Source organism: Legionella sp. PATHC035 (genome assembly GCF_026191115.1).
Taxonomy (GTDB): Bacteria; Pseudomonadota; Gammaproteobacteria; order Legionellales; family Legionellaceae; genus Legionella.
In genome coordinates this window covers 1,257,844-1,488,529 of the sequence record NZ_JAPHOT010000001.1, presented here as the reverse complement: position 1 = coordinate 1,488,529, position 230,686 = coordinate 1,257,844, and the positions used below count along the sequence as shown (strand labels likewise).

Genomic DNA, 230,686 nt, shown 5'->3' with positions numbered 1-230,686 from the left:
TTTCTGACGCTATGGGTAGTACCGAATCATTAACTGCTTTAGGTTTCCACTCGGCACTGGAAACGTCCAAGAAGGGTTTCACAAAACTTTCGGTAAATGTGTTCAATGCGCCATGAGTAGAAAAGAAATGATTAAAATCATTTATTGCTATTTCATCTTTTTGTGACGCATCAAAAGGATAGCGTCTGGCAATAGTCATTTGAAATTCTCTATAAACCGTTTGTTGCCACTGTTGATTGATATATTGACGACTGTCTTTTATTAAAATGCCCCAGGTATCACTTGCTAATTGTTTGGTCCAGGTGCTTAGAGGCTCGGGTAATTGCCGCGCTTGGTTGTAAAGCAGGCTTACTGGATCGGAAGCACTATCACTGGCAAAACGTGTTCTTATAATGTTAAACGCTGTTTTGCCGCCATCATTAATCATGGATAAGGTAGAAATAAATCGCTCCAAATCAACGATCTTTAAGCCAAGTTCTTTAGTGCTGGAATGGCTCATTAAGTTCAAATCGGTAAACTGATTGGCAATAGAATGATTAAACGGTGATGAATTATCGGTTAGATCTGCTTTAGTTTCTTGTTGAATTAAGCCAATTATTTTACTCAGTGCATGAGATTGTTCCAAGCTTTTAACGACCTGTCGCCCTGCTTGATAATCTTGGTAATGTAACGGCTGTGACTTACGCATGAATGTTTGCCACCAGGTGACGTAATCAAAACAATAGGCTTGAGTGATCATTTCCTGTAATTGGAACGTATCATTGCGAGCAAGTACCCAATTTTCTTTTTGTAAATTATGGCTAATATCAGGAATTTTTTGCATCACATCATTAAAACCAGAACGGGTAAAGTAAACCGGCAGTTCGCTGGTTGCCAATACAAAACCGTTAATTGCAATTTTTTGTTTTGCAGTAGGGAAAAACTCTTTAGCGATGGAATAATAAAGATAACTGGAGGGCAATGCATTTAAATAATTTCGCGCATCAGTAATTATCTGTTGTTTTACAGTTATATTTTTTGGTGGTTTGCTTAATAGAAGTTTGAGCAGCGCCATTTGCTTTTTGAAAGCACTTTCAGGTTGTTTGTTCCATCGGTTAGCAAACCAATCATGTACTTGCATTGCTGAAAAATGTTCTGGTTGGCTAAGCATCAAGTAAATTTTCAGCGCATTATAGCGAACAATCGGCGTATTTCCTGGATTGTTGATTACCTCTTCTAATTCATGAGTTAAAGAGGGTAAAAATTCACCATGGAGACGATTTTCAGCATTTTGGTGTAAATTTGTTTTTAATTGATGTACTGTGGGTAGTGATAAGGAGTTACTGGGAATATGACTCATTGTTTTTGCGGCATTAGACAAATGGTAAAGAGCCTGCTTTTCTTTATTTTCCTGACTATTGAGTACATCGTATGCCAGTAATTCTTTACTTGCTTCATCCAATAGATGAGCTGTTTTGTAGTGGTTGTAACTTAAGAGGAGTAAACTCAGCCCGGCGATACTTGCAGTCGCTGCAATAATGGGCTTTTGTGAAAATTTTCTCGCTTGGGGTACTTGACTGCAATGCTCTTGAATAGTTTTTAATGCGCCCTCAACAAAATAAGCCCTGAAATTGGTAGCTTGCGGGAATGTATCTTGTACTACCAATGCATATTCATGCTGAATTTTCTTGTTTAGCCGATCAATACTTACACCACCTTGCTCTGCGCTGGTAAAGTAAATGGAGTGTAAATTAAAGAGCTTCGGTGAAATTCCTTGGATGAGTGCTTGGATAGGGGCACGCAAACTGGCAACTTGCAATGGAAACTCCCGAATTAAACTGCGCCTCATTGTGGAACGTGCAGGATGCATTTTATTAATTACTTGTTGACCAATTTGTTCTGTAAGCTGATTGAATTGTAATGAATAAGCCTCTATTTTTTTCTTAAGTTCATTTCGACAGTCAAGCGAAAATCCCAGAGGTTTCGATAAATCAGTTGCGTGATCGGCTTGATAAAATTCGGTAAAACCTGCAAGGGTATCCATTTTAGTAAAGATGAGTGCAAGATTGACCGAGTAATTTAGATTTGCCCCAAACCGCTCCAACAATTGCACATGTGCTTTTTTATGTTCGGCAAATTGTCCCGGATCAGCGATAAGTAGTTCATTAACATCAATGCATAAAACAAGACCAGTAATTTTTAGATGCGAATTGCATCGATTTAATTGCTTTAGCGTGGCTTGTAATAAGGTTTTGCTGTTATTCAGCCAATTCTCACCCAGCTCAATGATGATGCCTTTCTGATTGAAATAAATTTTAGCATGTTGTTCGCTAAAAACAGGTATTTCTTCCATATTACTTTGCTTTAATATGGCCGATTTTCCTTGAGCATTTCTACCGGTAATCACTATAAAAGATAGTGGATTGCTTTGTGGCTTTAATTGTGAAAGTATTTTTTTTATAGCATCACATAGTGCGCGTAACGAATTGTCCATTAGCTATCCAGAAGAGCAAGTTGGGTATGTCCAAATAAAACGGTTTTTGCCTTATTTTCCAATAAATACTGGCTGGTAAAAAAAGCAAGTGCTACCACAGCAACCGCAGAAATTAACGTTATTATGGCCGCTTTATAATTTTTTTTAACTATTTTGGGTAGAGGGTTTTCATTAAATAAGCGGCGTGGTTGATTGAACCGATTTTGTTGAATTATTTGATAAAGATCTTCAATGTAATTATCTAGAGTCTGTCGTCCATCAGCCTTGAGATGGTAATGGCCTTCAAAACCAACAATCAGAAAAAAATAAACCAATTCAATAAGATCAAGGTATTGATTCGGCCGCTCTTTAATGTAGTTAAGAATTTCAAAAAAACGATGTTGTGGTAGCGCTTCATCACTCGTCAGTGGCGTAAACGCTTTAAATTCTGCAGTAATCTGATAGACGCGCATGTAATTTTTACCGATTATTTCGTCTATGGTAGCGGACATTAAATAGTAGGCAATAGCGGCAAAGTCTGCAGGGTATTTGGAGGCATCCATCTTGCTTTGAAAGGCCAGTAATTCATGCTCAATGTTGTCTCTAATGTTTTCAATAGGAGGAAGCGATGGGCTAAGACAAAGTCGTTCCAATAGGGATAGTAAAGGACCTGCTGCTGCAACTAAAGCATTAGTAGAAAAAGGAGCAATAAATAATTTTGAGCGATAGTAACCTTGCGGGACTAGCATGGATCCCGAATGAACAAGCTGACTGCTGACCAGAGAGGCTGGATAATGCGCAACTGTCATGGTCGTGCTCCTAATGGGTCTTGATTCAAGCATGAAATCGTAGTGCAACACTCAAATTAAAAAGAAGATGATACGTTATATAACGCGCATAGTTCAAGTGAGTCAAGCTTTATGATTTTGGATTTTGGTTTCATGCTGTTGGAGTCAGGAGGTCATGGTCTTTGAATGAAGGATTTATATTATTTCTCAAATGGTATGAGGCCACATCATGAATGCAGCCTGAACTTTTGAATACCAAAACGGGTTAACGCTGGCTATTATTAAAGCTTATGTGCTTTACTCTCCTCATTTCCAGCTTCTTCATCATTTTTTAATAATGCTAAATGATTAACAAGATGAGTGAACGCATCTCCTGCTAATTGTCCTGTAAGTATGAAATCGCTAGAAAGAGCACCCTTGCTAAAAATACCACCGATGGCTCCCAAGTTAGTGGCAATTTGAGCATCGTTTAAATATTTTAACGCTTTAATGACATTAGGATTTTGTGAATCCATTAAAAGAAGGTTTAACCCATGAACTAGAGCATCTAAGGCATATGTTCCAACCACTTCATTAAATCGATTATAATTCGCCAAAAGACTATAGGCTGCACCGATAAAAGAGAGCGTATTTACGATTTGTGATGTTCTTCTATGAGTAAGAAAGTTATAGCCACTTGCGAACAAACTGTAGCCTGTATCTAGACTGAATATACTGCTGTAACCCATAATTAATTCCTTGTCTTACAATTTAGTTGGGCTGGGTATTTTATAGTTAATCTGCTTAAAAGAAAATCTTAATTTCTTTGTTTTGTGCAAAATGGTTGTCTGATTGGTTTTTTGGGGAAATAGGGTGCCCTCCTTACTGATCTTATATTGATTATGGCTATTAGGAGATAGTGCACCTTCCATCATTCGGCTTGCTGGAAGGGGTGGATTCATAAACCAATTGCCTTTTTTTAAAATCAGGGACAAAGGATGTCTCTTTAAAGAAAGAATCATCGTTTGATTTTTTTTGTAACGCATAATGATAAATAGGTATTTGCAAGGTTTTCAGCTCAGCTAATAACGTTTTATCTATCGCTTTTGGTACCCATATTTCAGAAATATCCTGGATACCTACACCACCAAAAATTTGAAAGTTAATATTTGCTGCTTGTTTTAAAGACTCCGATGTTGGGCATGTATCAAAAGGATAAAAATAACCTGGACGATGAACGTCTGTCTCACGCCCAATGCCATTAGTTTCAAATGCTAACCAGGTTGACCGTTCTTGAATATCCTGATTCAGCTTTAAAAGGATGCCGCATTCCTTGAATGCCTGGGAGTATTGACTAGATGAAGAAATAAGCAATGGTTTATTGGGTACATGCAGAAGACCGGAAATATGTCTGATCTCTTTGACTGCATTTACTGCGCCAAACTCTTTTTCCAGCGAGACATCAAAAATTATTTTTTCTATATCAGAGGGTTGCGAGTCATCTCTTTGGCCTGAAGTCAGTAGCTTTTTCTTGTTGATGAGATGCTCCACTTCTTTGACAGAGCAAGGTATTAGGAAATCGCATTTTTGAAAAAAAGCGTGAACAACCTTGGGTTCACCACTCTTATTTTCCCTTCTCAATCGCTCGATTAATTCTCTAACCGTTTGCCTGATATCTGGGTGGTTCTGGAAATGTTCGGGATGAATTGTACTGCCAGGTGATAAATCTTTAATCATTATCCCTTTGTTTTTTAATTCATTCATCTCTTTTTGGGCAATCGCAAACGCAGGTTGCAAATCGAACAATGGTTTTTTTAACGGAGAAGGTTCAATGCCGGGAAAAACATCCTCATAGACGCGGCATTCTGACAAAGAATGAGTGGCCACGATAATTTTATTACGCTGAGGATCAAATAATACAAAGTACGCTTCTTTAGAAAAATGACTTGTAGATTCAGTTAAGAGAATATTTTTTTTGGCTTCTTTAGGCAATGTCGCCGTAAATGTATTGAGGTCACAGTGGTGTTTATCAAAATAACGAGAGAAAAAAACTACTTCCATATCGGACTTATCATTAAGCCCGCTCTGTTCATGGAGCAAATCAACATACAGTGGCTTGAGGTAAAACTCACTTCTTGGCAATACATGCATCATCCATACCGTTTGCGTGGTCTTTTCGAGCATAATCACACTATGACAATTGGTAATCTGCTTGGAAATTAATCTTGAGTACTGTTCGGGATCGCCATCGAAGTGAGCCATATCACTTTTCCATGGCATTTCCTCTGATTGCTGTTCTTTCGAATCGGCAGCTTGAAATTCACTGAATCGCTCGAATGAGTGATTCTTTAAAGAATATTTAATACTCTGATCGTTAGATGCTAAAATTGCCCCCTGATCAGCATCCTGGCTTGAATTAACAACAAGCTCCATATTGAGCAGACGCTCTGTTTCCTTAATGGTTTCAGATAACTCACTCATCAAATGTACTGCATAAGTTAGGGATGGAGTCGCTTTCATCATCTCAGCGATATGTTCGGTTTTCTCCTGGCTTAAATCAGCAATTTCTTTGACTTGTATTAAATCGGCAGCAAGTTTTTCAAGCGTATTTAAGGTGTTTAGCCCCAAATTTTTATCTGCAATTGAACTGAGTGCAGCAGTTATTTGGGCTACGTCAAAATATTGAGATAGGTGTGCATCAGACATTTTCACTTGCGTGATTAAAGCATCGAGCCGTGAACGAAGTGCAGTGATTGCGCTATCTAGATCCTTCACCACATATAATCGATAGGAGTGCATTTTAAATAAAGCTTTTTTTGGGACTCGACATAGAAAAAGTATAGCCCAAATCGGGCATTTATTTCGGATCAGTTTATGGTTTAAGGCTCAAAAAAACTGGAGGCGGAGCATCTGGACCATCATAATGGTGAGATTCTACCCTTTATGAACAGTTCACCTGATTGCATGGAGCTTAATTTACTGATCAACCCACTTCATGTTGAATATATTTCCAGGGCGTATTGCGTCATTCCTTAACAATAAGGTACTATTCACGTTTGCCAAATATAGAACTATTTTGGTACTATATTTATAGTATAGATAAAAAAATGATGAAGCCGGAGTTTGTCTCTAATTAAGACTTATTCAGTACTAGATTATTCGAGTTTGAGGTGTTATGCTGCGCATCAGCAAGTTGGCCGATTATGGAACAGTTGTGATGGTTTATCTCGCCAGGCACGCGCAAGAACTATGTAATGCTCGTGACATTGCATTACATACTCATCTGACTGTACCTACGGTAAGTAAAATTTTAAAACGTTTAACCAGTGCAGGTTTGTTAGCTTCAGTACGTGGAGTGACTGGAGGATACCGATTGCGACGGCCTGCAACTGAGATTTCTGTGTCGCAAATAATTTTTGCATTTGAAGAACATCGTGGTTTCACAGAATGCAGTTTGCAACCTAATGATTGTTCGTTACAAGGTGTGTGTACGATTCAGGGTAATTGGCGATTAATTAGCCAAGCAATTGAAACAGCCCTGGATAGTGTGAGTTTGGCTAGTTTGGCGAAACCTACTTTGCAAGCACACGATGTGGAACGAGTTCGACAATTGGCAAGTGGAGTTAATCGTGGCTAAAAGCAGTGAGCAAATTAATTCTCTGCTCGATAGAGAATATCAACATGGGTTTACCACCGACATTGAAGTAGATACTTTTGAGCCTGGATTGGATGAAGGGGTTATTCGTCGTTTATCTGCAATTAAAGGGGAGCCAGAGTTTTTGCTGGAGTGGCGTTTAAAAGCCTACAGGCATTGGTTAACCATGTCGCCTCCGCAATGGTCCAGCGTGCATTATCCTCCGGTGGATTACCAGTCTATTTCTTATTATTCAGCACCGAAAAAGAAAAAAGATGCACCCAAAAGTCTGGATGAGGTGGATCCTGAATTGCTAAGGACCTATGAGAAATTAGGCATTCCTTTAAGAGAACAAGAAATGCTGGCCGGCGTTGCGGTAGATGCAGTGTTTGATAGCGTGTCTGTAGCCACCACCTTTAAAGCCAAACTTGCTGAAAAAGGGGTCATTTTTTGTCCCATTTCTGAAGCAGTACATCTATATCCTGAGTTGCTGATGCAATATTTGGGCTCTGTAGTTCCTTATCGCGATAATTTCTATGCTGCTTTGAATTCGGCTGTTTTTAGTGATGGCTCCTTTGTTTATGTTCCCAAAGGGGTGCGTTGCCCTATAGAATTATCGACTTATTTTCGCATTAATGCAGCGTCTACAGGACAATTTGAGCGTACCCTAATCATTGCCGATGCAGACAGTTACGTTTCTTATCTTGAAGGCTGTACTGCGCCGATGCGCGATGAAAATCAATTGCATGCGGCGGTGGTTGAATTGGTTGCGCTGGATGGTGCGCAAATTAAATATTCCACAGTACAAAATTGGTATCCTGGTGATAAGGAAGGAAAAGGCGGTATTTATAATTTTGTGACCAAGCGTGGAGCCTGTCGCGGTAAACGCTCTAAAATTTCGTGGACACAAATAGAAACCGGTTCAGCAATTACCTGGAAATATCCCAGTGTGATTTTACAAGGTGATGATTCTGTCGGTGAATTTTATTCGGTTGCTTTAACCAATAACTATCAACAAGCCGATACCGGCACTAAAATGATTCATATTGGTAAAAACACGCGTTCAACCATTATTTCCAAAGGAATCAGTGCCGGACACGCACATAATGCTTATCGTGGTCTGGTTCGTATTGCACCCACAGCGACCAATGCGCGCAATTATACTCAATGTGACTCCATGCTTATGGGTTCTGAATGTTCGGCACATACTTTTCCTTATATAGAGGTCAAGAACCCTACGGCACAAGTAGAGCATGAGGCAACGACTTCGAAGATCAGTGAAGAACAATTATTTTACTGTCAACAACGTGGAATCGACACCGAAGATGCTGTTTCAATGATTGTCAATGGTTTTTGTAAGCAGGTATTGAAAGAATTACCTATGGAATTTGCGGTGGAAGCAACCAAATTGCTAGGTCTGAGTTTAGAAGGGGCAGTAGGTTAATATGTTAGAAATTAAAGACTTAAGTGTTGAAATAAATGATCAAGCTATTTTAAAAGGCATTAATCTCCAGGTAAACGCTGGTGAAGTTCATGCTATTATGGGGCCTAATGGTTCAGGAAAAAGTACTCTGTCTAAGGTATTGGCTGGTCATCCTTCGTATCATATGACTGGTGGAGAAATAAGCTATCTAGGCCAGGATTTAGCTCCTTTATCTCCCGAGGAAAGAGCGCGTGCCGGTATCTTTCTATCTTTTCAGTACCCTGTAGAAATACCTGGGGTAACCAACGTCAATTTTCTCAAGGCTTCTGTTAATGCCGTACGTAAAGGCCAGGGAAAAAACACATTAGATGCAATTGAGTTTCTGACCTTCATCCGAGAGAAATGTCAGTTATTGGAAATGGATGAAAGTTTTTTATACCGCAGCATTAATGAAGGGTTTTCTGGTGGTGAAAAAAAGCGCAATGAAATTTTACAGATGGCTGCCTTAGAACCCAAGCTTGCTATTTTGGATGAGACCGATTCAGGGTTGGATATCGATGCATTGCGGATTATTTCCCATGGTGTTAACGCTATGCGCTCACCAGAGCGCTCTATTATTTTAGTAACCCATTATCAGCGGTTGCTGGATTATATTCAGCCAGATTTTATTCATGTGCTGGTCAATGGTCGTATTATTATGTCCGGTGATAAAACATTAGCACTTGAATTAGAGAAAAAAGGCTACAGTTGGCTTGAGGAAACGGTGTAGTGATGAGCGAGATCTTGGATTTTTACCAACAACGGGCAAAAGCCAGTTTTTCTACTTTGCCTTGGCTTGCCCAATTGCAAACTAAAGCATTAAATGATTTGCATCAGCAGGGCTTTCCAACGCGCCATGATGAAAATTGGAAATATACTTCTGTTGATGCCTTGTTAAATCAACCCTTTATGCGTTCTGATGCTGCTGAGCCTTCTAAAGATTCAGGGAATGCCGCTTACGATGAAGCAATGTCTTCTGATTTACCAATAAAGCAGAATTTATTGATCCTTAATGGACTTATTTCTGGTGAACAGCAACTTATGCAAGCGTTACCGAAAGGAGTATTGGTACTTCCTTTAAGCGTAGCGTTAACCCAGCATCCGGAGCTGTTGAAGCCTTATTTGGGGACGATTTTAAAACAAGAGCATGGTTTTCATTTTTTAAATACCGCCATGATTCATTGTGGGGTGATGATCTACATTCCCGCAGGAGTGGTTATTGAAGAGCCGATTGCTTTAACGCATAGACAAAATCGTAGGGATCAAGCGGTACATCTGCGACATTTGATTATTGCTGAGGCAAACAGCCAGGCGACGATTATTGAAGATTATCAAGGTTTGGCAGATTGTAGCTATTTGACCAATAAGGTCACTGAGGTTGTCGTAGGTTCTGGTGCAAAACTAACCCATTGCACCATTCAAAGAGAGAGTAAATCTGCTTTTCACGTGGGTCATTTATCCGTCAAACAATTAGCAGGCAGTGAGTTTGCGAATCATTCTCTAAGCCTCGGCGGCCAATGGGTACGGTCCGACATTAGTTTGTATTTGCAAGAAGAAAAAGCGCATTCCTTAATGAACGGAATATATGCTCCTGCAGAAGGGCAACATGTGGACCATCATACAACAGTGCAGCATTTGGTGCCTAATTGCAGTAGTGAACAGGATTATAAAGGGATTCTCATGGGCCGTTCGCGTGCGGTATTTAATGGTAAAGTAATTGTTGCGCACGAAGCACAGCATACGGATGCCAAACAGCAAAATAAAAATCTTTTACTTTCAGCCAATGCAGAAGTGGATACTAAACCGCAATTAGAAATTTTTGCTGATGATGTATTGTGTTCTCATGGTGCAACGGTTGGACAATTGGATGAGGAAGCATTATTTTATTTGGCAACCCGCGGAATTGATCGACTTGAAGCATCACACTATTTAATCCATGCGTTTGCCAGTGATAATCTGCGGCTTATTCCCCATCGTCAATTGGCGGACTACATGGGGCATTTATTAACACAACAGTTGGGGTAAGCTCAATGGACGCTTTGGATATTCATGCAATTCGTAACGATTTCCCTGTACTCAAGCAAAAAATAAATGATTTTGATTTAGTTTATTTTGATAATGCGGCAACGACTCAAAAGCCTAAGGCAGTGATTGAGGCTATTTCTCGTTATTATGAGCAGGATAATTCGAATATCCACCGCGGTGTTCATACCTTGAGTGTCAGAGCTACAGAGCATTATGAGGCTGCTCGTTCCAAAGTAAAGCGCTTTATCAATGCCAACTCCCCGAATGAGTGTATCTTTGTTCGCGGCACAACGGAAGCGATTAACTTGGTTGCTCAAAGTTTGGTTGCACCGCGCATTTTACCGGATGAAGAAATTTTAATTACCCATATGGAACATCATTCCAATATTGTTCCTTGGCAGATGGTGTGCAAAAAAACAGGGGCAAAACTGCAAGTTGCGCCTATGACCCTGGATGGTGAAATTTTATTAGAAGAATTTGCCAAAAAATTAAATAAAAATACTAAGTTTGTTGCGATTACCCATGCTTCTAATGCCTTGGGTACTGTCAATCCGGTAAAAGAAATGATTAAGATGGCCCATGAGTATGGTGCTGAAGTATTACTAGATGGCGCGCAAGCTATTCCTCATTTGCCTGTAGATGTGCAGGATTTGGGATGTGATTTTTATGCATTCTCAGGGCATAAATTATATGGTCCTACCGGTATTGGTGTTTTATGGGGTAAAGAAGAGCTTTTGAATGCCATGTCTCCTTATCAGGGAGGCGGTGAGATGATTAATTACGTGACCTTTGATGCAACAGAATATGCGCCTATTCCGCATAAATTTGAAGCAGGCACGCCGAATATTGCCGGTGTCATTGGGTTAGGCGCCGCTATCGATTATTTAGAATCTTTGGATATGGAAGCGATTATCGCTTATGAGACACAGTTACTGGACTATGCAACTGCTGGGGTTCAGTCTGTCGGCGGATTTAATATAATCGGAACTGCTCAGCAAAAAGTACCGGTTGTTTCTTTTGTGCATGGAACAATCCATGCTCATGATGTGGGCACTATTTTAGATAGCGAAGGAATTGCAGTACGGAGCGGTCATCATTGTGCTATGCCATTGATGGATTTTTACAATGTCGCTGCTACGTCACGAATTTCCTTGTCCTTTTATAACACTAGAGAGGAAATTGATCGATGCATCAAAGTATTGCATCGAGTTAAAGAGGTATTTGCATGAGTGCTGAACTGCGTGAGCTTTATCAGGAAATCATTATCGATCACAATCGCAATCCACGTCATCATTATGAAATGAAAGATGCGACGGTGCAGGCGAATGGTTTTAATCCTTTATGCGGTGATAAATTAACGGTTTATGCCAAAATCGAAGAAGATTTGATCACTGAGTTAAGTTTCTTAGGATGTGGTTGCGCCATATCCCAGGCCTCAGCTTCCTTGATGACCGATTCTTTAAAAGGGAAAAGCATAGAAGAGGCGCATGAACTGTTTCATCGTTTTCATCATATGCTGACACAAAATGAAGAGGGGCAGTTAGTGCATATGGACAAGTTAATGGTTCTTGCTGGAGTGAAGGCTTATCCAGCCCGGGTAAAATGCGCGACTTTGGCATGGCATACATTAGAAGCGGCATTGAATAAAGACAGCAATGTTGTGAAAACGGAATAGGGTTGGTTTCTATCACATCTTCCCTCGCGGCGCTCGAGGTGATGTGGGAACTAGTAAAATAGAAACTGGCCTTGGGTTATCCAAAATATAAGCAGGTACTTTATGTTTGGTTTTAAGAAAAAACAAGATTCAGAATTGCTGAAAGAGGCCATTACTAATGCGCTTAGGGAAATTTATGACCCTGAAATTCCTGTTAACATTTATGATTTGGGTTTAATTTATGATGTATCCATTGATGATGAAGCCCATGTTACCATTCAAATGACTTTAACCACTCCTGGTTGTCCTGTTGCTCAAACTTTTCCGGGAACGGTAGAACAAGCAGTCAATAAAGTTGAAGGGGTTCGTGATTGTACTGTGGAGTTAGTTTGGGAGCCGCCTTGGACTCAGGAGAGAATGACTGAAGCAGCACGTCTTGAATTGGGAATTTTTTATTAAATGTGGCAACCTTCAGCATCTATTGAGTATTTGCGCCAACGGGCAGAACTATTAACAAAAATCAGGCATTTCTTTACTGAACGGGGTTATTGGGAAGTTGAGACGCCAATCATGGCCCGTTATGGCACAACGGATGTCTATCTCAGTAATATCAAAGCAACGTTTCGTGGTGAAGCCTATTGCCTACAAACTTCCCCTGAATATCATATGAAACGTTTGCTTGCGGCAGGAAGTGGTTCTATTTTTCAAATAGCGCGGGTATTTCGCGACGATGAATTAGGGCGCTGGCATAATCCAGAGTTTACTTTGTTAGAATGGTACCAACTGGGTATAGATCATCATGCATTGATGGATGAAATGGATCTGTTTCTGCAAATGGTCATGCATTCTAAATCCATGATCAAAAAAACCTATCGACATGCTTTTCTTGACGCGTGCAATGTGGATCCATTCACTGCAACAATCCCTCAACTTCGTCAAACATTGGCGCGCTTTGATTTGGACAATGTATTACTTCCTCAGGAAGAAGATAAAGATCAATATCTATTCTTACTGATGAGTCATGTTGTAGAACCTTTTTTAGCAAAAGAAAATGCGCCAGTTGCTGTGTATAATTTTCCAGCATCACAAGCTGCTTTAGCACAAATTAATGATGGAGTCGCAGAGCGTTTTGAGGTCTATTACCAAGGAGTGGAATTAGCGAATGGCTTTCATGAGTTGACTGATGCCGATGCTCAAGCAAAACGCTTTGTTGAAGACCAAAAGCTAAGAAGTGAAAAAGGTCTTCCCTCCGTAGCTGCCGATCACTATCTTTTGCAGGCTTTAAAACATGGATTGCCTCCTTGCAGCGGCGTGGCTTTAGGTATTGACCGGTTAGTCGCTTTGGCCCTCAAACAACCAGAGATTGCTAAAATTATTTCTTTTGATTTCACTAGAGCCTAGTTTTGGTCTTCTCCTCTAAGTTTTTCCTCCTCATCGATAAAAGATCTTAATGTTCCAAAATCAATAAACAGTACTGCTCAGCCTATATAACCCAATAAATGGTCTAACATTAACCATATAGCGTTGTTTTTGGTAGTAGATCATGATACGAACCGAGGATGTTTTTAAATCTGATTTTAAAGGCCCTATCGTTTTGCATATGATTGATGAGAAGGGCTACGGTGATGTTTCCCTGGCAATGAAAATTGCTAAATTTCTCATGAATAAGTATCCAGATGCCCCTATTTACGTTGTAGGTAAAATGGATTCCTTTGTAAAGGTTAACGACATTGAGCCAAAACTTCTTGAGCGATATCATCAAATTCACATGGTGGACTCTTCTAATCTACATGAAGTAGAAAAAGTATGTGATAGCGCAAAACTTGCAGTAGAAACCGCAATTTATGATAACTCCTTGGAACACTATTACCACAATAACAAGTGCCTCAAAATGTTTATTGGTGAGTACGGCCTTTATGATCAGACACAATATAAACCACCAATAATTTGTTTGAGTGGGAATGTCGGTGTAGGTGATGGTTATCCTGGAATTTTAATTGAATCCGATTTAAAAAAATTTTCGCGTCTGGATCCTGCCAAGAAATTTGAGGCCCGAAGTAAAATTCTTAGCACACTCGATCCGCTTTTAAAAAAACAAGTATTAGGGACCTCATCTGAAGACCCATCCTTTCTCAAGAAAAATGGTTTTGCCTTTTCTTACTACAATTTTCCTAAGTCTTATAAAAGAGCCGCAACTGTATTTGCTGCGAGCAATGAAGAAGGGAAGCATGCCAATTATTTTATGAGTGCCAGGAGCGACACTGGGAAAGATCAGATGGTATTCTCCATGCTTGAAGAGCCAGACTTTCAAGATAAGTTAAAAAAATTGGGGTATGGGAAGCTTGTTTTCTTCACCGGGGACTCAGAAAAGCCCCATAAAGAGATTATTTTAGATGATAAAAATCCTAATGGTAGGGAGTTTCGAGTATTCCAAAGAGATCGATTTACTCATGATGCAACCCTTGATTTGATGCGCCTCTCTGATGTATGTGGTGTTGCTGGCGATCAATCCCTAACCGAAGCCCATTCGCTTGGTGCTGTCCCTATTCCTGAGGAATGGTATTGTCAGCTTTCAATAATAGGCCAAATCGCAACAACTTATTATAACAATAATGCCATGGGAGCTGTTTTTAATAGAACGTGGGGACATAAGACAACTATCGATCAATGGGTTTCTGCTGGGAAACAATTACAAACACGCCGCTCAGAAGTGGAAAGGGTACTTACCAAATTTCAAGAAGAGGCGAATCTTTATAATGCACTTGATCATAGGCTCAATTTAGAATTGGATCGTCCTCAACAAGAAAGGCTCCAACAATACAATCAGCAGTTTATTAACGCACTCACAGAGCATCAAAAAGCATTAAAAAAAGATAAAGCCGAAGCATTCTATATCGCTACTGAAATCGCACGTTATTATGCTAAGTGGCAACCAAGTGAACCGCTGACGATGGCTAAGATAGTCGAGACGATGCGTGCTTATGAAGGTAAAAGACTGGCCCATATTGACAGCATTCATAACGTTTTAATTCCAAAGAACTATCATGATTTAGTCAGTAGCGAACGCAGCGGCAGTTTTATAAAAAGAAATATTACTCATAAGCCTTCTCATAATGAACAATTATTTAAACACCTTCAATCCATACATCAACAGCATTTTTTTTCAGACGTAGGTCATGCGCAAGCAAAAAATAGCATGCTTAAAGAGAGATTATCTGACATATGTCATCCCATTACAGATGAGGAGCTTGAACGGGCATTAAACTATTTAGCCAGATTGCCGATACTGGAACTCGGGCAGCAAGTAGGGTTTGCTGCGCAAAATAAAGATAAGACACTGAGCGAAGCGTATCATCTTATTGAAAAAATAATACCGTGTGAGCAAGAAAAGCCAATAGGCGAAAATAAGAAGTTTGCTATTTTCTTTCAGACGAATTATGAGACGGATGAAGTCTATAAAGTAACGCTTTCAAAAGAGCAAATTCAAGGGTTTGCTGAGAAACAAAAAGAGTTGGATGCTAGTGAGACGTTCAACTGCTAAAAGTAAAAGTAGAACCCAAGCATGAATAGGAACGAATTGTTTCTAAAGAAATGGTTTTTATCAATTATTGAAGTCCATTTCATAATAAGCAGGATCTGCGTGTGTATAATGATTATTTTCTGTGGTTAATTTTATCGTTAAACTCTGGCAATCTTTTTCTGAGATACAAAGTGTCATGTGCAAGGAACATAAACCCGGTTTTATTTCATCGGCAGGCAAGATGGCACATAAACCCCCTTGAGTTTTTATCGCATCAGGGTTTTTAACTGAAAATAAGGGGATGTAATTTTGACAATCTTTACTTGTTTCGACGGTTGATGAATAAAGCGAGGCCTTATTGGTATTGATTTTGATTACGGAGATTAAATTACTTTCTTTGGTGTATAAATTTTCTAATGCCTGTTGGCAATAATCTGTTTCAGCGAAAACAGTACTGGCCGCAAAAGAAGAAAGGAACAATAAAATAAATCGGGTCATAGGAGATATAGGGGTTTTGAGTAAGCCTATTTTAATTATATTCGAGAATTTTTTTTGTAGTAAATTATTTGCTTTGAAACCCTCACCCGACGCAACGCGTCGGGTGAGGGGGATTATTCGCGACATATCAATTTGCTTTCGGCCAGGATGGAATAGACTTCATTATCACCAATGACTAGATGATCCAGTAAACGCGCATCAACCAATTCCAATGCGTCACGGATACGTTCTGTTACTGCGATATCCTGATGACTGGGATCGGATAAGCCTGAGGGGTGGTTGTGGGCAAGAATCAGTGCTGCTGCATTGAGTTGAAGAACACGTTCTATGATGGGTCTTGGATGAATTGTTGCCGTATTGATGGTGCCAGAAAAAAGTTCCTCATAGGCAATGATGCGATGCTGATTATCGAGAAACAACGCGGCAAAAGTTTCATATTTATAATCGCGCAAACGTTTTTTTAAATAGGCGTAGGTTTGTTTGCTGTTCGTGATGGGTGTATCTTTTTGTAATTGAATGAAGTCACTGCGCCGACATATTTCCTTGACTGCTTGCAATTGGGCATAGCGAACCTCTCCTAAACCAGGTATTTGCTGGAAAGATTGTTTATCGGCGTTAAGAATCGCTCGTAAATCGCCCAGGTGCTTGAGGAGCTCAAAAGCGAGTTGTACACAGGATTTTTTACTATTGCCAGAGCTGATAAAGACAGCGAGTAATTCAGTATCTGAAAGACTTTGTACACCATGGGTGAGCAGTTTTTCACGCAAGTTCAACTGCCGTGTTGATTGGACAACCGTCATTTTTCTATTCCTTTATTGCGAAGTTTGTGCTTTGATCGGAGCTATTCTTATCAAAAAAGACCAGTCATGCAAGATTTTATTGGCAAAAAAATACTTCTTGGGGTATGTGGTGGGGTCGCTGCGTATAAATCAGCCTACCTGATTCGGGAGTTAACTCGAGCCGGAGCTGAAGTACAAGTAGTGATGACCCAATCAGCTCAGCAGTTTGTTAGCCCTTTGTTAATGCAAGCTTTATCCGGCAACAGCGCACGTACAGAATTATTTGATGCCGAGGCAGAACGCGCTATGGGACATATTGAGCTAGCGCGTTGGGCAGATTATTTAGTGATTGTGCCTGCTTCTGCAAATATTCTTGCTAAAATGGCTCAGGGTATTGCGGATGATTTACTTTCTACTTTATACCTGGTATCAGAAGTCCCGGTCATTGTTTGTCCGGCGATGAATCATAGTATGTGGGCTCATCCTGCAACCAAAGCCAATTGCACGATTTTGCGGGACAGGGGGGCAATTTTTGTGGGGCCTGAAGAAGGTTCGCAAGCGTGTGGCGAGCAAGGTTTTGGACGTGTGAGCGAAGTGGAACACATCATGAGTGCATTACGTTTGTCGGATGTACACCAGTTACTTGCGGGAAAAAAAGTTCTTGTCACCGCTGGGCCTACTCGTGAGCCGCTGGACCCAGTGCGCTACATCAGCAATTACAGCTCCGGAAAGATGGGGTACGCTATGGCAGAGGCCGCTGCTATGGCCGGCGCACAAGTTACCTTAATTAGTGGACCAACTTCTTTACAGGCTTCGGCTGGAATTAGGCGAATTCAGGTTGAATCTGCACAAGAGATGCTTGATGCCGTAATGCAAGAAATGCCTACAGATGGTATATTTATAGGAACAGCTGCTGTTGCAGATTATCGGGTTGAGTCGCCTGCGTCAGAAAAAATGAAGAAGAAAAACCATGAGGAAATGACGCTTAAGTTGATAAAAAATCCCGATATTCTCAGTCGTGTTGTCGATTCAGCCCGGGCTTCTTGCGTGGTTGGATTTGCTGCTGAAACCACGGATGTCGTGCATTACGCCACCGAAAAGCTACAACGTAAAAAATTGGATATGATTGTGGCGAATTCGGTAGGAAAAGGACTTGGATTTGAGAGTGAGGTGAATCAAGTCATTATCATTACAAAAAGCAAGCAAATCGAATTGCCCTTAACCCATAAAACACGGTTAGCAGGACAAATTATTGCAATCATTGCTGCAACTCTGCAAAATGATGCGCATTAAGATTAATAGGAAAAATTATGACCCAAGCAATTCAACTAAAAATTCTGGATGCACGAATCGGCGATACCATCCCATTACCTACCTATGCCACCCATGGGGCAGCTGGATTAGACTTGCGAGTTTGTATTAATGAACCCATTCAAATTGCCCCCCAAGAAACCGTATTATTGCCTACAGGATTATCAATCTATATTGCTGACCCTAAATTAGCCGCAGTGATTTTACCGCGTTCAGGTTTGGGACATAAAAATGGTATTGTTTTAGGTAACTTAGTCGGGTTAATTGATTCGGATTATCAAGGTGAGCTCAAGATTTCTTGTTGGAATAGAGGCATTGAGCATTTCACTGTCAATCCAGGAGAGCGTATCGCTCAATTAGTTTTTATTCCGGTGGTGCAAGCCGCTTTCGAAATAGTGGACTCGTTTACTGAAACCTCCAGAGGTGAAGGTGGATTTGGCAGTTCAGGGAGACATTAAATGAAATACCAGCAAAAACAAGTTTCTCGTTCTGTGTTTCGTGCCTATGATATCCGCGGCATCATTGGACAAGAATTGGATGAAAATGCCTTTTATAGTATTGGACTTGCCCTGGCTTGTCATTTGCATGACTTAAAACGGCAACAAATTTTTTTGGCACGGGATGGTCGTCTCACCAGTTTTGCAATGGCTTCCGCTTTAAAGCAAGGACTATTGGATAGTGGGATTGATGTATTTGATTTGGGTGCGGTACCAACACCGGTGATGTATTTTGCAATTCATACTCAAGAAATTGATTGTGGTTTGATGGTAACCGGAAGCCATAATCCAGCAAATTACAATGGAATTAAAATGGTCTTATTAGGTAAGACCTTAATGCAAAAAGACATTGATATCTTGTATCACTTGGTTCATGAACGGAAGCGGCTTGTCGGTCAAGGTCAAGATGTGGCATTTGATGTATTGCCTAAATACAAGCAACGTATTTTAAGTGATATCAAAATTAAACGTCCATTAAAAGTGGTGGTCGATTGCGGTAATGGTATTGCTGGCCCGATTATTCCCGAAGTGCTCAGTCAGTTAGGGTGTGAGGTGGTGGCTCTTTACTGTGATGTCGATGGTCACTTTCCCAATCATCATCCTGATCCAACAATAGAGGCGAATTTAGCTGATTTAAAAGCCGCAGTGGCAGCACATCAGGCGGATATAGGTTTAGCTTTTGATGGGGATGCGGATCGATTGGGTTTAATTACCAATAAAGGTGAGATGATTTGGCCTGATCGGTTGATGATGCTTTATGTCCGTGAATTATTAACCCGTCTTCCTGGAGCGACTATAGTTTTTGATGTGAAATGTTCCAGTCATTTAGAATCGGTGATCAAAGAAGCAGGTGGGGTACCCAAAATGTGCCCCACAGGCCATTCCATCGTAAAACACGTGATGAGAAAAGAAGGTGCCGCTCTGGCAGGTGAAATGAGTGGGCATTTGTTCTTCAAAGATCGTTGGTATGGATTTGATGATGCACTCTACAGTGCTTGTCGTTTGCTCGAAATCATTAGTGCTGCGGATCTAACCGTCAGTGAACAATTTGAATCGATTCCTAATAGCATTAATACTCCTGAACTGAAAATCGCTATAGCCGATGATGAGAAGTTTCAATTTATGAAACGCTTTAATGAAATGGCAGAGTTTCCTAAGGCACGAGTGATTGCAATTGATGGTTTACGGGTTGAGTTCGATAAAGGTTGGGGTCTTTTACGTGCTTCCAACACTACTCCTTGTCTCGTTGCTCGCTTTGAAGCGGAAGATGAAGATAATTTGGAGCACATCCAACAGTTATTTAAGAAGCAAATGCATTTATTGAATGATAAGCTCGAGTTGCCATTTTAATGTGTACTGTAGCCTGAGTGTTGTATTGTCAAGATTAGCGTAGCGTAATCCGGGAGCTTCTATGCCCGGGTTTAAAGAACTTATCGTCCTCAATAAAACACTCAATTTTTTATTGAAAAGTTTTACAAAAAAGAACACACTAAACTAAAAAGCGAGTGTCATGACGATTTTTTTACTATGATAAATGGAGTTTACGCTTGGAACATCTAAAGTCTTTCAATACTCCCCAAACGTCTCATGGTGTCGATGTGAATCGAACAGGTAGGTCCGTTGTAACCATCGGACATGGTTGTCAATTGACCATTGCCTCCTCTCAAACACTAGCGCATTATTCATCAGCGGTGGCTTTACCACCACAGGCGATGGAAGCAATAGAGGCTTCGTATCAATATTTGAAAGTACATGTTGATTCGCGAGTTCCGATTTACGGTGTGAATACCAACTTTGGTGATCAGGTTCGTTATATCGATGCTGCACTCAAAGATACGGACACATTAGATTATTATGAATCCATTAATGAACGACAAGAAAACATTATTCGCTCACTTTCTTGCGGTTTAGGTACGGTAGTTTCACCTCACCTCGTGCGTGTCACGATGATGTTGCGGGCTCATTGCCTGGCGCAAGGGTATTCAGGTGTTCATCCAGAATTGATCAATTCACTGTTAGATTTTCTCAATGCGGGTATTACCCCCGTTGTCCGTTGTTATGGATCGATTGGTGCTAGTGGCGATCTCATTCCTCTTTCCATGATTGCCGCAGCGTTGATTGGAGAGCCTGTCGCAGTCACTTATCAGGATAAAGTGATGTTAGCCCCTGAGGCCATTCAATTAGCTGGTCTCAAAGCGTATAAACCGGTGATGCGTGATGGGCTTGCTTTGATTAATGGCACGTCATTTATGACGGCAATTGCCAGTTTGGCAGTTTATGATTTGCATCATTTATTCAAATACATGTTAGCAGCCGTTGCGATGACCTTAGAGTCTTTACTCGTAATTAGTAGCGCGTATCACCCAATGGTACACCAACTGAAAAAGCAGAAGGGAGAAATTGAAATCAATCAATTTTTCATTGATTTCTGGGAAGGCAGTCAATTATTGACGGATTTAGATGAGTTACGGACCACTGATTACACCTATAAACCCGTACAAGATTATTATTCTATTCGCTCAGTTCCTCAAGGATTTGGTCCTTTTCAAGAGAATTTGGAACGTGCCATTGAGTGGGTAGAAAGTGAAATGAATTCCGTTAATGATAATCCTGTTATTGATGTTGCTGCGAATAATATTCATCATAGTGCTAATTTTATGGGTTATTATGTTACTGATGCGTGTGATATTTTGAAAATGAATATCGCTCAAGCCTCGACGTGGATGCATGCATTGCTCGCCAATTTAGTCCATCCGCGTAAGAATCATGATTTACCAGTGAATTTAGTGCCTAATCCAGAAAAACATAACGGGTTCCGTTCCATGCAGCTGCTGTCTGCGGCGCTTGCAGTACAAAATCGCAAATTGGCCCAGTCACATCAGGCATATACTTTACCGACAGAGGGTGATAATCAAGATGTGAACAGCTTGGGAACACATGCTGCTTTTGATTTGCAAGAGTCAGTAGCCAATTTGGAGCGTCTAACCGCTATTTTGCTGCTTGCGGCAACTCAGGCACTTGAATTGCGGGGTATCGAAAAGGCAAGTAAAAAAGCTCAATCCATTTACCACAATGTTCGTCATTATTCACCAAAAATAGAGCATTGCAGACCGATGTCGGAAGAGATTGAGCTCATGATTAATTTATTAAAGGATGGCAAAATCTAAAGGTAATCGCTCAGAGCCCCTTATTGATGGTTACTCGGACGGTTGGATTCTCTCAATATGGGTATTTGAGCCGTTCTTTGATAGGCGCTGAGCACGTACATATAAAGGAGTAAAACGTGCGCCAATTGTCCCAGTTTTCCCTAGCGATCTCTGTTTTCTGTCTTTCTTCACCTGTTTCGGCACATTCCGATTTTAGTTTGCCTTTTGTTAATACCGCGGGCTTAGGGGTGGCTTATGCAGATTGGGCAACTGCTGATAGTGATGCAAGTACGGCTTACACAAATCCGGCAGGACTGGTGAAGCTGCGTCATCAACAAATAGTGGCTAATTTATTAGGTGTCACAGGGACAGCACGTTTTACAGGGACTTCAGTTACACCTCCATCTCCATCCCCATTTCCTTTCCCCATTGTTCAATCTGGGGTAGCGCGCAGTCAAATTAAAGCGTTCATGCCTTCATTTTATTATGCTGCTCCTGTTAATCAGCGCATTACATTGGGTTTAAACTTTACGACCCCATTCGCTTTAGGTACGAATTATGGCTCCTCACGCTCCTCCATTGCGCGTTATGCATCCACGCGTTCCCAAGTGGTGGGGATTGATGTAGGTCCAAGTGTGGGTGTGAAGCTAACGGATCGTTTTTCTCTAGGCGCGGGATTTGATGCACTTCATTTGGCATTTACACTCAATAATATGTATGGTCCACCTATTTCTTTTCCTTACGATTCACGACTTGAGAATCATTTAAGTGGCTGGGGATACGGTGGGCATGGTGGTTTGTTATTTGATTTGTCATCGGCAACTCGGATTGGATTAAGTTACTACTCTAAAATCTCAATTACGACTAAAGGGCACAGCACTGTTCATGTCCCTTTCGGAGGTGTCTTCAGAACAAATCAACAAGAAACCAAAGCTGCTTTGCCTGCTCGAGCTCAATTGAGTGTGCAACATGATTTTACCCGACGATGGACGGGTATGGCCACGGTATTTTACACCAATTGGAGAACATTTAATCAAATAACAATGGAGCATACGGAAACTCCTTTTGGAGTAACAATTCCAGTAACCATTCCCTTCAATTACCACAATTCTGTTGATTATGCAGTCGGAGCCACGTTTAAAACAACCGAAAAATTGTTGTTACGAGGTGGGATCCAATTTATGAGTACTCCTTCTAATGATCGCGATCGAGGCATTGCAGATCCGGTAGGAACTGCAACTATCCTGGCTGTGGGAGCCCATTTTCAACCTACTGAGAATTTAGGCTATGATGTGGGTGTCGGTCATTCATTTTTTAACCAAATGCCGGTGAATCTCATTACTCCAGTGACCTCTCTTAAAGGGCATAACAACACGCAAACAACTGTAATTGGTGGACAAATTACCTGGAGTTTTGCATAACTTTTCTGTCGATCATTGCTTGTTTAAGCAAACCCCCTGCCGTTTGCAGTCAAAAATGGCGGGCTTAGCAAAGTTCTTTTTTTTTCCACAAGTTCAAAAAAAGCCATCTATAATTATAGGGAATTAATAATTATCCAAAATTCAATGATTGAGAGTGGTGGTATATGTCGCAAGATTCTGCTGGTAATAGCCCAACCGATACAATTATTTCCAAACTGTTGCTCAATTATCAAAACTCTCCGCAAAAACCGGCCTATCGGTTGTTAAGTAAGGATAAAGAGCTCAACGTCATAACCTATGAAGAACTGATCGCTAGAGTCTTTCATTTAGCTTACCAAATTCAACAAAACGCAAATCCCAAAGATCGAATCATTTTATGTGCTCAGCCCGGAATAGATTTTATCGTAGGATTTTTTGCTTGTTTGGCTACTGGGACAATTGCGGTGCCTTTGGTCCCACCGTTTAATAAAATGATGGCCAATCGATTTTTACATATTATCGAGAATGTTCAGCCACAATTAATTCTTTTTGACGTAATGACCTCAAGAGGTCTCAATATCGCGCAAAAAATAAATCGTTTTATTCCCAACAGATTAAAATCTTTTGTTGGCCTATCAGATAAGCATGAGCAGTTGTTTAAGACATTGAAATCCATTGAAATTAATATGTTGATTATTACTCATGATATAAAAATTGACATAACCCAGATCACACCTTATCCAGTTCTTTGTGATGATATCGCCTTTATCCAATATACTTCGGGCTCTACTGCTGAACCAAAAGGTGTTTTAGTCAGTCATGGTAACCTAGTCGATAACTCAGAAATTATTAAGTATGCCTGCCAGACCAGCGACAATACTATTTGCTACTCCTGGTTACCTCCTTATCATGATATGGGTTTAATTGCGGGCGTGATTCAGCCAATCTACGTGGGCGGGACTTCTGTGCTGTTACCCACTCTGGATTTCATAGCAAAACCATCCCGATGGATGGAAGGGATCTCAAAATATCGGTGCACACTAACTGGTGGCCCTAACTTTGCTTATGAATTATGCGCCTCAAAAGAAACTAAGGAACATATTGCAACATTGGACCTAAGTTGCCTGCAAGTAGCTGCGAATGGAGCAGAGCCCATTAATCCTAAAACGATGGATTTTTTCTATACCACGTTTGCTTCTGCTGGTCTGAAAAAGAACGCTTTATTACCTTGTTATGGCTTGGCCGAATCCACGGTAATGACCTCAAGTAAATTCGCGCTTTCAGAGGAAATTAGACTTTCTGTCAACTCGGAGCAATTAAAACTGAATAAGGTCGACATTAACCCAGGTGATGGTGCTTCTACTTGCCTGGAAAGTAGTGGAACCCCGCTGATGCCATTAAAAATCGTGAATCCAGACTTATTGACCGAATGTGGTGAATTAGAGATTGGCGAGATTTGGATTCAAGGTAAATCGGTAGCGAAAGGTTATTATAATAATCCAGAAGAAACCGCGAAAACCTTTCATGCACATTTAGCTCATGATCCCTCGAATGAAAACTACTTGCGAAGTGGTGATCTTGGATTTTTATACCAAAATGAGCTTTTCGTTTGTGGGCGAATAAAAGATATGATCATTATTCGTGGCCAAAATTATTACCCTCAAGACATCGAGTTATCCGTTTTTCATGCAGATCCTACGATACGAAAAGGATGTGTGATTGCCTATGCTGATCAAGTCGAAGATGAAGAAATTTTAGTAGTGGTTGCCGAGTTAAAGCCTAAAACCGCGCCACAAACGTATCCTGAGATCGTTGAACGTATCAATCAAAGACTAAGCCAAGACAGTCATATTACGGCTAAGGCCATCCATTTAGTACCGGCTAAATCGATTCCTAAAACAAGCAGTGGTAAGTTACAACGTAGACGTTGTAAACAATTTATTCAGGAACATCATTTGTTGCCCCTTTATCGTTTTATTGCCTCTGAAGCGCAAGATAGGCTGCAAGTTGATGAGCATGAGGTGAATGCAGTTAAAAATCCAAGTCAATGGTTCGAAGGATTTAAGCAGTTGACGAAGGAAGAGCAGCGATTGGCAATAAAAGATCTGGTGTTAACATCAGTTGCTCACTACATCCCTATGGAAGACACGCCCATCGACTTGAGTAAAGGATTTTTTGACCTAGGCCTTGATTCAATTAATGCCGTAGAATTAATTAATTTGTTACAGACAAAATTAGGCAATGCTTTAATCTTGGAGAGTTCGTTATTATTTAATTTTCCCAATATCCAGGCAGTAATTGATTATATGTATGAGGAGTTGAGCTCTAAAAAAGAAGAGCCTCAGCGATCGACGCCAGAGCATTCAAAAAATCTTCGATCGCCATGGCATGAAGAGATAGCTGTTATTGGTATGAGCTGCCAATTTCCAGGTGCTAAGGACATCGATGAATTTTGGCAACTTTTGGCGGAGGGAAAAGATGGGGTGCGAGAGATTCCCAAAGAGCGTTGGTTCTCTGAATATTACAGCAATCGATCCCCTGAGGCGTTGAATTCCTTACCGCCACTAAAAGGAGGCTGCATTGATGGCATTACCGAGTTTGATGCGGGTTTTTTCTCCATTTCACCTCGTGAGGCCTTGCTCTTGGATCCGCAACAACGCCTATTATTAACCAACGCATGGCGAGCCTTGGAAAATGCCGCGTGCGATCCGCGTCAATTACGTGGGAGTAGCACCGGGGTGTTTATTGGAATTTCGAGTCATGATTATGAACATATTATTTTTAGCCATAAAGAATTAATTATTCACCCTCACGTCGCAACGGGTAATGCGGCAAGCTCCGCTTCTGGACGACTGTCTTATGCTTTAGGGCTTCAAGGCCCAAGTATGGCCATTGATACAGCGTGCTCCTCGTCATTGGTTGCTCTTCATCAGGCGTGTTTGTCCATACGTAACGAAGAATGCGGGCTCGCCATCGTTGGCGGAGTGAATGCGCTCTTGTCTCTCGATCTCACCCTCAATTTAAGAAAAGCGGGGATGCTATCGCCCGATGGGGCATGTAAGACGTTTGATGCAAGTGCAAATGGTTATGTTCGCGGTGAAGGATGTGGCGTGGTTATTTTAAAACCTTTATCTGCAGCGCAAAGGGATAATGATCGAGTTTTAGCGGTTATCAAAGCATCCGGGATTAATCAGGATGGTGCGAGTAGTGGTCTAACGGTACCTAATGGTGCTGCGCAAAAATCACTATTGCAGTCTGTTTTGATTAAATCGGGATTAAAATCGAATGACATTGATTATATTGAGTGCCATGGAACAGGGACTTCTTTAGGGGATCCTATCGAGATCGGTGCAATAGGCCAGGTCTATGGTGAGCATAGGGAATTGAATCATCCGCTGTATTTGGGGGCGGTAAAAACCAACATTGGTCACTTGGAAGCTGCGGCGGGTATCGCCGGCCTTATCAAAACTATTTTGGCCTTACAGCATGAGCAAATTCCAGCGAATCTTCATTTTAAGCTGCTCAACCCGCATATTCGGTTAAACTTTCCTGCAGAAGTGATGGCCGTGAACAAGCCTTGGGAACGAGGCCAAAATCCTCGTCGGGCTGCTATCAGCTCTTTTGGCTTTAATGGGACTAATGCTCATGTGATCATTGAGGAGTCAGCTCAAGACAACAAAAAAGAACCGATTGAGTTACCTGCAACACCACTTTTTGTTTTATCTGCAAAAACGGAGAACTCGTTGCAGTCTTTGATAGGTGCCTATAAAGATTATTTGAAAACCACTAAGGACTCATTAGCCGATATATGCTACACGGCAGCTACAGGCCGTAGTCATTTCGAATGGCGGATAGCCATTTATGCTCAGAGTAAGCAGGAGTTGATTGAGCAATTAGGTCAAACCGTAGCCGTAGAAACTACGTTGACTGAAGAAATCGTTATTGGTGGCGATCTAAAAAGTGCTTATTTAAATGGCAAACACGTCGATTGGGCCGCGAATTATGCCCCCTATACTCATGGATTATCAAAAGTCATCTTACCGACTTATTGTTTTGAGAAGAACCATTATTGGTTGACGTAATTTACCCAGATTACGCTGCGCTAATCCGGGTTATAAAGCAACTCAGACTATTGGATCTCACATTCTGCCGTATTAAAACACGAGAGCTTATCGGTAATTTTTTGAATGATTTTCGATCTTATTTCTTTTTCTCTTATAAACAGATGTCCGCTGTCAAATTGTTGAAATTCACAGGGTTTCAAGAAGTGATTGCTCCATCCAAAATGATCTTCGGGAGCGACCCAGGCATCGTGTGTCCCTAAAAATACAGTGGAATCCAGTTTTAACGGTAATTCATCACGATAAGCATAACTTTTTACAATGTTCATATCACCGATAAAAATGGGTAATAATACCTTAATAATGCTTTTGTTCATTCGCTCATCGCTGTAATCAACAATACCATTTTCTTGAAATACGCTGGATAAAGTCGTTAATTGTTGGTCGTCTAATTCACCGAGTCGTTCTGAATTTAAATCAAATAAATTGATATTGAAGTGTTGTAGTTTTGCCAGCAGATTCGTCAAACTTTTGGAGGGGACCCGGGGATCAGGATAAGCTGATGCAAAAAGATGGACCGGGGTGGCAAAGTGATGGCGACGCAAATACCGAGTGAGCTCAAATCCAATCAGTGAACCAAAACTATGGCCGAAAAAGGCAAATGGTAAATCAAATTGGGGATGCAGCTGATGGGCCAACAAAGAAATCAGATTATCAAGATTATCTAGGGGTTGCTCTTCCATCCGATTTTCTCTACCTGGCAACTGTACCGGGCATACTTCAATATAATCGGGGAACTCCTGCTGCCACTCACGATAAATGGAGGCGCCACCACCGCCATAGGGAAAACAAAACAAGCGAACTTGAGCATTTTCTTGAATTTTTCGATTGGCAATCCACAGATTATCTAAACGTTTTTGTGGCTTAGGCTCTATTTTCGTGCCTAGCCATTGGCTTGATAACACATACTCAGCAATCTCATTAATGGATGGCCCTTGCATCATGAGCGGTAAAGAATAAGTAACGTTCAAATTGGTTTCTATGATTCGGATTACCGCTAAGGCCATCAGCGAATCCATCCCTAATTCATGCAAGGATTGGAAGGGGCTAATGTCATGTTGTGGCATCGAAAAAATCATCGCGAATTGTTCAGTCAAATAATGAATCAATTGATGTTTACATGCCTCATAAGGTAAAGATAAATCGAGTTGGAATTGAGACTGGATCTCCATAATTTGATTAATTTGTAGGGTATCGTTGAGTACGGTCATGCGTAGATCATGGCATTGAGCAATCACCCTATAGTGTTTATCCAACAAGTACCAGTCCGCAATGATATGCTTCCCTTCCGGATGGAGTTCTTTTAATACGGTGTGAATGTATCGTTGGTCTTCTGCAGAACCATAAAATTCTACAGTGCCCATATGTGATGCAATATAGGGTTTAGACAATTGTTCTGGCAATAATAAAAAGAGAGTTTGAATGCAAGCATCGATGATTCCTGGATGCATTTGCGTTACAAATTGCTTTCCACGCTCTGCAGCTTTAGGTTCGCGTAATTCACAAAACAATTCATTGTTATTGACCCAATATTGATGTGCCCAACGAATGGTCCCACCGGCGGGCATCCCCATTTCTGTGATGCGGTTGTAAAAATGTTCCATAGTTCCTGACGCAGGAAGTCCTTGCATCAGCTTGAGCTTGGCTTGTTCGAATTCGTTGCGAGTGGGAGCATGCAGAGCTAAGCATCCAGTTGCATGTTCTATCCAATGTTCGGTGCCATCACTGCTGAAAAAACGAAAAGATAATGCATTATTTTCATCCTGTTCGATGATTAAGTGGACCAAGACGGTTTTTCCATCCAGAACTAATATAGGGGATAAATAATTAAGATGATGTATGCTAAAGGAGCCTATTGGTTGTAGTTTCTCGGAGGCATAAGCTAACATTTCCAGATAATAGCCTGCATGCAAAACATAAAAAGTATCCTGAACCTCCGGCAGTGTTTTGGTATCAAAGACAAACTCAAATTGTCGGGCGGATAAAGGCGAAGAAAGGACTCTTCCTCGCATAGGATGGTTGGTATTGCCATGTTTGCTTGTCGCGATTTGCTCGAAAGTTGGCCAATGAGTTTTACGCTGCCATGGATAAAACGGCATATCCAGAGGCATGTAAGTTCGTTGTGCTTCAAATTTCTTCCAATCAACCTGTGCATGGTTGATATAGTTTTTCGCTAAAAGCGGTAAGTCTATGGTCGCAAACTCCGATATTTTCAGCGGGCTGTTGGATTTTTTCAGTTCCTGATTGATAAATATCTGTTTATTTTTCGTATGAGGATCGGCACGTAAAATCTCCAGCTTTTGGTAAAGATCCGCAATTGAGGTGCTGATTATGGCGAGACGATGTACGTAATGGGAACGTTTGAGATGGAGGTTGTAGCAGAGTTGCGCCAGGTTCGTTTCTGGATTGTTTTTTAAAAAATCACACCAAAGCCCAATCAAAGCAGATAATGCAGCAGGCTCTTTTGCCGAAATGGTAAATAATTCTTTATCTCGAGTGAGGGCCTGTGTGCAGTCAGGTTGCTCATTTACAGAATGTTCCTGGAGTACAAGATGGGCATTGGCACCACCAAAACCAAAGCCACTCACGCCCGCAATGCACTTATCACCATAGCGAGGTAATGGTTCTGTTTGCTGCGGGATACGCAAAGAATAACGATCAAAGGGGATATGCGGGTTTGCCTCTGTAAAATTAAGGTGGGGGGGAAGCAACCCTTTTTTTAAAGCTAAAGCCACCTTAATCACACTGATAATACCTGCTGCAGGTTCCAGATGGCCTACGTTGGTTTTGACTGAGCTAATCCAGCAGGGTTTTTCAGGATTACGATTGTTGCCAATCACCTCTCCCAAAGCCTGCACTTCAATAGGATCCCCCAAAAAGGTTCCTGTTCCATGACATTCGATATAGGCAATGTGCGCAGGGTCTGTTTTGGCTGCTCGATAGGCGGAACGTAATAATTGTTCTTGTTGCAAACCGTTGGGGGCGGTTAAACCATTTGTTTTGCCATCTTGATTTATCGCCCCTCCGGTGATCACGGCATAGATTTTGTCTTGATCCTTTAATGCTTTGGAAAGTGGTTTGAGCACAATGGAGCCTGCTCCTTCGCCTTGCACATAACCATCCGCTTTGGCATCAAAAGTGTGGCACTGTCCAGTTGGCGAGAGCATCGTTGCTTTGGCTAAAACCGCGTGAATGGAGGGTAATAAATTGATATTCACTGCGCTGACCAGGGCGGTATCACATAATTTTGCCTGTAAGTTGAGGCATGCTAATTGTATGGCAATCAGTGAAGAGGAGCATGCAGTATCTAATACCAGGCTAGGACCCCGCAAATCGAATAAATACGATAAGCGATTGGCTGCCATACTGATGGCACTTCCTGTAGGAATAAACAAAGCATCCATATCTGAGTCCAGCTTTTGTAGATGACTGAACTGGCTTGCGTATAAGCTCGAAAAAACGCCCATATTGGAGCCGGCTAAGGTTTCAACAGTTAAACCAGCGTCTTCAAGGGATTCATAAGCGACCTCCATTAAAATACGTTGTTGCGGATCCATGCGCATGGCTTCGCGGGGGCTTATGCCAAAAAAATAGGCATCAAACGCCTCAATCTGCTGCAAGTAGCCACCCCAATAAGGTAAATTGACATCACGTTGTTCGGGTTCTCGAGTTCCTTTTAGCAGCTCCCAACGTTCATCGGGGATTGAAGAAATGACCTGTTTACCTTGGCATAATAACTCCCAAAATTCTTGCGGGGTATTTGCTGTGGGTAAACGACAGCTCATCCCAATAATCGCAACGGGATCAAATGATTGTTCATTTTGTTCCTGCAAAAGTTTTTTAAGCTTTTGAATCATCAACAATGATTTTTTTAAAGTAGTGGTATCATTCATAGGCCAGCTCTAGCTCTTTTAATTCCAGTTCAAGTAGTTCATTGAGTTGTGCAGCGTTTAAGTGCTCCAAATCAATAGCCTCCGCACTAAAAAGTGGTGCAGGACTGGGCTCGCAGTTTATTTGCACGCGTTGCATGATGTAATTCGTCAATTGATTGAGGGTGGGGTAGCGGTATAAGTCCATCGGTGCGACCACATCGGGAAAATGTTGACCGAGTGCTTCGGTGTAATCGATGCCGGTAATGGAGTCCATCCCGTATTGCTGGAAAGGGGTTTCCCGATCAATTTCAGCCACGTCCAAGCCTAAGACGCTCCCAAAGAGATTCAGAACTAATGCCGGAATTTCTTCGGGGTTTAATGTAGAAACGACCACTGTGGATGGGCTTGCAGCAAACTCAGCAACAAAATAGTTAAAGAAATCCAGTTGTTTGGCGGTGGGATTAACGTGTAAGAATTTCTTCCATTGAATGTGACACACCGTAATTTCAGCAAGATTAAGTCTGAGAAGGGTATGAAATAGGGCAACTCCATCCTTAATACTTAGCGACGCCATGCCTACCGCATCTAAAAATGCATCATGATTATGCCGGTGACTCATTCCTTTTTCCGACCAGGCGACCCAGTTAATGCTGGATGCAGGTAATTGCATGCTGCGACGATATAAAGCTAGGCCGCTCATGAATTCATTGGCTACGGCATAGGCACTAAGCCCAGCCATACCAAAATGAGGCACTGCAGCAATGGAAGAAAACAACACGAAGCACGACAATCGGGATTGTAAAAAGAGTTCATGCAACACCAATGAGCCCTGTATTTTGACGCGTAATACCTTGTTCCATAATGCTTCGTCCATATCGGCAATCGTGACATTATCCGTCGTGATTCCAGCCAAATGAAAAACGCCATCAATGGGCTGCTGCCATGCTTTTTCGGCATTCATAATCACCTTTTGCATGTGTTCTTTGTCAGCTACATCGACCGCCGCGTAGCGAACCTGTGCTCCTCGAGCTTCTAATTGTTTGAGCCAGGTGTTTTTTTCTGCGGTTTGAGCAGACAATTGGGTTGTTCCAGTAAGCAAGATAAAGCGTGTCCCTTCGGCCACGAGAGATTCTGCTATTTCATAACCTAACGCACCTAAACCGCCGGTAATTAACGCAGCCACAGGAGTAGTGTAAGAGGGAGCTAGCTCATGATTTTGTGGCATCTGATAAGGCATGAAACGAAGGGTATAGCGTTGGCCAGCACGATAGGCAACATGATTTTGTTGCACTTGGTAATGAGTCAATTCTTGAGCCAGGATCTTGGCATTTTGTTCTATCCCTGCATCCCTCTCCAAATCAAGCAGCAAGGCTTGGTATTTTGCCTGTTCGGCAGCAAAAATGCGGGTCATGGACCAAAGATGATGTTGCCCTATATTGACCGAGTCATGGGGATTTACGTGTTGGGCGGATTGTGAGGCAAGACAAAACGTCAGTTGATGTTGCCAAGAATGCTCAATCATGGCCTGGAGCAGGTATAACAATGTTTGAGCAGTATTCTCTCTAGTATAGGTTTCAGGAGGAGCCACTGCAGAACATAGATAGATAACTCCGTGTAAATGTTCTTGGTGCAATGCATGGATTGTCGCAAATAATTGCTCATAATCTGCTTTTTGCGATCCATTGATTGCGTACTCATCCTGATCAGTTGCTGCACCCGAGGTGCTTGCAAAACAATAAATACCGCTTGCAAACTGCTGCCTCAATGCAGGAATTGATTCTTGATCACAAAAAATCAACCATTTTCCCTCATGTTTTGACAATCCGGTCTGAGTGACTTGAGGATTTTTCTCCCATTGGGTCCGATAAAGCCAATCTTGGGCGTCAATCTCTGCGCTAATGCGGACTACAGGAGGGATGTTTGGTTGCACACTGGCTAATGCTACGGGTTGTGTTTCCACTTCCTTAGTGGGAATCCAGCAGCGTCGTTTCGTAAAGGGATAGGTAGGTAAGGAGATAATGTTGGGTGATTGTTGTGTGTATAATTGGTCCCAATTTATTTTTGCTCCATTAACCCAATGTTGAGCTAATTCTTCATAGTGGGCGCTCCTGATTAACTCGGCTAAATGAACTGCGGGTTGGGGATTACTTGGTGCATTAGGATTTATCCAGAACTTAGAACCATTACCCTGAGGATAATTCGCCAAGGCCGTAAGCAACTCGTCTTTGTTGGTGATGAGCACTGCGAATCGTGCGGTCATATGCTCTCGTCCGGTTTGTAACGTAAAGCATGCATCTCGAAGCCATTCTTTATTTTCTGTAGGGCAGTGTTGTAACAAATAGTGGTGCATTTGCTGTATTTTTGCTGCCAATCGCTCCTCATTTAATGCAGATAGTATGAAGACATACGGGCCATTTACGATATTCTGCTGTTTTCTTGGTGGTCGGTATTCTTCAATTATCATATGTATATTTGCGCCACCCGCACCAAAAGAACTGACTCCGGCACGACGGGGTAGATCATGGTCAGGCTGCCAATCGCTGAGCTCTTGTTGTACGTAAAAAGGTGAGTTTTGAAAATCAATAAAGGGGTTCAATTGAGCACTATGCAAGGTAGGTACTAATTTTTGGTGACGCATTTGTAAAAGGACCTTGGCCAATTGGGATACACCTGCGGCTGACTCCAAATGTCCAATATTGGATTTGACTGAACCTATCGCACAAAATTGCTTGTCTTCCGTAAAATGTTCAAAGGCATCTTGAAGACCACGAATTTCTATAGGGTCTCCTAAGGCCGTTCCTGTACCATGCGCTTCGATATAGGATATCGTTCGAGCATCAACTTGTGCCTTTTTTAAGGCTTGGAGAATCACCGCTGCTTGCGCATTGGGATTAGGAACAGTATAGCCGCTGGTTTTTCCCCCATGATTCATGCTGCTCCCTTTAATGACCCCATAAATCATATCCTTATCGGCAATTGCGTCAGCTAGAGGTTTCAGCAATACAGAGCCAACACCTTCGGCGGGTACATATCCGGTTCCTCCCTCAGCAAAGCTCGCACAACGACCTTGTTCCGACATAAAATTAAAACTGCCTAGGAAGTGGTATTTACTGGGATGTAACGACAAGTTGACGCCACCGGCAATTGCCATTTTACAATCACCTCGTAACAGGCTCTCGCACGCTAAATGGATTGCTGCCAAGGAGGATGAGCAGGCTGTATCGACCACAAAGCTTGGACCGTTTACATCAAGAAAGTAGGAAATCCGGTTGGCTACGGAGAATGATTGGATATCCAGTGGCACACGATTTCCTTTTTGCCACTCCTCTGCAATAAACAGTGGGTAAAAATTATAAGTCACGCCAGCAAAGACACCGACCGAATTGTTTGCTTTACTCTTTAATTTGTCGCGCGTATAACCTGCATCTTCTAAAGTAGACCACACAGACTGCATGAATAAACGCTCTTGCGGATCCATAAGTCCAGCATCGCGTGGGGAGATATTAAAAAACAAGGGATCGAATTTATCGACATCAGGTATAAAGCCTCCATGCGGGAAATAATGCTCCTCACCTCCGATCATTACCGGGTACTCTTTATAATTCCAGCGATCAGCCGGCACTTCGCCCACGCAATCACGTCCTGAGCTTAAGTTATGCCAAAACTCATCCATGGAGTTGGCCATTGGAAAGGTTCCGTTTAAGCCAATAATTGCAATATCCTGGGATGATTGACTTGGGTATTCACAAGTCATTGTGATGGGTTGCGACGTTTCTATCTCCTCTGGGATTGGTGTGGGTAACGCATGGCCTGTCGACACGAGACCAGACAATTTTTCTTTATGATTTTTGATGAAAAATTTGGCTAAATCATTTAATCGATTGCGTTCATAGAGTAATGTTTTGGGTAAGCTGCCAAAATCTTTCTCCAAGCGATTGGTTATTTCCAAGCCAATTAGTGAGTCAACGCCATAAACCTCATAGGTTTCATCCACGTGAATGCATTTAGGTTCGGTACGTAATTTTTCTGCAAAGATGTGCTGTAAATAGCTTAATACCTGGCTGGACAGATCCATTGCTACTGGGATGGCTTGTTTGACCACCGGTACGAGGACTGTGGGTGCTGGTGTGGCATTTAATTCCTGGTCATACCAATAGCGTTGCTTGATGAATGGGTAGGCAGGTAAAGCACCTAATCGCGATATTTTTTCCCCAACATAGACTTGTTGCCAGTCAATGGCATAGTGTTTCGTATAGAGATCAGCCAAGATAAATAATTTGTGGCGATACTGCTCTGGATTGTCTGGCTGGTGCAATGCCTTGATTGCTGCTTGATATACTTCATCGAATACCGGTCCCTGAATCGTCAAGGTTTGACCTTCATTTAATAGGCAATATTCTGGGGTTTCATGTTGGATTAACAAGTTCAACGCCTGGAGTAATGCATCCAAGGAGTCTACTACCAGAGCACAACGGTACACAAAATGCGCACGACCAGCATTGAGTGTATAACTGAGGGATGGTAAGAAAACCGTTTCTTTATTTTGCTTGAGCCATTGGTAGAGATCCTCTATTTTTTGTTGCAAACTCTCCTGGTGTTTGGCTGAAAGTGCAATTAAATAATAGGGTTTTGTTGGATGGCGCTCAACGATGGTCTGGTGGGGGCGACCTTCCTCAAGAATAATATGTGCATTGGTGCCACCAAATCCAAAAGAGCTAACGCCTGCACGCAATGGAATATCATCTCCTGTTTTATATTTGATGCGACGCCAGGTTTGTGTCTCTTTGGCAATGTAGAAGGGGGAATTGGCTAAATTGATGTAAGGATTTAATTCATTTAAATGCAAAATACCGGGTAGGGTTTCATGGGTCATGGCCAGAATCAACTTGATGACTCCCGCTATTCCTGAGGCGGGTTCTAAATGGCCGATATTGGTTTTTAGAGAACCTAAAGCAATTGAGTCTGGTCTGATTTCAGAGCCAAGTAGGGTGGTAAACGCACGTTTCAATCCTTCAATCTCTACCGGATCACCTAAAGCGGTTCCTGTACCATGAGTTTCAATGCAGGTTACCGTGTCTGGATTGATGTTGGCTTGGGTGTAAGCACGAATCAATAACTCACTTTGTGCGGCAGCATTAGGTGCTGTCAGAGATTGCGCTTTGCCGCCATGGTTTACGGCCGAGGCTTTAATGACCCCATAGATATGATCCCCATCGTATTGCGCTTGCTTTAAAGGTTTTAGTAAAAGCGCGGCGACGCCTTCCCCTTTGACATAGCCATTGGCCGCCTTATCAAAAGTCTTGCAACGTCCATCTGCAGATAAGGCACCTAATTGGCTGGTAACTACTAGGGTATCTGGGCTTAATATCAGGCTTACGCCACCGGCAATGGCCATATCGCATTCACCATGGCGAATGGCTTGTACCGCACGATGTATCGCAACCAGTGAGCTTGAACAGGCGGTATCGATGGACTCACTTGGACCTTGGAAATTGAAAAAGTAGGAGACACGATTGGCAATCATGCTATGTGAGTTGCCTGTGGCGATAAATCCATGATGTTCTTTTTGTTGTTTGGCAATTAACGTTTGATATTCACTAAACTCAACTCCGGCAAAAACCCCAATGTTCTGTGAAGATAATGCAAAGGGATCATAGCCTGCGTCTTCGATGACTTTCCATGCAATTTCCAAAAAGAGGCGTTGTTGTGGATCCATAAGATTTGCTTCGCGGGCTGAAATATTAAAGAAGCCGGCGTCGAATTGATCGAAATGGTTGATAAAAGCACCCCATTTGGAGTTGCTTTGATTGGCATCAATGCCGTAATGATCACGCCAGTCCCAGCGTTCTGCAGGGATCTCCGTCACTAAATCATGGCCATCAACCAAATGCTGCCAAAATGAGCTAAGGTCATCTGCTTGAGGGAAAATTCCTTGCATCCCAATAATCGCAATTGAATCCGGCTCATTGGCTACTATACGTCTCGATTTTACTGGATGAGTATTGACGCGCAGTTGGGCCACCTCCTGGTGTGTTGATGCCACTGCCTCTGGAAATTGATCGATAAGATATTGGCTGATTGATAAAATGCTGCTGTGAGTAAAGAACACCGCAGGGGTGAATTCTATTGCGTAATGCTCCGTAATCTTTTTGGCCAATTCGATAAAATGCACCGAATCCATGCCGTATTCCCCAAGATTTTTTTCTAAGGCAATTCGGTGTTGGGTCAAATTCAATATTCGAGTGACTTCTCGCATCAGAAAGGAATTTACTTTATCCGAAAGCTTATTTGCGGTTAATGTCCCGGGGATTGGCTTGTCTTGAGCCGAAGCACGTTGCTCCTCATCAGAGTACCAATAACGCTCTTTGGCAAAGGGATAGGTGGGTAAAGATATTTTTTTCCTGGATTCGCCGGTGTGGATTTGCTGCCAATCGAGATTTTGGCCTTCCACATACAATTTTGCCAGTGCCAGCAAAGCCTCTTGATATTGAGCTGCTTGTGACAATTGCTGCATGACTAAAGGCAAAAGCGTGGTGTTGATAAGGCGGTTTTCAGAGGTATTGCCTGCATGTTGCTGTATCAACACCTGAGTCGGATTGTGTCCTGCTTTAACCTGTTGAATGAAACGGATTACCTCATCAAGCGAGCTGGCTACCATGGCGCAACGATACTCAAAATGACTTCTGCCTGCATTTAAGGTGTAACTAACCTGCTCTAGTTGTGCTGATGGATTTTGCTCGAGCCATGCCAATAAATCATCGAGACGTTGATGTAAGGCGAATTCGGTTTTGGCCGATAGCGTGAGCAAATAATGTGATTTGTTCTTTGCCGGAGAAGAAAATACCGCTGGTGCTTCTGACAAAATCAAATGGGCATTAGAACCTCCAGCACCAAAAGAGCTGATCCCCGCAATTCGCGGCATAGTGGGCATGGGTTGCTTCCACTCACTGACGGTTTGCTGCACCCTAAATGGGGTGAGCGACCAGTCGATGTTGGCATTCAAGGTGGTTGAGAACAGCGAAGGGACTAAAGTACGGTGTTGAAGTTGTAAGACTACTTTGGTGACTGCAGCAATCCCTGCGGCAGACTCACAATGTCCGATATTCGATTTGACTGAACCAAGGGCACATTGGTGTTGCATGGATTGGCCGAATACTTTATTTAATGCGGCAATTTCAATAGGGTCACCCAGAGAAGTTCCGGTACCATGTGCCTCGATATAACTGACATGTGCTGGGTCAACCTTGGCTTGTTGGTAGGTTTCTGCCAGTAACTCGGCTTGAAGATTGGGGTTGGGTACTGTGTAACCATTGGTTTTGCCACCATGATTCAGATGACTTCCCTTAATCACCGCGTAAATAAGGTCGCCATCTTCGAGTGCTTTATCCAGGGGTTTGAGCAATACTGCCCCCACAGCTTCGCCAGGAACATAACCATCACCTCCTTCACCAAAGCTGCGGCAATGCCCGTCACTTGCTAAAAACTTTCCATGACTTAGCAAAAGGTATTTATTGGGATGCAGCGATAGATTCACTCCACCAGCAAGTGCCATCTCGCATTCGCCTTTATGAATGCTTTGACAAGCCAAATGGATGGCAGTAAGCGAAGAAGAACACATGGTATCCAGCGCGATACTCGGACCATGAAAATCAAAAAAATAAGAAACCCGATTCGCAATGGAAGCAAACACCGAATTCGTTGGCACAAACTGACCGGAGGATGATGATTGATGGCCAAACAACTGATACTGGCCATACATGACACCGACATAGACCCCAATTTTTCTCCTAACTAAGGCTTCTCGAGCGTAGCCGGCATCTTCTATGGTTTTCCATGCGGTTTCTAAAAATAATCGTTCCTGGGGATCCATGAGGGCGGCTTCACGAGGGGAAATATTAAAAAAGAGGGGGTCAAATTGATCCACATCCTTTAAAAAGCCACCCCATTTGCTGTACATTTTACCTTGGCGCTCTTGATGGGCATCAAAATAATCTGCTAAAGCCCAGCGATCCTCAGGAATTTCTGTAATACAGTCTTTTCCTGCATACAGATTGTGCCAAAATTCTGTTAAATCCTGCGCTTCTGGATAGCGTCCGCTGATCCCAATAATGGCGATATCCTGCGATTTTGAGATATTGTTCCTCGAACTCAGTGGTCTTGGCGGGGTCATTAAGCTTTGGGACGTTGTAGTTGAGTGACTCGACTCGGTCATTTTCAACCGTTTCTGGGTTGCTATTGGTGTCTGATTGAGGTTAAGCCCCTGTCCGTGCGGGGAGGACCAAGGTACATGCGATAAATGTTGAATCAATTCATCGGGGTAATGCTCCATGAAGTATTCGGTTAAATCAGCCATAGTTTGGCATTCAAAAAATAAGGTTTTGGGTAATGCAGAGAACTCCTTGGCCAAGCGTTGATTGAGTTGAATAATCATTAAGGAGTCGATGCCGTACTGTTCGAAAGGCGTATCACCATCAATACGTTCTGGTGAGCACTTTAAAATCTCAGCGAGTATGTTCTTTAAAAACGCTTCAGCGTGTTCACCTAAATTGGGCATTACACCTTTGGAAGAAGTGGTGGATTGCTTCACCATTGAATTTTTTTGCAATGCCTGCCTGAGTTTTTGCTGAAAACCCGGAAGAACAATAAAATGTTCACCCGAGTGCTGTAACGCGTGCACGAAAGCACCCAATCCCTGCTCAGTGGACAAACTCAGAATACCTAGAGTGTGCTCAAGCTCCTGTTGGTATTCGGGAGCAATCTGTAAACCCCCCTCTTCCCAAAGTGGCCAATTAATTGAAAGAGTATGCCCATTACAGTGCCCCTGGGCTCTTTGTTGCTCCCGTGTGTAGGCAAATTCATCCAGAAAACAATTGGCATAGGCATAGTCACTTTGTCCTAAATTTCCAAACACTGCTGCGGCGGATGAAAAGAGAGCGAAAAAATCTAAAGGTTCTTGGCGTGTTGCCGTATGCAAATTGCAAGCACCAAAAATTTTGGGGGCGACAACCTTTTCTATTTCAGGCAGTGTTTTATTGACAATCAAGCCGTCTTGAGTAAGTCCTGCCGCATGAATAATGCCATTTAATGCACCAAAGCGTTCTTTAATGATTTGAATCAGTGCGTGCACCTCCTCGTAAGACGAGACATCTGTTGATACATAAGCTACCGAGGCGCCGTGCTGTTCGAGTTCTGCGATTCTTTTTTGATGGCGTTCTGACAGCGGCGAACGGCCAGTTAATACCATTTTGGCTTGATAATGTTTGGCCAAATAGGTAGCAAATAAATAGCCCAGGCCGCCCATGCCGCCAGTAATTAAATAAACACCGGATTTCTTGAGCGGTGGCGGTGTTTCTTTTAGTAACGGAAGTGGGAAGTAATCTCTGATGTAACGCTGATTCCGTTGATCATAACGGACATATATCTCATTTTGAGTTAATTCATTGGTCAGTAGGCTAAGATCATGTAATTCAATGAAGCGACACGAGATGTTGGATTGTTCTTGATGCAAGCACTTTGCAAACCCATCCAATGCCCGGGAATAAATGGAGGCATTTTTAACGATTCCGACTAATTGTATGGGCTGTTTGGGTTTTAATTTACTGATTTGGTTCACTACAGCATGAACCAGATAATACGTTTGCTCCATTTTCTGCTGAATTTCTGTTATTGAAAGAGAATCAGTATGGAATTCTTCCAGAGCAAGAATAATACACTCGCTCAGTTTATCGATGTTGATATTTAAATGAGAAGGTTCTTTCAGCAGCTGGTATGAGACAGTACGATCTGGGAATTGGGCGCTAAGGGCGAGCACTGATTGTTCGTTATCGCCTAAAATCAGAATGGAGTCTGGATGTTTTTGGGTTGCTGCCTGCGCAGCCTGGGGAATCCATTGATGGCTATAATAAGCTACCGTGGCTGCTGGTTCATGCACTGGATATAAGCTAAATCCGTTAATGACTAATAAGAGTGCTCCTTCAGCATCGCTGACTTGAATATTCAATGTCGGCATATGCTGACTGTCCGCAGTCGAGATCAGGCTTGCATGAACATAGCAGAGATTGGGCAGAGGCTTATAAATATCTAATTGTTCAATAGAAAAGGGGAGATATAGCACTTCACGATTTTTAAGCAGTACCTGGGTAGTCTGTAAGATTCCATCCAATAAGCAGGGATGGAGTACTAACTCATGATGTTGTGTGGCTAGGTTTGCAGGCAAAGCAATTTCTGCTACAAGATGATGCTCATCAAAATGTATGCTTTGAATGACTTGAAAACTGGGGCCGTAGGTTATCCCTGCATGATTAAAATAGCTGTAAATGGCTTTGGGATCTTGAGTATTAGGCAATGTGGATTTTAAGTCGTTCAGCTTAAGTACGTAGGGCGGGGCATCGGAAGAATTATCCGTATAATGAATCATTCCACGCACATAAGAAACTGCTTCGTCTTGGTCAGTAATCGAGAATGAGGCACTATCCGTTTCCGGAAATAAAACGACATGCAGTGGGGTGGCCAAATCCGGATTTTTTATTGGTCTTTCCCAAATGATCTGGCTTAAAGTCGTTACTTGCTGATTTTTCGCCGCCATATTGGCGGCAATGCGAACCATTTCCAAACACACCGCACCGGGCAAGACCGGCTCGTTGTTAATCAGATGATCGCGCAAATAAAATTCATTTCCAGTAAATCGTTTACTAAAAGCAGACGAGGAGAAGGTAGAAATATTCTCATCAATCAAGGTATGTGGGTGATGCACATTCTTTTTGATATAGACCCAATGCGATTCTTTGGCGAAAGGGTAGCTAGGAAGGGAGATTTTTTCCTGATACTCACCGTAGAGGGTGCGCCAATCAATGGATTTGCCTTTGAGGTAGTCGTGGCATAGTTGCGTTAAATCAGCAGGGTGATGATTGGTATTGGGTAATTTATAATCAAGTAACTGCGCTTGGATGTCCTTGCTGGATAAAATAGACCTTAATTGTTTCTTTAATTCCGCAATGGTTTTCACCATCATGCAACAACGTTTGCTAAAATGTTGTCTGCCGGCATTTAACGTATAACTGAGTGCTGCTAAAGTGGGTAAATTCTTTTGGTTTTCCAACCAGTTGAGCAGATCAATCATCCGTTGCTGCAATCCATTGAGAGTCATTGCTGATAAGCAAATAAGGTGTACAGGATGCTCCGGAGGAGAAACAGGTGTTCGTTCGGGAGGCTCTTCAAGAATAATATGCGCGTTCGCCCCCCCAAAACCAAAGGAGCTCACTCCTGCCCTTCTAGGTTTACCCGGGACTTTTGACCATTGAGTGGGCTTCTCAATGAGATAAAATGGGCTGTTCTCAATTTCAATGTAAGGATTTAATTCATTTAAATGTAAATTAGCCGGCAGCTTTTCATGCATCATGGCTAATAAAGTTTTTATAATCCCCGCGATTCCGGCGGCAGACTCCAAATGACCAATATGAGTTTTCACCGCTCCTAACCCACAGTAGTGTTGTGGCAACGAGTCAATGTTTTGCTCTAAGGCCAGGTATTGAAATGCTTTTTTTAAGCCGTTAATTTCAATGGGATCACCTAGTGGGGTACCGGTGCCATGGGTTTCAATGTATTGAATGCTGTCAATGGGTACTTGCGCCCGCTGGCACGCTGAAATAATGACTTCTGCTTGGGCATTGGGATTAGGTGCAGTGAGGGTATTCACATGCCCTCCATGATTTACCGCCGTGCCTTTAATTACTCCATAGATATGATCTCCATCTTGCAATGCCTGCGATAATTTTTTTAATAAAATGGCGCCTGCCCCTTCGCCCCGAACATAACCATTGGCGTTTTTATCAAATGTTTTACAACGTCCATCGTTACTAAGCATCCCTGCGTGCTGGGCTGCAATAAAAGAGGTAGGGGTAATTAATGTATTCACTCCTCCTGCAAGCGCCAGTTCACAATCGCCTTGCAAAATCGCGTGCACTGCTTGGTGAATGGCCACGAGGGAGCTGGAACATGCAGTATCAATTGCCTCACTGGGGCCGCGCAAATTTAAAATGTAGGAAATACGATTTGCAATCATACTGTGCATCGTACCGGTAGTCAGATAGGCATCCATAACCCCATTTTTTTGCAATAACTCAGCATAATCATGATTAAATACCCCTACAAATAAACCTGTTTTCAATGCCGCAAGGGATGACGGAGTATATCCAGCGTCTTCAATGGTTTTCCAGGCAATCTGCAAAAATAATCGTTGTTGCGGATCAATCAGTTCTGCTTCGTGAGGTGAAATATTAAAAAATGCCGCATCAAATTGATCCACCTGGTCAATAAAACCACCCCACCTCACGGTTAAATCACGCCAGTTCCATCGGGATAAAGGGACTTCACTGATGCAATCTATCCCTTGACATAAATTATCCCAAAAGGTATCCACATCAGGTGCTTGTGGAAAAATACCGCTCATTCCGATGATGGCGATGTCGTTTTCGGTAAGAGTTTGAGAGCAGGGTTGCTGCGCTTCTTCTGGCTCCGCCACAACCGTTTTTGCTTCCAATAAGTCAGTATAAAACTCTGCTAAAGTAGCGTACTCATACAAAGCTGCAGGAGAGAGGGCGAGTTGATAGGTTGCATTAAGCACACTGGTGAGCTGAATGATATTGATCGAGTCAAAGGAATAATGGCTTAATGGTGCATGCAAGTCGATTTCTTGCGGCTCTTTGTTTAATACTTTAGCGATCTGCGTGATGAATAGGTTTTTACTGTGCGCTTCATTTTGCTGAGTTATCGCCTTGATGGGCTCATTTTGTGTTAATAGCGCAAGACGTTGTTCATTAAAGAGTAATTCGGTTTTCTTTCGTTGCAATTTGCCACTTCCGGTTTTGGGAATTGCCCCCTTAGGGCTTAATAGGACTTCATGAACATCCAGCCCATGGTGTTTGGTGATCGCATATCGAATTGTGTTTTTGATCTCAGGATAGAGCGACTTATCTGCCTCTTCCGACAATTCCTGAACAACGATAATTTTTTCTGTACCCTTAATTTCTGTAGAAAAGACCACTTGGGGCAGTTTGATCTGGAATTGGGCCAGCGCATTGGCGACGGTAGCCTCCAAATCAAGCGGATAATATTTTTTGCCATAAACGACGACGACTTCTTTTAACCGTCCAGTTAGATAAATTTCATCGTCAAAGATAAATCCCAAATCTCCGGTTTTAAAATAGGTTAAATCACCGCCAGATAACGTCGCATGAAATACCTCCTGTGTTTCCTCAGGACGTCGCCAATAGCCTTGAGCCAGCGATTTGCCTGATAACCAGAGTTCACCGGTTTCACCCTGGGCAACAGGCTGTTTCGTTTGAGGGTCAACCACAACGGCCTGCAGTCCTGGTAATAATTTGCCGCTACTGACCAATTGTCGCTGTGCACGCTCTTGCAGTGGTAACGAGCAAGGTTCACAACCAAAAGACGTCACGGCAATTGCTCCCGATAATTCGGACATCCCGTAGGCTGAACAGAATTGGTTTAACTCAAAACCACATACTTTGAATTTTGCGGCGAAACGAGTAAGGGTTTGATACTGAACCATATCGCCACCATTAATTGCTACCTTCCAATGTTTTAAATTCAGCGAGGCAAGTTCTTCATCCTGAATGTCACGCACGCAAATATCATAACCAAAATTAGGACAACCGCTATGGGTGACCCGGTAGGTTGAAATGGCAGATAACCAAGTAATCGGCTTATTGATAAAGGCAGCAGGCGGCATAATAATTGCCAGTGTGCCATGATATAGAGGTACCAGGATCCCACATACTAATCCGTAAACATGGGTATGGGGAGCCCAGGTCAGGGTAATACTTTTCTTGGTGTAATGCCACACTTTGAGGGTTTCTTGCAGACTATGTTGTAAATTACCATGGGTGATTATTGCTGCCTTGGGGGTAGAGGTTGACCCGGATGTATATTGCAAATAGGCGATGGTATCCTCAGTGATATGAACGGCTTGATAATCGTTGGCCAGTTTGTTGTTTAGGCTATCCGTGGCCAACACAGGTACTTTTTTCTTGAGAGTCGTCTCAATACTGGAACGAAATGAATCCAGGCTTAAAACGGCAGCAATATCCGCATCGTTCGCTATACTGTTCAGAAACGCTTCGTGTATGGTAAATTCATCGATTTTAGGGCAGTGTACTGGCACAGCAATGACACCTGCATACCAACATCCTATCAAACTGACTATAAATTCAATCCCCGTTGGGTAGAGAAGGACCACACGATTGCCCTTCATGTGATGGGCTTGTAAATGGGCGGCAATAATTCTGGCTTGATGATCCAAGGCGCCAAAAGTGAGGCTTGCAGTCGGATGTTTTCCATCTTCTAAATAGAGAATTGCTTCAGATTGAGGATGTTTTTGAGCTCGCTTCTGTATTCGATTAATAATATTTTGCATACGCAACTTCCATTTTGCTAAATCGATTATCTGAACTTGCATCATGCTATCAATACTCTCAGTTAATGTCATCTTTATATTGAGGGATAGTGTTGTCGCTGGGTCTAGTATCTGTTGGTTGAGCTTTGGCCCAACAAAACTCGAAAAGACATTTGCGTCTAAGGGAGGTCTTGAGCCGAGGCCGAACCTTCTGCACCCAGGCTACGATTTTTTTTCAGAAGTGAGGGGATGCACGAGCTTCACCAATTCGTTAGTGCCTCGTAGGTATTTTTGGAGTGCGTTTTTAAAAACTCAGAGAAGTCTTTGACATCCAGCGGTTGACTGAAGTAATAACCTTGCATGATGTAACATCCATTTTCTTTTAAGAATTTAATTTGCTCCAGGGTTTCTACCCCCTCTGCCAAGCAATCAATATTCATCCTATGAGCCAAGGCAATGGTATTGCTCACGATATTTCTACTATCAATACTCACGTCAATATCTTGAATAAATGTTTTATCAATTTTTATTTTATTGACTTTAAAGAGCTTAAGATTACCAAACTCTGAGTAACCTGTACCAAAGTCATCAATGGCCAGGGAAATACCCATTTCCGTAAATTTATTAATAATTGGAATAGCTTCATTTTGAAATGCATTGGACTCCGTGAGTTCTAATTCAAGGTACTTGGGAGAAAGTTTTTGATCGTCTAAAATTTGCGCAATATGCTCGACCAGATCATGTTGTACCAACTGTTTCGCTGATAAGTTAACGGACATAATCAATTTAAATCCACTGTTATGCCATTTTTTCAATTGTTGGCAAGCTGTGCGTAATACCCATTCCCCAATAGGAAGAATCATGCCGTTTGTTTCTGCTAAAGGGATAAACTCCATCGGGGAAAGTAATCCTAACACGGGATTATTCCAGCGCACTAAGGCTTCTGCGCCACAAACAGTCCCGGTTCGCAAGTCAATGAATGGCTGGTAATTCAGGATTAATTCATTGTTTTCAATCGCCCGATAGAGTTGATTTTCAATGTTTAATTGTCTCGTAGCATCGGCGGTTATTATGGTATTAAAAACACGAACACTATTGCCTCCGCGCTCTGTGGCAAGGGTACGTGCCGCTTCTGCGTGCGTAATTAGTGTGTCCACATCCCGGCCATCATCGGGAAATACACTGATACCAATACTTGCAGTTAAATTCAATTCTTGTTGTGCTACATAGACAGGATTATCCAATACAACAAATAAATCCTGGGTACATTCCTCTATTTCCAGTAAGTCGATAATGGGATCTATCAGGATAACAAATACGTCTTTACGTAATAATGAAAAGAAATATTTGGTGTTCTTTTCTGCAAGTTGACTAAACCGTTGGGCAATACGATGAATAATGGTGGCTGAGGCGTGATGCCCGATACTGTCATTAATTTTCATCATATTATTTAATGAAAAGCAGGCAACAGCAAATTTGTGATGATCTTTAACGGCTCGTTCAGCTACATTATTGATGTGTTCATAAAGTAAACGCTCATTAGGTAAGTCGGTTAATAAATCATGTGTTGCCTGGTAGGTCACTAATTTTAATGATTTTTCTAAGGCTTCAGTGCGTTCTTTGACCCTTTGTTCCAAAAGAGCATTCAAGTTTTCCAGTTTATGGCTTAGTAATGCATTTTCATACCCCAAACGAAATAATTTTAAAATGATTCTATTGCCTACAAAGCAGGCAATGAGCATAAAGATTCCGAGTACCACAAATGAGCCAGTAATTGACATACTGATATGGCCCGCTTCAGAATGAAATGCACTGATGGTGATATAAAAATGATATAAAATTGTAGGGGTAAGCAGACAAACAATGCTGGCAATTCCCATGGTTAAATCAATTGCTGTCGAAAAAGAAAAACAAATCAAAACCGCAGATAAAAAGATAATGGTGGTCATCTGTTGATGCATTCCATCATCCATAAACACAATGCCAATACTGCTCCATATTAGACAGATTAAAATGACTATGTAGAGAAAACCTTTTCGACACTTAAGAATTTCTTGACGGCTTATATGTTTGTATTCAAAGCGTAGGGCCCATAGTACATTCAGTAAGTTGGCAATCACCAAAAGAACATACCAAGAAATGATTAATACGGGTTGGGTTGTATTATAGATGGCAAGGACATAAAGAAAGGCTCCGCAAATATTGGCGAAAGCGCCAAGTTTAACCATGCTGTGAAATGATTTTGCGGTTTCAAAATCAATTTTCCGATTGATTTCATGTTGTTCATCGGAAGTTAGTTGCGGTGCCTCGACAAATTTATGTGCATTGATGGGCTTCGACATATAAGCTCCTTGCTCTCTATAAAAGTGGTAGAGTCACTTTCCCATTCCTTATATAATATAGTATATCTATTATTTTGCTTAATTGCTTAAAATTATTCAAATTGTTAATATATAAAGCATGACCTCCAAAACGCGTTGTTCTTGTATGCGTGCAGGAATTTGTTCCTGTTTCACGAGTTGGAACTGATTTTGTTCGACTAATTTTTTGATGTAGTCCGGATGATGACTGAACCGAGCACTTGTTTCAAGCGACCAGGGATTCTCCAAGCTGATTTCCGTAGTAAAAATAAAATAGCCTTTGGATTTCAGATGCTGATGAATCGTATGAAATAGCGCATCGAGCTCACCAAAATAGGGCAGGACATCGGCGGCAATAATCAAATTATAGGTTGCCTTGTTTTGCTGTAGAAATTGATTGAGCTCCGCTTCCACCAAATTGTCATAGATTTGCTTTGACTTAGCTTGGGCCAGCATTTTTTCAGAAATATCAACCCCGGTTAAGTGTTTACTCACTTCACGAAGAACAATCCCGGTTAAACCCGTTCCACAGCCTAAATCCAAGGTATGGGTGTTTGCAGGTAATTCTAATTGGTGGATGACGCGTGCTATGTGTTGTGGGATGGAATAGTTTAACGTGCCTTTCATGTGTTGATCATAATAAAGCGCGTAATTATTAAATAAATTATGGGCATACTCAGGAGTCGTTGTTGCTTGCTTATCTCTGGTAAGCGCGGAGAGCATGTGGGCGCTTATGGTATCCTCTGGATTAATCTCCAGAGCTCGTTCCAGATATTCTTTGGCTTTAACTTTTTGTTCCAATTTAAGATAAATCGCGGCCAGATTGTTGAGCGAGGAGGTATGAGTGCTCTCTAACTCGAGTATGTGATCAAAAAGAATAATGGCTTCGTTTAAGTGGCCTAAAGCCATTTGCGCCACCCCGGAATTGTATAAATATTCAACATTGTCCGGTTCTTTTTGCAGTAATACGTCATAATGCATGAGTGCATTCTCAAAACGATCATGATGCATAAAGGTTGCAGCTAAGTTATTGCGTGCCTCGATGTTCTCATTGTCTAAAGCCAAGGCCTTACTAAAATAATCAATTGCCAATTGGTTTTGCTGTCTTTTTAAAGCAATTACCCCCAAGTTAGAAAGCGCTTCTATTTGCTTACTGTCTTGTTCTAAAACGTTTTGAAATGCTTCCTCAGCTTCGGCCAGCGCATTTTTTTCGAGATGTAAAACACCAAGATAAAACAAGGCTTCAGTATGAAAAGGATTTAAGGAGACTACATTATTAAATTGGGTTTTGGCTGCATCCAATTGATTATTTTGCAGCAACAGTAAGCCTAAATTAAAATGCGCTGCACTAAAATCAGGTTCAGCATGAACTGCTCGGGTATAATGTAAGAGCGCTTGAGGATAATTATGTTGTAACGCATAGACCGTGGCTAAGTTATTATGGGCTTGGGCATAATCCGGTTTCAGTTTTATGGCTTGTTGATAATATTCAATTGCCTTATCCAGGCGGTGTAGTTTTTTGTACGCATTTGCTATGTTATTCAGCAAACTGGCATTCTCAGGATTCAACGAGAGTGCTTGTAGCAGATAGAGAATGGCATTATCCATATCCCCTAACTGAGCATAAGTAAGCCCTAAAAAATGCAAGGTATTAAGATGCTTGGGTTCTTGTAACAGGATTTGTTCATAAAGGCTAATGGCTTGGGGCAAATGACCTTCATATTGGAACTTATATGCTTGCGCAAAGAGTGCATCAGTGTCCATCATCAATTCTTAATTAGAGTACGCAGTTGCTTTAATGCTTGTGCGCGGTGACTGATATTATTTTTAATTTTAGCAGGTAATTGAGCTACTGTGCATTGAAAGTCAGGAATATAAAAAATGGGATCATAACCAAATCCACTGTCGCCAACAGCGTGAGTGTGGATCACCCCTTTGCATACTCCTGTGGCGATGATTGGCGTTGGATCATTGGCATGCTCTACTAATGCGATGGCGCAATAAAACCAAGCTTCCCTCTGTGCTAAGGGAATATGAGTCATTTTTTCCAAGAGTAAATGGATGTTTTCCACATCGGTTGCATGCTCACCGGCATAGCGAGCAGAATAAATACCCGGTTCGCCATTTAAGGCCGGTACTACTAAGCCCGAATCATCCGCTAAAGCAGGTTTCCCTGTATGTAAACTGGCATGCCGTGCTTTAATTAGTGCATTTTCAATGAAGCTTAAGCCATTCTCTATGGCATCAGTAACACCAAAATCGCTTTGCGGGATACATTCTATTGGTGCTAATAGATCGCGTAATTCCTTAATTTTACCGGAATTGCTGGTAGCGAGAATAATTTCTTTCATAATTTAAGCCATAAAAAGTAGTGAAATAGAGCCTGGACGAAGCCCCGCGGGGACCCCGTCATCTTCCGGGTAAAGGGGACTATATTGCTTCTCAACAGGCCCCTTTAACCCTATTTTAAAAAGAATAGTGCAGTTTAACGTGGCGATTGCAAAATAGAAATTAAATTCATCCTGATTCCTGTATGCAACCACTCAATTGCGATCAAATCTTTTCTTAATTTTAACCTCTAATCTGAACAAAAAGTAAACTGTTTAAATAGCTTTATAACAGACTTTAGGCTAAAATAAGTTTTTTATTGGAGCACTGATGATGCCTATTACCCATCTTTTACTGGCTCTTTTAGTCGTTTTGATTTGGGGGGTAAATTTTCTTTTTGTATCCTTTGGACTGGAAGAAATTTCACCTCTGCTACTGTGTGCGCTACGTTTTTTATTTGCCAGTGTGCCGGCTGTATTTTTTGTCAAAATACCTCATTCGTCTTTTAAGGAGATTGTCTTATATGGCTTTGTCATGTTTGCATTGCAATTTGCCTTCCTATTTATCGGTATGAATGTTGGCATGCCCGCTGGAATGGCGTCGTTACTCATGCAGACGCAGGTATTTTTTAGTATGTTTTTCGCAGTAATTTTTTTGGGGGAACAACCCAATCTGGGGCAGACTATAGGTGCCTTGGTTGCGTTTACGGGGATTGGTTTAGTTGCGATGCATTTTGACAGCCAAATCTCTTTACTTGGTTTTATTTTTATTCTTGCAGCTGCCGCAACATGGGGCATAGGCAATCTGATCACCAAGAAAATTAAAGGCAGTAACAACAATATGATGGCAATTATTGTGTGGGGGAGTTTTGTTGCCTGCATCCCGATGTTTCTTTTTTCTTTGATATTTGAGGGGGCATCGAGTTTTGTTTATACCTACGAACATCTAAGTTGGCGGGGTATATTATCATTGTTTTATATTGTTTTTGCTTCGACCTGGATAGGGTATGGGGTTTGGAACTGGCTCATTGCTCGCTATCCTGTGGGAATGGTCGCACCCTTTACTTTATTGGTTCCCATTGTGGCCATGATTAGTTCGGTTTTCGTATTGGATGAACCGTTCCAGCTGTGGAAGCTCGCTGCAGGATTATTAGTGATTGGTGGCTTGTGCATCAATATTTTGGGCGCTCGCTTTTTTCCTGTAAAAGCACAGACAGAAGCAGCTTTGAGGTAAAAAATGGCAACCACCTTCATTTTACGTGAAACGTGCGTGCCGAAACAATCGGTGCGAAGTTGGTAAGCATTGACGGAGGAGATTCTGTTTTTCCAGCAAAAACCTGTTGCGGATCGTTCTCTGCCGCAATCAGGCTACAATATTAGAGTTAAAATGATATATCATATGCTTTTGTTACAAAGTATTGGCGCGTGATTGTGATTGATTCGAAAACTGTAGTTCTATGTGCAGATGACTTTGGTTTGGATGCCGGAATTTCGGAAGGTATTTTAAAATTAGTACAGATGGGGCGTCTGTCTGCTGTAAGTTGCATGGTGAATATGCCGAGTTTTATTCCTTATGCCCAAGAGCTGCTCTCTTTAAAAAAATGCAAACACATCCAAATTGGATTGCATTTTAATCTTACTGAAGGTTATTTAGCATCCAACCCAGAACAATCCTCTTTTACATTACATGAATTGTTGATTAAGTCGCATCTGCACGCACTGAAATTATCCTTTATTGCAAAAGAATTTTTAGCTCAATTGGATCAATTCATCGATATCATGCAACAACCGCCTGATTTTATTGATGGCCATCAGCATGTGCATCAATTTCCTGTGATACGGAAAGTCATTTTGGATCTTTATCAACAAAGATTGAAAAATTATCGAACTTTTGTTCGTGCTACCTGGCCGTCCATTAACTTGCCGCAAAGTCGATTTAAAGCAAAAGTATTGGCGTTTACAGGAGGTAAGGCATTACTGAAGCAAATGATCCATTTGGGCATTCCACATAATCGTTACTTCTCGGGCATTTATGATTTTGCACCTGATGCAAATTATAGAGAGTTGTTCAGAAAGTGGATGAGTTTAGTTAAGGACAACACCCTGATTATGTGTCATCCAGCAGATAAAGTGAGTCCTGCTGATTCTATCTCCCCTGCACGTTTAAACGAATTTAATTATTTTTTAAGCGAAGAATTTTTAAAAGATTGTGATGAATTTCAGGTTCATTTAGCCCAAGATGAACATCCATTTTTCCCGTCATCCCAGGCCTAGCGAGGGGTCTTTCATCTTAAATTGGGGCGGCTGCGCAGGGAGTCTCTCATCATGTGCGGATGACAGGGATTGTAAACAGGTTGCAGGTTAAATTTACTCGTCTTTTTTTTTTATGTATTATCCTTTGAGACAATTGGGAGTCGTTTAAAAAAAGGAAGAATACCTTGAATAATTTTTTTTGGATCTCTTGTGGCGCGATCATTGGTGCGAATTTGCGTTATTTAGTGAACCGTTTTTCCGTCAAATATTTATCTGTAGGTATTCCTTTTGGAACATTTATCGTTAATCTTACTGGAAGTTTTATCCTGGGTTTTTTTATGACCTGGACTTTAGAGCGGGTAGAGGTTGATCCCAGATGGCGTTTGTTTATTGCAGTTGGATTTTGTGGCGGTTATACCACATTTTCAAGTTTCAGTTATGAAAGCTATGTGTTGTTGGAACAAAGTGATTACGCCCTTGCTGCACTAAATATTATTTGTAATAATGTTTTATCACTAGCAGCAGCTATTGCGGGCGTAGTGCTCGCTCGGACAATCTAATATGAGTCATGTAAAAGTTTCTATTTATATTAACGAGGGAGATAAATGGCAACATCGTCCCCTACATCTTGAACTTTTAAGTATGCTGGATAAACAGGGAATTGCTGGTGGAACTGTGTTGCGCGCAATTGCCGGATTTACCCTAAAAAGCCCTGTTGTATCAACCTCACTGGTTGATATAGGCAGCAATCTTCCTTTAGTGGTGCAATTCGTTGATACCCCGCAAAATGTGGATGCGGTATTACCGCAAGTGAAAGAAATGGTTGGCAAACGTCTCATTATTCGTGAGCCTGTAGAAGTCGTGAATGGCTTTTATCCTGTCTCTTAATCCCCAGAAAAAAAGCTTGTCAATCGAATCAATTGGATACTGAGTCTGTTTTAAGCAGGACACTCATTTGAGTGTATCTGTCCCTCTTTGCTCGATTCATTGTAAAAATTCTATTTATATACTATCATTATCTATAAATAGAGGTAATAACATGAATCATTTACATTTAGCACCATTTAATACATCACAAGATTTAAGTGAAGACGTTTTGAAACGTAATACACAGAACGTCATTGCCCTTTTTAAGCACTGGCAATTAAAAAATGAAGAGGAGTGTGAATTGTTAGGCGGCATAAGCCCTGCACAACTTGCTAAATTTAAGAAAGGAACGGCGCATATATCAGGTAGAGATACAATGGAGCGAGTGGGCAATCTTTTAGGGATTCATAAAAATTTGAGAATTCTCTATCCATACAATCGAGAATTAGTCTATCAATGGATAAAAGGAAGAAATCAAAAGCTGCATAATCTACGCCCTTTGGATGTGATGCTGGAGCAAGGTTATATTGGCATTGCTCAAATAAGACGACTCACTGATTTTCTGCGAGGCCAGTAAACGTGTCTTTATTCGATACTGTCAGGGAATATTCACAAGATATTTTTAGAAATATAAGAGGAATCAAAGTATCTCAAGATTTATTTGATGATCTCAGTGATGATCCCTTAAATTGGGACGCAGCAAATACGATCGAAAGTCATACTCACCCCGTACTAACCCACCAATCTTTAATTCAACGTGCATTTGATTACAGTAAAAATGATTTTATTGATTATCCATTTGAAAACATAACAAGCTCACGTTATAGCGATGGTTCCATGGCTTGCTGGTATGGTTCGGAAACATTAAATACCACGATTTATGAAACACGATATCATTTTGTTCAGGAAATTAAAGATTCCTGGGATATTTTTCAAAACCAAGAGACCGTCATCATTGATAGGAGAGTGGCGAAAATCTATTGTCAGGGTTTAGGCCTTGACCTGACTGAAAAAAAAGAAGAATTCCCCTGGTTAATTGATCCAAACAATTACACACCATGTCAAGAAATAGGGAGACGAGTTGCTCAAGAGGGACATCCATTGTTAATCGTTCCCTCAGCGAGACAGCCACAAGGAGTGAATCTCGTGGTTTTTAATCCGAATGTACTTTCGAATCCAAGGGAATTTTGCAGATTACAATATGTTTTTGATGTAAAAAAAAGGAAAATTCAATGCATCCGGGGAGAAAATGAAGTTCTACTTGAGCCAAGTGAGGTGGACATTTAAACGCTAAGTGAGAAAGCTACTCTCCTCAAATGTAGGAGGGGGCATCTTGAGCCTGACGAGAGCTTTCCATGCTGTCCCCTCGAGTTATGATAGGAGAGTCCTGGTTGCATTCGCGATGATGGGGTAGGGAATAAGGGGTGGGCATGAATCTAACGGCAGGCCCAAAATCGAGATATCGTAAAACTGTATACTGAAACCAATCCCAAAACCAGAAATAAAGCAAACATGTAATTTAAAGTCGTATATCGTAAAAGCAAGAAGTACAGCATTTCATTGATGATTCCCGCAGAAGCGGCTACCAAAAAAAAATGGGGTAAACTTAAAATTTTTTCATCATGCAGTCGAGAAAAAGTCAGGTATTTATGTCCTAAGAAACTAACATTAAAGGCAATTAAAAAGGCAAAAACATTGGCGGTGAGGGCTTGGATTTGCATGAAATTCACTAAATCGAATACAACAAAGAGGTGGATTAAAGCCGCAGAGCCACCTATTCCCGCAAAATAAATCAGTCGATGCCTTAATTTAAGTTGAGCTGTCATCAAAGCTGGATTCCTCATCAATAATGTAATGGGGTCTATGTTTGACCTCATCAAAAACACGTCCTATGTATTCCCCGACTACGCCCAAGGCAAAGAGCTGCAAGCCACCAAAAAAGGTAATTGTTGTGACAATGGTTGCCCAACCAGGAGTTTCTATACCGAATATCAGGGTACTGATAATAATCCAAATCCCATAAAATATTGCAAGGGTTGCAACGCTAATTCCACCAATAGCAATCATTCGTAATGGAAATGCGGTAAATGAAGTAATTCCTGTAATTGCCAAGTCCAAAAGAGAGTAAAAATTCCATTGTGAAGTCCCTGTCTTTCGAGGTTGTACTTCAAAAGGAATAGCAACTTGTTTAAATCCAACCCAACTGTATAAGCCCTTCATGAAACGATTTCGCTCGGGTAATTTTTGTAGTGCTTTAACGATCTTGCGATCCAAAAGTCTGAAATCACCGGCATTTGCAGGGATATTAATCCGATTGATTCGAGAAGTCAGTTGATAGAATGCTTTGGCACAGGTTCTTTTCAACCAAGACTCATGAGTACGGTTTTGGCGCACAGCGTAGACCATGTCATAGCCTTCTTCCCATTTGGCTAGAAATTGGCTTAGAAGTTCCAGCGGATGTTGGAAGTCCGCATCCATGAGAATCACGGCATCGCCTTGGGCATGGTCAAGTCCGGCACTAATGGCATTTTCTTTGCCAAAATTTCTACTAAAACGAATGCAGCGGAGCGGAAATTGTGTTCTTAATTGCTGAATAATTACTGGAGTATTGTCCTGGCTGCCATCATCCACAATAAGTATTTCATAAGCGTAACCCAGTTTTTTTAGGGTATCAGTTAATGCCGCAATAAATTCGGCTATCCCTGCTTCTTCATTATAAACTGGAACAACATAAGAGACGCGTTTTGTATGATTTATTGGTTTGGACATGTTGGGTTTAATTGGTAAACGGCTGCTGTAATAAACGCTTATATTAACCCGAATTGAAAATTCTCGTAAGTGCATTTAAATTTTTTTTATTAATAAGAAATAAGCTGGTACTATGGGCATCCTATTTTTGTTTTAGCGTTATGAACGGATGAAGTACATTGATTTTGACGAAATATGGGATAATACAAAGCCACCTCTTTTTCTGGATGAAAAAGTTGCTAAATTTTTATTTAAGCAAAAAGAAGACGTCAACTTTTTTGCCTCGCAGCAAGACAGTCTTGTGCCAACAAAATCAAAATCAAAATCAAAATTAAGTATCTTTGAGAGTGACCCCCAATTTTCCTTTAGCCACAGCCTGGTTCTCTCCGGTAAAAATCAATGGCATGTTATTGCTAACGCCCACAAAGGGAAGGGCGGTTTTGGTTCGGTTAATGAATCAAAATATAAAATCGTAGTGACGCATGGTCCTAAAAAGAAGCAATATCAGGCACAACTCATGCCAGTTAACGATGTGGTCAAAATACAAAGGCTATCGAAGGAAACCTCCTACGCAGAGCTATTGAAGCGAACCGAAAGAGAAGCATTTAGACAAAAAAAGCATGGGGTCAATGTGATTGGTGTTGTTGGGGCAAAAGACCGGGTCATTACCATCCTTGAAGATTGTGGGACTAGCCTGGATAAGCTATTGCCCTTTAGTCCCAGCCATCACTATTCGTTTCAGTTTCGCTTGGAAGTCGCGGCCAGGATAGCCAGTGAAATGCTTTTATTACAACAAAAAGGTGTGGTGCATCGCGATCTTAAGCCCGCTAACATTTGTTACAAGAAATTGTCTAATGGACAATTTCAGATTATTTTTATTGATTTTGGTTTGGCCGAAGATGTTGATTCAAAGAATAACCTAAAACGTTCAGGAACGCCTGCTTATATGGCCCCGGAAGTACTTCTTGGGGAGGGCAGCACTTATCAATCCGATATGTATGCTTTCTCAGCGATATTGGGCGAGATCTTTGGGGCTAAAAATGTTTTAAAATATAAAGAATCAGCTGCAACGGTGCCCGAGTTAGCCTCAGCACCGTATTGTCTGGAAGGTCTTTTTACTGGTTATGATGTATCCGAAATTGATCCTTATCTTTTAGAAGACATAAAGACATTACTCTACCGTTTACAAAGTAGAAAACCCACAGACCGCCCGATGATTGATGAAGTCAATAAATTCTTTATTACGCTGCCCGCCAGGATGGATGCCTATAAAAATTTTAGTGATAATTGGGCAAAGATGGTTGAATGCTTTAAGGAATTTGAAGGCTACCATCAGAAAATGAACTTGTTAGTGTCACAACATGAATTAGTCCCATTCGGAGTGAACCCACTTTATGAACATAACGCACTGAGTCATAGATTCAATCGAGCGATGCTCGAAAAAAGGGCGGTCATTTATAAAGAAATTTCAAGATTTGCTTTACCTCAATCACATTATGAATTGGCAAAAAGATTAATTAAAGAAAATCGAAGGGCTGATTTTGATGATCAAGACAATCCTTATCCTAATGTGGAAAAAGTAATTGACCTGTTGCAGCAGGAAAACTTGAAATTTAAGAAAGCTATGGACAGTTTTAATGACTGTGTTTGGAGCATTGTAGAGGGAAAACAACTCGCAAAGAAATTTATTAAGACAAACAGCACCGGAATGAGAAAAATTGCCAGCATTTTGTGTTCTCAACTATCCCCTTTAGAGCAATTGGAACAATTGAAAAAAATTGGTCAGTCAAAGATTGAACCAGGATTTTTCTACTTTTTCAGCCATTCCAAGATTTTTGGTAAAGGTCGACATCAGAATATAGAGAAATTTTATCAAAAGCTTGCGCAAATCGATCCGGAAAAGGAGGAAGCAGAGTATTGTGCCAAAGAGCAATTGGATGAAATCGCTCAATTTATTCAAAGCACAACAACCTTCACGCATTAAGCAAGTAGGCATTGTGGCCGTGTAGGTCGGGCCTTGGCCCGACAAATTCTTGAGGGTTACTATGGAGCAACAGGGTGTGGGCCAAGGGCAAACCCAGACTTGCTCATTAATGAGTCAGTCTTAAAACCGAGAGATTATAATGAAGACCCACACCACAAGTGCGTTGACAATAGTAATAAAAACGGCTGCTGAACCCAGATCTTTGGCTTTTTTAGTCAAAGGGTTCCAGGCGCGATCAATTCGATTTAATGTAGTTTCTACTGCTGAATTCAATAATTCAGCGACCCAAACTATGAGTAAGGTACTGATTAATAAAGCCCGTTCAACAGATGTTTTTCCTACAAAAAACGCGGTAGGTATGGCAATAATCCCAACATACAATTCAAGGCGGAAAGCAAATTCGTCTTGAAAAGCTGCTTTTAAGCCCGCAAAAGAATAAATGCTGGCTTCTTTTATTTTCAAAATGGCTTTAACTATGAAATGAAACATTCAAATAATCCTACGGCGTCGTTAAATTTTTTTAGTTTGTCTGAGATCGCTGTACTTTTCAAATAGATATTCCATAATAAATTGCCTAAAAGAGTTTTTAGTAACTTAGACAGCACTTCGAAAAAATTTTACATGCAGTTCTTAGGGGTTGGGTATGGGGGAAGGTTATACAAGTTTGGTCGATTTACTGGAAAAAAAAGCAGCAGACAAACCAGATTTCCCACTCTATACGTTCATAGACAGAAAAATACAGGAAAACAAGAGTCTGACGTATCGTGAGTTGGCAGAGCAAGCAAGAAAAATAGCAAGTATTTTGTTTGAAGTAGCAAAGCTTGGTGATCGCGTCTTAATTATTTATCCACCGGGTTTGGATTTTATTGCCGCTTTTTTTGGTTGTTTGTATGCCGGGACCATTGCTGTACCTTCTTATTCCCCGAGTACCAAGGATTGGGCTGAAAAACTCCAACATATTATTAAAAACTCCGGGGCAGAAGTTGTTTTAACCACCAAAGAGTTTGTGCAGCAAATCAAGAAACTAAAGGGCGAATATGGGGATTATGAAGCGATACGGTTTGTCACGGTAGAGGAGTGGATGAATGCAACGGATACATGGCATTCTCCTGCACTCACCGAAAACCACCTCGCTTTTTTGCAATATACTTCAGGTTCTACTGCAAAACCTAAGGGAGTCATGATCAGTCATGGTAATTTGCTGCATAATTTGTTTGCAATAAAAAAAGCAACTCAGCTGACAGAAGAAGATATCAGTGTTTCTTGGTTGCCCCATTTTCATGATATGGGACTTATCGGAGGAATATTACAACCTGTTTTCAGTACCATTCCTGCCAAACTGATGTCGCCATTGACTTTTTTACAACGTCCGGCAATTTGGTTAGAAACCCTATCGCACTATCGGGCGACGGCAACGGTAGCCCCTAATTTTGCCTATGATTTATGTGCTAGCGAAATCACTGAAGAAGAAAAAAGTCGATTGGATTTAAGCAACTTGCAATTTGTCATGAGCGGAGCAGAGCCAATTCGCAAAGCAACGATTGAGCGTTTTATTGAACGTTTTGCATCGTGTGGATTTTCGCCTGAGTTTTTTTATCCGTGTTACGGACTTGCGGAATCGACCTTGATGGTTACAGGAGGAAGACGCAAACAAGGAGTAAGTAGTCAATGGCTCGATAACAACGCATTAAATCAGGGCAAGGTAATTCATTGTGATGAAACACATCCTGATGCGCGTAGTTTGATAAACTGTGGGCAGGCCATTGATCGTTGTACTCTTGCGATTGTGAATCCAGAGACCTTACAAGAATGTCCCGAAAAAGTGGTTGGTGAAATCTGGGTGGCAGGGGCGAGCGTTGCCCAAGGTTATTGGCAAGCACCTGCGGAAACAAGCCGTTCTTTTAATACGCGTCTTGCGAATAGGGCGCTTTCTTTTTTACGCACCGGAGACTTGGGTTACCTGCATGAGGGGGAGCTGTATGTCACAGGACGTCTGAACGACCTGATTATTATTCGCGGATGTAATTATTACCCCCATGATTTAGAAGATACCGTGCATACATGCCACCCTCATTTGCGTGAGCATTGTTGTGCTATTTTTTCGATAGAGGAACGTGATCGTGAGTTATTGGTTATTGTCCAAGAAATTAAAAAGAACGTTCAGGCACCGAACTTCGAAGAAATCATCGGAACTCTTCGCAGCACGCTACTGGAAAAACATGGGATTGACGCCGATGTTGTCGCACTTGTTGGTCGTAATTCAGTTCCTAAAACAACCAGTGGAAAAACACAACGTTTATTATGCAAGAAAAAATATTTGGAAGAGGATTTAGATTTTCTCTGTATTGATAAGAGGGTTTCGTATGAAGCAGGGAAACAGGCCAGCAAGGTTGCAAGTTCAGAGATTACCCATCGGCTCAACGCGATCTTTAATCGCGATCTTACGATCTTAGATAAAGAAAAAAAATTAAGTGAATTAGGATTGAATTCTGTGAAGCTGGCCCAGTTGCATGAGGCTCTTTCAACTCTCTCCGGTAAAGACCTATCCATTGAAATTTTACTTGCTGATCCTAGTCTGGGCGACATTATAGACTTATTGCATACAGGAAAAACAGAAAAAAGGCTTGATTTGACTTCAGTCGATCTGGCCGCTGAGTTTCATCAATACAAACATCTCGTCCCGCACATCACCTGTCCGCCCAAATCCATGCCCCAACATGTATTAATAACCGGGGCGACAGGCTTTTTAGGAGCTTATTTACTGCGTGAGTTATTAACGCATACCAACTGGCGCATTACTTGCCTTGTTCAAGCGCATTCACTGGCTGCCGGAGTGAGTCGCGTGATGAAAAACATGGAGTATTATGGACTATGGGATTCAGTATTTCATGAGCGGATTAAAGTGGTATTAGGTAATTTGGAAAAAAACAACTTAGGCCTTTTCAGACAAGATTGGGAATATTTGGCCGATACGGTCGATCTTATTATCCATGGAGCGGCAGTACTTAACTTTATCTATCCTTATCAACAATTGATGGCGAGTAATGTCCTGGGCACGAAACACCTCATCAAATTAGCGGGTTATAAAAGGTTGAAGGCATTGCATTATATTTCCACCGTAGGCTATTTTATGTCCGCGGATTTGGCAGAGGATGTAGTGATTCGCGAACAAACGGAGCTTACACCAGAAGACGGAATTTATGGCGGTTATAATCAAACCAAATGGTTGGCAGAGCGGTTGGTAGTTCATGCGCGTAGCTACAATATTCCAACGATAGTGTACCGACCGAGCCTAATCACGGGGGAAAGCCAATCCGGATACTGGAACCATGAAGATGTAGTATGTCGTATACTCAAAGGGTGCATCGAATTGGGAGCGTGGCCGACTCTGGATGTGGGGTTCAATTTTGTTCCTGTCGATTATGTGGCCAAGGCAATTACTCATTTCACCATGGAAAAACCCTATCAGGCGGATACGTATCACCTAATAAATCCACACGAAGTGGAGGTAGCGCAATTATTTGGATGGATTCAAGCGAAAGGTTTTAAGATAAAGGAGGTTGCCTATCCTGCTTGGGAAGAAATGATTCAACATAACAGTAGCCATCTTAATCATTCATTTTCTCCTCTTCGTCCCTTTTTTACCGAAAAATTGGTACAGAAGGACCGTTCATTATTCGATTTATATCTCCACAACAACAAAGCGACAATTGATTGTACGTATACTAAAAATCAGTTGGCCAATCATGGGATTCACTGCGAAAAAATAGATGCAACTCTATTTAATAAATACCTGGATTATTTGATTGATTGCGGTTACTTAACCCACTTAAGAGAAGAAGTCTTTGCAGAATAGGGGCTATCCCTATCAGCGAGCGACCTCCGCGATATAAACTGGTGCAGGGGTTTGGACTTGGGCCAAATGGGGGGCTTCTTTATGCTATAGTTCTACAGGGAGCTATTGATGAGGAAAAAGCATGACGCGCATTCATCAAATGACATCACTGCCTCATGATCAAGAGATTGTCTGTGAACGAGTAAAAGCCCATGGTTTTGGTTTATACGAGACAATGGGCGCTCGTCCAAGCCAAGAGGATGCAGCCTTGGCATGTTGGTACACCCCAGATCATTTCAATTGGCTTACTCCCCAAGATATTGGTCGTCGTTTGTGGACCAGTTATCACCTGGTTAACCATATAGGTCCCCCTTTACTTTATGGCGGTAGCACGGCGTCGACAACTGTGTATGATGGTCAAAGAACTTTAATCACTGCAACTTTAGCGGATTCTCTTTCTTTTGTCGTAGTTTATGACATACAGAAAAAATTGGCAGGAGTGATCCGTTTAAATAGTATCATTCATCATCCCAACGTCGAGTTAGAGCGTATTCAAAGAGCTGGTGGCGTCGTTTTTTTTGAGCGCATCAACGGCCAATTGGCCGTATCACGCGCGCTCGGAGATTTTAATTTTAATGCCCAGGTCGTTTGTGCTGATGCGAGTATCGACATGAACCCACTGGATAAAATTTATGAACAACTGGAAATTCGGGAAGAAAACGTAGGGAAGGTACAAATCATTATGACGTGTGATGGTTTTACCGAACCTTTAGCTTCACAGACCCGGAAAGAGCATGAACATTGGCTTTTTAATTGTTTAAGTAAGCTACCGTCTGCCAGCGAGCAGCAGGAGCATCAACTGGCAAAAATGCTCGTTAATGAAGCGCTTGCATTGGGCTCAAGCGATAATGTTTCAATCGGCGTACAAACACTTTCTCAGTCTTCCCCCTTTTTAATTGGAATTTATGATGGCCATGGAGGGAAAAGTGTTTCACATTATGCAGCGGAACATTTGGGGGATATTTTTGATGCTCAGTGTGTTCTATCTCAGGAAGCCTATGCGCAACAATCAATGAGTGCCGATAAAAATTTCATTATCTATTATCGAGATAACAAGGATCATCAATGGTATGAGCCTTTAGCTGAAGCTGAAAAAAAGAAAAGGCAGGTGAAGCGTTTTGGAACCAGTACGGTTCATGCACAATTGAAATTACTGCGAACCGAAACCGATAGGTTTCTAGCCAAGTCAGGTAAAAAAAACACACGAGACGCTCAGAGTGTCAGTGCAGCAGTGCGCCGTTTTTGCGATTTTATCGATAATTTATATCGCCGCTTTCTTGATTTGACCCTTGATGAACAGGAATTTATTGAATGCATCACTTATCTTCTAAAAAACGATGGTATCGAGCGCGGTATCACGGAACGATTTTCATTTTTGTCTTTAGATTTTAAAGGATGTAAGCAACAGGTAAACATTATTACAAAACAAGAACCATTAAGACAGATTTTAATGCACTTATTCTCATTTTTGTAAACCCATTTCATGTTATCATGATCGGTTTATGATTATAGGGAGGATTATTGTGCAAGAGTTTTTATCGATCAGTATGCTGATCCTGTTGGCTGCGATTTCTCCTGGACCTGATTTTGCTTTGGTGACCAAGAATTCTTTACTTTATTCCAGAAGAGCAGGAATTTATACGGCCCTGGGGGTTTCTGTAAGTCTCTTGATTCATGCAAGTTACTGTATTTTAGGATTGGCACTGGTTATTTCAAAATCGTTGCTTGCATTTAGTATTATCAAATATTTGGGGGCAGCGTACCTGATTTATATTGGCATTAAAAGCTTGTTGGCCAAACGCGAAATGATGAAGCTCGAAGCTCATCACGGCACCCATTCGATTAAGCGGCTGCAAGCCTTTAATCAAGGTTTGTTGTGTAATCTTTTAAATCCTAAGGCAATTATGTTTTTACTGGCATTTTTTACCTTAGTTGTAAAGCCTGGGCACTCCATAGTCGCTGAGTTAGGTTATGGAGTAGAAATCGCTTTAATTCACATGATTTGGTTTTCCTGCCTTTCTTATCTGTTGACCCACCAGTATGTCAAATCCAACCTGAATCGTTTGCAATTTTATATTGTTAAAATTATGGGAGGATTACTCGTTGCTTTTGGGGTGAGAATCGCCAGTTTAAGTCAAGCAGCCATGTTGCCGGTAGCATTAGCTGAGTAGTCACTCACAGTATGGGTTCTTTGCCCATACTGTAAAAGCTCCAGATATAATTCATAACAACTGGTGTCACTCTATTTCGTTCAGTCACCAAGCCATTGCGACAATGGTTCACCCTCAACTCAAAATTTATACTGATCTTTATTCATGAATTCTTAGCTTGAGTTACGTCTTCGATAAATTCTTCAATTAATTGATTAAATCGATCCGCTTGATCCAGCATTGTTGCATGTCCTGCATTAACAAGAGTATGTATTTGGTTGCGCCAAAGATTTTTAAATTGCAGCTCATTCCGCACGTAATCATAATTGATTGCGATGTCTTTTTCTCCGGCCACTACGGCAATTGGTTTGTCCCATTCCGCAATAATCTGACATTGATTTTGTCCCACTCCGTTGATAATGGATTGAGGATAAAGGAACCGTGCTCCCTCATCTGTAGCAAGTATGGCATCAACCAAAAACTCTTTTGCGGTACTGCCGTCATAACCCGATACTTTTGCAAGTAACTTTGCTTCATCTCGGGTCAACTCCCTTTTACCAAAACAGGCCATAATTTCAGGCTCAAGTGCTTTAAACCCTTTTTGGAGACCTTGGAGCGATACCTCAAAAGGTGGTGTCCCTGTGATGAATATTCCAAGCAATTGAGGGAGCTTGGATGTCATTTCCAAAGCAACATGCCCTCCAAGTGACCAGCCAATGACAATCAATTGCTTTAATGCCAATCGTTGAACTACTTCGACAACCACTTCTGCAAAACCAGGAAAACTATAGGTTCTTGTAGGATCAACAGGCGGTTTACTCTCACCATAACCTGGCAAATCGAGGGCAATTCGATGATAGGATTTAAAAATATCCGCATTCATTTGTTGGGCGAAAAATTTTTTATTGGTGCAGTGACCATGAAGAAACAACAAGGATACCGGCTTTTCTGGATTCTCTTCCCATATAGAAAGAGTGCCGCAAGAGGTTTGCATCACACTGTTCTCTAAATTGACGATGAAAACCATGATAGCATGTTTTACAATGCAGGCTCTTTTTTTGCAGGGAGCCTTTAAAAAGAATACACTGGATTTTTTGAGTTACCATGAAAGCGTATTTTACCCTCCAGTATACAGTCATAAATCATGGCACTTTTTTAATTTAGGGCCGAAATTAAACCCGTGTGATTTTTTTGAACTAATATTGATACTAAGTGAGTACTGACTTACGGTGCTTGATTATGGAAATTAGGGATAATTGGGGCAGCAACACGCGGATGCCGTTACTGTTTATCGGCCATGGCTGTCCTATGCATGCAATTCAAAACAATAAATTTACCTCCAGTTTACAAGCATTAGGTAATGAAATCCCTCAACCAAAGGCAATCGTATGTATTTCAGCTCACTGGCTCACCGAAGGTTCTTGGGTGACCCATATGCCACATCCCAAAACGATTCATGATTTTTATGGGTTTCCTAAAAAACTGTTCAATATCTCATATCCAGCCCCTGGTTCTCCTGAAACGGCAGAACTGATTCAATCCATTGTGACCAAGACAGAAATTCATTTAGATGACGGGCAATGGGGCTTGGATCATGGAACTTGGTCGGTGATGCGGCATGTATATCCTCGTGCGAATATTCCTATCGTGCAACTGAGTATCGCTCTAGAGCAACCCGGGGAATTTCATTATCAACTCGGTCAGCAATTACAAGGGTTACGTGAACAAGGCATTCTGATAGTCAGTAGTGGTAATCTGGTACATAACCTTTCCAAGATTAGTTGGGAATGCAAATCAAAGCCCTATGATTGGGCAGTAGAGTATGATGAATGGCTCAAGGAAAAGCTAATCACTCGAGATTTTACCGCTTTGATCTCTCATTATGATGAGACCGAGGCAGGTCAATTGAGTGTCCCCACAACGGATCATTATTATCCAATGCTCTATATTTTAGGGGCGACACGCAATGAAGATGAATTGGTTTTCATTTATGAGGGAATTGAGAACAGTTCGATATCCATGCGCACGTTTCTTTGGGGATAAAGAATTACCCTCTCAATAGGCTGACAAAAAAAGCCTACCTGCTGCGGACAAGCAGCAGAGGAGCGAAACATATATGATCAGCTCGGACTTATGGAGAAATTACATGATTAATACTTAACTTTTTTATCTAATTAACCAATAATAAATAAATCGTATTCAAAGGAATTATACATGCAATCTCAAATGGACACCCCTCATATTCAATTAGCGATCATGTCACGCTGGTATGTGGTTTCACGGGCATTACATGCCATCGCCAAATTAGGTATCGCGAATCATCTTGCATCTGGACCTAAAAAGATTGATGAGTTGGCCAAACTCACGGAAAGCAAGCCCGAATTGCTCGATAGGGTTTTAAAATTTTTAACAAGTTATGATTTATTTAATTACGATAATGGTTTTTATTCCCTAACCGAATTATCCAAACCGCTTCGGGATGATGACCCTCATTCCATGCGTGATGTATTGTGTATGGTTGATGATGTTTGGTGGCAAGCTTTTGCTCAGTTAGATGCCAGCCTTAAGACAGGGACACCTGCATTTGAACTGCAGCATGGGGCTGATTTTTTTAGTTTTCTTAGCCAACACCCAGAGAAACAGCAAAATTTTGATCGAGGGATGGCAAAATTATCTTCTTATGATGAAACAGCTATCAGCCAAGCATATAATTTTTCGATTTTTTCCAGCATTGTCGATATGGGGGGAGGCCGAGGAGGACTTTTGAAAGCAATCACCAGCCGATATCCTGAGTTAACAGCGATTCTTTTTGATACGCCGGCAGTGATTGGTCAATTGGATCGCAACAGCTTTTCCAAACAAGTTACCCTTCAAGAAGGGGATTTTTTTGCGACGATACCTCAAGCAGATGCCTATGTGTTTAAGGGGGTTTTGCATGATTTTAACGATGAAATGATGTACAAAATCTTAAAGAACTGCGCACAACAAATGTCTGAAAATGCAACCTTATTTATTGCAGAACAAGTTATGCCCGATGACACCAAGCCACACCCAAATAAAACGATGGATCTGGTGATGATGGTCTTATTAGGAGGACGGCAACGTACCTTATCGGAATGGCAAAAATCAATTGAACCGACTGGCTTTACTTTTAAAAACAGTTATCCAACGAATAGTTTATTTACTTTAATGGAATTTAAACCCAAATAGTTTGCAGCACCGCACCATTTCAGAAAATAATAAGAATCCCCTCTCCCATTTATGGGAGAGGGGCAGGGGTGAGGGTAGTTCCTAACTGCCCTCATCCGCGCTGACGGGCACCCCACCCTATGGAAAAGGAAAAATCCTGGGTTTATCTCCAATGTTTTATTCAGGATGCAACATGGAGCAAAAAATATTTTGCGGATCATACTGTTCTTTCAATTTTATCCAATCATCATAGCGTTCCTCGAAATGATGCTGCCAAAACTTTTTATCCGGAGCATCACCTAAATATCCAGAAAGATAGCGTTTACCTCCTTGCGGTAGAAGGAGTGCATCTAAGTATTTGATGGCTTCCAAACAACTAGGAATTAATGCTTTGGGTAAACCGGGATTCAGGATCATCAGCGCAAAAATATCTTTACCCTTAGGAAATTGTAAAAATCCTGTCGGAGAGGGGGAAGCAATTCGTGCAACATGTACTGCAGTTGCATAGTGTAACGGCAAAGTTGCTAATAACTCTTCCAGGTTCTCCAATTGTGCACCGGATATGAAACACTCATACCATGGGTGTTGTAGCTCCCACTGACCAGTCATTTTCATCGCATTAAAGCGTGAATCATGACGATGTAAGTAAGAATGGATCGATTCATCTTGGATATGCAGAAGTCGCCAAGGGTTTAAGCCCAAGTCGCTGAAAGCAGGAGGGTCGTTATCATATTCCAAAGCGACATGCAGGGCATAAAACCATTGTGCAAACGGGAGGCGGCCTTTTTCCGATAATTTCGCACCTTGTAATGCTGGTGTGCAAAATGATTCCACATAATCTGCATTGGTTTGGCACAAAAGCAGGTCATGCAGCCATTCGTTTTTATCTGCATAAAGCAAAAAAAATGTTCTCACCTTTTTTAAACAAGGTCTTAAGGCAATGCACGCTTTGCTGATCAGGCCAAAGCGTCCTTGCCCGCCCAAACAGGCCGACATTAAAGGTGAATGCTGCTCTAGATGGACCACTTTGCCATTGGCTTGCACCACTTCTAGGGCTTTTACATGAGCCACAACGCTACCGTATTTGGATGATGCAGCACCTACACCGCCAGCAGAGAGCACTCCTCCAACGGATAAATTACAATTATGGGGAACTACATAAGGAACCCGAGCTTGTTTTAACGAACTCTCTAATAAGGATGCCCAAGTGGCGTTGGCATCCACCCAAATCGAATCGGTATCCGCTTCCGATGTATTGGTGAAGTGCCTCATACTCAAGATTAATCCACCTGGAACTGCAAGTGATTGCCCGCTTTGGCTCAATCCATTACCACGAACTGTGATAGGCAATTGATGGGTATGGGCGTATTCGATAAATGATTGCACGTCTTCAATCGTCTTAGGTTCGAAGACGGCAACAGGATTGGAGTGTATGAGTTTACCAAAATCTTCATGAAATAAAAAAAGCGAGTGCTCATCGCTGAGCACCGCTTGTCCAAACTCTTTTTTACACTGCTTTATGTGAAATGAGTTCCACTGGTTCTTTGTTTGCAGCATCTTGATGATTCCTTTGTTTTGCCAATTCGAGTCTTCGATTACAAGCAATAATCAATCCATCAAACATCTTGTTAAATGCATCATAGCATCGGTCTACCATTTGTAATGCTTCGCGGCGAATGTGGATTGGTACTTTTCTCGAAAACAATGAGCGTTCCATTTCTTCTTCAAACAAGGCATGGGCCATTTCGACTTCTAAGTGTGATGTAGAGAAATATTTGAGGTTTTTATCTTCTCCTGTTTTTTTCACTTGTTTTGATACTTTTTCAAAGAAAACGTGTCCTGATGATTCAATAGTTAGCAGGAGAACAATATTAAGAATTTCGTCATTCGCCTTATAAACCTCTGCTAAAATAGCATAGGCGGCATCACGAGTTAACTGAGTTTCTTTACTATAAAGCCAACTGACATCATTTGTATCATTGGTTGGATCGATATTAACTGCTCCCATATATTTTTTATCATGCAGAAACCATTTTTCATGGCCTGCGTCTTCGAGTCTATGATGACGGGCAACTTTCTTTAAGTAGGGGTCGTTCACTCGTTCTTCATTGATTCTTAAAATATCTTGGAAGGTCATAGCCCAAAAGGTTAGTTCAGGAACAAAGTAACTTAATTCTTTTAAACTTTTCAATTGTTCGAGTATTTCAAAAAAAGGATGATTCACGAATTCTTGTTGTTTGGAATCAATATAATCTTGTATGATTTTCATAGCCATCTCCATGAGAATAAATTTGTTGGACAATTGTAACAATGCATGACGCATACCAACTTTTTTTCTCTTTTTTGCTCGAATACGATAAAAAAGGAGGATTTTGCCCCTTTTTTAATCAAAATGAAGTGAGCTGTGTCAATAAAAATTAAACAAAAAATATCCACAATGTCAAAATTTTGACAATAGAGTCCCTTGAATTTTTGAACATATTTTAAAATTCAATTTAACTATGCCAATTTTTTGTCATATTGTTTAAGTTCTTTCTCTACTTTATTCCAATCAATCTCTTCAATTCGCTCCACTTTGTCGCATATTTTATTTAAAAATTGTGCTTGTAACTCACCATGTGCTTGTGCTTCAGCATATGGGGTATTGGTAAACATGACCAAAACGTGTTTTGAAACATAATGTTCTGGATATCGATGCATTAATTCGTGTTCCAGCTGTTTCTTTAAGTTAAATTGCTTGTCTCTAATATCAATTTGAATTTCATGGAAGTTATCCAGAGACATTTGAGCCACTGCATCTGTATTTACTTTCCTTGATTGGTAAAATGCCCGCATGACTTGCTTCCAGTCATCATGATATTTATCCAGAAGGTCATTTAAAATACGACAGTCTTCAAAAGCACTATTCATTCCCTGACCAAAGAAGGGGACTACACCATGAGCGGCATCTCCGATTAATAAGCATTGATCTTGGTAATACCAAGGGTCACATTTTATGGTACTCATATTACCCATAGGGTGTTGCGTAAATTCTTCCAATAAATGAGGCATTTGCGCGTACGCATCTGGAAAGGACTCTTTAAAAAAGGCATTGATTTTCAATTCATTTTCCAGTTCAGCAAAGCTGTTTTTTCCTTCAGTGGGCAAGAACAAGGAGCCTGTAATTGACTGGTTCAAATTCGGATTGCCCAGCAATAAAAAAGCATCTCTTGGCCACAGGTGTAAATGTTCGTGAACGAGATGGTTTTGCGCAGGCTCTCCAATGGAAAGCTCTTTGTATCCATAGGGTAGGAACGTGCGTGAGGCATGAACCAAATGTTTTGCCCTTAATTGTTCACGCACGCAGGAACCTGCGCCATCCGCACCAATTAAAAGCTCATATTTTTGTTTGATGCAGGAACCATCGGATAATTCAAAAGTGACCCTTTTTTTGTCAACATCCAAATCAATGAGTTTCCTGTTGAAATTGAGTTTAACCTTAGGAAATTTTTCTAATTCGTTCAGCAATAACATGTTGAGTTCATTGCGTTGAATGGCATTGATGTATTCATCATGATGCCGTCCAAAGGATTGGAATTTGATTTGTCCCTGGAGTTCATGAATCGCACGGGCGCGCATAGGTACCATGAGCTTTTTCACTTGGGGCATGATCCCTACCCCTTCCATGCCAGTAATGCCACGACATGACAAAGCCAGGTTAATGGAGCGACCATCATCAGTACTCATGAATCTTAGATCAGGCCGTGCATCAACAACCTCAAGTTGATAATCTCTTTTGGCCAAATAGAGTGCGAGTAAAGTTCCTGCCAAACCCGATCCAATAATGGTTACCTCTTTCATCCAATTCTCCTTAAAACAATCGCAGCTGCACGTGAGACCAGGTTTCACTACAGCCATTTGAGGAAATATTTCTTCGCCCTTGAAGGATGTCCGCAAGGGCGAATGGGGGCATTACAAAGCATGAACCTTCACCCCTATCCCTTCCCACAAGCGGGAGAGGGGATTCTTAAGGTGATGTCAGCGACTTCTGCCCCTGTTTTGCTATTTCCTTTAATGCAGTAAACCGGTACCCAATCATATCAGGTAACAAAAGTACTGCGATTGCATGTTTCAATTAATCAATCAATGCCACATAAAAAACTCTCTTAATACTTCTCAGCCTAATTTTTACCAGCAAAAATCATACCGATTTGAAAGAATCATAGGAAATATAAATAGAACATCATAGCGAGCGACCTGAGTCATCCCGATTCTCCATGTCCCTCGCGACGTTCGGGATGACGTTTAGAAGTTTCTAATATATCGGAGAGATGACTTAGAGGCAGCTTGGGGTAATGTCGAGTTGGAGCGATTCTATAGATGACGAAGAATAAATTCGCTTAATTCTTCCGGTTTTTGAGGCATGGCAAAATAATATCCCTGAGCGTAATCACAACCATGTTGCATAATAAATTCACGTTGTAAATCGGTTTCTACTCCTTCAGCGAGTACCTCTAAATTTAAGCTATGCCCTAAGTTGATGATGGCTCGCGTAATGGCGGCATCATTTTCCCGGTTGACTAACTCACTAATAAATGAACGATCAATTTTTAATTTATCTACCGGAAATTGCTTGAGATAAGATAAACTCGAGTAACCAGTACCAAAATCATCGATGACTAATTTTGCCCCCATGTCTTTTAACTCATACATGGTTTCCACAGCATGTTTTACGTTATCCACAAGTAAACTCTCAGTAAGTTCCAATTCCAGGAATTTGGCCGGCAAGCCTGTTTCGAGAAGGATTTTTTCAATGACTTCAGATAAATGTGCTTGACGGAATTGCCGTCCCGAAATATTTACAGCAACTGTTAACTGATCATAACCTTGAGTATGCCATCGTACCAGTTGGCTGCAGGCTTCGCGCAAAACCCACAGACCAATATCAAGAATTAAACCATTTTCTTCAGCCATGCTAATAAAATCATTGGGTGGTACATCACCCAGAATATGGCTGTGCCAGCGCAACAAGGCTTCAAAGCCAATGATTTTGTTTGTAGCTAAATTGATAAAGGGTTGATATACCAGATGAAATTCATTTCTCTTGAGTGAATCACGTAACGCATTATCAAGTTGCATGCGGTTAATGATGCGCATGTTCATCTCTTTATCATAAGTGCGATAAGTATTGCGGCCGCTGTCTTTGGCATGATACATCGATAAATCGGCACTTTTCATTAAAGACTCATAATCATCACCATCTTTAGGAAAATAGCTAATACCGATGCTGCCAGTAATTTTTAAATTGTGCTGATCAATTTGAATGGGTCTGGCGATTGAAGTGAGAATTTCTTCTGCCTTTTGTTGCGCTTGCAGTTCAGTTGCCACATCTTGTAATAAAATGACAAACTCATCACCCCCTAAGCGGCAAACGGTATCAAAATCATCAGTAGCAATAAGTAAACGGTTGGACACTGCTTGTAACAGTCGGTCGCCAATGCTATGTCCCAAAGTATCATTAGTCATCTTGAAATGATCCAGATCAAGAAATAAAAAGCCTAACATCGAACCTTTTTTCTTCGCTTGTAAAATCGCTTGATCCACACGGTCGATTAATAATACTCGGTTAGGTAATTCAGTGAGCGAATCGTGAGTTGCTTGTTGAATTAATTGTTGTTCCATCTCACGTCGTTGGGTAATGTCATTAAGAATACAGACATAATGTTTGACGTTATCAAATGAATCCCTAACGGGAGCGACACTCACTTCGGCCCAGAACACTTCGCCGTTGCGCCGGTAGCTTTCCAACTCCACGGTCTCTTCACGTAGTTCCTTAATTGCCAGGTTAATTCGCTTTTGATTGACATGTTCCATTTTGCTGCCATGCAAAAAGGTAAGATTTTGTCCTAATATTTGTCGTTCACTGTATCCGGTGATGCGCTCGAAGGCTTTATTAACGTAAATAATCGGCAAATTGGGTTTGGAAATATCAAGGATAACTACACCATGCGTACTTGCTTCAATGGCACGCTCTCGGATGCGCAGCTCATCTTCCTCCATGAGTTTTTGCGTTATATCCCTAAAACTGTATACTCTGCCAACAATTTCAGAACCTATTCGTTGTGGTTGGGTAAAACGCTCAAAAATTCGTCCGTCTTTAAAATGTAAAACAGGTAATTCTCCCTGCCATTCTGGATTTTCATAGAGATACTTCACATCGGCAATGACCGCTTCGGGGTTACTCAGCTGCTGTAATATGTATTCAAAACCGATACTTTCGGTGCCTGATTCCAACATATGAGAAGGAATTCGCCACATTTCCACGAACTTTTGATTCCAATCCACCACCTGTCCTTTACCATTAACCATCATGATGCCATCAGCGGTGGATTCAAGTGTAGCGCGCAACAAGGATAACGATTTTTCCAATTCTATATTTTTTTCAAGAATATTATGGGTCTTCACATTAATATTTTCTGACAGTGGGGCTTTAATAGAGCGCTGAAACTCAGGTTGTGTGTGATACCATTTTTCAAGGAGCGTGGATAGATTAGGAGTTGGTGTAATCATTCCTAATTCCTCGCATACATTCGTAAGCGATGGTTCTCGGCCTTGTTTTTTCACTCTTTCTGCGGCGTTAGCCACTTTTTGATAGTCTATTTGACGTCTGGTCATGATCCCTCACTCATCCCCTCAACTACTTACAAATTGGTGCATCTGCTGCTCTGATCCAGTTTTATCTTAAAGTATATACTGTGAATGCATTTTTTGCTTAAACATACAGCAGGTGAGAAATTCTTTTGTCACCTTGCAGGATTCTTTGGATTAAGACTTGTGACAAGACAAAAATAGATGAAAATAAAAATGAGGAAGTATTGAGAAGCTGAGGAATAAAGAGTTCCCGCTCTCGCGGGAAAGGAGATGTAATTCTTTTATTTTTTTCCTGGAGCAGCTGGAGCTGGAACGGATGGGGGTTGGGATGCTTGTTTGCTTGCTAATTGTTGCACTTGAGCATTTACAGTTTGTATTTGCGTCTGTAGCTGACTTTGTACTGTTTTTATCTGATTTTGTAATTGAGTATTTACCGATTGAATTTGTTGTTGCAAATCAGCTTGTACTTTTTTAATTTGCTCCTGCAGCTGGGTGTTCATCTGTTGGGTTTGCTGTTGTTGATCGGTTTGTAATTGTTTTAACTGGCTCTGAATTTGTGTATTAAATTGTGATATGTCATTAGCAAAAGCAATATTAGCTAAAAAGACCATACAAAAAAGCGATTTTGCCCAAATTTTCATTACCATTCCCTTAATTGAAAAAATAATCGGTCTTAATACTTTACCTAATCCTCTATTAATTGACTAGAACCTATTTACATTTCTATTCCCTTAGCCTAAATGACTGATTTTTCTGTATTCTCTGCGTCTCCCGAGCGAGAGATGAGGGAGCCTGTTCGCTTGGCTGCACATTTATCGTTTAAATCCCAAATAGCAGAGGATGATGCCAATGATCAGATCAAATCCGGCAGCGCTGTAGGCAATACTATTATTTTGCACAAATAAAAGGGTCGCTCTATCAACATAATGCGGATAAAAAATCATATTTGCCCCTTTTAATAGGATAATCCAGGCAATAATCGTAATTAAAAGTCGCCAGCTCCATTGCCAAACATTATGAGCTACAACCATCAGTAAACCCACGGTAAAAGTCCAAAACCCCAGGACGAGCATTAATGGACCATCCTTTAACAACTCTTGGACATACAGGGTAAATTGATGCAGGTTGATTAAAATGGCCAAGCTGACCACAATGAGATAAATCCCAAGGACCTTACTTAAAAACTTCGATGTGTCCATTTGAGCACTCCTGTTATTCCTCTTATAACTCAAGTGTAGCGCAATAGAAATTTTGTGAGTGTTGTCGCCTGGATGCCGAAAGGAAAGTCGTGTTGAAATAGGTTAAATCTTGACCGCACAAAAAAACTTTGCTGGTTATTTGGGCCAAGGCCCAAGCTTCATCCAATGCAGATTATGAAGTTTCCTTGCGGTGCTAGTGCACCAATACCTCATGTCTTTGTTCTTCCTCCGCCACTTTCATGACATTTCGTGGGTTTGGTGGTGGGAATAAGCTTTGACTTTGCGCATAGGTACGTGCTGAAAAATACTCTTCAGTCAAAGTTTTTGCCTTCTCTACAAGTAATTGAAATTTTTCAGTGAGTATTTGGATGAATTCGTTGAAGTCATAATGGCTTAATTCGGCCAACATAAGACGATTATCGAGTGCTTTGGATAATGGTTGTCTGCCGTGAAATGTGGTTGGGTTTTGGGTCCCAATGAGGCAAAAGCCGGGTTTTTTAGGCGGATTTCCTTCAAGGTCATAGCCTGAAAGTAATGCGTTAAGTAGTTCTTCATGCACTTGGGTATTAAATTCCTCAATAAAAACGACTTGTCCTTGATGAAACGCATCTAAGAGTTTCGCTTGTACTTCTTTAGGATTGGTTGGGGCAATGGTGTTGTATTCAACCCCTTTTGCTTTCAGCAACGCATAGACGAGTTGACTTTTACCTAGACCCGGCTCTGCTTCAAGAATGATTCCATTGATACCCAATTCCTGATCCCAAAGACCTTTTATCTTTTTCTCTCGAATAAGCAACAACATTTCGATGCTTAATGCTATTTTCTTGCGTGATTCAGTCCAGATGAATTTTTTATCCTTCGTTTGCGGCTGTAATTGTTCCAGAACCTCTTTGAGTGTCGATTTTTTTTGTTTCCAGCTTTTTTCCTGCTTTATGTCAAGACGAATGGATTGGCTGAGTTTTTTATCGAGATTTAATGTTTTGATTTCGCTTAAAATGGCATATCGCATGAGAAAATCATGGGATAGCAATTGAGTGTGCGGCAACTCTTTTAAGATGAAAAACCGCAGACACATCATTTGCGCATTACGGGAGGTAATATTCAGTCCGGCAGCTTGTGCTTTGATATAGTAGGTTTGAATGAGATGCAACAAGCTTTTTGCATCATCATAGTCCTCAAGTAAAGGACTTAAAATGTTATCCAAGCGTTGCCCTTCAAAGGACATATAATGGGGGAAGCGTCTGAATAAATCAGGCTCAAAACGTCCCTCATAATGAGTCGGATTTCCAGCAAAGATAATTTTATGTTTTTTTAATGGGTAACAGGTTCCTTCATACCAAAACTCTTGCTCACCTCGCGCTAGTGCTTCGAACAACGCATAATGATTCTGACTGATATTCGCTTCATCAAGAAATAATATGGGTTGTCTTGCATCCTGATGCTCAAGCCAGTTTTTTACTCCAGCCAATCCATGATAGATTTTGATGGGTTTTAGATGTTGCTTACCGAACTGAGGCAGGATTTTCTGGACAAAATAGCTTTTCCCAGCCCCAGTTTTACTCGTTAGAAACACCAATGAATGATCGTCCAGATAGTTCATCACCATTTCAGGAGTAGTTGGCTCCGTATGGTCAGGAAGAATTCCCGCTCGGTGCTCTAGTCGCTGGATTAAATGATTTAGCCATTTTGAATGCTGAGCGGGGTCTTTTGGCAAATCAATAAAATGGCTATGACATGCTGTCAGTTGGAGCTTTTGGTAGGTTTTCTTTAACTGTTCTGCTAAACCAGGCGTTAAGCGGGCGAAATCTTCTTCAGGCTTGTACTCATGGGTTGTCTTATGGACGGCTTTAAATGGAGCTGCATGGTCAGTAATTAAGGTGATGTTTGGCGCCGAAACGGCTTCACCATTGACCCAAAGTGTGGGTGGATCAACGAAGAGGGTCTGTACTTGTTGGGCAAAAGTTGTTGCGAATTGTCCTTTGAGAATTACCGGTTTGCCCCCTTTAATGGCTTTTAGTAATTCAGTGTCTTCCCCTTTAAATTGTTTGTCTTTCAATGATACGTGAAAGAACAAACTGTTAAAATTGGTTTTAGGATCGACATTGATGGTGATGGCGCCTTCCGGTTTATATTTTTCCTGTGCATCATCTAAATCATTGGAAATAATGAGCCGATTCTTTTGTCCTAATGGTTCGATGGGAATGACCCATTTTTTTAATGGCTCAGGAATGAATACCTTTGGTGTTGCTTTAATCGTTAGGGCGCAGGATGCTGTTTGGGCTTCCCTTAAGAGGCTATACCACTGGATTTCAGTTAAATTATCGGTGACGATCAATTCAAAAGCAGAATCTGCAGCAAAAAATCCTGGAAGCGGCTTCAGTGTATGCTGGTTAGTGATTTTGTATTGATTGGAAAATAAGGGCAGAGTGGTCTGGTTAACAATGCGCTTTCTTTTAGGCGTTTCTTTAGGCGTAATAACCTCGGGATAAGTACTCAAATCAGGTTGGGCAAATACCAGGTGAAAATCCTTGTGCAACTCGTGCCATTCACCATTAAAGAAAAAGCGCTTTTTAGCCAATAATTCTTGGATCAAGAAACGGAATTTAGGGTCTTCAAATGGCGCATGATGCAACACTAACTTAGAGGTTTGATTTTGAGATGCTTTCATAAGTGCACCCGGTGCAATCTCTAAAGTGCCCTCATTAAAAGTATGCCGTCCCAGAAAAATGGACTCCCAATGGAGCGGCGAAGCAAAAAGAACATCATCATCGCTTATCGGTTGATTGAGTTTAATATCTGGCAAAACGATAGCAGGGAGTTCAGGCGCTTGGCTGATTGCATCGAAACGCGAATAAAAATCATCACCCATTTTGTATGCGGAGCGTTCATCCATTCCTACGACAAGATGCACATTCGGTGGGATAGGGAGACCTCCGAGATTACGGTCTTCATTATCAATAATGCTGTTTAAGCTGACATGACGTGCTTTGGGGTCAGACCAGTTAATGAACCACGTAAAGGATTCATGCGGATTTAATGTTGCATTCTTTAAAAATTGACTTATTGGGCTATCTACTTGCTGATCCTTGTTATGCTCGACCCGGGTGTTATGAAGCACCAGCGAATCCAAGTCACGTGAAAACAACGTGTTTTTGCACAATAAGGACGCTTGATGCAGGGCTTCTATGCCTTGATTGTTTTTAAAAATAAGCCATTGTCTTGCATACGAATCGTTGGCAGTAAGTTTCTGTGCCAGTTCATCCGCATTTTGGGCTTGAATAGGGAAGTTATTCCAGGTTTGAAATCGATTACTTGCTTTCAAAGGAGGAACGGGTTGTTTTGATTTTTCTACTGCCTCTTCATTTGTCTTTGCTTCATGTCTTTTTTTAACTGGTGTCATAGGCAGGTTAATAATATTCGCTGCCCCTCCACCTAAATTCAGAGTAAAATGGGCGTTTTTATAGTGCACCTTTGCGAATTGATGCACGTCGTTATCAACCAGACTGGCATTGATGTTCAATGCATCCGCCAGAGCGGAAAAAAGTTGCGCACGGTGTCTGCAAACCCCAGCACGTTGTTGAATTAAAGTATTCAAAACATCAATGACATTACCTTTTATATCCGATTCTGCGGATTCTTTTTCAAAGCGGCAATATTCGGCTAATGCTTGAATACGTTGTCTGACATCAAGTTGCAACAAACTTCGATATGCTTCACAGTCAACTAATTTCCCTGTTGCATCAAAAGATAATTGGGATATCCATTGGAGATGTTCTTTAGGAGCCTGTTGGTCGAGGGTGAAATCAATATTATTTTCTGGTTCAAGAATGTAATTCACCAGACAAGATTCTACTTTTTTATTGAATTTGATGAAGTAATAACCTGAAAGCTTACACCTTTTAATTTCATAATCGGGATGTTCTGCTGCATAGCTAATGAGTGTATCGTAGGCACTTAAAGCAGGTAATTGAAGCCATCTACCGACTTGGGGATTTTCAAAAATAAATTGCCCATACACCGAATTTTTTGCTGTATCTGGATGGTCAAACTGTTCTTCTAATTGTTGTATCGTGCATTTTAAGGATTCAGAAACGGGTACTAAATGTTCTTCTGCAGGGATATAGGGTCTGAAGCTTTTGCTGGGAGCAAGCCAAAAAAATGACTCAAGGTGATAGTCTGAAACTAGAGGATCTGGACCTTCTTTGGCTCTGAAAATTGTTCGCGCCGGTAAGGTGGGGATGTGATCGTTTTTACCAATATTTCCATCAAGCGATAGAGAGCCATCACTCGGTACCACCAATTCTTGGGAGCTATTTGAGCTGTCTTCTAAAAATTTTATTTCAATTTGTGGATAACTGTCTTTGAGCCATTGTGATGCCAGTCGTTCCATTTTATTTTTGGGATTAGGAAAGGATATTGATTTTAAATTAGGTGCCACTTTTATTAATTGATTTAATTCGGCAAAGCTCAATGCCTCTGAAGTAAAGGTAATGTGCGTTAAAAAAGGAAGCGATCCTGGATTCAAACGATTAAGCAGGTCAAGGAGATTATCGGGATTATTAATTTTAATCTCATGTAAATGAGGTGCCGCTAGTAAAAGGTTGAGTAATTGTTTGGTGTTTAGATTACTTTGAAGGGCAATGAACGCTTTTAAATGGGGTAGTGAATTGGGTGCAACATTAATTGAGTCCATTTCAATGAAGCAATCCGACATTTCAAGATGAGTTAAATTCGGAGCACAATCCAAGAGATTTTCGAGTTGTCCCGCAGTCATTAATCCCCGTGTGATAACCATTTTCTTTAGGGCTTTGAGCGGATTATCTAATTGAATTAGAGGCGCTTCATATTCCATCCAATCAAACCCGGATATGATTAATAATTCAAGACTGGGAGCTGAGTTAACCAGGGTATAGAGATCATCAAAAATAAGACTTGCATTGACGCACAATTCCTTTAAATGAGTCAGTGGCGCATTAATTGTAAGTGGGCTATCCCAGGGGCCATAACACTTAGATAAATTGAGCTCCGTTAAATTGGAGGTTGCATTAATTAAATCGCTGATTTGAGAGATTGCCATCCACTCATTGACCAGAGAAATGGTCTTTAAATGAGTTAATTTTTTAGGATTAAGTGCTAGCGGCGTATGATGTTTCACCGAGCCATTCAGAAGACAAAGAGATACCAAATGAGGTGAGTTATTTAATAAAGTAGCAAGATACTGTGCAGAAAATCGCACTTCTTGTGCGAAAAAAAATCTTAAAGTAGTCGTTAAAAGAACTTCATCATCCGGGTCTTCTTCTGCTTCATCGGGGCCAAATTCACAACAGTCTATGGACAGTGAAAAGAGGTTTTCTCTTCGGTTGAGAAAAGAAAATAAGGGTAATCTGTTGTTGGCCAAAGAAATATGGGTTGGTTTTTTGAGTAAGTCAGGATAATTTTGTAGTAAATAGGAACGATAAAGATTATCGCGTCCTTCAGCAGTATGTAGTGCTTGAGCCGATTGCAAAAAAGTGGGAATTGGTTCTCCTGGTTTTCTGTTGGAAATTTTTTCCTCAAAATGCACGTATTTTTTTCGCCAATCTATATCCGGATTAGGTGCAGTATCAAAAGACCATTCCAGGGCACTGTTTAAATCACTTTTGCACATTTCGCTGTAACCCAGTTCGCTGTACAGATGCACAAAATCGAGGGTGATGAAGTTGATAAAATGAAAGAAAGCAGTAGGGGAGTCTAAAATTTTCGCACAAAGATCATCAAATCCAGGTCCATCCAAAAAAGTAATGCGATCGCCGACAAGATTTAGTTTTTTTAGCTGGGCAGTTTCTTCAGTTGGATCTAACTTATGATATAGCTTATCGATGAGCGCCACTTGTGCCTCATCCTCTATTTTTTTAAAACCCTCCTGAGTCGGAAGGTATACGGAAAAATTATCTTCAATTAATTTACTGATAACACGTTGTTTCAATTGAAAGTTTTTTGATGATTCATTTAAATTACATTGGAGAATGATTGTCTTTTTTTCAAGTTGGGAGGCTCCTATAGCGATGGTATCCCAGCATTCTGGATTGTCTGCGAGCGCTTTATCAAGGTTCAGGACCCCACCATTGGGTTCAACAGATGATTCAATGGTTGGTGATTGATTCTTTTCATACAACAAGCCTAGCTCTTCGAGTATTTCAGTCTGGGTTTTCATTTAATTCCTGAACTTTATTTTATCTATGATGCGTATTTTTAATGTAAAAAAGAGTAATTATATATTGTTTGTTGGATTTTTGGGCATTTTTTAAAAAATGATTTAGTGTCCATTCGGTATCATTATTCCGTATAGGAATGATTCATTCAGAGCGAGGGGCGAGGAGCGACCTTATATTTGAGGTCACGCATGCGATCCTTCCCCCCAAAGGAGAGAAGGTACACTTAAAGGGTGGATGAAGGGGAATTTCTTCTAAAACATCCCATTACTATTTGCTGATTCAGCGGGAATGGATTGAATCACGTCCCAATGCTCATAGATTTTATTGTTTTCTAGACGAAAAATATCCACTATAGCCCGTCCTTTTGTTCCCGGTTCTAGAACAGAGTGAACATGGACAATCACATAATCTCCATCGGCAAGAATACGTTTGATTTCACTGTGTGATTGAGGGTATGTATTTTTGAGGTAATTAATGTAATTTTTTAAGCCTTCAATTCCATCCTGAGCCATAGGATTATGTTGAATATACCATGCCCCCAGGTAATTTTGTGCCGCATCAAAGTCTTTTTCATTCAATGCTTTTTGATAAAATTGGCTTACGGTGTGTTTATTTCTCTCTTGAAGAGATCCTGCGACTCCAGAAATTGAGTGAATCAATAAACCGCTCGTTATTAATGACATCAGTATTTTTTTCATTATTGCTCCTTTTTAATCTAACAAATTGATTATAAATGGCTATTTAAATTAAAAAAGCGCATAATTTTGGTCAAATGTATCTAATTTTTAGATGGATTGGAGTGGTGAATGATGACTAAGGTCACTTTGGAACAATGGAGGACATTACAAACCGTAATCGACGAGGGCAGCTTTGCTAAAGCAGCAATAAAATTGCATAAAAGCCAATCCAATATCAGCTATACGATTGCCAAACTTCAGGACATGTTAGGGTTGCAATTAATGCAGCTTGAGGGACGTAGGGCTGTGTTGACTGAACAAGGAGTGGAAATTCTAAAGTTGTCGCGACAAATTACCCGGGCGGCAAAAAATGTTGAACTTGCGGCGCTTAATTTGAAATCAACCTATGAAAAATCATTACGCCTCGCCATTGATGAGATTTTCCCATCATCTGTATTAATGGCCGTACTGCACCAATTCGCTCAGGAAAATCAATGGACTAAGCTGATTATCCATCAAGGCTTGTTATCAGGTCCTAGTGATCAATTAGTTCAGGGGGATGTAGAACTTGCTGTTATTTCAAAAATTCCAGAAGGTTATACAGGGAATAAATTAATGGACGTGCATTTTCGTCCATACGCTCACAAAGACAGCCCCTTGCATCAAAAACAGGTTACTCTCGAAGATCTCTACGAGGAACGTTATCTCATCGCTCAGGATTCTGGAGCCAATAATAAACGAAATGAAGGTTGGTTAGGTTCTGAATTTCATTGGAAGGTAAGTACCTTGGAAATGAAAGTTCAATGTGTAGCGCATGGAATAGGTTTTGCCTGGCTTCCACAGCAAATGGTTGAAACGAGGAATTTACCGATCCTGCCTCTGGTTATGGAGGAAAATAACATCAGAACCTACCCAGTTTATTTAGTGCACCACCAACCCCAAGAAATGGGGCCATCAGCAAAACATTTAATTGGGCTCTTTAAAAAATACTCGTCCAACTGCAATGAGTTGTAGCAAAGTTTGGTGGTTTTAAAATCATGGTATTTTAGTGAAGACAGTTGAATTGGAAGTCAGCCCTAATGACACCAGGCATAAATTGGCCTATAAAATAGATTAAGGCCACCCTTAATAAAGAGAACTTTATGAACTTTACAAAAAAGAATCTCATGCTCTGCGGGTTGATGATTTTATTTTCCGTTAACGCTCAGAGTATGACTGAAAACGGGGCACCATCTGATTCAGATGCAGCGCGAATCGCCATGTTAGAGAAAGCACTGGCGCCTCAGAGGCTGGATGGAGTAGCGGACTTATTTGCGAAAGCAAATAAACAACGTAATGGCGCCGTCCAATTCATGTTATTTTCGGATCAATTAAAAAAGAAATTTAAAGATCAATGGCCTTATTGGGTTTCCGGGGTTTCTAGCCCTTGGATTACTTCCTATAAGATTAAAAAAATGGCACAAGGTAAAAATTCCTGGAAATTTGAAATCACTTATCAATGGGCAACTGCTGACGGTCCTTTTAATCCCCCCCTGGTTCAGACCATAGTCGTAGTGCCTGTGCCTAAAAATATCAATTCATCACAAAAATTTTGGATCACTGAATTTAATGAGAAATAGCTTCCCGATACTATAATTATCTCAAGTACCTGTTTAAGGAATAAACAATGCATGATGGAGAGGATGTAATAAAAGAAGATATTCAAAACATTTTATTTAGGAATGGGGTTTCTACTCATGAATTCAAAATAACAATAAAGAACGGTTCAAGTTATGATCCCAACCAAATAGTCAGTACGCAGGTGTGGATAACCATTGAAAAGAATTCCATAAAAAAGCAATATGGTCTCTATCGAAGTAATTGGCCAGCTGATTTTGAAACGGATTTAAAAAATGGTTATTTTAACCACTGACATTTTAGACGTTCTGTAGTCTTGGGTGCAGGGACTTAGGGTATGTCGTGTGAATTAGTTCGAAAACCCGGGTTACGGCGTTGCGTTCACCCAGGCCTCCATTGAAACTTGATAACTCTTGTTTTATTTCCTTAATGCAGCGATTCCCAGTGTCGCAGCAACGCCTAAAATTACTCCTACTCCAATAGTGGTTGGAGAGAAAAAGCTATAAGGATTTACTGCATTCTCTTTTTCTTGCTTATTCTCTTGCAAGGGTAACCCAAGTTTTGTGTCCTGCGCTTCATCTCCTGAACTTGGCGATTTTTCTTTAGGACTAGTAGATTGCGTTTTTGAAAATTTGTCCTCCGCGATTTTTTCGCTGGAGTCATAAAAAATTTCATGTTTAATAATCTCTATGCCACTAGGTGTTATCGGTTTGCCTACTATCGCAGTTGCTTCAATTTCTGTATATCCATTTTGTTGTAATTTTGAAATCTCATCATTTAATATTTCTTTGGTGGGAGAAAAACTTTCCCCAATCTGGAGATGTTCCTCATCTATTTTTCCTTCCGTCTTATTGTCATTCCAAGAAACAGTTTTTTTCTCTTTCTTGGTTGCTCCCATTGTCGTGGATTCGTATTTCTTTTGCATGAAAAACCTCATTACTATTAGCTAAAAATAAACCAATTTTAACAATAAATAATTAAGGAAATATGAGCTGAATCTTTTGTGAGTATTTGAGTGAATCAAAGATATTCCGTTAATTATGCAGGTCCTCTATTAAAATCAGACCTAAACGTTTAATTCAACTATACTTAGAAAAGCAAAATAGGAGTCAATTCCATTTACGGGATGCATACGGATGAACCAAGAATATCATCGGGAGATCATTTATGAGTATTGATAGGGAAGCCTATACTCCTTATGTCCCCGTGCAATCACCGTTGTGGAGAGTATTGATACCACCCACAGCTTTATTCCTAATCTGTATTTTAATCGAGTATAAAACCAACTTTCTGGTGTTTCACACGCTGACTGAGTTAATTTCGGTGTTTATCGGATTAACTGCAATGACTGTAGCCGCCACAACGACACAATTCACCAGAAATCAGTTTGTGGTTTTTATTTCTTTTGCTTTAGGTTGGGTGACACTCCTCGATATCGCCCATATGCTCTCGTATAAGGGAATGGATTTATTACCCCAAGGGGGAGGTAATTTAAGTACTCAACTTTGGATTTCTGCCCGTCTTCTTCAGGCTTTATCTTTTCTTTTTGCGATTTATTTTTTTAAGCATTCCATGAAGATTTGGGTGATTAATTTGATTTTTTTTTTTAATAGTCTTGGCTTTTTTTGTTGCCATTTTTTCAGGTCATTTTCCAACCACCTATATTGATAATTATGGGGTGACTTGGTTTAAGCTTTATTGCGAATGGGGGGTAATTTTTATTTTGACGATGACCCTCATATTACTTTGGTATGAGCAAGGCTTTATATCAAAAGAGCTTCGCTTCTATATGAGCCTGAGTTTAGTCTCCATGATCCTTTCCGATTTAGCATTGTCAGATTATAAAAATTTATTTGGCATACAGAACATAGTCGGCCACATTTTGAAAATATACTCATTTTGGTTTATTTATATTGCTTTAGTGGTACAAACCTTACGCCGACCTTTTGATATATTGGCACGTGCTGCAACAACTTACGATAATATTCCTGATCCAACGTTTATTGTTCAAGCTGAAGGCACCATTAGCCAAGCCAACGCTGAGGCAGGAAAATATACCCAGATTAAACCCGAGGAATTAGTAGGCCTATCTTCCCATGACCTGTTTCATAATCCGTCTGAAGCGATGGAGCACTGTGCCGTGTGTTCGCAACTGCCGTTCACAAGAGATAAATTTATTGTGGAAATTAAGACCGGAACAGGGGAATGGGTGGAATGCAGCTTGTCACCCATAGAATCTGATTTATTCCCTAATTCTTGGGTACAAATCGTAAAAAATATTACCTTTCGTAAAGCGCTTGAAGATGAGCGAAAAAAATTGACCTACGACTTGGGTGAACGGATTAAAGAACTTAAATGTCTTTATACCATTTCCAATTTAATTGCGCTCAGCAGTTTAAATATTAAAGAACTCTTAACAAAAACCGTTAATGAGTTACCTTCTGCTTTTCAATACCCTGAACGTATGGTTGCAAAAATAGAAAGTAGTTGGGGTGAGTTTAGTTCAAATCCTGATGCGGAAAAATTACCTTATCAATTGGAAAAGGCATTTAGACTTAATGGAGGAGCTGCAATAAAAATAAACGTTTATTATTGTGTTTCCCCTCCATCAGAGACCATTTTTTTACCGGAGGAAGTTGCCCTTATAGACTCAGTCGCGACTCTATTACAGACTGCGCTAACACGAGTGCACTCGGAACAAAAAGCAACCGAGGCAGAACAGCGATTTAAAGAAAGTGAAAAACGGTTCCAGGCATTTATTGAACAAGCACATGTTGGTGTCTATATCCGTAATAAAAAGCGATTTCTCTATGTAAATCCTCGCTTTTGTCAACTAGTTGGTCGAAATGAAAAAGATTTGTTATCAATTGGCTTGCTGGATTTGATCGAGGATGAATCAACCAGAAAATTAGTTCTGGAACAGTGGGAGCAATTAGATCACGCTCAATCGAGTATTACTTACAACTTACCTCTAACAAGAAAAAGCGACGGTGCCTCTTTAATTTTAAGAGTTGATACCACGGTCATATCCTGGAAGGGTAATTCTGAGTTTTTAACTATAGCCGATGATGTGACCGAAATTCAGCACGCAAGAGAACAAATAGATCGATATGTCGCTCAATTAGAAGCAGCGATAAAGGGAACTTTTCTCGCTGTGTCGTCGATGGTTGAACTCCGTGATCCCTATACCGCAGGCCATGAGCGTCGGGTGGGATTAATCGCAAAGGAAATTGGCAAAGAGCTCGGTTGGTCGGCTGAACGTTGTGCATCACTTGAACTCATGGGGTTAGTCCATGACATAGGGAAAATCTCAATTCCCGCGGAAATTCTCTCCAAGCCAACTCGATTAACCGCTGTTGAAATGGAGCTCATCAGGGGGCATCCACAAGCAGGCTATGATATTTTAAAAGATGTTCCACTTAAAGAACCTGTAGCCGAAGTAATCTTGCAACATCACGAGCGTCTTGATGGCAGTGGCTATCCTCGAGGACTGAAAGGAAAAGAGATTTTGCCTGAAGCCTTGGTGATCGCCGTAGCGGATGTATTGGAAGCAATGTCATCCCATAGACCCTATAGGCCCGCTTTAGGTGTGAAGGCAGCTGTTGCAGAAATTAGACGTGGAAGAGGGATTCAATATGATGAAGACACTGTGGATGCCGCATTAAAACTTATCGAACAAAATAAATTGCCACTGGAGCAGTAGAAGGAAAGAAGTATTGAATTTTTGCTCACCAAGACTTTATTGAAAAAATCATAGGCCATACCCGTCCATGCGGAAATGGCCTGGATGGAGTTTGCTAATTATCCTATTCTTCCACACTGTTTATTCCATCAAAGCGCTTACTCACGGAGGATGAGTGGGATTACTTATTCTCTTTATTAGACAATCTCTTAGAAATATCAGTATATTAGATGATATTTTTAATCCAAAGGTGTTCTATGTTTCGAAAAACCGCTCCTTGTTTTTTTGCAGTTGTCATCGATGCTTTAGGCTTTGGCCTCGTTTATCCAGTAATGACCGCTCTATTTACAGCGGAACATAGTCCTGTCTTGAGTGCCAATGCGAGTATGGCAGTAAAACATTTTTATTTGGGATTAAGTTATATGCTTTATCCCTTATGCATGTTTTTTGGAACTTCCTTTATGGGGGATTTATCTGATGTTTGGGGACGGAAAAAGGTATTATTGTTGTGCATGTTGGGAATAACTATTAGTTTTTTACTCATGGGGGCTGGAGTTGCTTTTTCTTGTTTGAGTTTATTACTTATTGGCAGGGCGCTTTCTGGTTTAATGGCGGGTAGCCAGCCTATAGCGCAGGCTTCCATTGCAGATTTGAGCACACCAGAGACTAAAGCCTTAAACATGAGTCTAATTTCTATGAGTTTTAGTTTTGGCTCCGTTCTGGGTCCATTACTCGGTGGAGTGATGTCGGATCAACAATTACTGCCTTGGTTTACTTTTACGACCCCTTTCTTGATGGCAGCATTCCTTGCGTTTAGCGCTTGGGTTTGGATCGAACTTGGCTATCAAGATACTGTTTTAGCTTTGTCTCATAAAAAAATATCCTTTTTTCGGCCAGTACAAATTTTCATAGAAGCATTTGAGCATCAATCCGTTCGCATTCTGGCATTGGTTTTTTTATTGATGCAAATGGGATTTAGCCTTTATTTTCAATTCATCATTGTCCATATGAAGACCGCTTACCATTACACCAATTGGCAATTGGGTGCAGTGCAGGGGATGATTGGTTTAGGTTTTGCTATTGGCATCCTTATCGGTATGCCCTTGTGTGTTAAACGATATAAGGTACAGCACATCGCTTTATATACCCTTGTACTGACGGGTTTGGGTCAGTTACTGGTTTATGTGATTCCTAATTCTTTGTTGCAATGGCCCTTAGCGGTGGTTATCGCAACTTTTGATATTATGGCATTTGCTTGTCTATTAACGTTATTCTCCAATGCCGTTGATGCCCAATCGCAAGGGTGGGTGATGGGGATATCGGGCGCTGTGATGGCTTTTGCCTGGATGGTTACGGGATTTGGATCCAATTTATTATCCCTTATCTCCAGTGCCGGTTTGATTGTTATCGGAGGCGTATTACTGCTCGCTTCAGCTCTCCTCTTACTAAAAAATAATTGAGAAAAGTCACATTGGGTGGTCCAATCTGACTTTTCTTCAAGATTTTTATCCCTATTGCAGTTTAGGAAGAGCAGATATTTTCTCCGATTGCTTTGCAGGTTTACGTGAAAAAAAAGAACCCACATAACTGAGGATGGAGCGATTGGTATTCGTCTCCTTTTCCTCTTCAACTTCAATGATTTCAGGTGCTGGGTACAAACTCTCTTGAACCATTTGAAAGCCTGAAAAAACACTTTTTAGAACGAAAGGGAGCAGGGTTAACATCATCAGCATGCTGCCTAAGTTGGTTGATTCATTAAACAGTGCATAATTTGCCAAAGATTGAAAAACTGCAATGAGTAGCGCAATGCCCATTGTATTTGAAATCAGTCTTGACGCATTGATATTGCGGTTATCCATGGGTAAATCAGCGCTTTGATTAATTTCATAAAATGCAATCCACAGCCATAACAGGTCAAATGCAACGCTATACCAATGTTGCTGATTCATTTCCGTGACATTTGCGCCGACCGCTTTGGCTAAATCAAAGGTCATTTTGCCGCTTTTAAGTGCTAAGGCCATCGTCGGTTTTTCTTGAGAGTTCGCTAAAGGAGCAAATTGCTGGACAAACAAGCTTTTCGGAAGGTTAATATCAAAAAGCTCGTAAAAAGTTTTATCAGAACCAAATAATCTTCTGAGTTGCTCTTCACTGATATTGGCTAAAGCACCTACTCCAGGGGCAAACGTCCCATCATCGGAATGATGGGCGATAACCACATTGGCGTTTTTCATCATCATGACATCATTGGTCCCATCACCATTGGCGACGATAAAATAATGATGATCTTTGAGATAACGGGCAAGAATACCTTTTCCCTCGGTACTCATTTCTGCAAAAATAATCACTGGGCGCTTTGTTTTATCTCTATCCATCAATTTTTGCAACTGTGCCAATACGCTTTCATTGACGCCGGCAAATATGACCGTGGCATCGGGTGGACAATTTTTTTCACTTAAACTGTCAAAAGCCAGGTCTTCAGCCTGATTGGCGCGAATGGTAATGATGTTTTTCGCATTTTCCGGACATAGTACTTTGGCAATATTTACCGCTGCTTTAGTGGTATCACCTGTTGCTACAAATACCGGAACGGATATTTCTCGGCATTGAGCGATAAATTGTTCAGCTCCTTTTTTTACTGGGTTATCAATAATAAAAGTGCCGTAATAGCCCAATTTTTTGAGTAATGATGGATTTTTTAAAATAAACGCTTCAATCGCTTTTTTATCATCTTTATCAAATAATTCTTTTAAGGTGGTAAACTCAAATTCATTAATTGGCGTGTGGGCGATGCACCAATCGCGGGATAAAACTGCAGTACGACTTTGCATCGAAGTATATGCCTGCAACAAAGGCGTTTCTTGAAATGCCTCTGCTTTAGGAACTCCACAAAAGACAAGAGAGGATGCTTCACCATCCTGCACGAGCGTGAAACGGCCGCCAAAGGTGCGATACAAACCCAGATGAAAGGTCTCAACTTCTTTTTGTGAAGTAATTACTTTTTTAAAGTGATTGTTTCCGAGAGTAGTTACTTCCAAACACTGAGAATTATCCAATAGAGATTTGAATAACCCCAAAATGGCATGTTCCTCAGGTTCTAATTCCTTTATATTGTTCGTAAAGGCATAACAAAATACCTCAAAGGACTTACGCCATTGTGATTCTTTGGGTAGAGGAAGTTTTCCTTTGTTTTCTTTGATTAGGTGCTGTACTTCAGATTGCATATCGGTAGTCCACAATCCTAATACATCCATTTGAGTTGTAGTCAGCGTGCCGGTTTTATCTGAAATAATTGCAACCCCACGTGGAAATTTATCACGATAATATCCACCTAAAGCATTACATAAATCCACCAGACGAAGGGCATCAATCGTCTCAAAAGGTTGATCCCCCAAATTGCTATTGAGGCTTTTCATTAAACGACTATTTACAGTTTCCCGTAAAAAAGCCTCAGAAAAGGGAATCATCGTTTGGAAGAGGGTGAACATGAGTCTTAGCGTTTCTGCAGGCATCAGGGTAATGTCTCTCTGCAGAAAAGCAGCCATAATGATGGAGCCTAAAATAGAATATAAAACACTTCTTTGCTTGCGTTCGGCGATAATCTCATTAATAACGGCTTTCTTCTCATAGTTACTACTTAATATGAGTTCCTTCTCAGGCTTAATTTGAATAAAAATATTGTCATTCCCATATAGGTTTAATTTATCGCCTACCAGTACTCCGGCTTGTTTACCATCGCGAACTGCATACAAGTCCACTTTTTTGTAATCTGATGTCAAATTAGCTTTGGTCTGATGTTCTATCCAAACATCCTCTCCATTTTGCGCTTTCAGATTCACGCTAAATTTTTTTCGCTCCAACGTTGGGGTCCATTTGCCTTCCACATTGCGTTGAAGCGCCACAAGCTCCCCCGATATGGGCACACAATCTAAATTGATGCCCTCATCACAAAGAACCAAATCGCCAGTACGGAGCTGGTATCTGGGAACGTTAACGAATATCGGACCGTTTGCGGTAAATTTTAAAACCCGATGGACCTTATGATTGTATTCGTAATCATGGTTCAGTTTTTCTTGTTGCACACGCATTTTTTTTATAGTCGATGGGGCTAAATCAGCGAGTAATGCCGGTAAGTTACGAAATTTCTGTACGATTCGGTCCGCATAACGAATATTGTGAGAAATAAGTCCTAATTGAAAGGCACGGGAACTAACCATCAATTCACTGGCGATAAAATGATTGATTTGGAGCCATGTATTGGATACTGGCGTTAACCCGCTGGAAATCACGGCAGTATCTGAGCGTTGTGCGCCCCGATTATATTGGAAGCGGACGAGTAATTCCTGTGCTTTTTGCGTGAGGTAGGAAATGCCGCTGGGAACAACCAATGCACTGGCTCCTAGCCCGGCAATGAGCGAATATTCATCTGCTATAGGTAGAAAAAAAGTAGTGCCCTTAAAAACGGAACTGTACATATAGGTTATTGCTGTCACCTCACTTGCTACCGCAACAGATAGAGATACTCCAGAATCAAGTTTTTTATCCGTAATTCGATTTAAAGCACAATATCCTAATACAGCGGCACTAAAAAGAAATTGGATCACAAAATCATATTCAGGATTACCCATGAAATACTCACTGAGATACGGCGTTAGATAATGACCAACAAGTAAGGCTGCACCAGAAGAAATGGTAGGCCAGATGTATTTGTTGAACGTACTCCAATCTACAGAATCTAAAGAAAAGGTCCATGCCAGCGTGTGATACAGTTCTTTGACGCGTAAGGAAAAAAAATTGTTTATTTCTGCTGCCGTACTTTTTAGGTAATACATGCGATCGGCTTCGGCGTTTTGTACCAATTGAAGGGGCAAGGCCCGGCTGTCTTTAGGATTTTTGCTTTGCGATTTTGAGAAGGTAGGTATTTTTGTCTTCATGTCTCAATCCTTTTGCATTCCAATAATCTATTTGAATATTTAGGGCCCATCTTGATAGTTAACTTATCTACAGCTAAGGTTCAAGAGGATTTGAAAAAAATAATGTTCTAATGCCATTACTCGTTAGTAGCAAACACAGGATCAACCAATGTTTGCTACTAAGTATTATTTCAGTTGCATACTATGAGGAAGAACATGCACGCCAGCCGGCATTGGGGCTTTGTGGGCAAAGAATCCTTTTTGTGAGGCCACAACCCCAGTTGTTTGATCCTGAGAACCCGCTTCATTATGATCCTGAGTAAAGGTGATGTCCCCAAGGTTTTTGGTTCGATTTACAAGTATTTCCGCAACAAGAGTTTGCTCGTTCAAAATGTCCAATAAGTTTTTGGAACCGTTTTTGAGCTTACATGCACCTTTGTTATCCAGAACAAAAAGATCTCCTTGAGCATTCAGGCCATATCGTTTAGAAAAAATTCCCTTAGAGGTATTGAAGTCAGTAGCAAAAGTGATCATCCCTTTCCTTGTGAAACTGCTTTTGCGTATTACAAAAGGGAGGTTGGGATTCTCTGCCAGAACAGTTTTACCTCGTTGGGCATCGGCAACAAAATAGGGACTTTCTGTAAGCTCCTGATAAAGAATTTCGCCTTTTGATATTTTCTTAAGATTTAATTGAGCCTTATGAGTGCCAGGTTTCCATTGGTCATCGTGGTTTATAATGAACTTTGCTTGTTCAGTAAGCAACAACAGTGTGGTCGTTATTCCTCGCGGATGCATGTCTACCTCGAATCGCTCATCCTCATTGACTAAAAAGATTTTTTTGCTATTGAAATCAAAGTCAAAGGGAAATGAAACGATACCTTTAGCCGTTTTAAAAGAAATAGAGAACAGAGCACCTCCGTCACCTGGTTGCCTGCTGGGATGGACAACATAAGTAGCCTTAGGATTTTTAGCGAAGTGCTCTTTAACATCATCAAGGCTCTTAATAAATAAGCCATATTGAAACACATCATCCATAATATAGAATATTTTCTCTTTGCGACTCATGACACTATCCATCAGAGTCTCTGCAACTTTATCCAGATCATTGATATTTTGATTCATCGTGCGTACCCAGAATCGATAGTCTGCTATCGGTTTTCCTTCACCATGAAGAGACTCTATTAATCGTTCTTTTTCTCCGGCGTAACGATGCAGACCAAGGGTTACATTTTGAGGAATCAGGTAGGGATATTTGATAAAATAGTGATTCAAGGCTTTCAATATATCCATTCGATCATCAAAAAAATCAAAAACGATTTCTTCTCCTGGATGATCCGCTGCTGCTTTTTGCATTTGTGCAAAAAGGAGCGGCCTTTTATATTCATCAGCTTGCGTGCAAACAGCATGATGATGAGTATTCTCACGGAACATACCCCAGGTGTTCTTAGTAATTTCGCTCATGATTAAATTGAAGGAAGTGCCGTTTTCCAAATCGCCCTCTATATCGGCCAGTAGTAAGGGGTCATGTACCATACCCAGCGTATTACAAATAGTGAGCATCGCTGGGCAGCATGATCCTTTCCCATTCATTTCATCAATACTAAGGTCCTGTCGGGTCGAGCCAATGAATGCATAGGTTGCTGAAAATTAAGTATTTTCTTTTTTCAGTTGGAATAGAAGAGCTTGATTCGCAACAATAAGGGCATGCGCTTGCCGGCCTTTATATTGTTTACTCCATAATTCCATGAACGTCTTATTGAATACACATCCATCAAAATCTAAAGATATATAGCGTATTGTCATTTTGATAACCTTATGAAAAAAACAAGCATAAGTCAGGCCTATGCTTGCTACAGACTATTTAAGGTTGCATGTCATGCCCAAGAACAGGCTCTGCTGGAGGTTTTGCGACGGCTTTGTGGGCAAATAATCCTGTTTGTGATGCCACTGCTCTATTGGTTTGCGCGGCTGCTCCCGTTGTTCCCGCTGGGATTTGACTCCCCCTAAAGGTGATCTTCTCAAGATCTTCGGCTTGATTGACCCGTGCTGTTTCAATAAGGATACGATCTTTCAAAAAGCCCAATAAATCCTCAGATGCCTCCCTTATCTTATATGCTGCAATGTCATCTAGAGAAAAAAGTTGACCTTCTGGAGTGAGTCCAAAACGTGAGGCCCTAAACCCAACAAAATATGGGCTATTTGTCAGCTCCAGGTAGAGGCTTTGACCTTTTGACATTGCCTCAGGTTGTTCTTGAGCGGGTTGGGGGACTGGATTGTTCCAATTGTCATTGTTTTCTATATAAATTCGAGCATTTGCAACATGTGTTGCCAGCGTGGCAATTAATCCTTGAGGATCCATTTCGATCGCAAATCGCTCACCCTTATCCAATAGGAATAAATTGCCATCTAAATCAAAACCATATCTTGTGGAAACAATATTTTTAGACGTTCGATAAGAAGTATTGAACAGGAGGAGATCATCCGATTTTTGTGAGCTGGGATGGACCACAAAGTCTGCATCAGGGTTTTGAGCAAAGAATGCGTTTACTTCCTGAGCGCTGTTGATGAAGAGCCCCTTTTTACCAAGTTCCTTCATAATGGAAAATATTTTTTCTTCAGGACGGGGTTGTAAAGTCACTTCTTTTAGCGCTTCTGCAACTTCATGTAAATACTTAACGTTTTCATGCATTGTGCGTAGGCAGAATTGATAGTTGGATATTGGGTTTCCTATACCTTGAATAGACGCAATTAACTTGTCTTTTTCTCCAGCATAGCTGTGTAAACGTAACTGTACATTCTTTGGAATCATATGGTTATGTTCGCTAAAATACTCTTTTAGAGTCCATAAGATGTCAGTTCGATCATCAAAAAAATCAAATATGATTTCTTCTCCTGGATGATCATCCGCTGCTTTTTGCATTTGTGCAAAAAGAATGGTTCTTTTATATTCATCGTTACCGGCGCAGATTGCATGTTGATGAGTATTTTTATTGTTATCACTCCATGTCCCGTTGTTAATCTCATCCATTATACGCTGGTATGAAGTGCCACTGGCCAATTCGCCATCGATATCTGCAAGCAGGAGTGGATCAAACGTAATACCCAGATAATCACAAATCGTGGCCATTGCCGGGCAACAAGATCCCCTATATTGTTTTGGAGTATAAATACCGCTGTTGAGCATGTCGGTGAAGTAATCTTGGCGGGCCGAGCCGATGAAACCGTAAACTGCTGAAAACTTGGTATTTTCACTTTTTAGTTTGTTTAGTAACTCCCTATTTTTAACCAGGACGGCATCAGTTTGATCCTTACTATAATTGTTATGTGGTAATTCAACATAAGCCCTGTTAAATAAACATCCATCAAAATCAAAAGATAAATAGCGTATTGCCATTTTTGAACCTTATAAAGTTAAAATAAAAAAGAAACAGATCAAGGCGAATTAATTTTTAGTCCTAGGAAATCATGTCAATTGGCTTTAGATAGTGGGTACGTAGATGATTTAAGGTAGGGTGCAAACAAAAATATGAAATAGTACTAACCCTTATTGTTCTTATGGATTGGGTTTTATTTGTTAAACATGACTGATAAAACTTAAAAAATCTATCTCAACAAAATCAAACTTATTGATTCAGATTGCCTAAGCTGTATCAGTCCTCCGCTCATCCAGATTGATAGTCTTTATCTGCATGAATAGTTTTTAACAATGGCGACATTTTATAGATAAATTATTAAGGAAGTATTAACAAAATTTATGAATATTTGTGCTAAATTTATACAATTGGGGATTAACAAGGTTGTTGGATTCCTTATTCATAAAAATAATTGACTATCAAAAACAAACTCAAGGAATTCAGGGATGAATCAAGGAGGTTGTGAAAATGACGATAGTGAAACGGATAACCGATCTTTCGAATTATACTACGGTCCTTCCTTATGATAGTGAACTGTTTGGCATATACCAACCTTTGCTTGGATGGAAATCCAAACGAATTCAAGAACGGTTTCAGACGGGATTTCAAAATGATAAAGCGTCAATTTTGGAGAAGTTAAAAAGTCAGTTTGCCGGTTTGATTGATATTAATTATACCCAGGATGGCCAAATCAACATCCAAATTAAAGCAGGCGCCCTTGAGGCGGGAAAAATCCGCACTTTTGATAGCGTGGTATTACAACAAATTTCCTTACAGCTGCCGCCCTATCAAAATTACCAACCAAGTATTTGGGATACGATCATTACGAATGACTATGTGAATGCAATCCTTAATAAAAATATTGTAAAAATATACACGGATGCCTATTCGCAAATTAATAATCGAAGTAATTTAAATCCCAGTTCAGGCATTCTTTCACGTGCGGGCAATGTGACTGGATCATCGATTAATACTCGAAGGATAGATGTTGGGGTATTGGAGCATCAGTTAGAATATGAGTCCTCAGTGGCGGGAACCTTATTATTTCTCGTGAAGCAACGAGCCTACGATCTTTTAACCCACATTTTTTATAGTACAGTGAATAATACCGAGGAAGCGACGCGACTCACCAAGATGCTTTCTGCCGATAACAGTAGTGATGCTTTTCTCAATATTAATGATCTGGATCCCACCAATAAAGACTATCTTGATTGTGTGGCTTTATCACCAATCAGTATTGTTCATTTATTTCGACAATATTTCTTTGAATTAGATACTTTTCTTGGAACCCCGGTTGATCATGTCTGGCTAAGCCCGGGCTCTACCGTGGAACTCATCGAAGTCCATACGCGCAACACCACGGTTGAGCGTACATTAGAAACCACCTTGGATCTCATTACCAAGTCTTCCACAACGACCACAACGCAAGATGAGCTTTCGGATGCAGTTAAAGATGAGAACCAACAAGACGTCAATTTCGGGGCGAGTGTTAAAGCGTCCTATGCATCAGTCGAAGCGACATCCAGTTTTGATGATAAGACATCACAGCAAACAGCACGTGAGGCAACACACAAACAAATGCGCCAGCAAACAGAACAGTTATCATCTGAAATAAGGAAAAATTATAAATCAACGTTTAAAACGGTAACCGAAACAACCGATGTTTCGAGCATTAAACATACCTTAACAAATACTACTGAAGAGCTTATAAACTATGAATTACGCCGAAAAATGCGGCAAGTTGGGGTGCAAGTTCAAGATGTAGGATCCTATTTGTGTTGGCAAACCTATGTGGATGATCCAGGCAAAGAATTAGGAATAGCAGAACTGGTCCATATTGCCGTCCCGGCTGATTTGGATAGTATTCCGCATCCTGAGGAAATCCCTACGTTCCAGCCTTTTCAAGAAGAGAAAAACATTACCATTCCTTTTGTTTCTCTAGACGGTACGGACGCAGACAATAAAAAGGTCTATGTGAACGGGGTTTATTCGGGTACGGAATGGGTTGTGTTTGATGACGTGGAAAAAATTCAAGCAGATTTCGCGCAGGAATTTGTATGTTCTAAAGCGAATTATGATTTGACTGATGTGGAATTTGATCCCCAGGGGAAACCCGTAAAAGTATCAAGGAAAGATTCGATTCAAAATTTATCGGATAAGGCCACCTTCACCTTACATTTGGATTATGCTGATTTTCAAGGAGAAAACAGTCTTGATGTCGCTCTTATTCTGCATTGGGCTCCCAAAGCAGGAGCCAATGATGCGATCATTCAACAAAACAATGCAAATCTCGCAAATTTTAAAGCGAAGGAAAAGGCAGAATATGAAAAAGCGTACGTAGAGACTGTTAAAGATAGGGTGACCCTGGCGAGTAAAATTAAAACACGTGATAGTGAAGACTTAAGAGAAGAAGAACGGATTGTCGTCTACCGTCAGCTGGTGCAGAGCATGCTTTTAAACAATGTTCCCTTGCCAGATGATCGAACCCGACATGTGGTCGCCGAGCTCATAAACTCTATTTTTGATATTGATAAAATGCTGTATTTTGTGTCTCCTGAATGGTGGAGGCCGAGATTACATCGGAGCAAACAACAGTTGCAAGAAACACCAACTCCCATTTTTAATCCATCAGGACCAGTATTGAGTGGGGTCAATAGAGTCTTACAGAAGGGCTTGATGAATAAAATCAGCATTGCCGATTTAAATTCTGAAAATAATCTCTTAAGTTCCAGTACCGTGGGTTGGGGAGGCATCAATGAGCAACAACGAGATAATTATTATATGACCGAAGATTCAGATCCCGCCAAGTTAGGCAGCAGTCTAGGCTGGTTGTTGCAATTAGATGGCGACAACATGCGCAATGCGTTTTTAAATGCCCCTTGGGTAAAAGCGGTCATTCCTATCCGGCCAGGGAAAGAAGAAGCTGCCATTAATTGGTTAAAAGGTGTTGAAGGCATGAATGGGATTACCGATGATGTCATTTATCACACCAATAATTCGAATGAAAAAGACATTAATGGCCATCCTTTAAATGGCCAAAAAATGATTGATGTCATCATGGATTTAGCTAAAAAAATACAACAGAAATATGAAGAAGGAATCCAAACTGGAAAATATCCTAAACCCAGTGAAGTATCGGATCCCGCATTGGTTGATGACACCAACACGGTAACGGCAACCCCCATTGATCGCGTTTACGAACATGGATTTTTCCCCTTACAGGGTGGTTTTCGAGCAAACGTGGGTAAAAACTATGAAATTTTTGATCAATGGATAGAAATTCTCCCAACTGATCAGATCGTTCCGGTAGAGGTAAAATACGATCCCAAAACGGGTAGGCAGATCTAGCCATGGCCAATAAATGGTTAAAAGTATTTCCGGATGCAACACGGAATCAAATCGAATATATGGTCGATGGGACAAATGCTTTTGCTGAAATTGTGAAAGCGCTTCAAACCGCAAAGACTCCCGATCATTATATTTATATTCTTGGATGGATGCTGGACATTGATTTCCCTCTCATAGAGACGGATCAAAAATCGACTTTATTTAATTTATTAAATACGGCATCCACCAAAGGAGTCGAAATACGGATTTTAGTTTGGAATAATCCGAGTGTTGAATTACAAAAAATGAACTTGAATAACATTCCCAAGTTAAATGGTTTATCAAATACAGTGGCTCTCTTAGATGATAATACTTATTCCACCTCGGACTCCAGGCAGTTCGTTGCTCAATTCGTCCCCTTTATTATGCAGAAATTTAGTCAATATCAATCCATTTTCAAAGAGTTAGACCCTTTTTATGCCATCCTTAGATACTGCTTAAGTAAGAATGTAGGCAGTCATCATGAAAAGGTACTTGTTATTAAAGGAGAAGAAGGACTCATTTCCTTTTGTGGGGGGATGGATATCAATAAGAATCGGTTTGATGCCTATCATAAAGATTATTCCAATGTTCATGACGTCCATTGCAAAGTACAAGGACCTGCTGCGTATCAAATCCTGCAAAAATTTAAAAAAAGATGGCATAACCATCCCAGTACCAAGAATATTCAACTCAAAGGAGAAAATGAAACAAAACCAAGTGAAATCACCATGGGGAACTTCTACTACGGAAAAGTTGTCGGTACGTATAATGATCCGAACAGCAACGATCACGATCGGAGTTTGAAGGACGCCTACTTTGCAATCATCGCTAACGCACAAAAGTATATCTACATTGAAGATCAATATTTAGTCAATGTTGATGTTGCAAAGCAACTCAATAAAAAGATTCAAGAGTCCAATTTTGTTTGTTTAATTTTAGCCATTCAGGATTCACAAGAAACCACAGACATACTTATTCCCGACAGGAAAAGAGGGGAGTTTTGGGATGCTTTACTCAGTGGAGTGAATCAGCAGGTTAAGGATAAAGTAGCGCTTGTTCTAATCGATCGGGTCAATGCCGCCAAAGAAAATTATCATCCTGCCATGCATTCTAAAATAATCATAGCGGATGATGAAATTGTTATTATAGGTTCTGCGAACGTGAACCAACGCTCCTTTACCCATGATAGCGAAACATCGATGGTCATTTTTGATGATGATAAATCAAGTGTTTTTAAAGATACGTTTGCTAAAAGGTTGAGGCTGGAAATATGGAAAGAATTTGCCAGTAAAATGATAGCCCCTGATTCAATCATTGCTTCTTGGGAACAGTTTTTGAAAATTTTAATGAATCCAAACGTACATCCCCTGATCTTAATTCCCTATCTGAACAGTATTGAAGATCTGGATAAACGAATTATTGATTACATTAAAAAAAGTGGGGCAATTGCCCCCATTGTAGCCAACATCTTGGTGGGTGACAGCAGTGACTTATCTGTTGCTTTGGCGAATGTTTCGGTGGTACTCAGCCCTTTTCAGATCGTGCAAATATTTAATAATCTTTGGGATTATGTGATTGACCCACAGGTAAAGTAAGTTCATTAGTTCGAGCATGTCATTTTGCGCAAATCAGGATGACAGGATTGTTTAGAGAATACGCTCCAATGCAAAGCAGTTGTATTGAAATTGATTATCAGAGAAAACAAGTCATAATTAATTAGAGGCATCACAGGGACGTACGTTAAAATGAATACTTTTGATACCGTTGCAATTGAATTTGATTTAACCCATCACCGCATGAAACAGCTTGCTCTTGAGGAATTGCAGATCAATCCTCAAGAAAAAAGCAAAGTGTATTGGATTCATAGCAACCTCAAGCAAGTCGATGTCTTTAATCAACTCGCCAGCACACTCAAATTACCTGAAGAAGTCATTAAATTATGTGCAGAAAATAATTTAACGAATCTTATTGATAATGATAAGGCACTCACGTTGCAAATTAAATGCTTGGCTTCGCTTGAGCTCAATGAAAATAATGAAATAAATCTCGATAACTTAGTGTTTCATCTTACTGAAAATTACTGCTTTACTGCATCGGAAAAACCGCTGCCTGTATTATTTGATTTTCTAAACAATTGTTCAAAGTCTCTTCACTATGCAAAAACCTCATGTTTCATATTATTTTTACTTCTTGAAGGGATTATTAATGACTACGCCAAGGTGCTCTTTAATTATGAGGAAATAGCGGAGGAGTTCGATTCTGTATTACAAACCACGAATGAGAATATCTATAAGGATGTTGCGGAGGTAAAACACCAGACCTTACAAATCAAACGCTATATGATGGCAATAAGAGAAATTTTAATGCGGATTACGACGCGCAATATTTCTGTTGTCTCAGAAAAATGCCGTTCTTCCTTATATAATTTGTCGAATCATAGCCATCTCATTATTCATGAAGTGGATTCAATTCGTGAGTTATTAAATGGCTTATTAGGACAAATTGATAATGAATTAATGCAAAAAATGAGTAAGACAATGGCCGTACTCACTGCCTTCGCCTCCATTTTTTTGCCACTCAATTTAATTACTGGAATCTATGGAATGAATTTTGAGTGGATTCCTGAGTTACACTGGAAATACGGATATTTTGGCGCATTGGGTTTAATTATTTTCTGTGCCTTATTTCTTTATATCCTTTTCAAGAAAAAGAAATGGCTGTAACCCTATGGGCATCTTTTTCAACAGATTAAATTATCCCTAGTTTTTTAAATTAGCGCTGTTTTCAAGTTCTGGTTGAAGATTTTTATCCAACAGAGAGCGGCCGCAATCAACATAAGCAAATGCATGAGCAAAATCTCTGAGTTCCATAGTAAAAGTAGAGCGTCTTACTGGTAAAGTAATCAATTCAATTTGTCCATTTTCTTCTTGTTCGATTGAATATCGTCCGCCATAAAAGAGGTAATGAGACAACCAATGACGGTTTTCATGATGTGGATTGCGAAGAATGACAAATTTGCGATGGGTTCGCTTACTTTCTTTAGTGTCAAGCAACGCATAGGTATGCTGCATGGTAATTCCCTCAGGAGGATCTTCTTTTGGACTACAGACGATAGGTTTTTGTTCTGTATGAGCCTTTTTTAATGAAAGGAACAAATCAATCTCATCATAACTGTACTCGTTTTCTCCAGGCAAAATGGCATACCGGTGCAACCAGCTTGTCACGGCTGAAATCGCCTTAACTGGGGGCGCCATGCTGTGATGCATTCGCTGTTGTAAAAAGCAAATGAACTTCTCTTTGGTTAAAAAGAGATTTTCTTCAAGCAATTGCTCAAAGTATTTTTGATTCAGATGGACCCAGTTCCACCACTCATGCAATAGCGTTTGCTGATCCGCAAAAATATATTCGAGCATATTGGTGATACTTGCTAATTTATCATGAGGGCGCAGAAGAAAAATTAAAGAATAAATGTCTTTTCCATTACAGCCATAAATCAGTTTTTTATATAATTGAGCAAGAGAGGATTGTGCTTGTTGGGGAATAGCGATTGATTCAGTAAACCCTCCAAGAAATGCTTTTAACGCGGTTCGACTATCGCCGCTGGTTAGCGTTTTATTATAATTGCCGCCCATAAAAGTAACATAGGCCTTTTCAAGAAAACGGACCCAGATTTTGCCCGAACTTAAAATGCCCCAAGATGTAGGTAATGATTTTTCAATCATGAGCCATTGCGGCTTATCATCCTTAAAAAAACGGACATGGATTTTATTTTTTTTATCAATCATTGCGTCACGAATGTATTGTTCGCCATTCGGTAAAGCAAGGATTGCATTGATGACCGAGAGTAGATAACAATCGCCACTCATGGCTCCTTGGGCAACATGAGCAATCGATAGTCTTTTGGGATACAGAGGAGCGAAATTTTTCTTGTGCTGAACGGTAAAAAACAAATAGGTGCCTTGTGGATTAGGACTCGTTTCACATTCTTTGACGGCTTGCTGCTGAGGTGACGATTCATTTTCAATAAGTTCCAATTTATTTTCCATATATTGGGTCCTAAAAAATTATTAAGTTATTTATAGTGTTACAACTCATCTCACTGTCTGCACCAATTTTTAAAGTGTTTTCACATGGCATAGCATGTGCATGCATGATGTATTTTATAATAGACCAAACCTTGGTATCGCGTATTTCGCTGTAAAATTTATTGTTATGTTACCAGATTAACACGACTCCATCCCGGATAAAGTAACAGGTTAAGAACACCTCCCTGAGGATATGGACGAAGTCTGCAAGGGGTTTAAGGATGCTCAGACGTAGAGCAAAATGTTACAGGGGATGATTCCGAATTCATGAACCAGTACAAAGATGAGTTCGGTTAATTTCTGTCGACCTACCTACGCCCATCAACGTCATCGCAATACCCATTTCGTTGCGTATCAACTCAAGCATATGTTCCACTCCAGCTTGTCCTCTTGCCGCTAAAGCATATGCTGTCGGTCTACCTAGAAGCACTGCCTGGGCTCCGAGAGCCAGCATCCGTATCACATCGAGTCCCGAGCGTACCCCTGAATCAACAAGGATGGTGAGGTCGGAATGGACCTTATCAGCAATCTTAGGCAGCGCTTTTGCGGTAGATAATACCCCATCGAGTTGCCGTCCGCCATGATTGGAGACGATAATTCCATCTGCCCCAAAAGTTACAGCATCTTTTGCATCTTCTGGATCAAGTATTCCTTTGATGAGTAAGGGTCCTTTCCAAAAATGACGTATCCACTCCAGATCGCGCCAACTGATTGAGGGATCAAAATTTTGATTTAACCACCCAATATAATTTTTTAGCCCTATCGATTTTTTTAAGTAGATCGAAATATTTCCTAGATCATGTGGACGCCCCATAATGCCCACCTGATAAGCCCAGGAGGGTTTCATCAGGGCTTGCAAGAATCGACGTTCACGGGCAAATGGACCAGACATTCCTGAGCGTGCATCGCGATAGCGTGCACTTGGAGTGGACATATCTACGGTGAATACCAGATGAGTCACACCGCAAGTTTGAGCCCGTTCCAGCATACTCTGCATAAAGCCGCGATCTTTGAGTACGTACAGTTGAAACCAGACAGGCCGAGAACTATGGGCGGATACTTCTTCCAAAGAGCATACAGAAACTGTTGATAAGGCAAAAGGTATTCCTTTTTCTGCAGCTGCTTGGGCTACTTGGACCTCACCTCTTCGGGCGTACATTCCGGTAAGACCTACGGGGCTTAGGATGACTGGCATTGCCAGCTTTTGTCCTAAAAGTTCTGTTTCAAAATTGAGATGTCCTACATTTTTTAAAATCCTTTGCCTTAATAGTACCTTAGCAAGATCTTCAGTATTGGCCTTGAGTGTTTGTTCGGCAAAAGCACCACCATCGATATAATCAAACAGAAATCGAGGAAGTTTCCGTCGAGCCGCTTCACGATAGTCAGTAATAGAAGAAATAATCATGTTCCAGTCCATTGAGCAATTAAAACCTTGGTTCCTAATTTTAATTGATTAAAAAATTTTATAGTTCAAAGATACACGGGGCTTAGCATAAATTATAGGGGTAGGATTGGATTTTATAAATTAACCCGTTTCGAAATAATAAGGGCTACAAGGTGTGTCGTCTATTCATGATTTTTTATTTGGTGAATGAGAGTCCGGTGAGTTGTTTGATCACTGAATTAAAATCTCCGGATAAGACAAACTAATTGCCCATAATCTAAACTTAAAGTAATGAGACATTTTGCTTTTATAAACTATAGGCCAGAAGCATGTTCCGCCATTGGATTCTAAAAAATTGTGGCACACCCCTTATTCGTCATTACGCCAAAAAAATCGAAAACAGCGCTTATGATCCCTATCCCTATCAGAACGCAGCACTTAAAAAAATTATCAATACCTGTAGAAAAACAGAGCTTGGCATCCAATGTGGATTATCTCAATTAAAAACTATGGATAATGCACGAACACTCCCTGCTTTTAATTATGAAATGTTACGGCCTGAGTTTGAAAAAATCTATCAAGAAGGGAAACAGGGATTTTTTAGTTGGGAGCCTATTAAAGCCATTTCTTTAACTTCAGGAACTACTGGTGGTCCCAAATACATTCCAATAACCCCCAGTTTAATCAACAACCTGGTACGCATTGGTTTTAGTTTATATGCGGGGTTTTCCAATGAATTAAATAATCCTAAGGAGTTATTTGATGGCAAGGCGCTGTATTTGAGTGCACAACCCTATGTTTATAATTCTCCTACGGCTCTGCCTGTAGGCTTCATATCGGGGTATATGAATTCAAATCGGCATTGGCTTTATAAGGACTTGCTCTATCCATCAACAAAAACATTGGCTATTCCAGATGCACAAGTACGGATGACACGTATTTTTGAGGAAATTAAAGATCAAGATATTCGCATGATTTTAGGTTTTCCTGCGATTATCCAATTAGTTACTGCCAAAGCATTATCCTATTTTAATGTGAGCCATCTGCAGCAGTTATGGACAAATTTATCTGTATGTGTCTATGGAGGAAATTTTTTATCTCTTTCGCAAATCGATTACCTTAAAAAAAGTTGGATAGGTGATGTCAGCACAGAGAAAAAGCTGCTATTTTTGGAGCATTATTCAGCCGCAGAAGGTTTTTTTGGGCATACCTTACATAGTGATTGGCCCGGCCTTGTTTTTAATCCCTTTGATGTCTTTTATCAATTGAAACAGAATCGAGACGATTTCGAGTTTTTGCAATTGCATGAGCTAAAAGAGGGGGGGCGTTATCTTATTTATGTCACAACCCTTGCCGGCTTAATCAATTATGAAATGGAAGATATTATTGAAATCACCTCTGTGAAACCACTTACCTTCAAATTTTTTGCGCGTGCAAAGGAACAAATTTCCCTAATTTCTGAAAAAATCCTGGTTTCTGAAATAAAACAGGTAGTGGAATGTCTTGCTCAGGCACTCAATCAACCTATTCATGATTTTGCGGTTTATCTTGATTGCCGATCGGGTAATCGGCTCTTTTTTATTTTATCGACGCCAATAGCCAATTTAGACTCTTCGATTCAATTATTAGATGATAGTCTTCGTAAAATAAACCCGAATTATAATGAATATCGGGCAAATAATACGTACCAACCACCCAAAATAATTTACAAGCCAACGGAATTTTTTAACAAATACCGTGAAAAAAACATTCATAAAGGCAACTTCAAGGAAAAAAGATTGTTTATGAGTGAAGCTGAATTTAATGCGGCTTATTTTTGATTCCGTATGAGTTAATACGGAATCATTCCAATTTTTATTTTGATGGATTTGGGACGTTGTTCAGCTGCATTTGCACCAGGCTGGTCATTGCCTCAAGCATTTTTTGGCGGGACTCAGAATTGTCTGGCGATTGTTTGTAGATAATATTCGCTAAAAATGCAGAGAGCGCCTGGGATATTACATTACTATTACGAAAATGTGGCGGTAATTTTTCTACGGATTGTACTAAAGAGGACAATAAATTTTGCCCAATAAAGTTCATGGCTTTGGAATAGTCTTCATTGGTTAAGGCTTCAACTGATTGAGAGGTTTCATCTATTTTCATGCTCTATCCTGTGATTTTTAATTAAATGAAATTATAGGGGTTGTCTTAAATCACTTCAATGCACTGAGCTCGAGTTAAGCCCTTTTTATGAAAAAGGGTACACTCCAGCTAAAATGGATAGGGCTATGTAAAAAAACTATAAAATAAAGCAATAAGCGGGAACCTGTAGAGGAAAAGTAGCCTCTACAGGCTACGGGTGGGGATTAAAGAGTGCTGCTCATGGAACTTCTGTGTGACTCGGATAAGGTTTCTTCTTTCGAATCTCTCAAGTCACTGATGTTGCGGCGCATCTCAATAGTTTTCTGGGGATTTATTAAATTTTCAATATATGCTTGTCCATTTTTAAGTTTTTGATTTTCAGGATCATGCTCTAAGGCTTTTTTTATCTGAGTTTGAATTTCCTTTAAGCTGCCCTCAAAAAGATGGCCACTGCCACAGGAATATACGTGGTTATCTATGGGCTTGCCATCCTGACCTAGTTGGACACCATGAAATTCTCGGGGGGGTGTCGCAGTGGCTTGCGCGAGGAAAAATTTGGTCACTTCTTCGGGTGAATCAAAAACCAGCGCACCATTTTTGTCAGGCTCTTTCCCATATTGTTTTTTGAACTCTTCAACTATCTTGGGCCAATCCTTATTCATTTGTTCCGGTTTGATTAGCGATTTTTTTCTATTTTGCTCTTCAAGTTCTAATTCCTGCAGCTGATGTTTCTTCTTTTCTTGCTCTTCTTCAGCTTTTTCGGCTAATAATCTGCTTCTCATTTCTTGTTCGGACGTCGACATAATGGGGCTCCACAATAATCTTTATATAAAAAGAAAAAAAATCAACTTGTGATAATATAACTCAATTATAAATGGCAGCAGCAATTGCCCTGCAATTTATTGCGATTTTTTTACAATTTAAAAGGGAACTTTTGCATTTCAAAGCTGAATAAAACTCAAGGGATTAAGTCGGTACGTAACAATTGGGCGCTTGTGGGGCATCCCGTCATCCCTGCGTAGGCGCGATCTGAAAAAATTCTATAATTTGCTCACAACAAAATGATTGGTGTATTGAAAATTATCCGCTGAAATTGCATCGGCAATTTGTTGTTCAATCGTGGTTATTGATTCATCACCGTCTCTATTATCAACAGGAGAATAGATACCATGCCCTACTCTCGGCAGTTGGGATTGAGTCCCCTCGTTTAATTGTGCCTCAGGATCTAATAGGATTAATTCGCCTTCTCCTGTGATGTTGAAAGCAACGCTATCACCAAATAAAGGTGTAGGATTTGCTTTTGCTTGCATTAATAATTTAAATGTTTGTTTATAACACAGGCTTGGCTCTTCATATTCGCTTCCAGGTCCTACTAAGGTCACTTGATCTTCTAAATCCGACCAGCGGAGTTTTCTGTCGGTAAGCGCTTGTAGGTCAGAAAGAATTCGATCCAATTCCTCTTGAACGGCACTCGTTGTTGTTCGATCACCAAATATATGTGCGACATAATAACAGGGGGTACCCTTTGCATCTGTTGTGGCGACCAAAACACCGGTACAGTGTAAAAGTCCTTCAGTCCCCAGAATATCTAAATCACCGTCTTTAAATCCTGCTCCAGCATCTGCTCCTACTCGATAACAGCGTAATTTCTTCATGCTTACAAGCTGTTTCGAATTAGGTATATGCATTAATGAAAAATTCTTGCATTGTTGTAAGAGAGAGCTGATTTCTGATTCTTTGGAATCTTCTTGTATCTTCTTTAGACTCTTAAACAGTATTGCGACTCGCCAATTGTCTTTGTCGCCCATATCAAAACTCGACATGACTTCCAACGCTTCATCTATTTTGTCGAAGGATGAAAGTTTTTTATAATATTTGGATGCATCACTTAACCTGATGTGTTCTGTATCCAGCAAAACGAGTTCATGGTTATCTTTTTGGACAACAATCTTTACCATGAAAGCACCTTTTTTATGAATGGGCATTAATTATACACATTGATTGCCTTTGATGTAAATCCAGTGATCATATAGGCTTAAAATTTTAATTATTGGTCGATTAAGAGTCTTTCTCGCGCCGAGGGGGAGCATCAGGGACGTTTGTTTGTGAGTTGTTTTTTAAAGGAATTGAGTCGGCGGTATCGCTTTTACTTGGAATACAGCCATCGAGCTAATGCATCAACTCCTGCTTTTAAATCGTCTTCGTTGGCTCCAAAAGACATCCGCACATAACCTTCTTTGCCAAACGCAATTCCTGGAACTAAGGCAACATGAGCTTCTTCCAAAGCTTGTTTACAAAATTCCTCCGAACTTTGCCTGTTAATACCCAGGCTTTTTAAAGACAGGAACAGATAGAGCGACGAAGCTGGGGAATTTAAGGTTAGGCCAAAAGCATCATTTAAAGCCTTAACAAGTGTATCTCTTCTTTTTTGCATACCTTGTTGTACCCATTGATTGACACCATTTATTTCGGTTAAGGCCGCAATGGCTGCCCATTGACTTAAAGTGGTTACGCCGCTAGTGCTTTGACTAACCAGGGCAGTTAAGGGGTGAATCATCGATTGGGATGCGAAAACAAAACCAATTCGCCAACCCGTCATGGCAAAATTTTTTGAGCAACTTTGAATCACAATAACCCGATCTTGATATTGGGGAAAAGAGCCACACGAGATATAGGAGTGCTCATCATAGGTGAGGGCGCTGTACACTTCATCCGCTAGAACAAGTAGATCCTGTTCCTGCGCAACGCGCAGCAGTTCAATAAGCTCCTCTTCGGTATATAATGCCCCGGTTGGATTTGTGGCGTTATTGAGAATAAGAAGCTTGCTTTGCGGCGAACATGCTTTTCTAAGTGACTGGGGGGTCAACTTCCATCCCTCTGCTTCTAGGGTGTCAACGATGACAGGTTTCCCGCCAGTTAATTGAGTCATAGCTGGGTAAGAGACCCAATAGGGGGCGGGGATAATGACCTCATCACCTTGTTGAATTAATAATTGCATCAGCAAATAGATTCCAAATTTTCCACCATTGACGACTAGGCAGTTTTCTTTTTTAAACGAACAGCTATAGGTTGTATTCATCCAGGAACTGGCCAAGGCCCGTAGTTCTGGAACTCCTGCTACTGGAGGATAAAGGGTTTCTCCTTGTTCCAGGGCGTATGTAGTCGCTGTAACAATTGAGGGATGGGGGGGAAGTTTGGGCTCACCGGCGCTGAGGTTATAAATTTTAATCCCTTCCTTTATTTTTTGCTGGGCTAATGAATTAATCGCAACGGTTGCAGAATCTTCAGGTAAACTCTTTTTTATAAAATGATTCATTATTTTTGCACCTTTCTCGAGTTGGATATGATGATTTTGAATAATCGATTAATAAATTCTTCTTGCAAGTGGTACTGCTTGGATAAATGTTCATAATACTCAAACAATTGTTTTTCACGCGAACGGTCCAGTACTTTTTTCCCTTCTTGCGATTTTAGAGCACCGATTTGTTTCGAGAGTTCTTGACGCTTCGCCAATATTTCGATGATGCAAGCATCAGCCTGTTCAATTTGTTTTCTCAATTCTTCGAGTGTCGGCATGATATCCTCCTTACTTGAGAAGTCGTGCGTTTTTTACCAAGATAAAAGCGGTTCGATTGGGATGGCTGTCTTGGATTTTTGCCGCTTTTATTTCTAAACCATACAGTTCTGCGCAACGTGCTGAGGCAATGATTGCTGAATGAGGCGGCAATCTTCCCTCCGCTAAGTCCTTGGCTGCTTTTGCTGTGTCAATCCATTCTATGTGTTCTGTGTTTTTGAATTGTTTTTGGAGGAACTGACGGCATTGGGCAAATCCTTGAGGATGGGACACGATGTGGCTAATTTGATGGCATTGAATGCCGGGTCGTACGAGGAGGCATTGATTGATTTCATGCCATAGTTCGTCAATAGGAGTAAATAAATGTCTTCCCATGGCTTGGAATGCTGGCGTGACTAGGCCACCTATGAGATTGACGACAGGCACTATACCTAGATCGATACGTTCATTTTCGATGGCATGCAGAACACCTTCCATATCCAGTAAGTGAACAAGAGTTGGAGCCAACCTTTTTTGCTTTGCATACACTAAGGCCGCTTCTTCAGAAAACGAACCTGCATCTCCTGAAATACCAAATAAAGTATTCATACCTGCACCTCCATGGCCAACTCCTTGCTTTCTAAAGATCGCATCTTCGCAAGTTCCAGTAAAAACGTTTCGGTCTGTTCCCAACTGAGGCATGGATCCGTAATCGATAGCCCGCTTAGATCAAGGTCATCTGGATTCATCGCATCAACTTTTTGATTCCCTTCTTTGATAAAACTTTCCACCATGAAGCCTTTAACCAACTTTTTTAAATCCGGGTGGCTTTGAATGCTTTCTAAAACGTTTAGAGCAATAGAAGGTTGTAATTGGTGATTTTTTTTGCCGTCTACCAAGCAATTATCATGGCTGACATCAACAATAATCGATGGGTTGATGATCTGATGCATGTCCATATGATGTTTTACTTCTTTAAGATGGGCAATGGAATAATTAGGGGCATGATTGGAGCCGCGTAAAACCATATGCGCGTGCGGGTTTCCATGGGTTTGTACTTCGTAGCCATCGAATACCGCGACATGATCATGTTGGGAGGCAACAATACTGTTTACGCCGATAGCCAATGAACCGTGAGTGGGGTTTTTTAATCCTACTGCACAGTCTAAAGAGGAAGCAAAAATTCGATGTTCCTGATCTTCAGAACTGCGGGCTCCAATTGCAACCCAAGACAGAAGCTCCAGAAATCCTTTAGCATTATGGGTAAACAACGCTTCATCAGCAATAGGCAATCCCATTTCAATGACCTTAACCATCATATCTCGGGTGTATTTTATTCCAGAGGCAATATCTGGAGCAGAGAATAAATCCGGTTGGTTTACCGGACCGGTCCACCCCTTAGTTGTTCGCGGTTTTTGAATATAAACGCGCATAATGAGTTTTAATTCGCTTTTCACTTTCTTGTTTAATTGCACTAAACGACGAGCATATTCCAGCACTGCTTTTTTCGGCCAGGCAGAACAAGGTCCGACTATCATTAAAAGACGATGATCACGACCTTCTAAAATGGCTTTAACCTCTTCTCGGTCACGAGCAATTTGCAGATGGGCCGCAGGAGATAAAGGAATTTCTTGAATAATTTCGTCTACAGGAGGTAGTTTCTTTAAGATGGAATAGCTCATCATCCCCTCCTACAGACAGTAAGTAATTTGGGTAGAGCCTGGGAACGATGTGTTCGCGATTGATGGTGCATGATGGACACTCCTCTTTGGGTTCTATCCAACTCCCATGCTTTTCTTGTCTGGGAATTTGGGTACCAAAACCCCCAGACTAAGCTGGGGGTTGGAGTGTTAGTTAATTCTACCGACCACCCAGCTGCGGGCTAAAAAAGCTAAAATAAAAAAAGCAAGCAAAGGCTTGTGCGAAACCTGCTTCTTTATTTAACTTGTGGTGTACAGTAGAAAGGGACATAAAAATTCTGTATAAAATATTTGTATTATTAATATACAGCTAAGTTGATGATTCTGTCAATACTTCCAAGTCACATTGCATTCATTGGATCGTATAACTTATTAATAAATCGCAAAATTTTTTTCTTAACTAAATGATCACCCCATCATCTTGAGGAGTTACGAATTCCGTCACCCTAGCAAGTTTACGAGGAAGACGCTCTTCATTGCGGCACCTGTTTTCAAAACATCGTGTATGCCAACTTCAGGAGATTGATCACGAGTTCGGAATAATCTGTTTACAGCTTATCCATTGGGTTGGTGCTCAATGTTGTAGTATCAGTGGCCTGTTGGGAAGAGGGAGGCTTAAATCCGCTGAATATTCCTATTTGGCTGGGTTTAGCTTCTTCCTTTTGGGGGTGGCGTAAATGAATTAAAGCAGACTGTAATTGTTTTGCTGTTTGGGCAAATACTTCAGGACATTGGGTTAAGACTTTTTCCCAGGGTTTGTCCTCTAAAGATACATATAATTTTTGTTCTAAAAGCTCATCACGAACAATCTGGTAGACTATATTTGCCAGATAATTTTTACCCAATGAATCACAAACTCCCTTGTCTTCAAGGAAATTAATGATCTGCTGCAACTCATTTAATTTTGCCGTTATGCCTTCATTGTGTTTGAAGCTGTTAAACAAGGAGTGCGCATCTTGGATATCAAAAAAACTGTACTCAACACCCAATTCATTTAAATACTGACTTTCCTGGCAGTAAGAAGCAGGCCGTTCACCACGAATCCAAAAACCTAATTCTGCGCATAGGTCTATGGCTTTGTCGTCATGGGTGAACAGTTCAAGTTTTTTTACCCGGTTTTCTGTCAATAGAGCATTTAAAGCCAATCTTAATGCAGCACAACAGAGTTTTTTATCATTTTGATAAATCTTAAGATCTTCGAGAAAGGCAATATGTTGAATCACGCTGTCATCAGGATAATAATCAAAATCAAGGATTAGGGTCTTATCGTGTAAGACTTGAATTTTGTTGTTTACACGTTGCACGGTTAAATGACTTGATGTTTCATCCAACAGAGGCGGCAGTTTGGGTTCATATTTTTTTGATGCAAAAGATTTTGATTGTTCAAGTAATGCTTCATCAATGATCTTATAACTAAAGCGCTCAATAAGATAATAATGACTTTTTTCATCCTCTCCAGACCGCTGTAACCAATCTGGAAATACGGCTTCTGTTTTATAACCTATAGAATCAGAGAGGTGGAACGCTTTGTTGTTGCCGCCACTTTGTGTGAATCGGATGCATTTAACCTTGGGGTTTTGTTTTACAATTTCTTCAAATTCTTTCCAAAAAATTTTGCCATAGCCTTTATTGAGGTACTGGCTATCAACTCCCATGGAACAAAATTCCGCAACATGTTCATAAGGCCCTGAGAGATATTTAATCCGACGGACACCAACAATAGTTTCTTTGTCATCGATTAAATCGACCATGACATAGACATCACTTTGTTGATTAAGACGGTCAAAGGTTGCTTTAAAGGATTGCAAATCTTTTTTGGTAAATGACATCCATTGGATAATATGATCTTGCATCCATATTTCCCAAACTCGTTGATAATCACTTTCTTTAACGCGTCTGAGAAAAGGATGTTTGATTTCTAAAGGTTCTTGCATGATGAGTACAAAAAATTAACCTATTTCATGGTATTCCTTTTTAGTTCAAATGTCAATCAAATGATTTATTTTATGGTCAATTCGTGTTAAGGTGAGCAGCCCTATATTCGCGTCAGCGCCATACGGGCTGATGTACTTGCCACTAGCGGATAACAAAGCTATATTTTTTACTTCTCTTTCTAAGAAAAGCAGCAATGACCAAAATAGCGCTTTATTTAGCGGGTGGTGGAGCCCGTGGAGCTTATCAGGCTGGGGTGATCAAGGCGATCTGCACCATTCTTGGCTCAAAGAAAATTCCTTTCAATATGCTCACTGGGGCCAGTGTTGGCAGTATTAATGCAGGGGTATTAGGTGGGAATGTGCTTGATTTTTCTGCTGGTGCGAACACCTTAGAGGAATTATGGCGTGATATTACCTGTGAGCATATTTTTAAGTCCAGTAATTATGCACTAAGCAAAGCGGCTATACGCAATATGAGCAGTATGCTGATGAAGCAACGTCTATTAGGCCATATCCTTGATACATCGCCTTTACAGGATTTTATTAAGAACATTATTCATTTTGAGAGTTTGGAGCGTGCCATTAAGAATAAGCACTTAGACATGATGGAGATCATCAGCAGCTGTTATGAAACGCAAAGAACCATCTCGTTTTATCAGCATCACGCAGAGGATTTTGAGGATTGGAATGATCCGCTTCATAGTAGTCAAAGAGTGAATCTGCAAATGGAGTATTTCCTGGCGTCCACCTCATTACCCTTGTTTTTCCCTCCTGCAAAAATAGATGGATTTCATTACGGAGATGGCCATGTGGGATTAGCAGCTCCCTTACGTGGCGCTATCCGTTGCCAAGTCGATAAAATTTTAATTATCGGCACTCGGAAACTACCTGCGTTACACAATCCAGAAAAATTACAGGGCAGCGATATTGATTTCACACGTGTTTTGGGGAGCATGGTCAATGGATTATTTTTAGATAACCTCGAGCGTGATCTTGAGATGGTGAGCCACATGAATTCTATGGCGCATATGTTACCTCCTGAGAAAAAAGAGCATGCTCCTTGGCGGCCTATTCAAACCTTACATTTACGCCCCAGTGTGGATATAGCAGCAGTGGCTCAGTCTCATTATAACAATATACCCATGTTATTACGGATCTTGCTGAATTTTCTTGGTGCAAAACGTCATTCCGGTGATTTACTCAGTTTTCTATTGTTTGAAAAAAAATTCGCCCGAGAGTTAATAAAACTCGGTTTTGACGATACGATGGCAGCACAAGATTCTGTTTTAAGTTTTTTTGATGCCTAGAATTTGGGTTCTTATTTTTTAAATGCAGGAACGGTTGAGTCCAGATGCATATAAAATCGTTCCGTATGACAAAGAGCCAGATTCGAGCCCCTATTTTTCATATACCATTGCAGTTCTTTAGGCTCTTCCTCGTTGTTTAAACGGTACTTGTACTCAGTAACGAGTTCATCGAGTTTTTCTTTTAATAAAATCACGTGTTTTCGTTGGGTGGTCGATAATGGTTTTTTAAAATAACTCAATGCCTTGCCTATTGTTGCCCGTCGTTGAGTATATTCTGTGGAATCAACGATTTTTTCATAACATGCTTCAAGGAAATCTAATTTTTCGGTCATTGACGCAAAAGGGGCAATTGATGCATTCAGTTGTGACTTTTGAAAAGGAAGGGTGCTGATTATTTTTCTTGAATCCCGCAGAGATTTTGTTAAGTTCTCCTTGAACTTTTTTAGTATTCTTCTCACCAAATTTAGAAAGAAGCTGTATATTGACAAGTATAGGAATTAATTGCCTTTCTGAGCTTTCATCAATGGATATACTTTGGCCAAAATTTTTGTATTTGGCATTTTTATTTTCTCTAGGACCAAACACACGTAATGTTGGATCAAAAGTGACATCAACACCTGGTGGAATTTCCGGCGAGAAAAACGGCCAAAAAAAGATTGCCACGCAGCAGTAGCATCTTCAATAGAGCTAATTTCACTCAAACTATAATTATCAGGCATACATTCAGATAAAAAAAATACTCTCTGTGTGTATTTATTATAATTAAAATTTGTTACAAGGAGCTTGATGAGTATGAAAAACGTTTTTCGTCACTTAATTAGCTCTATTCGCGTCCATAGAAGTGAATTACAATCAACAGAAATAAGTGCTCAATGAGGGCTAGTGCTTATGCATCAATTTGATTTGAGTTTTAAGGTAAGGTCAAGCAGGGAAATAGGCATTAATTGATCAATCTCAATAAATCTTAGGAGTAATAAAAACAATGGAAGGCGTGGTCATTTGTTTAATTCTTCTTTTTTTAATGGTGATTTCTGGGGTGATTACACGCTTTGTTTCCTTCCTGCCAACACCATTAATACAAATTGCCATAGGGACACTTCTGGCAGATTTATTTCCCGCTTTCTTTGATGTGGGATTTAATCCAGAACTTTTTATGTTGTTATTTGTTCCTCCTTTATTATTCAATGACAGCTGGCATTTTCCAAAACGTGAGTTTCTGCTCTACACCCGGCCTATCATTATGTTGTCGATTGGTTTGGTTTTTTTTACAGTGGCTGGTATTGGTTATCTGGTGCATTGGTTAATTCCGCTCATTCCTTTGCCTGCTGCATTTGCATTAGCGGCAGCACTTTCACCGACCGATGCGGTATCACTTCGGTCAATGACCGCTGGAGCGCGCATACCTGATCGCATCATGCATATTTTACAAGGCGAGGCATTGTTAAATGATGCTTCGGGCTTAGTTTCCTTTAAATTGGCGGTTGCTGCGATGTTAACAGGAGTGTTTTCGCTGACGGGAGCAATCTGGAGCCTCTTATTCATTAGTCTTGGCGGGATTGGGGTTGGGGTAATTCTTACTTATATTTTTATTTCGCTATTGGGCAAGTTAACCAAACATAACGTTCATGAAACCACTACTGAAAATTTATTATTGCTGTTGTTGCCTTTTACCGTATATCTCGTTGCTGAAAAATTAGGTTTTTCAGGGATATTGGCTACTGTTGCTGCAGGTTTTACAGTAGATCGAGCTGGATTTTTAGATAGAACCATGGCCAAAATGCGTCTGGAAGGTCATTTTGTTTGGGAGGTTCTTGATATTACTTTAAATGGAATTATCTTTATCCTTTTGGGGTTATATTTACCCCATTCAATCAAATTCCTCAAAGCAACTGGATATAGTTTGTCCGAATACGCAATGATTGTTGTTCTTATTACCATTACCTTAATTCTTCTGCGCACCCTATGGATTTATTTAACCCTACCTTTTGAAGGATTAATATCCAGACGTAATAAGAGTTCCTGGCGTTTTCCTAATTTAAAAATAATCAGTACTTTTTCACTAGGTGGCGTTCGTGGGGCAATTGCTTTGGCTGCGATTTTATCGTTACCGCATATGGTCGATGGAGGGCCTTTTCCTGAGCGTAAGCTTTTAATTATTCTTGTGATTGGTGTTGTATTGTGTTCTTTGGTTATTAGTAGTTTGCTGTTACCTTTGATTACTCCAGGGTTGAAAAACTTGTTGCATAAACATAACCAAGATGAAGAAAATGAAGCGGTGCTTGCCTTATCTAAAGCAGCCGTTGAAGCGATCAAAATGAAAATGGATCGGCTATGTGAAGAGGCCAATGAACGTGAGAGGGCTTTGTGCATTGAGGTTGCAAACAAGTTAATGGATTCGTTCAATCAATTTATTGTATCAAACCATGGGACTGAAAATGAAAAATTGGAAAGTATATTAGCCTTAACATTCGAACGACAATTACGCTATGCGGCTTTAGAGGGAGCCCATCAGGAGTTGCGTACGTTGAGGAAAGCTAGAAAAATCAATAATACGACCATGATGAAAATTATTTCTCGACTTGATTTACGGCAAATTGCGTTGCATTCAGAACATCAAACCATTTCGAGTTCTTTGGAAAAAAAGATTCAAGGAGTAAAAAATATTTTTAGTACTCAAGTTGATTGAGTTGTTCTGGAGCCAGTCATTCTAAACTTTCTTTTCTAAGGATGGGGTGTGATAATATTCAGGTGGACCTAAAAAAAACGATTATCCAAGCGAGTAACTATTAAATACTTGCGTCTCGTGTTTATTCGATTCAGCGATTTTATTGATCCAATGATCTATAAGCTCCTTTTCGCGGGCTGTTTTTGCATCACAAAACAAAAATGAAGTTCCCCATCCCATGCGACCAAACCCTACGATCAGCCCTATACCACCAAAACAACTGATGATCAGTAGGATATCTGCAATAAGACGTCTGGTGCTGTGCCGATGATGAAACTCCTCATGTGCCAGTGTTTTCAACTGTTGGGATATCTGTTTAATCGGCAACTTGGATTTACGAATATGGACAGCCTTATTATAAAAGCGTTTTATAGACTCATTGTACTCAATACCAAGCTTATTCTTTTTATTCAGTGCTAATTTTTCTTTGCAGAATCGTTCTAGTCTTTTTAGATCTTCATCGAGATGTTTATTGCTTACGACAGGGGTAGGCGCAGCAGCACCAAAATGGGTGAGTATTTCCTTCTTGCTCACTCGAAAAAGTTCTTCTGGACAGCCTGAGCTGTCAAGTTTTTGAATCCGCAGTGTATTACCCAGTGGAATTTGAGCCTGAATTAACTTAGGGAAAACCAATTGCAGTGAATCAAATGGAGGTCTAAAATCACCACTTTTATTGTTGATGCGTACTAATAAATTATTTTTTTTATCAAAAAAAACATTGCCTGCTGTGAGACAATATGCTTTTGAGGGCAACTTCTCCCCGGTCATCTGCCAATGGGCTGGGATAGGACCACCAGGATATCCCTCGTGGGCAAAAACAAGCTCCCCGTTGGTTCTTATTAAAAAGCGAAGAATTTTATAATTTTTCTCGCCAATTTTATCTTGGGCACATTCTGGGGCTTGCAATAATTGCTGTATCTGCTCGGGTGGGACTACAAGGGGAGACGACGTGATTTTTTTAATTGAGCCCCTCATAGAAATGGGCTCTTTTTTATACTGGGTGTTAAATAGTTTCGTTAACATAAAAAAAGATGAACCCTATGAGCAGTGATCATATATTGTAAAATCTTAACATATTATTACCAAAAATGCATTCCGGTCAGCATTTCTTGGAAGGTCTTTAATCAAAATCCATAAACGGTCTCAGTCAATTTTTGATATAAAATAATTCCTATTCTTATTTTATTTCTGGAAAACCGGGTAGTCGCGTTTGTCCTTAAAATCAGAACAATAATTCGGTACAATGTAATTCAGTTGAAGCATTGAGTAGTCGATTATGAATTATCAATATCATCATGTTGGAATTCCGATAACAGAACCCCGTCCGGGTGAGCGTTATAGCTCCCTTATGGATACGTATACCTCCGGTGGGGAATTACCTGGCCGAATTCAATATCATCGATTTGGTCCTAATTGCCCTCTACATCCGTTAATTCAAACGCAACCGCATATCGCCTATAAAGTAGAGAGTATCGATGAAGCGATAAAAGGAAAACATGTTCTTCTGGAGCCTTATTTTCCTATAAAAAATTTTAGAGTCGCGATGATTGAGGAACACGGTGCGGTAATTGAGTTTATAGAAACATGCTTATCTGAAGATGAAATATGGGATCAAACGAACTATCATGATTCATTGCTCTATTCTGAACAAGCGAAATAGCAGCAGATAACTTGGGATTTTGGTCCTAACCCACTTTTCAGGTTTGAAGTCATAATAATTGGGTATTGCTAAGAACAAAATCGCTTAAGGCCACTTAAATCCACAAAGGGCCAGAAAAAAGTAGAAAAAAAGAGTACGAAGTGAATAAACTGAGTTAATCAAGAGCTGATTTAGCAGCAAGATCCTTAAAAAATTTCATGCGTTTATGCAATAAACTTTTAGCTCTATAAACCAAATATAAAGAGTATCGAGGAGGAGGCTCTGGATAATAGAGCTGCACGATTAATTTATTTTCCAAATGAGGCAATAAATAAGATCTAGGTAGGCACGCGACCCCATAACCATTGATAACCGACTGAACTAAGCCATTGAGATCCGTAAACGTAAGAGAGGGTTCAATGAAATTAGGAGCTATATCTAGCGCAAGCTCAAAATACCTTTGAATAAAAGGTATCTCATTTCCATAACTAAGCCACCGTAAGTGTTTAAGACTTTCATGAAACGTAGATTCTGTCGTTATATCGATGTATTTTTCCCATCGCTCAGTGCCAACAAGTACCAGCTCATCATCAAATAATTTAACAAATTCAAAATTAGGATTGTCGTATTTGATCGATGTAATACCAAAATCGATTGTATTATTTTGTAATTCATTAATAATTTCTGAATCTCTAGGGATGTAATTAATTCTTAATTTAATTTCATGTTCAAGGCATACCCCGATTGATTTCATTATTAAATTCTGGGCGAACTCATTGACACAACTTATATAGATTTCGCCACTCATGAAATTGGTGTATTTTGAGAAATTTTCGGCCACGTCTCTAATTTTATCAAAAGGTTCTGAAATTAATGAAAAAAGCTTTTTAGCCGCTTGAGTGGGTAAAATGCATTTGGCATTTCGTTCAAAGAGGGTTTCGCCAAGATAAATTTCTAGGTTTTTTATGTGAATTGAAACTGCGGCTTGCGTGATATTCAGTTGTTTCGCTGCTTTAGCGAAGGAACCCGTCTGATAGGCAAAAATAAAGGATTCTAGGTTGTTATAGAACTTCATTTTATGATGACTCCTTTGTTTTCGCTCAAGCCAATTACTTTAAAACACTTTTGTAGTAATCATATTGTATTATAACAGAATAATATTAATGTATTATTAATGCCTAGCTTAGGATGGGTATTGCTTAGACTGTGTCACGAATGACGCATGCAAAGAAATCTAAAGAGTCAAAGCTAACCCTCATAAAGGTTATATATAGGCTGACTTATTGCATCAGATAAATTTCGATTCGCTCTTTACCTTTACCCACATTTACTCTTTTTAGCGTAATATAACCCACTTCAGCGGTTGACTTTACATGTGTTCCACCACAAGATACCCTGGAAAATCCTTCGATTTCCCAATAACGTCTTTGACTCTGCTCATCAGAAAACCCAGTGCGTATAGGCATATCTTTTGCAATAATTTGATTGTATTCAAGCAGAAGAGAGTCAAAGATATCCGAGATATTGTGCTTACAGTTAAAATCGATTCTCGCCTTATGCTCAGCAATATGAGCACCTATTTTTTCAACGGGAAGCATTCTTTGGACCAGTTCCAGGATTAATTCAGCGGCAAAATGAAGGCGCATCAATTTGTAGCGACGAACAAAGTCAATTTCCATAAGGACAACATCCCCTTCAGAAAGCCCATGCCCCGAAGGTAATGTATAATAAAGCAAGTCATCTTCTATTTCAGAATGAGTGACGATCAAACCATTTACGCGAACCTTATCACTTTCCTGTCCACCAGAAAACGAAAAACCTATAGTTTCTGCAAAAAGTAGTCGATTTTCATTGACTGACACCACTTTAGTCATTAATTGGCGTTGATAGGGATTATCCCAAAATATTTTTTGCATGAATTATTCTCTAACCTTAACTACTATCCCATTGGTTAACTGTTTCAGTTCGTCAGGAGCTAATGAAAACACAGCATTGGGCGTTCCTGCTGCTGCCCAGAGGACCTGATGGTGTAACAAATCTTCATCGATAAGAACAGTATTAATCACCTGTTTATGTCCAACGGGCGGGACTCCACCAATCGCAAAACCAGTGATCTCTCGTGTAAAATCTGCATCAGCTTTCCTAATAGGTTCATTGATGAGACTCCCAACGAGGCGTTCATTCACCTGATTAACACCACTTGCTAATACCAATACCGGTTTGTGGGTTTGCTCAGTACGAAACAAGAGTGACTTCACAATTTGTGCAACACCACATCCTAAAGTATCCGCGGCATCTTTTGCAGTGCGTGTGCTCGAGTCAAGTTCCTTAACCTCACACGATACCCCCTTTTGATATAAAAAATCGTGTATGATTTGCGCGCTTTTACTTAAGTTTTTCTCTTGATTCATCATAATTACCAACCGGTCATCGCCACAAAGAACACTTTCTAGTGAGTTCGGTTACCACGTCCCAATCGCCAAACAAAACAATGCCGTAGTAAATCAGATCGTTCTCTTTAACCTGTGCTGTTCTTTCAATTTGCTCCTGATAGGTGCCAACAGTCATGGTATCGGTAAAATCATTAAAAAGAACATTTTTTGCTAAAGCATTCTGGCGTAATGTTCTAATTTTATTGGAGTTCTCACTAAGAATGATAAAAGGTATTTCTGAAATATACGGGTGAGATCCTCCATCAGCATCTCGATAATCGGTTAAACGCAGTTCTTTTTCACCAATCACTGCACCTAAACCAATACACATATGAGCAAGTGCATTCATCACTTTTCCTGGCTCAATACGTTTATTAAGCACAGCAACCAGTTTGTTTTTAAAAGGTTGTTCAACCATACAGTTCTCCTCAATCTACTTCACAATTCGTGCGTTATAACGCATAATAATACAGTATATACTCGTGCGTTAAAACGCACAAGCTTTTTTAATAAGGGACATAATGCAAGTAATTTCAAAACGTATTGCAAAAACATTAAAATCATTAAGACAAGAGCGAGGTTGGAGTTTAGATAAAACGGCGATTGAAACCGGTGTTTCTAAAGCGATGCTGGGGCAAATTGAGCGAGAAGAATCAAGCCCAACCATTTCTACCTTATGGAAAATTGCGAGTGGGTTTCAAACCTCCTTTTCCTCGTTTATAGAAGACAGCCTCAATCATTCAGTCAATCCAGTTTATAGAACTGGGGATGCCGAAATTTTGCATCCAGATGACCAAAAAATACGAGTACTTCCCTTGTTTCCTTTTGATGAGCAGCTGCATTTTGAATTGTTTGTGATTGAGTTATTGCCCGGATGTGAACATCTTTCACCTCCTCATAAACATGGAGTTATTGAGCATGTCCTTGTTGTGGATGGAACTATTGAGATTTTGTTAGGCGGATGCTGGAAAACACTTTCCAAAGGAGAGGGTCTTCGTTTTAATGCCAATCAATCGCATGGCTACCGGAATCCAACCAATGAACTATCGCGCATCCATGATATCATTCACTACCCACCTCAATAGAGGCTATGACCTGTCGTTTTTTTTTCTTCAGCAAGAAATTCTTTAAAATTTCAATGCATTAGAGCAGTTGTTCTCATAGAATCACTTCTATTTTGAATAAGTCGTACTCTTAAAATGTCAAACCAAGTCACATGATGAGGGGCAATAATGTTTGGGATCATTCAATTATGGGGTATTCGATATGATAGGTAAAAGTGTGAAAGAACAAACCAATGAGCGTGATCCCAAGCTAAATTATAAACAAAAGTTTCCTATTGATGTTGCTAGTGGACTAATTGTTGGGGTATTCACCTCTGGAGTTTTTAATCCATGGGATCGCGCTTTATATTTATCGGTGAAACACAATCGCCCTTTTCTTTCCGTTGAGCACTTTAAATCTCCGTATCAAGGATTCTCGCAAGCATTGGTACAACGGACATTTCTTGGCGGTATTTACTATATTGCTCAAGGCGAACTGAATTCTTATCTGTTCCCCTACCTTCATCATCATTTAGGCTTTAGTCAAGCAGTCTCCCAGTTTTATGTCGGTATGGCTGCTGGAAGTATTGGTGGGGTGTTAACCAATAGTATTTCTGCGATTAAATATCATACATGGGGAAAAGAGGACGCCTCTTTTCGCTCCAGTATGCGAGAGATGTGGGCGCAAGGGGGCTATAAAGCTTTTATAAAAGGAACCACGGCGACCGTGACGCGCGATATGGTTTTTGGCAGTACGTATGAAATGGTACGAAGTTTGATGAGAAGTAATGCCACAACAACAGAGAATCAAGAACCTGGCACAAAGCAAGCTTATCGTGAATTTCTTGGTAATGCCTGTGCTGCGGGGTTGGCTACTATTGCATCAAGTCCATTTAATTACGTTCGCAACAGGCAATATGCCACCCCACCGACCCGCAAATCACCTCCAGCAAAGGAAGTGTTCACGCAGTTATGGGATGAATCAAAAAAACTAGAGAAACCACCTTTAAGCCAGTTGAGTTTTTTTCAACAAAAATTCAGAATTGGTTGGGGAACAGCACGAGTTGCAGTCGGAATGGCTGTGGGGCAAAAACTTTTTGATTGGACTCAACAACATTTGAGTCATTGGTCCGCAAATGCACCTGACAATACTTTGAAAAAATAGGGTCTGTTTACAAATCGTACTATCTTGCAGTGTAATTTTGCACGCCAATACGCATAAGCCACTCCTTGTCACGTTCTAGATGACGTGTGGATTGTACGTGGCGTTTCGGTGCTTAAACTACGCCATCTTGTCTCGATGAGCGAATTGCATACTACCCCTAACAAAATAAAAATTTAATAAGTTTAAAGGAGTTAAAATGATATTTTTTACCGCAGCAGGGAAAACACACACGCTTGAATTTAAACAACTATCCCAATTCAAGGAAGATAAAGAGGCTCACATAAAGCTTACGGCATCATGGGCCAAGAAAGCATGGGGATATTTGCATCAAAGTGATAAGAAATTTTATCAACGAGATATTCATAAAAAACAGGAGCAGATTTATGTTGCAACGTTTAATGGACTCCCTGTTGCCATGTTTGGTTTATTTGAAAAAAGATTATTTCCATTTCAAGATGATGTAGGGGATGACAAAATTTCCGAGGATACCGGTTTAAAAGCCATTTATTTTGATTATATTTTTGTCGAAGAGAAATTCAGAGGTTTAGGTTTTGCGCGACAACTTTTAAATCAGGCAAAAGCTTTGGCTATTGAATCCGGTGCTGATTTAATTTACCTGGATACTTTAAATCCTAAACTAAATAATATGTACATAAAACTCGGAGCAAAGGTTATTTGTGAAGGGCAATATATGGAAAATCCAACGGACGTATTAAGCATTAAGCTTTAAAGCGTTCTGTTCCAGGCGATGCGAGCGATCTCCCATCAATCCGATACCGCCGCAAGGAGATCCCTCGCTACGCTGTGGTTGATGGGGAAAAAAGGCATCAACTGCAAATAATGTGTAAATTTATTGAACAATGCGCAAAACTCATATTTTAATCAAAATATAATAGAGCTTACCCAAAATTAAATAAGAATGAAGATGCAAGAATCGATTGAAATACCCGTAACTGAAGAAAACGAAGTAGTCAAATTTATTGATTCCACACCAAAAACCCAATCGGGTGCGATTGATTTAAGTCAAGCCGCGCGTATTGCCGAGGGGGGAACTCATGTGCTTTATCGTTTTCCAGACGCTCCTTTTGTGATTAAGTTAATGAAACAAAAACCCAATCCTGAGGAGCTTGAAGAATTAGAGAAAAAATATGCTGTTTTATACGATAGCTTTGATAAAGATGGGAAGCAACGATGCATTCGTGAGCAACATACTACCCGGCAAGTGAAACTTCCTGGTAAAGAGCCTCGAGACGCAGCTTTATCGATAGTTCCCTACGAAAAATGCTTCAAATCCAAAATAAAGTTTGATTTTAAAATAGAGCCTGCAGAGCTCGACCCTTACTTAATGGAACACAATAAGGGATTGTTTCATCAATTTAATAAAGTACTGATTCATAAGGAAGGTTCTCAATCCCCTATAGACCTTAAAGAATATGCGATCATGGATCCACGAATCGGTGCCATTTTGCAACGCTTAGATAGTGATCCCAAGCTCAGAGAGATCATGATAGAATTTATCAATCACTATCGCGATTTTTATCAAAAAACCAATATCATCCTGGATGCCATGGGGTATGAAAACATTCTATTTTATCAAGACGAATCGGGTGATTGGCAATTTAAAATAGGAAGCGCGATTAAGCATGATACGGGAAAGTACACGAACGAATTGTTTGATGCATTTCATGCTGGAAAGGAAGTCAAAAATGATTTTTATAATTTTACCCATGCGTATTTTTCACCGGCAAACATCAGGGCCGTTAATGCTTGTGCACTGAAACTTGGTTTAGATCCTGTTGTGCATGATGTCATGATTGATGCTGACGATTTATTTAAAATATCCCAAGCATTATCAGTTCCTGAACGCATGCTTGCATACGCACGCCACGGTGATTTTGCAAAGGTGGATGAACTACTCCAAGAAAATAAACATCAACTCAATTTTAGTCTCAGAGATTTTTGGGCATATGCTTTAATCGCTGATGAGTTCATGAATCACGGACAACCACCTAAAGCACTTAAGAATTATCTGGATGCTGTGAGTCAATTTCCCGTTATTTTGCCGGAAGATGAGGATGAAGCCAAACGAGTACTTAATTCAAAAACCGCGATTATCGATCGAAAAAACATGCAGGATAAAAAAATAATGCTCCATGAAGAACTCGCAATTTGCCGGCCTAAAATTAGTGCCACAACATCAACCGGAGAGACTCCTACGCATCATTACAAAAAGCAACTGCAAGAAGCACTTTCTAAAAATTATACTCCTTCGGATCTATCGAATTCATACAGCTGATGCATTGACTACGGAGAAAGGAATAAGCCACATCTACCGGTTTTCCTTGTCTTTTAGTGGGGCTGGTTAGGACGGATGAGGGATTTTGAAACTCACTTTGTTAAATATCAATTGATCTTGGAAAGGGCAGAAGGTACCATGTGAACATTCTGCCAAAATAAGAGGCTAAAATGTTTTTTAAACAACAATATCCTGATATTACCGCTCAAGATTTACATAAAGTCATTCAAAATTTAAATGCGCAAAGTGAGTTGGTAGAGCGCCAATTGAGAGAAGGTTCTATATCACCCAAGAGTGCGCACGAAGAAAAGCAACGTTTATCAAGTCTTATTAGTGCTTATCAGGAAAATCTGATGTCCGCATTACAACCGCAACAAAAAAACACCCCGTAGTGGTTCTCAGTTTTAAAGTATGGCGAGCTCATTAATTTCTCGCCAATATCCAGCCTCAACAACCTCATTAATAAAAAAATTAACTAGACTCTATAATAGAAAGAAATAATTCTTAAATATTGAGGGAACTATGTCTCAAGTTGAAATGGACCATTTTGTGCTTAATGTAAGAAATATTGACACAATGCTCGTCTTTTACGAGGAGATTTTAGGATTACATCCAGAGCGAGTAGAGGAGTTTCGTGCGGGCAAAATCTCTTTTCCATCAGTCCGTATTAACGCAGATACGATTATTGATCTTTTCCCCAAAGAAGTGACTATCTCTGAGCAGGATGAGCATGCAAATCATTTAAATCATTTTTGTCTTTCCTTTGATAAACATGAATGGGACAAGCGGTATCAAAGAATCAAATCTCATGGTATCGCGATTGAGGAAGGTCCCGTGGCACGTTGGGGGGCACATGGACAAGGCATTTCACTTTATATTTTGGATCCAGAACACAATAAAATCGAACTACGATATTATCCATAGGTTTTTTTTAAGTTCCAGTTAACTTGCCGATTGCCCCCTTATGTACTGTTAATTTATGACCAAAATCCATAACTTGCTCAAATAACTTTTTGCGCAGGGAAGTGGATTAAAGTCTTTTTAAATCAAATGATTACTAATATAATGCCATCGCCACTAGTTAAAAAAGGATAGTTAATATGCCCAAGTTTTTTACAAAGAAATTGATTCATCCAGTCAGTGTAAATCCTCTTGTTCAACCGGTCCAGAATTACATTATTGAAGAAAAAGAAATCACAATTAAAGCATTGGAAGCAATTAAACAGAAGCTACATAGCCTAACCGTTGAAATGTTGAATGACGAAAATGAAGGTAAGTCAGAAAAAAATTTTCAAAACGTAAAAAAATTTGATAGCAGCCACTATGAGCCGCAGTTTAATGAGATATTAGAGTCAATGCGAGAGTTTGCCGTGACTTTAGATACATTAAACGAAGTGACCGTAAAAAAAACACAAGATATTTGCAAAGAGTTACCGGATAAGATTGCCTACTTGAAAAATCATCATACGATAGAGGCCTTAAGAAACGTGCATGACTTTTTTACAAAAGCACAAATGCATATTAATAACGCAGCTCGTCTTCTATTAGTTGAGAATGCTAAAGAGGAAATTAGACTACAAGAACTGGAGCACAGTAGGAGCTCTTGTAATATTCTCTAGGTTAAGTGAAACAGCAAGACCAATGTAATCCAAGTCTAAATCGATTCACCCAAACAAGCAAAAAACCAACTTCACTCATGGTAGTTGGTTTGCTCCAATCCCAGTTTCCTTGGTATCCAGAGTCACAATAGTGAACATAAGAAGGTGTGGACAACTGGCCATAGTTAACCATTTGTGCATATTTTATAGCGGATAGCGCAAAATATGTTCGACATTTTTAATCATATTCGAGATACTGTGCCTGATTAGAATTTCATTCTTTTCTTTTAATAATAAAAATAAAATGAGGTTTTTCCTATGGAACAAAAATTCGATCAAGCCCAAAGTAGTATTACTGCTCTCACTAGAAAAAGAACCTATGTGTCTTCTCCGCAGCTAACCGCTTCTGCCCAACAAGCGATACCTCCTCCAGCAAAAAAATTGAAATCGGCTTCTTCTTTAGAGACCTCTGCTCTTGCAAAAGGCAAGGAAAAGGAGGCAAGTACTCCAACCAGAGCCTCCTCAAAAAAAGGTTCAATTATAAGACAATTAATTTCACCTGATTTAAATGCATTTATTGAGCAACAGGCTCAAGGTGATCCGCAAGCATACCAACAGATACAGAGGGAAATGTTACGAAAAAATGCAGCGTATAATCGTCGGCTTTCTATGCAGGACATATCGCTCATAGGGCAATCTGATGACTTTAGCGATGAAGTGGAAGACGATTTTCCAGAACCGCTTAGAACTAAATTTATCTATTCCCTTCATACTATATTTCCGTTCACGGTAAAAAGAACGAATACTAGTCTGCCACGATCAGCCTTGTATCAAGATGAGACAAAAAGACGTCAATACGTCGCCAAGGAAATTATTCCCAATATCAAGATAAATCCCTCCTTAGCGGCTCAGAATCTAATTTATCTATACCAACATCATTTGATGTATAGCCTCTACCTGCAACGCAAGTCTGGAGATCAACTGGGTGAACTACTTACTTATCATCTGGATGACCTATATTGTGATTTAAGCACAAAAGAAATAAAAAAATTAAAATCAGCGATTAACGTCAGTTACAAGCTCATTAAACGAAAAAAACCGTTTAAGAATCTAGTCATGGGAGCCCCTATGGCTCAGGTTGAAACTCCTGTTGAGGTTCCTCAAGACAGCATGTCCGAGGGGAATAAGATGACCAAAATAACTCTGTTTGAGAACCTTGATAAAAAAATTAACATGAATGATGTTTTTGATGAACCTTTTTCTGCCTCGCTAAAAATTGTTCAGGATACTAATTTTTATGATGAAAAAGGCAAGCTGATTGGTATATACCGTATCGGTGCAATTCAACCCGATATGATATCGGATCGATTGCGTGATGAGTTAGCTGCGGTAACCCAAAGTGAATTAAATAAAATGGGGGCTGGCGCTGCAGAAGAAACAAAAAAACCAAAAAATGGAGCAAGTCGAAACATCCGTTCAGCGCCATTCGGCATACTAGAAACAAAACAGCATCGGATAAGACCCACCCAATTTTCAGAGACCAAATTTGCCATCGAAGAGGGGCTTGCACCACTTATTGCTACAGCAGAAACAATCTATGCGGAGTCTGCACCCCTTGAATACGCAAGACGTTGCCAGGTAATGGGGTATGCATCCAGCTTTACGCTCAATGGTTCCAAGTATCTTTTGGCTGCTAAAGCCAATTATGATAAACAAACCACGGCGCATGTCGATGACACGAAGTTTCCTCTCTATGGATTAAGTCCTTTATTTGTTATCTATCCCAATAGTCAGGATAATACTCAGCGAACTTATAAAGGCTCATACACATTCTTTCCTGGTGTATTCGGTTTTTACTCACGCAACCCCCAACCCTATTTTGAAGGCATCTATTTTGATTTGAACGAAGGTGATTTATTGTCATGGGACTTCGATAAGTATGTTCATTGCAACACGAAATTAGTTCCAACTAATGGAGTAACCCAGTGCAATTGGCACCGTATTTCCATTATCGGTTTTTCAAACGGGGAGGCTTTAGATAAACTTGTGGCGCCGCTGGTATTTGAAGACTCTGATGATGAAGACAGTGTGCTTTTGAGTACAGAAGGACCAACAAGCTCAGAACAGAGCTTCGGTGAATTGGCGCTTTCTGAGGTCACTCAAACTGGGGAGACCTCTGCTCTTGCAAAAGGCAAGAAAAAGGAGGCAAGTACTTCAACCCCAGCCCCCCCTAAAAAAGGTCAAATTATAAGAAAATTAATTTCACCTGATTTAAATGCATTTATTGAGCAACAGGCTGAAGGTAATCCTCGATCATACGAACTGGTGCAGAGGGAAATGCTACAAAAAAATGAAGCGTATAATTGTCGGCTTTCTATGCAGGACATATCCTCGATAGGACAACGTGATGACCTTCGCAATGAAATCAAAAGAGGGTTACCAGAACGACTTAGAACTAAATTTATCTATTCCCATCACATTACATTCCCGTTCACGGTAAAAAAAACGAATACTAGTCTGTCACGATCAGCGTTGTATCAAGATGAAACAAAAAGACGTCGATACGTTGCCGAGGAAATTATTCCCAATATCAAGATAAATCCCTCCTTAGCGGCTCAGAATTTAATTTATTTATACCAACATCATTTGATGTACAGCCTCTACCTGCAACGCAAGTCTGGAAATCAACTGGGTCAAATACTCATTGATCACCTGGCTAAACTCAATTGTTTTTTAAGCACAAAAGAAATAAAAAAATTAAAATCAGCGATTAACGCCAGTTACGAGCTCATTAAGAATAGAAAACCGTTTAAGAATCTAGTCATGGGAGCCCCTATGGTCCAGGTTGAAACTCCTGTTGAGGTTCCTCAAGACAGTATGTCCGATGAGGATAAGATTCGCAAAATAACTCTGTCTGAGAACCCTAATAAAAAAGTGAACATCCATGATGTTTTTGATGAACCCTTTTCTAACTCGCTTAAAATTATGCAGGATACTAATTTTTATGATGACAACGGCAAGCTGATTGGTATATACCGTGTTGGTGCAGTTAAACCCGATATGATATCGGATCGATTGCGTAAGGCGTTTGCTTCGGTTACCCAAAAACAATTAAATAGAATGGGGGCTGGAGCTTTAGAGGAGGTAAAACAAAAGAATGGAGCAAGTCGAAACATCCATTCAGCTCCATTCGGGATACTAGGAATACAACTGAGTCGGATAAGACCCACCCAATTTTCAGAGAAAAAATTTGCCATCGAAGAAGGGCTTGCACCACTATTTGCTACGGCTGAAACAATCTATGCAGAGTCTGCACCCCTTGAATACGCAAGACGTTGCCAGGTAATGGGGTATGCATCCAGCTTTATGCTCAATGGTTCCAATTATCTTTTGGCTGCTAAAGCCAATTATGATAAACAAACCACGGCGCATGTCGATGACACGAAGTTTCCTCTCTATGGATTAAGTCCTTTATTTGTTATCTATCCAGCTAAGAGTCAGCGAACTTATGAGGGCTTATACACATTTTTTCCTGGTGTATGTGGTTCTTTCTCAAGTGACGCCCAATCCTCTTTTGAAGGCATCTATTTTGATTTGAACGAAGGTGACTTATTGTTATGGGACTTCGATAAGTATGTTCATTGCAACACGAAATTAGTTCCAACCAATGGAGTAACCCAGTGCAATTGGCACCGTATTTCCATTATCGGTTTTTCAAAAGGGGAGGCTCTAAATAAAATTGTGGCACCGCTGGTATTTGAAGACTCTGATGATGAAGACAGTGCGCTTCTGAGTACAGAGGGAGAAACAAGCTCAGAACAGAGCTTCGGTGAATTGGCGCTTTCTGAGGTCACTCAAACTGGGGAGCATCCTGATTCTTTCTCTAGTGAGGAATTTTGGGCGGAGTTCAATCTGGGGGGACAGGATACACTGGACCGGAATGGTTCGGATGGAGCGGAAAATATGGATTGGGATAAGTTGATGGACTTGGATTTCTTACTCCCATCGGATAAGGAGTTTGATCTCGATAAACCCGACAATCTAATCGTTGACAACTCTCTAGTGTCAGGAGCGGCACAGAAAACAGAAGAAAGTCGACCTCCTGTATACGTACAAACCAATCTTTTAAATTTTGGGTTTTTCAAAGCCCCGAAACGAGCTCAACAAGAGTCCCCTGTAATGACATTAACTAAAACGCTCTAAGTTAATAAAAAACAAGTATAACGTGAGTTCGATATTCAATTTTCATCGAATCATTTTTTTATGATCAACGCTTAAAATAGTGTCGAACTCACGTGTGTAAGATTGCATAATTAAAAAATCATCATACTGACCTTACAGCAGGTACATGACTTTTTTAAAAAGCACCAATGCGCATTCATACGCTGCTCGTCTTTTATTGATAGAAAATGTTGCTAAAGAAGACAGGAGTGCATCTTGTATTCTTTAGAGTTAATTTTCAAAAACAGGGACAAATGTAACCCAAGGGGAGCGCTCCAATCCCAGTTTCCTCAGCATCGCATATCACAATAGTTCAAGTAAGAGGGTATGAACAACTGGTTATAGTTAACCATCTGCGCATTTTTTATGACGGATAGCGCAAAATATGTTCGACATTTTTATTCATATTCGCGATACTGTGCCTGATTAGAATTTCATTCTTTTCTTTTAATAATAAAAATAAAATGAGGTTTTTCCTATGGAACAAAAATTCGATCAAGCCCAAAGTAGTATTACTGCTCTGACTAGAAAAAGAAACTATGTGTGTTCTCCGCAGCAAACCGCATCTGCCCAACAAGCGACTCCTCCTCCAGCAAAAAAATTGAAATCAGATTCCTCTTTAGAGACATCTTCTCCTGAAAAAGGCAAGGAAAAGGAGGCAAGTACTCCAACCCAAGCCCCTTCAAAAAAAGTTAAAATTACAAGAAAATTAATTTCACCTGATTTAAATGCATTTATTAAGCAACAGGCTAAAGGTGATCCGCAAGCATACCAACAGATGCAGTGGGAAATGCTACGAAAAAATGAAGCCTATAATCGTCGGCTTTCTATGCAGCACATATCCTCGATAGGACAACGTGATGTCCTTAGCGATGAAATCAAAGTAGGGTTTCCAGAGCCACTTAGAACGAAATTTATCTATTCCCATCATATTACATTTCCGTTCACTGTAAAAAAAAGTAATAATAGTCTGCCACGATCAGCTTTATATCAGGATGAAACAAAAAGACGTCAATACGTTGCCGATCAAATTATCCCCAATATAAAGATAAATCCTTCTTTAGCGGCTCAGAATCTAATTTATTTATACCAACATCATTTGATGTATAGCCTCTACCTACAACGCAAGTCTGGAGATCAACTGGGTCAAATACTCATTGATCACCTGGCTAAACTCAATTTTGATTTAAGCACAAAAGAAATAAAAAAATTAAAATCAGCGATTAACGTCAGTTACGATCTCATTAAGCGAAAAAAACCTTTTAAGAATATAGTCATGCGAGCCCCTATGGCTCAGGTTGAAACGCCTGTTGAGGCTCCTCAAGATAATATGTCCGATGAGAATATGATTCCCAAAATAACTCTGTTTGAGAACCTGAATAAAAAAATTAAAATGAGTGATGTTTTTGATGAACCTTTTTCTACCTCGCTAAAAATTGTTCAGGATACTAACTTTTATGATGCCAAAGGCAAGCTGATTGGTATCTACCGTATTGGTGCAATTAAACCCGACATGATCTCTGATCGATTGCGTAATGAGTTAGCATCGGTAACCTCAAGCCAGTTAAATAGAATGGGGGCTGTATCTGCAGAGGAAGCAAAACCAAAGAATGGAGCTAGTCGAAATATCCGTTCAGCTCCATTTGGGATACTTGGAATAAAACTGCATCGGATAAGACCTACCCAATTTTCAGAGAAAAAATTTGCAATCGAAGAAGGGCTTGCACCACTTATTGCTACAGCAGAAACAATCTATGCGGATTGTGCACCTCTTGAATACGCAAGACGTTGCCAGGTAATGGGGTATGCATCCAGCTTTACGATCAATGGTTCCAAGTATCTTTTGGCTGCTGAGGCAAATTATGATAAACAAACCACGGCGCATGTCGACCACAATAAGTTTCCCCTCTATGGATTAAGTCCTTTATTTGTTATCTATCCATCTAAGAGTCAGGATAATACTCAGCGAACTTATGAGGGCTCATACACATTCTTTCCAGGTGTATGCGGTTTTTCGTCAAGCAACCGTCAATCCTATTTCGAAGGCATCTATTTTGATTTGAACGAAGGCGATTTATTGTTATGGGACTTCGATAAGTATGTTCATTGCAACACGAAATTAGTTCCTACCAATGGAGTAACCAATTCCAGTTGGCACCGTATTTCCATTGTTGGTTTTTCAAAAGGGGAGGCTTTAGATAAAATTGTGGAGCCGCTGGTATTTGAAGACTCTGATGATGAAGACAGTGCGCTTTTGAGTACAGAAGGACAAGCAAGTTCAGGAGAGTGCTCCGGTGAATTGGCGGTATCTGAGGTCATTCAAACTGGGGAGCATCCTGATTCTTTCTATAGTGAAGAATTTTGGGCGGAGTTCAATCAGTGGGAAGAGGATACACAGGACTGGAATGGGTCGGAAAATAAAGAACTTCCTATTTTGGATGAGCGTATGAGCTTGGATTTCTTACTCTCATCGGATAATGAGCCTGATCTTGATAAACCCGACAATCTACTCGTTGATCTCCCTTTAGTGTCTGGTGAGGCACAGAAAACAGAAGAAAGTCGACGTCCAGCATATGTACAAACCAATCTTTTAAATTTTGGGTTTTTCAGAGCCCCGAAACGAGCTCAACAAGAGCCAGCTGTAATGAAATTAAATAACACGCTCTAATTTAATGAAAAACTAGCACAGTGACTGTCTTGAAGTGATTTGTTAATTCAAGACAGTTGCTATTTGCCGAACTGGGCACCTACATTCTTGGCGTACCCATCTAAAATCCTACTTTCTTTTACCTGCACCTCTTTTTGTTCATTGGTGCTAAAAAATAAAATATTATCATGATGACGCTTGACTGTTGAGCGATGAGCGATACTGATGATTGTTGTTTCTGGGAGCGTTTTCTTGATCAATTGATAGACTTGTTCCTCTGTGTCTTCATCTAAAGAAGCGGTGACCTCATCCAAAAACAGCCATTCTGGCCTTCTTAACAAGACACGAGCAAAGGCGATTCGTTGTTGTTCCCCCAAAGATTTAAAGCCGATTTTTTCATCTAATTTAGCAGCAAGTGCTTCCAGGTTCACGGCTTTTAGAGCATGAGCTAAGGTTTCATCTGAATAAGGACAATATGCATCTGGATAAGCAAGCACATTTCTTAGCGTATCATCAGGAAGAGTCGGCTTTTGGGGTAAAAAATAAATCGACTCCCGACTTTTAGGAATAAAAACCTCACCCTCTCCAGATAACCAAGTGCCTGCTATTGCTTTAAATAAACTGCTTTTTCCTGTTCCTGAAGGGGCTTGAATGAGTGTATGTATGCCTGGAGTGAATTTTAAATTCAGCCCCTTTATAAGCAATTCAGGACGACCATGTAATTTAAGCTCCAAGTTTTTTACCTCGAGATTTTTAGTATCTCGACCTATTTTATGAATAATTTTGTGTGTTGACTCGCCTTCATCCCCATTATTTAAAATGGTTTGTAACTCATCAATACGATTAAGGCTTGTTCTAAATTTATTAATTACTTCAAAGGATTGAATAAACCAGTTGAGTGAGCGAGCGACCATGGAAAAGTAGTAGCCAACAGAATAAAAAACATCCAAACTAATCAGATCGGTGATGTATAAAGGAATTGCAATTATGAATGGAGCAATTGCTTGAAAAATACCATTGAAGACATTAAATGTTTTGACTCTGTTTTCAATAGATAATCGGTTTGTGGTTGTTGTATTTAAGGAATCCACTTCATGTTCAAGACGATTTTTGTAGTACTTCTCTGCCTGTTCAATGGCAATTTCTTCAGAGGAATTCTTGATTTGGTGTAGCGTTCCTCGCAAATTGGACTGTGCCTTAGTCTCCTCGTTGGTCAATTTATTCAAGTGATTGCTTATATAGTAACCAATCAGGGAGGAGATACTTCCTATTAATAGTGCCGTTAAGATTAAGTAGCCAGGACCTAAAAACATGAACGATATGGAGCTGCCAGCTATCCCCAAGAGGGTGATGTAAATTGCAAGATTAGAAAAATTATCGATAAATCCCAAGGTGAGCTCCAGGGATGAGTCAACAATTTTATCGATATCTTCTTGAATGCGTTGTTCCGGGTTATCCAGATTTTTGTAAACTCTGGAAATTTCCAGATAATTCGTTTTATTCTTTAAGTACTGATTGATTATTTTTTTTGTTAGCCAAGAGCGCCAATCAACATACAAACTATTTTTTAGTAGGTTTGCCAAATAATTAAATCCAGCCATACCTCCTGCAATCAAAAGTCCAGCCCCTATTCCTATTGCAAAAAGAGTTAAATCCTTGGCAATAAATGCCGCAAAAATATAGGGGAAGCACCACCATCCCAGGATAAAACCAAGAGCAGATAAGGTTAAAACACTAAGTACGCTGCCAGAAAGTAACCAATAAGCCCTGCGTTTATTGTTTGAATTTTTAAAATAATCAAATAAAAATCGGACGCTTCTTTTGAAATAAGAGGGTTCGGAAGGGGATTTATGAGTCACGATACAACTGTTAAATGAAAAGCAATATAACATAGCTTTTATCAGTTCAACAGGAGCATTTATTTTGCCAGCATGAGTTTGTTCCTAAGGGAGCTTGAACTTGTTGATGTATCTGAATTTTTAATAATCACTATCGGTATTAATGGTATATGATGCTCTGAGTTCATGTTCTTCTTAAGAAAGGCAGGATTCGATTCACGAGGTCGATAAGGCCCATGCGATGGAGGGATTGTGCCTACGAAAAGGACATCCAATTTTTTCAACATTTATCTTGAGGGAGAGGTTGGAGCTCCTCTTCATTCGATGGCTAGGGTCTTGGTGTGAGTAATCTTGAAACACCGTGATCAATACGGTGTTCAAGTTCTTAAATTACCAGCAAAATAATAAGACATAAAAATAAAAAATGAAACACTGACCCGATGAATGTATTGATGCAATTTTTTTCTATAAAAAAACAGAGTAAAGCGCTATTGAGACTTCTCTCATTAACTGTGTTATTAGGCATAGCTATTCTACTTTTTGAGCATATATATTTGTATGATGTCAAAGAGAAATCGGATCCTATCTTATTTGCTATTTCAATATATGTCTTTTTGCTCGCTTATTTTGCCGGAAAGCCAGTTGAAAGTTTAAGATCATTATATGGTGTATTGTCTGCATTACTCTTAATGTGTTTTTCTATTTTTTTCCAGGTCTTTTATTTTAGTAATACGTCCATAGTGCATATGCTATTTCTATTTACTTGTCTTGTGTGTATGTGGGGAATGGGGCATACCTTATGCATCATTGTTCATTGTTCCGATTCAGAAGGTTAAGCGCTTTGTTTATTAGCTAGAGGATTCATTATTTGAGACTGTTGCCTTGATGGCTTAGTGTAACGAAATCATTTACCTGTTTGGGGAAAGGAATTTATGTACATAAGTTGAACATTATTGTATAATAAATCGAAGAATTTATTATCGATATATTATGATAACGCGTGAACTAGCCCACTTTATGTGTACTGAATCCACTCCAACAACCAGTACAGACAATATTTTGGATACTACTCTGGCGAATGTCTATGTAAAAGATAAAAAAGGGCGCTATTTAGACTGCAACCATACCATGTTATGCGTTAACAAGATGCAAACAGAAGATATAAAGGGAAAAATGGACGCTGATTTGTTATGGAAAGAGCAAGCTCCCATCCTCATGAAAAATGATGCAACGATTGTCCAACAGAATCAAGTGAAAACCTTTATTGAAGCCGTTCAGTTCGATAATGGCCCTTTACGACACTACATCAGTCGAAAGGCACCCTTGTATACACGACATGGAAAGATCATTGGCATTGTGGGGATCTCATTTTTGATTGATTCTGACACCTCATTCTTTACGTCGATGCACGAGCCAAGCATTATAGGTCACGATAATCCATCTCATTCGTTAACTCAAAACTCTAACAATCAGCTCACAACACAGCAAATTAAATGCTTGTATTATTTGGTCCAAGGAATGACAGTAAAACAAATTGGTCAACAATTAAATCTTTCCCCAAGAACTGTTGAGGACCATCTTAATGCAGCTAAAAATAAACTCAACTGCTACAGCCGAAGTCAGTTAATCACCAAGGCATTACAATTGCCGATGATTAGAAATCAATTGTAACACGCCGTGTGCCTGTACACTGCGTACGGTTATTTCCTGCTAAACTTAGTTAAATGGACAGTTGGATTGTTTTTTGTACTTTGACTCATGAAACTGCACATGATCAATCTTTTCAATCCTCAATAGACAGGAGATGAGTAAATGAAAAAATTTCATGTCTTATTAATCAGCGCCATGCTTTTCGGTGGGCTGAATCTAAGCTATGCAGATGATCAATCGTGCAATACCAAATACGATTATTGCATGAGCTCATGTGAAACCCAATATAACCAGTGTACTAAGAATAATGATGAGTCTTATTGCAAGGAGCAGTACCAACCCTGTATCCAAGGCTGTAGTAATACTCGAGACAGTTGCTTATCTCAGTAAACTTAAAGGGACTTAAAATGAAAAGTGTACCGTTAAGTGTATTATTGTTCCTTGTTATTGGACTTAACATGAATGGTTATTCCTCTTCAGAAGATACACTGCTTATTAAATCATCTCAATTGGCAGCTATTTGCCCTCAGAATTGCACCTCATGCTGGGAACAATGCACTAAAGACGATGATTGTGGTGTCGGTCAAAGCTGTATCGCCACTGCTTGCGGCAATCGATGTGTTAAAAAAGCTGCAGATTAGTAACTATTTTGTCTGATCTTGGTCCATAGCCGTCAAGCTAAGCAGGATAAGGGGGGCATTTCCCCTCACCCTAGCCCTCTCCCCAATAGTGGAGAGGGGATGTTAGGGCTAAGTACCATAGAGGCACTAAAAATCACCCCGCCCGCGCAATGAATTTGATTTAAACTCGGTATTAAGTCGCGGGAGAGGGTGAGGGTATGTTTTTGAATAATTCGCTTAATCATTAAGTACCTTTGACGGATAATGTATATTAACTTAAAAGTTTTAAAATTTATTAAATCAACTGCTCTTCTGGTCTTAAGGTAAGTACCTCATAGCCATTATCAGTGACTAAAATGGTATGTTCCCATTGTGCGGATAATTTGTGATCTTTGGTGACCACGGTCCAGCCATCGCCCAACGTTTTGACTTCTTTACGACCCAAATTGAGCATGGGTTCAATGGTAAACGTCATTCCTGCGTGTAATCGTAATCCGGTATTGGGTTTGCCAAAATGCATGACCTCTGGTTCTTCCCACATGGAACGACCAATTCCATGGCCACCATACTCACGCACTACTGAATATCCATGTTGTTCTGCATGCGTTTGGATTATGTTTCCAATATCACCCAGCTGCGTTCCTGGACGGACTATTGAAATCGCTTTATAGAGACACTCCTGGGCAACCGCTACTAATTTTTTAGCAAAAGGTTTTACGGTACCTACGAGAAACATTTTGCTGGTATCACCGATATAACCGTTTTTTTGAACTGTAACGTCAATATTAAGAATATCCCCATTTTTAAGCACCTTATCAGAAGGGATGCCATGACAGACCACATGATTTATCGAGGTGCAAATGCACGCAGGGAATCCATAGTGGTTTAAGGTTGAGGGAATTGCTTTCAAATCGTTAATGATGTAGTGACGGCAAATTTCCTCAAGTTTGCGCGTACTGATCCCTGCAACCACATAAGTTTCTATCATTTGGAGGACAGAGGCTGCTAGATTACTGGCAACCCGCATTTTTTCTATTTCCTCAGGCGTTTTCACTAACATCGTTTATCTCACCGGATGATGCTTGATTGATTAAAATTTTGAGAATTTCAGAGTATGTAATGGATGGATTTTCTTCTGCCAGCTTTCCTATTCGAATCCAATATTCTGCTTGCGAGTTGATTGAGCGGCTCATGGCTCTCGCCATCAGCTTCGTTGCTTCATGTAATTCATCAGAAATTTTGACTATACCCATTGTGCTCTCACCCCAAAAAAAAGGGAGCATATAGCATTTTGATATGAATTGCTATGTTTTATATTAAAATGTATTTTTTCAAGAGCGTGATGAATTTATTTTTGCTAAAACTCTAGGGAAAGGAAGCTCCTTGTGTTTTGCCATGTTGGGTTGTCGCATCATAATTTATATCCCAGATATTATGTCGCTTCACGATATCTTGAGCCGTATTTTCAATAGTGGATTGCAGCTGCTCGCAAGAGAGCATTGGAGGGATGGCTAATAAGGCGTTTTCTATTTCAGCGGCGACTTCTTTACCATTATTTGCGTGTCCCTCTTCATGTTGACTCAAATGAGTAAGGTAATTCTCCCATTTTAATTGGGTCTCAGCGCTGCCGTGATCTTTATCTTCCCATTCAGGTAAGACAGTCACAATATTAGCTGATACCTTGACTTCTGTAAGGTAGCAAGGATTTTTGGTGGGATTATCATAATCCCATTTATAGTTCCAATTAATTTGCCAAGTTGTTTTTGCATCATAGCGTTTATCTGAGAAAAAAGGCCCTAACTTATTCAGCTGATTGCGCAAATCTTGTTCGGTAGTTCCAAGTATTTTATAGAAAGTCTGGGTAGTATAGACAACAGGGGTCGCAAAAACTTGTGCATTAAAGGCTACAAAATAAATCACACTAAAAGCCAGTTTTTTCATGGTTTCATACCTTGTCATTGAGTGAGCAACCCTCACTGCGTCTAGCCCTTATCCATAATCATCGGTGCCATTTGCTGCCATGGGTCATCCTATTTTATAGGATTTTCCTTAAAATACGATTAACCCAAATAAAACAAATGCTGTCGAGAGGCTTTCCCGTGATGCCATTTTTGAATGGTTCGGTTGCCAGGTATTCTTCGTTGAGCATGGCCATTTATAAATTTTATTAACCTCTAATTCAGTTTATGATGTCAACATAACCAAATTATTGTTCATAATTAAAGTCATTTAATGAGGTAGTCCAAAATGTCTTATTCTGCTCTCTTGAAACGTATTTGGGCATCTGTTTACGATCCTAATCTGGATGTCGCTTCAACCGTAAAACAATTTTTTCATCCTGAATTTGAGCAATGCATTAATGGGGTAATAATGAACCGTAATGATTATATTGCTCATGTCATCGAGCAAAAGCAGAATATGAAAATAAATGACATGGAGTATAAACACCTTATGGAAGCAGGCAATGAAGTATTTGCCCTCTATTATCCCAAAGGAGTCAATCGCAAGCATTTAGCTATTGAAGCGGAGGTGATCGCTTATTTTCAATTTAAAGAACAGCAATTGCTCAAAATACATGGGCAAGTCAGATTGATTCAAGGAAATTTAGCGGATGCTGATATGTAACATTCTTTTTAGCTGCTCCGTTACCAGGCGAAATAGCTCAGCTCTGCCTTAATACAGTATGCCTTTTGATATTTTCTAAAACAGCGATTATTTTTTTATTAAGGTTTCAAGCTTGCTCGAACGGCAAGGTTGACGGATGTAATTTTAATCTATTTTTTAGGGCAACCTCACCTTTAGGTTCGGGAGGAGGACTGGGATTAGACGATCTAGATGAGCGCTCGGAAGGTGCAGCAAGACCTGCTCTAAGCCCCGAGAAAATGTATAAAAAAAATTCTTAATAATTCATTAATAATCTACGTGTATAATAATATGCCTTTCGGTTTTAATCAAATCCAGGTGATGAATGTTCCAAAAGAATGACTCAATTAAAGGTTTTACGCTTAAATACACGGGTGCAAAATTCAAAGATGAAAACTGTTCTACTTATGGAATGGAGACATTAAGAAAAAATTTTTCTGAAATGGGTGCTCTAGCTATTCGATTTCAATTAAGTTTAGCCCAGTTTTCAGCGCTACTTGAGCCAGTTTGCGAAGAGGATTATGAAGAAAACTCCGTTGAACATGCTGCCGAAGGAAAAAATCAGCAGGATGTATTTGGTCTTTCTAAGGGAGGTTCAACAGTTTCACAAAATACGAGACTATTAGAAAAATCAAGCCATTACATTATTGGACGAGGGAAAATATTAAATGAGCGTAACCAGGCGCTCAGATATCCCAATACGGAAGACCTTCGTGGGGGCGAGGCAATTTGGGATACTATTCATTTTTCAGTCTGGCAAACTGGAATCAGTCTCAGTAGCCATTTATCAAAACAAGGATTTCTATATCTTTGTCATCCTAAAGGGCTTGATGCGCACCAATATCAAGTGATTACACAAGAATTAGATAGAGGCGAATTTGAAATCATCATGGAAGATGATAAAAAAATCGTTAACACCAAATCTGGCATGAGAATAGAAACAGCGGTGATACCATCCAATGTGAAAATCGATCTGGATCCAAAGAAAACTCAAACCTATCAAGACAATGGTTTTGTAATTAACATCAATGATCAAGCTGCACCCATGGGTTGGATTATTAAAGAAAGTAATAAAAAATTGGTTAAACCGGAGCATGCAGAAGATATAATTCGTGTGATACGCATTTCAAAAAGTGGTTTTCGTCGCCTACCAGAAGACCAAGGAAAATTATTAATGCTTGGTTTAATGAAAGGCAACGAGCATATTCTTCACACACAAAATCGTTCGTTTAACGCGATGGATATTCTTCTTGAAATTTTAGAAAAAGAGTATGGTTTTGATCCTGCAAAATTAATGGACTCTACAGCCATAAAACGAGTCTATGGCCAGATGCAAAAAGATGCGAAAGAAAAAGATATCGTTGAGGATCTCTTAACTATAAATCGTGCATTGGAAATGATTCAGCCATTAAAAGCCACTTTAGCACAAAGTACTCGGCATCCCTTACTGAAACATTTGACAAATTCCTATGCAGTGAGTCAAAACACACTTAAAGCAATTATCTATGCCTTTGATTTGGTGAAAAAAGACGGCAGTCCAGCGCTTGATTTGGATAAGGAGACGCCTCTTATAACCGATGAAGGGTTAATTGACGTTCGAATCAATGGACGGTTAGCTGATCCCGATTTAAAAAATCCTAAAAATATCGCTGCATTATTATCCATCGCAGTTCTTGTTTCAGAGCAAATGATTATTGAACAATTGCTACGGGATACTGTTCATTATGGCGAGGAACATCCTAATGCCCGTGCACTTAAAGCGATATTAAATGATGATAAATTGTTTTTAAAACTCAAAGAACTTGCTTCAAAGCTACCCGCTAATGAAAACGGTCCAATTTTAGGAGTCCAATTTTCTTACTGTGCTGAACTCGTTGCTTCACTGAGGGAAAAGCTGGGAACGAATCATCTCATAGAGCGAGTTCATCAATTAGAGAGCGGTGAGTCCAAGGATATTGATTCGAATGCGGCTATCGCGCTTGAGACACTCTTTAATGTGGGTGATACCCTCCAGCAACTTGAAGCAACTTCAGGCGTGAAAGCAAATTCGAGAGGTATTAATGCAGGATTAACTTTGGTCATCCGCAAATTGGCTCCTTCACTCTATAAGCAACTTTCTGAGGAAAGTTCCCAGCGCACATCCGCTGCTTCTTACGAAATGTTGCCCCCTCAGGATGACATCGAGGAGCAACATGTTGTGACATGTCCGTTCCTTAGTGGACACTTAAATGAGAAATCCATTAAAAATCCACATGTGGAAAAGGCAGTGGATTTGTCTGCCGAAAAGAAAGCACAAGCCTCTGGATCATGGTGTGGTTTCTTTACCAAAGTCATTGTTACAACAGGGGGAATTGCAGCAGGTATTTATCTTGGCAGTCAAACGATGTAACCGCATCGTATTCATAAAATCATCAGTCGGACCTTGGCCTATAATCTAGGTTCATTCGACAGTAATAGATGGGGACAAGGTACCGAATTTTATTAAAAACATCTCTAGGCAGGGTGGATTTACCTGACACGCACCCTACAAAAACCTTTTTCTAAACAAAGTAATGCGGTAAATTAACGTGAGTTTGATATAAAAGACAGTTTATATCCTACACTCATGATAAATTAGAGTGCCTGCTTGGCATAATTATTAATACAATTACTCTATTAAATCTTTACTTACTGCCTCATGAACCCAAAGCAAGAAGTTAAGCACGAGTGAGTAGTTAAAAATGGAGCTTTCTAAATGTCAGATAAATTTTCTCACATCACCAAAGACATCAGTACTCAATTAGCTAAAATGCGTAAGGAAATGCCCGAAGTCATGTCTGGATTTTCCGCTCTTGCGCAAGCAGCCACTAAAGACGGAGTACTCGATAAAAAAACTAAAGAATTAATTGCTATGGCTCTTGCTGTTGCAAAGCAATGTGATGGTTGCATCGGATTTCATGCGCAAGCTTTAATTAAATTACAAGCAACACGCGAAGAATTTTTAGAAACTTTAGGTATGGCTGTATACATGGGCGGTGGTCCATCTTTGATGTATGCTGCCGAGGCTTTAGAAGCCTTTGAAGAGTTCAGTAAATAGGGATTAAACGAATTAATCCAACCTAGGTCGGGTCTTGACCCGGCCTAAAAAGTCATTTTGATTAAAAATCGCCAAAAAATTTTTTTGTCGTGCCAAGACCGGATTTCCATCTAATGCTGTTCTGTTGGTGGTTGTGCTGCTGAGGGTTGCCCTAAAGCCGCAGAAACATGAAGCATTTCATTTTTGGCTGCAGTATTTTGTTGACATGGGTAGTGTTTACTTGCCCCTAACCAGGCTACCTGTGAAACGGTCATGGAGTCTTTATCACTTTGCTGACTTGAGATTTCTTTGTAGGTTTGTTGAATCAGTTCACAAAGAGTAGGTGCATTCAGTTGTACGCTTGGTGGCAAGCAAAAAATGGGATTGCCTTGATTTTTTGCGATTTCATTTGCCTGAATCATTGTTTCCGCAATGCTTTCGCAGGTTATTGTCAAAACATGACGGGCGGATCGCGCCCAAGCTTGGGCTTGCGGATCTGCTTTAATTTCCATCTGAGGGATATTATCAGCAATATTCATGTAGTTTTTTATCGTGTCAGCATGGATGCAATGACAAAGAAATAGAAAACTGATTAATAAGATACGCATATTATATCCTTAAAATAAAGTAACCGTTGTAATAGCGTCATAGTAGCCCGTATTAGCGCTGCTTAATACGGGGATGTAATCTTAACCCCGGATTACGACTTCGTCTAATCCGGGCTACACGTTTTACCATAACCTCATTGCCAACGGTAACGCATTAAAGGCCATGAGGCTTAATTAAACCCAGTTTAAAAGCAATTAATAAAAATATAAATAAACTTACCGAAATACTTATTCTTATGGTTAAGGCTTTAATAGTGCGTTTGGAATTACCTGAATCTCGAATAAGAAAAATAAGACCACTTGCTAGAGAGGCGGCGATGATAATCATGGCAAAGATGATGATAATTTTGGTGATCATTTGTTATACTCCTGAATTGCCGTCTGATTATGACTAACATTTGAACAATTAAATAATGATGCCTAGTTTAACCTGTTTTAAATTTGGTTTCACCCCAAGCTGGCCGATGTTGCTTCTGGCTGTCGTATTTTTTTCTTTGTTTCTTCGCCTTGGCTTTTGGCAAATTAGTCGCGCCGATGAAAAAACAAAAATGATTCTTGCACAAAAGACACAAGAAAGGCAAAAACCAGTTCTCTGGTCCGCAAAGAAAAAATTGCCTTTGCAATATGAGCGCATAGTATTGAAAGGGAAATATGGGTCACAAATATTTTTATTAGATAATCAGCATCATAACCATCAATTTGGTTACGATGTACTAACTCCTTTGGAGTTATCCGATGGTACCCTCGTACTTATTGATCGAGGATGGGTTCCTGGTGAGTTAACCCGCCGAGTTCTTCCAAATATTCAAATTCCTAAAGGAGTAATAGAATTACAGGGTTCGGCATATTTTCCAAGTAAAAAACAATGGGTTTTAGGTCCTGCTTTAGAAGAGAGAGGGAATAAAATAACCATTTTGGAACGTGTAGATGATCAATTGATAAGTCAAATTTTGCAAAAATCGGTCTCTCCGTTTATTATTCGCCTCGACAAGCAAGATGCAAATGGATTTGTGCGTGAGTGGGAGACGGTATCCATGCCTCCGCAGCGGCATTTAGCTTATGCTTTGCAGTGGTTTGTTATGGCATTAGTGGTACTCATTATATTTGTTGCATTAAATCTGAAGAAAAAAAATGAGAAAACAAGTCAGTAACTATTATATTTTATTGTTGTTAGTTGTACTATTTGCCGCTCCTGGAGTAGCTGCTTATTTGTTTTTCCAGCATCCTTCTTGGTTGGGGGCGCCACGGGTCAACAAGGGGATTTTACTGAATCCACCAGTGCTTTTGGATACTTTGGAAGGAAAGTCTAAATGGCGGATCATTTTTTGGAGTCCTGAGGCTTGTGAGCAGGCATGCATGAAGCAATTGGATGTTCTGGCACGTATTCGGCTGGCATTAGGACGTAAGTTATATCAAGTCGATCAATGGCTTATTTTCAGTGATAAAGCACCTCCTTTATCGCAAGAACAAAAAAACTATTTAAAGGATATCGATTTTAAAGTAGCGACATTATCTGCGACTGAGCTTATGGCACAAGATACCTTATTTTCAAATGCGAAAGTATTTGTAGCTGATCCAGGTAATTATTTAATTCTCCGTTATGCCCCTCAGGTCAATCCTGAGGATGTGTATAAAGATTTGAAGTTGTTGTTGAATACCACCGAAAACAAGAGTGATTAATCTAATGCAAAATAAATTATTACGATATGTAGTATCATTTGCTGTGCTTTTATCTTTGTTCGTCGTGATGTTGGGTGCTTATACACGCTTGACGGATGCTGGCCTAGGCTGCCCTGATTGGCCAGGTTGCTATGGGCAGATGGTTCTTCCAAGTGCTAAGGAAAAATTACAGGCAGCACAGACTCAATATCCGCAAATACCCATCGAGTCTAGAAAAGCATGGACTGAAATGGCGCATCGTTATGTCGCAGGGTCTTTAGCCTTATTGATTTTTTTTATTGGTTTTTCAGCGCTACGCAAACGGTTACAAGGCAACCATTTGATGCCTTGGCATTTGCCAGCCGCATTACTCCTACTGGTTTTTTTTCAAGCTGCTTTGGGGATGTGGACCGTAACTTTAAAGCTACTGCCCGTGGTGGTCATGGGACATCTTTTAGGCGGAATCTTGATCGTTACTTGCTTAAGTCGCTTTCGATTGCAACTCAGTTCATTAAGCGGGCAGGATTTACCACAATGGCGTCCTTGGATACGTCTTGGGGTGGTCATTGTTTTCCTACAAATCGCTTTGGGTGGTTGGGTGAGTTCAAACTATGCAGGGATCTCATGTATCGGATTCCCACAGTGTAATGGGGTATGGGTGCCAGATTTGCATTTTGCCCAGGGCTTTAATTTATTTTCACCAGTAGGAGCTAATTATCAAGGAGGTTTATTAGATCATGATGTGCGGGTGACGATTCAATGGATTCATCGATTAGGGGCATTAATCACTGCTGCTTACATTCTGGTGCTTTCTTTATTAATCCTGCGACGAAGCAGTTTCAATTATCTCAAAATAGCAGCGGGGTTCATGCTCCTACTCATCTTCGTTCAATTTACTTTAGGGATCTTGAATGTAATCTATCTCCTCCCAATCAGTGTGGCGGTCGCTCATAATGGCGTTGCGGCGCTTTTACTGGCAACGGTATTCAGTACTCTTCATTTGACGCGTAAGGGGCAAAATGATGCACGTTGATCATGTAGTTCAACCCTCGTCAGCTGCTTGGCGTGATTACCTTGAGTTATGTAAACCTCGAGTTGTATTACTGATGCTGTTGACTGTAGTTGTAGGCATGTACTTGGCAGCACCGGGTTGGGTTAGTTTATCCTTATTATTTTTTTCATTGCTTGGTATTGGATTGTGTGCAGGCAGTGCCGCTGCAATTAATCATTTAGTGGATAAGCGAATTGATGCCATTATGGCTCGAACTAAAAAAAGACCTGTTGCCAGTGGCCAAGTCTCAGTAGGTCAAGCCCTATGGTTTGCTGTCATCATGGGAACTCTCGGTTTGACCGTTTTAGTTGTTTTTGTAAATCAATTAACTGCCTTACTGACCTTTATTACATTGATTGGCTATGCCGGTGTTTATACGGGCTATTTAAAAAGAGCTACCTCACAAAACATCGTTATTGGCGGATTAGCCGGAGCTGCTCCACCGCTACTTGGTTGGACGGCGGTGACTAATCAATTGGATCCTCAAGCTTTATTGTTGGTGTTAATTATTTTTATTTGGACGCCGCCCCATTTTTGGGCTTTAGCGATTTATCGCTATGAAGAGTACCAACATGCGCAAATTCCGATGTTACCAGTGACTCATGGTATCGAGTTTACAAAACTAAGTGTTTATTTATATACCATTTTATTATTGGTTGTAAGTATGCTGCCTTTTGTTGTAGGGATGAGTGGTTTGTTTTATGTAATAGGAGCCTTAGTGCTTGGTGGACGATTCTTGTTTTGGTCTCACAAGTTATATCGTACTGATAAACCCGTTGTTGCGATGCAAACCTTCAGATTTTCAATAGTTTATTTGATGTTGTTGTTTGTTTTTTTATTGATCGATCATTATTTATAAGGAATGTGTATGAAATAAGTCCCATGCCACAATGCAAATGTATGGTCATTTCAGTGATGTGTTGTGAGACTTATTTCCTGTATGTTCCTATAAGGGGGTAAAATGAGTTTAAAGGCTAAAAGTGTTACCTTTACCGTAGTTGTTTTGCTGGCTCTTGCAGGATTATTCTCAGGAATTTTTGTAGGCCAACATTTCCATTTTAAGAAAAAAATCGATGCGACCACATTTCATGGTACTTACCTTGAAAATCCAAGACCTGTGAATCGGTTTCAATTGACAGGAATTGATGAAAAAACATTCGATAATAAAAGTTTAAAAGGAAAATGGACTTTAATGTTTTTTGGTTTTACAAACTGCGGCTATGTATGTCCAACTACAATGGCGGAATTGACCAAAATGTATCATATCCTTGAAGACAAGGGGGTGAATAATTTACCTCGCATTGTAATGATCTCTATCGATCCGGAACGTGATAGCCCAGAAAAACTTCGGGGTTATGTGACGTCATTCCATCCCCATTTTTATGGAGCACGTGGCAATGAAGAGTCTATTAAATCAATGACTCGAGAAATGGGTATCGCTTATGCCAAGGTGGTTGAAAAGGGAGTTGATGATGCAACAAATTATGATATCCAGCATAGCGGCGCTTTAATGCTATTTAATCCGCAAGGAGAACTTAACGCATTTTTTACTACGCCACATCATGCTGATTTATTAGCAAAAGATTACCTGTTATTGGTTTCCTAAATTGGGGAATTTTTTATAAATATATTTTTTTTATTTCCAATGTGATTTTTACATTTTTAGACTAGGCTTAATTAAGATGAGTCTGTCATAAATAAATCAACATGGAACTTTAATAATAAAAATAAAAAGTTGAGGAACGCGTTTTTCATGAAAATTGCAATATTAGCCACTAATCCACATTTGTACTCCCACAAGCGTTTGAAGGAGGAGGGTGAGGCTGCTGGTCATGAAATTAAAATAATTAATCCACTCTATTGTTACATGAATGTCGCCGCTTCTTGTCCTAAGGTTCATTATAGAGGCGGCTCTCCCTTGCCTCATTTTGATGCGGTGATTCCCAGAATTGGTGCATCGAATACTTATTACGGAACAGCCGTCTTGCGTCATATGGAAACAATGGGCATGTATACGTTGAACGAATCTATAGCTATTGCACGCTCTCGAGATAAATTCCGTTCGTTACAGTTATTAGCGCGAAAAGGCATTCCTATGCCATTAACGAGCTTTGCTCAATCACCTGATGATACTGAGGATTTAGTACGCATGGTTGGGGGGGCACCTTTAGTCATTAAGTTATTGGAGGGAACACAAGGCAAGGGAGTAATCCTGGCGGATAGCCATCAATCTGCCGTGAGCATCATTAATGCGTTTAAAGAAATGCATGCTAATATTTTGGTGCAAGAATTCATTGAGGAATCACGTGGGGTGGATATTCGTTGCTTTGTTGTGGGAGAGAAGGTAGTTGCTGCTGTGAAACGGCAAGCAAAAGATGGTGAGTTTCGTGCGAATGTGCATCAAGGCGGAAAAGCAGTCAAGGTAAAATTATCACCGCAAGAGCGTGCAATTGCAGCCAGTGCTGCTAAAACAATGGGTCTAAAAGTGGCTGGTGTTGATTTGATTCGCTCGAATCATGGACCTCTGGTTTTGGAGATTAACTCTTCACCTGGCCTTGAAGGTGTAGAAAAAGCAACTGGCATTAATATTGCTGGAAAAATTATTGAATACATTGAAAAACATGCAAAACCGATTACTGCTAATGATCGATTTCACGGTTAATAGTCGCCACATTATCCCCAGAGTCTTTATTTTTTCTAAGAGGTTTGGTTACAAACAGGAAGGGAATTTTAATTTGAGCCTGGTTGCAAGCACCAGGCTACGGATTAAGCTACTGAACCCTTGTTCTTCACAGGAGTAATTTTATTGACCTTCACTTTGCTTTCAACTTTTTTGCCCCGCCAAATCACTGAGAAGGCAATAAGAGAAGCGATAAATAGAAACGCCATCACGCCAGTAAAACCATTCATGAATATTTTATTAAACAATTGATGGGTGAAATCATTTTCTGCAAGTTGTAATGAATGAGTGGGATTGGCTATGAACTCTTGTAAACTGGAAATTTGTGCTTCACTCAGCCCATTGGAGTGGTCTTTAGATAGTGAAGAGAGAGAATGATGGGTTACAAAATTATAAATAACGATTGCAAGAGATAAGCCTATAGAGCCACCGATATTAAATAAAGTTACCATCGATCCCGTTGCAACACTCGCACGTTCAGGGCCTACTGCGGTTTGGGCTGCAATGATTGAGACCGTATTACCCAGTGCCCACATGCTTCCTAGACAAATAAATGCAAAAATAATGTAGAATAATGAGGCATTACTGGTAAAAAACACTTGTAATAGGGTTGCGAAACACCCTAAGAACAACCCGAGCAAAATAGTATGCAACAATCCCAGATTATGAATTAGTTTTCCTACAAAAAAAGCAATTAAAAACACTGAGACAGGTATGGCAAATAATACTAAGCCAGATAATTGTGCCGATTGCTCTTTTATAATTTGTAAATAAAGGGGATCAAAAAATAAAGTAACGGCGCTTAATATCCCGGCTAAAAAGACAAGAATGGCTCCGGCTGAAAAGAGTAAATTGGAATAATCTTTAAAGTCAATAAGAGGATTAGGATGATTATTTTCAGCTTTGACTAATAAACTGCCCATGATCAGCGTCACCGCGAAACAGGTTAAAGTGATTGGTGCGCTCCAACCATAGCTTTGGCTATAAATTAAACCTAATACGATGCCGCCCATAGTGAAAGCAAGTAAGAGCATCCCTTTTATATCTAAATCAATCAGTTGGGAATTAGTTTGCGATTCTGAAACAGATTTGAAACAAAAAATATACCCTAATAAGCAGATAGGAATATTGATGAAGAAAATCCATCTCCATCCCAGATAAGTCACGATAAGTCCCCCTAAAAGCGGACCTAAGGCTAATGCAATGCCTCCTATGCTGCCAAACCAAGCTACGGCTTTACCCCGCTCTTGTTCAGGGAAAAATTGGGGGAGGAGTGAGAGCCCTAATGGAAATATAATTGCAGCACCGACACCCTGCAATAACCGACCAAAAATCAACCAATGAATATGAGAAGAGAGACCGGCGATGATCGATGCAATCACAAAAATCGCTCCTCCTAGATACAAGCAACGCCGGCGACCATATAAATCACCAAATCCACCCATTACGGTAGCTAAAACGCATAATGCCAGAAAGTAAATATTCATGACCCATTGCATGGATACTAGGTTGGCTTGTAATTCATGTTGGATGGTGGGTAATGCGACATTGACTACGGTATAGTCGAGATAACATCCAAAAGACAGTAGGGCTATTCCCAAAAATGCATACCATTTATGTTGATAGTTATCGACTTTGCTGGTTGTAGACACGTTTCATCCTAGGGCTATGTTTAAAAAAAGGCTGAAAATGATAAATTTTAGCCATGATATGCGGGAAAATTGTAAATTAATATCTATTTTAAAACAAATAAAATTTTTAAAAGGGGAATATGGAAACATCCGTGTTGTATTGATTTTTATCCTGGGTATCCTAAAAAACTAGGAAAGGTATGTTTAATTTTCGGAGTATTCAACCAAATCCTTAACAAATGACGCACGGTTTGATTTTCAGGGTGATCGAAAGTTGTTCTTCCATGGAGAATTTCTTCATTGTTAATAAAAATTAGGCTACCGGGCTTTACTTTTGTTTCGAAGGCAATATCCTCTCGTAGTGAAATGTGATCGAATAATGCCATGGCTTCAATTTGTTGTGATGTAAAACGCGGTAGCTCAGGGAATTTTTTTTGCGCATCGTTATAAAATGGTTGATGATATTGACAACGCAATTCATCCCCATACATAGCAAAGACCGGACTTAAATCATACGGTAGTTCACCTGCTGGTTCATTTCCACGCCGATCCGCATACACAGGTTGATATAATACCTCAAGAAGATCAGGTCTTATTTTTTTTATTTCATCATGAACAGTCCGGGAACTGGCAAGTATCGTATGACCACCAACATCAGCGGATGCAAGGCAATACATCCCAAGAATAGCTCCTGCATCGGTATGCATTGGCAGAGCATCTTTCACATAAGGACCACGTGAATCTTTGGTATTAAGAGTCATTCCCTCGATACTTTTAACATCAAATATCAGATCATTGTTTTTATTTTGGATTAGGGGAGAACCAAAGTGTGAGCAAAACGCTAAAAGAAATTTTTTAATTACCTCAGCACTGTACTTATCATCGGCGGAGGGAAGTCCAGTTATGGTTATAAATCCGCGAACTTGGATTAAAGAATGCAGGATTTCGTCGAATAAGGGGCGCAGTTCATGCTGCAATGTATTTTTGACCTCACTGTTATCCCATGCAGAATCTTTGTTTTCCAAAAAATCGAGAACTTGAGCGACCACTCTCTTTTCATATGAAGAGAGTTCTCTCGAATTTGCAGGGCCGTCTTTAATCTCCTTGCTATACCATTTTAACGGATTCTTCATCTGCTGCGCCATCTTTAGATCCTTTATGCCTACAACTTGGGTTATTCGTTTATTTCGAGCTCATTAAAAACAAATTTATTGAATTAGTAAATAGCAATGTGAATATTTTTAATATTCAATGAAAAAAAAATAGCGAAATAGTTCGGATAATTGATATAATCCGGCCCAACTCTCAAATTGTAGATATTTTTAACTTTAAAATTAAATAGTTAGCAATTTAGAGTGCTAAAAAAATAACAATTTTCAAAAGGAAGCTATAAATGTTTTCTGTCGAACATCAAATTGAGGAACAATGGAGCCCGGTTAACACGGAGGAATTAAATACGCATAAGGCTTCATTCAGATATTCTGATCTGGATATCGAGAGTGAAAATAAGAAAATGAATTTTGAAGGAAAGAAGGCTCTGTTATTTATTAGTGTTGGACAGGCTTATCATGAAAAAGGGAAGTTTTTAGCAACAATTGAACTCGTTAATAAATATCCATTTGGACGCTGCGACATTGTGCTCGCTGATACGCTACAAAAGCATAATCATTACGGTAGATTGGGTGAAGAAAAGGCATACATCTTTGCCAAGGAGGCAGGTGATCTATGGCTCGAACGAAGTGCTTTTGCACTGAGTAAATTGACTGTACCCCATAACATTATTCGTTGGGATGATTTTCTATTGCATGAAGACTATGCCGCACTCAAAGAGCGTGTAGATGCTGCCTATCGTGATAATGAAGAATATAAGGCTGCTCTTCATACGAATGTTTTGACGTATATTGAGCGCTTAACCCTGATTAATCCTTCAACAGATACCACGACGCTATTTAATCATGGATTGAACTATCTGATAGAGGAATGTCCTATTGTAATGCCACTCTGGGCAAAAATGGGTTATGACTACATTATTTATCCTAAACCTTTAACACCTGGCATGGCCAAAACGCGAGAATTATTTGTTACTGATGAATACAGTGATAAGTGTCAGTGGATTTACCTGCGTTTTAAAAAGAAATAACGAACATCTGGCATCAGGAGGCATCCTTTTCTAGGATGCCAAAATGTTAGGGAGAACATTTTTTACCCAATATTGTTTCGTTATAGGCGGTTTTTAAGGAATTTTTATGATAAAAGTTAGCCAAATCCCAATAATTGATGTTTCAGCCCTTTTTACTGCTCGCTCAATACATGATTTACACGCTTTAGCCCAGCAGTTTAAAGAGGTATATACCAATATTGGTTTCGCATATGTTATTAATCATGGGATTTCTCAACATATGTTTGATACCATTTTTGAGCAATCAAGACTATTTCACCATTTGCCTGAAGAAGAAAAATTAAAAATAAAGCAAAACCAATTTTTTCGCGGGTATATGGCTATTCAAGGATCTCGTTTTAAGTTATCAACTTTAGGTGAAACGATGATACCTAATCAAAGCGCCGCATTTATATTGGGTCATGAAGTGCCCGATACAGATGAAGATTATAAATTAGGTATTAATCTTGCCGGACCTAATCAGTGGCCTGCTGAACATTTATTGCCTGATTTTAAGAATGTATTACTGCATTACCGTGAAAATGTTTTACTCCTATTACGTAACTTAATTCGTGTTTTTTCCCTATCATTAAACCAGAATTATTACGAATTAGATAAATTTTTTATCAAGCCAACCACTTTCTTACGGTTGCAATATTATCCAGCACAACCTGAAGTAATTCCTGAGCATCAATATGGAATTGCACCACATACTGATTGGGGGGCATTGACTTTGTTAGCTCAAGATTCTGTGGGTGGGTTGCAAGTGAAGCAATGTGATGGTACCTGGTTGGATGTTCCTCCTCTAGAAGGAGCCTTTATTTTAAATACTGGGGATATGATGCATCGCCTCAGTAACGGCGAATATATTTCAACACCACACCGCGTAATTAATGTTTCTGGGAAAGAAAGATATTCTATTCCACTATTTTTTGAACCGGATCCTCATGCGGTAATAGCACCGGTTAATACTGAGCAAAAGCCAATATTTGAACCAATGGAATATGCTGATTTCTTGATGATGCAGATCAAAAATAATTACAGCATTGGTGCCAAGGACAAAGAAGCATTAGCGGATGCCTAGCATCAACATATTGAACGCTTCAATGAAACATGGATGTAATTTATTCAATTTTTTGGGGTTAATATGTCGAGTATATTTTTGAGTCAAAGTGATCAAGAGGTATTGTGTAATCGCTTTAACGATTTGATTCACTACGTGAAAGAGAATTTTGCATTTTATAAAAACACCTACGAGAACGTTCCCGCTTCAATTAATGATTTAGGTGATCTTCGGCATTTTCCAACCCTTGATAAAAAATATCCTGGAATTTCTGTCCTTGTTGACGAAGCACTTGCCAAAAGACCTCCTGCTTATTTTGAAACAAGCGGTACTTCAGGTAATCCATTTCCTGTTATTCCTGATTTAGGTCCAGAACGCAGTCGAGAATTTGCGAATTTTATCTACGAATGGCTTGCCTTAGATAAGACCGAAGTTAAAAGTGCTGTGATTGCATTACCTTTTGAGATGAATCCTATCGGCTTAAAATATTTTGCTGCCTTAAACCAATTAGGGATTATGGCGATTCCCACTGGTGTGAAGACTCATCTGTGCTCACCTAGAAAAATGTTGGAAATTTTTGCTCGTATGAAGCCTGAGCTACTTATTGCTCGTCCATTGGAAACCCTGCGGTACGCGGAGGCCATGCGCGCACAGGGTATTGATCCGGCAACCTCTTCAATCAAAAAAATTATTTTAACAGGGGAAATTATCTCCAGAGCTAAATTTGCTCGTATCAGTAAGCTCTATGGAGGAGCAACTGTTCATGGAGTTTATGGATTAACGGAACTTGATAGTGGTGGTTTAGTATCATGCAGTAGACATCAGTATCATTTACCTTCAAAACCTTATTTGATTATTGAATTATTAGAAGATGATTTTAATACACCAATAAAGAATGAGGGGGAATTAGGCAATATTGTTTTAACAAATACCCATAAAAATCATATGCCACTGTTACGTTATAAAACGGGTGATTTTGGTAAATTACAACATGACTGTGGTTGTGAGTACTCTACTCCAGTGATCAATGCGATGGGGCGAGCTGCGGATTTAATTCAGTGCAAAACCACAGGAAACTCAGCTTTTCCTATAGAAATTGAAAATATTTTATTTGAATACGATGAAATTGCCTGTGATTACCAAATTATTACACGAGGTGGTGCCGTTGAATTGAGAATTGAATTATTAAACAATTTAGATTCAGCACAAATTTCAGCATTAATTCAACAACTAAAAACAGATATTATGCATCAATTGTCTATTGCTGTTGAACATATCGATGTTTTTATGCCCGGTCAACTCGCCAATAAGTTAGGGATTGCCAAAACTAAAGCAGGAACTCTCTACGTTTTAGACGGCATGAGTGAAGAAGAGGCCAAAGAACGGCTGGAGTTAAATTATTGTTGCGAAGAAGGGTTATAAGATAATGATAAATTGGGAAAAATACCGGGAACTGTTTCCTGTTGTAAATCAACAAACCTATTTTATGACTGCTGGAGGGGGTGCTTTATCAAGGCAAGCACTTCAAGCAGTGACTGATCGATACCAATCACTGGCATTGAATGGGGGAAGAATTTTTGGTGACAACATCCAGCTGACGGAAACATGTCGAGAAAAAATTGCTCGATTGATTAATGCAGAAAAAGAGCATATTGCCTTTATCCCTAGTGTTTCATTCGGTATGAACGCATTGGCTCATTCGCTCCCCCGTGGAGATTCTGTTTTGCTTGTAAAAAATGATTTTTCTTCATCAATTTTACCTTGGGAAAATGCTGGACATTCAGTCAAATGGACTGATTCAGCCGCGGATCTTGCTGCACGATTGGATTTTGCTGAACAGGAAGAGGAAAGAATTTCTTCAATTGTTGCCAGTTACGTCCATTATGCCAATGGTTATAAACTTAATTTGGAACAAATTAAGAACTTAAAAAGAGACGCGCATCTTATTGTGAATGGAACTCAAGGAATTGGTGCATTCCCTATCGATGTCAAAAAACAAGGAATTGATGCACTCGTTTGTTCTTGTTACAAGTGGATGTGCTGTGGTGAAGGAATCGCATTTATCTATATTCATCCAGACCTCTTTAAACAGTTGACTCCCGCTTTGATTGGATGGAGAAGTGTACAGTCTGCGATGAACTTTGATGGAAGTTGTCAATTTTATCAATCTGCCCGTGTTTTTGAATTAGGCTGGGATAATATGACTATTTTTTCCGGTTTTAATGCGGCACTTGATCTGATTGAAGAAATTGGTATTGCAAATATCGCAGAACGTATTACCTCTCTTACTGATTATTTAATCGAACGATTACATCAATTCAATTTACCTGTTCTTTCAGACACCGAGAAACAGTCTCGCTCAGGTATCGTACAGTTAGGGCCTTTTCCGGAGTTAGATAAAATCATGAAACACCTGGAAACCCATAATGTCTGGGTCACTCAGCGCGATGGCGGTATCAGAGTTTCCTTGCATTACTATAATAATGAACAAGATATTGATAATTTATTGAATGCACTTCAGGAGTTATAGGCCAGATGGCAAGCGAACTTGAGAACGGTCGATTTGGAACACGATTGAATGAAAAAGACCGTTCCCAAGCGAGCGGCTCAGGATTTGTAAGTAATCCGGAATGATTAAAACGGGGCGTTCGGGGTACTTTGCTCTTCTTGCTCATCCACATTTTCAAGTTGTTTTAATACTTGATTATATTTCCGCTTAAAAAAGACCGTATCGTTGCTATTTTCATAGAAGGCTGGATTATTTTCGAATTCTTTACTTGCCTTATCCAGTGTTTCTTTAAACTCATTGACTAGATTCATTGTTCTTTTGTTAAGAATTTTTTTCGCATTATAGTCTATTCTTAAAGTCAACAGCTGCTCTTCAAGCTGAGCTTTCATTTGTCCAATATCATCCAAACGATCCAAATTGTTTAATGAAAAGTTCAAAATACCTTCCAAAAAGGCTTCTCTCGTTTTTAGACATCTAATTTTTTCTTCATTAACAGGATCTTGCGTCATTAACTTATTAATTTTTTGATGGCCTAAAGCTATTTTTTGTTCCACTTTTTTTTGGGCTACGAGAAAGTCGATTTGTGGCGATGTCATAATTTGGGATTTTGAATGGGCCTTGCAATAGTCGATAAGACTGGGTTTAGGAGAAAGCGCAGCATCAGGATCGGGTCCGGCTTCGGAATTTAAGGCTTTCCATTCTTTATAGGTTTTCTCAGAGAATAAGCGTGCCCCTTCATCGTTTTGGTTTGCCTCAATCCAATTTCCTGGTTGATTGGGATCGGGTTTCAATAGAATGAGATCATTAATGATGTGCATATATAATTTATCTTTACTCTTACGTCTAAACCAGTTCTCTGCTTCTTTAGAGAAATATTTACCCCATTTAAACCCGCCTTTGCCATATGCCTTGGATTCTGCTAACCCGGATTTATTTAAATCTAATGGTTCTTGGTTAAAATTATCGGTTTTCCATGCTCTTCTTGAGCCCATAAAAGCAACAACTTTTCTAAAAATAGTGTCATCGTGACCTATCACACGTGTAAAAATATGTTTTGTATTATCCAGCTTTTCAATTTGTTTCAGCAGTTTCTTTCCTTTTAACGGGTCTGTAAAAGTTTCTGGAATCACAACACCTACTTCGGGGGTTAAAAATGCTGCTTCACGGACACAGTCTTTGACACATTCCATATATTTTTTAGATTTTTTATATAAATCTTCAACACCAGTATATCCTTGATTATTAGCAAGTTGGATGACTAGTTTACGCATTTGCGATACTTCACGAACAATTCCTCCATCAGCCGCTATCACATGATTTCCACTCATATCAGTGTAATCAGCTGCTAAAAATTCATTTGCTTTTTCTACTGCTGCTTGTGCTGCAAAAGATTTTCCAGAGGCTGAAGGACCACCAACGACTACCACAGGACGTTCTAACCATTTTGGGCCATCAAAATGAGTGGTTGACTTGATGACTACTGCATTCCTGTACTCTTTGCTATTCATCTCCTCTTCTAATGCGAGTTGGTATAATTCAGCACCTTGTTTACCGAAAAATTGTTCCATATTCGTGGTCGCTTCCTCAGGACGGGTCTTACGTATTGCAGGGTCATCGTTATATTGAGGAAAAGGATGATTCTGAATGTAATCGATGAATTTTTTTCTAAAAAATTGGGGATCAGAGGAGGCATCAGGGTCTATATTTAGATGATATTTCTCTATGTAAGATTTTGCTGATGCATAGCGAGTTCCTTCATATTTTTCTATCCCTTCATATAACTGTTCCTCACCTTCAGGGCTAATGCAAAATGGACCACGATTATCGTAGTGATCAATTTGTTGTTTCAAGGAACGCACAATTGATGCATCTATAGGTGTTTGCATAATACATATATCCCACAATTATAAGTGTTTTGATTTAATTATAGCCAATATATGTATTATACGAGTTCAAGCTGAAGATAATATTAATGAGATGAATCACTTTTGCCAACTAACCAGTCAGCACTTACCTCAAATTCTTGAGCTAATGCATTGAGTAGTTTTTCATCAGGATTTGTGGCACCATTGAGTAATGCTTCTGCTTTAAATTTTGGAATCTTAACGAGCTTTGATAATACTTCAATACGTTCCGCACTTGATTCCGGAGCTCCAATATTATCAAGTTCTTTATTTAGTCTTTCTGAAAATCTCTTATTAAGCATCTGCTTCTCCTAATAATGATTTAGGTTAAGGTCAATACTGCAACAACTACTCATCTAAGTCATCGCTCCAATGCTAAGCCATAGGATTTCAGGCAGAAGCGAACTGCTACCTATTTATTTCATATAGCATAAAAATGAGGTTTTGCAATAATATGCCCAAATTTCTTGGCAATAATTCTGAAAATTCAGCACATTAAACTGTTTCGTGTAAATTGCAACTTCTTTTTTAAGATCAGAGCGGCGACCAATGAAAAAATTACATTTGTCTCCATTCCCCGTTTGATACGCGGAACTTAGAGTGCAAAAATTGTTTCATCTACTGACTTTGAAGATAATCCTGATTTGAGTTGATCTAGACTATCTTTCAATTTAGTATTGAACCTCTAAAAAACGATTGATTTAGGATAAACATGATCGAAGAAGTCGCTGCACAATATCCTTGTGATTTAATTATATTCGGTGCCTTGGGGGATCTGTCTTGTCGTAAATTATTTCCTGCTTTGTATCAGTTGGAATGTGCTCGTTTGCTTCATGCCCATACACGTATAATCAGTTGTGCACGTGATTCGTTAACATTAACTGAGTTCACTGAGTTAATAAAATCCAAAATGCAGACTTTTATCAGAGAGGGTCTTGATGAACGAGTTTGGTCACGCCTTTTGGAGCGCATAACCTATTGCCAGATTGACTTAACCCAATCTGAAGATTTTGCAAAAATAATCGATTATGTGAATCCCCAGGAGCGAATACCCATTTCCTATTTTGCAATTCCTCCATCACTCTATGCTCAAACATGCCAAGGTCTCTCGAGTATAGGCTTAACAAATCAACCATCGCGAGTGGTTTTAGAAAAACCGATTGGCCATGACTTGCCTTCATCGATTGCCATTAATAATGAAGTGGCCCATTTTTTTGCTGAAAGTCAAATTTATCGAATTGATCATTATCTCGGTAAAGAAACGGTACTGAACCTTTTGGTGCTTCGTTTTGCTAATGCAATTTTTTCCTCAAATTGGGACCACCAAGCTATTGATAAGGTCGAAATTAGCGTGGCTGAAGAAGTTGGTGTAGAAGGACGATGGGCCTATTATGATAAATCAGGTCAAGTAAGAGACATGTTGCAAAATCATTTGCTACAAATCCTATCGCTTTTGGCCATGGAGCCGCCAATGAGTCTTGATGCCGATTGTATTCGTAGTGAAAAATTAAAAGTATTAAAATCATTACGACCTATTTCAGATACTCATGTGCATGATCATACCGTGCGAGCCCAATATGTGGGAAACGTAATTAGAGGTCAACAGACACCTGGATATTTGGAGGAGGAGGGGGCTTACAAAAAGTCAACCACGGAGACTTTTGTTGCGATCAAAGCCTATATCGATAATTGGCGCTGGTCAGGTGTTCCTTTTTATTTATTGACGGGTAAAAGATTATCAAAAAAGCAAAGTGAAGTGGTGATTTATTTTAAACCACAACCCTATAACATTTTCAAACAATTAAAACAGGAGTTGTCTCCTAATCAGCTCATTATTCGCTTACAACCTGATGAGGGGGTGGAGTTACGAATGATGAATAAAGTCCCTGGACTTAGTGAAAGCATGCAATTAAGGGACAGTAAGTTGGATTTAAATTTCAATCACCTGTTTAATTCACAAAGAATTGCAGATGCGTATGAGCGGTTGTTGTTGGAAGTCATGTTAGGCCATCAATATCTGTTTGTGAGTCGTGAAGAAGTAGAGCAAGCCTGGCAATGGATTGATGAAATTAAGCAAGCATGGGAAAGACAAGATACCCCTCTCTATACTTATCCCTCAGGAACTTGGGGGCCTTTGGAAGTAATTCGTTTATACAATGGCAAGGCACATGTATGGGGTGAACAAAATGCAGTTACATAGTTTTAGTGAAGCGCCTTTATTAACCGAAGACTTAGCTAACCGGCTCAAGCAGATTCTCGGTGATGCAATCAATCTTCGAGGTCATGCTTATCTAGTCGTTTCAGGTGGCAAAACCCCTCTCGATTTATTTAAGGCCCTGGCCAAAACAGATATTCCCTGGGATAAAGTTACAATAACTCTGGCTGACGAACGTTGTGTTCCTGCTCATGATTCCGAGCGAAATGAACATTCGGTTCGACAGTTTTTACTACAGAATCACGCCTCCAAAGCTCATTTTCTGAGTTTATATGACGAAGGGCACTCGCTAGAGCAAATAGAGCACCTCATTGCCTCTTTACCGACTTTTGATGCAGTAGTTTTAGGTATGGGGGAGGATGGACATACCGCATCCTTATTTCCTTGCTCGGATGAGCTTGATAAGGGGTTAGATGATAATGCGGCAGCAGTACTTCGTGTGAGTCCCAAAAAAGCATCTCATCAACGAATCAGCTTATCAAAAAAAAGGTTGTTAAATAGCCGCGTGATTTTTTTTCATTTATTAGGCCACAAAAAACTGGCGGTGTTGCATCAAGCAATGGCAGAGCACGATCCCAGAGTTATGCCTGTCAGTGCTTTTTTAAATAATGCAGATGCCAATGTTCAGGTGTTGTATGCACCTTAAGGAAAAAAAATGCACCCGGTTGTAGCTCAAGTTACTGATCGCATTCGTGAACGCAGTGCCCATAGCAGAGATTCATATCTGAAGCATATTGAAAAATCCCGTATTAAAGGGCCTCAGCGCAGTATACTGCATTGTGGCAATTTAGCGCATGGTTTTGCTGCCTGTGTGAAGCAGGATAAAGCCAACCTGAGCGGTATGACCAAAGCCAATATTGCTATTGTTTCTGCTTATAACGACATGCTTTCTGCACATCAACCTTACCTCAATTACCCCTCTTTAATAAAAGAGGCTATTTCTGAAGCAGGAGGTGTCGCACAATTTGCAGGGGGCGTTCCTGCAATGTGTGATGGGATAACCCAAGGCCAGACAGGAATGGAGTTAAGTTTATTAAGTCGGGATGTGATCGCCATGTCCGCAGCTGTAGGGCTTTCACATAATATGTTTGATGGCGCACTCATGCTGGGTATTTGCGACAAAATTGTGCCTGGTTTATTAATGGCCGCATTGAGTTTTGGCCATTTACCATTCATTTTTATTCCGGCAGGTCCTATGCCTTCAGGAATATCAAATGAGGAAAAAGCACGTATCCGTCAATTGTATGCGGAAGGAAAGACAGATAAAAAAGCACTGCTTGAGGCAGAAGCTGCCTCGTATCACTCTGCAGGTACATGTACTTTTTATGGCACTGCGAATTCCAACCAACTGATTATCGAAACGATGGGGTTGCAACTTCCTGGTTCATCATTTATCAATCCGAATACTCCATTGCGCGATGCGTTAACTCGGTATGCAGCGCAACAGATTCTTTCTTTAACCGATTTGGATGAGCACTATCTGCCCATAGGCAAGATCTTCGATGTCAAAAATATTGTTAATGGGATAGTGGCTTTGTTGGCATCTGGTGGTTCAACCAACCATACGATACATTTAATTGCTATAGCGAATATGGCCGGTTACTCGATCAATTGGGATGATTTTGCTCAATTATCGGCGGTTACTCCCCTAATTGCGAAAATTTATCCTAATGGATATGCAGACATTAATCATTTTCAAAGAGCTGGTGGTATGGCCTATTTTATTCATACCCTATTGGAAGCTGAGCTATTACATGAAGATGTTGATACGGTGATGGGGCATGGTTTGCAACGATATACGACACAGCCAATATTGGACAATGAACAATTACTCTGGGTTTCTGGGCCAACTAGTTCGAGTGATGAGCGTGTATTAATTTCCGCTAAAACTCCTTTCAAGCCCCAAGGAGGAGTACAAGTATTAAGTGGCAATATAGGACGGGCTGTAATAAAAACCTCCGGACTCGCTCCAGGAAAAAGTAAGATAGAGGCTCCTGCCGTAGTTTGTTCCAGTCAGGAAGAGTTTGGGGAGATGTTTCAAAAAGGGATGTTAAATCAGGATTGTGTGGTTGTACTTCGCTTTCAAGGACCTAAAGCCTGTGGAATGCCAGAATTGCATCAATTAACGCCTAAGCTCGGTGTGCTTATGGATAAAGGATATCAAGTTGCTTTAGTCACTGACGGGCGTATGTCGGGTGCTTCAGGTAAAGTTCCCGCTGCAATTCATGTTACGCCAGAAGCGCTCGATAATGAGGTGCTTTCTCGAGTTGAAACGGGGGATATGATTTTAATTGATGCAGACCAAGGTATCTTACAATTATTAGTTTCTGAGCAGGTCTTAGGACAAAGAACCAAAGCAGTTTTGCATGAAACAGCATTCCACTTTGGCACAGGCCGAGAATTATTTACCAGCCTAAGGTCACAATTTACGGGAGCTGAACAGGGCGCTTGCAGTTTGTTTCAGGGAAAAGAGTCTTGTTATGAGCGTTGATGATTCAAAGTCTTATGCGATTGTTGCCGATATTGGTGGAACTTTTGCACGTTTTAGCCGTGTCAATTTAGAAAACTTGGTCATGGATAAAATTGAAATTTATTCATGCGCTGCGTTCCCCAGTCTTGAAGCGGTATTATTGGCTTATAAAGAACAGCATCAATTGGAAGAAATTAATCAAGTTGCTCTTGCTATTGCTTGTCCGGTAGTTGACGATGTGCTCTGTATGACCAATACACATTGGACTTTTTCAATCAGCGAATTAAAACACCGGTTAAATCTGACAGAACTGAAGGTTTTGAATGATTTTAATGCGATTGCAATGAGCCTGCCAGTTTTATCGGATCAGCAAATCATACAGATTGGAAGAGGCAGTGCAAATCCCAATGGAGCAAGGGCGGTATTGGGCCCTGGAACAGGACTGGGAGTCGCTTTCCTTGTTCCTGGTCGAGAGGGATATTGGGCTCATGCGGGAGAAGGTGGACACATCAGCTGGGGAGCCAAAACGGAACAGGAGTGGTTTATTTATTGTCATCTGAAAAAAAAATACGATCATGTCTCTTATGAGCGATTATTGTCAGGTCAGGGTCTGGAAAATTTATATCAAGCATTGACGGCATTGCACCAAAAAGAGAAACCTCCTATTCCTGCATCTGAGATTATTACTTTGGCTTTAACACAACAATGTACTATTGCAGAAGCAGCTGTCGCACAGTTTTTCGCGATTCTCGGTGCTTATGCGGGGGACTTAGCACTAATTGTTGCCGCTTTTGGTGGTATTTATATTGCTGGTGGTATTGTGCCACGTTTAATTTCCCTGTTGTCTGGCAGTGATTTCAGAGCGCGTTTTGAAGAAAAGGGGCGTTTTAGTGAGTTTAATGCGAAAATTCCGACCTTTGTAATTACTGCCGAGCAGCCAGGTATTTTAGGCGCTGCAGTTTATTTAAAACAATCGTTGGCTCGATAGAATAAAATGTTTCTTAAATTAAAGATTTTCCCTTCTCTCAATAAGGGGGGAGGTGTCCGTGAGGACGATGAGGGGGGGGGATTGTGGTACCCTCACCCCAGCCGCTAACACAGGTGGAGAGGGGGGGTTTTATTACCTTAATGGTGAGTGACAATGAGAGTAACCGGAATGATCCCGAGTTACCCTGTTATTTTATCAAGGCTATCTGACTGCAAGGAGAGGGTTCATGTCGTTTCCAAATTGGATGGTGCAACCGGAAATTGTATTCTGTGCATCACCTGTAATCCCAGTTGTTGTAATTAAAGAAATAGAACATGCGGTGCCTTTGGCCACAGCGTTATTTTCTGGCGGTATTCAGGTTCTTGAGGTGACACTAAGAACACCGATCGCCTTGGATGCGATTAAGCTACTCACCGAAACTTTCCCAGATGCTTTAATTGGCGCCGGTACTGTAACCACCCCAGAACAATTAGAACAAGTAGCGAATTTAGGTGCAAAATTTGCACTAAGTCCTGGAAAAACCCAAGAACTATTAGCTGCTGGATGTCATTCTACTATCCCTTTAATTCCTGGTATATCCAGTGTTTCCGAATTGATGGAAGGCCTTATTATGGGATATACGCATTTTAAATTTTTCCCTGCGACAGCTGCTGGAGGAGTCAATATGTTGCGTGCGATGCAAGGTCCATTTCCACAAGCAAAATTTTGCCCAACTGGCGGCATCAATGAAGTAAATTTTGTGGACTTCTTAGCGCTATCCAATGTTTCTTGTGTTGGAGGCTCTTGGTTAGTACCCGAAGAAGCAATTAAAAAAGGCAACTGGTTATTAATTACTGAGTTAGCCTTTGCTGCCCGTCAAAGTGTTATAGGATGGGATTAGCTATTTTGAAGAACGTTCTTTTTAGAGTTTGTTTGCAAGCCGTTTCTCCCAAGGGCCGTGAGGAAGCTCCGTCCTGTAGTACCGTATTATGATAGGAGAGCCCTCGCTGCGCTTGGGATGATGGAATTGGAAACATACCCTAGCCGAATTTTCGAATTATCAATTCAAGGAGTGAAACATGACATGGGTTGTCGCAATTATCGGTTCGGTCGCAGGTTTTTTGTTCGGTTACGATGAGGGAATCATCGCCGGCTCTTTAGAGTTAGTCAAAAATCATTTTGAATTAAATGCAACGCATATTGGCATAATGGCCTCGGCTTTACCCTTTGGTGCTTTATTTGGCTCTATGCTGATTGGTGCAATTACTGCATCAAAAGGAGTAAAACGTTTTGGGCGCCGTACGTTATTAGCTTTTGCAGGCATGTTGTTCTTTTTAGGGGCATTAGGAGCTGGATTCGCTGACTCCATTACCGTGCTCATTATCTCTCGACTGGTGCTTGGTTTGGCCATTGGAATGGCCTCGGTAATGGCACCCTTGTATCTGGCTGAAACTGCAACCTATGAAACAAGGGGGGCAGTAGTTGCTATTTATCAATTAGCAATGACCGTGGGAATTGTTTGTTCTTATTCAGTCAATTACCTGCTGTTGGAAAACCATGATTGGCGCGCTATGTTTGCTTCAAGTGCTTTTCCCGCTCTGGTTTTAAGTATTGGCATTTTACTCATGCCCGAATCTCCAAGATGGCTATGTAGTGTTGGGCGACGTGATGCAGCATCTAAGGCCTTAAAAAAATTACGTAACAGTCATTCTATCGAGCACGAGTTAACTGATATTGAAATAACCTTAGCTAATGAACCGAAAAAAGGAAGTTGGTTGCTTTTATTTCAAAATCCTCTATTACCTGTTTTGATGCTGGGTTCCATGTTGTTTTGTTTGCAACAATTAAGTGGTATCAATGTGGTGATCTATTTTGCACCTGAAATTTTTAAAAATTTAGGCATGAACAGCACTACGGGACAAATATTGGCGACCATAGGGATTGGTCTGGTTAATTTATTGGTGACCATTATTGCGATGCTCAGTGTCGATAGAATCGGTCGACGTAAACTTCTGTTGTTTGGTTTTTCCGGCATGTTCCTCAGTCTGCTGGCTTTATGTGTATTTTCTTTAAATCAAGTTGCCTGGCTTTCTTATTTGTCCGTTGCGTGTCTCATTCTTTATATTTTTTCTTTTGCAGTGAGTGTAGGGCCAATACCTCATATTGCGATGGCTGAAATATTTCCCTTGCACGTACGAGGTGCTGGCATGGGGTTCTCTGCCATGAGCAACTGGACTTTTAATACAGTTGTCATTTTTAGTTTCCCGATTTTGGAAAAAATGATGGGTATTGAATATACCTTTGCTTTATATGCGGTGATTTGTCTTTTGGGGCTTATCTATACCTACTTTTATATGCCTGAGACAAAAAATATGAGCTTGGAACAAATTGAGAATTACATTATTTCAGGTAAGCCATTACGTTTATTAGGTCGTAAAGAGTTAGTTTCTACCGAAGATGTTGGTAAAAAAGAGCCCTCTTATTTAGCTTCTACCTAACCCTGGTGAGGTCGGATGCAGACGTGCAGCCCAGATTAGAGGACGTCGTAATCCGGGTAAGCTACATCCCCGTATTAGGCTGCGCTAATACGGGCTACCTAGAAATAGCTATATTAAGAAGTTATTTTAATTTTGCTTGTGAGTTTATCTCTTAACTCTATAGCACGTAAAACGGCCACATAGCTCCAGGTTAGCGAAGGAGCTCCTTGTTGGATTCCCGTATTTAAGTTAATTTGTTCACTTAATTTCATGTTGGGGGCATATTTTTTTATAAGTTTCAGGTAATTATCGCCAACCTGAATGTGTTTCGCTATTTGTGATTCATTTTTTTTATTTAAGGGCAAGCTATCGGCAAGCGTATAATAATATTCAGCCATAGTCGCTGTTAATATAAACCATGGATTTCCTATGCTATTCGTTTGATATCCATCGTAGGTATCACCTGGATAACGACCGAATAAAATTTCACCTGAATGATTTTTATTAATAGGAAACATTGAATCAAACTGCTCATATAATGCATGAACTGTGTTTTGTACATATATGCTACTCGGAGATAGAGCATCTCCTTCATGTGAGTTAAATAAAATGCCCAAAATTACAGATGAATCAAGTTCTAAAGTTTTTTGTGGTCCTGGGTGGGGTAAGAGCGTTGCTTGAATGGTTTTATGATCCCGATCTAAATGCTGCATCAGACGATCATTTATCATCTCCGCTTGCTGTTCATAGTAAACGGCCGCGTTATCATCTTTGAGACGGCGAGCAAGAACCGCTCCTTCGCGGAGGGCTTTTTGTTGTACCATAGCAGTAAAAAAATGATCTCCCAGTACTTCTTCCCAAAGATCAAAATTTGGGTCAGACCAGTGATGAGCGGTGTATTCCAAATCCATTTTAATGACGCCCATAGAATAGGGGTCCAAGCTATTATTATAAAGATTGGTTTTTACATATTCTATTTCATTATCATTTAACAGCTCCTCGGCAAAATGAATTAAAACGGAAGCTCTTAAAGCCGGTCCGTCATTTTGTGGTCTGCCCCAGGGGCCATCGAAAGGATAGCCATCAATATAAAACTTAGGTTCTCCCAATATATCGTGTCCTGGTAATGGATCATCCTGATGTTGAAGTCTTTGGGTCCAGGAAACATAGTTATATAAGCGCTCTTTATAACCAAAGGCATGTGAGGATTCATACCATGTTTCAATCAAATTCATAGCAATTGCTGAATCTCGAACCCAATCATAATAGTAGTTTGGATTTTGTTTTGAGGGGGCGGCGATTATTGCTCCATTAGATTGAATATTTGCAAAAAAATTCTGCCTCAGCTTTTGAATATCCTCTGTACTAAATACCGAACTTATTGCTTGAGAAACAAAAAAAATTAATAAAAAAAAGATCCTTTTCAACATAATCTCCTATAAAAAATGAACGATTTCATAGTACCTTAAAATAACTGTGCAGAGTATAGGGTGATTCAAGAAGATATAGGGCAGGGGAATAAGGCGGAATCCGAGGAATTTTATTTTTCGGCTTCCGCTGTGTTGCAGAACATTAGTTCATCATAGGGGGAAAACATCATTTTTTAATCACTCACTGTTCCTGGATTACTCATTTGTTGTCAGAACAGTGTACACGTTCTCTTATTGACTTCATCGACACTGAGTTGGTTATTTCGCTCAATAACATAACTGTTTTCATCCAGAAAATTTTGTAAACGCCAATTCGCAGCTGGAACTCGATCGTGTTTTAGATGTATGGAGCGTGCTGCTTGAAGTGCTGCAATGGTTGCATCTTCATGGGAATCACCTTTCCAGCCTAAAATTCCTCCAAAATAGAGTCCATATTTTTTTTGCATCGTATGGAGTTTTTGCTGTGCTATAAAATAATTTTTATCCATAAAAGGGTGTTTATAGTGTTCTGTTTTAAGAATATTATTGGGCATTGGTTGTCCAGCTAATACCCATGTTTTTTTCACTGGAGTCGCTCCATTTTTTGCTTTCCAGTCTTTTTGCGCTGTATTGGCTGCTAAGTCTCCTTCAACGCGTGTATGAACTACAGTTCCGCGCGGAGGGGCGTAAAGAGGATCTAGATGAAAAGCAAGCGTTGTATCGTAATACCGAACCTTTTTAAGCGCTTTTTTAAGGTCTTGCAGGTCTTGAGCATCTATATCAGGTAGTATCGCCGCTGTTGCGTAAGCGGGGGTAGAAATGACCACATCATCAAATAACATGGGCTCGCCTTGCTCGGTCTTCATTAGCGTGCCATCACGAAGCATGGCTTGATATTTAATCCCTTTTGAATCAGTAATAGCAATTAGTTTTGCAACCTCTGTGTTGAGACGCATGTCTAGATTGTTACATTGGGTTTTCATGGCCTCCATATAGCTACTCAGACCACTTGGTGCGTCATACCAGTCTTTACTCAAGGCTAAATAGTTCATTGCATAAAATGCGCAAAATTTCTTGGCTTCGGAGATAGGAATACCCCAAGCTGCTCCTACTATGGGATACAGTATTCGATTACTAAACTCATCAATCTCCTCTTCTTTAAAACCCATGTTTTTTTTCTTAAATCCTTCCATAAACTCTTCAAGGGTTTGAACCTCATGAATATCATCAGGCTCCCTCTCATGCTCTGCCCGCAGAATTTCCCATTCCAATTTCAATAGATCAGAAAATTTATTTAATAGAGTGCCAAAATCAATGCGTATCTCTTTTTGTGATTCATCATCCGTGGAAAAACAACTAAAAAAACCAGAAAAGGAATGCTTATTTCTCTCTGCAGAGTGGTACACAGGAGGTAAAACGAGGTGATCCTCTTTGCCATGCTCAATACTGACTTTATGCAAATCCGCATTAAGCTCAAAGCGTTTTAGCTTAACACCTAAGATAGAAAATAATTGATGAACATTAGGATAACTCTCTGGTGCACCTATGAACTCAGCGCCACCCTCTGCGATTCCATGGTCACCAAAATCGAGACTGTTAATATGACCGCCATAACGTTCACTTTTTTCTGCTAAAGTGACGTTAAACCCCATAACATTTTCTAACATATAAGCTGTTGTTAGCCCTGTTCCACCACCAATAACTAGAATATTTGGCATTTTCTATATCCTTATGTCTTTTTTAGGGGGTATTTTAAGAACAATAATGGCGTGATTTAATAAAGAAAAAAAGAGTTCTTGCAAACAATTTTCTGGTTTATCGTCGGTTTTTTTGTTGGTTTGATTTTGCTTCCTTCCCAAATGGGCGTCATAATCAATAATGCGCTCTATAAATCGATAGGAATAATACATGATAAAACTCTATCAATTTCCCTCTGCGTGGTCGCTTCCTAATCCCAGCCCATTTTGCATGAAATTAGAAACTTATTTGCGAATGGCAAAACTTCCTTTTGAAACGGTATCGGTTATTGATCCGCGAAGAGCGCCAAAGAAGAAGTTACCAGTCATTAGTGATGATGGAAGAAAAATAGCCGATAGTGGTTTTATTATCGATTATTTGCAACAAAAATATGGTGATCCTTTGGATGGTCATTTAACTGCGGCTCAAAAAGCAGAAGCATTGGCAGTAAGGCGGATGCTTGAAGAACATTTATATTGGGTGATTGTTTATTCGCGCTGGCTTGATGATCGGTATTGGCCAACCACAAAAGAGGCCTTTTTTGGTCATCTGAAACAGCCACTTTATTACTTTGTTCCTAAATTAATTCAAAGAAAAATTCGCCAGGATCTTTATCGACAGGGATTAGGTCGACATACCACTACAGAAGTTTATCAATTAGGTATCGCTGATCTGCACGCTTTGAGCATTCCATTGGCAGACAGTGAGTTTTTTATGGGAAATGAGCCTACGAGTATTGATGCTTGTGTTTACGCATTTCTCAAAAGTATCATTCAGCCGCCTATCCATTCTCCATTACAAGAGTATGCTCAATCACATCCCTGTTTTCTAAGTTATTGTGAACGCATGACCCAAATGTTTTATTCTGAGCGCTAACCAAGACAGGAGGGGGGCGAGTGTTAAATCAATTTGAATTGTCTTTTCGCAGGTATTTTTATTCATTTCGAGATCACAAGATGTTCCTAAATTGAGAATCTGATTGTATGTTGGTCATTGTGATTATGGCTTTGATCCAGGAAAGGTCGGTATTCATACTTGGAATGACAATTAATTCTTGACCTCCTAGTGCTTTCCATTGTTCTTGGAGACGAATTCCTATTTCTTCAAGAGTTTCTAAACAGTCAGCAACAAATGAGGGACAACAAATAATTAACTTTTTGATTCCTTTTGCGATCAATTCAGCAAGAACTTCATCGGTATAAGGTTTTACCCAGGGTGTTTTACCCAGTCTTGATTGAAAAGCAGTACTGTGGTTACCTGCAGACAAACCCAGTTCATTGGCCAATAAACGGCTCGTTTCATAGCATTGGGCTCTGTAACATCTGTGGATATCGTCCGTTAAGGCAGGGCAAGATTGGGTACAAATTGATTTACAACTGCTTTTAGTGATTTGTCGCTCGGGGATCCCATGATAGCTAAAGAGAACATGGGTTTGATCCTGAAGAAAAGGTTTAATAACTTGAGCTTGTGCTTTCAGGTACGCTGGATGTTGAAAAAAATCACTGATAATGCTGATTGATGGGATGAGATCCCAGGTGCCGATGATGCCTAGGGCTTCCTCTATAGATGATCCATTAGCTGCTGATGAGTATTGTGGGTATAAGGGCAAAATAGTGATCGACTCACAAGATCTTAACTGCTCCAAAGCGCTTTCAATCGATGGGTTTCCGTAGCGCATACCAAGAACCACTCTATTTTCTGGTCCCACTTCTTTTTGTATTTGGTCTACTAAATTCTGGCTATGGAATAGTAACGGAGAACCTTGCTCAGTCCATATGGATCGATAGGCATGAGCAGAACGCTTTGTTCGGAACGGTAAAATGAACGCATATACCAATACATAGCGAAGTAAAGCAGGCAGATCAATAACCCGTTTGTCGGTAAGAAATTCGCGTAAATAACTCCTGACAGACGAGATTTCTGGACTGTTAGGGGTGCCAAGATTGATAAGTAACAAACCACGCTTCATGAGTAATTCATTGACCTTGAATAGAATGAGGCCATGATACAGGAAGACGGTTTGTAATTCAGTATTTTGCTCAAATTTAATCTTTTTGGCTTATGGACGCAGCACCACTATGATACTGCGCTAACTGAATCAAGCCATTTCAGCATCAGCATTCTCATTGAGCACAATCACATTAGCTGCGTGTAGGCCTTTTTCACCGGTTTCTACATCGTAGTTGACTACTTGTCCTGGAACTAATGTTTTGTACCCTGTGCCATGAATTGACGAGAAATGAACAAAAATATCATCCCCACCATTTTCTGGAATAATAAAACCCCAACCTTTGGCATTATTAAACCATTTCACTTCACCCTTAGCCATATTTCCTCCTTTTCTAGAGTCTTTTGCTGAGACTCTACTGGTTCCCAATTGCCCTGACTTTTTCTGTAAATTGAGCAATCGCATTCATCCATAAATGACAATTGAACCTATTTTTCTAATAGGTTGTTTTAACATAACGTAAAACAGACTCACTACTCAATAGTATTTTTTATAAAAAAAAAAATTATTCTTAATAATTCCTTAAGTTGTTTATGCTAACTTATTAGTATGGGTGTAATAGCAGGAGTTTAGATGAGTCAATTCAGTACTTCTAAAATGTTAGGGAAACTGGCTGCTGGACAAAACAAACCCCGGTTTGAAGAAAGTCTGCAGGATGAAAAAATTGGAGAAGAAATTGCTACACCTCAATTAACGCCCTCTGCAAAACCATCTGAGGAATTGGAAATGAAAAAAGTCCTGAATAATATACTAGGGCCCTCATTTTCAAAAGGCTATTCCCCAATGGATAAAAAATGATTTATTTTGTGACAGTTATCCGTATAAAAAAAGCAATCATCCGTAACTGCAAAACCCTCTCCTAACCAGAGAGGTTTTTTTTGACCATTAAAATCAGAAATATTCACCCGAGAACATTCATTTAAAGCACGAGTTGTTGTAAAAATGTAATTAATATTCGACGACAGAGATGCCAAAGCTTTTATTTAGGTATATACTTTTTTTAACAGCTTTATTTTTTTATCTGAGGTAAAAATATGGCAGGGTTCGCTGAAACAGCACATTGGAGAGATTCTGCTCGTAGCGCTCGGTTTTTTATAGTTGATGCTCGAGCTGCTTTTCCTATATTTTTATTTCTAATGCACATTAGAATATGGACAGGCATACTGGTTTTAATCTCAGCCGTTTTTTTTGGGATCATTGAGCATTATGGTTTTACCGTGCCGGTTTTTTTAAGGTGGATAAGAAGTACTTTAGCGGGATCACTTAAGTCTTCAAAACCATGGTGGCGATGATATATGGAGAGAGATATTAGCAAAAGCATGTCAGTTATTGCTGCAAGTTTAAACGCAAAATTCTATCTTAATGATAGATTTGTAAGTTATGAGGAGGTTTTTGCCGATACAGGTTTGTTACCTGCGATTGCGAAACGAGCAGATCAATTGTGTTCCCTATGCCTTGGATATGGATTAGGGGCTACATTTGATGAAGCAGAAGGTGCTTTGCTTGGACTTAGGGTTGTTTTTGATGAGGTAACACCAAATGTGTTACGTTTATTGTGTATGACTGACGTGCTAAATGAGTTGATTCAAGGCGGACCAAGTCGTGACTATACCCCTTTAGACGAGTTAATGTACGACTAGGTGTGTTTTATTAAAATATATTGTAAATAAATCGTAAGCTTTGATGATTTTGGATGCATTTATAATGGATTTTGATAAACTAGGTAATTAAAGATTTTTATGTATTAGGGGTAATGTTATGGGATTTTTTAAGCATGAAAGTGGTGATGGTGAGCTGAAGACCCAGATTGACAATTTAAAAGAGCCTATAAACAAAATGGCTGCAGTAATGGCTGGAAGCGGTCGCGACATAACCCCTCTTCAAGAGGGAACTAAGATACTGGATATTGTAGCTCAAGTCATAACCAATGGGCCTGATGCTTTGCCAAAAGAGGCTTTGAACAATCAAGAAATGCAACAACAAACCCCAGGCGCTAAGGAACAACTTCAAGCACTCAAGCAGCGCTCTGAAGAGAGTACTCAAGAGGAACAGGCTGCTGAAGTACGTGGCCTTGGTATCGGTTCGTGAAGTTGAGTTCAGAACCATCAAGTAAAATAAATAATTTAGTGTCTGTCCACAAAGGATTTCATCACCCTTTGTGGACTTTATCTTGTTTATATAATCGAAATTACTGTTATACTCCATAATACTGCATTGATTTTTCTTTTAAACAAACATCTGGTTTTATGACAAACGAAAAGTTCACTAAAGAGCATAATGATGCGATTCTGAAAGCATTGGATTATGCGATTCAAAATGGGCCCTGGGATAAGTCTAATTTTCTCCGGTCGATTGGTAATCGTTTAATTGGAGTTCGTGATAATTTTGCCAAAAAAATCAATGCGCGCAGTCAAGCACAAATTCAATCCGATACTAATCTAGCCAATCGACTTGCTCTGAGAGGTAATCAGCAAGAAGTGTTCGTTTCTTTATATACTTCCGATGGTTCTAATCTTCAATCTTGGGAAAGAATAATTTTTAATTTGCCACGTCAAATGATTTCTCGTCCCATCTACGAAAAGGAAGACCAGGTAAAGGCTCTAATTAAATCCAAAGAGAACAAACAGAATGAGGCATATGTAGGTATCTATATCAATAAGACGGATATCATTCCTCTTGTTCCAGATAAAATTTTATATGACAGGCTAGGAAGCCCTTTATTAACATTAAAAGATAAATCTTTAGACTTAGAGAATATTACGCGCTTTGTTCATATCAGCGGTAGTTATAAGTATTCACGAGGTCGCTTGACTAAAGAATCGTGAGATTTAATATGTCTCTCTGCGGTTATCTAAAGAACCGATATGCTTATGAATCGCTCGCAAAATTATCCTGGAGCGGTATATACTTATAAAGAAATAAACTATGAAGTAATCACTAATGGCACAACAACCGCAACAACAAGGTCAAGATAGTGGCATGGGTCCAATATGGGTCATGGTACTCGTGTTTATTACAGTGTTTTTTATTTGGAAAATGGGACATCAGTATATCGTGATGGTTGTTTTTCAAATTAATATTTGGCAAGCAAAACTCGTTAACCTCTTTGTTCATAATGATCAGTTAGCAAGCTTAATTCAGATCATGCAAACCATAGATCCCAATGCGGTTAACTGGGAGCAACTGGTAGAAACGACACGAGCTGTTGGCGATTTCATGCGCTACCCAGTAGTTCTTGTCCTCCTTGTTTTAGCTGTGTTTCTGTATCAATCAAACATCACATTAAAATTCCGCAAAATTTACGATATGAAAAAATTACGGGAGCAGGAGCAATTTAACTGGCCCGCAATTATGCCTATAGTCAAAGAAGATTTAGTCGCTCAAGATATAAACAAAGGTCCTTGGGCTATGGCTTTGACTCCAATGGAGTTTGCACGTAAATACAATCTATTAAAAAAAGAAGATGTTTTGTTAGATAATCCAGTACCTGGTCAGGAGATGACAGCAGGAATAAGAAGAGGCGATGCAAAACGAGTTTTTACTTTGCAATTAGGCCCTTATTGGGATGGATTTGAGCATTGCTCGCCACAAGCTTATGCATTAGCTGCTGTTTTTATTGCACGTATCAATCGGGATAGAGATGCTGCAAACAACATCTTAGCCGTGTTGGATAGAACTTATGTTGCAGGTAAGCCCGATTACTCTGTGGCCAGACCGACAATAGAAAAATATAAAAATACAGAAATTATCCAGGAAGTTGTTTCAAAACATGCCTATACTTTAACTGTAATGGCATCATTACTTGAGAAGTCTCGGGATGATGGGGTTGTTCCGAGTTCTGAGTTTTTATGGTTAAGACCGGTTGATAGGCGTTTATGGTATATGCTCAATTGTGTTGGTAGACAAACTCCCTTTACCGAGGTTGCAGGCCCCTTCTCTCATTGGAAAGCGGAGAAGGAAATGGGTCGTCGTTCTTTAGTGCCCATGGTTGATGAAGCGATTAAAGCCTTGGAAATTGCCATAAAAGAAGTTAAGTTAACCCCTAGACAAATGCAGGAGTTAGAGCCATGATGCGCGGTATTGAATCACGTCATGAGTTAGATCCCACCCTCCTACTTAGGGACACCCGGACTTTTGGCCAACGGGTTGGGGATTTCTTTTCAGATCCTACGAATATTTCGATTGTTCTGTTTACTTTGTCAGCTATGGCGTATTATTTCTCGGAAGCAGCAACCTTACTCATGCTCGTAGGTGCTGCCTGCTTTCTTTACAGCTATACACGAAAACAAAAACTGCCTTTCCGTCTCCCTCAAATTTCTCGAGTCAAAGATTATAATGATATGAAGCCGGGTGTGAATAAACCCAACATAGCCCGTGGGATCGCGTTTTTTGGTAACGATCGTAAGACGGGCCATGAATTATGGTTTGCTAATGATGACATGCGTACTCACGCGTTAATTTTCGGCTCCACCGGTAGCGGTAAAACAGAATGTTTGGTCTCACTGGCTTTCAATGCTTTAGTACAAGGTAGTGGTTTCATTTATGTCGACGGAAAAGGCGATAACTCACTCTATGCTAAAGTTTTTTCCATGGTCCGCAGCATGGGGCGCGAGGACGATTTACTGCTGATTAACTTCATGACTGGTGCACGAGATATTATCGGTCCACAAGAAAAAAGACTGTCGAATACGTTTAACCCTTTCTCCCAAGGGTCTTCCAGCATGTTAACCCAACTGGTTGTCAGTTTGATGGGCGACTCAAAAGGAGGCGGAGATGGGGATATGTGGAAAGGCCGTGCGATTGCCTTCGTTGAAGCTTTAATGCGCCTTTTGGTTTATATGCGTGATGAGGGTGCGATACTTTTGGATGCTGATACCATCCGTAACTACTTTGATTTAACCCGATTAGAAACCATAGTCGTTGATAAAATTTTCCCCAGAGATAATCAGGAAAGTGTTAATATCGAACAAATTCCAAAATTAGTTACCGACCCATTACGTAACTACCTGGGTACTTTGCCAGGTTATAATAAAGAGAAAAAAGGCAAGCAAGTATCACAGGTCTTGGAGCAACATGGTTTTATTACCATGCAGTTGGTCAGAGCGTTCTCCTCTTTGGCCGATACTTATGGACATATTGTGCGTACCAATCTCGCAGAGGTCGATTTCAAGGACGTGGTATTGAATCGAAGAATTCTCGTTGTACTTTTGCCCGCTTTGGAAAAATCTCCGGACGAGTTATCCAACTTAGGGAAGATTATTGTTTCTTCGTTAAAAGCGATGATGGCTGCAGGTTTGGGAGAAGACGTTGAAGGGGATTATCGAGACGTAATCTTGAGAAAACCAACTAATGCGCCGACTCCTTATATGTGTATCCTTGATGAGTATGGATATTATGCCGTTCAAGGGTTTGCAGTGGTGCCTGCACAGGCTCGTTCTTTGGGATTCTCTGCAATTTTTGCAGGACAAGATTTACCCGCATTCCAAAAGGCATCCAAAGAAGAGGCTGCATCTATCGGTGCAAACACGAACATTAAAATCTGTATGAAATTGGAAGACCCAACGGAAACCTGGGATTTCTTTACTAAAACAGCTGGCGAAGCTTATGTAACCAAAGTGGATTCATTTCAAGCCAAAGACACCAGCATTGCAAATACTTATATGGATAGTAAAAGTTCTTCGTTTGAAAAGCGGGCTCGTGTTGATCTATTGGATTTAAAAGAGCAAACAGAAGGTGAGGCACATATATTCTTCAAGTCAAAAATTGTCCGTGCTCGAATGTTTTATGCGAATCCTAAACCTGTTAAGCAATTAAAATTAAATCAATTTTTAAAGGTAGAAGCTCCTCCAGACGATTATTTAATGAGATTACAAAAGCAATTAATCTCATTCCAAGCCATCTTAGACAGTGGCGATTTGTCGATAAATAAGACCGTGGAAAATGAGGAAATTACCCTAATTACCAAGTTATTACGCGAATCACCTATCGAAGAGCCCATTGAGAGAGGAGTCTCGGCTTTAATTGCGTTTCATGGTCATAATGAACCAGAACCCGTTGAAGATCTGATCGAGGAGGAAGTCGAAGGTGCATTGACAATATTCAGTGCTTTACGAGAAAATCCTGGTGCCCCACCAATCTTAGTCAGTGATAAGGCTACATTCTCTGAGCCTTTACTGCCTATTAATGAAACACGTAATCAAATGATGAATATTGAACGCCTGTCTGGTGCGAAGGATAAATATGCGGGTACGGTTGCGAATGAACTGATTAAGGACTTCCAATTGGCAACAAGCTATCCTCCGGAAGAACGAGATGTTATTGCTCCAGATGATTTGACTGACCTAGTAAGAACTTTATCAGCGAAAATTGCTACTGAACGTGATAATGCAAATAAAAAAGCTGAAGAATAGCGAGAGCTAGTGTAGCTAAGGTAGGGCACATGGTGATCCATTACTGAAAAATTGATCCCGTGGGTTCCTGCCTGATGTTTTTCACGGTAAATTATTGGGCACTGTTCTATCTTTTATACTTAAACTTTATTGATTAGACCCCGTTGAACTGTTATAGGTTCAAATCCCCATCTCTTTGCGTATCCCTACTCGTTCTGCACGCCCTCTCTATTTATCACACGACAGAAAGGTTTCGAATGAAGTCAATTGTCTTTTCCATTGTTGCAAAAAAATAATTCGGAGCGCCGTGTTTTTACTCAAGTAAGTGTAAAAAAATAAATAAATTTTTAAAAAAATAGCTATTTTATCGAATTCATTGTAACGTAATGATTTGTATGTTTTTCTTTGAAGATTGAACAGACAAAAGGACTACAGTCAGAATCATTTTAAAATAAATATTTTAAACTATGAGGATAGTGAGTGAGATCGGTGCGTATTAATCTAATTCGGGCTGTGGGTTTAATTGCCTTGTTAATGTTAAATGCCTGCAAGGGTGACTATTGGGCGTTAGAAAAAGATGAACCCAAATACCCATGTAAGGTTCTTGGTGCCTGTGATGCCACCATTATGAAGCTCGCTAAAAAATTAAATAAGAAGGGAGTAAAAGTAATTACAATAGGCCAGGATTATATGATCAGTATTCCAGCCAGTTACTTATTTGAACCAGAAACACCGCGTCTGAAATGGAAGTCTTATCCTTTGTTGAATGAAATTGTTGTGTTCCTGAAGCAATTTCGCAAGATTGCAATTAATATAGCCAGTTACAGCAACAAGTATGTATCGCCACAAAGAGAGCATGCATTAACTTTAGCCAGATCGAGAGTTATTAGTGATTACCTGTGGTCCCAGGGAGTAGATAGTCGTTTTATCTTTACACAGGGATTAGGTAGTGATAAGCCTATTATTTCATTCACTCAAGGCGGTGATAATTCAGTTAACGCCAGGGTAGAAATTACTTTCAGGCGAGCTGTGGCGTAGGGGAAATAATGAGTCGTGAAACATGGGATTTGATAAAAAGAAGTAAGAATTTCTACGTTAACTCCTATAGACGCGGGTTAATTGCTTTGATTATTTCTCTGATATTGAATTGCATTTTTTGCGTTTTAATTGCTTACATCCATTTAACAGAGCCTGAACGAGATTATTACGCAACGAGTGGTGTAGCACCTCCCATTCAATTGCAGCCTCTTTTGGCTCCAAATTATTCATCGAACGCGTTACTTCCTCCTGATCCGCCTGCGGAGAATGAGGATAAACTGATACCACAATAAGCAATAAATAGAGGATATTATGGCTGAAGATTCCTTGACAGTTGTCGCACTGAGAAACAAATTTTATAAAGACAGCCAACGTAAGGTAATGCTTGCGTTGTTAATTGCTCTCATTATCAATATTGTTTTAGCTGCGCTATTAGTGTACATGATTACACATCCGCCAGCCCCTAAATATTTTGCAACCAGCATTAATGGTCGCATTACACCGCTATTCCCCTTAAATGAACCGAACCAATCGGATTCTGCTGTATTGCAATGGGCGAATCAGGCTGCTATTGCCGCATTTACTTACAATTTTGTTAACTATCGCGACGAATTACAGGCTTCGTCTGGATTCTTTACTCCCGAAGGCTGGGACCAATTTTTAAGCGCTTTACAACAATCAAACAACCTGGATGCAGTTAAGGCCAAAAAATTGATTGTTTCAGCAGTGGCAACACGAGCTCCTATTATTTTGCAAAAGGGCGTGTTGAATGGAAACTTTTCATGGCGAGTACAAATGCCTATATTAGTAACCTATCAGAGTGCCAGTGAGTTTACTCAACAAAATAATGTGGTTACTATGTTAATTACTCGTGTTTCTACTTTAAATTCGCCTAGAGGAATAGGTATATCGCAATTTGTTGTTGGACCTGCCACAGGTGGAGTGTCTTAATGAAAAAGCTGAACTGGTTTTTAAAGTTTTGTTTGTTGTATGGCATTGTCTATTCGGTGCCTGATCCTACGTACGCGCAGGATCAGTCAACCGATAGTGCTCAGCAAGCCTTACAGCAGTTACGTATATTGCAACAGCGCTTATCACAAAATCAGCCAGCAGCACAAAATCAACCACCAGGACAAATTCCTCCTGCCGGCCCAGCTCAAGCAGGAAACAATGCCACTCCGGCACAAAATCCGCCCGCAGCACAACAAGGGCCAAATATTCCTATTCCTCTTGCTGGGAATATTTATAGTGCACCGCAACGACCTGAAAGTCCTGCTGCAAATGCAGCGAATCCTAATGCGCCGCAGATCGTTAGCCAAAGCGATGAAGAAGTCATTGAGAATAAGGCCTTTAAAGATATGACAAGGACCCTCTATCCAATGAATACGGAGCAAGTTGTTCATTTAAAACAATTAAGTGAAACCATGGAGTATGCTAAGGCTTCGCCTGTAGGCACACCACCAAAACCTACAGCGACCTCTCAATTTGTGAATTTGTCTCCGGGATCAACTCCGCCTGTTATTCGTTTGGCACAAGGGTTTGTTTCTTCATTGGTTTTTCTGGATTCATCTGGGGCTCCATGGCCTATTGCCGCTTATGATTTGGGAGACCCTAATTCATTTAATATTCAATGGGATAAAACAAGCAACACGATAATGATTCAAGCATTGAAATTATACAATTATGGAAATTTGGCTGTGCGTCTGAGAGGTCTAAATACCCCCGTAATGCTCACACTAATACCAGGGCAAAAAGCGGTTGATTATCGGGTTGATCTGCGCGTTCAAGGATTGGGGCCGAATGCTAAAGCTATGCCACTAGAAACTGGGATTCCGCCTTCAGCCAGTGAATTACTTCTTCATGTTTTAGATGGTGTGCCCCCTCCTGGAAGTAAACGACTGGGTATTACTGGCGGAGATGCGCGTGCTTGGTTAGTTAATGACAGAATGTACGTTAGAACAAATCTTACGATATTGTCACCGGGCTGGTTGGCAAGTATGACCAGCGCAGATGGGACGCATGCTTATGAAATGCACAAATCTCCGGTGTTATTGGTTTCCTGGCATGGGAAGGTCATGCAGCTCAAGGTAGAAGGGTTATAAATGGCTGGCAGAAAAGAAAATATTAAATCACTTTTTTCAAACACTCGTACCCGAGTTATTATCATTTTTACAGTAGCATTATTAGTAATAGCTGTAGTAATAGGGTATATCAAATTAAGATCAATAGGTACCGGACCTTCGGCAGAAGCGACACTTGGACATGCTCCCGGAGCCATACAGTCTATTCCTGGTGTTCTTAACCCAACAGCTCAATATGCCAAATTGCAGGAAGAGCAAAATATTAATCAAGCACAAAAAGCAGCGCAAACTGGGGGGAGTGCTATTCCCACAATTATCCGAACTCAAGCCCTGGGGGAGGGGGTTGGAGTGATCGGCTCTCAAGGTGGGCAAAGTGGTGTAGGATTTGCGACACTCGCACGTGAAAATGAAGAAGGTGCTCAAAAAACTCTTTGGCTGCAAACATTACAAAACGGTGGTTGTTCAAAAACTGTTGTCCAACAAGTTGTAGGCCAAGGAGCTCAGTTAGCTGATCTGAAGGAAGCATGCAACTGTGCTCAGTTAAGAGACAACGGTTATTCTTTAAAAGAGTTAAGCCCGGTATGCCCCTGTAAAGAATTAAAAGCAGCTGGATATAATGCACGACAACTAAAAGATGCGGGATATACAGCTTCTAGGTTAAGGGATTGTGGCTTTAATGCCTGTGAATTACGTAATGCGGGTTTTACTGCCCAAGAACTTAAAGATGCAGGTTTTTCTGATGATGAATTGAAGGGCGCTGGATATACCCCAGAGGAGATAGCGAGAGCCAGCGGTTTGCCGGCAGGAATAACCGCCGCAGATGTATTAAAAGCGGGATGTAATGTCGAAGCATTGACTAAGTTACGTAAAGCAGGAGTCACCGCTTCAGCAATTCGAAGAATTAGCGGTTGTTCTGCAGAACAACTAAAAGCGGCCGGATTTTCTGCTAAAGAACTACGCGATGCAGGATTTAGCGCCGCTGATTTAAAACGAGCCGGTTTTACTCCAGAGGAATTAAAAGCGGCAGGATTTAGTGCAAGGGATCTACTAAATGCCGGGTTTACACCCGAGGATCTTGCCAAAGCAGGCTATTCTGCGGCCGATATAAAAGCCGCCCAGGCTGAACTTCCGCCAGGTATCACTCCGGATGATGTAAAAAAGGCGGGCTGTGATGTTGACGCGTTAAAGAGGGAAAGAGCAGCAGGAGTTAGCGCAACTCTGATTAAAAAATATGCTGGATGTAGTGCACAAGCATTAAAAGCTGCTGGTTTTACTGATGCAGAGCTTGCCAATGCCGGTTTCACTCCAGCGCAAATTAGCGCGGCAACCCCTTTGACGGATGACCAAATCAAGGCAGCGGGCTGTAATCCCGATAATCTGAAAAAACTTTTTGCAGCAGGTGTTTCTGCCAAACGAATCAAAGAATTGAATGGGTGTAGCGCTGAGGCATTAAAAAATGCGGGTTATGATGCTAAATCATTACTTGATGCAGGATTTACTCCCGCACAGCTTCTTGCTGCAGGATTTACCCCCAAGGATTTGCAAAATGCAGGCTTGACTCCAGCAGATGTTATTGCAAATGGACGTGTCGCTGATTGCAGTGTTGAATCATTGAAGAAAGCGAGAGCTGCAGGGGTTAGTGCTTTGACTATCAAGAGAACACTAGGGTGTTCTGCAAAGGCTTTAAAAGATGCTGGTTATACAGCAAAAGAGCTTAAGGACGCGGGTTTTACAGCCGCTGAATTAAAAGCAGCGGGCTTTAGCGCTAAGGATTTAAAAGACGCCGGGTTTACTGCTAAAGAATTAAAAGATGCGGGTTTTAGTGCTAAAGATTTAAAAGATGCGGGTTTTAGTGCTAAAGATTTAAAAGATGCGGGTTTTAGCGCTAAAGACCTAAAAGATGCGGGCTTTAGTGCTAAGGAATTAAAAGATGCAGGCTTTAGTGCTAAAGATCTAAAAGATGCGGGTTTTAGTGCTAAAGACCTAAAAGATGCAGGCTTTAGTGCCAAGGAATTAAAAGATGCGGGTTTTAGTGCTAAAGACCTAAAAGATGCAGGTTTTAATGCCAAGGAATTAAAAGATGCGGGTTTTAGTGCTAAAGATTTAAAGGATGCTGGATTTACGGCAGCTGAAATGAAAGCAGCAGGTTTTAGTGCCAAAGATTTGGCTGATGCTGGCTATAATGCCGCTGATTTAAAAAATGCTGGTTTCAGTCCTGCTGAATTACAAAACTTGGCCGTTGCTCCCGAAGGGGCCCAGGTCGCAGGTTTGGGGGCTCCGAATTTGCAACCCGGTGCATTTAACATTGGAGGAGTACCAACTCTTGGACAAGGGCCAGCAGGAGCTGCCGTAATGCCAGGCTCTGCTGCCAGCAACCAACAATTGCAGGCGATTATAAACAGACAAAATCAGCAACAAGCAGAACAAAAATATCAGCAAAAAATTCAACAAAAAAGTTCTGACATGTTAGCGGCTGCAAATCAATTAATTGCTGAATGGAAAAATGTGCCAACACAGAATTATACTGCTGGCGATGCAGAAAAAGAGCCCGCTGCAGCAGCTGTAGCAGCAGCGTCTGGGGTTGCTCCTGGTGGAGCCACAGTGACTGAAACCACCAATACATCGGTGACTCAAGTCAATATGATTAAAACAGGAGATGTGCTTTTCGCTGTGATCGATACTTCAGTGAATAGTGATGAGCCAGGCCCTATTCTTGCGAGCATTGTTTCAGGAAGACTTAAGGGAGCCAAATTAATTGGTAGCTTTAATTTACCTTCAAACGCAAACAAAATGGTTATTACATTTAATACCATGTCTATTCCAGGTGCACCTAAAACAATTCCAATTTCTGCATATGCAATTGATCCGAATACGGCAAGAACCGCTCTTGCCAGTAGAACCAATCATCATTACTTGTTGCGATACGGCTCATTATTTGCTTCTTCCTTTTTAGAGGGCTTTGGTAATGCATTCCAGTCTGCCAATACAACAGTCACCATTGGTGGAACAGGTGGCGGCAATAACGTAACCGTAGCTAATGGTGTTGGCCGTTCTACTCTGGAAAATGCTGTAATTGGTCTAGCAACTGTTGGTAAGACTTGGGGGCAGCAAGCACAAGTGTTATTTAATACACCTACAACTGTTGAGGTCTATTCTGGAACCCCAGTAGGCGTTTTATTTACTCAGGATGTGAAATCTTTTTAATTTGATGGCAGGTAAAAATGGCAGATAATGATCAAAATGATGAGTATAAGTTTGCTGAGTTAGACTCTCTTGAGAATGAGCCTCTGGAGACCTCAGAGTTTGATACCAAAGGTTCTACTCCTGCAAGACCCGGGGGAGTGGAGCCTGGAAAGAATATTAAGCGTAATGCTCTAATTACAGTGGGTATCATTGTTTTTATTATGTTGATGTATAAATTTATCGGAGGGATGTTCTCTAAAACTACTCCGACTACTCCTCAGGAGAATTTAAATCCTGCTCCTGTGGCGGAAATTACTCCCTCACCGCAACCGCAACCACAACCACAACCACAACCACAGGTTACCCAAACTGAAATTCCACCAGAACCTGTTCAGCCAAAACCAGTGGTTCAACCACAACCTCAGGTTACGCAGGAAAATAATTCAGAGTTACAACAAAAAGTTGCCTCTATTGAAGCTAGTCAGCAAACGGTTCAATCTGAGGTTAGCTCAATGAGTCAGCAGGTAGGGAATGTCAATAATAATGTCAATGCCTTAAATGCTCAAATTACAAAACTGAATCAGATGATCACTGATTTAAATAATCAAGTAGTGAAACAATCCGAGGTAATTAATGTGTTAATGGAGCGAACAAAACCTAAGCCTGTTAAGCCCGTTGCCCGTGTTCGTACCTTAACTCCACAAATTATTTACTATATAAATGCAGTAATTCCTGGTCGGGCTTGGCTAATTGGCACAAATGGTTCTACACTTACAGTAAGAGAAGGAACAAAAATCGCAGGATATGGAACTGTAAGACTAATCGATTCTATGCAAGGTCGAGTTTTAACAAGTTCCGGGCGAGTAATTAGGTTTAGTCAAGAAGATAGTTGAGGTTTGTATGGCTGATACATGTACAGGCGGATCAGTAGCGTGCTGGATATCGGGTCAGGTAAATATATTAACTAACATCGCAAATTCGTTGATTCCTGTAGAGCGCTTGATTACAGGAGGTGCATATCTGATTGGATGTGCCTTTTTGTTTAAAGCCATCTATAGTTTAAAGGTGTATGGCGAGGCTCGTACGATGATGTCGAATAATACAAGTATCAAAGAACCAGTGATGTATTTATTAGTTGGTGCGATATTTATTTATTTTCCAACGGCTTTTTCATCAATGATGGTAACGACTTTTGGTTATCAAAATGTTCTTTCTTATGCACCGGTGAGTAGTAATAACCCGACACTTGATACTTTGTTCGGTACTGGAAGTGTCGTTGGAAGACCTTTAACGATTATCATCCAGGTCATTGGTTTAGTCGCTTTCGTGAGAGGATGGGTATTGATTGCGCGTTCCGCTTCGCAAGGGCAACCACCAGGCGGGACAGGTAAAGGTTTAGTTCATGTGTTTGGAGGAATATTAGCAATCAACATCGTAGGTACACTAGAAATGATCAACAACACTTTATATGGGGCATCGTAACAGACCGAAGGTACGATTTTTTTGATTTAATTAGTTTTAGTCATTTTAAATTTGAGGAGAAAAAGGTGAAGAGCAAACTCATTAGCAAATCTAATTACAAATATTGGTTAAGCAGTTTCATTTGCTTAAGTTTACTGGCTTTAGTGAGTCAAGATGCAGCAGCTGCATCCGGAACGGGAATATCCGTAGGGCAGATGGCATCAAACATTACTGGGTCATTTACAAACTTGACCAAATTAATCACTGCAGGTTCTTATCTGGCTGGATTGGGATTTTCAATCGGTGCTATTATGAAATTTAAACAGCACAAAGATAACCCAACCCAAATTCCAATAGGTACTCCAATCGCATTAGTTTTTATCGCTGCGGCCTTATTGTTCCTACCTTCAATTTTAGGGGTAACTGGAGCAACAATGTTCGGAGGTAGCGGTGGTACAACTGCTGGACCTACTGGAACAGTATACTAATAAAGTGCCTGTTAGTAACTTAGCAGTTGCTTTTAATAATAAAGGATAAGATTCATTTTTGATCCTCTCCCCGTCAGGGGAAGAGGATCTTTTAATGGGTATTAAAACGGATAATTGCCAATAAAGTTTATTCTATTCAATGTGAGCCGAGGATATGGCAGTTAATCAAGAACAAAATAAATTAAAATTAATGGCTACGCCGGGATCATGGCGTTTATATTCTGCCAGAAAGGTTGACGAACGATTTAAGGCGTTTGAGCAAAAAGTATTTCAAAGAGATAGATATACTTGTCGATTTTGTGGATTCCAAGCACGTTTATTTCAAGAAGTAGTTAATCTTGATAATAATTATGCGAACAACAAGTTAGAAAATTTGGTGACTTCTTGTTGTTTCTGTGCGCAGTGTTTTTTTGTTGAGTCGGTAGGTGTCGGTGGTTACGGTGGGGGTACGTTAATTTATCTTCCCGAACTGACCCAAGCTGAATTAAATAGCATATGCCATGTGTTGTTTTGTGCGATTACAAATGATACGGGTTATAAATCGAGTGCACAGAATATTTATCGAGCATTCAAATTTCGCTCACAACTTGTAGAGGAAAAATTTGGCGAAGGAACGAGTGATCCTGCAATATTTGGTCAGTTAATGATTGATGCAGGGGTCAGTGACGAAGAGAGAAGAGCTCAATTATTTAAAAACATACTTCTATTGCCTTCAAGAGCTAAATTCCGCAAACAAATTGAAAAATGGGCGGCGAGTGCACTAGAAGAAATTTCAAGTTAAATGTGAGGTTAGGGAATGGCGCATTGGTCAGAATCTTTTTTTGAAGGAATAGATACCTTCTTTGCCTGGCTAAGTACATCGCTCAAGCAAACAACAGAATCTTATATCGAATTGGAAACAGCTGATAGTCCAACTGTGTTGGTCAATCATGATGGTTCTTTAATATCAATTTTGAAAGTGGAAGGGGTATCTGCCCTTGTAGGTGCGGCAGAATTTGAAAATTTGATTGCCGGTATAACCAACTCATTTCAAGGGGCAATGGGGCGTCCAGGACATGCCTTACAGGTTTATTTTAGTCATGATAAACAAAACATAAGGAAATTGATTCAAGACACTTATGAACCTGCCACAGCAACGGCAAAACGACTTGAACTGAATTTAACTGACTTATTTGAAGAACGAGTCAACTATATGGCTCAGTATTGTGCCGAAGAGCGTGTCTATTTTGTACTGATAACCCGACCATTCAATTTACCTTCGGAGCAATTAAAGGCAGCAACCAAAGCTAAATTTAAGATGATCAAGGATACTAAGGCGCCTCCTTTTAAAAACAGCCAGACTATCTATGCTGCCATTCCTGAATTACGTGATACTCATGATGCCTACGTTCGTTCGGTAATGAATGATTTCGATTCGCTGCATATTTTCGCTAAATTACTCGAAGTCCATGAGGCAATCCATGCAATTCGTATGACGTCTGATCCAGATTATACTGCAGATGATTGGCGGGCAAGTTTACCTGGGGATAAGGTAACAGTCAGGGAAGTGAATTCTTTCGAAGGCGATGCTTCCGATTTATTATGGCCCTCATTAGCGAAACAAGTATTTCCTCGTGATGCGGAAGTATTGGATTTGCGTACCGTTAGGGTAGGGGACAAGATTTACTCTTCAACCTATATTGATTTATTCCCTAAAGACATTAGACCCTTTATTCAGTTATTTACACGTATATTGCCAGCCCATATTCCCTGGCGAATTTCCTTTTTGATCGAAAGCGAAGGGCTTGCCACGATTAAACTTAAAGGTCTATTGGCTGCGATTTTAACCTTTAGTTCAGCACAAAATCGTTTGATCAGTGATTCGGTAAATTTATTGAAATACATACAACTCAATACCGATGAGTCCATTGTCCGATTGCGGGTTGTAGCAACCACTTGGGCACCTGAAGACCGATTGGCATTATTGCGGCAACGCAGCTCTGAGTTAGTCAAGGCAATTGAGGGCTGGGGCTCAACCGACGTTTCTGAGATTTGTGGTGATCCATTCGGTGGTTTTGTTTCTGGCATGTTAGCTGCCACGCTAAACAGTACCGCAGTGCCTACAGTTGCTCCACTCAGTTCGGTGGTTTCGATACTGCCTATTACCCGTCCGGCATCACCTTGGCTAAAAGGCGCATTACTTTTTAGAACGCCCGATGGTAAGCCTTGGCCCTTCCAGCCAGGCTCTACAGAGCAAACGACGTGGATTGATCTCGTTTATGCACGACCAGGTTCGGGTAAATCCGTTTTATCGAATGCGATCAACCTTGCTTTATGTCTCTCTGGTGGTTTGTTACGTTTACCCCGTATTGCAATTATTGATATCGGACCTTCAAGTAGCGGACTGATCTCTTTGCTGAAAGAAGCACTTCCGGCATCAAAACGTCATCTCGTTGCTTATCATCGTTTAAGAATGACTCCTGAATACTCAATTAATCCCTTTGATACCCAATTGGGATGTCGTTATCCCACTGCATTAGAGCGCGCCTTCTTAGTAAACTTTATTACCTTGCTAACGACTCCTCTTGGCGCAGAAAAACCCTACGATGGAATGCCAGATCTTGCAGGTATGGTGGTTGATGAACTGTATAAAAGTTTGGCTGATGAGTTTAATCCAGCGCCCTATTCGCCTGGAGTAGAGGAATTCATCGACAGCATTTTAGAAGAAATTGGGTTTGTTCGTGATTCAAAATCAACTTGGTGGGAAGTGACCGATTCACTTTATTCTGCAGGCTTTGTGCATGAAGCGATGCTGGCTCAACGTTATGCAATGCCTTTATTGGCTGATGCCGCATCGATTTGTCGTACTCCGTCTATTGAAGATCTCTACGAACGAATTACAGCACCAACTGGAGAATCATTGATTAACGCATTTTCGCGCATGATTTCTGCAGCAGTTCGTGAATACCCCATTTTGTCACGCGTGACCAGTTTTGATATTGGTGATGCGCGAGTTGTGTCACTAGACCTTGATGAGGTAGCGAAAAGCGGAGGGGATGCCGCAGACAGACAGACTGCAGTCATGTATATGTTGGCACGTTATGTATTGGCAAGACACTATTATCTAACTGAAGAAAGCCTCAATAATATTCCAGAGCAATACAAGGAATATCATAAAGAGAGAGTGCAAGAAATTAGAGAGGATCATAAACGTATCGTGTACGATGAGTTTCACCGTACGTCAAAATCTACAGCGGTGCGGGAGCAAGTGATTATTGATATGCGCGAAGGGCGCAAATGGAAAGTACAAATTGCCTTGTTGTCACAGGCAGTTGATGACTTTGATCCAGTCATGATCGATTTTGCTACCGCAATTTACATTATGGATGCAGGACCCTCTCAGGCAGTCGAAAAAACCACTGCCATATTTGGGCTATCTGATACCGCAAAAGCAGCTTTGCGTACTCGAGTACATGGTCCGCGGCAAGGTGGAGGAACTTTTCTGGCGCAGTATGCTACCAAGAGTGGGGTGAACGTACAGTTGCTTACCTTGACCTTAGGTCCAGTTGAATTATGGGCTTTTAGTACTACAGCTGAGGATGCTACAGTGAGAAACCACTTGTATCGTCATCTAGGTCCTGCAGAAGCAAGACGTCTTTTGGCAGCATTATTTCCCAATGGTTCAGTGGCCAAAGAATTAGAAACTCGATTGAATAATATGAAAGAAAAAGTGGGGTTGATTGAGGATGAATTGAAAGAAAGTATTGTGGAACAACTGATTAACGAAATTCTCGATGCTTATTCAAAAAATCCTGATGTTAAAAGTCTGCCCGCTAAATTAACGTAAAGCCATTAAATGCAGATTATCCATAACCATGTTAAGTGGGCTCCATTTTAATTACCCACTCGAAATAAGAAAAAAATCCTATTTTCTTATTTCGAGTTTATCTTAATACTCCCTTAAGAGTACATCAATATAATCGCCATGGTTCTTTATCATGAATGAATTTCGGTGCATTCCAATTCATGCTGAAAAGAAAAGGGACTGTTTTAATTTGCTCAATCCCACGGGAAAATATCAGACGAAGCAGACCCCTAATTTAAGGAAATATTTATTAATAAGAATGAGGTCTTTATGAGAAATGCAATTGCCATTTTATGTTCATTATTTATCAGCATCAATACCAGTTTCGCCCTTTCAAATACGGAAATCCCTGATGAGATGTACATCAAAGAACACTGGATCAGTTTAACCACCAGTTATGATATAGAAACCAAAACTCGAAAACTAGGAACCTTATATAGAAAATTTCTCAGCCTTTTGCTGACCTATGAATTTTTTGATCCCTTTGATAATAAATTGGCATATGCGCGTTCAAAGTTCTTTTCTCTGACTGCTCATTTTGATGTTTATGATAATTTTGAAAATTTCATAGGGGCGGCTGATGAAAAACTATTCGCCTTTTTCCCAACCTTCGATATCTATGGTCAAGATGGCTACACAAAATTGGCTAAGGCAAGTATGAATTTCTGGGGAACTACCTTTACCATTTATGATCCAGTCACCGATAAGGAAATGGCAACGTTATATCGATCGTTTTTTAGATTAAAAAACGATTGGACTTTTAATATTACAAATAAAGCATTATTCAAGCAAAAAGACATTGATTCTCGTGTGCTGATGACGGTTATTGCCTTCCAAGGAGATAGAGAGTATTGGGAAAGTACTCATCAAAATAACTTTAAGGCAATAGCGAAAAAATCTGCTCCATCGAATGACGTGACAGCACAACAAGTGAATGAACTTTTAGAAAAAATTACTGCGATGAGCAAACAAGAGGGGTTAGAGAATATCAAAAATCCCGATCCTAAAATGATGGATGTGGTTGCCAAGGAATTGGAAAATAATTATCAACAATTGCATGCCCATGATGAAACGGCACAAACTAATCAAGAAAAACTTACTGCATTTGTTGAATATTGTTTGAATCTGGTTCAGGAAAATACTCTTACCTCTGAGAAGAAAAAAGCGATCCTTTTCTTGCTGAAGACGCGTTTAGAAAGCTCGATAAATTTAATTTAAAGCTTAGAGTAACAAAGTGCCGCGATGTTCTCGCGGCACCCCGAACCAGAATGGATCCTGCGCAGCAGCCGCGGCAGAACTTACGGGACAGATAAAAGCGATCTTAGCCTAGATAAGACCGTTCTCGCTTGATCGCTATGGCCAAGGATCGATCTTAGTTAATAAAATATAATCGAATGATAGATTACCCAGATTTTTTATTAAACAGGGTTCTTTGCCTGTCCTAGGACCAAGAAAATCCCGGCTCAATTCATTGGTTAATTGGTTAAGTATTGATCAGAACGACCAAACAATGGTATGATCTGCACCAATTAAATCACCGGTACCTATGAGACATGGCAGAATCAAAAATAGAAAGCGCACCGCTTAATACCCATTCTAAAACTGCTGCTGAGCAGAATAATGACAACAATGCCACTTCCCCGTTATCCACTACAATTAAAAGACAACTTTGGGATTTCTATAATTTACTGTCTGACATGATGTGTCGCACTCCTTATTTTAATAAGCTTCCCGAAGAGCTTGTGACGGAAATTATCACTCGTCTCAAGAATGATGGAGCAAAAGACGAAAAAGCGATAAGCGCCTTGGTCGCGACGCATAAAAGGATGCATACCTTATTTCAACCCACACGACTTGGCGATTTAACCCTGCAGTTGCTGTGGAATACGGTAACAGGGAAACAAGATAAAGCAGAAAAGCTAGTCGATATGCATCCTGAGTTGCAGCTGAAGCCCGGTACAATAACAGACTATTCGGGTAGAACCTTTAAAAACATAACGGCGTATGAGTACGCCTATTGGGCAAAGGATACCCATATGTGTCGAATGCTGGAACGACATATGGATAGAGAAACAAAATTGGCAATGCTCAAACGTTGTGAAGCCATAGAAAAAAATGGATTGACCTATGAGCAACATGGAGTCGAGGTTAAGGGCTCTAAGCATTATGACATGACGCTACTTCTAAATGCATTAAAAAATTTCAGGGATTATCTTAAAAAGGAGTTTGACTTTGGTACTGTAAGAACAAAGGTAACTCAAGTGGCTCGTGCTCAAGGTGATGTACCAGTCCATGTGGCGAATGAATATTGTCTTAGGGATCGTTCGTTTTACCCTACCCCTGCATTTAAGGATGAGACTTTGCCACGAACATTAGCTGCTCGTTCTTTTATAGATAAGGCATCAGATTGTTGGTTTCCACTGAATAGTGAGTACTCACGCAGACCATTTTTTATACGGTCGGATGACATCTATAGCTTCTCCCCCAGTTATTGGCATCCTTCAATCCTAGCAAATTACATAGACCATGATTTGGCAGCTTTAGAGCATCTTGATAAGGTAAGAACAGAAGAACTTGCAGAACTGCAGGAAAATCTTAGGTGGGCTGAACCGACACGGCATAATGAATGTTTTTGTTTTTAAAGACCGCGAGTTGTTGTATGGCAGTGAGAGCTATCTAAGCAACTGTCTTGCATGGTGATGTTCAAGACAGTTGCCGCAGCAAATTGTACCAATAGAACCTTTTGTAAGGCCACTTTGATAATTTTGGCCTTATGGCATTGTTGCTTAAATCAAGCCGATCTGAGCGGCAAAGTAATGATTACTTTTAATCCCCCCTGCAAATTATTAGTCAATGTGATATCACCTTGATGCATTTGAATAATTTCTCTGGCGATGGTTAATCCAAGCCCCGTGCCACCTGTACTGCGTGAGCGAGAATTTTCACCGCGATAAAAAGGTAAAAAAACATGTTCCAGATCGGCCTCAGGCAATCCAGGGCCTTGATCGGTAATTGTAATTTCTAGCTTATTTTGCAAACAATTTAGGTGAATGATGGCTTGATAGCCATAATGGACTGCATTATTAATCAAATTATTAAAGGCTCGTTTGAGTAAATTGACTGTACCATAATAAACCAGTTTTGAGCATTCACTGATAAAACGAACATCATAGTTCATTTCGACTGCATCATCCTTCAATGATGTAAGCAACGCGACTAAATCAAAGAGCTGAGGTTTTTCTTCAACATTCACATCCCGGAAATAATCCAAAGTCTCACGGATCATCAGTTCCATTTCGTTGATGTCGGCCATTATTTTAGTGTAATTGGGATCCTCTGCTAAATATTCGGCACGTAATTTTAAACGAGTTAACGGAGTGCGTAAGTCGTGTGAAATCGCAGTGACCACTCGAGTTCGATTGGCTAAAAGCTTATTTACTTTTTCTTGCAGATCATTAATTTTTTTAAAAATAGCTTTTTGATCCTGATTCCCTGTGAGCGGGATGGGTAACCAATTTTCTTGATGTTCACTGTAATGAAGGCTCTGAATTAAGGTGTGTATGGGTTGATTCAGCATTCTGACTGCCCAATAGTTAATAAAAAGCAACGCGCCAATTAAGATAAGAAACAGGCTAACAATGGAGTTTGCTTGTCTTGGAAAGAAGGAAATGACTTTGATATTCAACCAATTATTTTCTTTTATAAAAACTGAAAATTCCAATTTTTTATTCTGTTTTATTAGATTAAAGAGCACGGGAGCTTTTAAAGTAAGCAGTGCGTTTTTATCGTATACGGGCTGGGGTGATAGGGTTATTTCCGCCCAGGAAATACTTTGATTCCTTAGGATTAAAGGCCATATGGATTGAGGGTTTTTTTGTAACAAGGTCACCAGATGGGTCAATGAGCGTGCGGCTTTAGGTGGAAGTGGTGAGCGAATGTTCTCATAATAATATTTCCCCAATTGCATGAGTGAAAAAATGATTAATAAATTACCAAGTACTAATCCAACTAAGGTCTTTTTGGCGGTTTTGGTTAATTGACTCATACTAAGTCAACCTTGGTTTTGAACTGATAGCCACCGCCGCGAATCGTCAACAATAATCGTGGATTACGTGGGTCGAGCTCTATTTTTTTACGTAAACGACCAATAAGGACGTCAATGGTTCTGTCTTGTGAGTCGCAATCTTTGTCATATAATAAATCCATTAATTGGTCACGGCTCAAAATGCGTCCAGGGTGCTCTAAAAAAACAATTAACAATTCATATTCTCGTTGACTTAGAGGGATAGCAACCGATTCTTTATCAATTAAAGAATGGGTGTTGCGATCGAGAATCCAACCATCAAAATGAATTTGCTGTAAAGGAGCGAGATTTTTACGATCATGCTCTAACTCGCCTTGAGTGCGTCTTAGTTGTGCCTTGATGCGTGCGAGCAATTCACGAGAACTAAAAGGTTTGGAAATATAATCATCTGCCCCCAGCTCTAATCCTGCCACGCGATCAGCAATACTGTTCGCTGCGCTCAACATAATAATAGGCATGCTGTGAGATTGACGAATTGTCTGACATAAATTGAGACCATCAATCCCTGGGAGCATGATATCTAGAATAATTAAATCAAAATTATTTTCTCTTAATAATTGTTTGATGTTCAAGCCATTCAAGGTCCAAGTAGTTCGAAAACCGTTTTTGATTAAATAGTCATTAATCAAGTGCGTAATTTCTTGGTCATCATCAATAATCAATATGTGACTTTTTCTTGTATTCATGAATCACCTGATAAGAGTAATGTGGCTGGCGTCCAACCGAGTCATCCCTCGCTGTGCTCTGGGGGACGTCGGTGGATATGCTTCCTACATTATATCAATAAACTGTGCTATGTTGAGCATTGTAACAGTGTTGTTACAATAAACAGTTCGTTTGTCATATTCCTATTACATTGCCTCATTACACTTACCAATGTAACTTCATAGGAGAAATAAAATGAATATCAAACGATTTTTATTAATTAATAGCTTGGCTTTGGGTGTTTTGGGTGCTTCTATTGCAACAGCCCAAGCTACAGCAACGGCTACAGTAGCTTCTATCAATCAAACAGGACAGTATCGCCAGCATGTGGGCAAGTTACTCACTCCAGAACAGCGTTCTGAATTGGCAAAAATCAGGAAAAACCTCCGTGCGCAATTGGCTCCTTTAATTAAAGAAAAGCGTGCGCTCAGTCTGCAAATAAGAGGTAAGTTAGCCACTCCTAATGTAAAATGGAGTGATGTATCCCGCTTGGTGGAAAAAAGAAATGCGGTGAACGCGAAGATTAATACCTTGTGGACCCAAACCCAGTTCCAAACATATCAAAAATTGGGTGTTTTATTGCCTGTGCACCACGGTCACCATTGTCGTGTTCAAAATAAAAATCTTGCAAAAAAATCATAAAATAATGTCTTGATAACGGTTTCGCATTTTTTGCGAAACCGGTTACTTTTTCAATTCAATGACGACAACCCGAATTGGATGTTGGCCCATGTTTTCATCAGTGTGAAGTTCCCCGGGAACATCTTTTGTAAGATAATATGCTTTATCTTTTTCTAATTTTAAAAAATGTTCTTTTCCCTTATTGTTGACCACTTTGAGTAAGCCATTATCCAGAGCAACAACGACTCTGTCTTGTTCATGTCGATGCATTGTTAAACTGTGTTCTTTATTAGGATAAATTACCGTTGTCCAGACCGATACTCTTTCATTTGATAGTTGGGGAATACGAACGGTTTTTGGGGCATCTGCATAAGAATTAATTGTTGATAAAAATAGCATAGTACCTAAGAGTGAAGTAATGCTTTTCCTCATGGTTTTCTCCGTAAATTTTTGAAGAACTATAATACATCGGCGAAGACGAATACAGGCTAAGGGAAATAAAAAATTTGCTCCTTCTTTTTTTAGTCCCTCGATTGTGCAAAAAAACTTAGGCACATTTCGCAACAACAATCTGCTGAATCAATTCAGTGAGTAAAGCATAGTTCTGAGTTTTATGAGAGGTAGTCCGCCAGGCCACACCAATTTCTCGATAAGCATGATCCGTTTTTAGAGGAACTGAGACTAAATCAGTACCTGTAAGAATACCGCTGTTAATTGCAAGATTAGGTAAGAAGGTAATACCAGGCTGATGACTGACCATTTGAATTAAAGTATGTAAACTGGTTGCAAAAAAGTGATTGATTTTTTTGCTTTCTTTTAATTGACAGGCCTGTAATGCATGCCCCGTCAAGCAGTGTTCTTTTTCAAGCAGAAAAATACTACTTTCAGGCAGTTGACTGATTTCTTTGTCAAAACCTTGATGTAACCACGTCTTAGGCAGGACCAGTTTAAAATAATCTTTGCATAATATTTGTGTGTGAAACTCTTGGGTTGGATAGGGCAGCGCCAAAATAACCAGATCAAGTTTACCTTCCCCCAAATAACGCAATACATTGTCTGTGGTGTCCTCTCGAATAAATAAAGCAAGATTCGGATAAGTCTTCTGACACAGATTTTGTAATTCACTGATTATAAAAGGTGCAATAGTAGGGATCACGCCCAGATAAAACTTCCCTTGCATTACTTTTCCTTGATTTTTTGCGTAATCCACTAAGTCGTTGTTCTGTTCAATAATTAATCGGCTACGTCGAACAATTTCCTCTCCTAAGGGTGTAAATAAAAATGTTTTATGATCTCGTTCAAGGAGTTGTGCCCCTAGTGTTTCTTCAAGGTTTGTAATAGCTGCACTTAAAGTTGATTGACTAATAAAACATGCCGCAGCAGCACGCCCGAAATGTTGATGATCGTGGAGTGTAATCAAATAATGCAACTGCTTCATGCTAACTAATTTGCTCATCGTTTTTTCCGATTAAAGTCATCTGTTTTATTCATTTTAAATAATTATACACCATAACTATAATTTAATTGAAACAAACGAACTGAGGAGAATTTTATGTTAACTGTGGGTCAAAAAATTCCGGAATTTTCTGTTGTTGCAGTAAAACCTGGTTTTAATCATCATGAAGAGCATGGTGAGAGCGCTTTTGAAGTAGTTACTGAAAGAAGTTTTCCTGGAAAATGGAAAGTCCTTTTTTTCTATCCTAAAGATTTTACGTTTGTATGCCCAACAGAAATTGTTGAATTTGCAAAATTAAATGGTGAATTTAACGATAGGGACGCAGTGGTCTTGGGCGGAAGTACTGATAATGAATTTGTCAAACTCGCATGGCGAAGAGAGCACAAAGACTTAGATAAGTTAAATCAATACAGTTTTGCTGATGTTCGCGGGAAGTTAACTGATGGATTTGGCATTAGAGAAGAGGAAAGTGGTTGTGCGCTAAGAGCAACGTTTATTATTGACCCAAACAATGTCATTCAACATGTCAGTGTCAATTCTTTAAATGTGGGTCGTAATCCTCAAGAAATATTACGTATTTTGGATGCGTTGCAAACTGACGAATTATGTCCATGTAATCGTCCTATTGGTGGGGAAACGTTATAGTCACAGCAAAATACAGAGGCTCCTGATTTGATGGGGCTTCTGAAAAGGAGAATCCTATGTCTATAGAACAATTGAAACAAGCGATACCTGATTTTGCTAAGGATATTCGTCTTAATGTCAGTAGCTTATTTGGCAATATTCCACAAACAGGGTTAACAGAAACACAATTTTACGGGTCTGCACTGGCTGTTGCGTACACTCTGAAAAATAAGCGCATTATTGATGCGATTAAAACGGAGGGAGGGCTTTACCTTTCTGCTGAATTGGATGATGCTGTAAAAACAGCAGCTGCTTTGATGGCCATGAATAATGTGTATTATCGGGCAATTCATTTGTCGGAAAATAAAGAACTTGCGTCAATGCCGGCCAATTTACGCATGAATGGGATGTTAAATCCTGGAGTACCTAAAGTCGACTTTGAGTTGTTCGCGTTGGCGGTGTCTGCAATTAATGGTTGTGGTATGTGCATCCATTCCCATGTAAGGCAATTGCTGGAACATGAAGTCAATAAAGTCGCGGTGCAATCCGTGCTTAGAATAGCAGCAATTTTAAATGCAGTGTCTTTTGTTCTGTCACAGGATGAAATAAATTAGAGGAGACCCTGTGATATCATTTAATCGCGCATAGACTGGTCATTCCTTCATCCAAATCCATCCTAGGTTGGGCCTTGGCCCAACAAAACTAAGCTCTATTTGGGCGATAAGGAGTTGCAGAAATGTTGGATCTTTATTCCAAACTCGATTCACGGTCGTCCTCACCATTTTTGTTGGATAAAAACGACCAAACCCGAACCGTTTTCTCTCCTTTTAATCTATTTTTCCTTCAAGACATGCATTTAGGCATCTTGCCATCCTTCAGGCTCCAAAGGGATAAGCAGCCATAACAAGATGTAGGCTATAAATGCTGCGCCTCCAAGGAGGAAAAAGACAACAAAAATAATTCTTACCCATACCGGATCTACGCCAAAATAAACGCCTAAACCACCACATATTCCTGCGATTTTTCGATCTTTACGGGAACGCCATAATTTTTTATAAGGTTTATTCATAATTTACCTGTTTAATTTAAAGCGTATTGCTGCTTCTAAGCAACAGATTACGCGCGTGTTAACCACTTTTTCCCTTCCACAAGACGAGCAACCATCATACTGCTTACAATGTTGCATGTCACATTAAGCATAGTCGCCAATGGATCAATGATAATACTAATTGCGGCTATGATTATTAGGACTGAAGGAGGAAATCCATAGGCGCTCAGTATGAGTAATTCACCCAGCATTCCTCCACTGGGAATTGCCCCCATGACGGTACCAACGAGTAATGAAATTCCTAAAGCAGTAAGCAATACACTGGGGCTGGAAAAATTTAAGTGAAAGATTCCAAATAAAAAAGCAATCTTGAACATGCCACCTATTACCGAACCATCTTTATGAATGATAGTACCCAAAGGAATTACTGTTTCATAAATTTCAGGGGCGACTTGCATTTTTTTTGCTGCCATTAAATTGGCGGGAATACTGGCAGCACTGCTGCATGTGGCCAGTGAGGTAACTACAGGGAGAAAAATGCTGCTCCAAAATCGTTTTATACCTTCGGTTTTTCCAGCCAGATAGGCAAATAGCGTATAGACCACAATAAAATAAATGACGCCAAAAGTATAATAAAGAACCCCGACGCGCAGATAGTTAGCCATTAATTGAGGGCCTAGATCATGAACTAAAACCGCGAAGTAGGCAAAAAACCCAATGGGGGCATAATACATAATCAAAGAAAAAACACGCATGAAAATTTCTTCTCCGGCTTGTAAAAAATCAATGAAAATTTTTCCTTTTTCCTTGGCTTTGGATGCGGATACCCCAACTAAAATTGAAAAGAGAATGAGTGCCAAAATATGTTTATGCGACAGCAGCTTGCTAAATTCAGGGACCGTAAAGATCGCCGCAATTTGATTAAAAATATTCACAGCTGAAGTTTTTTCTGGAGCATGAAGCGGTAAAATAACACCCTGGGCTGGGGGGAAAAGGCTGACTACAAAGAGTGCGTACACTGCCGCGACTACACCAGTAAATAGAAAAACAAGGGTCATATATAAAGCGATTTTACCCAGTTTACCCATAGAACCAACCCGTGCAATTGCCGAGGTGATACTAAAAAAAATCAAAGGCACAATGGCGGTAAAAATCAGGTTGAGAAAAATCTCACCAAAGGGTTTTAAGTATGGGGTTATTGACCCCCAAAAGGAGCCTGTCAGGCCACCCAGCAGAATGGCTGCAATTAAAATAATAGGAAAAAAATAGGATCCAAAAGCTTTCTTGGTTGTCATTGGCTCTTGTCCTTAAAAAATTTTAGAAACTGTGGCCATTGTATCTCTTTGATCAGGTGCTACGCTACATCTATGTATCGATGTGCATCTCAGGGGCCTTGATAATTCGCTGGACTTGGGCACAATGAGGTGACTCTAACCTATCTCTTAATTCAGGTACTTATATTTATTTTGGATATAAAATACAATAATTGAACCAATAGTTTTCACCATGTATAATCGAAATCATTTCTAAGGTAATCTACTGATAAGGATCATTATGCCCTCAGTTAATCCTGTTGTTTATAATCAAAAAAATCTCCTATCTTGGCAAGCAGAATTAGCTGCAATTGAGCTGCAAATAACAGAGTACTTGCAATTCATTGAGGAACAGAGGCAACGCCTGAGGTCACTGCAAAATGAGTTGGTTTCTCCACATTCAGTAAGCTATCAGCTTGATGCGAATATGGCTTCTTTTCAGGATATGATGGATTCAAGACCTCGTCATTATGGCAACTATACCGTGGCAACTTTTCCATCGGAACGGAGGGCAAATCGTTTGCAAGAGCAACGGGAAGTGCTCGAAAAACGGATGAAACCTTATGAAGAAGCAATGAATAAAGCACAGGCGAGTATGGCTCCATTGCTTGTTCGCCAAGAGTGGCTACAAAAGCATATTTCCGCTGCCCAGCAATTTTTACAGACGTTGCACGAAAGACCTTTTGAGTCCGTGCAGTCTTTGTTCAATGAAATTTGGGGAACGTTCACTCATTACGAAGATACTCATCCAGGCAATCTGGCTCCACAAGTACGGATTAGCTTGTTTGCCGCTCGATATGGTCTGAATACATTGACTTCCTATGTTGAAGGATATGACCCTGCTTACACGAACTCAGTCCATCGGACTAATTATCTGCGCTTGTGTGGTTTCTTGTGGGATATGTATACCAAGGTAAAACAAGAAAAGAAAGATCCTGAGTTTGAAAAGCTTTTAGGACATCTTGTTGAAAGTACCCATATGGTTCAGCAGGGTGATTTACCCGACCACATGCAAACGGGGTATAGCGCACAAGCTTGGTTTGAAAGCAATAAACAAAATATGCCCGGTTTATTCGCAATCAAAGAGCAGGATTTAACCAACTTAGAAGAGCAAATTTTTAAAAATGGAGTGATTTTTATTACACAAAATAGAATCACTCAGCTGACACCACTGCAAAGGCACATCCTCAATACAGTCAATATAATCGATGCTGAAGTTAAAATGAAAAAGCAAAGGAAAGAAACAATTGACTATCACTTTTACGGACGAGTGGTGTCTCTTTTAAACTCGGCTTTCGTAAATCCTGCGGATCAGCACACTGCAAAATGTCTGGGAGATATTGCTGAATATGCATCAGGAAGCAACTCTGTTGGTAAAAAAGTTTTAGGCGGCCTTCTTATTGCGGCTGGTTGCTTGCTGATTTGTGCCAGTGTTGCTGGTTTTTTTACTACTTTTGGCTCGAGTTCCCTACTCAGTGCGTGGGGAATTGCATTGGGACTTGGTTTGCTCGAAACAGAGCTTGTTTTTGGGGTTGCCTCTTCTTTAGCGGCGGTTACGGGTATTGGATTAACCTTTTTTGCCGGGCCGAAAGCAATTGAATCCGGAGCACCTAAGGGCTTCGCTCAGGAACTAAAGGATATTAAGGAAGAGTTAGAACACTACAATGCCCCACCACCCTATAGTGCTGCGGTATATTAATTAACCCAGGCCCCAGCGCAATTAAATCAGGAAAAGGTTTTTCTCAGGAACTCATTAAGATTAACCAAGTGATTGAGCAGGGCGATGGGCCATCATCCAATTGTGGTGCTGTATTCAATGAAACATCCATTTTCTTCATTGCATCACGTGCCTATCCCTTATACTCTAATAGCTAATGGCAGGAGTTTTTGATTTAAACAGAACTCCTTTCCTCTTTTACTTTCAAGGATGAAATGAAGATGAGGCACAAATATTTCTTTAAAGAGAAGGCATCTACCGAGTCGCATAAGGAAAAAAATCAAGAATGTTTGATTCAAATTCCCTCAGCCAAAGACCTACAGCAGATGCATGGAATGCCGGCTGGCGCTGATGAAGACCAATTCGAGCGTCTAAAGCACATGACCCAGGTGATCGCGACAACGCAATCTAAAAATCCTTCCTTACCAGTTGTTACTACCGATCGGGTGGAGTTACCCGAGCACTGGAATCAATTATTTGCTGCTATGAAAAAAGGAGATGAGAACCGTGCTTTAGTACTTTTTGCTGAGTTTCCTGAAAATGACCAGATTCTTCAAGCGTTATTGGCGGTGCATACATCAAAATATTTGCAGCAAATTATTCGTGATTGCATTCAAGCACAACCCAAAGGATGGAAGCAATTAAACTCGGATATTGTTATTACTCCAGGTACATTTGAAGTGCTAATCAAAGATATTGCGATGACTTTATTCCATTCTAATAAAGTGCATTTTTCTTTTGGCTTACCCACTCATCATGCGTTCGCACATGAAGGTAGTGGTTTTTGTATTCTAAATAAGTCAGCAGTATTTCTGAAGCACATGCAACGAAACACCAAACCACTCAAACATATTATTGTGGGGACTGATGTAAATCGAGACAATGGTTTATGTGATATTTTAATGAATTCTGCCTCAGATCTGGATATCTGTCATATTGATGTTTTTGATTCAAGAGTTTATCCCTACCAAGATGAGGATTATATAACCGAACTATTTAAAAAGAGCGGAAAAGATGAGGGACAGAACATTCAATCATGGCAATGCGGAGGCTTAGACTATTTTGTCGTTAATTTAAGTCGTACAACACGTAAACCAGGTTTAGTACATCCTGCCTTGGTGTTTGTAATCGAGAAAATGGAAGAGCAAATCGAACAAGCCAAAATCAATGATCAGAAAGTGGCTCTATTTTTACCCACGGGTTGGGATTCCCATGAAGAAGAAACCGCTTATTGCGGGAAATATGTTGATGGGTATTTAATGGGCAATACTGAGGCACGGAAAACTCGCTTTAATACAACCGACTTAACCTATTTTTATGAGAGTATTTTTAAGCTATATCGAGAAAATAAAGACCATATTGAAAAGGTATATTGGGGATTGGAAGGAGGCTATGATCGCAAAATGTATGAACAACAAATTGAATTGTTGATGTCCATTGTTTTGAACGATCTAGTCCATCAGGATACCCATCAAATGGGTAAGAGTTCATCCCCCTGAACGGTTGTTTAAACGGCTCCTGATGGTCCTAAAAAAGCCTAGGGTAGGTAATAAAAAGGATTGGGTAATTTAAATACTTTTTGAGCATACCCACCTTTAAGGTCACTGTATTGATCGCCTATCGATGCGACAATGGTATAGCCTTTATCGGTGATTATTTTTCGTGCATGCGATTTAAATGGAATAATCGATTTGGAGGAGTAATTCATAGGACGCAAGTAGAGACCAGACCATCCATCATACCCTGCTTTATGCAAATTAAGCTCTGTCGCTTTACGTTCCGATTCATTTCTTCCAGTTACAAAAAACACGTTGATGCCGTGATTGCGTGCATCACGATATAATTTAAGCATGGGCTTAATTACTGGAGCATTGGCAGCCATTATGTCTTGGTGATATAGCTTATGATTTCCACCAAAATCACGTTCAATCATGGAGTTATAATTAGAGAGACTGGTTTCATCGATGTCTAAAACAAGCGCCAGTTTTTTATGGCTTTTTTGTTTTTGATTTATTTCAGCTTGCTTATCAATATATTTTTGCGCATTTTGAATCACTTGGGTTAACTCTTTTTGATAAAGTCCTGAGTCATGATAATTTTTAAGTTCGTTTTTTACTAAAGTTAGGTTTGGTGGCGTTGAAAAAATAGGATTTGGAAAAAGAAAGGCGATACTAAGAGTGACTATGCTAAGCGATTTATTGAATAAGTGCTTCATTATCCATCCGTTTTCTATTAAATGCGGGAATTATATCGTTGTTCATTTGTTTGTCAAATTAATCCTCAACGCCATCTTATTTCTGCGCAAGCATTCTGTTAATCAGCGGTTCTGTGGATAGCCTGTCCATCCTCAGTTATAATGCCAGCTTATTTTTGTTTAAAACTGCCATACTATGCATTTGAAGCAATTAAAATTAGCCGGTTTTAAGTCTTTTGTTGATCCGACGGTCGTTCATTTTCCTAGCCAGTTGGTTGCAGTGGTTGGACCTAATGGTTGTGGCAAATCAAACATTATTGATGCGGTACGTTGGGTCATGGGGGAAAGCTCTGCAAGAAATTTGCGTGGTGAATCGATGACCGATGTCATTTTTAATGGCTCCTCTAATCGTAAACCAGTAGGTCAGGCCTCTGTTGAACTCGTATTTGATAACAGTCTTGGGCGTCTCACGGGTCCTTTTGCGAGCTATGGTGAAATCGCTGTAAAACGTGTAGTGACTCGGGATGGTGATTCTTCTTATTATTTGAATGGCAGTCGTTGTCGCCGTAAAGACATCACTGATATTTTTCTTGGCACCGGTGCTGGAGCTCGTGGTTATTCAATTATTGGTCAGGGTACTATTTCGCAGCTCATTGAGGCCAGGCCCGAAGATTTAAGGGTATATCTTGAGGAAGCCGCAGGTGTTTCCAAATACAAAGAACGTCGGCGTGAGACCTTGCAACGCATTGATCACACCCGTGAAAATTTGACTCGGGTTGCTGACATTCGAGAGGAATTGGACAAACAATTGCAACGTTTGGAACGGCAAGCCAAAGCGGCTGAACGTTATCTCATTCTCAAAGACGAAGAACAATTGTGCCGAGCAGAAATTTTAGCGCTTAAATGGCATGATTTTATTGTCCAGCAAGAAGTAAAGCAACGTCAAATACAAGAATTAGCAGTGAGTTACGAACAGCAACAAAGCGCGCTTGTCAAGGCTAATAAAGAACGAGTTGAATTGAATGAAACCCTTCATGATGTTGAGGAACAAACGCAGCAAATACAAGCCAGTTTCTATCAATTAGGCACTGAAATCGCTCGTTTGGAAGAAACCATACAGCAGCAAACGCGTGAAAAGAAACGTTTGGAGCAGGATCAACAGCAAATGCAAGATGATTGGCAGATTGCTGAAGAACAACTCAAAAACGATAAAGAGGCGTTGCTGGAATGTCAGCAGAATGCGCACGATCTCGAAAAGCGACTTGAACAATTAAGGGCTCAATTTAAAGAACTGGAAGTGGATTGGCAAGATACCCAAACGCAACAGGCAGAATGGGATCTGCATTGGCAGGAAGTCCAAACTCAAACAAGCAATTTGAAAAGAGAGTTCCAGGTGACTGAGGTTAGTGCGCACCATTTGGAAGAAAAATATCAACAAACACTTTTAAGATTAGAAAAGCTTCAATTAGAGCAAGAAACTATTTCAGTAACGGATTTACAACAGACTCGAAATAACTTAGAAGAACAGCGCATTAAATTAATTGCCGATCACGAGTTTGATGTGTTGCAACTCAAACAAAGCCAGGAAAACACAGAACAATTACGTGGCAAATTGCAGAATATCGAGCAGCAGCTGCATGTGTTGCAGGATGATTTCCATCATGCAAACAGCGAATATGCCGCATTAATGGCCGCGCAACGGGCAGCGCGCCAAGGAATGCAACGCAGCAAAAATGTAATTAAAGAATGGTCAGACAAACCTCGATTGATGGATATTCTACAAGTCGAAACTCAATGGCAATCTGCTTGTGAACGGGTACTCAATGAAGCATTACATGCGTATGTTCTGGAATCTTTTGAAGAATTATGGCCGCAGCGCGCCATTTGTGAGCGACAAGGCGAAAATATAGTTACCCTCCGAAACATCAATCTTAAACCCGGTTCTTATCCTCGTCTTATTGATAAGATTAAAGGAACCATTCCAGCACATGCCTATCCATTGGAACATATCTACGCTGCGGAACATTTTGATGAAGCATTAAGTTGGTTGCCAGCGTTGGCGGTGCATGAATCGATTATAACGCCCGATGGTTTTTGGTTAGGCCAAGGATGGGTGAAATTTGTGGCTCCAGAGACTCAGGATGAGTTGGGTTTGTTGGCACGACAACAAAAAATTACTGAACTGGCTGCTGTTGTTCAGGAGCTACAAGAGAAAATTGAGGTCATCAGGACGGAACGTGATGATACCCATCAGCAGTTACAAAAAAGTTTAAAAGACATTGAATTACATCAGTTGAATGTCAACGCCAGTAATGACGCATTAAGAACTAATAGTGTGGCATTGAGTGCCAACGAGCAAACGATTCAGCAGGCTGAAAAACAAGCAACAGCTTTAGCGTTCGAATGTGATGAATTGAAACTTACTTTGGAAGATACAGCAGCAGAACAATGTACCATAAATGAGAAATTACATGCTTTAGAAGAGCAATGCCAAGTATATGAGCAGCAACAGGAACGCTGCCTGCAAGAAAAGCAAAACTGGGTGCACGCGTTGGCAGCAAAAAATAAGCAGTTGGAAGAGTCGCGAGTTGTACTGCATCATGCGGAACTGGAATACGATCGAGAAAAAAATAAAATACAACAACTCAATGAGCGGATTCAGCGAGAACAAGAACGTTTAAATGTTTTGCAAGAGCGTTTGGAACATATCGCAATGCTTTGTTTGCAAACAGAAGGTCCCGGAGAGGAACTCAAAGAGCAACTGGCCCAACAATTGCAAAAACAGGGTGAAATAGAATTGCAGCTCACTTTGAGTAGAGAACAATTATCACAGCTGAGAATAGCGCTTGAAGAGTGCGAGAAAAATATTTTAAACTGTGATTTTGAGGTCAAGCGTATCCAAGAGCAAATAAGCAATACCCGCATGGAAGAACAGGCTTTGGCGGTACGCGCCAGCTCAGTACAAGAATCCCTTGATGAGTCGGGCTTGCAGGCACAAGCATTACTTGAGCAAATACCTCCAGGTGTCACTCAGGCGATGCGTGAAGATGAATTAATTGCTCTTTCTGAAAAAATTAAACGTTTGGGAGCTATTAACTTAGCTGCAATTGAAGAGTTTACTACGGAACAGCAACGAAAAGTATATCTGGATGAACAGTATGATGATTTAACTCAGGCATTGGCTACTTTGGAAACGGCCATTGAAAAAATGGATAAAGAAACCCGTTTACGTCTGGAAAATACGTTCAACGAAGTCAATTCTTCATTTAAGGCACTTTTCCCACGTTTGTTCGGCGGTGGAAGAGCGCAGCTCGAATTGACTTGTGATAATCTGTTGGAAGCTGGTATTGTAGTAATGGCACAACCCCCGGGAAAACGAAACAGTACCATTCATTTGTTATCCGGAGGAGAGAAGGCAATGACTGCAGTAGCATTAGTTTTTGCTATTTTTCAGTTAAACCCTTCACCATTTTGTATGCTAGATGAAGTGGATGCACCTTTAGATGATGTAAATGTGGGGCGTTTTTGCGCTTTGGTGAAAGAAATGTCACAATTCGTACAGTTTCTCTTTATTACACATAATAAAGTTACAATGGAATTAGCAGATCATTTGATTGGGGTAACTATGCGTGAACCTGGAGTGTCTCGCTTGGTTGCGGTTGATGTAACACAAGCTTTGGCTATGGAGTAAATGATGCAGGCAAATTGGAGCTTAATTCTTAATGTCCTGTTGTTGATCGGCGTTATTGCAGCAATTGGGCGCTTAATGAAAGCTCGAAGACAGAGCTTAAATCCAGAACGTTATCAACCTAGTCCGGGAACATCGGGAAAAAGTTCAGATAACACACAGAATTATAATGATGACATTATTGCAGTCCGCAAAATCAATGCCATGGACTTCAATAAGGAGATGGCCGTCGATAATGAGGTACAATTAATTAAAACAAATGCGGCAAAAACCTCTCAACCACGTCTGATGCCTCTGGATGATGAAGAGCAAATTGAATTAAAGGTTGAGATGAAGCCGAAATCCGCACCAAAAATCGAGGTAGAGTCTTCGATAAAAATGGATACTCCAACGACCTTAATGATGTTTTTACTTGCAAAAGAAAACAGGCAATTTGCCGGATATGAGTTATTACAAACTGTTTTGGCGGCTGGGTTACGTTTTGGTGAGGGGAGTTTATTCCATCGTCATCAATTTCCCAACGGCCAAGGCCCAGTTTTGTGCAGTTTAGCTGCTGCAACTGCGACCGGAGTTTTTGATTTGCAAAATATTGGAGCTTTTAGTGTGCGTGGCCTTTGTTTATACATGCACTCGTCAAAAAATCCTGGAATCGATATCGAACGATTTGCGGTTATGCTGGAAACTGCACGCCAATTAAGCGAAGGCTTAGATGCTCATCTACTCGATGATCAGCGAAAGCCATTAACGGAAGAGCGTATTGCTCGTTATCATCGTCTGCTGCACATTAATCCGTCTCATATTGAGTCCGCTACTGTATAAATGTATCGATAATGGAGCAGTATACTGCTCCTCGTTCTCTGAGCATCGCCAGGGATCGCCACAATACAGCCATGTATTGATGGGAGATTCCTTGCAATGCTCGGGATGACCACAAAAAATTTTCCTGTTCCGCTGCCCTGAACACAGGCTTTAATCTATGTAGAAAAAGAACTCAGACTACTTTTACTGTGGTTACCCACTTGAACTCTACGCTCAAGTGTTAGTACACTAGACTTTTAGCCAAGCCTTTATATTATGAACCTAAACACTGTTGCTGCATTACTTGCCCAACCCTGTCAGATCAATGCTGAACTTACTGCTATTTGTACTGATAGTCGTGAACTAAAACCAGGAAGTTTATTTATTGCCATAAGGGGTGAACGTTTTGACGGGCATGATTTCATAAAGGATGCGGAAGCGCGCGGTGCAGTAGCTGCGGTAGTTAATTATGTTGTAGAAGGCGTGCACATACCACAATTTGTTGTTCCGGATCCAATCCAAGCTTTGGCTAAAATAGCAGCGGCTCATCGACAGGATATTCATTGCCCGGTTATTGCGTTGACTGGATCCAATGGGAAAACCACAACCAAAGAAATGATCGCTTCTATTTTACCTTATCCTTCTCATGCTACTCGAGGGAACTTCAATAATCATATTGGTGCACCATTAAGCGTTCTACAACTGAATAACCAACATAAATACGCAGTTTTTGAATTAGGTGCAAATCATCCTGGTGAAATCGCACATACTGTTGCCATTGTTCATCCTGATGTGACATTAATTAATAACATTGCCCCAGCACATGTAGAAGGTTTTGGTTCTATTGATGGTGTTGCTCGTGCTAAAGGAGAAATACATCAAGGTCTGTCTCTTGCTGGTGTAGCGGTCGTGAATGATGATGATGCCTATGCCCATTTTTGGGATGAGATATTGCTTGACAAAAAAGTACTGCGTTTTTCGTTAGATCATACTGCTGATGTCTATGCGCAAGATGTGCAACTCGATGCCTTAGGTTGTGGGCATTTTTCTTTGATCATACCTAATGGACGATCAGATATTCATTTAAAAGTTCCTGGCCTGCATAATGTTCGTAATGCTCTAGCTGCTGCAGCCTGTTGCCATGCTGTAGGTATCTCCATAAAAGAAATTCAACAGGGATTGAATCGATTTGTTGGGGTAAAAGGACGCTTGACAGTCCTAGAAGGGAAAAATCAATCCATTGTGATCGATGACACTTATAATGCAAATTTACGCTCTGTCTTAGCTGCTTTAGAGGTATTAGCAGAACGCCCAGGGAAAAAGATTTTCGTTTTTGGGGATATGGGTGAGTTGGGTACTTGGGCCACGCAGCATCATCAGGAAGTCGGATTTGCAGCGCGTCGGTTGGGTATTAATCAACTACTCAGCTGTGGTTCTCACAGCAAATTAGCTGCTGAATCATTCGGGGTTGGCGGTGAGCATTTTGATACCAAAGAACAATTAATACAAAGCCTAGTCGAGCAGTTATCACCAGATACAGTTGTTTTAGTAAAAGGGTCCCGATCCAGTGCCATGGAAAAGATTGTGCAGCAACTGATATAGGTTGAATGATCGTGTGATGCCTGACTCGCTTGACACCAAGTAATTAGGCTAAAGAATCCAAGAAATTTTTTTTATATGATGCTGAATGGTATGTAGGTTTATGGTATGCTTGGCCGCTTTTTTGGCCCATTATCCTGTTGGGCGTTACTTAACACAAAACCCATAGGGGCCTGTTTATAATTCTACGGCTTGTCTGGCTTTACGCCAGTCGAATTGTAAGCAAACTTTGATTGGGGTTAACAAGAGGAACAATTATGCTCTACTGGCTAACGCAGCTATTCCAAGGACAGTATCATGCGTTAAGAGTTTTTCAGTACCTAACTTTTAGATCGATTTTAGCTTCATTAACTGCCCTTATTGTGGGGTTAGTTTGTGGTCCTTTGATGATTCGCTGGTTACGTAGTTTGCAGATTGGTCAGATGGTAAGGGATGATGGCCCTCAAACTCATTTATCAAAAGCAGGCACTCCAACCATGGGAGGGGTCTTAATTCTCTTGGCAATAACCGTGAGCTGTTTACTTTGGGGGGATTTACAACAGTCCAGCTTATGGCTTGTTCTTTTAGTGACTCTCGCAAATGGAGTAGTTGGATGGGTTGATGATTACCGCAAATTAGTATTAAAAAACAGTAAGGGACTACCTGCCCGGTGGAAATATTTTTGGCAGTCAGTGATCGCGCTGATTGCGGTAATTTATTTATACATGCATGCTAGCTTACCGGTTCATACTCAATTGACAGTACCTTTTTTTAAATCCTTAACTATAGGTTTGGGGATCCTCTTTCCTCTTCTGGGTTATTTCGTTATTGTGGGCAGTTCCAATGCAGTGAACTTGACCGATGGTCTAGATGGTTTAGCGATTATGCCTATAGTCATGGTTGCTGGTGCCTTGGGTATTTTTGCATATGCTTCCAGTAACTCAGTCTATGCACCTTACCTTGGAATACCCTATGTTCCTAATACAGGGGAATTAACTATTTTTTGCTCCTCAATTGTTGGCGCAGGCCTTGGCTTTCTTTGGTACAATAGTTACCCCGCACAGGTATTCATGGGGGATGTAGGCTCTTTAGCTTTAGGGGCTGCTTTGGGTATTGTTGCAGTAGTTATCCGAGAAGAATTGGTTTTATTAATGATGGGCGGCTTATTTGTTATTGAGACGATTTCTGTTATTTTACAGGTAGGGTATTTTAAATACACCCATGGTAAACGTTTATTCCGAATGGCACCCTTACATCATCATTTTGAATTAAAAGGATGGTCAGAGCCTAAGATAATTGTCAGATTCTGGATTATCACGGTTGTTTTTGTGTTATGCGGGTTAGCTACTTTAAAACTTCGATAAAAGGATACACTTATGAATCCTCCTTTGTATTTAGTTGCAGGTTTGGGTAAAACAGGAGTATCGGTAGCACGATATTTGCGCAAAAAAAATAAGGCTTTTATTGCTTTTGATACCCGTGCTCAAGTTCCAACTGTCGCTGAGTTTACAAAAGAGTTTCCAGATGTCCGAGTTTATACGCAACATATTCCTGATGAAATCCTTGCCGAGCTGACCGATATTATCGCAAGTCCAGGCCTACCGTTAGATACCCCTTTTTTAAAAAAAGCCATACAGATGGGGGTGGATGTATATGGTGATATTGAATGTTTGGCTCGAGAGGTTCAAGCTCCGGTAATCGCAATTACAGGGACTAATGGAAAATCCACAGTGACTACTCTAGTAGGCGAAATGGCGAAGGCCGCAGGGTATAAGGTTGCTGTAGCCGGAAATATAGGAACCCCTGTTCTTGATATGCTTGATGATGAGCATCATTATGATTTATGGGTTTTAGAATTATCTAGCTTTCAATTAGACTTAACTTATTCGTTGGCGCCGATTGCTGCAACTATTCTGAATGTGAGTCCTGACCATTTAGATCGCCATCATACTATGGATGCTTATGTGCAAGCCAAACAACGAGCCTATCGTCAAGCACAGGTTGCACTATTCAATCGTGATGATCCTTATACCGTGCCAACTAATGAAGTGAACCGTATTTCTTTTGGTGTTGATGTTCCTGAAAAAAACAATTGGGGTTTGATCACTCAAGAAGATAAAATATACTTGGCAAAAGGTGATACCCGCATGTTGGCTGTCGACTCTATATTGATCAAAGGAGTTCACAATTGGCTTAATGCGCTCGCGGCTTCAGCTTTGGCGGATGCGGCAGGTATTTCGCAGCAACACATTGCGAGCGTATTGACCTCATTTGCGGGCTTACCACACCGTTGCCAATGGGTACGAACTCTTGATGGAGTGGATTGGATTAATGATTCAAAAGGGACAAACATTGGTGCAACCATCTCCGCAATTAATGGAATAGGAGGTTCTATGCAAGGAAAAATTGTACTTATTGCAGGTGGGCAAGGAAAGGGGGCTGATTTCAGCGAATTGGCTAACCCTATAGCGGATTATGTACGCTCCATTATTTTAATTGGTGAAGACGCAGATAAGATAGAGGCTGCTCTGGCGAATGTAGTTCCGATCGCACGTGCTTCTTCATTGGATAATGCGGTAGAGGTAGCCAAATCAAAGGCAAAACCAGGTGATGTTGTTTTGTTGTCGCCAGCGTGTGCTAGTTTGGATATGTTCCGTGATTTTAATCACCGCGGAGAAACGTTTGCTGCTTTAGTGAATGGATTATAAGCGATGCGGCCTAGACATGTAAATCAAAGGGGAAAACCTGTCAGTCGGCCCATTTCACTTTATGATAAATGGCTAATTAGCGTAGTTATTGGTTTGCTCATCATTGGGTTGATGATGGTTGCTTCCAGTTCGGTCATGATCTCTACTAAATATTTTCATCAACCATTCCATTTCTTAATCCGCCAAGCATGTTATTTATTTGCTGGTTTAATGATTGCCTTGATTGTGATCAGGACAGACAGCAGCGTTTGGGAGCGTATCAGCATGCCAATGCTGTTAATTTGCCTGTTGATGTTGCTTATTGTACTAATTCCAGGAATAGGTCGTTCAGTCAATGGAAGCCGTCGATGGTTAGCTTTGGGCCCGATAGGCATTCAAGTATCCGAACTTGCAAAACTGACTATGATTTTTTATCTCTCTGGATATTTAGTACGCCAGCAAAAAGCCGTCAGTAGCAGCATCTTGGGTTTCATTAAACCTATGGTGATTCTAGGAGTGGTCTCCTTTTTGTTATTACTTGAGCCTGATTTTGGTGCTACAGTGGTAATTTCGGGCACAGTTATGGCCATGCTCTTTTTAGCTGGCGTAAAATTACGCTATTATATAGGCTTAATGTGTGTTGTTATGGTCGCACTTGCCTTTTTGGCGGTTTCATCTCCTTATCGAGTGGCTCGCTTAACCGCGTTTTTAGATCCTTGGGCAGATCAGTATAATAGCGGTTATCAACTCACTCAGTCTTTGATTGCATTTGGACGAGGAGGCTGGTTTGGTGCCGGTTTGGGAGAGAGTATTCAGAAATTATTATATTTACCCGAAGCGCATACAGACTTCCTATTCGCTGTTTTAGCTGAAGAGTTGGGCTTAATCGGTATTTTAATGGTTATGGTTTTATACACCATATTAGTCATTAGAGGTTTGACTATTGCATACAATGCCCATGAACAAGAAAGATTATTTGCTTCGTATACTGCTTATGGTTTAACTTTTTGGTTAGGGCTGCAAGCCGCTATTAACATGGGCGTTAACTCGGGTCTACTACCCACAAAAGGGTTAACTTTACCATTAATGAGTTATGGCGGAGCAAGTATGGTTATCAATTGTGTTGTAATTGCGTTATTATTGCGCATCGATCATGAAAATCGTTGGCAAGCTTTGGGATTAGGGCCTGTATCGAAATAAACCTTACAGTGAGCAACCTCAGCTAATCTGGGCGTTCGCTGTAAGGTTTATTGCATGGCAGGCCATTAGACCACTGTCAGCATAAGGGGGAGTTTGTGGGTAATTCAGGACAATTTATATCTTCAAGGATGGGCTGTGTAGAACAAATACATTTTGTTGGGATTGGTGGGGTTGGCATGTGTGGTATCGCCGAGGTATTGCATTACCAAGGGTATCGTATTACTGGTTCTGATTTGGGTGAAGGAAGTACGGTACAAAGGTTAAAATCCTTAGGCATTCCCGTTTACATGGGGCATAAAGCAGAACACATAAAAGGCGCAGATGTTGTCGTGCGTTCTTCGGCTGTTGGCATGGAGAACCCTGAAATTGTGGCTGCTCGTGAACAAATGATTCCAGTAATCCCACGAGCTGCAATGCTTGCTGAACTGATGCGCTTTCGCCATGGTATTGCAGTAGCCGGTACCCACGGTAAAACGACAACAACCAGTCTTGTCAGTAGTCTCTTAGCGGAAGGGGGCTTAGATCCAAGTTTCGTGATCGGTGGAAAGCTAAATAGCCTGGGGATCAATGCGCAACTTGGCCAATCCCCATATTTTGTTGTTGAAGCGGATGAAAGTGATGCATCATTTTTATTCTTGAAACCTATGATGGCCATAGTGACCAATATTGATGCAGATCATATGGATAACTATGAGAATGATTTTGATAAATTAAGAACAACGTTCCTTGAGTTTCTGCATCATTTGCCATTTTATGGTTTGGCAGTGGTCTGTATTGATGACCCTGAAGTACGTAAGATCATTCCAGCGATTGAACGGCCTACATTGACTTACGGGTTTGCCGAAGAAGCTCACTATCGTGCGATTGATTGGACGCAAAATGAATTAGTTAGTGAGTTTACTGTGGTACGTCCTGTACCCTATACCGCATTAAAAATTCGATTTCAGTATCCCGGGCGTCACAATGTACTAAATGCCTTGGCTGCCATTGCGATTGCGACACAATTAGGGGTTGACGATGCTTCTATTGTTCGTGCTTTGGCAAAATTCCAAGGTGTTGGTCGTCGTTTTCAAATGCTCGGCGAGAAAAGATTTGAGAATGGTTCCGCTCTTGTTGTTGACGATTATGGTCACCATCCTCAAGAAATTCTATCAACTATCGATGCCTTTCGACATGTTTGGCCCAACAAGCGACTCGTGCATGTATTTCAACCACATCGTTATACAAGAACCCAATCATTACAGGAACAATTTGTGGATGTATTGAGTCTTGCTGATGAATTGTTTTTATTTGATATTTACTCTGCAGGAGAAGCTGAGATTCCTGGGATAACCAGTGAGACTTTGGCACAAAAAATTAGAAATAAAGATAAAAAAGTAACGCTTGTGAATGAGCAATCGCTTAAAGCACAGCTGAATCAGCTAATTAAAGATGGTGATGTGATCTTGATGCAAGGTGCTGGGAGTATTGGTCAAATTGCTGTGAACCTGATGAAGGAATTGTGAGAGCAACATGAGTCCAACTGAGAATGGTTGTAACCTTGATGATGAAATTCAGGGCACTTTGCTTTATAATGAGCCTTTGGCTGAATACACTACCTGGCGAGTAGGCGGTCCGGCTTCCAAGCTTTATAAACCTAAAAGTATTGCTGACTTGGCTTTATTTCTGCGTAAGCTTCCGGCGGCGGAACCCATACTGTGGTTAGGATTAGGTTCCAATTCTTTGATCCGAGACGGTGGATTTTTAGGAACAGTGATTCTTACCCAAGGATGCTTGAAAGAAATGGTTCTTCTAGATCCACAGACCGTGAAAGTTGACGCAGGAGTATCTTGTGCAAGCATGGCGCGTTTTTGCGCGCGAAATGATTTAGCTGGTGGAGAGTTTTGGGCAGGAATTCCCGGAACCATGGGCGGGGCTTTGCGCATGAACGCCGGTTGTCATGGTGGCGAAACTTGGCAGTCTGTAGTTGAGTTGCAAACCATGAACCGAAAAGGAGAAATAATAACGCGTAAACCGGAAGAATATGAGGTGTCTTATCGCCATGTTTCAGGACCTCCTGAAGAGTGGTTTATTTCAGCTACATTCAAGCTAAATCCGGGGAAGAAAGAAACCTCATTGCAGATTATAAAGGAGTTGTTGGAGCGTCGAACTAATACACAGCCAACCAATGAATACAATTGTGGATCAGTGTTTCGAAACCCAGAAGGAAATTTTGCAGCTCGGCTCATTGAATCCTGCGGATTAAAAGGGTTCAATATTGGAGGCGCGATGGTTTCTCAAAAACATGCAAATTTTATTATCAATCATCAAGGTTCAGCAACCGCAGCTGATATTGAAGCATTGATTCATTTGGTACAAACTAAAGTTCGTGAGCAGACAACGATTGAGTTGGTGCGCGAAGTTCATATAATCGGAGACCGTTAATGTCCAAGCTTCTCAACCTGGTTCTTCTGTATGGTGGAAAATCTGGAGAGCATGAAATCTCGTTGATTTCAGCTGCATCTGTTCTTGCACATTTAGATGCTGGAAAATATAACATTATTCCTATAGCAATGGATAAAGATGGATTATTTTATCTTCATCAATATCAGGATTTACTTGCTTATAAAGAAAAACTTCCAGTGGTCACGGAGCATGCAACACCTTTAGCAGGTTTATTTATCAATGGTCGGTTCTCTGTTGATGCAGATGTCGTTTTTCCTGTAGTACATGGCCCTTTATATGAAGACGGTTGCTTGCAAGGAATGCTTGAGTTATCAGGTGTTGCTTATGTTGGTTGTGATGTACTTTCCTCATCCATTGGAATGGATAAAGACATGGCAAGACGCATAGTTTGCATTAATGGCTTAAAGTCAGCAGATTACAAGCTTTTGTCTTGGCACAGCACAGCGTTTGAAAGACAACACTTTTGTCAGGAGGTTGCAGAAGAGTTCGGATGGCCATTATTTGTCAAACCTTGTGCCATGGGCTCGAGTGTGGGTATCCATAAAGCAAAAAATATGGCCGAACTGCTTGTCGCAGTAGATGATGCTTTACGCTATGACGAAGAGATTTTAGTTGAATCATTTATTCCAGGACGAGAAATTGAGCTCTCTGTTCTTGAGAGTGTTGTCCCTTCAGGAGAACCGAGGGTCAGTATTGCCGGGGAGATACGTGTTAATCATCCGGATGGATTTTATTCTTATTCCGCGAAATATTTAGAGAGCGGACAAACGGATCTGATTATACCTGCTCCGTTGAGTGACACATTGTATGAGCAATTAAAAAAGGCGGCTGCAGATATTTTTATCCGCTTAAAATGTAAGGGTATGGCACGTGTCGATTTTTTTGTGAATGACAAGGACGAAATCATTTATTTTAACGAAGTAAACACCTTACCTGGTTTTACTTCAATTAGTATGTATCCAAAGCTATGGCAGGCGAGTGGTTTATCCTATCCTGAATTATTGGATGAATTGATCCGTATTGCGATGGTACATCAACATTGCCGCCAACATTTAGTAACCAATTATCTGTGAGCGCCATGAATAAAAATAGGGACGTTGACTCTGGAAATTTGCGTTATATCTCATGGTTATTGGTATTAAGTTTAAGTGCCGTGTTCTTGGCTTTTCGACTGGGCTATTACTATTTATCTGATGCGGAACGGTTTCCAATTACCACAATCAAAGTAGCCGCAAATTACGAGCATGTAACCCATAAAGAGCTGGAAGCGGTATTAGGAAAATATTTAAGCGCTAGTTTTTTTACTGTATCAGTAAGTGAGTTACAAAAAGAGTTAAACGAAATGAACTGGATAGATACTGCAACCGTAGAGCGTGTTTGGCCAGATACATTGAAAATAAGACTTGTTGAAAAAAAACCAGTTGCAATTTGGGATAATGCCTTGATGACTGAGGACGGAAGATTATTCAATGAGGGGGCCGTTCCAGCGGGTTTAAACATCCCTCAATTAAAAGGACCTCCATCTCAACAAGCAGAAGTCTTACAAGTTTACGAAAAATTGAGTAAGATATTATCAATGTATGGGGTAAACGCTACTGGACTGCATTTACGGGAAAACCAATCCTGGGTATTGCTTTTGAGCAATGATATAAAAATATATTTAGGAAAGAAAGAGTTAGAGGAACGATTGCTGCGTTTTTGTAAAGCATACCCTGCAGTGTTTGCTGAAAAAATTGAGCAATTGTCTAGCGTGGACCTGCGTTATCCACGTGGTATGGCAGTGCAGTGGAAACAACAAACGGAACGATAATGGCAAAAAAAATAGAAAAAGATATTATCACTGGATTGGACATTGGAACTTCAAAAATAATTGCATTAATTGGAGAAGTGACATCTGATGGCGCAATAGAAATTATTGGCATAGGTCGTCATCCCTCGCGTGGTCTAAAACGTGGGGTTGTGGTTGATATAGAGGCTACTGTAAATTCCATCCAACGTGCTGTTCAAGAAGCGGAACTTATGGCTGGATGTGAGGTGAGGACTGTCTATGCAGGTATTGCTGGTAGTCATATTCGCAGCCTCAATTCGCACGGAATTGTGGCTATTCGTGATAAAGAAGTATCACAAGCTGACGTCGAACGTGTGATTGATGCAGCTAAAGCCGTAGCGATACCTGCGGATCAAAAAATTCTGCATGTCTTGCCTCAAGAATTTATTATCGATCACCAAGGCAGTATTCGCGAACCTATAGGTATGGCGGGAGTACGTCTTGAATCTCGTGTGCATATTGTTACTGGCTCTGTAAGTGCTGCACAAAATATTGTGAAATGTGTGCGTCGTTGCGGTTTAGAAGTGAATGATATTATTCTTGAACAATTGGCTTCCAGTCATGCAGTTTTAACTGAAGATGAAAAAGATTTGGGCGTTTGCTTGATTGATATTGGTGGTGGTACTACGGATATTGCCATATTTTGCGAAGGAGCAATTCAACATACAGCCGTAATTCCTATCGCAGGAGATCAAGTGACTAATGATATCGCTATGGCTCTGCGTACGCCTACAAAAGCAGCTGAATCGATTAAATTGAATCACGCATGCGCATTAACTGAGTTAGCGAATCCAGACCATATGTTGGAAGTTGCCAGTGTTAATGACAGACCTGGAAGAAAAATATCAGCTAAAGCTCTATCCGATGTCGTTGCGGCACGCTATGAAGAACTGTTTACCTTAGTACGTAATGAATTACGACGTAGTGGCTTTGAAGACAGAATGGCTGCAGGTATTGTTTTAACTGGCGGCGCTTCCAATGTCAAAGGGGGTATCGAACTTGCAGAGCTTTGTTTTGAAATGCCAGTAAGAAAAGGGTGTGCTCATTATGTTTCTGGATTGGCTGAAGCCACTGAAAATCCTTCATTTGCTACGGGCGTAGGTTTGTTGCTGCGAGGATACCAACAACAATATGAATCGAGCTACAATGTACCAAAAATGAATGATAACACCCAAAGTTTGTGGGCACGTATGAAAGAATGGTTCCAGGGTAATTTTTAGGTTACAAATAACGTTTAAAACGAAAACCGGTAATTAATCATTGAAGGCGACACTGCCGGTTTTTTGTAAAAGAATAGTAACCATTCACTTATCTAAACACTAGGTGATTCGTTACAAAAGAATAAACATGTGAGGGGAGCAGGGTTATGTTTGAATTAATGGAAGGCCAACAGCATGGTAATAATGCAGTAATTAAGGTCGTTGGTGTTGGCGGCGGCGGTGGTAATGCTGTTGAACATATGGTTGCAGAAAATATTGATGGAGTAGAGTTTATTTGTGCGAATACCGATGCTCAAGCATTGAGAGGCTCAAATGCAAAAATACACATTCAATTAGGTGACGAGCTGACTAAAGGTTTAGGTGCTGGTGCAAACCCACAAATAGGTCGCGAAGCAGCAGAAGAAGATAGAGACCATATTCGAGAAATTTTAAGTGGAGCCGATATGGTATTCATTACCGCAGGAATGGGTGGTGGAACCGGAACCGGTGCAGCCCCAGTTTTTGCGGAAATTGCCAAAGAATTAGGTATCTTAACTGTAGCTGTCGTGACCAAACCCTTCTCATTTGAAGGCAAACAAAGAGCATTGGCTGCTGAGGAAGGAATTCGTCGTTTAGCGGAACATGTTGATTCATTAATCACTATTCCTAACAATAAATTACTCAGTGTCTTGGGTAAGAACATTAGTTTACTCAACGCATTTAAAGCGGCTAATAATGTTTTACTTGGTGCAGTGAAAGGTATTTCTGATTTAATTACTCGCCCAGGTTTGATCAATGTGGACTTTGCCGACGTACGTACAGTGATGTCAGAAATGGGTATGGCGATGATGGGTACCGGAAGCGCTGTAGGTGAGCAAAGAGCGCGTCAAGCTGCTGAAGCCGCAATTGCCTCTCCTTTGCTGGAAGATGTGAATTTTTCTGGTGCTCGCGGAATCCTGGTGAATATTACTGCTGGCTTGGATATGTCAATCGGTGAATTTGAAGAAGTTGGCGATGTAGTCAAAGAGTTTATTTCTGATGATGCCACTGTAGTAGTTGGAACAGTAATCGATCCTGAAATGACCGATGAAATGCGTGTCACCGTGATTGTGACTGGTTTGGGCGATGCAAGACAGCGTCATCAGCAAATGCAGCCACAACAATCTCATCGTGCACGTTTAATCGAAACGACACGTAGTGATGGTTCTTTGGACTATCAGCAACTAGATAGGCCAGCGGTTGTGCGTAAAGCCCAATCAAGTATGTCTGCTGGGGTAAAACAACAAGGTGACAGTGTTCCCGATGTGGATTATCTGGATATCCCTGCGTTTTTACGTCGGCAAGAAGAGGCATAAATAATTTAACCCTTCATCCGGAGCAGTGCCGATGGAGGGAATTTAAAGTCTTTAATACAAAAATAATTAGACTAAAGATTAAAATATTGTTAGGATCACGAAGTTTTGCGTGCAGAATAAAACAATTAAAAAGAATGATATTATGAGGAACAAGGTGAGCACTGAATGACAAATCAAAGAACTCCTAAAAAGGTGATCCAGGCAACTGGGGTAGGATTGCATTCCGGTGAAAAAGTGCTTTTAACCTTGAGACCTGCTCCTGTAAATACAGGCATAGTTTTTAGACGCGTAGACCTTTCACCTGTAGTGGAAATATTAGCATCTTATGAGAATGTTGGTGATACGATGTTATGTACCACCTTACATCAAGGACCAGTTAAAATTGCAACTGTGGAACATTTACTTTCCGCTCTAGCTGGTTTGGGAATTGACAATGCTTATATTGATGTCAATGCTCCTGAATTACCGATTATGGATGGTAGTGCTGCTCCTTTTGTTTTTCTGATTCAATCAGCAGGGATCCGTGAGCAAAATGCACCTAAAAAATACATTCGTATTCTTAAGCCTATCCGCGTGGAAGACAATGGCAAATTTGTCCAATTTTATCCCTATAATGGCTATAAAATTTCCTTCACGATTGATTTTGATCATCCGGCTTTTAATGATAAGCCACAAACCGTAAGTTTTGATTTTTCTACAACTTCTTATGTTAAAGAGGTATGCCGAGCACGTACATTTGGATTCCTTTCCGATTATGAAAAATTAAGGGAATGCGATTTAGCTAAAGGCGGAAGTTTAGATAATGCGATTGTTGTTGACGACTATCGTGTCCTTAATGATGATGGTCTTCGCTTTGAATCCGAATTTGTTTCCCATAAGGTATTGGATGCAATCGGTGACTTGTACCTCTTAGGTTCAAGTTTGATCGGTGCATTTGAAGGCTACAAATCAGGCCACGAATTGAATAACAGACTATTGCGTGAATTAATGGTGAGACAAGACGCCTGGGAATATACTAGCTTTGATACGGAAGAATATCTTCCTAAAATACATACTCAATTTTTTCCTGTCGAAGCCTAACAAGACAGCCTGGGTGGAGACCAAATCGAAACCCAGGTGAAACACTAAGAGCCCAGCCTCATATCAGAAAGGTTATATTTGACATCCTCTTCACTCAAATCCAACCGTTTGATTAAACCTAAGTATGGCGCTTGGCTTTGGCAGAACACAAAGCTTCCTAAAGATAGATGATAATATCGTACAACTCTTCTTACTAGTTATGTTTTTGCCTCCATCTGTGCTACATTTTATGTTCATTCTTAATGAATTAACATAAAGATTGGCAAAGGAGCGTTGTGGCATGAAACTTAATATGGGCCTTTTTACTTTTGCTTTGTTGTGCAGTTCATCAATCTATCCGGCAGGCACAGAACCACAAAAAACTACGGCTGAAGAAGCAGTTCATATCAATTGGTTGGATACTAATATTTCACCGGCAATGAATTTTTATTCTTATGCTAACGGTAACTGGCAAAAAAACAATCCAATTCCAGCAGACTATTCAAGTTGGGGAAGCTTTAACATCATTAGTGAACGAGTCCAAAATATCATTCATCAAATGTTAATCAAAGCCTCAGAAAATACCCAAGCCAAACCAGGCAGCATTGAACAAAAAGTAGGTGATTTTTATTATAGTGGAATGGATGAACAGAGTATTAATCAATTGGGTATTAAACCCCTCCAGCCCGAGTTTGATCGCATTGACCAATTAAAAAGTTTAACCGATTTGCAAAATGAAATAGCGCACCTGCATCAAATTGGTGTCGATGTTTTTTTTAATTTCGGGAGCATGCAAGATTTTAAAAACAGTGAAAAGATGATTGGTGCAGCGACACAAGGTGGATTGGGTTTGCCTGATCGTGATTATTATTTGAAAGAAGATGCTAAGTTTAAACTCATACGTGAAGCCTATGTCAAGCACATTGCCAAGATGTTTGAATTATTGGGTGATGCTCCTGATAAAGCAGCAACGGAAGCCAATACCGTGATGAAATTAGAAACGCAAATGGCAAAGGTTTCTATGTCGCAAGTGGATCAACGTGATCCCCATGCGGTTTATCATATTATGGATAGAGCACAACTCAACAAAATAACTCCTGATTTTTCATGGCCCGCCTATTTTTCAACAATGGGACAAGCTCAGATTAAAAGCATTAATCTTGCGATGCCAGATTTTTTTAAGGATATGAATACCCAATTAAAAACGGTTTCTCTAGATGATTGGAAAATTTATCTTCGTTGGCATTTAATTGATGCATTTGCTGCCTACTTATCAAAACCTTTTGTCGATCAAAATTTTAAAATGGTCGCTGTTTTGACAGGTGCTGAGAAAATATTGCCTCGATGGAAAAGAGTAGTGAGTACAGAAAATAGTGCATTAGGTTTTGCTATAGGTAAAATGTATGTGGCTCGGTATTTTTCTCCGGAAGACAAGAAACAGGCTTTAGATATACTCAAAAATATTCGCGAGGTTTTACGTGAAGATATAAGTACCTTATCTTGGATGACCCCCGCTACTCGGAAAGCTGCGCTGAAAAAACTCGATCTGATGGAAGAGCGTGTTGGCTATCCTTCCAAATGGTGGGACTATTCCAAATTGGAAGTAAATAGAGGTCCCTATGTATTGAATGTGATTAAAGCCAATGAGTTTTTAACTCAGCGTGATCTAAATAAAATTGGTAAACCTATAGATAGAACAGAGTGGGTAATGACTCCACAAACTATTAATGCCTATTATGACCCCTCAATGAATAATTTAAATATTCCGGCAGGAATTCTCCAATCGCCATTTTTTGATCCTAAAGCACCTGCAGCAATCAATTATGGAGCAATTGGTTTTGTCATGGGACATGAAATGACCCATGGTTTTGATGACCAAGGGGCACAATTTGATGGGCATGGTAATTTAAAAAATTGGTGGACTCCGAGTGATTTAGAAAAATTCAAAAAAGCAACCCAATGTATTGTAAATCAATTTTCACAATATGTTGTGGATGATAATTTGCATGTGCAGGGAAAACTGGTTGTAGGAGAGGCTACCGCTGATTTAGGTGGTATTACATTAGCCTATAGAGCTTTTAAGCATTCAAAAGAATATAAAAATGCACCTACGATTAATGGTTTGACACCCGATCAACAGTTTTTCATTGCAACAGCTCATGTATGGGCCATGAATATTCGCCCCCAACAACTACGTAATCAGGTAACTACGGATCCTCATCCACCTGCAAAATATAGAGTCAATGGCAGCTTGGCGAATATGCCACAATTTCAGGACGCTTTTCATATCCCCAATGACAGTCCGATGGTGAATAAAAATCGTTGTGTGATTTGGTAAATCTTATTAGCGCTCATCCTGAATGTTCAGGATGAGTCTAAGTTGCTGATTTAATAGAGCTTAAGAATTTGCAACAAGTAAGAAAATAATAATTAAATTGCTTCCATTATGAACATTGGTTAGACTGTCTGCACCGTTTTTATTTGTAACTCATCGTGGAGATAATGATGACTCAAGAAGAAATGATCTGTCGAATTGTGCGTTATGTAACACAAAAGCCAAGTACTAAAAAAGCGTGTTGTGGATGAACCTTGTTGATTTATCGAATCTGCTTGAGTATGAAAATCAGGTAGTAGTCGATTATTTTTGCCATCATCATCCTGAGTTTTCTCGGCAAGAAGGTAGGCTCTTATTTACCGATTTAATCGCGTGGCTGTGGTTGAATGCGCACAGAGCAAAAGAAGACAAGAAGTCCTATCTTTTTGGCCCATTACTTATTCTTGATGAAGTATGGCATGCATTTATTCTTCATACACGCGATTATGTTGATTTTTCTCTGCGCTTTTTTGGAACTTATTTTCACCATGATGTGGAACCTCCTGGTCAAGAACACATGATGGAAGAAGACGAGTTAACTGATTATTTAAACGACTGCTTTGCATACCTTGGTTCAGAGTGGGTAGCCCGGCGCTTTGCAACAGCGCTCACGGAAACAAACCCTTAGATTTATTAGAGCCTTTGGTCAACGAAGCGGAAGCCGGGAAAACTTTGACCTTCATTAGCCCTGGGGTTCGCCTTACTGCACCCAGGCTTATTATTCATTATCAGCTAAATGCAATAAAGCTTTTTGCAACGGTTCATAATGACACTGTTGGCTCTCACTTATAATAATTTCTTTCGCTTTTTCAGATAATACATGCTTTGAAGTGGGGGTTGATTTTTCATATTGAGTGATTGATTCAATAACAGCTATTTTAATCGACGAAAGTTGATACATGCCTCCCTCTTTGCGTAATTTATCGCGCAATTCAGGAATAGCGTAACGTAATTGGGATGCCCAGGCCGCATCAGTAGTTGTTAATAGCAAGCAACCTTTATTAAAACTCCCAACATGACATGCATTTGCTAAGGCATCAGGAAGCATTTGCTTGACTTTATCTGAAAGCTCTTCTAATTGAACAGAGCGTTGGCATATGTCGGCAAGTTGTTTGTTAAGGCAACGGCTAATGGAACGCATTTTATTTTTATGAAAAATATGGAGTAAACGTTAGTATATACTTCGAGCAAAGTATAGAATAGCAAATTTGAGTTAAATACAATATTATAATTTTTTAGTAGACCATTCAGTATTATAGGTGAATCAATGTTCGAGAAGCCCTACGATAGTAATGTTATTTTTTTTACCCGAATGCATTGGATAATATTTTTTTACCCATTCCTATGTTTATGTGCTGCTTTGGCAATTGTTTATTATGTAGAGGTAGATTTCATTCGTAAGATTGCATACGGTTTGGCTGCCTTAGCCTTATTATGGGTTGGGATGACATGGATGACCTATTATTTTTCTTCCATTACCATTAAGCGAAATCAAGTGATTATTCGCACTGGAGTGATTGTAAGGCAAACGATCGATATCCCATTAAGCAAAATTGAAGCAATAGACATCCGCCAATCAATTTTGGGAAGCATTTTAAGTTATGGCATGGTATGTATTACAGGCACTGGCGGTACGCGTCGCATCATTAATTTTTTACATAACCCATTGACTTGCAGGCGTTATATTGAGCAACTTCTGGGTGAGATGCATCGAAATGATTAGCCTTAATCAGACTTTCATCGATTTCGAAATAGCTAAATTTTTTTAAAAATAACGCCGGTATATTTTTAAATAGGTCCCATCATTTTCTAATTCAAGAAGATATTTGTTGATAGTAGCAATCAGCGCATCATTATTTTTATTCGTCATAATGCCATACCCGGCCCCCATTGGCTCGCCAACTGATTTCAAAAGGCCACTGCTATTAGCAGTCCAATATTCAACTGCACCACTATCAAGTAAAACGGCATCGACATGATTGTCATCGAGGGCTTGTAACACGTCAGCCAAGGTGTCATATTCCTTTACTTGAACTCCATCCCCAAATTGGGAAGCAATCCAGGCTTTAAAAATGGTTCCCCTTTCTATGCCAACGGTTTTTCCCTGAATATCTTTAATCGTTTTAATTGGACTTGAGCCTTTCGTTGCATATTGGCCTCCGCCTATAAGATAGGGAAGACTGAAAAGAAAAGCTTTTTGTCGATCCGGGGTTATCGCAATTGTTCCTACGGCCAAGTCAATCTGGTTGCTTTGCATTTCATTAAATAAATCATTGAAGTTAAAAATTTTGAAATGACAGTCCAGTTGCGCACGTTGGCAAATTTCCCTCATCAGATCAATTTCAAAGCCATAAAAATGAGCCTTATCTTTTACGGCGATTTGAAAAGGGGGGCCATAGTCTGATGTACCAATGTTAATTGATTGAGCAAGCAGATGAAAAGAGCACAAAGAGCACACCCAAAATAATATAATAGGCATGAGATTTCCTTATCTATTTATTATTTATTTTAGTCTATAAGGAAATTTAAAAAAGTTTTAATGTGTGATGAGGGTCTGGCAGTTTTGACGCTACCAGGCTACCTCATTTTAAGACTGATTATCAAATTTTCGCCAAAAGCGCTGCTTTAGTGTGCTCATCAACAAAAGCAGCGTCTATCGCCATACGAGTAATAGAATTCATTATCTCATCACTATAGCCGTAGGAGTTTTGGACGCGTTGATACTCCTGACCCAATGTAGTACTCATAAAAGGAGGATCATCTGAGCTGATGCTGACCTTTATTCCTGCATCATAAAATTTAGGAAAAGGATGTTCGTTCATATTCTTAAACAATCCCAAAAAGATATTACTTGTAGGACAAACTTCCAGAGTTATATCCCTATCTTTCACCATAGCCATGGTCTCTGGTGAATAAATTGAATTGACACCATGTCCTATGCGTTTTATCGGTAGATTTTCCATCGCTTCGACCATGCCGCTTGCTGGAGCAAATTCACCCGCATGGACTGTACACTGTAACCCTGCATCAGCAGCAATATGGTATGCCTTGCTAAATAATTTAGGAGGGAACTTTGCTTCATCACCACCTAAACCAAATCCGGTGACGCAGGGAAATTTATCTTTATGGGCTTGTTTGGCAACTCGTTCTACTGCTTCAACACCAAAATGTCGGACAGCAGTTATTAAAATTCGTCCTATTATATCGAATTGTTCTTTAGCATCATCAATTGCTTGTTGAATCGCTGCCAAATGTTCTGCGGAAGGGATTTTACTGGCGAGTTCAGCGTGATCAGGGGAATACATCATCTCTACATAGATTGCATCTTCTTGAGCACGAGCACGTAAGTAATCTAAGGTAATATCATAATAATCCTGAGGATATCGAATAACGGATGCAAGCGTATCGTATACTTTTAAAAAATCGAGAAAGTCTTTGGATAGATAGCTTTTTCCATCAGGAGCGACCAGGCCTTGTGGGAGTATTAATTTATTGCGTGCAGCCAGCTTTGCTGCTAATTCAGGAGTGATAGATCCTTCCAAATGAACATGTAACTCTGCTTTTTTTACACTCATCTTTTCGCCTCTAATTCTTTTAAAGTAAGAATAATGGTAACTTAGATGAAAAAGCTATAAAATAGTTGGTTTAAATTAAAGTTATTTTGGATTAGTTATGAACTCAAACGATATAGATAAAGCATATGTAAGTCCTTATGACAAATTTTTATTTGAATTTGATGCAACGCATGATAAGTCCGCATCACAAATTAAAGAAATTAATAAGCACAAACGTATTTCTCTAATGCGTGATAATAAAGATTATAAGAATGATAAAGGTGAAATTTGGGAAGAGTTTTAAGCTTTTATCATGTAGCCCGTATTAGCGTAGCTTAATACGGCAATGTATCCTCAGTCCCGGATTGCGACTTTATCTAATCCGGGCTCCCCGCCTCAGCCTCCGTTTAACATCAACACCTCTTGCCTCAAAATCTTAAAGCAACGCGATTGATTGCCATGACACATTCCATACGTAGTGAAAAATCTCAATGGTGTAAAAGAGCATCACTAGGATGCTCTTTCTAGGAGACCCATCATACTCAACTCCTTAGGATGACGGCTCTTATGAGGGAATAAATGAGTTTTTAACCCAGGAAAAAATGCAATAATTTATAGGCTAAAATCGTTAGAATAGACGCCGCAGGCAAAGTTAGAACCCATGACATGAAGATGTTGCGAATTACAATCAGATTTAATGCACCGATACCTCGTGCCAGACCAACCCCAAGAACAGCCCCCACTAATGTTTGGGTTGCGGAAACTGGAATTCCTGTGCTTGTGGCAACGACAACGGTTGTTGCCGCAGAAAGAGTGGCTGCAAAAGCACGGCTGGGTGTAAGCGCCGTGATGGCACTACCTACGGTTTCAATTACCTTTCTTCCATACATCAGCAGTCCAGTTACTACACCAACGACACCTAACAATATAATCCAAGCTGGGTAATTATTGGCATTAAAAGATTGATGTGAATCCATAACCAAACTATGGATTATTGAGAGGGGACCGACGGCTAACGCTACATCGTTGGAACCATGTGCGAAAGCCATTGCACATGCAGTCATTGCCATAAGTACAGCAAAATACTTTTCAACTTGGATGAAACGTTCTCTACGTCTTATTCTATGATGTTCGGGGATACGTTTAATAAAGATCATCCCTATAATCGTAATAATGATGCTGGTTGCTAAGGTTACCGCAAGATTTTGTTTGAAATTCAGGTGAATATGGAAATGATTGAGTCCCTTAAATACCGTGATAAATGATAAAATGGAGCCGATAAGAAAAAGGTAAATAGGAATATATAGTTTCGCTTTAGTTAAAGGATTACTTTTGACAAAAATAGTTTGTTGAATGCTGGTAAATAATACGAAAGCGGTGATTCCTGAAATCATGGGAGAAGTAACCCAGCTTATGGCGATGCGACTTACTTGATTCCAATGGATTGCTTGTGGT

At 40.2% G+C, this 230,686-nt stretch carries 185 protein-coding genes (2 of these 185 running past the window's edge); 114 read left to right on the top strand and 71 right to left on the bottom strand.

Features of this window, described 5'->3' with window-relative positions:
* The 4 genes from icmF to OQJ13_RS06555 all read right to left on the bottom strand — a co-directional run.
* On the bottom strand, positions 1 to 2,473 hold the 5' portion of the coding sequence (icmF, locus tag OQJ13_RS06570) for a type IVB secretion system protein IcmF (RefSeq protein WP_265710048.1). It extends 449 nt beyond the left edge of the window; the window shows 2,473 of its 2,922 coding nt (coding positions 1-2,473); it begins with the start codon at positions 2,471 to 2,473; the stop codon falls past the left edge of the window.
* A complete protein-coding gene (gene icmH / locus OQJ13_RS06565) occupies positions 2,473 to 3,261 on the bottom strand; it encodes a type IVB secretion system protein IcmH/DotU (RefSeq protein ID WP_265710047.1) in 789 nt (262 codons plus the stop codon). Before icmH ends, icmF begins: the two co-directional genes overlap by 1 nt.
* Positions 3,262 to 3,521: 260 nt before the next feature.
* A complete protein-coding gene (locus tag OQJ13_RS06560) occupies positions 3,522 to 3,968 on the bottom strand; it encodes a hypothetical protein (protein WP_265710046.1) in 447 nt (148 codons plus the stop codon).
* Positions 3,969 to 4,128: 160 nt separating this feature from the next.
* Positions 4,129 to 6,018 (bottom strand): hypothetical protein, encoded by a 1,890-nt coding sequence (locus OQJ13_RS06555; RefSeq protein WP_265710043.1) that lies wholly within the window; start codon positions 6,016 to 6,018, stop codon positions 4,129 to 4,131.
* A gap of 376 nt (positions 6,019 to 6,394) precedes the next feature.
* Between OQJ13_RS06555 and OQJ13_RS06550 the strand changes: the two genes are divergently transcribed.
* The 9 genes from OQJ13_RS06550 to OQJ13_RS06510 all read left to right on the top strand — a co-directional run bounded on the left by OQJ13_RS06550 (position 6,395) and on the right by OQJ13_RS06510 (position 15,535).
* On the top strand, positions 6,395 to 6,856 hold the full coding sequence (locus tag OQJ13_RS06550; protein ID WP_058467017.1) for an SUF system Fe-S cluster assembly regulator: 462 nt from the start codon (positions 6,395 to 6,397) through the stop codon (positions 6,854 to 6,856).
* Positions 6,849 to 8,297 carry a Fe-S cluster assembly protein SufB gene (gene sufB, locus OQJ13_RS06545; RefSeq protein ID WP_265710041.1) on the top strand — a complete coding sequence of 483 codons (1,449 nt, stop codon included), beginning with the start codon at positions 6,849 to 6,851 and terminating at the stop codon, positions 8,295 to 8,297. The genes OQJ13_RS06550 and sufB overlap by 8 nt, the downstream gene beginning before the upstream one ends.
* Before the next feature lies 1 nt (position 8,298).
* Complete coding sequence (gene sufC, locus OQJ13_RS06540) at positions 8,299 to 9,045, top strand: Fe-S cluster assembly ATPase SufC (RefSeq protein ID WP_265710039.1); 747 nt, start codon at positions 8,299 to 8,301, stop codon at positions 9,043 to 9,045.
* Positions 9,046 to 9,047: 2 nt separating this feature from the next.
* Positions 9,048 to 10,340, top strand: coding sequence for a Fe-S cluster assembly protein SufD (gene sufD, locus OQJ13_RS06535; protein ID WP_265710037.1), 1,293 nt, complete (start codon positions 9,048 to 9,050; stop codon positions 10,338 to 10,340).
* Positions 10,341 to 10,345: 5 nt separating this feature from the next.
* On the top strand, positions 10,346 to 11,569 hold the full coding sequence (locus tag OQJ13_RS06530; RefSeq protein ID WP_322783739.1) for a cysteine desulfurase: 1,224 nt from the start codon (positions 10,346 to 10,348) through the stop codon (positions 11,567 to 11,569).
* Positions 11,566 to 12,015 (top strand): Fe-S cluster assembly sulfur transfer protein SufU, encoded by a 450-nt coding sequence (gene sufU, locus OQJ13_RS06525; protein ID WP_265710036.1) that lies wholly within the window; start codon positions 11,566 to 11,568, stop codon positions 12,013 to 12,015. The genes OQJ13_RS06530 and sufU overlap by 4 nt, the downstream gene beginning before the upstream one ends.
* Positions 12,016 to 12,117: 102 nt before the next feature.
* Positions 12,118 to 12,453 (top strand): SUF system Fe-S cluster assembly protein, encoded by a 336-nt coding sequence (locus OQJ13_RS06520; protein WP_265710034.1) that lies wholly within the window; start codon positions 12,118 to 12,120, stop codon positions 12,451 to 12,453.
* Entirely contained in the window at positions 12,454 to 13,395 is a 942-nt protein-coding gene (gene epmA / locus OQJ13_RS06515; protein WP_265710032.1) for an elongation factor P--(R)-beta-lysine ligase, read from the top strand.
* A gap of 142 nt (positions 13,396 to 13,537) precedes the next feature.
* Positions 13,538 to 15,535 (top strand): hypothetical protein, encoded by a 1,998-nt coding sequence (locus OQJ13_RS06510; protein ID WP_265710031.1) that lies wholly within the window; start codon positions 13,538 to 13,540, stop codon positions 15,533 to 15,535.
* 60 nt (positions 15,536 to 15,595) lie between these two features.
* Here the strand turns inward: OQJ13_RS06510 and OQJ13_RS06505 are convergent, their stop codons facing one another.
* A complete protein-coding gene (locus tag OQJ13_RS06505; protein ID WP_265710030.1) occupies positions 15,596 to 16,138 on the bottom strand; it encodes a hypothetical protein in 543 nt (180 codons plus the stop codon).
* Positions 16,126 to 16,812 (bottom strand): RadC family protein, encoded by a 687-nt coding sequence (radC, locus tag OQJ13_RS06500; protein WP_265710029.1) that lies wholly within the window; start codon positions 16,810 to 16,812, stop codon positions 16,126 to 16,128. Before radC ends, OQJ13_RS06505 begins: the two co-directional genes overlap by 13 nt.
* Before the next feature lie 66 nt (positions 16,813 to 16,878).
* Here radC and coaBC point away from each other — a divergent pair, with 66 nt between their 5' ends.
* The 6 genes from coaBC (at position 16,879) to OQJ13_RS06470 (ending at position 27,227) form a co-directional block, all read left to right on the top strand.
* Positions 16,879 to 18,084: a bifunctional phosphopantothenoylcysteine decarboxylase/phosphopantothenate--cysteine ligase CoaBC gene (gene coaBC / locus OQJ13_RS06495; RefSeq protein WP_265710028.1), complete on the top strand. Its 1,206-nt coding sequence runs from the start codon at positions 16,879 to 16,881 to the stop codon at positions 18,082 to 18,084.
* Between the two features lie 17 nt (positions 18,085 to 18,101).
* Positions 18,102 to 18,560: a dUTP diphosphatase gene (dut, locus tag OQJ13_RS06490; protein WP_028380811.1), complete on the top strand. Its 459-nt coding sequence runs from the start codon at positions 18,102 to 18,104 to the stop codon at positions 18,558 to 18,560.
* A complete protein-coding gene (locus tag OQJ13_RS06485) occupies positions 18,561 to 19,949 on the top strand; it encodes a phosphomannomutase/phosphoglucomutase (RefSeq protein WP_265710027.1) in 1,389 nt (462 codons plus the stop codon).
* Positions 19,950 to 20,146: 197 nt separating this feature from the next.
* A complete protein-coding gene (locus tag OQJ13_RS06480) occupies positions 20,147 to 21,766 on the top strand; it encodes an HAL/PAL/TAL family ammonia-lyase (protein ID WP_265710025.1) in 1,620 nt (539 codons plus the stop codon).
* Positions 21,767 to 21,882: 116 nt separating this feature from the next.
* Positions 21,883 to 23,166, top strand: a complete 1,284-nt coding sequence (locus tag OQJ13_RS06475; protein WP_265710024.1) for an OmpP1/FadL family transporter — start codon at positions 21,883 to 21,885, stop codon at positions 23,164 to 23,166.
* Positions 23,167 to 23,330: 164 nt separating this feature from the next.
* Positions 23,331 to 27,227 carry a beta-ketoacyl synthase N-terminal-like domain-containing protein gene (locus OQJ13_RS06470; RefSeq protein WP_265710023.1) on the top strand — a complete coding sequence of 1,299 codons (3,897 nt, stop codon included), beginning with the start codon at positions 23,331 to 23,333 and terminating at the stop codon, positions 27,225 to 27,227.
* Positions 27,228 to 27,274: 47 nt separating this feature from the next.
* Here the strand turns inward: OQJ13_RS06470 and OQJ13_RS06465 are convergent, their stop codons facing one another.
* The 5 genes from OQJ13_RS06465 to rdgB all read right to left on the bottom strand — a co-directional run bounded on the left by OQJ13_RS06465 (position 27,275) and on the right by rdgB (position 50,262).
* Positions 27,275 to 31,159, bottom strand: a complete 3,885-nt coding sequence (locus OQJ13_RS06465) for a beta-ketoacyl synthase N-terminal-like domain-containing protein (protein ID WP_265710022.1) — start codon at positions 31,157 to 31,159, stop codon at positions 27,275 to 27,277.
* Positions 31,152 to 45,572, bottom strand: a complete 14,421-nt coding sequence (locus tag OQJ13_RS06460; RefSeq protein ID WP_265710021.1) for an SDR family NAD(P)-dependent oxidoreductase — start codon at positions 45,570 to 45,572, stop codon at positions 31,152 to 31,154. Before OQJ13_RS06460 ends, OQJ13_RS06465 begins: the two co-directional genes overlap by 8 nt.
* Before the next feature lie 239 nt (positions 45,573 to 45,811).
* Positions 45,812 to 47,893, bottom strand: coding sequence for a putative bifunctional diguanylate cyclase/phosphodiesterase (locus OQJ13_RS06455; RefSeq protein ID WP_265710019.1), 2,082 nt, complete (start codon positions 47,891 to 47,893; stop codon positions 45,812 to 45,814).
* 96 nt (positions 47,894 to 47,989) lie between these two features.
* The gene (locus OQJ13_RS06450) at positions 47,990 to 49,675 is read right to left on the bottom strand and encodes a tetratricopeptide repeat protein (RefSeq protein WP_265711902.1); all 1,686 of its coding nucleotides are present in this window, start codon (positions 49,673 to 49,675) and stop codon (positions 47,990 to 47,992) included.
* 2 nt (positions 49,676 to 49,677) lie between these two features.
* Complete coding sequence (gene rdgB, locus OQJ13_RS06445; RefSeq protein ID WP_265710018.1) at positions 49,678 to 50,262, bottom strand: RdgB/HAM1 family non-canonical purine NTP pyrophosphatase; 585 nt, start codon at positions 50,260 to 50,262, stop codon at positions 49,678 to 49,680.
* 310 nt (positions 50,263 to 50,572) lie between these two features.
* Here rdgB and OQJ13_RS06440 point away from each other — a divergent pair, with 310 nt between their 5' ends.
* From OQJ13_RS06440 to OQJ13_RS06415, 6 genes are all read left to right on the top strand, one after another.
* Positions 50,573 to 51,472: an EamA family transporter gene (locus tag OQJ13_RS06440; protein WP_265711901.1), complete on the top strand. Its 900-nt coding sequence runs from the start codon at positions 50,573 to 50,575 to the stop codon at positions 51,470 to 51,472.
* Positions 51,473 to 51,669: 197 nt separating this feature from the next.
* Positions 51,670 to 52,512 (top strand): ChbG/HpnK family deacetylase, encoded by an 843-nt coding sequence (locus OQJ13_RS06435; RefSeq protein WP_265710017.1) that lies wholly within the window; start codon positions 51,670 to 51,672, stop codon positions 52,510 to 52,512.
* Between the two features lie 164 nt (positions 52,513 to 52,676).
* Complete coding sequence (gene crcB, locus OQJ13_RS06430) at positions 52,677 to 53,051, top strand: fluoride efflux transporter CrcB (RefSeq protein WP_265710016.1); 375 nt, start codon at positions 52,677 to 52,679, stop codon at positions 53,049 to 53,051.
* A gap of 1 nt (position 53,052) precedes the next feature.
* Positions 53,053 to 53,379 (top strand): DUF190 domain-containing protein, encoded by a 327-nt coding sequence (locus tag OQJ13_RS06425; RefSeq protein ID WP_265710015.1) that lies wholly within the window; start codon positions 53,053 to 53,055, stop codon positions 53,377 to 53,379.
* Positions 53,380 to 53,530: 151 nt separating this feature from the next.
* On the top strand, positions 53,531 to 53,935 hold the full coding sequence (locus OQJ13_RS06420) for a hypothetical protein (protein WP_028380824.1): 405 nt from the start codon (positions 53,531 to 53,533) through the stop codon (positions 53,933 to 53,935).
* 2 nt (positions 53,936 to 53,937) lie between these two features.
* Complete coding sequence (locus OQJ13_RS06415) at positions 53,938 to 54,645, top strand: RES family NAD+ phosphorylase (protein ID WP_265710014.1); 708 nt, start codon at positions 53,938 to 53,940, stop codon at positions 54,643 to 54,645.
* 149 nt (positions 54,646 to 54,794) lie between these two features.
* On the opposite strand, the gene OQJ13_RS06410 is transcribed toward OQJ13_RS06415, so the two are convergent.
* On the bottom strand, positions 54,795 to 55,184 hold the full coding sequence (locus OQJ13_RS06410; protein ID WP_265710013.1) for a GtrA family protein: 390 nt from the start codon (positions 55,182 to 55,184) through the stop codon (positions 54,795 to 54,797).
* Entirely contained in the window at positions 55,168 to 56,127 is a 960-nt protein-coding gene (locus OQJ13_RS06405) for a glycosyltransferase family 2 protein (RefSeq protein WP_265711900.1), read from the bottom strand. The genes OQJ13_RS06410 and OQJ13_RS06405 overlap by 17 nt, the downstream gene beginning before the upstream one ends.
* A gap of 148 nt (positions 56,128 to 56,275) precedes the next feature.
* On the opposite strand from OQJ13_RS06405, the gene OQJ13_RS06400 reads away from it, so the two are divergent.
* Positions 56,276 to 58,090 carry a protein kinase domain-containing protein gene (locus OQJ13_RS06400; protein WP_265710012.1) on the top strand — a complete coding sequence of 605 codons (1,815 nt, stop codon included), beginning with the start codon at positions 56,276 to 56,278 and terminating at the stop codon, positions 58,088 to 58,090.
* A 120-nt stretch (positions 58,091 to 58,210) separates the two neighbouring features.
* On the opposite strand, the gene OQJ13_RS06395 is transcribed toward OQJ13_RS06400, so the two are convergent.
* On the bottom strand, positions 58,211 to 58,579 hold the full coding sequence (locus OQJ13_RS06395; protein WP_265710011.1) for a diacylglycerol kinase: 369 nt from the start codon (positions 58,577 to 58,579) through the stop codon (positions 58,211 to 58,213).
* 154 nt (positions 58,580 to 58,733) lie between these two features.
* On the opposite strand from OQJ13_RS06395, the gene OQJ13_RS06390 reads away from it, so the two are divergent.
* The 3 genes from OQJ13_RS06390 (at position 58,734) to OQJ13_RS06380 (ending at position 64,156) form a co-directional block, all read left to right on the top strand.
* Positions 58,734 to 61,946 carry a thioester reductase domain-containing protein gene (locus tag OQJ13_RS06390; protein ID WP_265710010.1) on the top strand — a complete coding sequence of 1,071 codons (3,213 nt, stop codon included), beginning with the start codon at positions 58,734 to 58,736 and terminating at the stop codon, positions 61,944 to 61,946.
* A gap of 121 nt (positions 61,947 to 62,067) precedes the next feature.
* Positions 62,068 to 63,459 (top strand): PP2C family serine/threonine-protein phosphatase, encoded by a 1,392-nt coding sequence (locus tag OQJ13_RS06385; RefSeq protein ID WP_265710009.1) that lies wholly within the window; start codon positions 62,068 to 62,070, stop codon positions 63,457 to 63,459.
* Between the two features lie 49 nt (positions 63,460 to 63,508).
* Entirely contained in the window at positions 63,509 to 64,156 is a 648-nt protein-coding gene (locus tag OQJ13_RS06380) for a LysE family transporter (protein WP_265710008.1), read from the top strand.
* A gap of 142 nt (positions 64,157 to 64,298) precedes the next feature.
* Here the strand turns inward: OQJ13_RS06380 and OQJ13_RS06375 are convergent, their stop codons facing one another.
* A complete protein-coding gene (locus tag OQJ13_RS06375) occupies positions 64,299 to 65,129 on the bottom strand; it encodes an alpha/beta fold hydrolase (RefSeq protein ID WP_265711899.1) in 831 nt (276 codons plus the stop codon).
* A 245-nt stretch (positions 65,130 to 65,374) separates the two neighbouring features.
* Here OQJ13_RS06375 and ygiD point away from each other — a divergent pair, with 245 nt between their 5' ends.
* Together ygiD and OQJ13_RS06365 are read left to right on the top strand one after the other, a co-directional pair.
* Positions 65,375 to 66,178, top strand: coding sequence for a 4,5-DOPA dioxygenase extradiol (gene ygiD / locus OQJ13_RS06370; protein WP_265710007.1), 804 nt, complete (start codon positions 65,375 to 65,377; stop codon positions 66,176 to 66,178).
* Between the two features lie 171 nt (positions 66,179 to 66,349).
* The gene (locus OQJ13_RS06365) at positions 66,350 to 67,345 is read left to right on the top strand and encodes a methyltransferase (protein ID WP_265710006.1); all 996 of its coding nucleotides are present in this window, start codon (positions 66,350 to 66,352) and stop codon (positions 67,343 to 67,345) included.
* A 156-nt stretch (positions 67,346 to 67,501) separates the two neighbouring features.
* Here OQJ13_RS06365 and OQJ13_RS06360 read toward each other — a convergent pair whose 3' ends face one another.
* The 8 genes from OQJ13_RS06360 to OQJ13_RS06325 all read right to left on the bottom strand — a co-directional run bounded on the left by OQJ13_RS06360 (position 67,502) and on the right by OQJ13_RS06325 (position 82,045).
* On the bottom strand, positions 67,502 to 68,881 hold the full coding sequence (locus OQJ13_RS06360) for an FAD-binding protein (RefSeq protein WP_265710005.1): 1,380 nt from the start codon (positions 68,879 to 68,881) through the stop codon (positions 67,502 to 67,504).
* Positions 68,832 to 69,593, bottom strand: a complete 762-nt coding sequence (locus OQJ13_RS06355; RefSeq protein WP_265710004.1) for a hypothetical protein — start codon at positions 69,591 to 69,593, stop codon at positions 68,832 to 68,834. The genes OQJ13_RS06360 and OQJ13_RS06355 overlap by 50 nt, the downstream gene beginning before the upstream one ends.
* 230 nt (positions 69,594 to 69,823) lie before the next feature.
* Positions 69,824 to 71,164 carry an FAD-dependent oxidoreductase gene (locus OQJ13_RS06350; protein WP_265710003.1) on the bottom strand — a complete coding sequence of 447 codons (1,341 nt, stop codon included), beginning with the start codon at positions 71,162 to 71,164 and terminating at the stop codon, positions 69,824 to 69,826.
* 513 nt (positions 71,165 to 71,677) lie between these two features.
* Complete coding sequence (locus tag OQJ13_RS06345) at positions 71,678 to 73,978, bottom strand: bifunctional diguanylate cyclase/phosphodiesterase (protein WP_265710002.1); 2,301 nt, start codon at positions 73,976 to 73,978, stop codon at positions 71,678 to 71,680.
* Positions 73,979 to 74,235: 257 nt separating this feature from the next.
* Positions 74,236 to 74,595 carry a hypothetical protein gene (locus OQJ13_RS06340; protein ID WP_265710001.1) on the bottom strand — a complete coding sequence of 120 codons (360 nt, stop codon included), beginning with the start codon at positions 74,593 to 74,595 and terminating at the stop codon, positions 74,236 to 74,238.
* A gap of 171 nt (positions 74,596 to 74,766) precedes the next feature.
* Positions 74,767 to 75,153 (bottom strand): hypothetical protein, encoded by a 387-nt coding sequence (locus tag OQJ13_RS06335; protein ID WP_265709999.1) that lies wholly within the window; start codon positions 75,151 to 75,153, stop codon positions 74,767 to 74,769.
* 193 nt (positions 75,154 to 75,346) lie between these two features.
* Positions 75,347 to 81,346: a hypothetical protein gene (locus tag OQJ13_RS06330; RefSeq protein WP_265709998.1), complete on the bottom strand. Its 6,000-nt coding sequence runs from the start codon at positions 81,344 to 81,346 to the stop codon at positions 75,347 to 75,349.
* A gap of 252 nt (positions 81,347 to 81,598) precedes the next feature.
* Entirely contained in the window at positions 81,599 to 82,045 is a 447-nt protein-coding gene (locus OQJ13_RS06325; protein WP_265709996.1) for an ester cyclase, read from the bottom strand.
* Positions 82,046 to 82,153: 108 nt separating this feature from the next.
* Here OQJ13_RS06325 and OQJ13_RS06320 point away from each other — a divergent pair, with 108 nt between their 5' ends.
* The 3 genes from OQJ13_RS06320 (at position 82,154) to OQJ13_RS06310 (ending at position 83,936) form a co-directional block, all read left to right on the top strand.
* Positions 82,154 to 83,038, top strand: coding sequence for a LysR family transcriptional regulator (locus tag OQJ13_RS06320; protein WP_265709994.1), 885 nt, complete (start codon positions 82,154 to 82,156; stop codon positions 83,036 to 83,038).
* Positions 83,039 to 83,166: 128 nt separating this feature from the next.
* Entirely contained in the window at positions 83,167 to 83,643 is a 477-nt protein-coding gene (locus tag OQJ13_RS06315) for a hypothetical protein (protein WP_265709993.1), read from the top strand.
* A gap of 47 nt (positions 83,644 to 83,690) precedes the next feature.
* Entirely contained in the window at positions 83,691 to 83,936 is a 246-nt protein-coding gene (locus OQJ13_RS06310) for a hypothetical protein (RefSeq protein ID WP_265709991.1), read from the top strand.
* Positions 83,937 to 84,059: 123 nt separating this feature from the next.
* Here OQJ13_RS06310 and OQJ13_RS06305 read toward each other — a convergent pair whose 3' ends face one another.
* The gene (locus OQJ13_RS06305; protein WP_265709989.1) at positions 84,060 to 84,566 is read right to left on the bottom strand and encodes a hypothetical protein; all 507 of its coding nucleotides are present in this window, start codon (positions 84,564 to 84,566) and stop codon (positions 84,060 to 84,062) included.
* A gap of 242 nt (positions 84,567 to 84,808) precedes the next feature.
* On the opposite strand from OQJ13_RS06305, the gene OQJ13_RS06300 reads away from it, so the two are divergent.
* The 3 genes from OQJ13_RS06300 to OQJ13_RS06290 all read left to right on the top strand — a co-directional run bounded on the left by OQJ13_RS06300 (position 84,809) and on the right by OQJ13_RS06290 (position 88,783).
* Positions 84,809 to 85,309 carry an MASE3 domain-containing protein gene (locus OQJ13_RS06300; protein ID WP_265709988.1) on the top strand — a complete coding sequence of 167 codons (501 nt, stop codon included), beginning with the start codon at positions 84,809 to 84,811 and terminating at the stop codon, positions 85,307 to 85,309.
* A 10-nt stretch (positions 85,310 to 85,319) separates the two neighbouring features.
* Complete coding sequence (locus OQJ13_RS06295; protein ID WP_416209904.1) at positions 85,320 to 87,344, top strand: HD domain-containing phosphohydrolase; 2,025 nt, start codon at positions 85,320 to 85,322, stop codon at positions 87,342 to 87,344.
* Between the two features lie 236 nt (positions 87,345 to 87,580).
* Positions 87,581 to 88,783: an MFS transporter gene (locus OQJ13_RS06290; RefSeq protein ID WP_265709985.1), complete on the top strand. Its 1,203-nt coding sequence runs from the start codon at positions 87,581 to 87,583 to the stop codon at positions 88,781 to 88,783.
* A 51-nt stretch (positions 88,784 to 88,834) separates the two neighbouring features.
* On the opposite strand, the gene OQJ13_RS06285 is transcribed toward OQJ13_RS06290, so the two are convergent.
* The 4 genes from OQJ13_RS06285 to OQJ13_RS06270 form a co-directional block, all read right to left on the bottom strand.
* Positions 88,835 to 92,254 (bottom strand): cation-transporting P-type ATPase, encoded by a 3,420-nt coding sequence (locus OQJ13_RS06285; protein ID WP_265709982.1) that lies wholly within the window; start codon positions 92,252 to 92,254, stop codon positions 88,835 to 88,837.
* Positions 92,255 to 92,419: 165 nt separating this feature from the next.
* Positions 92,420 to 93,823, bottom strand: a complete 1,404-nt coding sequence (locus tag OQJ13_RS06280; RefSeq protein ID WP_265709981.1) for a hypothetical protein — start codon at positions 93,821 to 93,823, stop codon at positions 92,420 to 92,422.
* Between the two features lie 57 nt (positions 93,824 to 93,880).
* Positions 93,881 to 94,036: a hypothetical protein gene (locus tag OQJ13_RS06275; RefSeq protein ID WP_265709980.1), complete on the bottom strand. Its 156-nt coding sequence runs from the start codon at positions 94,034 to 94,036 to the stop codon at positions 93,881 to 93,883.
* A 58-nt stretch (positions 94,037 to 94,094) separates the two neighbouring features.
* On the bottom strand, positions 94,095 to 95,627 hold the full coding sequence (locus OQJ13_RS06270) for a hypothetical protein (RefSeq protein ID WP_265709979.1): 1,533 nt from the start codon (positions 95,625 to 95,627) through the stop codon (positions 94,095 to 94,097).
* Between the two features lie 487 nt (positions 95,628 to 96,114).
* Here OQJ13_RS06270 and OQJ13_RS06265 point away from each other — a divergent pair, with 487 nt between their 5' ends.
* From OQJ13_RS06265 to OQJ13_RS06255, 3 genes are all read left to right on the top strand, one after another.
* Entirely contained in the window at positions 96,115 to 98,994 is a 2,880-nt protein-coding gene (locus OQJ13_RS06265) for a peptidoglycan-binding protein (RefSeq protein ID WP_265709977.1), read from the top strand.
* Positions 98,995 to 98,996: 2 nt separating this feature from the next.
* On the top strand, positions 98,997 to 100,610 hold the full coding sequence (locus OQJ13_RS06260; protein ID WP_265709975.1) for a phospholipase D-like domain-containing protein: 1,614 nt from the start codon (positions 98,997 to 98,999) through the stop codon (positions 100,608 to 100,610).
* Positions 100,611 to 100,760: 150 nt separating this feature from the next.
* Complete coding sequence (locus OQJ13_RS06255; protein ID WP_265709973.1) at positions 100,761 to 101,738, top strand: magnesium transporter CorA family protein; 978 nt, start codon at positions 100,761 to 100,763, stop codon at positions 101,736 to 101,738.
* 36 nt (positions 101,739 to 101,774) lie between these two features.
* Here the strand turns inward: OQJ13_RS06255 and OQJ13_RS06250 are convergent, their stop codons facing one another.
* Complete coding sequence (locus OQJ13_RS06250; RefSeq protein ID WP_265709972.1) at positions 101,775 to 103,061, bottom strand: C2 family cysteine protease; 1,287 nt, start codon at positions 103,059 to 103,061, stop codon at positions 101,775 to 101,777.
* A gap of 304 nt (positions 103,062 to 103,365) precedes the next feature.
* Positions 103,366 to 104,505, bottom strand: coding sequence for an FMN-dependent L-lactate dehydrogenase LldD (gene lldD, locus OQJ13_RS06245; RefSeq protein ID WP_265709970.1), 1,140 nt, complete (start codon positions 104,503 to 104,505; stop codon positions 103,366 to 103,368).
* Positions 104,506 to 104,813: 308 nt separating this feature from the next.
* On the opposite strand from lldD, the gene OQJ13_RS06240 reads away from it, so the two are divergent.
* Positions 104,814 to 106,304 carry a GH3 family domain-containing protein gene (locus tag OQJ13_RS06240; RefSeq protein ID WP_265709968.1) on the top strand — a complete coding sequence of 497 codons (1,491 nt, stop codon included), beginning with the start codon at positions 104,814 to 104,816 and terminating at the stop codon, positions 106,302 to 106,304.
* A gap of 34 nt (positions 106,305 to 106,338) precedes the next feature.
* Here OQJ13_RS06240 and OQJ13_RS06235 read toward each other — a convergent pair whose 3' ends face one another.
* From OQJ13_RS06235 to OQJ13_RS06200, 8 genes are all read right to left on the bottom strand, one after another.
* Entirely contained in the window at positions 106,339 to 106,629 is a 291-nt protein-coding gene (locus tag OQJ13_RS06235) for a hypothetical protein (protein ID WP_265709966.1), read from the bottom strand.
* A gap of 203 nt (positions 106,630 to 106,832) precedes the next feature.
* Positions 106,833 to 107,411 carry a hypothetical protein gene (locus tag OQJ13_RS06230; RefSeq protein WP_265709964.1) on the bottom strand — a complete coding sequence of 193 codons (579 nt, stop codon included), beginning with the start codon at positions 107,409 to 107,411 and terminating at the stop codon, positions 106,833 to 106,835.
* A 237-nt stretch (positions 107,412 to 107,648) separates the two neighbouring features.
* On the bottom strand, positions 107,649 to 108,566 hold the full coding sequence (locus OQJ13_RS06225; RefSeq protein ID WP_265709962.1) for a hypothetical protein: 918 nt from the start codon (positions 108,564 to 108,566) through the stop codon (positions 107,649 to 107,651).
* A gap of 188 nt (positions 108,567 to 108,754) precedes the next feature.
* Positions 108,755 to 109,924, bottom strand: a complete 1,170-nt coding sequence (locus tag OQJ13_RS06220; RefSeq protein WP_265709960.1) for a pyridoxal phosphate-dependent aminotransferase — start codon at positions 109,922 to 109,924, stop codon at positions 108,755 to 108,757.
* Complete coding sequence (locus OQJ13_RS06215; protein WP_265709958.1) at positions 109,924 to 110,184, bottom strand: chorismate mutase; 261 nt, start codon at positions 110,182 to 110,184, stop codon at positions 109,924 to 109,926. Before OQJ13_RS06215 ends, OQJ13_RS06220 begins: the two co-directional genes overlap by 1 nt.
* Before the next feature lie 10 nt (positions 110,185 to 110,194).
* Complete coding sequence (locus OQJ13_RS06210) at positions 110,195 to 110,770, bottom strand: prephenate dehydratase (RefSeq protein ID WP_265709956.1); 576 nt, start codon at positions 110,768 to 110,770, stop codon at positions 110,195 to 110,197.
* Positions 110,767 to 111,843, bottom strand: a complete 1,077-nt coding sequence (locus OQJ13_RS06205; protein WP_265709955.1) for a 3-deoxy-7-phosphoheptulonate synthase — start codon at positions 111,841 to 111,843, stop codon at positions 110,767 to 110,769. Before OQJ13_RS06205 ends, OQJ13_RS06210 begins: the two co-directional genes overlap by 4 nt.
* 566 nt (positions 111,844 to 112,409) lie before the next feature.
* On the bottom strand, positions 112,410 to 113,795 hold the full coding sequence (locus OQJ13_RS06200) for a GNAT family N-acetyltransferase (RefSeq protein WP_265709953.1): 1,386 nt from the start codon (positions 113,793 to 113,795) through the stop codon (positions 112,410 to 112,412).
* Between the two features lie 194 nt (positions 113,796 to 113,989).
* On the opposite strand from OQJ13_RS06200, the gene OQJ13_RS06195 reads away from it, so the two are divergent.
* Positions 113,990 to 115,102 carry a patatin-like phospholipase family protein gene (locus tag OQJ13_RS06195; protein ID WP_265709951.1) on the top strand — a complete coding sequence of 371 codons (1,113 nt, stop codon included), beginning with the start codon at positions 113,990 to 113,992 and terminating at the stop codon, positions 115,100 to 115,102.
* Positions 115,103 to 115,113: 11 nt separating this feature from the next.
* Here OQJ13_RS06195 and OQJ13_RS06190 read toward each other — a convergent pair whose 3' ends face one another.
* The gene (locus OQJ13_RS06190) at positions 115,114 to 115,434 is read right to left on the bottom strand and encodes a hypothetical protein (protein ID WP_265709949.1); all 321 of its coding nucleotides are present in this window, start codon (positions 115,432 to 115,434) and stop codon (positions 115,114 to 115,116) included.
* The gene (locus OQJ13_RS06185; RefSeq protein WP_265709947.1) at positions 115,409 to 115,765 is read right to left on the bottom strand and encodes a hypothetical protein; all 357 of its coding nucleotides are present in this window, start codon (positions 115,763 to 115,765) and stop codon (positions 115,409 to 115,411) included. The genes OQJ13_RS06190 and OQJ13_RS06185 overlap by 26 nt, the downstream gene beginning before the upstream one ends.
* Before the next feature lie 319 nt (positions 115,766 to 116,084).
* Between OQJ13_RS06185 and OQJ13_RS06180 the strand changes: the two genes are divergently transcribed.
* Positions 116,085 to 117,788, top strand: a complete 1,704-nt coding sequence (locus tag OQJ13_RS06180) for a Na+/H+ antiporter (RefSeq protein WP_265709946.1) — start codon at positions 116,085 to 116,087, stop codon at positions 117,786 to 117,788.
* An 81-nt stretch (positions 117,789 to 117,869) separates the two neighbouring features.
* Here the strand turns inward: OQJ13_RS06180 and OQJ13_RS06175 are convergent, their stop codons facing one another.
* On the bottom strand, positions 117,870 to 118,850 hold the full coding sequence (locus OQJ13_RS06175) for a hypothetical protein (RefSeq protein ID WP_265709945.1): 981 nt from the start codon (positions 118,848 to 118,850) through the stop codon (positions 117,870 to 117,872).
* Positions 118,851 to 119,103: 253 nt separating this feature from the next.
* Here OQJ13_RS06175 and OQJ13_RS06170 point away from each other — a divergent pair, with 253 nt between their 5' ends.
* A complete protein-coding gene (locus OQJ13_RS06170; protein ID WP_265709944.1) occupies positions 119,104 to 119,487 on the top strand; it encodes a helicase in 384 nt (127 codons plus the stop codon).
* Between the two features lie 154 nt (positions 119,488 to 119,641).
* Here the strand turns inward: OQJ13_RS06170 and OQJ13_RS06165 are convergent, their stop codons facing one another.
* The 4 genes from OQJ13_RS06165 to OQJ13_RS06150 form a co-directional block, all read right to left on the bottom strand.
* Positions 119,642 to 120,541 carry a LysR family transcriptional regulator gene (locus tag OQJ13_RS06165; RefSeq protein ID WP_265709942.1) on the bottom strand — a complete coding sequence of 300 codons (900 nt, stop codon included), beginning with the start codon at positions 120,539 to 120,541 and terminating at the stop codon, positions 119,642 to 119,644.
* 205 nt (positions 120,542 to 120,746) lie between these two features.
* Positions 120,747 to 121,382, bottom strand: coding sequence for an alanyl-tRNA editing protein (locus OQJ13_RS06160; protein WP_265709940.1), 636 nt, complete (start codon positions 121,380 to 121,382; stop codon positions 120,747 to 120,749).
* Positions 121,383 to 121,385: 3 nt separating this feature from the next.
* Positions 121,386 to 121,877 carry a YbaK/EbsC family protein gene (locus OQJ13_RS06155; RefSeq protein WP_265711898.1) on the bottom strand — a complete coding sequence of 164 codons (492 nt, stop codon included), beginning with the start codon at positions 121,875 to 121,877 and terminating at the stop codon, positions 121,386 to 121,388.
* Positions 121,878 to 121,893: 16 nt separating this feature from the next.
* On the bottom strand, positions 121,894 to 122,316 hold the full coding sequence (locus OQJ13_RS06150) for a DUF2000 domain-containing protein (protein WP_265709938.1): 423 nt from the start codon (positions 122,314 to 122,316) through the stop codon (positions 121,894 to 121,896).
* Positions 122,317 to 122,419: 103 nt separating this feature from the next.
* On the opposite strand from OQJ13_RS06150, the gene OQJ13_RS06145 reads away from it, so the two are divergent.
* From OQJ13_RS06145 to OQJ13_RS06105, 9 genes are all read left to right on the top strand, one after another.
* Positions 122,420 to 122,983 (top strand): helix-turn-helix domain-containing protein, encoded by a 564-nt coding sequence (locus OQJ13_RS06145; protein ID WP_265709936.1) that lies wholly within the window; start codon positions 122,420 to 122,422, stop codon positions 122,981 to 122,983.
* Positions 122,984 to 123,164: 181 nt separating this feature from the next.
* Positions 123,165 to 124,106 (top strand): MC/SLC25 family protein, encoded by a 942-nt coding sequence (locus OQJ13_RS06140; protein ID WP_265709934.1) that lies wholly within the window; start codon positions 123,165 to 123,167, stop codon positions 124,104 to 124,106.
* A gap of 196 nt (positions 124,107 to 124,302) precedes the next feature.
* Positions 124,303 to 124,836 (top strand): GNAT family N-acetyltransferase, encoded by a 534-nt coding sequence (locus tag OQJ13_RS06135; protein WP_265709933.1) that lies wholly within the window; start codon positions 124,303 to 124,305, stop codon positions 124,834 to 124,836.
* A 195-nt stretch (positions 124,837 to 125,031) separates the two neighbouring features.
* Positions 125,032 to 126,402, top strand: coding sequence for a hypothetical protein (locus OQJ13_RS06130; RefSeq protein ID WP_265709932.1), 1,371 nt, complete (start codon positions 125,032 to 125,034; stop codon positions 126,400 to 126,402).
* Between the two features lie 170 nt (positions 126,403 to 126,572).
* A complete protein-coding gene (locus tag OQJ13_RS06125) occupies positions 126,573 to 126,794 on the top strand; it encodes a hypothetical protein (RefSeq protein WP_265709931.1) in 222 nt (73 codons plus the stop codon).
* Positions 126,795 to 126,924: 130 nt separating this feature from the next.
* Positions 126,925 to 127,326, top strand: coding sequence for a VOC family protein (locus OQJ13_RS06120; protein ID WP_265709929.1), 402 nt, complete (start codon positions 126,925 to 126,927; stop codon positions 127,324 to 127,326).
* Positions 127,327 to 127,502: 176 nt separating this feature from the next.
* Positions 127,503 to 128,021, top strand: coding sequence for a hypothetical protein (locus OQJ13_RS06115; protein ID WP_265709927.1), 519 nt, complete (start codon positions 127,503 to 127,505; stop codon positions 128,019 to 128,021).
* Positions 128,022 to 128,318: 297 nt separating this feature from the next.
* Positions 128,319 to 132,203: a hypothetical protein gene (locus tag OQJ13_RS06110; RefSeq protein ID WP_265709925.1), complete on the top strand. Its 3,885-nt coding sequence runs from the start codon at positions 128,319 to 128,321 to the stop codon at positions 132,201 to 132,203.
* Positions 132,204 to 132,699: 496 nt separating this feature from the next.
* Positions 132,700 to 134,889 (top strand): hypothetical protein, encoded by a 2,190-nt coding sequence (locus tag OQJ13_RS06105; protein ID WP_265709923.1) that lies wholly within the window; start codon positions 132,700 to 132,702, stop codon positions 134,887 to 134,889.
* 59 nt (positions 134,890 to 134,948) lie between these two features.
* Here OQJ13_RS06105 and OQJ13_RS06100 read toward each other — a convergent pair whose 3' ends face one another.
* Complete coding sequence (locus tag OQJ13_RS06100; protein ID WP_265709921.1) at positions 134,949 to 136,727, bottom strand: ABC transporter ATP-binding protein/permease; 1,779 nt, start codon at positions 136,725 to 136,727, stop codon at positions 134,949 to 134,951.
* A gap of 431 nt (positions 136,728 to 137,158) precedes the next feature.
* On the opposite strand from OQJ13_RS06100, the gene OQJ13_RS06095 reads away from it, so the two are divergent.
* The 4 genes from OQJ13_RS06095 to OQJ13_RS06080 all read left to right on the top strand — a co-directional run bounded on the left by OQJ13_RS06095 (position 137,159) and on the right by OQJ13_RS06080 (position 138,997).
* A complete protein-coding gene (locus OQJ13_RS06095; protein WP_265709919.1) occupies positions 137,159 to 137,542 on the top strand; it encodes a hypothetical protein in 384 nt (127 codons plus the stop codon).
* 154 nt (positions 137,543 to 137,696) lie between these two features.
* A complete protein-coding gene (locus OQJ13_RS06090) occupies positions 137,697 to 138,377 on the top strand; it encodes a helix-turn-helix transcriptional regulator (RefSeq protein ID WP_265709917.1) in 681 nt (226 codons plus the stop codon).
* 141 nt (positions 138,378 to 138,518) lie between these two features.
* The gene (locus tag OQJ13_RS06085) at positions 138,519 to 138,746 is read left to right on the top strand and encodes a hypothetical protein (RefSeq protein WP_265709915.1); all 228 of its coding nucleotides are present in this window, start codon (positions 138,519 to 138,521) and stop codon (positions 138,744 to 138,746) included.
* A gap of 17 nt (positions 138,747 to 138,763) precedes the next feature.
* The gene (locus OQJ13_RS06080; protein ID WP_265709913.1) at positions 138,764 to 138,997 is read left to right on the top strand and encodes a hypothetical protein; all 234 of its coding nucleotides are present in this window, start codon (positions 138,764 to 138,766) and stop codon (positions 138,995 to 138,997) included.
* 274 nt (positions 138,998 to 139,271) lie between these two features.
* Here OQJ13_RS06080 and map read toward each other — a convergent pair whose 3' ends face one another.
* The 3 genes from map to OQJ13_RS06065 form a co-directional block, all read right to left on the bottom strand.
* Positions 139,272 to 140,036, bottom strand: a complete 765-nt coding sequence (gene map / locus OQJ13_RS06075) for a type I methionyl aminopeptidase (protein WP_265709911.1) — start codon at positions 140,034 to 140,036, stop codon at positions 139,272 to 139,274.
* Positions 140,017 to 140,229 carry a ParD-like family protein gene (locus OQJ13_RS06070; RefSeq protein ID WP_265709909.1) on the bottom strand — a complete coding sequence of 71 codons (213 nt, stop codon included), beginning with the start codon at positions 140,227 to 140,229 and terminating at the stop codon, positions 140,017 to 140,019. Before OQJ13_RS06070 ends, map begins: the two co-directional genes overlap by 20 nt.
* Before the next feature lie 112 nt (positions 140,230 to 140,341).
* The gene (locus tag OQJ13_RS06065; protein WP_265709908.1) at positions 140,342 to 140,917 is read right to left on the bottom strand and encodes a DUF922 domain-containing Zn-dependent protease; all 576 of its coding nucleotides are present in this window, start codon (positions 140,915 to 140,917) and stop codon (positions 140,342 to 140,344) included.
* Positions 140,918 to 141,223: 306 nt separating this feature from the next.
* Here OQJ13_RS06065 and OQJ13_RS06060 point away from each other — a divergent pair, with 306 nt between their 5' ends.
* From OQJ13_RS06060 to OQJ13_RS06050, 3 genes are all read left to right on the top strand, one after another.
* Complete coding sequence (locus tag OQJ13_RS06060; protein ID WP_265709906.1) at positions 141,224 to 141,601, top strand: hypothetical protein; 378 nt, start codon at positions 141,224 to 141,226, stop codon at positions 141,599 to 141,601.
* A gap of 343 nt (positions 141,602 to 141,944) precedes the next feature.
* Complete coding sequence (gene ceg17 / locus OQJ13_RS06055) at positions 141,945 to 144,008, top strand: Dot/Icm T4SS effector Ceg17 (RefSeq protein ID WP_265709903.1); 2,064 nt, start codon at positions 141,945 to 141,947, stop codon at positions 144,006 to 144,008.
* A gap of 345 nt (positions 144,009 to 144,353) precedes the next feature.
* Positions 144,354 to 144,695 carry a carboxymuconolactone decarboxylase family protein gene (locus tag OQJ13_RS06050; RefSeq protein WP_028380892.1) on the top strand — a complete coding sequence of 114 codons (342 nt, stop codon included), beginning with the start codon at positions 144,354 to 144,356 and terminating at the stop codon, positions 144,693 to 144,695.
* A 110-nt stretch (positions 144,696 to 144,805) separates the two neighbouring features.
* Here OQJ13_RS06050 and OQJ13_RS06045 read toward each other — a convergent pair whose 3' ends face one another.
* The gene (locus tag OQJ13_RS06045; RefSeq protein ID WP_265703300.1) at positions 144,806 to 145,282 is read right to left on the bottom strand and encodes a phosphatase; all 477 of its coding nucleotides are present in this window, start codon (positions 145,280 to 145,282) and stop codon (positions 144,806 to 144,808) included.
* 154 nt (positions 145,283 to 145,436) lie between these two features.
* Complete coding sequence (locus tag OQJ13_RS06040; RefSeq protein WP_265709901.1) at positions 145,437 to 145,640, bottom strand: twin transmembrane helix small protein; 204 nt, start codon at positions 145,638 to 145,640, stop codon at positions 145,437 to 145,439.
* Positions 145,641 to 145,698: 58 nt separating this feature from the next.
* On the opposite strand from OQJ13_RS06040, the gene OQJ13_RS06035 reads away from it, so the two are divergent.
* From OQJ13_RS06035 to rimK, 6 genes are all read left to right on the top strand, one after another.
* A complete protein-coding gene (locus OQJ13_RS06035) occupies positions 145,699 to 146,433 on the top strand; it encodes an SURF1 family protein (protein ID WP_265711897.1) in 735 nt (244 codons plus the stop codon).
* The gene (locus OQJ13_RS06030; RefSeq protein WP_265709899.1) at positions 146,414 to 146,962 is read left to right on the top strand and encodes a hypothetical protein; all 549 of its coding nucleotides are present in this window, start codon (positions 146,414 to 146,416) and stop codon (positions 146,960 to 146,962) included. The genes OQJ13_RS06035 and OQJ13_RS06030 overlap by 20 nt, the downstream gene beginning before the upstream one ends.
* A gap of 4 nt (positions 146,963 to 146,966) precedes the next feature.
* On the top strand, positions 146,967 to 147,974 hold the full coding sequence (locus tag OQJ13_RS06025; protein ID WP_265709897.1) for a COX15/CtaA family protein: 1,008 nt from the start codon (positions 146,967 to 146,969) through the stop codon (positions 147,972 to 147,974).
* Complete coding sequence (gene cyoE / locus OQJ13_RS06020; RefSeq protein WP_265711896.1) at positions 147,964 to 148,851, top strand: heme o synthase; 888 nt, start codon at positions 147,964 to 147,966, stop codon at positions 148,849 to 148,851. Before OQJ13_RS06025 ends, cyoE begins: the two co-directional genes overlap by 11 nt.
* A 102-nt stretch (positions 148,852 to 148,953) precedes the next feature.
* Entirely contained in the window at positions 148,954 to 149,598 is a 645-nt protein-coding gene (locus OQJ13_RS06015; RefSeq protein WP_265709895.1) for an SCO family protein, read from the top strand.
* Between the two features lie 147 nt (positions 149,599 to 149,745).
* Positions 149,746 to 150,654 carry a 30S ribosomal protein S6--L-glutamate ligase gene (gene rimK, locus OQJ13_RS06010; RefSeq protein WP_028380899.1) on the top strand — a complete coding sequence of 303 codons (909 nt, stop codon included), beginning with the start codon at positions 149,746 to 149,748 and terminating at the stop codon, positions 150,652 to 150,654.
* Between the two features lie 104 nt (positions 150,655 to 150,758).
* Here rimK and OQJ13_RS06005 read toward each other — a convergent pair whose 3' ends face one another.
* Both OQJ13_RS06005 and OQJ13_RS06000 read right to left on the bottom strand, forming a co-directional pair.
* A complete protein-coding gene (locus OQJ13_RS06005; protein WP_265709892.1) occupies positions 150,759 to 152,324 on the bottom strand; it encodes an MFS transporter in 1,566 nt (521 codons plus the stop codon).
* Between the two features lie 146 nt (positions 152,325 to 152,470).
* Positions 152,471 to 153,436, bottom strand: coding sequence for a TauD/TfdA family dioxygenase (locus tag OQJ13_RS06000; protein WP_265709891.1), 966 nt, complete (start codon positions 153,434 to 153,436; stop codon positions 152,471 to 152,473).
* A gap of 260 nt (positions 153,437 to 153,696) precedes the next feature.
* On the opposite strand from OQJ13_RS06000, the gene OQJ13_RS05995 reads away from it, so the two are divergent.
* The 4 genes from OQJ13_RS05995 (at position 153,697) to OQJ13_RS05980 (ending at position 158,054) form a co-directional block, all read left to right on the top strand.
* The gene (locus OQJ13_RS05995) at positions 153,697 to 154,443 is read left to right on the top strand and encodes a hypothetical protein (protein WP_265709889.1); all 747 of its coding nucleotides are present in this window, start codon (positions 153,697 to 153,699) and stop codon (positions 154,441 to 154,443) included.
* Positions 154,444 to 154,549: 106 nt separating this feature from the next.
* Positions 154,550 to 155,545, top strand: coding sequence for an isopenicillin N synthase family dioxygenase (locus OQJ13_RS05990; RefSeq protein ID WP_265709887.1), 996 nt, complete (start codon positions 154,550 to 154,552; stop codon positions 155,543 to 155,545).
* A gap of 63 nt (positions 155,546 to 155,608) precedes the next feature.
* The gene (locus OQJ13_RS05985; protein ID WP_265709886.1) at positions 155,609 to 156,946 is read left to right on the top strand and encodes a phenylacetate--CoA ligase family protein; all 1,338 of its coding nucleotides are present in this window, start codon (positions 155,609 to 155,611) and stop codon (positions 156,944 to 156,946) included.
* 4 nt (positions 156,947 to 156,950) lie between these two features.
* On the top strand, positions 156,951 to 158,054 hold the full coding sequence (locus OQJ13_RS05980) for an aminotransferase class V-fold PLP-dependent enzyme (RefSeq protein ID WP_265709884.1): 1,104 nt from the start codon (positions 156,951 to 156,953) through the stop codon (positions 158,052 to 158,054).
* Positions 158,055 to 158,158: 104 nt separating this feature from the next.
* Here the strand turns inward: OQJ13_RS05980 and OQJ13_RS05975 are convergent, their stop codons facing one another.
* The gene (locus tag OQJ13_RS05975; RefSeq protein ID WP_265709882.1) at positions 158,159 to 159,919 is read right to left on the bottom strand and encodes a hypothetical protein; all 1,761 of its coding nucleotides are present in this window, start codon (positions 159,917 to 159,919) and stop codon (positions 158,159 to 158,161) included.
* A gap of 83 nt (positions 159,920 to 160,002) precedes the next feature.
* Positions 160,003 to 160,239 carry a hypothetical protein gene (locus tag OQJ13_RS05970; protein ID WP_028380906.1) on the bottom strand — a complete coding sequence of 79 codons (237 nt, stop codon included), beginning with the start codon at positions 160,237 to 160,239 and terminating at the stop codon, positions 160,003 to 160,005.
* Between the two features lie 410 nt (positions 160,240 to 160,649).
* Between OQJ13_RS05970 and zwf the strand changes: the two genes are divergently transcribed.
* From zwf to OQJ13_RS05940, 6 genes are all read left to right on the top strand, one after another.
* A complete protein-coding gene (zwf, locus tag OQJ13_RS05965; RefSeq protein WP_265709880.1) occupies positions 160,650 to 162,137 on the top strand; it encodes a glucose-6-phosphate dehydrogenase in 1,488 nt (495 codons plus the stop codon).
* Complete coding sequence (gene pgl / locus OQJ13_RS05960) at positions 162,124 to 162,798, top strand: 6-phosphogluconolactonase (protein WP_265709878.1); 675 nt, start codon at positions 162,124 to 162,126, stop codon at positions 162,796 to 162,798. The genes zwf and pgl overlap by 14 nt, the downstream gene beginning before the upstream one ends.
* A gap of 9 nt (positions 162,799 to 162,807) precedes the next feature.
* On the top strand, positions 162,808 to 164,643 hold the full coding sequence (gene edd, locus OQJ13_RS05955; protein WP_265709876.1) for a phosphogluconate dehydratase: 1,836 nt from the start codon (positions 162,808 to 162,810) through the stop codon (positions 164,641 to 164,643).
* Entirely contained in the window at positions 164,633 to 165,610 is a 978-nt protein-coding gene (glk, locus tag OQJ13_RS05950) for a glucokinase (protein WP_265709875.1), read from the top strand. The genes edd and glk overlap by 11 nt, the downstream gene beginning before the upstream one ends.
* A 226-nt stretch (positions 165,611 to 165,836) precedes the next feature.
* Positions 165,837 to 166,490: a bifunctional 4-hydroxy-2-oxoglutarate aldolase/2-dehydro-3-deoxy-phosphogluconate aldolase gene (locus tag OQJ13_RS05945; protein ID WP_265709873.1), complete on the top strand. Its 654-nt coding sequence runs from the start codon at positions 165,837 to 165,839 to the stop codon at positions 166,488 to 166,490.
* A 178-nt stretch (positions 166,491 to 166,668) separates the two neighbouring features.
* On the top strand, positions 166,669 to 168,087 hold the full coding sequence (locus OQJ13_RS05940) for a sugar porter family MFS transporter (RefSeq protein ID WP_265709872.1): 1,419 nt from the start codon (positions 166,669 to 166,671) through the stop codon (positions 168,085 to 168,087).
* A gap of 113 nt (positions 168,088 to 168,200) precedes the next feature.
* Here the strand turns inward: OQJ13_RS05940 and OQJ13_RS05935 are convergent, their stop codons facing one another.
* The 3 genes from OQJ13_RS05935 to OQJ13_RS05925 all read right to left on the bottom strand — a co-directional run bounded on the left by OQJ13_RS05935 (position 168,201) and on the right by OQJ13_RS05925 (position 171,385).
* Positions 168,201 to 169,496, bottom strand: coding sequence for a glycoside hydrolase family 15 protein (locus OQJ13_RS05935; RefSeq protein ID WP_265709871.1), 1,296 nt, complete (start codon positions 169,494 to 169,496; stop codon positions 168,201 to 168,203).
* A 209-nt stretch (positions 169,497 to 169,705) separates the two neighbouring features.
* Positions 169,706 to 171,193: an FAD-dependent oxidoreductase gene (locus OQJ13_RS05930; RefSeq protein WP_265709869.1), complete on the bottom strand. Its 1,488-nt coding sequence runs from the start codon at positions 171,191 to 171,193 to the stop codon at positions 169,706 to 169,708.
* Between the two features lie 3 nt (positions 171,194 to 171,196).
* Positions 171,197 to 171,385: a hypothetical protein gene (locus OQJ13_RS05925; RefSeq protein ID WP_265709868.1), complete on the bottom strand. Its 189-nt coding sequence runs from the start codon at positions 171,383 to 171,385 to the stop codon at positions 171,197 to 171,199.
* On the opposite strand from OQJ13_RS05925, the gene OQJ13_RS05920 reads away from it, so the two are divergent.
* Positions 171,384 to 172,088 (top strand): glutathione S-transferase family protein, encoded by a 705-nt coding sequence (locus OQJ13_RS05920; RefSeq protein ID WP_265709867.1) that lies wholly within the window; start codon positions 171,384 to 171,386, stop codon positions 172,086 to 172,088. The genes OQJ13_RS05925 and OQJ13_RS05920 overlap by 2 nt on opposite strands.
* Before the next feature lie 73 nt (positions 172,089 to 172,161).
* On the opposite strand, the gene hemH is transcribed toward OQJ13_RS05920, so the two are convergent.
* Both hemH and OQJ13_RS05910 read right to left on the bottom strand, forming a co-directional pair.
* Positions 172,162 to 173,181 carry a ferrochelatase gene (gene hemH / locus OQJ13_RS05915; protein ID WP_265709865.1) on the bottom strand — a complete coding sequence of 340 codons (1,020 nt, stop codon included), beginning with the start codon at positions 173,179 to 173,181 and terminating at the stop codon, positions 172,162 to 172,164.
* 129 nt (positions 173,182 to 173,310) lie between these two features.
* Positions 173,311 to 173,541 (bottom strand): cold-shock protein, encoded by a 231-nt coding sequence (locus tag OQJ13_RS05910; protein WP_028380916.1) that lies wholly within the window; start codon positions 173,539 to 173,541, stop codon positions 173,311 to 173,313.
* Between the two features lie 252 nt (positions 173,542 to 173,793).
* Here OQJ13_RS05910 and OQJ13_RS05905 point away from each other — a divergent pair, with 252 nt between their 5' ends.
* The 19 genes from OQJ13_RS05905 to OQJ13_RS05815 all read left to right on the top strand — a co-directional run bounded on the left by OQJ13_RS05905 (position 173,794) and on the right by OQJ13_RS05815 (position 194,346).
* Complete coding sequence (locus tag OQJ13_RS05905) at positions 173,794 to 174,018, top strand: hypothetical protein (protein WP_265709863.1); 225 nt, start codon at positions 173,794 to 173,796, stop codon at positions 174,016 to 174,018.
* Positions 174,019 to 174,254: 236 nt separating this feature from the next.
* A complete protein-coding gene (gene icmT / locus OQJ13_RS05900) occupies positions 174,255 to 174,512 on the top strand; it encodes an IcmT/TraK family protein (RefSeq protein ID WP_081776875.1) in 258 nt (85 codons plus the stop codon).
* Positions 174,513 to 174,515: 3 nt separating this feature from the next.
* Complete coding sequence (locus tag OQJ13_RS05895; protein ID WP_028380919.1) at positions 174,516 to 174,860, top strand: type IV secretion IcmS family protein; 345 nt, start codon at positions 174,516 to 174,518, stop codon at positions 174,858 to 174,860.
* 118 nt (positions 174,861 to 174,978) lie between these two features.
* Complete coding sequence (locus OQJ13_RS05890; protein ID WP_265709862.1) at positions 174,979 to 175,308, top strand: hypothetical protein; 330 nt, start codon at positions 174,979 to 174,981, stop codon at positions 175,306 to 175,308.
* 158 nt (positions 175,309 to 175,466) lie between these two features.
* Positions 175,467 to 176,045 carry a Dot/Icm secretion system protein IcmQ gene (gene icmQ / locus OQJ13_RS05885; RefSeq protein ID WP_265709860.1) on the top strand — a complete coding sequence of 193 codons (579 nt, stop codon included), beginning with the start codon at positions 175,467 to 175,469 and terminating at the stop codon, positions 176,043 to 176,045.
* Positions 176,046 to 176,160: 115 nt separating this feature from the next.
* Positions 176,161 to 177,291 carry a type IVB secretion system coupling complex protein DotM/IcmP gene (icmP, locus tag OQJ13_RS05880; RefSeq protein ID WP_265709859.1) on the top strand — a complete coding sequence of 377 codons (1,131 nt, stop codon included), beginning with the start codon at positions 176,161 to 176,163 and terminating at the stop codon, positions 177,289 to 177,291.
* Positions 177,288 to 179,630 carry a TraM recognition domain-containing protein gene (locus tag OQJ13_RS05875; protein ID WP_265709857.1) on the top strand — a complete coding sequence of 781 codons (2,343 nt, stop codon included), beginning with the start codon at positions 177,288 to 177,290 and terminating at the stop codon, positions 179,628 to 179,630. The genes icmP and OQJ13_RS05875 overlap by 4 nt, the downstream gene beginning before the upstream one ends.
* Before the next feature lie 459 nt (positions 179,631 to 180,089).
* The gene (gene icmN, locus OQJ13_RS05870; RefSeq protein ID WP_265709855.1) at positions 180,090 to 180,647 is read left to right on the top strand and encodes a type IVB secretion system protein IcmN/DotK; all 558 of its coding nucleotides are present in this window, start codon (positions 180,090 to 180,092) and stop codon (positions 180,645 to 180,647) included.
* A gap of 8 nt (positions 180,648 to 180,655) precedes the next feature.
* Entirely contained in the window at positions 180,656 to 180,940 is a 285-nt protein-coding gene (gene icmM / locus OQJ13_RS05865; protein ID WP_265709854.1) for a type IVB secretion system protein IcmM/DotJ, read from the top strand.
* Between the two features lie 19 nt (positions 180,941 to 180,959).
* A complete protein-coding gene (locus OQJ13_RS05860) occupies positions 180,960 to 181,598 on the top strand; it encodes a type IVB secretion system apparatus protein IcmL/DotI (RefSeq protein ID WP_058387385.1) in 639 nt (212 codons plus the stop codon).
* A complete protein-coding gene (locus OQJ13_RS05855) occupies positions 181,598 to 182,749 on the top strand; it encodes a DotH/IcmK family type IV secretion protein (protein ID WP_265709851.1) in 1,152 nt (383 codons plus the stop codon). The genes OQJ13_RS05860 and OQJ13_RS05855 overlap by 1 nt, the downstream gene beginning before the upstream one ends.
* Entirely contained in the window at positions 182,750 to 185,932 is a 3,183-nt protein-coding gene (gene dotG, locus OQJ13_RS05850) for a type IVB secretion system protein DotG/IcmE (protein ID WP_265709849.1), read from the top strand.
* A gap of 17 nt (positions 185,933 to 185,949) precedes the next feature.
* Positions 185,950 to 186,804 carry a type IVB secretion system protein IcmG/DotF gene (gene icmG / locus OQJ13_RS05845; protein ID WP_265709846.1) on the top strand — a complete coding sequence of 285 codons (855 nt, stop codon included), beginning with the start codon at positions 185,950 to 185,952 and terminating at the stop codon, positions 186,802 to 186,804.
* A gap of 7 nt (positions 186,805 to 186,811) precedes the next feature.
* Positions 186,812 to 187,393 (top strand): type IV secretion protein IcmC, encoded by a 582-nt coding sequence (locus tag OQJ13_RS05840; RefSeq protein WP_265709844.1) that lies wholly within the window; start codon positions 186,812 to 186,814, stop codon positions 187,391 to 187,393.
* Positions 187,394 to 187,458: 65 nt separating this feature from the next.
* Positions 187,459 to 187,860 (top strand): type IV secretion protein IcmD, encoded by a 402-nt coding sequence (locus tag OQJ13_RS05835; RefSeq protein ID WP_265709843.1) that lies wholly within the window; start codon positions 187,459 to 187,461, stop codon positions 187,858 to 187,860.
* Between the two features lie 154 nt (positions 187,861 to 188,014).
* Positions 188,015 to 188,641, top strand: a complete 627-nt coding sequence (icmJ, locus tag OQJ13_RS05830) for a type IVB secretion system protein IcmJDotN (protein WP_265709841.1) — start codon at positions 188,015 to 188,017, stop codon at positions 188,639 to 188,641.
* 15 nt (positions 188,642 to 188,656) lie between these two features.
* Positions 188,657 to 191,686: a type IV secretion protein IcmB gene (locus OQJ13_RS05825; RefSeq protein ID WP_265709839.1), complete on the top strand. Its 3,030-nt coding sequence runs from the start codon at positions 188,657 to 188,659 to the stop codon at positions 191,684 to 191,686.
* A 288-nt stretch (positions 191,687 to 191,974) separates the two neighbouring features.
* The gene (locus OQJ13_RS05820; protein WP_265709836.1) at positions 191,975 to 192,922 is read left to right on the top strand and encodes a hypothetical protein; all 948 of its coding nucleotides are present in this window, start codon (positions 191,975 to 191,977) and stop codon (positions 192,920 to 192,922) included.
* A 335-nt stretch (positions 192,923 to 193,257) separates the two neighbouring features.
* Positions 193,258 to 194,346, top strand: coding sequence for a hypothetical protein (locus tag OQJ13_RS05815; RefSeq protein WP_265709835.1), 1,089 nt, complete (start codon positions 193,258 to 193,260; stop codon positions 194,344 to 194,346).
* 149 nt (positions 194,347 to 194,495) lie between these two features.
* Here the strand turns inward: OQJ13_RS05815 and OQJ13_RS05810 are convergent, their stop codons facing one another.
* Together OQJ13_RS05810 and OQJ13_RS05805 are read right to left on the bottom strand one after the other, a co-directional pair.
* On the bottom strand, positions 194,496 to 195,749 hold the full coding sequence (locus OQJ13_RS05810) for a sensor histidine kinase (protein ID WP_265709833.1): 1,254 nt from the start codon (positions 195,747 to 195,749) through the stop codon (positions 194,496 to 194,498).
* Positions 195,746 to 196,474, bottom strand: a complete 729-nt coding sequence (locus OQJ13_RS05805) for a response regulator transcription factor (RefSeq protein WP_265709832.1) — start codon at positions 196,472 to 196,474, stop codon at positions 195,746 to 195,748. The genes OQJ13_RS05810 and OQJ13_RS05805 overlap by 4 nt, the downstream gene beginning before the upstream one ends.
* Before the next feature lie 214 nt (positions 196,475 to 196,688).
* Here OQJ13_RS05805 and OQJ13_RS05800 point away from each other — a divergent pair, with 214 nt between their 5' ends.
* Positions 196,689 to 197,135, top strand: a complete 447-nt coding sequence (locus OQJ13_RS05800) for a hypothetical protein (protein ID WP_265709831.1) — start codon at positions 196,689 to 196,691, stop codon at positions 197,133 to 197,135.
* 42 nt (positions 197,136 to 197,177) lie between these two features.
* Here the strand turns inward: OQJ13_RS05800 and OQJ13_RS05795 are convergent, their stop codons facing one another.
* Complete coding sequence (locus OQJ13_RS05795; protein ID WP_265709830.1) at positions 197,178 to 197,546, bottom strand: hypothetical protein; 369 nt, start codon at positions 197,544 to 197,546, stop codon at positions 197,178 to 197,180.
* A 115-nt stretch (positions 197,547 to 197,661) separates the two neighbouring features.
* The gene (locus OQJ13_RS05790) at positions 197,662 to 198,570 is read right to left on the bottom strand and encodes a hydrogen peroxide-inducible genes activator (RefSeq protein ID WP_265709829.1); all 909 of its coding nucleotides are present in this window, start codon (positions 198,568 to 198,570) and stop codon (positions 197,662 to 197,664) included.
* Positions 198,571 to 198,666: 96 nt separating this feature from the next.
* On the opposite strand from OQJ13_RS05790, the gene OQJ13_RS05785 reads away from it, so the two are divergent.
* Complete coding sequence (locus tag OQJ13_RS05785; RefSeq protein WP_265709828.1) at positions 198,667 to 199,215, top strand: peroxiredoxin; 549 nt, start codon at positions 198,667 to 198,669, stop codon at positions 199,213 to 199,215.
* Between the two features lie 56 nt (positions 199,216 to 199,271).
* Positions 199,272 to 199,808, top strand: a complete 537-nt coding sequence (locus OQJ13_RS05780) for a carboxymuconolactone decarboxylase family protein (RefSeq protein ID WP_265709826.1) — start codon at positions 199,272 to 199,274, stop codon at positions 199,806 to 199,808.
* Between the two features lie 242 nt (positions 199,809 to 200,050).
* On the opposite strand, the gene OQJ13_RS05775 is transcribed toward OQJ13_RS05780, so the two are convergent.
* Both OQJ13_RS05775 and OQJ13_RS05770 read right to left on the bottom strand, forming a co-directional pair.
* Positions 200,051 to 200,263, bottom strand: a complete 213-nt coding sequence (locus OQJ13_RS05775; RefSeq protein WP_028380944.1) for a PspC domain-containing protein — start codon at positions 200,261 to 200,263, stop codon at positions 200,051 to 200,053.
* Positions 200,264 to 200,310: 47 nt separating this feature from the next.
* Complete coding sequence (locus OQJ13_RS05770; protein WP_265709823.1) at positions 200,311 to 201,537, bottom strand: dicarboxylate/amino acid:cation symporter; 1,227 nt, start codon at positions 201,535 to 201,537, stop codon at positions 200,311 to 200,313.
* Between the two features lie 259 nt (positions 201,538 to 201,796).
* On the opposite strand from OQJ13_RS05770, the gene OQJ13_RS05765 reads away from it, so the two are divergent.
* Both OQJ13_RS05765 and OQJ13_RS05760 read left to right on the top strand, forming a co-directional pair.
* Positions 201,797 to 203,254, top strand: coding sequence for a hypothetical protein (locus OQJ13_RS05765; RefSeq protein WP_265709822.1), 1,458 nt, complete (start codon positions 201,797 to 201,799; stop codon positions 203,252 to 203,254).
* 239 nt (positions 203,255 to 203,493) lie between these two features.
* Complete coding sequence (locus tag OQJ13_RS05760) at positions 203,494 to 204,771, top strand: acetylpolyamine aminohydrolase (protein WP_265709820.1); 1,278 nt, start codon at positions 203,494 to 203,496, stop codon at positions 204,769 to 204,771.
* A 38-nt stretch (positions 204,772 to 204,809) separates the two neighbouring features.
* Here OQJ13_RS05760 and OQJ13_RS05755 read toward each other — a convergent pair whose 3' ends face one another.
* Positions 204,810 to 205,487: an HAD family acid phosphatase gene (locus tag OQJ13_RS05755; protein ID WP_265709819.1), complete on the bottom strand. Its 678-nt coding sequence runs from the start codon at positions 205,485 to 205,487 to the stop codon at positions 204,810 to 204,812.
* Between the two features lie 175 nt (positions 205,488 to 205,662).
* Between OQJ13_RS05755 and smc the strand changes: the two genes are divergently transcribed.
* From smc to OQJ13_RS05680, 15 genes are all read left to right on the top strand, one after another.
* A complete protein-coding gene (gene smc, locus OQJ13_RS05750) occupies positions 205,663 to 209,157 on the top strand; it encodes a chromosome segregation protein SMC (RefSeq protein ID WP_265709818.1) in 3,495 nt (1,164 codons plus the stop codon).
* Between the two features lie 3 nt (positions 209,158 to 209,160).
* On the top strand, positions 209,161 to 209,973 hold the full coding sequence (locus tag OQJ13_RS05745) for a cell division protein ZipA C-terminal FtsZ-binding domain-containing protein (RefSeq protein WP_265711895.1): 813 nt from the start codon (positions 209,161 to 209,163) through the stop codon (positions 209,971 to 209,973).
* A 255-nt stretch (positions 209,974 to 210,228) separates the two neighbouring features.
* Positions 210,229 to 211,554: a UDP-N-acetylmuramoyl-tripeptide--D-alanyl-D-alanine ligase gene (locus OQJ13_RS05740; RefSeq protein ID WP_265709816.1), complete on the top strand. Its 1,326-nt coding sequence runs from the start codon at positions 210,229 to 210,231 to the stop codon at positions 211,552 to 211,554.
* A 254-nt stretch (positions 211,555 to 211,808) separates the two neighbouring features.
* Entirely contained in the window at positions 211,809 to 212,894 is a 1,086-nt protein-coding gene (gene mraY, locus OQJ13_RS05735) for a phospho-N-acetylmuramoyl-pentapeptide-transferase (protein WP_265709814.1), read from the top strand.
* A 12-nt stretch (positions 212,895 to 212,906) separates the two neighbouring features.
* Complete coding sequence (murD, locus tag OQJ13_RS05730) at positions 212,907 to 214,238, top strand: UDP-N-acetylmuramoyl-L-alanine--D-glutamate ligase (protein WP_265709812.1); 1,332 nt, start codon at positions 212,907 to 212,909, stop codon at positions 214,236 to 214,238.
* A gap of 3 nt (positions 214,239 to 214,241) precedes the next feature.
* Positions 214,242 to 215,417 carry a putative lipid II flippase FtsW gene (ftsW, locus tag OQJ13_RS05725; protein WP_265709811.1) on the top strand — a complete coding sequence of 392 codons (1,176 nt, stop codon included), beginning with the start codon at positions 214,242 to 214,244 and terminating at the stop codon, positions 215,415 to 215,417.
* A gap of 95 nt (positions 215,418 to 215,512) precedes the next feature.
* On the top strand, positions 215,513 to 216,922 hold the full coding sequence (gene murC / locus OQJ13_RS05720; protein WP_265709809.1) for a UDP-N-acetylmuramate--L-alanine ligase: 1,410 nt from the start codon (positions 215,513 to 215,515) through the stop codon (positions 216,920 to 216,922).
* 7 nt (positions 216,923 to 216,929) lie between these two features.
* Entirely contained in the window at positions 216,930 to 217,841 is a 912-nt protein-coding gene (murB, locus tag OQJ13_RS05715) for a UDP-N-acetylmuramate dehydrogenase (protein WP_265709807.1), read from the top strand.
* Complete coding sequence (locus OQJ13_RS05710; protein WP_265709805.1) at positions 217,841 to 218,935, top strand: D-alanine--D-alanine ligase family protein; 1,095 nt, start codon at positions 217,841 to 217,843, stop codon at positions 218,933 to 218,935. The genes murB and OQJ13_RS05710 overlap by 1 nt, the downstream gene beginning before the upstream one ends.
* A 5-nt stretch (positions 218,936 to 218,940) precedes the next feature.
* Positions 218,941 to 219,672, top strand: coding sequence for a cell division protein FtsQ/DivIB (locus OQJ13_RS05705; RefSeq protein WP_265709804.1), 732 nt, complete (start codon positions 218,941 to 218,943; stop codon positions 219,670 to 219,672).
* On the top strand, positions 219,672 to 220,910 hold the full coding sequence (gene ftsA, locus OQJ13_RS05700; RefSeq protein WP_265709803.1) for a cell division protein FtsA: 1,239 nt from the start codon (positions 219,672 to 219,674) through the stop codon (positions 220,908 to 220,910). Before OQJ13_RS05705 ends, ftsA begins: the two co-directional genes overlap by 1 nt.
* 146 nt (positions 220,911 to 221,056) lie before the next feature.
* Complete coding sequence (gene ftsZ, locus OQJ13_RS05695; protein WP_265709802.1) at positions 221,057 to 222,244, top strand: cell division protein FtsZ; 1,188 nt, start codon at positions 221,057 to 221,059, stop codon at positions 222,242 to 222,244.
* A gap of 165 nt (positions 222,245 to 222,409) precedes the next feature.
* On the top strand, positions 222,410 to 223,324 hold the full coding sequence (gene lpxC / locus OQJ13_RS05690; RefSeq protein ID WP_265709800.1) for a UDP-3-O-acyl-N-acetylglucosamine deacetylase: 915 nt from the start codon (positions 222,410 to 222,412) through the stop codon (positions 223,322 to 223,324).
* Between the two features lie 280 nt (positions 223,325 to 223,604).
* Complete coding sequence (locus OQJ13_RS05685; RefSeq protein WP_265709798.1) at positions 223,605 to 225,641, top strand: M13 family metallopeptidase; 2,037 nt, start codon at positions 223,605 to 223,607, stop codon at positions 225,639 to 225,641.
* A gap of 244 nt (positions 225,642 to 225,885) precedes the next feature.
* On the top strand, positions 225,886 to 226,305 hold the full coding sequence (locus OQJ13_RS05680) for a hypothetical protein (RefSeq protein ID WP_265709796.1): 420 nt from the start codon (positions 225,886 to 225,888) through the stop codon (positions 226,303 to 226,305).
* A gap of 90 nt (positions 226,306 to 226,395) precedes the next feature.
* Here the strand turns inward: OQJ13_RS05680 and OQJ13_RS05675 are convergent, their stop codons facing one another.
* Entirely contained in the window at positions 226,396 to 226,818 is a 423-nt protein-coding gene (locus tag OQJ13_RS05675; RefSeq protein WP_265709794.1) for a DUF721 domain-containing protein, read from the bottom strand.
* 126 nt (positions 226,819 to 226,944) lie between these two features.
* On the opposite strand from OQJ13_RS05675, the gene OQJ13_RS05670 reads away from it, so the two are divergent.
* Complete coding sequence (locus OQJ13_RS05670) at positions 226,945 to 227,400, top strand: PH domain-containing protein (RefSeq protein ID WP_265709792.1); 456 nt, start codon at positions 226,945 to 226,947, stop codon at positions 227,398 to 227,400.
* Positions 227,401 to 227,442: 42 nt separating this feature from the next.
* Here the strand turns inward: OQJ13_RS05670 and OQJ13_RS05665 are convergent, their stop codons facing one another.
* Complete coding sequence (locus OQJ13_RS05665; protein ID WP_265709790.1) at positions 227,443 to 228,156, bottom strand: transporter substrate-binding domain-containing protein; 714 nt, start codon at positions 228,154 to 228,156, stop codon at positions 227,443 to 227,445.
* Positions 228,157 to 228,277: 121 nt separating this feature from the next.
* Entirely contained in the window at positions 228,278 to 229,252 is a 975-nt protein-coding gene (locus OQJ13_RS05660) for an adenosine deaminase (RefSeq protein ID WP_265709789.1), read from the bottom strand.
* Positions 229,253 to 229,349: 97 nt separating this feature from the next.
* Here OQJ13_RS05660 and OQJ13_RS05655 point away from each other — a divergent pair, with 97 nt between their 5' ends.
* A complete protein-coding gene (locus tag OQJ13_RS05655) occupies positions 229,350 to 229,535 on the top strand; it encodes a CBU_0585 family protein (RefSeq protein WP_265709788.1) in 186 nt (61 codons plus the stop codon).
* 283 nt (positions 229,536 to 229,818) lie between these two features.
* On the opposite strand, the gene OQJ13_RS05650 is transcribed toward OQJ13_RS05655, so the two are convergent.
* A protein-coding gene (locus OQJ13_RS05650) for an inorganic phosphate transporter (protein WP_265709787.1) crosses the window boundary here: on the bottom strand, positions 229,819 to 230,686 show its 3' portion. Its footprint extends 386 nt past the window's final position; 868 of the gene's 1,254 nt are visible here — the last part of the coding sequence; its start codon lies off the right edge, out of view — the gene reads right to left on this strand; the stop codon is at positions 229,819 to 229,821.

Coding starts and splice junctions, on each gene's coding strand:
- OQJ13_RS06110 (WP_265709925.1), top strand. CDS start 128,319: ATGGAACAAAAATTCGATCAAGCCCAAAGTAGTATTACTGCTCTCACT.
- OQJ13_RS05785 (WP_265709828.1), top strand. CDS start 198,667: ATGTTAACTGTGGGTCAAAAAATTCCGGAATTTTCTGTTGTTGCAGTA.
- OQJ13_RS05920 (WP_265709867.1), top strand. CDS start 171,384: ATGATAAAACTCTATCAATTTCCCTCTGCGTGGTCGCTTCCTAATCCC.
- OQJ13_RS06290 (WP_265709985.1), top strand. CDS start 87,581: ATGTTTCGAAAAACCGCTCCTTGTTTTTTTGCAGTTGTCATCGATGCT.
- OQJ13_RS06215 (WP_265709958.1), bottom strand. CDS start 110,184: ATGCCGACACTCGAAGAATTGAGAAAACAAATTGAACAGGCTGATGCT.
- OQJ13_RS05980 (WP_265709884.1), top strand. CDS start 156,951: ATGATAAATTGGGAAAAATACCGGGAACTGTTTCCTGTTGTAAATCAA.
- OQJ13_RS06135 (WP_265709933.1), top strand. CDS start 124,303: ATGATATTTTTTACCGCAGCAGGGAAAACACACACGCTTGAATTTAAA.
- OQJ13_RS05745 (WP_265711895.1), top strand. CDS start 209,161: ATGCAGGCAAATTGGAGCTTAATTCTTAATGTCCTGTTGTTGATCGGC.
- OQJ13_RS05670 (WP_265709792.1), top strand. CDS start 226,945: ATGTTCGAGAAGCCCTACGATAGTAATGTTATTTTTTTTACCCGAATG.
- epmA (WP_265710032.1), top strand. CDS start 12,454: ATGTGGCAACCTTCAGCATCTATTGAGTATTTGCGCCAACGGGCAGAA.
- OQJ13_RS06355 (WP_265710004.1), bottom strand. CDS start 69,593: ATGAAAATCATACAAGATTATATTGATTCCAAACAACAAGAATTCGTG.
- OQJ13_RS05930 (WP_265709869.1), bottom strand. CDS start 171,193: ATGCCAAATATTCTAGTTATTGGTGGTGGAACAGGGCTAACAACAGCT.
- OQJ13_RS06560 (WP_265710046.1), bottom strand. CDS start 3,968: ATGGGTTACAGCAGTATATTCAGTCTAGATACAGGCTACAGTTTGTTC.
- OQJ13_RS06455 (WP_265710019.1), bottom strand. CDS start 47,893: ATGTCGAAGCCCATCAATGCACATAAATTTGTCGAGGCACCGCAACTA.
- OQJ13_RS06265 (WP_265709977.1), top strand. CDS start 96,115: ATGACGATAGTGAAACGGATAACCGATCTTTCGAATTATACTACGGTC.
- OQJ13_RS05890 (WP_265709862.1), top strand. CDS start 174,979: ATGGGATTTTTTAAGCATGAAAGTGGTGATGGTGAGCTGAAGACCCAG.
- OQJ13_RS06090 (WP_265709917.1), top strand. CDS start 137,697: ATGATAACGCGTGAACTAGCCCACTTTATGTGTACTGAATCCACTCCA.
- icmJ (WP_265709841.1), top strand. CDS start 188,015: ATGGCAGTTAATCAAGAACAAAATAAATTAAAATTAATGGCTACGCCG.
- lldD (WP_265709970.1), bottom strand. CDS start 104,505: ATGATTATTTCTTCTATTACTGACTATCGTGAAGCGGCTCGACGGAAA.
- OQJ13_RS05685 (WP_265709798.1), top strand. CDS start 223,605: ATGAAACTTAATATGGGCCTTTTTACTTTTGCTTTGTTGTGCAGTTCA.
- OQJ13_RS06470 (WP_265710023.1), top strand. CDS start 23,331: ATGTCGCAAGATTCTGCTGGTAATAGCCCAACCGATACAATTATTTCC.
- OQJ13_RS05935 (WP_265709871.1), bottom strand. CDS start 169,496: ATGTTGAAAAGGATCTTTTTTTTATTAATTTTTTTTGTTTCTCAAGCA.
- OQJ13_RS06150 (WP_265709938.1), bottom strand. CDS start 122,316: ATGGTTGAACAACCTTTTAAAAACAAACTGGTTGCTGTGCTTAATAAA.
- OQJ13_RS06080 (WP_265709913.1), top strand. CDS start 138,764: ATGAAAAGTGTACCGTTAAGTGTATTATTGTTCCTTGTTATTGGACTT.
- OQJ13_RS05775 (WP_028380944.1), bottom strand. CDS start 200,263: ATGAATAAACCTTATAAAAAATTATGGCGTTCCCGTAAAGATCGAAAA.
- ftsW (WP_265709811.1), top strand. CDS start 214,242: ATGCGGCCTAGACATGTAAATCAAAGGGGAAAACCTGTCAGTCGGCCC.
- OQJ13_RS06330 (WP_265709998.1), bottom strand. CDS start 81,346: ATGAAAACCCAGACTGAAATACTCGAAGAGCTAGGCTTGTTGTATGAA.
- OQJ13_RS05655 (WP_265709788.1), top strand. CDS start 229,350: ATGAACTCAAACGATATAGATAAAGCATATGTAAGTCCTTATGACAAA.
- ftsA (WP_265709803.1), top strand. CDS start 219,672: ATGGCAAAAAAAATAGAAAAAGATATTATCACTGGATTGGACATTGGA.
- OQJ13_RS06195 (WP_265709951.1), top strand. CDS start 113,990: ATGACCAAAATAGCGCTTTATTTAGCGGGTGGTGGAGCCCGTGGAGCT.
- OQJ13_RS06440 (WP_265711901.1), top strand. CDS start 50,573: ATGCCTATTACCCATCTTTTACTGGCTCTTTTAGTCGTTTTGATTTGG.
- OQJ13_RS06045 (WP_265703300.1), bottom strand. CDS start 145,282: ATGCGTATCTTATTAATCAGTTTTCTATTTCTTTGTCATTGCATCCAT.
- OQJ13_RS06095 (WP_265709919.1), top strand. CDS start 137,159: ATGCAATTTTTTTCTATAAAAAAACAGAGTAAAGCGCTATTGAGACTT.
- icmH (WP_265710047.1), bottom strand. CDS start 3,261: ATGACAGTTGCGCATTATCCAGCCTCTCTGGTCAGCAGTCAGCTTGTT.
- OQJ13_RS05740 (WP_265709816.1), top strand. CDS start 210,229: ATGAACCTAAACACTGTTGCTGCATTACTTGCCCAACCCTGTCAGATC.
- OQJ13_RS06240 (WP_265709968.1), top strand. CDS start 104,814: ATGTTCCGCCATTGGATTCTAAAAAATTGTGGCACACCCCTTATTCGT.
- murD (WP_265709812.1), top strand. CDS start 212,907: ATGAATCCTCCTTTGTATTTAGTTGCAGGTTTGGGTAAAACAGGAGTA.
- OQJ13_RS06190 (WP_265709949.1), bottom strand. CDS start 115,434: ATGACCGAAAAATTAGATTTCCTTGAAGCATGTTATGAAAAAATCGTT.
- OQJ13_RS06460 (WP_265710021.1), bottom strand. CDS start 45,572: ATGCAAAATATTATTAATCGAATACAGAAGCGAGCTCAAAAACATCCT.
- OQJ13_RS06350 (WP_265710003.1), bottom strand. CDS start 71,164: ATGAAAGAGGTAACCATTATTGGATCGGGTTTGGCAGGAACTTTACTC.
- OQJ13_RS06365 (WP_265710006.1), top strand. CDS start 66,350: ATGCAATCTCAAATGGACACCCCTCATATTCAATTAGCGATCATGTCA.
- OQJ13_RS05760 (WP_265709820.1), top strand. CDS start 203,494: ATGAGGCACAAATATTTCTTTAAAGAGAAGGCATCTACCGAGTCGCAT.
- OQJ13_RS06125 (WP_265709931.1), top strand. CDS start 126,573: ATGTTTTTTAAACAACAATATCCTGATATTACCGCTCAAGATTTACAT.
- sufD (WP_265710037.1), top strand. CDS start 9,048: ATGAGCGAGATCTTGGATTTTTACCAACAACGGGCAAAAGCCAGTTTT.
- OQJ13_RS06390 (WP_265710010.1), top strand. CDS start 58,734: ATGGGGGAAGGTTATACAAGTTTGGTCGATTTACTGGAAAAAAAAGCA.
- OQJ13_RS05790 (WP_265709829.1), bottom strand. CDS start 198,570: ATGAGCAAATTAGTTAGCATGAAGCAGTTGCATTATTTGATTACACTC.
- OQJ13_RS05795 (WP_265709830.1), bottom strand. CDS start 197,546: ATGAGGAAAAGCATTACTTCACTCTTAGGTACTATGCTATTTTTATCA.
- OQJ13_RS06105 (WP_265709923.1), top strand. CDS start 132,700: ATGGAACAAAAATTCGATCAAGCCCAAAGTAGTATTACTGCTCTGACT.
- OQJ13_RS05985 (WP_265709886.1), top strand. CDS start 155,609: ATGTCGAGTATATTTTTGAGTCAAAGTGATCAAGAGGTATTGTGTAAT.
- OQJ13_RS05780 (WP_265709826.1), top strand. CDS start 199,272: ATGTCTATAGAACAATTGAAACAAGCGATACCTGATTTTGCTAAGGAT.
- smc (WP_265709818.1), top strand. CDS start 205,663: ATGCATTTGAAGCAATTAAAATTAGCCGGTTTTAAGTCTTTTGTTGAT.
- OQJ13_RS06555 (WP_265710043.1), bottom strand. CDS start 6,018: ATGCACTCCTATCGATTATATGTGGTGAAGGATCTAGATAGCGCAATC.
- OQJ13_RS06520 (WP_265710034.1), top strand. CDS start 12,118: ATGTTTGGTTTTAAGAAAAAACAAGATTCAGAATTGCTGAAAGAGGCC.
- OQJ13_RS06360 (WP_265710005.1), bottom strand. CDS start 68,881: ATGCTGCAAACAAAGAACCAGTGGAACTCATTTCACATAAAGCAGTGT.
- OQJ13_RS05810 (WP_265709833.1), bottom strand. CDS start 195,749: ATGAGTCAATTAACCAAAACCGCCAAAAAGACCTTAGTTGGATTAGTA.
- OQJ13_RS06210 (WP_265709956.1), bottom strand. CDS start 110,770: ATGAATACTTTATTTGGTATTTCAGGAGATGCAGGTTCGTTTTCTGAA.
- hemH (WP_265709865.1), bottom strand. CDS start 173,181: ATGAAGCGTGGTTTGTTACTTATCAATCTTGGCACCCCTAACAGTCCA.
- OQJ13_RS06485 (WP_265710027.1), top strand. CDS start 18,561: ATGAAATACCAGCAAAAACAAGTTTCTCGTTCTGTGTTTCGTGCCTAT.
- ftsZ (WP_265709802.1), top strand. CDS start 221,057: ATGTTTGAATTAATGGAAGGCCAACAGCATGGTAATAATGCAGTAATT.
- glk (WP_265709875.1), top strand. CDS start 164,633: ATGAGCGTTGATGATTCAAAGTCTTATGCGATTGTTGCCGATATTGGT.
- OQJ13_RS05665 (WP_265709790.1), bottom strand. CDS start 228,156: ATGCCTATTATATTATTTTGGGTGTGCTCTTTGTGCTCTTTTCATCTG.
- rimK (WP_028380899.1), top strand. CDS start 149,746: ATGAAAATTGCAATATTAGCCACTAATCCACATTTGTACTCCCACAAG.
- OQJ13_RS06410 (WP_265710013.1), bottom strand. CDS start 55,184: ATGACAGCTCAACTTAAATTAAGGCATCGACTGATTTATTTTGCGGGA.
- OQJ13_RS06325 (WP_265709996.1), bottom strand. CDS start 82,045: ATGAAAAAAATACTGATGTCATTAATAACGAGCGGTTTATTGATTCAC.
- OQJ13_RS06165 (WP_265709942.1), bottom strand. CDS start 120,541: ATGAAGTTCTATAACAACCTAGAATCCTTTATTTTTGCCTATCAGACG.
- dut (WP_028380811.1), top strand. CDS start 18,102: ATGACCCAAGCAATTCAACTAAAAATTCTGGATGCACGAATCGGCGAT.
- OQJ13_RS06385 (WP_265710009.1), top strand. CDS start 62,068: ATGACGCGCATTCATCAAATGACATCACTGCCTCATGATCAAGAGATT.
- OQJ13_RS05805 (WP_265709832.1), bottom strand. CDS start 196,474: ATGAATACAAGAAAAAGTCACATATTGATTATTGATGATGACCAAGAA.
- pgl (WP_265709878.1), top strand. CDS start 162,124: ATGCAGTTACATAGTTTTAGTGAAGCGCCTTTATTAACCGAAGACTTA.
- OQJ13_RS06375 (WP_265711899.1), bottom strand. CDS start 65,129: ATGCAAACCTCTTGCGGCACTCTTTCTATATGGGAAGAGAATCCAGAA.
- OQJ13_RS06395 (WP_265710011.1), bottom strand. CDS start 58,579: ATGTTTCATTTCATAGTTAAAGCCATTTTGAAAATAAAAGAAGCCAGC.
- OQJ13_RS06225 (WP_265709962.1), bottom strand. CDS start 108,566: ATGGTAAAGATTGTTGTCCAAAAAGATAACCATGAACTCGTTTTGCTG.
- OQJ13_RS05705 (WP_265709804.1), top strand. CDS start 218,941: ATGAATAAAAATAGGGACGTTGACTCTGGAAATTTGCGTTATATCTCA.
- OQJ13_RS06050 (WP_028380892.1), top strand. CDS start 144,354: ATGTCAGATAAATTTTCTCACATCACCAAAGACATCAGTACTCAATTA.
- OQJ13_RS06405 (WP_265711900.1), bottom strand. CDS start 56,127: ATGTCCAAACCAATAAATCATACAAAACGCGTCTCTTATGTTGTTCCA.
- OQJ13_RS06145 (WP_265709936.1), top strand. CDS start 122,420: ATGCAAGTAATTTCAAAACGTATTGCAAAAACATTAAAATCATTAAGA.
- icmQ (WP_265709860.1), top strand. CDS start 175,467: ATGACAAACGAAAAGTTCACTAAAGAGCATAATGATGCGATTCTGAAA.
- ygiD (WP_265710007.1), top strand. CDS start 65,375: ATGGAAATTAGGGATAATTGGGGCAGCAACACGCGGATGCCGTTACTG.
- lpxC (WP_265709800.1), top strand. CDS start 222,410: ATGACAAATCAAAGAACTCCTAAAAAGGTGATCCAGGCAACTGGGGTA.
- OQJ13_RS06420 (WP_028380824.1), top strand. CDS start 53,531: ATGAATCATTTACATTTAGCACCATTTAATACATCACAAGATTTAAGT.
- mraY (WP_265709814.1), top strand. CDS start 211,809: ATGCTCTACTGGCTAACGCAGCTATTCCAAGGACAGTATCATGCGTTA.
- OQJ13_RS05815 (WP_265709835.1), top strand. CDS start 193,258: ATGGCAGAATCAAAAATAGAAAGCGCACCGCTTAATACCCATTCTAAA.
- radC (WP_265710029.1), bottom strand. CDS start 16,812: ATGACGGTTGTCCAATCAACACGGCAGTTGAACTTGCGTGAAAAACTG.
- OQJ13_RS06040 (WP_265709901.1), bottom strand. CDS start 145,640: ATGATCACCAAAATTATCATCATCTTTGCCATGATTATCATCGCCGCC.
- OQJ13_RS06035 (WP_265711897.1), top strand. CDS start 145,699: ATGCCTAGTTTAACCTGTTTTAAATTTGGTTTCACCCCAAGCTGGCCG.
- OQJ13_RS06530 (WP_322783739.1), top strand. CDS start 10,346: ATGGACGCTTTGGATATTCATGCAATTCGTAACGATTTCCCTGTACTC.
- OQJ13_RS05770 (WP_265709823.1), bottom strand. CDS start 201,537: ATGACAACCAAGAAAGCTTTTGGATCCTATTTTTTTCCTATTATTTTA.
- OQJ13_RS06425 (WP_265710015.1), top strand. CDS start 53,053: ATGAGTCATGTAAAAGTTTCTATTTATATTAACGAGGGAGATAAATGG.
- OQJ13_RS06340 (WP_265710001.1), bottom strand. CDS start 74,595: ATGAAAATTTGGGCAAAATCGCTTTTTTGTATGGTCTTTTTAGCTAAT.
- OQJ13_RS05820 (WP_265709836.1), top strand. CDS start 191,975: ATGAGAAATGCAATTGCCATTTTATGTTCATTATTTATCAGCATCAAT.
- OQJ13_RS05660 (WP_265709789.1), bottom strand. CDS start 229,252: ATGAGTGTAAAAAAAGCAGAGTTACATGTTCATTTGGAAGGATCTATC.
- OQJ13_RS05765 (WP_265709822.1), top strand. CDS start 201,797: ATGCCCTCAGTTAATCCTGTTGTTTATAATCAAAAAAATCTCCTATCT.
- zwf (WP_265709880.1), top strand. CDS start 160,650: ATGATCGAAGAAGTCGCTGCACAATATCCTTGTGATTTAATTATATTC.
- OQJ13_RS06120 (WP_265709929.1), top strand. CDS start 126,925: ATGTCTCAAGTTGAAATGGACCATTTTGTGCTTAATGTAAGAAATATT.
- OQJ13_RS06300 (WP_265709988.1), top strand. CDS start 84,809: ATGAGTATTGATAGGGAAGCCTATACTCCTTATGTCCCCGTGCAATCA.
- OQJ13_RS06200 (WP_265709953.1), bottom strand. CDS start 113,795: ATGCAAGAACCTTTAGAAATCAAACATCCTTTTCTCAGACGCGTTAAA.
- OQJ13_RS06550 (WP_058467017.1), top strand. CDS start 6,395: ATGCTGCGCATCAGCAAGTTGGCCGATTATGGAACAGTTGTGATGGTT.
- OQJ13_RS05710 (WP_265709805.1), top strand. CDS start 217,841: ATGTCCAAGCTTCTCAACCTGGTTCTTCTGTATGGTGGAAAATCTGGA.
- OQJ13_RS06255 (WP_265709973.1), top strand. CDS start 100,761: ATGAATACTTTTGATACCGTTGCAATTGAATTTGATTTAACCCATCAC.
- OQJ13_RS06345 (WP_265710002.1), bottom strand. CDS start 73,978: ATGACCAGACGTCAAATAGACTATCAAAAAGTGGCTAACGCCGCAGAA.
- OQJ13_RS06320 (WP_265709994.1), top strand. CDS start 82,154: ATGATGACTAAGGTCACTTTGGAACAATGGAGGACATTACAAACCGTA.
- OQJ13_RS06285 (WP_265709982.1), bottom strand. CDS start 92,254: ATGAAGACAAAAATACCTACCTTCTCAAAATCGCAAAGCAAAAATCCT.
- OQJ13_RS05825 (WP_265709839.1), top strand. CDS start 188,657: ATGGCGCATTGGTCAGAATCTTTTTTTGAAGGAATAGATACCTTCTTT.
- OQJ13_RS05840 (WP_265709844.1), top strand. CDS start 186,812: ATGGCTGATACATGTACAGGCGGATCAGTAGCGTGCTGGATATCGGGT.
- OQJ13_RS05940 (WP_265709872.1), top strand. CDS start 166,669: ATGACATGGGTTGTCGCAATTATCGGTTCGGTCGCAGGTTTTTTGTTC.
- map (WP_265709911.1), bottom strand. CDS start 140,036: ATGTTAGTGAAAACGCCTGAGGAAATAGAAAAAATGCGGGTTGCCAGT.
- OQJ13_RS06085 (WP_265709915.1), top strand. CDS start 138,519: ATGAAAAAATTTCATGTCTTATTAATCAGCGCCATGCTTTTCGGTGGG.
- sufC (WP_265710039.1), top strand. CDS start 8,299: ATGTTAGAAATTAAAGACTTAAGTGTTGAAATAAATGATCAAGCTATT.
- icmM (WP_265709854.1), top strand. CDS start 180,656: ATGAGTCGTGAAACATGGGATTTGATAAAAAGAAGTAAGAATTTCTAC.
- icmT (WP_081776875.1), top strand. CDS start 174,255: ATGGCAGGGTTCGCTGAAACAGCACATTGGAGAGATTCTGCTCGTAGC.
- OQJ13_RS06030 (WP_265709899.1), top strand. CDS start 146,414: ATGAGAAAACAAGTCAGTAACTATTATATTTTATTGTTGTTAGTTGTA.
- OQJ13_RS06335 (WP_265709999.1), bottom strand. CDS start 75,153: ATGGACACATCGAAGTTTTTAAGTAAGGTCCTTGGGATTTATCTCATT.
- OQJ13_RS06180 (WP_265709946.1), top strand. CDS start 116,085: ATGGAAGGCGTGGTCATTTGTTTAATTCTTCTTTTTTTAATGGTGATT.
- OQJ13_RS06275 (WP_265709980.1), bottom strand. CDS start 94,036: ATGACAATACGCTATATATCTTTAGATTTTGATGGATGTGTATTCAAT.
- OQJ13_RS05875 (WP_265709857.1), top strand. CDS start 177,288: ATGATGCGCGGTATTGAATCACGTCATGAGTTAGATCCCACCCTCCTA.
- OQJ13_RS05975 (WP_265709882.1), bottom strand. CDS start 159,919: ATGCAAACACCTATAGATGCATCAATTGTGCGTTCCTTGAAACAACAA.
- cyoE (WP_265711896.1), top strand. CDS start 147,964: ATGCACGTTGATCATGTAGTTCAACCCTCGTCAGCTGCTTGGCGTGAT.
- ceg17 (WP_265709903.1), top strand. CDS start 141,945: ATGTTCCAAAAGAATGACTCAATTAAAGGTTTTACGCTTAAATACACG.
- icmG (WP_265709846.1), top strand. CDS start 185,950: ATGGCAGATAATGATCAAAATGATGAGTATAAGTTTGCTGAGTTAGAC.
- OQJ13_RS06025 (WP_265709897.1), top strand. CDS start 146,967: ATGCAAAATAAATTATTACGATATGTAGTATCATTTGCTGTGCTTTTA.
- OQJ13_RS06140 (WP_265709934.1), top strand. CDS start 123,165: ATGATAGGTAAAAGTGTGAAAGAACAAACCAATGAGCGTGATCCCAAG.
- OQJ13_RS05905 (WP_265709863.1), top strand. CDS start 173,794: ATGAGTCAATTCAGTACTTCTAAAATGTTAGGGAAACTGGCTGCTGGA.
- OQJ13_RS05860 (WP_058387385.1), top strand. CDS start 180,960: ATGGCTGAAGATTCCTTGACAGTTGTCGCACTGAGAAACAAATTTTAT.
- OQJ13_RS06315 (WP_265709993.1), top strand. CDS start 83,167: ATGAACTTTACAAAAAAGAATCTCATGCTCTGCGGGTTGATGATTTTA.
- OQJ13_RS06065 (WP_265709908.1), bottom strand. CDS start 140,917: ATGAAAAAACTGGCTTTTAGTGTGATTTATTTTGTAGCCTTTAATGCA.
- OQJ13_RS05675 (WP_265709794.1), bottom strand. CDS start 226,818: ATGCGTTCCATTAGCCGTTGCCTTAACAAACAACTTGCCGACATATGC.
- rdgB (WP_265710018.1), bottom strand. CDS start 50,262: ATGAAAGAAATTATTCTCGCTACCAGCAATTCCGGTAAAATTAAGGAA.
- edd (WP_265709876.1), top strand. CDS start 162,808: ATGCACCCGGTTGTAGCTCAAGTTACTGATCGCATTCGTGAACGCAGT.
- OQJ13_RS05925 (WP_265709868.1), bottom strand. CDS start 171,385: ATGTATTATTCCTATCGATTTATAGAGCGCATTATTGATTATGACGCC.
- murB (WP_265709807.1), top strand. CDS start 216,930: ATGAGTCCAACTGAGAATGGTTGTAACCTTGATGATGAAATTCAGGGC.
- OQJ13_RS06505 (WP_265710030.1), bottom strand. CDS start 16,138: ATGTCGCGAATAATCCCCCTCACCCGACGCGTTGCGTCGGGTGAGGGT.
- sufU (WP_265710036.1), top strand. CDS start 11,566: ATGAGTGCTGAACTGCGTGAGCTTTATCAGGAAATCATTATCGATCAC.
- OQJ13_RS05995 (WP_265709889.1), top strand. CDS start 153,697: ATGTTTTCTGTCGAACATCAAATTGAGGAACAATGGAGCCCGGTTAAC.
- OQJ13_RS06175 (WP_265709945.1), bottom strand. CDS start 118,850: ATGTTAACGAAACTATTTAACACCCAGTATAAAAAAGAGCCCATTTCT.
- OQJ13_RS06465 (WP_265710022.1), bottom strand. CDS start 31,159: ATGAATGATACCACTACTTTAAAAAAATCATTGTTGATGATTCAAAAG.
- OQJ13_RS05910 (WP_028380916.1), bottom strand. CDS start 173,541: ATGGCTAAGGGTGAAGTGAAATGGTTTAATAATGCCAAAGGTTGGGGT.
- dotG (WP_265709849.1), top strand. CDS start 182,750: ATGGCTGGCAGAAAAGAAAATATTAAATCACTTTTTTCAAACACTCGT.
- OQJ13_RS06270 (WP_265709979.1), bottom strand. CDS start 95,627: ATGGCAATACGCTATTTATCTTTTGATTTTGATGGATGTTTATTTAAC.
- OQJ13_RS06400 (WP_265710012.1), top strand. CDS start 56,276: ATGAAGTACATTGATTTTGACGAAATATGGGATAATACAAAGCCACCT.
- OQJ13_RS05855 (WP_265709851.1), top strand. CDS start 181,598: ATGAAAAAGCTGAACTGGTTTTTAAAGTTTTGTTTGTTGTATGGCATT.
- OQJ13_RS06450 (WP_265711902.1), bottom strand. CDS start 49,675: ATGGACACTGATGCACTCTTTGCGCAAGCATATAAGTTCCAATATGAA.
- OQJ13_RS06155 (WP_265711898.1), bottom strand. CDS start 121,877: ATGAATCAAGAGAAAAACTTAAGTAAAAGCGCGCAAATCATACACGAT.
- OQJ13_RS06015 (WP_265709895.1), top strand. CDS start 148,954: ATGAGTTTAAAGGCTAAAAGTGTTACCTTTACCGTAGTTGTTTTGCTG.
- OQJ13_RS06115 (WP_265709927.1), top strand. CDS start 127,503: ATGCCCAAGTTTTTTACAAAGAAATTGATTCATCCAGTCAGTGTAAAT.
- OQJ13_RS05970 (WP_028380906.1), bottom strand. CDS start 160,239: ATGCTTAATAAGAGATTTTCAGAAAGACTAAATAAAGAACTTGATAAT.
- OQJ13_RS06280 (WP_265709981.1), bottom strand. CDS start 93,823: ATGAATGGGAAAGGATCATGCTGCCCAGCGATGCTCACTATTTGTAAT.
- OQJ13_RS05755 (WP_265709819.1), bottom strand. CDS start 205,487: ATGAAGCACTTATTCAATAAATCGCTTAGCATAGTCACTCTTAGTATC.
- OQJ13_RS06130 (WP_265709932.1), top strand. CDS start 125,032: ATGCAAGAATCGATTGAAATACCCGTAACTGAAGAAAACGAAGTAGTC.
- OQJ13_RS06205 (WP_265709955.1), bottom strand. CDS start 111,843: ATGAGCTATTCCATCTTAAAGAAACTACCTCCTGTAGACGAAATTATT.
- OQJ13_RS06305 (WP_265709989.1), bottom strand. CDS start 84,566: ATGCAAAAGAAATACGAATCCACGACAATGGGAGCAACCAAGAAAGAG.
- OQJ13_RS06160 (WP_265709940.1), bottom strand. CDS start 121,382: ATGCAAAAAATATTTTGGGATAATCCCTATCAACGCCAATTAATGACT.
- OQJ13_RS06510 (WP_265710031.1), top strand. CDS start 13,538: ATGATACGAACCGAGGATGTTTTTAAATCTGATTTTAAAGGCCCTATC.
- OQJ13_RS05800 (WP_265709831.1), top strand. CDS start 196,689: ATGAATATCAAACGATTTTTATTAATTAATAGCTTGGCTTTGGGTGTT.
- OQJ13_RS05990 (WP_265709887.1), top strand. CDS start 154,550: ATGATAAAAGTTAGCCAAATCCCAATAATTGATGTTTCAGCCCTTTTT.
- OQJ13_RS06060 (WP_265709906.1), top strand. CDS start 141,224: ATGTCTTATTCTGCTCTCTTGAAACGTATTTGGGCATCTGTTTACGAT.
- icmP (WP_265709859.1), top strand. CDS start 176,161: ATGGCACAACAACCGCAACAACAAGGTCAAGATAGTGGCATGGGTCCA.
- OQJ13_RS06220 (WP_265709960.1), bottom strand. CDS start 109,924: ATGAATCATTTTATAAAAAAGAGTTTACCTGAAGATTCTGCAACCGTT.
- OQJ13_RS05945 (WP_265709873.1), top strand. CDS start 165,837: ATGTCGTTTCCAAATTGGATGGTGCAACCGGAAATTGTATTCTGTGCA.
- OQJ13_RS05680 (WP_265709796.1), top strand. CDS start 225,886: ATGAACCTTGTTGATTTATCGAATCTGCTTGAGTATGAAAATCAGGTA.
- OQJ13_RS06000 (WP_265709891.1), bottom strand. CDS start 153,436: ATGAAGAATCCGTTAAAATGGTATAGCAAGGAGATTAAAGACGGCCCT.
- OQJ13_RS06235 (WP_265709966.1), bottom strand. CDS start 106,629: ATGAAAATAGATGAAACCTCTCAATCAGTTGAAGCCTTAACCAATGAA.
- OQJ13_RS06170 (WP_265709944.1), top strand. CDS start 119,104: ATGAATTATCAATATCATCATGTTGGAATTCCGATAACAGAACCCCGT.
- OQJ13_RS06260 (WP_265709975.1), top strand. CDS start 98,997: ATGGCCAATAAATGGTTAAAAGTATTTCCGGATGCAACACGGAATCAA.
- OQJ13_RS06230 (WP_265709964.1), bottom strand. CDS start 107,411: ATGTCGACGTCCGAACAAGAAATGAGAAGCAGATTATTAGCCGAAAAA.
- OQJ13_RS06310 (WP_265709991.1), top strand. CDS start 83,691: ATGCATGATGGAGAGGATGTAATAAAAGAAGATATTCAAAACATTTTA.
- coaBC (WP_265710028.1), top strand. CDS start 16,879: ATGCAAGATTTTATTGGCAAAAAAATACTTCTTGGGGTATGTGGTGGG.
- OQJ13_RS05895 (WP_028380919.1), top strand. CDS start 174,516: ATGGAGAGAGATATTAGCAAAAGCATGTCAGTTATTGCTGCAAGTTTA.
- OQJ13_RS06250 (WP_265709972.1), bottom strand. CDS start 103,061: ATGGAAAATAAATTGGAACTTATTGAAAATGAATCGTCACCTCAGCAG.
- OQJ13_RS06070 (WP_265709909.1), bottom strand. CDS start 140,229: ATGGGTATAGTCAAAATTTCTGATGAATTACATGAAGCAACGAAGCTG.